Origin of the sequence: Variovorax sp. LjRoot175 (genome assembly GCF_964253805.1) — a bacterium.
In the GTDB taxonomy this organism is placed as follows: domain Bacteria; phylum Pseudomonadota; class Gammaproteobacteria; order Burkholderiales; family Burkholderiaceae_C; genus Variovorax.
On sequence record NZ_CAXURY020000003.1, the window covers coordinates 393958 to 620831 of the forward strand.

General features: G+C 64.6%; 212 protein-coding genes and 8 pseudogenes (2 of these 220 only partly in view). 122 read left to right on the forward strand and 98 right to left on the reverse strand.

Going from position 1 to position 226874, the window contains the following annotated elements; all coding sequences use genetic code 11:
- The 6 genes from ACSQ89_RS39710 to ACSQ89_RS39735 all read left to right on the forward strand — a co-directional run.
- Positions 1-558, forward strand: the final stretch of a protein-coding gene (locus ACSQ89_RS39710) for an NAD-dependent succinate-semialdehyde dehydrogenase (RefSeq protein ID WP_436297622.1). 912 nt of this gene lie to the left of the window's left edge; 558 of the gene's 1470 nt are visible here — the last part of the coding sequence; its start codon lies off the left edge, out of view; its stop codon occupies positions 556-558.
- A 44-nt stretch (positions 559-602) separates the two neighbouring features.
- Entirely contained in the window at positions 603-1535 is a 933-nt protein-coding gene (locus tag ACSQ89_RS39715) for a Bug family tripartite tricarboxylate transporter substrate binding protein (protein WP_436297623.1), read from the forward strand.
- Between the two features lie 14 nt (positions 1536-1549).
- A complete protein-coding gene (locus tag ACSQ89_RS39720; RefSeq protein WP_436297624.1) occupies positions 1550-2599 on the forward strand; it encodes an AraC family transcriptional regulator ligand-binding domain-containing protein in 1050 nt (349 codons plus the stop codon).
- Between the two features lie 67 nt (positions 2600-2666).
- Positions 2667-3800, forward strand: coding sequence for a Rieske 2Fe-2S domain-containing protein (locus tag ACSQ89_RS39725; RefSeq protein ID WP_436297625.1), 1134 nt, complete (start codon positions 2667-2669; stop codon positions 3798-3800).
- Positions 3801-3844: 44 nt separating this feature from the next.
- Positions 3845-4990: a Rieske 2Fe-2S domain-containing protein gene (locus ACSQ89_RS39730; protein WP_436297626.1), complete on the forward strand. Its 1146-nt coding sequence runs from the start codon at positions 3845-3847 to the stop codon at positions 4988-4990.
- 300 nt (positions 4991-5290) lie between these two features.
- Positions 5291-5494, forward strand: coding sequence for an alpha/beta fold hydrolase (locus ACSQ89_RS39735; RefSeq protein ID WP_436297627.1), 204 nt, complete (start codon positions 5291-5293; stop codon positions 5492-5494).
- Positions 5495-5558: 64 nt separating this feature from the next.
- On the opposite strand, the gene ACSQ89_RS39740 is transcribed toward ACSQ89_RS39735, so the two are convergent.
- The 12 genes from ACSQ89_RS39740 to ACSQ89_RS39795 form a co-directional block, all read right to left on the reverse strand.
- On the reverse strand, positions 5559-7256 hold the full coding sequence (locus ACSQ89_RS39740) for a CocE/NonD family hydrolase (protein WP_436297628.1): 1698 nt from the start codon (positions 7254-7256) through the stop codon (positions 5559-5561).
- A 28-nt stretch (positions 7257-7284) separates the two neighbouring features.
- Positions 7285-7425 (reverse strand): BBE domain-containing protein, encoded by a 141-nt coding sequence (locus ACSQ89_RS39745; RefSeq protein WP_436297629.1) that lies wholly within the window; start codon positions 7423-7425, stop codon positions 7285-7287.
- A gap of 26 nt (positions 7426-7451) precedes the next feature.
- Entirely contained in the window at positions 7452-7841 is a 390-nt protein-coding gene (locus tag ACSQ89_RS39750) for a hypothetical protein (RefSeq protein ID WP_436297630.1), read from the reverse strand.
- Positions 7838-8233 (reverse strand): c-type cytochrome, encoded by a 396-nt coding sequence (locus ACSQ89_RS39755; protein WP_436297631.1) that lies wholly within the window; start codon positions 8231-8233, stop codon positions 7838-7840. Before ACSQ89_RS39755 ends, ACSQ89_RS39750 begins: the two co-directional genes overlap by 4 nt.
- 54 nt (positions 8234-8287) lie before the next feature.
- Positions 8288-9148: an NAD(P)H-binding protein gene (locus ACSQ89_RS39760; RefSeq protein ID WP_436297632.1), complete on the reverse strand. Its 861-nt coding sequence runs from the start codon at positions 9146-9148 to the stop codon at positions 8288-8290.
- An 80-nt stretch (positions 9149-9228) separates the two neighbouring features.
- On the reverse strand, positions 9229-10068 hold the full coding sequence (locus ACSQ89_RS39765; RefSeq protein WP_436297633.1) for an SDR family NAD(P)-dependent oxidoreductase: 840 nt from the start codon (positions 10066-10068) through the stop codon (positions 9229-9231).
- A gap of 44 nt (positions 10069-10112) precedes the next feature.
- Positions 10113-10814, reverse strand: a complete 702-nt coding sequence (locus tag ACSQ89_RS39770; RefSeq protein ID WP_436297634.1) for an EthD domain-containing protein — start codon at positions 10812-10814, stop codon at positions 10113-10115.
- A gap of 44 nt (positions 10815-10858) precedes the next feature.
- Positions 10859-11893: a quinone oxidoreductase family protein gene (locus tag ACSQ89_RS39775; protein ID WP_436297635.1), complete on the reverse strand. Its 1035-nt coding sequence runs from the start codon at positions 11891-11893 to the stop codon at positions 10859-10861.
- The gene (locus tag ACSQ89_RS39780) at positions 11893-12306 is read right to left on the reverse strand and encodes a c-type cytochrome (protein ID WP_436297636.1); all 414 of its coding nucleotides are present in this window, start codon (positions 12304-12306) and stop codon (positions 11893-11895) included. The genes ACSQ89_RS39775 and ACSQ89_RS39780 overlap by 1 nt, the downstream gene beginning before the upstream one ends.
- The gene (locus ACSQ89_RS39785) at positions 12303-13925 is read right to left on the reverse strand and encodes an FAD-binding oxidoreductase (protein ID WP_436297637.1); all 1623 of its coding nucleotides are present in this window, start codon (positions 13923-13925) and stop codon (positions 12303-12305) included. The genes ACSQ89_RS39780 and ACSQ89_RS39785 overlap by 4 nt, the downstream gene beginning before the upstream one ends.
- A gap of 10 nt (positions 13926-13935) precedes the next feature.
- Positions 13936-14451 (reverse strand): hypothetical protein, encoded by a 516-nt coding sequence (locus ACSQ89_RS39790; RefSeq protein WP_436297638.1) that lies wholly within the window; start codon positions 14449-14451, stop codon positions 13936-13938.
- Positions 14452-14665: 214 nt separating this feature from the next.
- Positions 14666-15580, reverse strand: coding sequence for a LysR family transcriptional regulator (locus ACSQ89_RS39795; protein ID WP_436297639.1), 915 nt, complete (start codon positions 15578-15580; stop codon positions 14666-14668).
- Between the two features lie 232 nt (positions 15581-15812).
- Here ACSQ89_RS39795 and ACSQ89_RS39800 point away from each other — a divergent pair, with 232 nt between their 5' ends.
- From ACSQ89_RS39800 to ACSQ89_RS39895, 20 genes are all read left to right on the forward strand, one after another.
- Positions 15813-16982 (forward strand): FAD-dependent monooxygenase, encoded by a 1170-nt coding sequence (locus tag ACSQ89_RS39800; RefSeq protein ID WP_436297640.1) that lies wholly within the window; start codon positions 15813-15815, stop codon positions 16980-16982.
- Between the two features lie 45 nt (positions 16983-17027).
- A complete protein-coding gene (locus ACSQ89_RS39805) occupies positions 17028-18719 on the forward strand; it encodes a DUF1302 domain-containing protein (protein ID WP_436297641.1) in 1692 nt (563 codons plus the stop codon).
- 16 nt (positions 18720-18735) lie between these two features.
- Positions 18736-20091: a DUF1329 domain-containing protein gene (locus tag ACSQ89_RS39810; protein ID WP_436297642.1), complete on the forward strand. Its 1356-nt coding sequence runs from the start codon at positions 18736-18738 to the stop codon at positions 20089-20091.
- Between the two features lie 25 nt (positions 20092-20116).
- Positions 20117-20866: an EthD domain-containing protein gene (locus ACSQ89_RS39815; RefSeq protein WP_436297643.1), complete on the forward strand. Its 750-nt coding sequence runs from the start codon at positions 20117-20119 to the stop codon at positions 20864-20866.
- A gap of 15 nt (positions 20867-20881) precedes the next feature.
- Positions 20882-21919 (forward strand): aromatic ring-hydroxylating dioxygenase subunit alpha, encoded by a 1038-nt coding sequence (locus ACSQ89_RS39820; RefSeq protein ID WP_436297644.1) that lies wholly within the window; start codon positions 20882-20884, stop codon positions 21917-21919.
- On the forward strand, positions 21916-22950 hold the full coding sequence (locus tag ACSQ89_RS39825) for a WD40/YVTN/BNR-like repeat-containing protein (protein WP_436297645.1): 1035 nt from the start codon (positions 21916-21918) through the stop codon (positions 22948-22950). Before ACSQ89_RS39820 ends, ACSQ89_RS39825 begins: the two co-directional genes overlap by 4 nt.
- A complete protein-coding gene (locus tag ACSQ89_RS39830) occupies positions 22947-25325 on the forward strand; it encodes an efflux RND transporter permease subunit (protein ID WP_436297646.1) in 2379 nt (792 codons plus the stop codon). The genes ACSQ89_RS39825 and ACSQ89_RS39830 overlap by 4 nt, the downstream gene beginning before the upstream one ends.
- Before the next feature lie 13 nt (positions 25326-25338).
- Positions 25339-25755, forward strand: a complete 417-nt coding sequence (locus tag ACSQ89_RS39835) for a universal stress protein (protein ID WP_436297647.1) — start codon at positions 25339-25341, stop codon at positions 25753-25755.
- The gene (locus ACSQ89_RS39840) at positions 25752-26708 is read left to right on the forward strand and encodes a PDR/VanB family oxidoreductase (protein WP_436297648.1); all 957 of its coding nucleotides are present in this window, start codon (positions 25752-25754) and stop codon (positions 26706-26708) included. Before ACSQ89_RS39835 ends, ACSQ89_RS39840 begins: the two co-directional genes overlap by 4 nt.
- Before the next feature lie 23 nt (positions 26709-26731).
- A complete protein-coding gene (locus ACSQ89_RS39845) occupies positions 26732-26896 on the forward strand; it encodes a hypothetical protein (protein WP_436297649.1) in 165 nt (54 codons plus the stop codon).
- Between the two features lie 7 nt (positions 26897-26903).
- Complete coding sequence (locus ACSQ89_RS39850) at positions 26904-28073, forward strand: alpha/beta hydrolase family protein (protein WP_436297650.1); 1170 nt, start codon at positions 26904-26906, stop codon at positions 28071-28073.
- Positions 28074-28100: 27 nt separating this feature from the next.
- Positions 28101-29042 (forward strand): VOC family protein, encoded by a 942-nt coding sequence (locus tag ACSQ89_RS39855; protein ID WP_436297651.1) that lies wholly within the window; start codon positions 28101-28103, stop codon positions 29040-29042.
- Positions 29035-29436 carry a Rieske (2Fe-2S) protein gene (locus tag ACSQ89_RS39860; protein ID WP_436297652.1) on the forward strand — a complete coding sequence of 134 codons (402 nt, stop codon included), beginning with the start codon at positions 29035-29037 and terminating at the stop codon, positions 29434-29436. The genes ACSQ89_RS39855 and ACSQ89_RS39860 overlap by 8 nt, the downstream gene beginning before the upstream one ends.
- The gene (locus ACSQ89_RS39865; RefSeq protein WP_436297653.1) at positions 29433-30563 is read left to right on the forward strand and encodes an FAD-dependent oxidoreductase; all 1131 of its coding nucleotides are present in this window, start codon (positions 29433-29435) and stop codon (positions 30561-30563) included. The genes ACSQ89_RS39860 and ACSQ89_RS39865 overlap by 4 nt, the downstream gene beginning before the upstream one ends.
- On the forward strand, positions 30560-31780 hold the full coding sequence (locus tag ACSQ89_RS39870) for an MFS transporter (protein WP_436297654.1): 1221 nt from the start codon (positions 30560-30562) through the stop codon (positions 31778-31780). The genes ACSQ89_RS39865 and ACSQ89_RS39870 overlap by 4 nt, the downstream gene beginning before the upstream one ends.
- Positions 31781-31808: 28 nt before the next feature.
- Entirely contained in the window at positions 31809-32600 is a 792-nt protein-coding gene (locus tag ACSQ89_RS39875; RefSeq protein WP_436297655.1) for a cyclase family protein, read from the forward strand.
- Positions 32601-32659: 59 nt separating this feature from the next.
- Positions 32660-33238, forward strand: a complete 579-nt coding sequence (locus tag ACSQ89_RS39880; protein ID WP_436297656.1) for a cupin domain-containing protein — start codon at positions 32660-32662, stop codon at positions 33236-33238.
- A 23-nt stretch (positions 33239-33261) separates the two neighbouring features.
- On the forward strand, positions 33262-34251 hold the full coding sequence (locus ACSQ89_RS39885) for a fumarylacetoacetate hydrolase family protein (RefSeq protein WP_436297657.1): 990 nt from the start codon (positions 33262-33264) through the stop codon (positions 34249-34251).
- A gap of 2 nt (positions 34252-34253) precedes the next feature.
- Entirely contained in the window at positions 34254-35228 is a 975-nt protein-coding gene (locus tag ACSQ89_RS39890; protein WP_436297658.1) for an NAD-dependent epimerase/dehydratase family protein, read from the forward strand.
- A gap of 76 nt (positions 35229-35304) precedes the next feature.
- Complete coding sequence (locus ACSQ89_RS39895) at positions 35305-36162, forward strand: NADP-dependent oxidoreductase (protein ID WP_436297659.1); 858 nt, start codon at positions 35305-35307, stop codon at positions 36160-36162.
- A gap of 235 nt (positions 36163-36397) precedes the next feature.
- On the opposite strand, the pseudogene ACSQ89_RS39900 reads toward ACSQ89_RS39895, so the two are convergent.
- The 5 genes and pseudogenes from ACSQ89_RS39900 to ACSQ89_RS39920 form a co-directional block, all read right to left on the reverse strand.
- A pseudogene (locus tag ACSQ89_RS39900) lies at positions 36398-36560 on the reverse strand (adenylate kinase); the annotation flags it as partial.
- A gap of 300 nt (positions 36561-36860) precedes the next feature.
- A complete protein-coding gene (locus ACSQ89_RS39905) occupies positions 36861-37652 on the reverse strand; it encodes a DUF2182 domain-containing protein (RefSeq protein WP_436297660.1) in 792 nt (263 codons plus the stop codon).
- Between the two features lie 127 nt (positions 37653-37779).
- Positions 37780-38448: a DUF1326 domain-containing protein gene (locus ACSQ89_RS39910; protein ID WP_436297661.1), complete on the reverse strand. Its 669-nt coding sequence runs from the start codon at positions 38446-38448 to the stop codon at positions 37780-37782.
- An 80-nt stretch (positions 38449-38528) separates the two neighbouring features.
- On the reverse strand, positions 38529-41813 hold the full coding sequence (locus ACSQ89_RS39915) for an ATP-binding protein (protein ID WP_436297662.1): 3285 nt from the start codon (positions 41811-41813) through the stop codon (positions 38529-38531).
- 212 nt (positions 41814-42025) lie between these two features.
- The gene (locus ACSQ89_RS39920) at positions 42026-42406 is read right to left on the reverse strand and encodes a winged helix-turn-helix transcriptional regulator (RefSeq protein ID WP_436297663.1); all 381 of its coding nucleotides are present in this window, start codon (positions 42404-42406) and stop codon (positions 42026-42028) included.
- 324 nt (positions 42407-42730) lie between these two features.
- Between ACSQ89_RS39920 and ACSQ89_RS39925 the strand changes: the two genes are divergently transcribed.
- A complete protein-coding gene (locus ACSQ89_RS39925; RefSeq protein ID WP_436297848.1) occupies positions 42731-43555 on the forward strand; it encodes an SDR family oxidoreductase in 825 nt (274 codons plus the stop codon).
- 218 nt (positions 43556-43773) lie between these two features.
- A pseudogene (locus ACSQ89_RS39930) lies at positions 43774-44322 on the forward strand (IS5 family transposase); the annotation flags it as partial.
- 103 nt (positions 44323-44425) lie between these two features.
- Here the strand turns inward: ACSQ89_RS39930 and ACSQ89_RS39935 are convergent.
- From ACSQ89_RS39935 to ACSQ89_RS39945, 3 genes are read right to left on the reverse strand one after another with little or no spacing between them, the layout of a single operon-like run.
- A complete protein-coding gene (locus ACSQ89_RS39935) occupies positions 44426-45421 on the reverse strand; it encodes a tyrosine-type recombinase/integrase (RefSeq protein ID WP_436296947.1) in 996 nt (331 codons plus the stop codon).
- The gene (locus tag ACSQ89_RS39940; protein WP_436296948.1) at positions 45414-46349 is read right to left on the reverse strand and encodes a tyrosine-type recombinase/integrase; all 936 of its coding nucleotides are present in this window, start codon (positions 46347-46349) and stop codon (positions 45414-45416) included. The genes ACSQ89_RS39935 and ACSQ89_RS39940 overlap by 8 nt, the downstream gene beginning before the upstream one ends.
- Entirely contained in the window at positions 46346-47590 is a 1245-nt protein-coding gene (locus ACSQ89_RS39945) for a tyrosine-type recombinase/integrase (RefSeq protein ID WP_436296949.1), read from the reverse strand. Before ACSQ89_RS39945 ends, ACSQ89_RS39940 begins: the two co-directional genes overlap by 4 nt.
- A 125-nt stretch (positions 47591-47715) precedes the next feature.
- Between ACSQ89_RS39945 and ACSQ89_RS39950 the strand changes: the two are divergent.
- Positions 47716-48159: pseudogene (locus tag ACSQ89_RS39950) on the forward strand (IS5 family transposase); the annotation flags it as partial.
- Between the two features lie 544 nt (positions 48160-48703).
- Here the strand turns inward: ACSQ89_RS39950 and ACSQ89_RS39955 are convergent.
- The 6 genes from ACSQ89_RS39955 to ACSQ89_RS39980 form a co-directional block, all read right to left on the reverse strand.
- A complete protein-coding gene (locus ACSQ89_RS39955) occupies positions 48704-48934 on the reverse strand; it encodes a DUF2783 domain-containing protein (RefSeq protein ID WP_436297664.1) in 231 nt (76 codons plus the stop codon).
- Positions 48931-50652: an FAD-dependent oxidoreductase gene (locus ACSQ89_RS39960; protein WP_436297665.1), complete on the reverse strand. Its 1722-nt coding sequence runs from the start codon at positions 50650-50652 to the stop codon at positions 48931-48933. Before ACSQ89_RS39960 ends, ACSQ89_RS39955 begins: the two co-directional genes overlap by 4 nt.
- A gap of 24 nt (positions 50653-50676) precedes the next feature.
- Positions 50677-51624, reverse strand: coding sequence for an MBL fold metallo-hydrolase (locus tag ACSQ89_RS39965; RefSeq protein ID WP_436297666.1), 948 nt, complete (start codon positions 51622-51624; stop codon positions 50677-50679).
- A 47-nt stretch (positions 51625-51671) separates the two neighbouring features.
- Complete coding sequence (gene fahA, locus ACSQ89_RS39970; protein WP_436297667.1) at positions 51672-52994, reverse strand: fumarylacetoacetase; 1323 nt, start codon at positions 52992-52994, stop codon at positions 51672-51674.
- Positions 52991-53497 carry a VOC family protein gene (locus tag ACSQ89_RS39975; protein WP_436297668.1) on the reverse strand — a complete coding sequence of 169 codons (507 nt, stop codon included), beginning with the start codon at positions 53495-53497 and terminating at the stop codon, positions 52991-52993. Before ACSQ89_RS39975 ends, fahA begins: the two co-directional genes overlap by 4 nt.
- A gap of 169 nt (positions 53498-53666) precedes the next feature.
- Entirely contained in the window at positions 53667-54470 is an 804-nt protein-coding gene (locus ACSQ89_RS39980; protein ID WP_436297669.1) for a helix-turn-helix transcriptional regulator, read from the reverse strand.
- Between the two features lie 109 nt (positions 54471-54579).
- Here ACSQ89_RS39980 and ACSQ89_RS39985 point away from each other — a divergent pair, with 109 nt between their 5' ends.
- Genes ACSQ89_RS39985 through ACSQ89_RS40015 form a run of 7 tightly spaced genes read left to right on the forward strand, consistent with a single transcriptional unit; the run spans position 54580 to position 58310 of the window.
- Positions 54580-55560: a Bug family tripartite tricarboxylate transporter substrate binding protein gene (locus tag ACSQ89_RS39985; RefSeq protein WP_436297670.1), complete on the forward strand. Its 981-nt coding sequence runs from the start codon at positions 54580-54582 to the stop codon at positions 55558-55560.
- A gap of 3 nt (positions 55561-55563) precedes the next feature.
- Positions 55564-56292: an alpha/beta fold hydrolase gene (locus ACSQ89_RS39990; RefSeq protein ID WP_436297671.1), complete on the forward strand. Its 729-nt coding sequence runs from the start codon at positions 55564-55566 to the stop codon at positions 56290-56292.
- Positions 56293-56302: 10 nt separating this feature from the next.
- Positions 56303-56701: a 5-carboxymethyl-2-hydroxymuconate Delta-isomerase gene (locus ACSQ89_RS39995; RefSeq protein WP_436297672.1), complete on the forward strand. Its 399-nt coding sequence runs from the start codon at positions 56303-56305 to the stop codon at positions 56699-56701.
- Between the two features lie 3 nt (positions 56702-56704).
- A complete protein-coding gene (locus ACSQ89_RS40000) occupies positions 56705-57601 on the forward strand; it encodes an extradiol ring-cleavage dioxygenase (RefSeq protein WP_436297673.1) in 897 nt (298 codons plus the stop codon).
- The gene (locus tag ACSQ89_RS40005) at positions 57567-57866 is read left to right on the forward strand and encodes an aromatic ring-opening dioxygenase subunit LigA (RefSeq protein ID WP_436297674.1); all 300 of its coding nucleotides are present in this window, start codon (positions 57567-57569) and stop codon (positions 57864-57866) included. Before ACSQ89_RS40000 ends, ACSQ89_RS40005 begins: the two co-directional genes overlap by 35 nt.
- Before the next feature lie 6 nt (positions 57867-57872).
- Positions 57873-58001, forward strand: coding sequence for a hypothetical protein (locus ACSQ89_RS40010; RefSeq protein WP_436297675.1), 129 nt, complete (start codon positions 57873-57875; stop codon positions 57999-58001).
- A 21-nt stretch (positions 58002-58022) separates the two neighbouring features.
- The gene (locus ACSQ89_RS40015) at positions 58023-58310 is read left to right on the forward strand and encodes a YciI family protein (protein WP_436297676.1); all 288 of its coding nucleotides are present in this window, start codon (positions 58023-58025) and stop codon (positions 58308-58310) included.
- Between the two features lie 139 nt (positions 58311-58449).
- Here ACSQ89_RS40015 and ACSQ89_RS40020 read toward each other — a convergent pair whose 3' ends face one another.
- Genes ACSQ89_RS40020 through mdlC form a run of 8 tightly spaced genes read right to left on the reverse strand, consistent with a single transcriptional unit; the run spans position 58450 to position 67638 of the window.
- Complete coding sequence (locus ACSQ89_RS40020) at positions 58450-59526, reverse strand: maleylacetate reductase (protein WP_436297677.1); 1077 nt, start codon at positions 59524-59526, stop codon at positions 58450-58452.
- A 32-nt stretch (positions 59527-59558) separates the two neighbouring features.
- A complete protein-coding gene (locus ACSQ89_RS40025) occupies positions 59559-59867 on the reverse strand; it encodes a Dabb family protein (RefSeq protein WP_436297678.1) in 309 nt (102 codons plus the stop codon).
- Positions 59868-59903: 36 nt separating this feature from the next.
- Entirely contained in the window at positions 59904-60752 is an 849-nt protein-coding gene (locus ACSQ89_RS40030) for an intradiol ring-cleavage dioxygenase (protein WP_436297679.1), read from the reverse strand.
- 8 nt (positions 60753-60760) lie between these two features.
- Positions 60761-61723 carry a Bug family tripartite tricarboxylate transporter substrate binding protein gene (locus ACSQ89_RS40035; RefSeq protein WP_436297680.1) on the reverse strand — a complete coding sequence of 321 codons (963 nt, stop codon included), beginning with the start codon at positions 61721-61723 and terminating at the stop codon, positions 60761-60763.
- Entirely contained in the window at positions 61720-63507 is a 1788-nt protein-coding gene (locus tag ACSQ89_RS40040) for an FAD-dependent oxidoreductase (RefSeq protein WP_436297681.1), read from the reverse strand. The genes ACSQ89_RS40035 and ACSQ89_RS40040 overlap by 4 nt, the downstream gene beginning before the upstream one ends.
- A gap of 23 nt (positions 63508-63530) precedes the next feature.
- Positions 63531-64496, reverse strand: coding sequence for a Bug family tripartite tricarboxylate transporter substrate binding protein (locus ACSQ89_RS40045; RefSeq protein WP_436297682.1), 966 nt, complete (start codon positions 64494-64496; stop codon positions 63531-63533).
- Between the two features lie 20 nt (positions 64497-64516).
- Positions 64517-65968: an aldehyde dehydrogenase gene (locus tag ACSQ89_RS40050; RefSeq protein WP_436297683.1), complete on the reverse strand. Its 1452-nt coding sequence runs from the start codon at positions 65966-65968 to the stop codon at positions 64517-64519.
- 41 nt (positions 65969-66009) lie between these two features.
- Positions 66010-67638 carry a benzoylformate decarboxylase gene (gene mdlC / locus ACSQ89_RS40055; protein WP_436297684.1) on the reverse strand — a complete coding sequence of 543 codons (1629 nt, stop codon included), beginning with the start codon at positions 67636-67638 and terminating at the stop codon, positions 66010-66012.
- Positions 67639-67723: 85 nt separating this feature from the next.
- Here mdlC and ACSQ89_RS40060 point away from each other — a divergent pair, with 85 nt between their 5' ends.
- Positions 67724-68638: a LysR family transcriptional regulator gene (locus tag ACSQ89_RS40060; protein WP_436297685.1), complete on the forward strand. Its 915-nt coding sequence runs from the start codon at positions 67724-67726 to the stop codon at positions 68636-68638.
- Here the strand turns inward: ACSQ89_RS40060 and ACSQ89_RS40065 are convergent.
- Together ACSQ89_RS40065 and ACSQ89_RS40070 are read right to left on the reverse strand one after the other, a co-directional pair.
- On the reverse strand, positions 68619-69359 hold the full coding sequence (locus ACSQ89_RS40065; RefSeq protein WP_436297849.1) for an FAD-dependent monooxygenase: 741 nt from the start codon (positions 69357-69359) through the stop codon (positions 68619-68621). The genes ACSQ89_RS40060 and ACSQ89_RS40065 overlap by 20 nt on opposite strands.
- Positions 69360-69413: 54 nt before the next feature.
- On the reverse strand, positions 69414-69668 hold the full coding sequence (locus tag ACSQ89_RS40070; RefSeq protein WP_436297686.1) for a hypothetical protein: 255 nt from the start codon (positions 69666-69668) through the stop codon (positions 69414-69416).
- Positions 69669-69740: 72 nt separating this feature from the next.
- Between ACSQ89_RS40070 and ACSQ89_RS40075 the strand changes: the two genes are divergently transcribed.
- The 3 genes from ACSQ89_RS40075 to ACSQ89_RS40085 are packed head-to-tail and all read left to right on the forward strand — an operon-like array spanning position 69741 to position 71892.
- Positions 69741-70265, forward strand: coding sequence for an MOSC domain-containing protein (locus ACSQ89_RS40075; protein ID WP_436297687.1), 525 nt, complete (start codon positions 69741-69743; stop codon positions 70263-70265).
- Position 70266: 1 nt separating this feature from the next.
- On the forward strand, positions 70267-71217 hold the full coding sequence (locus ACSQ89_RS40080; protein WP_436297688.1) for a PDR/VanB family oxidoreductase: 951 nt from the start codon (positions 70267-70269) through the stop codon (positions 71215-71217).
- Positions 71218-71220: 3 nt separating this feature from the next.
- Positions 71221-71892, forward strand: a complete 672-nt coding sequence (locus tag ACSQ89_RS40085; protein ID WP_436297689.1) for a helix-turn-helix domain-containing protein — start codon at positions 71221-71223, stop codon at positions 71890-71892.
- A gap of 45 nt (positions 71893-71937) precedes the next feature.
- On the opposite strand, the gene ACSQ89_RS40090 is transcribed toward ACSQ89_RS40085, so the two are convergent.
- Genes ACSQ89_RS40090 through ACSQ89_RS40105 form a run of 4 tightly spaced genes read right to left on the reverse strand, consistent with a single transcriptional unit; the run spans position 71938 to position 75494 of the window.
- Positions 71938-72627: a 3-oxoacid CoA-transferase subunit B gene (locus ACSQ89_RS40090; RefSeq protein WP_436297690.1), complete on the reverse strand. Its 690-nt coding sequence runs from the start codon at positions 72625-72627 to the stop codon at positions 71938-71940.
- The gene (locus ACSQ89_RS40095) at positions 72624-73286 is read right to left on the reverse strand and encodes a CoA transferase subunit A (RefSeq protein ID WP_436297691.1); all 663 of its coding nucleotides are present in this window, start codon (positions 73284-73286) and stop codon (positions 72624-72626) included. The genes ACSQ89_RS40090 and ACSQ89_RS40095 overlap by 4 nt, the downstream gene beginning before the upstream one ends.
- On the reverse strand, positions 73283-74482 hold the full coding sequence (locus ACSQ89_RS40100) for an acyl-CoA dehydrogenase family protein (RefSeq protein WP_436297692.1): 1200 nt from the start codon (positions 74480-74482) through the stop codon (positions 73283-73285). Before ACSQ89_RS40100 ends, ACSQ89_RS40095 begins: the two co-directional genes overlap by 4 nt.
- A gap of 28 nt (positions 74483-74510) precedes the next feature.
- Complete coding sequence (locus ACSQ89_RS40105; protein WP_436297693.1) at positions 74511-75494, reverse strand: Bug family tripartite tricarboxylate transporter substrate binding protein; 984 nt, start codon at positions 75492-75494, stop codon at positions 74511-74513.
- Positions 75495-75770: 276 nt separating this feature from the next.
- On the opposite strand from ACSQ89_RS40105, the gene acuR reads away from it, so the two are divergent.
- The 13 genes from acuR (at position 75771) to ACSQ89_RS40170 (ending at position 89773) form a co-directional block, all read left to right on the forward strand.
- The gene (gene acuR, locus ACSQ89_RS40110; protein WP_436297694.1) at positions 75771-76436 is read left to right on the forward strand and encodes an acrylate utilization transcriptional regulator AcuR; all 666 of its coding nucleotides are present in this window, start codon (positions 75771-75773) and stop codon (positions 76434-76436) included.
- Between the two features lie 20 nt (positions 76437-76456).
- Positions 76457-77443, forward strand: coding sequence for an acrylyl-CoA reductase (NADPH) (gene acuI, locus ACSQ89_RS40115; protein ID WP_436297695.1), 987 nt, complete (start codon positions 76457-76459; stop codon positions 77441-77443).
- A 10-nt stretch (positions 77444-77453) separates the two neighbouring features.
- On the forward strand, positions 77454-79094 hold the full coding sequence (locus ACSQ89_RS40120) for a thiamine pyrophosphate-dependent enzyme (RefSeq protein ID WP_436297696.1): 1641 nt from the start codon (positions 77454-77456) through the stop codon (positions 79092-79094).
- Between the two features lie 96 nt (positions 79095-79190).
- On the forward strand, positions 79191-80156 hold the full coding sequence (locus tag ACSQ89_RS40125) for a Bug family tripartite tricarboxylate transporter substrate binding protein (protein ID WP_436297697.1): 966 nt from the start codon (positions 79191-79193) through the stop codon (positions 80154-80156).
- Positions 80157-80298: 142 nt separating this feature from the next.
- Positions 80299-80907, forward strand: a complete 609-nt coding sequence (locus ACSQ89_RS40130; protein ID WP_436297698.1) for a 2-hydroxychromene-2-carboxylate isomerase — start codon at positions 80299-80301, stop codon at positions 80905-80907.
- The gene (locus ACSQ89_RS40135) at positions 80904-82094 is read left to right on the forward strand and encodes an acyl-CoA dehydrogenase family protein (protein WP_436297699.1); all 1191 of its coding nucleotides are present in this window, start codon (positions 80904-80906) and stop codon (positions 82092-82094) included. Before ACSQ89_RS40130 ends, ACSQ89_RS40135 begins: the two co-directional genes overlap by 4 nt.
- Before the next feature lie 12 nt (positions 82095-82106).
- Positions 82107-83264: a CaiB/BaiF CoA transferase family protein gene (locus ACSQ89_RS40140; protein ID WP_436297700.1), complete on the forward strand. Its 1158-nt coding sequence runs from the start codon at positions 82107-82109 to the stop codon at positions 83262-83264.
- A 129-nt stretch (positions 83265-83393) separates the two neighbouring features.
- Positions 83394-84191: an aldolase gene (locus ACSQ89_RS40145; RefSeq protein ID WP_436297701.1), complete on the forward strand. Its 798-nt coding sequence runs from the start codon at positions 83394-83396 to the stop codon at positions 84189-84191.
- A 143-nt stretch (positions 84192-84334) separates the two neighbouring features.
- Positions 84335-85354, forward strand: coding sequence for an amino acid ABC transporter substrate-binding protein (locus tag ACSQ89_RS40150; protein ID WP_436297702.1), 1020 nt, complete (start codon positions 84335-84337; stop codon positions 85352-85354).
- An 81-nt stretch (positions 85355-85435) separates the two neighbouring features.
- Entirely contained in the window at positions 85436-86608 is a 1173-nt protein-coding gene (locus tag ACSQ89_RS40155) for an amino acid ABC transporter permease (protein WP_436297703.1), read from the forward strand.
- Positions 86609-86610: 2 nt separating this feature from the next.
- Positions 86611-87702 carry an amino acid ABC transporter permease gene (locus ACSQ89_RS40160; RefSeq protein WP_436297704.1) on the forward strand — a complete coding sequence of 364 codons (1092 nt, stop codon included), beginning with the start codon at positions 86611-86613 and terminating at the stop codon, positions 87700-87702.
- Between the two features lie 63 nt (positions 87703-87765).
- Positions 87766-88506 carry an amino acid ABC transporter ATP-binding protein gene (locus ACSQ89_RS40165; protein WP_436297705.1) on the forward strand — a complete coding sequence of 247 codons (741 nt, stop codon included), beginning with the start codon at positions 87766-87768 and terminating at the stop codon, positions 88504-88506.
- 61 nt (positions 88507-88567) lie between these two features.
- Positions 88568-89773 (forward strand): trans-sulfuration enzyme family protein, encoded by a 1206-nt coding sequence (locus tag ACSQ89_RS40170; protein WP_436297706.1) that lies wholly within the window; start codon positions 88568-88570, stop codon positions 89771-89773.
- A 164-nt stretch (positions 89774-89937) separates the two neighbouring features.
- On the opposite strand, the pseudogene ACSQ89_RS40175 reads toward ACSQ89_RS40170, so the two are convergent.
- Both ACSQ89_RS40175 and ACSQ89_RS40180 read right to left on the reverse strand, forming a co-directional pair.
- Positions 89938-90397: pseudogene (locus tag ACSQ89_RS40175) on the reverse strand (transposase); the annotation flags it as partial.
- Positions 90398-90814: 417 nt separating this feature from the next.
- Positions 90815-91351 (reverse strand): annotated as a pseudogene (locus ACSQ89_RS40180) (IS5 family transposase); the annotation flags it as partial.
- Between the two features lie 320 nt (positions 91352-91671).
- Between ACSQ89_RS40180 and ACSQ89_RS40185 the strand changes: the two are divergent.
- Positions 91672-92045, forward strand: a pseudogene (locus ACSQ89_RS40185) (Lrp/AsnC family transcriptional regulator); the annotation flags it as partial.
- 93 nt (positions 92046-92138) lie between these two features.
- Here ACSQ89_RS40185 and ACSQ89_RS40190 read toward each other — a convergent pair.
- From ACSQ89_RS40190 to ACSQ89_RS40215, 6 genes are all read right to left on the reverse strand, one after another.
- On the reverse strand, positions 92139-93467 hold the full coding sequence (locus tag ACSQ89_RS40190; protein WP_436297707.1) for an MFS transporter: 1329 nt from the start codon (positions 93465-93467) through the stop codon (positions 92139-92141).
- A 223-nt stretch (positions 93468-93690) separates the two neighbouring features.
- Positions 93691-94584 (reverse strand): LysR family transcriptional regulator, encoded by an 894-nt coding sequence (locus ACSQ89_RS40195; protein ID WP_436297850.1) that lies wholly within the window; start codon positions 94582-94584, stop codon positions 93691-93693.
- Between the two features lie 116 nt (positions 94585-94700).
- Positions 94701-95822 (reverse strand): trans-sulfuration enzyme family protein, encoded by a 1122-nt coding sequence (locus tag ACSQ89_RS40200; RefSeq protein WP_436297708.1) that lies wholly within the window; start codon positions 95820-95822, stop codon positions 94701-94703.
- Positions 95823-95996: 174 nt separating this feature from the next.
- On the reverse strand, positions 95997-96317 hold the full coding sequence (gene sugE, locus ACSQ89_RS40205) for a quaternary ammonium compound efflux SMR transporter SugE (protein WP_436297709.1): 321 nt from the start codon (positions 96315-96317) through the stop codon (positions 95997-95999).
- A gap of 77 nt (positions 96318-96394) precedes the next feature.
- Positions 96395-96739 (reverse strand): antibiotic biosynthesis monooxygenase family protein, encoded by a 345-nt coding sequence (locus tag ACSQ89_RS40210; RefSeq protein ID WP_436297710.1) that lies wholly within the window; start codon positions 96737-96739, stop codon positions 96395-96397.
- A 15-nt stretch (positions 96740-96754) separates the two neighbouring features.
- Entirely contained in the window at positions 96755-97387 is a 633-nt protein-coding gene (locus ACSQ89_RS40215; RefSeq protein ID WP_436297711.1) for an FMN-binding negative transcriptional regulator, read from the reverse strand.
- Positions 97388-97472: 85 nt separating this feature from the next.
- Here ACSQ89_RS40215 and ACSQ89_RS40220 point away from each other — a divergent pair, with 85 nt between their 5' ends.
- On the forward strand, positions 97473-98975 hold the full coding sequence (locus ACSQ89_RS40220; RefSeq protein WP_436297712.1) for a PLP-dependent aminotransferase family protein: 1503 nt from the start codon (positions 97473-97475) through the stop codon (positions 98973-98975).
- On the opposite strand, the gene ACSQ89_RS40225 is transcribed toward ACSQ89_RS40220, so the two are convergent.
- Positions 98972-100345 (reverse strand): sigma-54 interaction domain-containing protein, encoded by a 1374-nt coding sequence (locus ACSQ89_RS40225; RefSeq protein ID WP_436297713.1) that lies wholly within the window; start codon positions 100343-100345, stop codon positions 98972-98974. The genes ACSQ89_RS40220 and ACSQ89_RS40225 overlap by 4 nt on opposite strands.
- 217 nt (positions 100346-100562) lie before the next feature.
- Between ACSQ89_RS40225 and ACSQ89_RS40230 the strand changes: the two genes are divergently transcribed.
- The 9 genes from ACSQ89_RS40230 (at position 100563) to ACSQ89_RS40270 (ending at position 110534) form a co-directional block, all read left to right on the forward strand.
- Positions 100563-101354 carry an alpha/beta fold hydrolase gene (locus ACSQ89_RS40230; protein WP_436297714.1) on the forward strand — a complete coding sequence of 264 codons (792 nt, stop codon included), beginning with the start codon at positions 100563-100565 and terminating at the stop codon, positions 101352-101354.
- 32 nt (positions 101355-101386) lie between these two features.
- Positions 101387-103057 carry an MFS transporter gene (locus ACSQ89_RS40235; protein WP_436297715.1) on the forward strand — a complete coding sequence of 557 codons (1671 nt, stop codon included), beginning with the start codon at positions 101387-101389 and terminating at the stop codon, positions 103055-103057.
- Between the two features lie 11 nt (positions 103058-103068).
- Positions 103069-104091: a CobW family GTP-binding protein gene (locus ACSQ89_RS40240; RefSeq protein WP_436297716.1), complete on the forward strand. Its 1023-nt coding sequence runs from the start codon at positions 103069-103071 to the stop codon at positions 104089-104091.
- The gene (gene nthB, locus ACSQ89_RS40245) at positions 104088-104852 is read left to right on the forward strand and encodes a nitrile hydratase subunit beta (protein WP_436297717.1); all 765 of its coding nucleotides are present in this window, start codon (positions 104088-104090) and stop codon (positions 104850-104852) included. Before ACSQ89_RS40240 ends, nthB begins: the two co-directional genes overlap by 4 nt.
- Positions 104849-105478: a nitrile hydratase subunit alpha gene (nthA, locus tag ACSQ89_RS40250; protein ID WP_436297718.1), complete on the forward strand. Its 630-nt coding sequence runs from the start codon at positions 104849-104851 to the stop codon at positions 105476-105478. Before nthB ends, nthA begins: the two co-directional genes overlap by 4 nt.
- 10 nt (positions 105479-105488) lie before the next feature.
- Positions 105489-105836, forward strand: coding sequence for a nitrile hydratase accessory protein (locus tag ACSQ89_RS40255; RefSeq protein ID WP_436297719.1), 348 nt, complete (start codon positions 105489-105491; stop codon positions 105834-105836).
- Entirely contained in the window at positions 105833-106699 is an 867-nt protein-coding gene (locus tag ACSQ89_RS40260; protein WP_436297720.1) for a hypothetical protein, read from the forward strand. The genes ACSQ89_RS40255 and ACSQ89_RS40260 overlap by 4 nt, the downstream gene beginning before the upstream one ends.
- Before the next feature lie 120 nt (positions 106700-106819).
- The gene (locus ACSQ89_RS40265) at positions 106820-109012 is read left to right on the forward strand and encodes a TonB-dependent receptor (RefSeq protein WP_436297721.1); all 2193 of its coding nucleotides are present in this window, start codon (positions 106820-106822) and stop codon (positions 109010-109012) included.
- A gap of 19 nt (positions 109013-109031) precedes the next feature.
- The gene (locus tag ACSQ89_RS40270; RefSeq protein ID WP_436297722.1) at positions 109032-110534 is read left to right on the forward strand and encodes a PepSY domain-containing protein; all 1503 of its coding nucleotides are present in this window, start codon (positions 109032-109034) and stop codon (positions 110532-110534) included.
- A gap of 350 nt (positions 110535-110884) precedes the next feature.
- On the opposite strand, the gene ACSQ89_RS40275 is transcribed toward ACSQ89_RS40270, so the two are convergent.
- The gene (locus ACSQ89_RS40275; RefSeq protein WP_436297723.1) at positions 110885-111913 is read right to left on the reverse strand and encodes an AraC family transcriptional regulator; all 1029 of its coding nucleotides are present in this window, start codon (positions 111911-111913) and stop codon (positions 110885-110887) included.
- Positions 111914-112039: 126 nt separating this feature from the next.
- Here ACSQ89_RS40275 and ACSQ89_RS40280 point away from each other — a divergent pair, with 126 nt between their 5' ends.
- The 6 genes from ACSQ89_RS40280 to ACSQ89_RS40305 all read left to right on the forward strand — a co-directional run bounded on the left by ACSQ89_RS40280 (position 112040) and on the right by ACSQ89_RS40305 (position 118445).
- A complete protein-coding gene (locus tag ACSQ89_RS40280) occupies positions 112040-113023 on the forward strand; it encodes an alpha/beta fold hydrolase (RefSeq protein WP_436297724.1) in 984 nt (327 codons plus the stop codon).
- 247 nt (positions 113024-113270) lie between these two features.
- Positions 113271-113873, forward strand: coding sequence for a TetR/AcrR family transcriptional regulator (locus ACSQ89_RS40285; RefSeq protein WP_436297725.1), 603 nt, complete (start codon positions 113271-113273; stop codon positions 113871-113873).
- Positions 113874-115129: 1256 nt separating this feature from the next.
- Entirely contained in the window at positions 115130-115942 is an 813-nt protein-coding gene (locus ACSQ89_RS40290; protein ID WP_436297726.1) for a glutathione S-transferase family protein, read from the forward strand.
- 40 nt (positions 115943-115982) lie between these two features.
- Positions 115983-116567: a 2-hydroxychromene-2-carboxylate isomerase gene (locus tag ACSQ89_RS40295; protein WP_436297727.1), complete on the forward strand. Its 585-nt coding sequence runs from the start codon at positions 115983-115985 to the stop codon at positions 116565-116567.
- Positions 116564-117262, forward strand: a complete 699-nt coding sequence (locus ACSQ89_RS40300; protein ID WP_436297728.1) for an SDR family NAD(P)-dependent oxidoreductase — start codon at positions 116564-116566, stop codon at positions 117260-117262. The genes ACSQ89_RS40295 and ACSQ89_RS40300 overlap by 4 nt, the downstream gene beginning before the upstream one ends.
- A gap of 55 nt (positions 117263-117317) precedes the next feature.
- Complete coding sequence (locus ACSQ89_RS40305) at positions 117318-118445, forward strand: zinc-binding dehydrogenase (RefSeq protein WP_436297729.1); 1128 nt, start codon at positions 117318-117320, stop codon at positions 118443-118445.
- 147 nt (positions 118446-118592) lie between these two features.
- On the opposite strand, the gene ACSQ89_RS40310 is transcribed toward ACSQ89_RS40305, so the two are convergent.
- Positions 118593-120374, reverse strand: coding sequence for an IS1634 family transposase (locus tag ACSQ89_RS40310; RefSeq protein ID WP_436297730.1), 1782 nt, complete (start codon positions 120372-120374; stop codon positions 118593-118595).
- On the opposite strand from ACSQ89_RS40310, the gene ACSQ89_RS40315 reads away from it, so the two are divergent.
- The 4 genes from ACSQ89_RS40315 (at position 120373) to ACSQ89_RS40330 (ending at position 123752) form a co-directional block, all read left to right on the forward strand.
- Positions 120373-120780, forward strand: coding sequence for an FMN-binding negative transcriptional regulator (locus ACSQ89_RS40315; protein ID WP_436297731.1), 408 nt, complete (start codon positions 120373-120375; stop codon positions 120778-120780). The genes ACSQ89_RS40310 and ACSQ89_RS40315 overlap by 2 nt on opposite strands.
- Complete coding sequence (locus tag ACSQ89_RS40320) at positions 120726-120929, forward strand: hypothetical protein (RefSeq protein ID WP_436297858.1); 204 nt, start codon at positions 120726-120728, stop codon at positions 120927-120929. Before ACSQ89_RS40315 ends, ACSQ89_RS40320 begins: the two co-directional genes overlap by 55 nt.
- 345 nt (positions 120930-121274) lie before the next feature.
- The gene (locus ACSQ89_RS40325; RefSeq protein ID WP_436297732.1) at positions 121275-122375 is read left to right on the forward strand and encodes a phosphotransferase; all 1101 of its coding nucleotides are present in this window, start codon (positions 121275-121277) and stop codon (positions 122373-122375) included.
- Between the two features lie 48 nt (positions 122376-122423).
- Positions 122424-123752: an aspartate aminotransferase family protein gene (locus ACSQ89_RS40330; protein ID WP_436297733.1), complete on the forward strand. Its 1329-nt coding sequence runs from the start codon at positions 122424-122426 to the stop codon at positions 123750-123752.
- Between the two features lie 37 nt (positions 123753-123789).
- Here ACSQ89_RS40330 and ACSQ89_RS40335 read toward each other — a convergent pair whose 3' ends face one another.
- Positions 123790-125268: a PLP-dependent aminotransferase family protein gene (locus ACSQ89_RS40335; protein ID WP_436297734.1), complete on the reverse strand. Its 1479-nt coding sequence runs from the start codon at positions 125266-125268 to the stop codon at positions 123790-123792.
- 416 nt (positions 125269-125684) lie between these two features.
- On the opposite strand from ACSQ89_RS40335, the gene ACSQ89_RS40340 reads away from it, so the two are divergent.
- The 5 genes from ACSQ89_RS40340 to ACSQ89_RS40360 are packed head-to-tail and all read left to right on the forward strand — an operon-like array spanning position 125685 to position 131489.
- Positions 125685-126779 carry an ABC transporter ATP-binding protein gene (locus tag ACSQ89_RS40340; RefSeq protein WP_436297735.1) on the forward strand — a complete coding sequence of 365 codons (1095 nt, stop codon included), beginning with the start codon at positions 125685-125687 and terminating at the stop codon, positions 126777-126779.
- A gap of 49 nt (positions 126780-126828) precedes the next feature.
- Complete coding sequence (locus ACSQ89_RS40345; protein WP_436297736.1) at positions 126829-127857, forward strand: ABC transporter substrate-binding protein; 1029 nt, start codon at positions 126829-126831, stop codon at positions 127855-127857.
- Between the two features lie 27 nt (positions 127858-127884).
- Positions 127885-129141: an ABC transporter permease gene (locus tag ACSQ89_RS40350; RefSeq protein ID WP_436297737.1), complete on the forward strand. Its 1257-nt coding sequence runs from the start codon at positions 127885-127887 to the stop codon at positions 129139-129141.
- A 22-nt stretch (positions 129142-129163) separates the two neighbouring features.
- Positions 129164-129982, forward strand: a complete 819-nt coding sequence (locus ACSQ89_RS40355; RefSeq protein WP_436297738.1) for an ABC transporter permease — start codon at positions 129164-129166, stop codon at positions 129980-129982.
- 28 nt (positions 129983-130010) lie between these two features.
- On the forward strand, positions 130011-131489 hold the full coding sequence (locus tag ACSQ89_RS40360; RefSeq protein WP_436297739.1) for an NAD-dependent succinate-semialdehyde dehydrogenase: 1479 nt from the start codon (positions 130011-130013) through the stop codon (positions 131487-131489).
- Between the two features lie 112 nt (positions 131490-131601).
- Here the strand turns inward: ACSQ89_RS40360 and ACSQ89_RS40365 are convergent, their stop codons facing one another.
- From ACSQ89_RS40365 to ACSQ89_RS40435, 15 genes are all read right to left on the reverse strand, one after another.
- Positions 131602-132564: a PLP-dependent cysteine synthase family protein gene (locus ACSQ89_RS40365; protein ID WP_436297740.1), complete on the reverse strand. Its 963-nt coding sequence runs from the start codon at positions 132562-132564 to the stop codon at positions 131602-131604.
- 145 nt (positions 132565-132709) lie between these two features.
- The gene (locus ACSQ89_RS40370) at positions 132710-133789 is read right to left on the reverse strand and encodes a phosphotransferase (RefSeq protein WP_436297741.1); all 1080 of its coding nucleotides are present in this window, start codon (positions 133787-133789) and stop codon (positions 132710-132712) included.
- 69 nt (positions 133790-133858) lie between these two features.
- Positions 133859-134560, reverse strand: coding sequence for an SDR family oxidoreductase (locus ACSQ89_RS40375; protein ID WP_436297742.1), 702 nt, complete (start codon positions 134558-134560; stop codon positions 133859-133861).
- A gap of 70 nt (positions 134561-134630) precedes the next feature.
- Positions 134631-134951, reverse strand: a complete 321-nt coding sequence (locus tag ACSQ89_RS40380) for a hypothetical protein (RefSeq protein ID WP_436297743.1) — start codon at positions 134949-134951, stop codon at positions 134631-134633.
- A gap of 4 nt (positions 134952-134955) precedes the next feature.
- Positions 134956-135705: an SDR family NAD(P)-dependent oxidoreductase gene (locus tag ACSQ89_RS40385; RefSeq protein WP_436297744.1), complete on the reverse strand. Its 750-nt coding sequence runs from the start codon at positions 135703-135705 to the stop codon at positions 134956-134958.
- Positions 135706-136005: 300 nt separating this feature from the next.
- Positions 136006-137433 (reverse strand): NAD(P)(+) transhydrogenase (Re/Si-specific) subunit beta, encoded by a 1428-nt coding sequence (locus ACSQ89_RS40390; RefSeq protein WP_436297745.1) that lies wholly within the window; start codon positions 137431-137433, stop codon positions 136006-136008.
- Positions 137430-137762 carry an NAD(P) transhydrogenase subunit alpha gene (locus ACSQ89_RS40395; RefSeq protein WP_354373910.1) on the reverse strand — a complete coding sequence of 111 codons (333 nt, stop codon included), beginning with the start codon at positions 137760-137762 and terminating at the stop codon, positions 137430-137432. The genes ACSQ89_RS40390 and ACSQ89_RS40395 overlap by 4 nt, the downstream gene beginning before the upstream one ends.
- Before the next feature lie 34 nt (positions 137763-137796).
- Positions 137797-138927, reverse strand: coding sequence for a Re/Si-specific NAD(P)(+) transhydrogenase subunit alpha (locus ACSQ89_RS40400; protein ID WP_436297851.1), 1131 nt, complete (start codon positions 138925-138927; stop codon positions 137797-137799).
- 2 nt (positions 138928-138929) lie between these two features.
- Positions 138930-140564, reverse strand: a complete 1635-nt coding sequence (locus tag ACSQ89_RS40405) for an AMP-binding protein (protein WP_436297746.1) — start codon at positions 140562-140564, stop codon at positions 138930-138932.
- A 12-nt stretch (positions 140565-140576) separates the two neighbouring features.
- Positions 140577-141623 carry an NADP-dependent oxidoreductase gene (locus ACSQ89_RS40410; RefSeq protein WP_436297747.1) on the reverse strand — a complete coding sequence of 349 codons (1047 nt, stop codon included), beginning with the start codon at positions 141621-141623 and terminating at the stop codon, positions 140577-140579.
- A gap of 24 nt (positions 141624-141647) precedes the next feature.
- Positions 141648-142226 carry an NADPH-dependent FMN reductase gene (locus ACSQ89_RS40415; RefSeq protein WP_436297748.1) on the reverse strand — a complete coding sequence of 193 codons (579 nt, stop codon included), beginning with the start codon at positions 142224-142226 and terminating at the stop codon, positions 141648-141650.
- Positions 142223-143155 carry an NAD(P)H-dependent flavin oxidoreductase gene (locus tag ACSQ89_RS40420; protein ID WP_436297749.1) on the reverse strand — a complete coding sequence of 311 codons (933 nt, stop codon included), beginning with the start codon at positions 143153-143155 and terminating at the stop codon, positions 142223-142225. The genes ACSQ89_RS40415 and ACSQ89_RS40420 overlap by 4 nt, the downstream gene beginning before the upstream one ends.
- Before the next feature lie 14 nt (positions 143156-143169).
- The gene (locus tag ACSQ89_RS40425) at positions 143170-144369 is read right to left on the reverse strand and encodes an acyl-CoA dehydrogenase family protein (RefSeq protein WP_436297750.1); all 1200 of its coding nucleotides are present in this window, start codon (positions 144367-144369) and stop codon (positions 143170-143172) included.
- Between the two features lie 40 nt (positions 144370-144409).
- On the reverse strand, positions 144410-145201 hold the full coding sequence (locus ACSQ89_RS40430) for an SDR family oxidoreductase (protein WP_436297751.1): 792 nt from the start codon (positions 145199-145201) through the stop codon (positions 144410-144412).
- Between the two features lie 72 nt (positions 145202-145273).
- Positions 145274-146545 (reverse strand): branched-chain amino acid ABC transporter substrate-binding protein, encoded by a 1272-nt coding sequence (locus ACSQ89_RS40435; RefSeq protein ID WP_436297752.1) that lies wholly within the window; start codon positions 146543-146545, stop codon positions 145274-145276.
- 1231 nt (positions 146546-147776) lie between these two features.
- On the opposite strand from ACSQ89_RS40435, the gene ACSQ89_RS40440 reads away from it, so the two are divergent.
- Positions 147777-148400, forward strand: a complete 624-nt coding sequence (locus tag ACSQ89_RS40440) for a TetR/AcrR family transcriptional regulator (RefSeq protein WP_436297753.1) — start codon at positions 147777-147779, stop codon at positions 148398-148400.
- 161 nt (positions 148401-148561) lie between these two features.
- A complete protein-coding gene (locus ACSQ89_RS40445; protein WP_436297754.1) occupies positions 148562-149932 on the forward strand; it encodes an IS1380 family transposase in 1371 nt (456 codons plus the stop codon).
- Between the two features lie 251 nt (positions 149933-150183).
- Here ACSQ89_RS40445 and ACSQ89_RS40450 read toward each other — a convergent pair whose 3' ends face one another.
- The 3 genes from ACSQ89_RS40450 to ACSQ89_RS40460 form a co-directional block, all read right to left on the reverse strand.
- Entirely contained in the window at positions 150184-151107 is a 924-nt protein-coding gene (locus ACSQ89_RS40450) for a Bug family tripartite tricarboxylate transporter substrate binding protein (RefSeq protein ID WP_436297755.1), read from the reverse strand.
- A 286-nt stretch (positions 151108-151393) separates the two neighbouring features.
- On the reverse strand, positions 151394-151843 hold the full coding sequence (locus tag ACSQ89_RS40455; RefSeq protein ID WP_436297756.1) for a hypothetical protein: 450 nt from the start codon (positions 151841-151843) through the stop codon (positions 151394-151396).
- Between the two features lie 338 nt (positions 151844-152181).
- Positions 152182-153405, reverse strand: coding sequence for a diaminopropionate ammonia-lyase (locus ACSQ89_RS40460; protein WP_436297757.1), 1224 nt, complete (start codon positions 153403-153405; stop codon positions 152182-152184).
- A gap of 195 nt (positions 153406-153600) precedes the next feature.
- On the opposite strand from ACSQ89_RS40460, the gene ACSQ89_RS40465 reads away from it, so the two are divergent.
- The 6 genes from ACSQ89_RS40465 to ACSQ89_RS40490 all read left to right on the forward strand — a co-directional run bounded on the left by ACSQ89_RS40465 (position 153601) and on the right by ACSQ89_RS40490 (position 160958).
- On the forward strand, positions 153601-154068 hold the full coding sequence (locus ACSQ89_RS40465; protein ID WP_436297852.1) for an Lrp/AsnC family transcriptional regulator: 468 nt from the start codon (positions 153601-153603) through the stop codon (positions 154066-154068).
- 246 nt (positions 154069-154314) lie between these two features.
- The gene (locus ACSQ89_RS40470) at positions 154315-155427 is read left to right on the forward strand and encodes a polyamine ABC transporter substrate-binding protein (protein WP_436297758.1); all 1113 of its coding nucleotides are present in this window, start codon (positions 154315-154317) and stop codon (positions 155425-155427) included.
- Between the two features lie 63 nt (positions 155428-155490).
- Positions 155491-157245 carry an ABC transporter permease subunit gene (locus ACSQ89_RS40475; RefSeq protein ID WP_436297759.1) on the forward strand — a complete coding sequence of 585 codons (1755 nt, stop codon included), beginning with the start codon at positions 155491-155493 and terminating at the stop codon, positions 157243-157245.
- 2 nt (positions 157246-157247) lie between these two features.
- The gene (locus ACSQ89_RS40480; RefSeq protein WP_436297760.1) at positions 157248-158396 is read left to right on the forward strand and encodes a M24 family metallopeptidase; all 1149 of its coding nucleotides are present in this window, start codon (positions 157248-157250) and stop codon (positions 158394-158396) included.
- Positions 158393-159511 carry an ABC transporter ATP-binding protein gene (locus tag ACSQ89_RS40485; protein ID WP_436297761.1) on the forward strand — a complete coding sequence of 373 codons (1119 nt, stop codon included), beginning with the start codon at positions 158393-158395 and terminating at the stop codon, positions 159509-159511. The genes ACSQ89_RS40480 and ACSQ89_RS40485 overlap by 4 nt, the downstream gene beginning before the upstream one ends.
- A gap of 13 nt (positions 159512-159524) precedes the next feature.
- Positions 159525-160958 (forward strand): M20 family metallopeptidase, encoded by a 1434-nt coding sequence (locus ACSQ89_RS40490; protein ID WP_436297762.1) that lies wholly within the window; start codon positions 159525-159527, stop codon positions 160956-160958.
- On the opposite strand, the gene ACSQ89_RS40495 is transcribed toward ACSQ89_RS40490, so the two are convergent.
- Both ACSQ89_RS40495 and ACSQ89_RS40500 read right to left on the reverse strand, forming a co-directional pair.
- Entirely contained in the window at positions 160955-162028 is a 1074-nt protein-coding gene (locus tag ACSQ89_RS40495; RefSeq protein WP_436297763.1) for a molybdopterin-dependent oxidoreductase, read from the reverse strand. The two genes, ACSQ89_RS40490 and ACSQ89_RS40495, sit on opposite strands and share 4 nt — an antisense overlap.
- On the reverse strand, positions 162021-163061 hold the full coding sequence (locus ACSQ89_RS40500) for a carbon-nitrogen hydrolase family protein (RefSeq protein ID WP_436297764.1): 1041 nt from the start codon (positions 163059-163061) through the stop codon (positions 162021-162023). The genes ACSQ89_RS40495 and ACSQ89_RS40500 overlap by 8 nt, the downstream gene beginning before the upstream one ends.
- 110 nt (positions 163062-163171) lie before the next feature.
- On the opposite strand from ACSQ89_RS40500, the gene ACSQ89_RS40505 reads away from it, so the two are divergent.
- The 12 genes from ACSQ89_RS40505 to ACSQ89_RS40560 all read left to right on the forward strand — a co-directional run bounded on the left by ACSQ89_RS40505 (position 163172) and on the right by ACSQ89_RS40560 (position 176070).
- Complete coding sequence (locus ACSQ89_RS40505) at positions 163172-164635, forward strand: CmpA/NrtA family ABC transporter substrate-binding protein (RefSeq protein WP_436297765.1); 1464 nt, start codon at positions 163172-163174, stop codon at positions 164633-164635.
- Between the two features lie 2 nt (positions 164636-164637).
- Complete coding sequence (gene ntrB / locus ACSQ89_RS40510; RefSeq protein WP_436297766.1) at positions 164638-165489, forward strand: nitrate ABC transporter permease; 852 nt, start codon at positions 164638-164640, stop codon at positions 165487-165489.
- A 41-nt stretch (positions 165490-165530) separates the two neighbouring features.
- The gene (locus ACSQ89_RS40515; RefSeq protein WP_436297853.1) at positions 165531-166343 is read left to right on the forward strand and encodes an ABC transporter ATP-binding protein; all 813 of its coding nucleotides are present in this window, start codon (positions 165531-165533) and stop codon (positions 166341-166343) included.
- A 171-nt stretch (positions 166344-166514) separates the two neighbouring features.
- Positions 166515-167456, forward strand: coding sequence for a LysR family transcriptional regulator (locus ACSQ89_RS40520; protein ID WP_436297767.1), 942 nt, complete (start codon positions 166515-166517; stop codon positions 167454-167456).
- Positions 167457-167765: 309 nt separating this feature from the next.
- Positions 167766-169244, forward strand: a complete 1479-nt coding sequence (locus ACSQ89_RS40525) for an aldehyde dehydrogenase (RefSeq protein ID WP_436297768.1) — start codon at positions 167766-167768, stop codon at positions 169242-169244.
- Between the two features lie 38 nt (positions 169245-169282).
- On the forward strand, positions 169283-170746 hold the full coding sequence (locus ACSQ89_RS40530; protein WP_436297769.1) for an FAD-dependent oxidoreductase: 1464 nt from the start codon (positions 169283-169285) through the stop codon (positions 170744-170746).
- A 50-nt stretch (positions 170747-170796) separates the two neighbouring features.
- Positions 170797-171996 (forward strand): ABC transporter substrate-binding protein, encoded by a 1200-nt coding sequence (locus ACSQ89_RS40535; protein WP_436297770.1) that lies wholly within the window; start codon positions 170797-170799, stop codon positions 171994-171996.
- Positions 171997-172003: 7 nt separating this feature from the next.
- A complete protein-coding gene (locus tag ACSQ89_RS40540; protein WP_436297771.1) occupies positions 172004-172861 on the forward strand; it encodes a branched-chain amino acid ABC transporter permease in 858 nt (285 codons plus the stop codon).
- Positions 172854-173816, forward strand: coding sequence for a branched-chain amino acid ABC transporter permease (locus tag ACSQ89_RS40545; protein ID WP_436297772.1), 963 nt, complete (start codon positions 172854-172856; stop codon positions 173814-173816). The genes ACSQ89_RS40540 and ACSQ89_RS40545 overlap by 8 nt, the downstream gene beginning before the upstream one ends.
- Positions 173813-174571: an ABC transporter ATP-binding protein gene (locus ACSQ89_RS40550; RefSeq protein ID WP_436297773.1), complete on the forward strand. Its 759-nt coding sequence runs from the start codon at positions 173813-173815 to the stop codon at positions 174569-174571. Before ACSQ89_RS40545 ends, ACSQ89_RS40550 begins: the two co-directional genes overlap by 4 nt.
- Positions 174568-175284, forward strand: coding sequence for an ABC transporter ATP-binding protein (locus ACSQ89_RS40555; RefSeq protein WP_436297774.1), 717 nt, complete (start codon positions 174568-174570; stop codon positions 175282-175284). The genes ACSQ89_RS40550 and ACSQ89_RS40555 overlap by 4 nt, the downstream gene beginning before the upstream one ends.
- A 72-nt stretch (positions 175285-175356) precedes the next feature.
- Positions 175357-176070, forward strand: coding sequence for an IclR family transcriptional regulator (locus ACSQ89_RS40560; RefSeq protein WP_436297775.1), 714 nt, complete (start codon positions 175357-175359; stop codon positions 176068-176070).
- A 93-nt stretch (positions 176071-176163) separates the two neighbouring features.
- Here ACSQ89_RS40560 and ACSQ89_RS40565 read toward each other — a convergent pair whose 3' ends face one another.
- A complete protein-coding gene (locus ACSQ89_RS40565; RefSeq protein WP_436297776.1) occupies positions 176164-176256 on the reverse strand; it encodes a hypothetical protein in 93 nt (30 codons plus the stop codon).
- Positions 176257-176263: 7 nt separating this feature from the next.
- A complete protein-coding gene (locus ACSQ89_RS40570; protein WP_436297777.1) occupies positions 176264-176893 on the reverse strand; it encodes a phenylacetaldoxime dehydratase family protein in 630 nt (209 codons plus the stop codon).
- A 294-nt stretch (positions 176894-177187) separates the two neighbouring features.
- Here ACSQ89_RS40570 and ACSQ89_RS40575 point away from each other — a divergent pair, with 294 nt between their 5' ends.
- Positions 177188-178366: a PLP-dependent transferase gene (locus tag ACSQ89_RS40575; RefSeq protein WP_436297778.1), complete on the forward strand. Its 1179-nt coding sequence runs from the start codon at positions 177188-177190 to the stop codon at positions 178364-178366.
- 3 nt (positions 178367-178369) lie between these two features.
- Here the strand turns inward: ACSQ89_RS40575 and ACSQ89_RS40580 are convergent.
- The 3 genes and pseudogenes from ACSQ89_RS40580 to ACSQ89_RS40590 all read right to left on the reverse strand — a co-directional run.
- Positions 178370-178558 (reverse strand): annotated as a pseudogene (locus tag ACSQ89_RS40580) (hypothetical protein); the annotation flags it as partial.
- Between the two features lie 104 nt (positions 178559-178662).
- A complete protein-coding gene (locus ACSQ89_RS40585; protein ID WP_436297779.1) occupies positions 178663-179202 on the reverse strand; it encodes a TIGR02444 family protein in 540 nt (179 codons plus the stop codon).
- 60 nt (positions 179203-179262) lie between these two features.
- The gene (locus tag ACSQ89_RS40590; protein WP_436297780.1) at positions 179263-180180 is read right to left on the reverse strand and encodes a LysR family transcriptional regulator; all 918 of its coding nucleotides are present in this window, start codon (positions 180178-180180) and stop codon (positions 179263-179265) included.
- A 217-nt stretch (positions 180181-180397) separates the two neighbouring features.
- Here ACSQ89_RS40590 and ACSQ89_RS40595 point away from each other — a divergent pair, with 217 nt between their 5' ends.
- From ACSQ89_RS40595 to ACSQ89_RS40675, 17 genes are all read left to right on the forward strand, one after another.
- The gene (locus ACSQ89_RS40595; protein ID WP_436297781.1) at positions 180398-181399 is read left to right on the forward strand and encodes an ABC transporter substrate-binding protein; all 1002 of its coding nucleotides are present in this window, start codon (positions 180398-180400) and stop codon (positions 181397-181399) included.
- Positions 181396-182259 carry an ABC transporter permease gene (locus ACSQ89_RS40600; protein ID WP_436297782.1) on the forward strand — a complete coding sequence of 288 codons (864 nt, stop codon included), beginning with the start codon at positions 181396-181398 and terminating at the stop codon, positions 182257-182259. Before ACSQ89_RS40595 ends, ACSQ89_RS40600 begins: the two co-directional genes overlap by 4 nt.
- A 1-nt stretch (position 182260) precedes the next feature.
- Positions 182261-183070, forward strand: coding sequence for an ABC transporter ATP-binding protein (locus ACSQ89_RS40605; protein ID WP_436297783.1), 810 nt, complete (start codon positions 182261-182263; stop codon positions 183068-183070).
- 18 nt (positions 183071-183088) lie between these two features.
- Positions 183089-183883, forward strand: coding sequence for an enoyl-CoA hydratase/isomerase family protein (locus tag ACSQ89_RS40610; protein ID WP_436297784.1), 795 nt, complete (start codon positions 183089-183091; stop codon positions 183881-183883).
- Between the two features lie 3 nt (positions 183884-183886).
- Complete coding sequence (locus tag ACSQ89_RS40615) at positions 183887-185053, forward strand: thiolase family protein (RefSeq protein WP_436297785.1); 1167 nt, start codon at positions 183887-183889, stop codon at positions 185051-185053.
- 5 nt (positions 185054-185058) lie between these two features.
- Complete coding sequence (locus ACSQ89_RS40620) at positions 185059-185496, forward strand: Zn-ribbon domain-containing OB-fold protein (RefSeq protein ID WP_436297786.1); 438 nt, start codon at positions 185059-185061, stop codon at positions 185494-185496.
- A gap of 7 nt (positions 185497-185503) precedes the next feature.
- Complete coding sequence (locus ACSQ89_RS40625; RefSeq protein ID WP_436297787.1) at positions 185504-187048, forward strand: class I adenylate-forming enzyme family protein; 1545 nt, start codon at positions 185504-185506, stop codon at positions 187046-187048.
- Positions 187045-188508 carry an aldehyde dehydrogenase family protein gene (locus tag ACSQ89_RS40630; RefSeq protein WP_436297788.1) on the forward strand — a complete coding sequence of 488 codons (1464 nt, stop codon included), beginning with the start codon at positions 187045-187047 and terminating at the stop codon, positions 188506-188508. Before ACSQ89_RS40625 ends, ACSQ89_RS40630 begins: the two co-directional genes overlap by 4 nt.
- A gap of 19 nt (positions 188509-188527) precedes the next feature.
- A complete protein-coding gene (locus tag ACSQ89_RS40635; RefSeq protein WP_436297789.1) occupies positions 188528-189685 on the forward strand; it encodes an acyl-CoA dehydrogenase family protein in 1158 nt (385 codons plus the stop codon).
- Positions 189682-190716, forward strand: a complete 1035-nt coding sequence (locus ACSQ89_RS40640) for an acyl-CoA dehydrogenase family protein (RefSeq protein WP_436297790.1) — start codon at positions 189682-189684, stop codon at positions 190714-190716. The genes ACSQ89_RS40635 and ACSQ89_RS40640 overlap by 4 nt, the downstream gene beginning before the upstream one ends.
- 34 nt (positions 190717-190750) lie before the next feature.
- Entirely contained in the window at positions 190751-192271 is a 1521-nt protein-coding gene (locus tag ACSQ89_RS40645; protein ID WP_436297791.1) for an AMP-binding protein, read from the forward strand.
- A 71-nt stretch (positions 192272-192342) separates the two neighbouring features.
- Positions 192343-193320, forward strand: a complete 978-nt coding sequence (locus ACSQ89_RS40650) for an NAD(P)H-dependent flavin oxidoreductase (RefSeq protein ID WP_436297792.1) — start codon at positions 192343-192345, stop codon at positions 193318-193320.
- A gap of 41 nt (positions 193321-193361) precedes the next feature.
- Positions 193362-194363, forward strand: a complete 1002-nt coding sequence (locus ACSQ89_RS40655; RefSeq protein WP_436297793.1) for a Bug family tripartite tricarboxylate transporter substrate binding protein — start codon at positions 193362-193364, stop codon at positions 194361-194363.
- A 14-nt stretch (positions 194364-194377) separates the two neighbouring features.
- Positions 194378-195562, forward strand: a complete 1185-nt coding sequence (locus tag ACSQ89_RS40660; RefSeq protein ID WP_436297794.1) for an acetyl-CoA C-acyltransferase — start codon at positions 194378-194380, stop codon at positions 195560-195562.
- Position 195563: 1 nt separating this feature from the next.
- Positions 195564-196751, forward strand: coding sequence for an acyl-CoA dehydrogenase family protein (locus ACSQ89_RS40665; RefSeq protein ID WP_436297795.1), 1188 nt, complete (start codon positions 195564-195566; stop codon positions 196749-196751).
- A gap of 10 nt (positions 196752-196761) precedes the next feature.
- Positions 196762-197895 carry an acyl-CoA dehydrogenase family protein gene (locus ACSQ89_RS40670; protein ID WP_436297796.1) on the forward strand — a complete coding sequence of 378 codons (1134 nt, stop codon included), beginning with the start codon at positions 196762-196764 and terminating at the stop codon, positions 197893-197895.
- A 62-nt stretch (positions 197896-197957) separates the two neighbouring features.
- A complete protein-coding gene (locus ACSQ89_RS40675) occupies positions 197958-198872 on the forward strand; it encodes a LysR substrate-binding domain-containing protein (RefSeq protein WP_436297797.1) in 915 nt (304 codons plus the stop codon).
- Positions 198873-198875: 3 nt separating this feature from the next.
- Here ACSQ89_RS40675 and ACSQ89_RS40680 read toward each other — a convergent pair whose 3' ends face one another.
- The 6 genes from ACSQ89_RS40680 to ACSQ89_RS40705 are packed head-to-tail and all read right to left on the reverse strand — an operon-like array spanning position 198876 to position 204073.
- On the reverse strand, positions 198876-199427 hold the full coding sequence (locus ACSQ89_RS40680; RefSeq protein WP_436297798.1) for a VOC family protein: 552 nt from the start codon (positions 199425-199427) through the stop codon (positions 198876-198878).
- An 8-nt stretch (positions 199428-199435) separates the two neighbouring features.
- Positions 199436-200419, reverse strand: a complete 984-nt coding sequence (locus ACSQ89_RS40685) for a zinc-dependent alcohol dehydrogenase (protein ID WP_436297799.1) — start codon at positions 200417-200419, stop codon at positions 199436-199438.
- A gap of 26 nt (positions 200420-200445) precedes the next feature.
- Positions 200446-201228, reverse strand: coding sequence for a 3-ketoacyl-ACP reductase (locus ACSQ89_RS40690; RefSeq protein ID WP_436297800.1), 783 nt, complete (start codon positions 201226-201228; stop codon positions 200446-200448).
- A 5-nt stretch (positions 201229-201233) separates the two neighbouring features.
- A complete protein-coding gene (locus tag ACSQ89_RS40695) occupies positions 201234-202949 on the reverse strand; it encodes an acetolactate synthase catalytic subunit (protein WP_436297801.1) in 1716 nt (571 codons plus the stop codon).
- 9 nt (positions 202950-202958) lie between these two features.
- On the reverse strand, positions 202959-203936 hold the full coding sequence (locus ACSQ89_RS40700; RefSeq protein ID WP_436297802.1) for a tripartite tricarboxylate transporter substrate binding protein: 978 nt from the start codon (positions 203934-203936) through the stop codon (positions 202959-202961).
- Positions 203933-204073 (reverse strand): hypothetical protein, encoded by a 141-nt coding sequence (locus ACSQ89_RS40705; protein ID WP_436297803.1) that lies wholly within the window; start codon positions 204071-204073, stop codon positions 203933-203935. The genes ACSQ89_RS40700 and ACSQ89_RS40705 overlap by 4 nt, the downstream gene beginning before the upstream one ends.
- Positions 204074-204222: 149 nt before the next feature.
- Here ACSQ89_RS40705 and ACSQ89_RS40710 point away from each other — a divergent pair.
- Positions 204223-204612 (forward strand): annotated as a pseudogene (locus ACSQ89_RS40710) (transposase); the annotation flags it as partial.
- 6 nt (positions 204613-204618) lie between these two features.
- Here ACSQ89_RS40710 and ACSQ89_RS40715 read toward each other — a convergent pair.
- The 13 genes from ACSQ89_RS40715 to ACSQ89_RS40775 are packed head-to-tail and all read right to left on the reverse strand — an operon-like array spanning position 204619 to position 221140.
- On the reverse strand, positions 204619-206289 hold the full coding sequence (locus ACSQ89_RS40715) for a thiamine pyrophosphate-binding protein (RefSeq protein ID WP_436297804.1): 1671 nt from the start codon (positions 206287-206289) through the stop codon (positions 204619-204621).
- Entirely contained in the window at positions 206286-207503 is a 1218-nt protein-coding gene (locus ACSQ89_RS40720) for an alpha-hydroxy acid oxidase (protein WP_436297805.1), read from the reverse strand. The genes ACSQ89_RS40715 and ACSQ89_RS40720 overlap by 4 nt, the downstream gene beginning before the upstream one ends.
- A gap of 6 nt (positions 207504-207509) precedes the next feature.
- On the reverse strand, positions 207510-208316 hold the full coding sequence (locus ACSQ89_RS40725; protein WP_436297806.1) for an enoyl-CoA hydratase/isomerase family protein: 807 nt from the start codon (positions 208314-208316) through the stop codon (positions 207510-207512).
- Between the two features lie 43 nt (positions 208317-208359).
- Positions 208360-208956 carry a UbiX family flavin prenyltransferase gene (locus ACSQ89_RS40730; protein WP_436297807.1) on the reverse strand — a complete coding sequence of 199 codons (597 nt, stop codon included), beginning with the start codon at positions 208954-208956 and terminating at the stop codon, positions 208360-208362.
- A complete protein-coding gene (locus ACSQ89_RS40735) occupies positions 208953-210413 on the reverse strand; it encodes a UbiD family decarboxylase (RefSeq protein WP_436297808.1) in 1461 nt (486 codons plus the stop codon). The genes ACSQ89_RS40730 and ACSQ89_RS40735 overlap by 4 nt, the downstream gene beginning before the upstream one ends.
- A 43-nt stretch (positions 210414-210456) precedes the next feature.
- Positions 210457-212037, reverse strand: coding sequence for an AMP-binding protein (locus tag ACSQ89_RS40740; protein ID WP_436297809.1), 1581 nt, complete (start codon positions 212035-212037; stop codon positions 210457-210459).
- A 1-nt stretch (position 212038) separates the two neighbouring features.
- Positions 212039-212566 (reverse strand): (2Fe-2S)-binding protein, encoded by a 528-nt coding sequence (locus tag ACSQ89_RS40745; protein WP_436297810.1) that lies wholly within the window; start codon positions 212564-212566, stop codon positions 212039-212041.
- Positions 212563-213393, reverse strand: coding sequence for an FAD binding domain-containing protein (locus tag ACSQ89_RS40750; protein WP_436297811.1), 831 nt, complete (start codon positions 213391-213393; stop codon positions 212563-212565). The genes ACSQ89_RS40745 and ACSQ89_RS40750 overlap by 4 nt, the downstream gene beginning before the upstream one ends.
- Positions 213390-216398 carry a xanthine dehydrogenase family protein molybdopterin-binding subunit gene (locus ACSQ89_RS40755; protein WP_436297812.1) on the reverse strand — a complete coding sequence of 1003 codons (3009 nt, stop codon included), beginning with the start codon at positions 216396-216398 and terminating at the stop codon, positions 213390-213392. Before ACSQ89_RS40755 ends, ACSQ89_RS40750 begins: the two co-directional genes overlap by 4 nt.
- An 11-nt stretch (positions 216399-216409) precedes the next feature.
- Positions 216410-217387 carry a Bug family tripartite tricarboxylate transporter substrate binding protein gene (locus ACSQ89_RS40760; RefSeq protein ID WP_436297813.1) on the reverse strand — a complete coding sequence of 326 codons (978 nt, stop codon included), beginning with the start codon at positions 217385-217387 and terminating at the stop codon, positions 216410-216412.
- A 41-nt stretch (positions 217388-217428) separates the two neighbouring features.
- The gene (locus ACSQ89_RS40765; RefSeq protein WP_436297814.1) at positions 217429-218883 is read right to left on the reverse strand and encodes an aldehyde dehydrogenase family protein; all 1455 of its coding nucleotides are present in this window, start codon (positions 218881-218883) and stop codon (positions 217429-217431) included.
- 22 nt (positions 218884-218905) lie between these two features.
- Positions 218906-219898 carry a Bug family tripartite tricarboxylate transporter substrate binding protein gene (locus tag ACSQ89_RS40770; protein WP_436297815.1) on the reverse strand — a complete coding sequence of 331 codons (993 nt, stop codon included), beginning with the start codon at positions 219896-219898 and terminating at the stop codon, positions 218906-218908.
- A gap of 48 nt (positions 219899-219946) precedes the next feature.
- Positions 219947-221140, reverse strand: coding sequence for a mandelate racemase/muconate lactonizing enzyme family protein (locus tag ACSQ89_RS40775; protein ID WP_436297816.1), 1194 nt, complete (start codon positions 221138-221140; stop codon positions 219947-219949).
- Between the two features lie 132 nt (positions 221141-221272).
- Here ACSQ89_RS40775 and ACSQ89_RS40780 point away from each other — a divergent pair, with 132 nt between their 5' ends.
- On the forward strand, positions 221273-222175 hold the full coding sequence (locus ACSQ89_RS40780) for a LysR family transcriptional regulator (RefSeq protein WP_436297817.1): 903 nt from the start codon (positions 221273-221275) through the stop codon (positions 222173-222175).
- Between the two features lie 428 nt (positions 222176-222603).
- On the opposite strand, the gene ACSQ89_RS40785 is transcribed toward ACSQ89_RS40780, so the two are convergent.
- Positions 222604-223095 (reverse strand): MarR family winged helix-turn-helix transcriptional regulator, encoded by a 492-nt coding sequence (locus ACSQ89_RS40785; protein WP_436297818.1) that lies wholly within the window; start codon positions 223093-223095, stop codon positions 222604-222606.
- An 83-nt stretch (positions 223096-223178) separates the two neighbouring features.
- On the opposite strand from ACSQ89_RS40785, the gene ACSQ89_RS40790 reads away from it, so the two are divergent.
- The 3 genes from ACSQ89_RS40790 to ACSQ89_RS40800 are packed head-to-tail and all read left to right on the forward strand — an operon-like array spanning position 223179 to position 226794.
- The gene (locus ACSQ89_RS40790) at positions 223179-224096 is read left to right on the forward strand and encodes an NAD(P)/FAD-dependent oxidoreductase (protein ID WP_436297819.1); all 918 of its coding nucleotides are present in this window, start codon (positions 223179-223181) and stop codon (positions 224094-224096) included.
- A gap of 45 nt (positions 224097-224141) precedes the next feature.
- Positions 224142-225116, forward strand: a complete 975-nt coding sequence (locus ACSQ89_RS40795) for a Bug family tripartite tricarboxylate transporter substrate binding protein (RefSeq protein ID WP_436297820.1) — start codon at positions 224142-224144, stop codon at positions 225114-225116.
- Positions 225117-225141: 25 nt separating this feature from the next.
- Positions 225142-226794 (forward strand): UGSC family (seleno)protein, encoded by a 1653-nt coding sequence (locus tag ACSQ89_RS40800; RefSeq protein ID WP_436297821.1) that lies wholly within the window; start codon positions 225142-225144, stop codon positions 226792-226794.
- Positions 226795-226829: 35 nt separating this feature from the next.
- Here the strand turns inward: ACSQ89_RS40800 and ACSQ89_RS40805 are convergent, their stop codons facing one another.
- Positions 226830-226874, reverse strand: the end of a protein-coding gene (locus tag ACSQ89_RS40805; protein WP_436297822.1) for a helix-turn-helix transcriptional regulator. It continues 621 nt past the right edge of the window; 45 of the gene's 666 nt are visible here — the last part of the coding sequence; the start codon falls outside the window, past its right edge; the stop codon is at positions 226830-226832.

Below are 226874 nucleotides of genomic sequence, written 5' to 3' on the forward strand. Positions count from 1 at the left end.
TACGACGCGCTGGCCGAACGCATCGTCGAGCGCGTGGCGAAGCTGCGGGTCGGCAACGGCCTGGAACCAGACGTGAACCTCGGCCCGCTGATCGACGCCGCCGGCGTCGAGAAGGTCGAGGAGCACGTGGCTGATGCGCTTGCCAAGGGCGCGCGGTTGCTGCATGGCGGGCGCCGCCACGCACTGGGGGGCAATTTCTTCGAGCCGACCGTGCTGGCCGACGTGACGAGCGCGATGCGCATCGCGCACGAGGAGACCTTCGGCCCGGTGATGCCGCTTTTCCGCTTCGAGACCGAAGAGGAGGCCATCGCGATGGCCAACGACACCGAGTTCGGCCTGGCCGCCTACCTGTACAGCCGCGATGCGGCACGCATCTGGCGCAATGCCGCGCGCATCGAGGCGGGCATGGTCGGCATCAACTGCGGGCTGATCTCTAATGAGGTGGCGCCCTTCGGCGGCATCAAGCAAAGCGGCCTGGGCCGCGAGGGCTCGCACCTGGGGATCGACGAGTACGTGGAGGTGAAGTACCTCTGCTGGGACGGGCTGGACGCAGTATGAGGTCGCGCGTGAGAACCTGGGGCATGAGACAACATCGATTCCTCATGGGACTGGCCACAGCGGTGGTCTCGCTGTCGTGCGCCGCGCAGACGGTTCCGGCCACGCTTCGGCTGGTCGTTCCGTTCCCGGCTGGTGGCGTGACAGACCTGGCGGCGCGCGGGCTGGCCGAACGGCTGGGCCCGGCGCTCGGGCAGACCGTGATCGTTGAGAACAGGCCTGGCGGTGGTTCGCGCATCGGCACTGACGTGGTGATGAAGGCTGCGCCGGACGGGCAGACTCTGCTGTTTACCAACACCAGCTACACCATCCTGCCGATCGTCGATCCGGCCGTGAAGTACGAGGCCGACAAGAGCCTCTTGCCGGTGGGCATGCTGGCCAGCTATGGCCTGTCGCTGGTGGTGGCCAATGCGCTGCCCGTGAAGTCGCTGCCCGAGCTGGTGGCCTATGCGCGCAGCCATCCCGGCAAGCTGAGCTATGGCAGCTCGGGCCCGGGCAGCGGCACGCACTTCCTTGGCGAGTACTTCAAGTCGCTGACGGGCACTTTCATCGTTCACGTTCCTTATCGGTCCACCGCTGGCGCACTCAACGACGTGGCCGGCGGTACGCTGGACATGGCTTTCGATGCCACCGCGAAGGCATATGCCGAGGCAGGCAAGGTGCGCATGCTGGCCGTCACAGGCGTGCACCGCGATCCTCGCATGCCGGGCGTGCCCACGGCGGTGGAGGCGGGGCTCGAGGACTTCGCGGTCGTGAGCTGGGTCGGTCTGCTGGCGCCGGCGGGTACGCCGGCTGCCACCGTGACGCGCCTGAACACCGCGCTGAACGAAGCACTGGCAGCACCGGCACTGCGCCAGCGGCTGCAGGACATGGGGTTGACGCCTGAGGGCGGTGATGCCCAGCGCATGCTGCGCCAGATCCGTGAGGATGTGCGGCTGCACCGGCAGATAGCGGAACGGGCCCGGCTGCGATTTGAGTAGCGGGGTTCCTCCGTATGTTGCCGAATTCGTACAGGCACGACCCTCCGAGCGACGGGGAGGCGCCCGAGCGGGAGATCCTGCGTACCTACTTCGAAAACCTGCTGTACCTGCTGCGACGCCAAGGTGTGGGGCTGGCCGAGGAAGCGCTGTGCCGTGTTCGCCTCACGCGCGACGACGTCGCTACCGCGTCGGAACGCCTGAGCTTCGACGCCTTCTATGCCTTGCTCAGCTGGCTGCATGCATCGCATGCCCTGCCGGTGCCCGGCCTGCAGCTGGGCTTGCGACTGAGCCTGCGCGACTTCGGCATCTTCGGCCAAGCCCTGCTGGGCGCCGGGAGGTCTGGGGAGGCGCTGAATCTCGCGCAGCGCTTCTACGGCTCCGCGTGGCGACATGTGCGTCTGGAGGTGTTCCGCGAACGCGACATGGTGGTCTGCCGCTATCTCCCACAACCCTCTGCGGTATGTCATCCGGTGCCGCTGGCCCAGGCGATGACGGCGATGAGCGCCGCGGTCACGCGCGAACTGGTGCCAGGCGTCGAGCCGGATCGCTTTGAAGTGCGCTACGGTTTCCGGACCCCGCCCGACGCTTCCGAATACCGTCGGCGGCTCGGGTGTCGCGTGCAATTCGGCCATGCTTGGCATGAGGTGCGGCAGCCGGCCGCATGGTTGGAACAGCCGCGTGACCCGTGCTCGGTCGTGTCGGCCGCGCCCCTGCGCGCCCTCGGCGCCTGGCAGCGACAGCAGCATCCGGTCGAGATCGAGGGGCGGGTTCGGCAACTGTTGATGGCGCAATGCGACGACGGCTTCCCGTCGCAGGAAGAGGTGGCGCGGCGCATCGGCATCGCGTCGCGCACGCTGCGGCAACGGCTGGCGGCCCGCGGCGTGTCGTTCCGCGCGCTGCTGCTGGAAATCAGGCTCGACATGGCGCGGCGCCACCTGGCTCGCACGGGGGTCAGCGCGGCCGAGGCGGGGGCCCTTGCCGGCTATCGCCATCCGGCCAGTTTCCATCGTGCCTATCGCCAGTGCTTCGGCGTTGCCCCGGGGCACGACGGCGAGAGCGGGTAAACGCTGAGCTGCTTGGCGCGCACCGTGCCGAAAGTGCGATGACGCCGCCGGTCCGGATTTTCATAATGTGCTGCATCGCTTCTGTCAGGAAATCCCGATGTATCCGCTCGAAGATGGCCAACTCTTTCCGCGCAACCAGTGGTGGGTGGCGGCGCAAAGCGGCGAGGTGGGCCGCACCTTGCTGGCGCGCACCCTGCTCGAGGAAGAGCTGGTGTTCTACCGCAAGGCCAATGGCGAGCCGGTGGCACTGGCCGGCCGCTGCCCACATCGGCTATTTCCCCTCGTCAATGGCAAGCTGATGGGCGACGACGTCGCCTGCGGCTACCACGGCTTCGTCTTCGGCGGTGACGGCCGCTGCGTGCACATCCCCACACAGGACAAAGTGCCCACGTCGATGCGGGTGCGCCAGTACCCGGTGGCCGAGCACATGGGCTGGGTATGGGTCTGGATGGGCGATCCCACGCTGGCCGATCCGGCGCTGCTTCCTCGTCCGGCTTGCGCCGGGCCCAGCTGGCTGTTCTGGCATGGCATCACCACGCACATCAAGGCGCGCTACACGCTGCTTCTGGACAACCTGTTCGACTTGACTCACGTAGCCTACGTGCATGCCTCGGTGTTCAACTTCCCCGAAGGCGAGGACCCCCCGGGCTTCGACGCGCCGTTGTCACTGCGCGTGGAGGGCGACCACCTTTTCGCCGCCCGGCCGCTGCGCGGCGTGCCGTATGACGACTACGCCACGCTGCAGTTTGGCCCTGGGCAGGGCACGATGGATCTCGACTCGCCGTCCGACTACCATGGGCCGGCACTGATTGTGACCGGCACGGTTCACCGGTTGCACGACGAGAAGGCCGGGTCGCTGGCCATCATGCATCCTGACGGCCAGCGCGGCGGAGCGCTGCGAGTCTTTCATGGCGTCACCCCGGAGACCCGCTCCTCGACGCACTACTTCTCCGCGTTCTCGCGTGACTACCGGCTCGATGATGAGGCGTTCTCGCAGCAGTTTGCGCAGATCGACCGCGGTATTCGGCAGGAGGACATCGACGCACTGGAGGCCATCGAGCCGGCCGCGGCACGCGCAACCACGGCGCAAGAGCAATCCGGGCTGCAGGATGCTGCGGGCATTCGCGTGCGCCGCATGCTGTCGCAGCAGATCGCGCGCGAGACGGCCGTGCTGCGGCCCGGCGGGCAGCCGCGCCCGTGAATGTCCGCTGCATCAAGGTTCGATGTGCGGAACGGCCAACCCACTTGTGCGCCCGCGGCGTACCGATCGACGCCTACCCTGGTGTGGATCGAGCAGGGGCACGTCTTCATCGCGCCCCGTTGAATCGAATACCGGAACAGGAGAGAAGCATGGGATTTCTGCGCAATGCCTGGTATGTGGCCTGCTGGAGCGAAGACGTCCAAGCGGGGGAGCTGTTCCGTCGCAAGCTGCTCGACGAGGACGTGGTCTTCTATCGCAAGGCCGATGGCGATCCGGTGGCTCTGTTCAACCGCTGCCCGCACCGATTCATCCCTTTGCACCTTGGGCATCTGAAGGGTGACACGATCGAATGCTGCTATCACGGCCTGCAGTTCGACTGCACGGGCCGCTGCATCAAGAATCCGCACGGCGACGGCAGGATACCGGCCGCCGCCAATGTGCGAAGCTACCCGGTGGTGGAGCGGCACGGCATCGTGTGGATCTGGATGGGCGATCGCGAGGCCGATGCCGCACTCATTCCCGACTACAGCATGCTGGACGCCGGCTCGGGCTTCCACACCACCAAGGGCGCGATCAACATCGCCGCCAACTACATATTGATGGGCGAGAATCTGCTCGACCTCAGCCATGTGGCATACCTGCACAAGGGCCTGCTCGGCAGCGCCCAGATGTTGCAGACCCTCCCCGTCGTCCGCGAGGAAAACGGTGCGCTGCACGTGGACCGCGACATGCCCAACGTGGACGTGCCAGCGGTCTTCAACATGCTGTTTCGCCAGGACGGCAAGCCTGTGGACGCTTGGCAGAACATGCGCTGGACGGCGCCGGGCTGCTATCTGCTCGACGCCGGCGTGAAGGCGCCGGGCGGCGAGCGTGAGGTTCGTGGTTGGTACTACGGCATCCACCTGGTGACGCCCGAAACCTCATCGACTACGCACTATCACTTTGCCTCCGCGAGGCCGCCCGGCACGGCGTTCGATGCAGCCACCGACGAGGAGCTGGCGCGCCTGCGCCGCATCGCATTCGCCGAGCAGGACAAACCCATCGTCGACGCCCAGCAGCAGGTCGTCGGCGACCAGGATCTATGGGCCATGAAGCCCGCGTTGCTGGCCATCGATGCCGGACCCGTGCGCATGCGCCGAACGATCGAGGGATTGATCAGAGCTGAACGGGAGGCTGCCGCCGGCCATTGAGAGCGCCCCAGGGCCGGGCTCGCCCGTACACGGCACTGTGGGCGGCGATCGCGCACCCGGAGAAGGTGCGAGCGCTGGCCTTGACCGAGCCGCCGGTCTTGCCTTCAGCTGATCGGGTGCCCGGGGGCCGGGAAGCCCGACTGCAGTTCGAACGCGAGGTGTTTGCACCGTCCGGCGAGGACTTCCGGGCCGGCCGTCCCGGGCGTGCCGTGGAACTCCTGACGACGGGCATCAACGGCAGGGGCCGAGCGAGGCGACGACGCCGTCGGGTCTCGCCCGCCGGTTGTGCAAGCCGAGGCGATGCACGCGCTGGCGCTCTCCTCGAACCCCTATCCGATCGTCGATGCGGATGCGCTCGCCGCGCTGCGCGTGCCGACGCTGCTGCTTCGGGGAGAGCGAACCATGCCCGTGCACCGGGCCACGTTCGCGGCTCTGACAGAACTGATGCCTCGCACGCACACCGTCCCGGGGTGCGGCCACGGCGTTCATCGAGACAATCTGTAGGCCTTCAACACGCTGGTGCTGGAGTTCCTGCGGGAACTGCAGTGACGCCGGTGGCCGGTTGATGTCAGGCGGGCGAGACGAACGGCAGCAGCAGGTGGGCGTCGTATCGCCCGCCGACGTGCACCACGTGCGCGCCCTTGTTCAAGGTCGGCAGCGCCGGCAGCTGCGGCAACTCGGGTCGCACCAGCGTGTCCACGCCGTTGACCGTCAGCTCGAGCGTCTCGCCCGCATGCCAGCGCATCGACATGGGCCATACATCGATTTCGACCGGCACGGTCTCCCCCGGCGAGAGCTTCTGCACCGTGTCGAAGGCGTGTACCGGCAGTTCCGGCCGCGATCGTTCGGGATCGAGCCGGCGCATCGACACCCGCAATCGGCCGTTCGGTCCTTCGTGGCTGGCGCCGGTGACTACGTGCGCCGATTGCACCTGTCCATGGGCGTCCAGCTTTCGCACCGTCACGAACAGGTCCATGTCGTCATGGTCCGGCGCCTCTACCCACAGTTTGGCCTTCACGTGGCCGGTGATCTCGGTTAGGCGATCGAAGGTGACGCGGAATTTGATGCCTGTGGCGTCGGCGCTGTCGTACGACAGCGCTGCCTCCTGTTTCGGCGTTGCGCGCTCCAGGCTGCCCTCGGCAGTGAGATAGAACGGAAGCAGTTCCTGGCGAGCCAGCGGGAACGTGTCCTCCGCGCGGTACACCACATCGGCATGCCCGGGGTCGAGCACCGTCAGCCGCACCGGCGGGGTGGCCTGCCAGCCGTTGTCCAGCCCTTTGAGGACGTGGTCGAAGAAGCGGCGCAGGTCTTCGACGTTGGCGGGGTTGTAAAGATCGTTCCACTCGTGCGTGTTATGCACCCGCAGCCACTTCCGGGTGCTGCCGAGCTGTGACCAACCGCGCAGCGTGCCCGCGGTATGGACCAGATTGGTCCACGACGCGGTGACGTACGCTGGCACCTCGATGCGCGACAGCGCCGCGGCCTTGTCCCGCCAGTACGAGTCGTACAGCGGGTGCTCCGCCTGCATAACCTGCGCGTCCTCGATCCTGCGCTCGCCGGGCAGCGTGCCCAGAATCGCCGGTGAGAAGACTGTTTCCGGAATGCCGCCCCGGCAGGACGAGTCGCGGTACAGGTCGGAGGCGCCCTCCCACGGCGCAATGGCGGCCAGGTGTGGTGGGCGCTGCGCTGCGACGAACCATTGGGTCATCGCCAGATAGGAGTTGCCCGCCAGGCCCACCTTGCCGTTCGACCAGGCACGGGTGCCCGCCCACTCGATGAGGTCGTACTCGTCGCGCGCCTCGCGCTCCCCCCACAGGTGGATGTCGCCTTCGGACGAGAAGATGCCGCGAGGGTCGGGCGAAATGACGGCATAGCCGTGCGAAACCCAGTACGACGGGTTCGGTGCCTCGAACATGTTGAGGCCGTCCTCGAGTTGCCGCGGCACGTCCATCCTTGCAGGGTGCTGGAACGTGTCCAGGTTCAGCGGGCCGAACTGCTTGCCGTAGGGGCTCCAGCCGATCAGCACCGGGCAGTCGTGTGCTTCGACGGGGCGGAACACGTCCACGTAGATGCGCGTTCCGTCGCGCAGCTGCACTTCCGCGTCTTGCTCGAACAGCACGTCGCACTGCAGCGGCAAGACGCCTTCGCGGTGCACGTGCCCGCGTTTGAGTACCTTGGATGCGGGTCGCAGGCCAGGGTAGCCGGTGCGCGCCGTCCCGGCCGCCGGCCGATAGCGCAGGGGCGGGAGGTCATTGGTGTCCAGCATGGTCGTCTGATTGGTAGTAGATCGCCGTTCAAGCCTGCGGCCGAATGTTGACGGTCGAGTTGGACCCGTTGTCCGGGTCGTAGCGGTGCTTGATCTTGGCCAGCCTGGCGAGGTTGTCCCCGTAGCTGATGCCGGCCCACTCGGGATCAGTTTCGCTCGCGAAGTTCATGAAGATCTGCCCGGTGGCGAAGGGCTTCAGGTGCCCCCCACAGCCTGCGCACCCATTCGATGTTCTTGCGGCCGTCCTTGGGGTCGGACCAGCGCGTCAGGATGAATCCGTTGTACCGACTCTCGCGGTGGAAGAACGCTGTGTCGGTGGGGCTGCGGTCGCGCAGGGGCGTCATGCTGAGGCTCCCACAGCACCATGGCCTTGGGCGACGGCGTGTTGGCGATGTCTCGGGCGATGCGGTACTTGTTGGCGCCTTCGGGCGTGATCACCGGGCAGCCGAGCAGCGCCTCGAGCGCCTTGGCATCCGCGGCCTTGACCGCCGCGAAGGCGTTCGAGATCCGCCCGCCCAGCGCCGCGAAGGCGGCGAGCGCGCCCAGCACCAAGCCCGCGGCGCAGTGAGAGATGCCTGGCTTCATGAGGTCCCTATTTCGTTGAGGTTCGCGACAAGCGGCGCGACTAGCAGTCGGGCCGGGGATTGCAACTGAAGAAACTCGATGATGTGCTTGCGCGTCTTCTCGTCGTCCAACTCGACCCACATCTTGCTGCCTGGCGCGAACCGCTGCGCGTCGCTCAGGAAGGGCTCCAGCGTGGCATTCGACCACGCCAGGTTGAGCTGCCGCAAGGTTGCGGAGTAGCTGTAGCCTTCGGCCATGGCCGACTTCCGCCCGTGGATGGAAGTCAGGGACGGGCCGATCCGGTTCTGCCCTTTCTCGAGCGAGTGGCATGCAGCGCAGTTGCGATGAAACGCGAGCTCTTCATTTGCCACGCTGTTGGCGTCCGCATGAGCCAGGGTCATGGTGCCGGCCAAGCCGGCGGGAGCAGCTTTGCGATGGACATTGCTACCTTAGAAGCGCGGTGAGGGTCAGTGCGCCGCGGCAAGCGCTGCCGCGAGCGTGGTGGCCATGGGCGTTGTCGGCCGCCCGATCAGGCGGCTGAGTTGCCGACCGTCGTCGAACATCGCACCCTCTACCGCCGCCGTGTCGGACTGAGCGACCATGGTGGCCACCGGTTCGGGCAAGCCCGCGCCCATCAGGGCCCCGCGATAGTCGTCTTCGGGCAGGTTGTGATACGGGATCGGCCGGCCGACCTGGCGCCCGATCTCGGCGGCCAGTTCAGCGAGTGTGAAACTGCTGTCGCCCGCAAGTTCGTAGACCTCGTCGGCCTGACCGTTGGCCACCAGTACGGCGGCGGCTGCGGCAGCGAAGTCGTCGCGTGACGCCGCCGCAATGCGGCCGTCTTCGGCGGCGCCGATCAGCGCGCCGTGTTGCAGCACGGCAGGCAGGCTCATCAGGCAGTTCTCGGTGTACCAGCCGTGGCGCAACAGGACGTGCGGGAGACCACAGGCTTTCAGCAGGACTTCGGTCTCGCGGTGCTCGCCGGCCACCGGCAGAGCAGAGACGTCGGCGCGCAGCACGCTCGTGTAGGCCAGCAGCCCGACGCCGGCGGCGCGCGCGGCATCGACCACCGCGCGGTGCTGCGGCACGCGGCGCCCGATCTCGCTGGAGGAGATCAGCAGCACCTTGTCCGCCCCGCGAAAAGCCGTCGCCAGCGTCTGCGGCCGGTCGTAGTCTGCCTGGCGGACCTGCACGCCGCGGGCGGCCAGGTCCTGGGCCTTCGCGGGTGACCGTACGGCCGCCACCACGCCCGAGGCGGGCACGCTCTTCAACAGTTCTTCGATGACAAGGCGGCCGAGTTGGCCGTTGGCCCCGGTGACGACGATCATGGACGGGTCTTTCAAGGGTTGACAGATCAATGGCCAGATGCACCAGGTGCATGGGCGGGAATGGGTAGCGAAGCCGCGAACTACGGAGCAGCCTCGAACGCCGCGCGGACCTGGTCGTGGAACTGGGCCACGACAGGCCACATCAGCGGGTGCGTGACGATCAACGGAGCCCGGCGCTCCATGCCGCGCAGCACGATCTCGGCCGCCGTTTCGGGCGGCATGTCGGCCGCGGCGAGCAAGGCCGGGGTCTCGGGCGGCATGTCGTAGGCCACGGGTCGCAGCGCACCGACGTTGGCTGCGATGTCGGTGCGAACCAGCCCGGGATAGAGGATCGACACCTCGATGCCTGTGCCGGCCAACGCGCGCCGCAGGTCCAGCGACAAAGCGGTGACGGCCATCTTGGTGGCCGCGTAGACACCCTGGTGCCAGCCGGGGTCGGGCACCAACGCAGCCATCGACGAGACGTTGACGACGTGGCCGCCTTCGCCGTGCCGCCGCAGCTTGGGCACGAATGCCTTGATGCCGTTGAACACCCCGCGAAGGTTCACGTCGATGACCCAGTCGAACACGCGATCCGGCACCTGGTCGAGCGGGGTGCCGACTTCGCCCACGCCGGCGTTGTTGAAGACGTAGTGCACCTTGCCGAAGCGCTGTTCGACGGCGTCGGCAGTGGCGTAGAAGGCCGCCCGGTCGGCGACGTCGAGCACGAAGGGCGCCACGTCGGCGCCTTCGGCCGCCAGCCGGGCGCAGGCGCTATCGAGCGCTTCACGGCGCACGTCGCTCATCGCGACGCGCACGCCGCGCGACGCCAGTACGCGGGCGAGGCCGAACCCGATCCCGCTGGCGGCACCGCTGACGAACGCCACGCGGCCCTTCCACGGATGCGCCGCGGGCGAGTTCGTTGATCTCTCTGTAGACATTTGGGTCTCCTGAGCAGGGGGTTCGGGCCGCGTGCGCGGCCGCTTCAATACAAGGTGCCGCGCACTGGCACGGTCTCGGCCAGCAGGTAGAAGCCTGCATCTCGCTGGATCAGCGGGCCGAGGCGACGTTCGATGCGGGCGACGTACTCGGCCATGGCCGGCTCGTCCTTCGGCTGCAGAAACCCCAGCTCGCACATTCCCGCATAAGGCGGCGGCTCGGCGTCGGGGGGTGACAGGGAAATGTTCAGCGTGGCGCGGCGCACGCCTTCGAAGAGCACCGGTTCTTCGTCCAGCAGTGCCTGGTGCGCTGCGGCCCAGGCGGCGCGCAGGCCCGCGGCGGCCTCGGCGCTGCGCGCACGAAGGTAATGCAGCAGGCGCAGGGTCGACGCGCCGCTGCAGGGCAGCGGCAGCGGCGACTCGTCGAACATCAGGAACAGCGGCGAGCGCTGGTCGGCAAAGTGCCCCTCGTCCGGGGCGATGATTTCCTTGTACTCGCGCGTCGAGCTGGCGGCCTGCTGGTCGGCGAGCGTGGCCGCATGGATGTGGCTGACCGAGTCATACCGCCACGCGGGCGCCTCGGGCCCGTAGCAGCCGTCGTAGACATGCTGCTGCACGTAGGCCTGCAGATAGCGCGCCACAGCCTCGGTGCCAAGCACCAGGCGCGCATGGTCGTCACGCAAATAGCGGCTGTACTGTGCATGGGTCATGCCCGGCCGGCGGGCCGCGCAGATGTTGAGTTTGGGCATCGATGAACCTCAGAGGGCCGGTGTGATCGCGTTGGGCCGACCGCTCACGGCGCGACACTGTCCATGTCGTGGCTGTCCGGCCAGGGGTCGAGCAGGAGCTTGCCGACGGCGTCACGCCCCTGCATCAGGATGTGCGCTTCGGCGGCCTGCTCGAGCGGCAGCACGCCGTGCACGGCGGGGGCGACGGCACCGCTGCGGACCAGCGCTCCCAATTCGGACAGCGCTTCGGCGACACGAGCCGGTCGGTGCTGAAAGTAGCCGCCCAGGAAGAAGCCGGTCAGGCGCTGGTTGCGGCTGGTGATGCGCAAGAAATCCAGCGCCCCGGGCGTGGGCGCCGCTGTGCCGTAGACGACCATGCGTCCCCAAGCGGCGAGGCATTCGCTGCCCTGGCGCAGCAACTCGCCGGCAGTGGCATCGAGCAACAGGTCCACACCCTGACCCTGGGTCAGTTCGAGCACACGTTCGGGCCAGTCCGAGTGGCTGTAGTCGACGCTGGCGTGCGCGCCGAGCGCTGTCGCCTGATCGCATCGGGACGCCCCGCGCGCGCCGCCGATCACGAGTGAGGCGCCCTTCGCACGCGCCAGTTGCAGCAGCCACGAGCCGACGCCGCCGGCAGCCCCGAGCACCAGCACGCGCTCGCCTGCACGCAGTTCACCGGAGTCGTGCAGCGCCAGCGCGGCCGTTGTCCCCTGGATCAGCAAGGTGCCGGCCAGCCGCGCATCCAGCCCTGCGGGCCAGGGCAGCAACTCGGCACACGGCAGCGCGATGTACTGCGCATAGCCACCGCCCATGATGCTGGCGCCGAGCACCTGCCGGCCCATCCAGCCGGTATCGACACCGTCGCCGAGCGCACACACGACGCCGGCCACCTCGGACCCTGCATTGAAAGGCAGCGGCGTCGGCACCGGATAGGGTTCACCGGCGCGACGCAACACGTCGGCGTAGTTCACCCCGGCCGACAGTACGCGCACCAGCACCTGGCCGGGGCCCGCACTAGGTGTCGGCACCTCCTCGCAGCGCAGCACCTCGGGGCCGCCGGTCGCGTGAAAGCGTACTGCGCGCATCGTGGGCGGGTTCATCAGGGGCGGCTTGCCTCGGCGGGGGGAAGCGCCGGATTGCGGCGCGACAGGTAGGCGCCGAGCGCTGCCAGGTCCGCATCGCTGATCTCGGTGCGCCGGTAGAACGGCATCACCGAGACGCCGTGTCGCACGAAGACCGTGACGAACTCGGGCGTGAGGTCGGTGCGCTGGTCGAGCACCGGCGGTACTTTGCCTTCGTACTTGGCCTCCAGTGCTTCTGTGCCGGTGAGCCCTCGACCGTAGTAGCCGGGACCCGGTCCGTGGCAGGCCACGCACCAGGTCTCGTAGACCCGCTTGCCGATGGCCTGGCGCGGCGACAGCGTGTCTTCGTCGGCCCGGGCGGTGCCGGCGCACAGCAGCGCCAATGCCAGGCCAGGGATCGACAGCATGCGCAGCATGAACGACGTCTTCACTTCTGCCGCCCCTTTCTCAGGTGCTTGGGCCAGATGCCTCCCCTTCCCGGCGCGATGATGCCGTTCGGGTCTGCCGCGTCCTTGAGCGCCTCGGTGAACCGGCGAAGGGCATGGTCGTTGAACGAATACACGCTCGAGATGAGATCGCTGAAGATCGGCGACGTGCGGTACTCGGCCCAACCGCGTTCGGCACTGAGCTTCACCGCATGACGGAAGATCTTCATCGAGGCTTCGTTGATCTTGGGGTCGGTCCGGGAGATTGGCAGGCCGACCACCAGCAGCAGCGACCGGAAGATTGACGCCTGGGGCGGCCGGAACAGGGGGTTCAAGCCGGGTATTTGCATTGCCGCCATCACATCGGCAAGAACACGGGTGGCTTCCAGGGCCGCCTCGCCCGTCTTGGGAATGATCGGCGAGAAGAAGACGTGTCCGTCCATCGGATAGGGGTTGAAGCGCGAACGTACCGGCCCCTGGGAAAAGCCCTCCAGGCTCGGTGCGCCGATCGACACCCGGAATGGCACTTGTTTCTGGTCCTGTGCGGACATCGGAAACCTGAATGTCGGGCCGTCTTCGAAGCGGGCATCGGGGATCGCTTCGCGCACCAGGCGCTTCGCATACGACCAGTTCGCCGCCACCGTCTCTGCCGGGCCGTAGAACTGCAGCGTCAAGTCCCATATGGGCAGGCCGCGCCGCGCCGCGAACTGATCGAGCTCTTTGTCCGGTACATCCACGCGGCTGGTCAGTGCCGTGAGCTCGGGGTCGATGAGGCTGGCGAGCGGGCTGTCGTAGATCGGCAGGCCGATCAGCCCGCCATGCTCGAGCCGGTTGGTGACGTCGATCAAGGGGATCAGGTCGCGCCGGCGGAGCACCCGGACCTTGCCGGTGGCGTAGGCCTCGGGCTCGGGCATGAGCCAGATGCCCATGCGCGTCACGATGCCGAAGTTGCCCTGCCCGAACAGGCCATCGACGGTCGGGCCGAAGCCGTAGGGAAACTGCGCGAAGGTGTCGGCGTTGGGCATCGCACCCATGCCGGTGCGCATCAACTCGCCGCTGGGCAGCACCACTTCCAAACCGCAATGCGAGCCGAAGTGGTCGCGGAAGTGCCCCGTGGTCCAGCCGACACCACGGTCCAGCGCATTGCCCAGCACGCTGCCCCAGCCGGGCTCCGGGCAGTCGATCCAGACGCGCAGCTTGCGCTCCTGGATGTAGTTATAGAGGTCGAAATACGAAACACCTGGCTCGACGATCGCAAAGTGGCGCCGGTCGTCGACTTCGACGATGCGGTTCATGCGCTTGAGGTCTACGACGATCGAACCGCTGTAGCCCGGCGCGGAGCCACCGTAGCCGAGGTTCTTCCCTGTCGAGATGGGATAGAGGGGAATCTTGTAGCGGTTGGCGATACGTACGACTTGCTGAACTTGTTCGACCGACCTGGGCGCGACAGCAGCGCTCGCCAGGCGCTCTTCGCGTGTGCCCCAGAGCGGGGAGTAGGCGTCGCGATAGAGATCGAGGTCAGCCTCGCTGGTAAACACCCAGTCGCTGCCGACCGCGGCAGCGAACTGAGTCAGTGCGGCCGCAAAGTCGCGATCACTGACACCTGGGGGCAAACGTCGGGCCATGCGTCTTCTTTCAAGAATCCAAGTTCAGCGCCAAGCGTGGCGCCATCAGCCACGCGACCCATCGATATGGCGCGGCGTCGAAGGTGGGTTCCAGTGGTCGCCACGACGACGGAGCGCCGAGTCGCGCGCGCAGCCGCTCGACGGCAATGGCAACCGCGCCGGCTTCCGGCGCTGCGACACGCGCGACGGTGCGTACACCGTCTGCCGCTGCGACTTGCTCCAGGCAAAACAGCGTCGCTGGCGTCGTGAGGCCGATCACGGGGCCGCGCAGGCGGCGCCAGTTCACGGCATGGGGACCGAACAGCGCCTCGTCGACGCTGGGGCCGAGATTGATTTGCTGGATGCCTCCCCGCCAAGCGGCAGCAAACAGACGGCTCTCCACCAGTGCCTGCTCATTCAAGAGCAGCTCCGTGGGCACTGAAGGCCCGGACTGCGACGCCCGATGGGCCCCGATTGCCTGGGCGATCGGCAGTGCGGTGGCGATTGCCACCACTGTTTGCAACCAATCTCGGCGGTTCGCGCGCATGTGCCACCTCTTGAAATCGATATCGGAGCGGCCACGCGCAGAAGGGGGCGGACCGTAGGGTGGCGAACGTTACGTAAAAAGACGCGGCTCGGGCACTGCCGTCGATGAATAGCAGTCTTGCAGAATGCGGATGGGTCGCGCTGCCGGGATCGCGTCGCTCAGCGCGCCATGCGGCTGGCGTGCGGCCGGCCGGAGAAGCCGAGATGAGCCGCCATCAGTACTCGTCGATGCGACTTGCTGCTTCTGCAACCAGGCTGCGCAGCCAACTCAGCCCCGGATCATTGGTACGGAACTTGTGCCACTGCATGGCCTGCTCCATGGCATCGATCTTTATCGGCGTAGGGCGGATCTCGAGTGGCCAGACGCCGACGAGGCGACGGGCAACGCGCTCGTGCACCGTGGCAACGCGGTTGGTGCCGACCAGCAAGGCGAGCAGCGTGATGAAGCTGTAGGTCAGGACCTCGACGCGCCGCGTGACGCCGTAGCGCTTCAGGAACCAGCCTTCGAAGGCGTCCACACGTCCGTTGTTGGGCTGCATCACGACATGTTCGGCGGAGACATAGCGCTCGAATGTCAACTCGCCGCGGGCCAGTTCGGCATCGCGCCAGACCATGCAGACGAAGTCCTCCTTGTAGAGCACCTCGCGCGGGTGGTCGGGGGACATGAATCCAGTGGGAATGATCAGCAGGTCTGCCTCGCCGCGCTCGAGGTCGCGGTGCGGCTGTGCGACCTGCTGCGCAAACTCGAAGCGAACCCTGGCCTTCTGCTGTGCTGCCAGCGTCATCAGCGCAGGCCCCAGCACCAGTTGCGCGTAGTCCGACGAGAAGATGCGGAACACCCGATCACTGGCATGCGGCTCGAACGCCGGAGGCGCAGCGATCGTGCTGTCGAAGCGCAGCAGCAGGTCGCGCACAGCCTCTCGCAGGCCCTCGGCGCGCGGGGTCAGTTCCATCTTGCGGCCGATTTGAACGAGCAAATCGTCGTCGAAATACTCGCGTAACCGCGACAGCGAATTGCTTATGGCTGACGGGCTGAGACTGAGGGCCTCGGCGGCACGCGTCACGCTGCACTCCTTCAGCAGCACGTCAAGAGCCACGAGCAAGTTCAGATCGAAATTGTGGAATCGCACGTGTGCCTCGTCTTTCGATCCGGGTGTTGGGCGGCGTAGAAATCCTCACGCGCGGTCGCGCAACTGCGCCCAGTCATCCGAACGAGACGGGGTGATGCGGGTTTGCCCTCGATCATTCCATGCCATCGAACTGACGCTTCGATCGAAAGGATTTCTCTTGAATCCGCCCGGAGTTTAGTCTGCCGTGCACCGAGTCCGGTACAGGGCTCACACAAATAAGCGGAGACAACGAATGGTCGTCGACCATGCTTCGGGCGAGCTTTCGCTCGGAATTTCAGGGGGGCGGTCCGCGGCGGGTGCTCTGGTCCGTCGTATCGTCGTTGTCGGCGGCGGTATCACCGGATTGACCTGCGCGCTGGCCTGCGTGCGCGCCGGCGCGCATGTGGAAGTGATCGAGGCGCATGCATCGGCAACTCGGCTGCCTGCGCACATTGATGTGGTTCCAAATCTGCTTCGCGATCTGGCGCGACTCGGCGTCGCGCAAGCCTGTGTGCAGCGCGGCTTTGCGTACAGCGGTCTGTCGGTCGTCGATGAGCGCGGTGACGAGGGCTTTCGACTGCCGACGCCGTCGCTCGCGGGGCCGCAGCTCCCGCCCGCCGTCGGCATTGCGCTCGCAGACCTGTTGGATCTGCTCGAAGGTGCCGCGGTGCGATCCAGCGTGGACGTGCACCGCGGCTGCACGGTGAACAGGGTCGATTCAGAGAGCGGGCGCGTCATCGCCGAGGACGGGCGCGTATGGGAAGCAGATCTTGTCCTGATTGCTGCAGGCGCCGGATCGCCGCTGGCCAGTGCGCTGCTCGGCCCGGCGCGACCGGGCGTGCTGCGCCACGCCTGGTGGCACGCACTGCTTCCACGTCCACCTTGGCTGGACCGTTCGACATGGATGGCCGGATCGGTGGGTCGCAGGTTGTTGCTCGTGCCAATCAGCATGTCGAGAGCGGGCGTGGCCGTCGTTAGCACTGAGGAGGCGAGTGGGCCCACTGACGGATACGCCCTGACACGACAGCTGAAGTCGTGGGGTTCCTTTCCGCGGCGCATCGCCGCGGCGATTGACCCGTCGGTGCCGGTCGTGCTGCACCGCGTAACCAGTTGGTTGCGCGACCCACCTTGGCATCGTGGTGCGGTGTTGTGTGTCGGCGCGTCCGCGCATGTCATCGCGCCGCCGTTCGGGCAGTCTGCAGCGCAGGACCTGGAAGACGCCGTCGTGTTGGGCGAGCTGGCGGCCGCGGGGCTCGACCGCCCGCGCCTGCTGCGGCAATTCACCGAGCGGCGCAGCGAGCGCGTGCGGTGTCTGCATGAGCTGACCGAACGCGCAGCCCTCTGGACGACGCAGCCCGAGCCTGCAACCGACTTGCTGCAGCTCGCCGGCGAGATTGACAGGCTTGTGGCGACGCCAGCCTAGCTGCCTCTTCGACCCCACTAACCACAGAGAGAGAGGAATCTCCAAATGAGACAAGCTTCACCGCGGCCCGGCCGCACTGCCACAGCGCTGGCCGCCGCGTTCGCGGCCGGCGCAGCGCAAGCAGTTGGCATCGATCTCGGCGAGTCGGACTGGTCGCTGCGCTTCGACAACACGGTCAAGGCGGGCCTGATGGCGCGCACCCAGAACGCCGATCCAGCGCTGGTCAACTCGTTCCGCCTGCTCGTGCCTGGAGTGTCGGCTTCGGCCTTCCCGCAGGCGCTGAACTTCAACGCCGGCGATGACAACTTCCGCAAGCGCGGCCTCGTGTCCCAGCGAGTCGACTTGCTCAGCGAGTTCGATGCGGTGTACCGAAAGGACTACGGTCTGCGACTCAGCGCAGCTACTTGGTATGACGCAGCCTACCGAGGCACCACCGATGCGGCCGATCCGGTTAACGGCCAGACGCCGATCAACCAGTTCCCGGAGCACACGCGCAGGCTCGCCGGTCGCAAGGCCGAGGTCCTCGATGCCTTCGTCTTCGGCAGCTTTGACCTCGGGGACAGCCGCCGACTGACCACCCGCCTGGGCCGTCATGCGCTGCAGTACGGCGAAAGCCTGTTCTTCGGCGACAACGGCATCGCGCGCGCCCAAGGACCGATCGACATCCTCAAGCTGCTCGGTTCGCCGAACGCGCAGTTCAAAGAGATCATCCGCCCAGTACCGCAGCTGTCGGCGCAGTTTCAGGTCACGCCCGAGGTCTCGGTTGGCGGCTACGCGCAGTTCCGCTGGGAGGCCGATCGCCTGCCTCCTTCGGGAAGCTACTTCTCGACCACCAACATCCCCTGGGGATCCGAGCAGCCCGAATTCGTCGGCATCCCCAACGTCGGCAATTTCGGTCTGCTGCCCGGCGGCGATCGCAAGCCCAAGAACTCCGGCCAGTTTGGCCTGCAGCTGAAGTGGCGCCTAGACGACACCGATCTCGGCTTCTACGCTGCGCGCTACCACGACAAGGGCGGTCAGCTTTACGGCCGACTCAACCCGGCGGGCACTCCGGGGCCGGGCGGCACGCTGCCTGGCGACTGGTACTTCGTGTTTCCCGAGGCGGTGAAGGTCTATGGCGTGAGCGCCTCGCGCTCGGTCGGCGACTTCAACTTCGCCGGCGAAGCCTCGGTTCGCGACAACATGCCGCTGCGCAGCACCAACATGTTGTACGGCTTTTTCCCCGGCCAGCCGCAGCCGCGATACGCCACCGGTCGCACGGCGCACCTGAACCTGTCGACCCTGGCCAGCTTCGGCCCGAGCTTCATCTCGCGCGAGTCGAGCCTGGTCGCTGAGATCGCGTGGAACCGGGTGCTGCACAAGACCGATCCAGATGGCGAACTCGACGCCGGTCGCACGCGTGACGCCACCGCGCTGCAGCTGATTTTCACGCCCACGTACCGCCAGGCGCTGCCCGGACTCGATCTGAGCATACCCATCGGCCTGCGGTACACGTTGGACGGACGCTCGTCGGTCACCGCCTGGGATGCCCGCGGCAACGGCAGCGTCAACGTGGGCCTGGAGGGCAACTACCTCGGCGTGTGGCAGTTCGCACTGAACTACACGCATTTCATCGGCAAGGCCGTGCCGTTCGTCGATTTCTCGCCGTCCTTGAATGGCGGCAGCCCGATCTTCGGCCATGGCAACGCACTGGCCGACCGCGACTTCGTCTCGCTCACGTTGCGCCGTACGTTCTGAACAAGGAGACACTCGAATGAAACGATACTTCGTCGCCACAGCTGCCTGTGTGGCCGCACTGGGTTGGCCTGTTGCAGCCTCAGCCGGCGTCAACGCCGAAGAGGCTGCGCGCCTGAAGATCGACCTGACGCCCCTGGGTGGTGAGAAGGCCGGCAACAAGGACGGCAGCATTCCCGGCTGGACGGGCGGCTACACGATCCCGATCCCAGGTGACAACCCGGGTGGAAGGCGAGGCGATCCGTTCAGGGACGAGAAGCCGCTCCTTTCCATCACCGCAAAGAACGTCGACGAGTACGCCGAGAAGCTGACCGACGGCACAAAGGCGCTGTTGAAGAAGTACCCGGACACCTATCGCGTCGACGTCTACAAGACGCATCGCACTGCGGCGGCGCCGCAATGGGTCTACGACAACACGTTCAAGAACGCGACCCGCGCCAAGCTCAGTGGCGACCTGGTTGACGGCGCGTATGGCGGCATTCCGTTTCCCATCCCGAAGACCGGCGCCGAGGTGATGTGGAATCATCTGCTGCGTTGGCGTGGCACCGCGTGGCAGTTCCACGTCAACATGTACCAGCTCACCACGGACGGGAAGGCCGTGCTGACGACCGATGGCGTGGGTGACCAGCAGATGGCCTACTACCTGCCCAAGGGAACCCCGGAGCAGTTTGCGGCCAAGGGCAACTTCTGGGAGGTGCGCCTGTTCAACGACGGTCCGCCGATCCGCGCCGGCGAGGCCATCGTCGGCGGCCAGAACGTCGATCCCGATAAGAGCACGGCCTGGGTCTACCTCACCGGCCAGCGCCGCGTGCGCAAGTTGCCCAACCCTTGCTGCGACACGCCGACGCCGGCTGCAGCGGGCGTCATGTCCTTCGACGAGATCGAAGTCTTCACTGGGCGGCTTGATCGCTTCGACTGGAAGCTCCTGGGCAAGAAGGAGATGATCGTCCCGTACAACTCCAACCGGCTGCTGCAGCCCAAGACCGACGCCGAGGTCATGAGCGCACACCACCTGAGCCCTGACAGCGTGCGTTGGGAACTGCACCGCGTCTGGGTCGTTGAAGCCACCTTGCGCGAGGGCAAGCGGCACCAGGCTCCGAAGAGCCGCTACTACTGCGACGAGGACAGTTGGATCTGTGTGCTGGGCGACCGCTGGGATGCCAACGGCCAGCTCTGGAAGACGCTCTGGAACCAGACCTTCGTCGCGCCAGACGTCCCCGGCCTGATGGGAGGTTCGATGGGCTTCTACGACCTGCTCTCGGGCACGGCCTTCATTGGCAATCTCTTTAACGCCAAGAGCAAGCAATACCTGGTCATGCCCCCATACCCGGAGAGCGCGTTCACGCCAGACGCGGTCGCTGCCGGCGCCCGTTGAACGAGAACCCGAAAGAGGACTACAGATGATCAAGATGATGGCCGCAATCTGCCGGCGTCCCGGCATGACACACGCGGAGTACCTGGCTTACGTGCAGCATGTGCATGGCGCAATCTCCAATGAGAACCCTGTGACCCTGCGGCGCTACGTGCAGAACCACGTCTTCGACGCGGCGTTCGGCAGCAGCGCCGAGGCCATCCATGCGATGACGGTAGCGCGCGATTCGGTGACCGAACTGTGGTGGGACAGCCCCGGGGACATGCAGGCGACCTTTGCGCACGAGCATGTGCGCACCAAGACCGGTCCTGACGGTGCGAACTTCGCCGATACGAACCGCACGCTCAGCGTGGTGACCGTGGAGGCCGAGCAGCCGGTGCCGAACCCAGGGCGGGCCGCCGGCGCCAAGGTGCTGCACTACCTGCGCATGGCCGACGGACTGACGCTGACTGAATTCTTTGGGCGCTGGGCGCGGGCCCACGAGCGCGCGCTGGTGGCCGCTCCCATGGCTGCGGCGGCCATGCGCCGCTGCGTGCATAACCACCAAGTCAGCGAGTTCAACCCAATGCTCGCGTACTTCGGTGCCAAGGACGTGCCGATCTACGAGGGCGTCGCAAGTCTCTGGTTCACCGACACTGCGTCGGTAGGCGCGTACCGAGACTACGAGCGCGCGCTGCTCGCAATCAATGCGGAGCTTGGCGCGGCGTTCTACGTGCCGGCGCAGTCGTTCTTCGTCTACGCCACCGAAGTGTCGATTTACGAGCGTCTCGACGACTGAGTTGGGACTGAATCCATGAAAACCTATCAGCGCAACGCCTGGTACGTCGCGGGCTTCGCCGACGAGTTTGCGCCCGGCAAGTTGGTGGCGCGCACGCTGCTGGACGAGAAACTGGTGCTATTCCGTACGTCCGACGGAGGGATCGCCGCGTTGGCCGACCGCTGCCCGCACCGATTCGCACCTCTCTCGGCCGGGAAGGTGTGCGACGGCGGCCGATCGGTGGAGTGCGCCTACCACGGTCTGCGCTTCGGGGCCGATGGTGCATGCGTACACAACCCCCAGGGAGACGGCCGCATCCCGAAGGCGGCCACTGTGCCGGCGCGCGTGGCGCGCGAGCGCGACCGGTTGGTGTGGCTGTGGGCCGGCGACCCGACGCGTGCCGACGAGTCGCTGATCCCCGACTACTCGCACGTGACCTCGGCGTCAGAGGATGCCACCGTGCGCGGCTACATGCCGACCGCGTGCGACTACCAGCTCCTCGTCGACAACATTCTTGACCTGACGCACGCCGACTACCTGCATGCCGGCACGCTGGGCAGCGGTGCGCTCACCCGATGCAAGCCGCAAGTCAGTGACCTCGGTGAGCGCAGCGTGGGCATCGCGTGGATCTCCAGCGGGGACCTCACGCCACCGGCATTCGACATGCACCTTCGCGAGCAGGGGCGTCCAACCGACCAGTGGACCGAAGTCATCTGGACGGCACCTGGTTGCATGCAGCTCAATGTCGGATCGACGCTGCTGGGCGAGCCACGCGAGCGTGGCGTGGACTCATTGAACCTGCACCTGGTGACACCGGAAACGTCCAGGAGCTGCCACTACTGGTTCTGGACCACGCGCGACTTCGCGGTCGACCCGGAAGCCAACGGGCACATCCGCAAGCTCGTCGAGCACGCGTTCTCGATGCAGGACAAACCGATGCTGGAGGCGCAGCAGCGCGTCATCGGCGATGCCGAGTTCGTGTCGCTGAACCCGGTGCTGCTCCCGGGCGATCCGGGTTCGATGCGCGTGCGGCGCAAGCTGGAGCAACTCATCGCGCAGGAGCAGGCGGGATGAAGCGGCTTCTCGCGGGCATCGCCTCGCTTGCAGTCTTCTCTGTGACGGGCGCGGCCGAGCCGGTCGGCGCCGCGCTCGACCGTCCTGCGCTCGCGGTGCGCGCGCCGGAGCGCGCCGTGCTGCTCGGCGCCACGCAAGTCGGCGCGCAGTGGGTCGCGGTCGGCGAGCGTGGTCTCGTGCTGCGTTCGGACGATGGCGGCAGCGGTTGGCAGCAGGTTCCCGTTCCGACCAGCGTGACGCTGACCGCCGTGCGCTTTGCCGACGAGCGCAACGGCATCGCGGTCGGGCACGGTGGCACTGTGCTGGTCACGACGGATGGCGGGCATCGTTGGGAGCGCCGCCTCGACGGGAGGCGCATCGCTGAGCTGATGCTGGCCGACGCGAAGGCGCGTCAGGACGCGGCCGGGCAGAAGGCGGCCGAGCAGCTGCTCGCCGACGGGCCCGACAAGCCGCTTCTCGACGTCCTGCCGCTCGGACGGGATCGTGCACTGGTCGTCGGAGCCTACGGCCTGGCGTTGGCCACCCAGGACGGTGGTAAGACATGGACCTCGTGGGCCGGGCGGCTGGACAACCCGAAGGGTTTGCATCTGTACGCGGTGCGTCAGCGCGGTAGTCGCATCGTGATCGCCGGCGAGCAGGGTCTGGTCCTGAAGTCCGACGATGCTGGCCAGAGCTTCCAGCGCATCGACACGCCGTACAAGGGCAGCTTCTTCACACTGGAGCTCACCGGAGAGCAGGAGGTCGTGCTGGCCGGCCTGCGCGGCAACGTCTGGCGCACGCTCGACGGCGGGCGCGAGTGGCAGGCGCTGCAGCTCCCGATGCCGGTGTCCGTGGTCGCGAGCCAGCTCGCGGCCGACGGCACGCTGCTGTTGGCCAACCAGGCCGGCTTCGTGTTCGCCCGACGGGGCGACACCTTCGCGCCGGTCAATCGTGATCCGCTGCCTTCGCTCACCGGTCTTGCCGCCGGCCGCAATGGCGCGTTGCTGGCCCTGTCTGTCCAGGGCGCGATGCCCATTTCCTCCAAGCCATGACGCCTCAGGATTTCGACCCACGCTCCGGCTCGCTCGTCGAGCGGGCGCTTTTCAACAATCGGCTGCTCGTGGTCGCGCTGTGCACGGTGATCACTTTGTTGCTCGGCTGGCAGGCCACCCACCTGAAGCTCAATGCAAGTTTCGAGAAGACCATTCCTGAGAAGCATTCGTACATCCGCAACTTTCTGCAATATCAGAACGAGCTGACTGGGCTGGGCAACGCGGTACGCATCGCGGTCGCGAACCCGAAGGGAACGATCTTCGACGCGGAGTACCTCGATACGCTGCGCCGCATGAGCGACGAGGTGTTCCTCGTGCCTGGTGTGGCGCGCAACCAGATGAAGTCGCTGTGGACGCCGACGACGCGCTGGGTCGGCGTGACCGAGGAGGGCCTGGAAGGCGGGCCGGTCGTCCCCGATGGATACGACGGCTCACCGAAGAGCTTGGAGCAGATGCGCGCCAATGTCGCGCGCTCGGGAGAAGTCGGGCAGATCGTCGCGCTGGACGCGAAGTCCAGCGTGATCTTTGTGCCGCTCCTGGCCAAGGACCCGCAGGGCCAGCCGCTGGATTACGGCGCCCTCGCTCATCGTCTCGACGAGCTACGCGCCAAGTACGAGCAACAGGGCGTCGAAGTGCACATCACCGGCTTCGCCAAGATCGTCGGCGAGCTGATCGACGGTGTGCGTGCCGTGCTGGTGTTCTTCGCCCTCGCAGTGGCGATTGCCGCGGCGATGGTCTTCTGGTTCACGCGCTGCGTGCGCTCCACGCTGCTGGTTGTCACCGTGTCCCTGGTGGCGGTGGTCTGGCAGGTCGGCCTGCTGCCGACGCTGGGCTTTGCGCTCGATCCGTACTCGATCCTCGTGCCGTTCCTCGTGTTCGCGATCGGCATGAGCCACGGCGCCCAGAAGATGAACGGCATCATGCAGGATATCGGGCGGGGCCAGCCCAAGCTGGTGGCCGCGCGCCACACCTTCCGGCGGCTGTTCCTGGCGGGCCTGACGGCGCTGCTGGCCGATGCTGTGGGTTTCGCGGTACTGCTGGTGATTGACATCCACGCGATCCGCGAATTGGCCATTGCCGCGTCGATCGGCGTGGGCGTGCTGATCTTCACCAACCTGATCCTGCTTCCGATCCTGCTGAGCTACACCGGCGTCAGCGCGGCCGCCGCGCAGCGCAGCCTGCGCGCCGAGGCGGCTGTCCAGAAGCAGCCGCTGTGGCGCTGGCTGGACCGGTTCACCCAGCGCCGCTGGGCGACGGTTGCGGTGGCCGCGAGCGCCGTTCTCGCGACAGGCGGATTGGCTGTTTCGAGTCAACTGGCCATCGGCGACCTCGATCCCGGAGCGCCCGAATTGCGGGCCGACAGCCGCTATAACCGCGATGTCGCATTCATCAACACCGCCTATGGCGCGTCGAGTGACGTGCTGGCGGTGATGGTGAAGACGCCCGATGGCCAATGCTCGCAGTACGCGACGCTGAACAAGATCGACGCCCTCGAGTGGCAGCTGCGTCAGCTCGAAGGTGTCGAAACCACGAACTCACTGGCGCTGTTGAACAGACGCGTGCTCACCGGGCTGAACGAAGGCAATCCCAAGTGGTACGAGTTCCTGCCCAACCAGGACATGCTCAACACGATCACCGCGGGCGCGCCGCGCGGTCTCTACAACGACGCCTGCTCGCTGTTGACGGTCTACGTCTACCTGCGTGACCACAAGGCCGAGACGCTGACGCGCGTCGTCAATCGCATCGAGTCGTTCGCGAATGCGAGCGACACCGCTGATGTGAAGTTCCTGCTGGCAGCAGGCAGCGCCGGCATCGAGGCGGCGACGAACATCGTCGTCAAGAATGCCTGGCGCACCATGCTGTTGCTGGTCTACGGCGCAGTGGTGCTGCTGAGCTTCATCACTTTCCGGTCGTGGCGGGCGGTGCTGGTGGCGGTGCTGCCGCTGATGCTGACCTCGGTGCTGGCCGAGGCGCTGATGGTCAGCCTTGGCATGGGCGTCAAGGTGGCCACGCTGCCGGTGATCGCGCTCGGCGTTGGCATCGGCGTGGACTATGCGCTCTACGTCCTGTCGATCACGCTTGCGCAGCTGCGCGAAGGCAAGAGCTTGTCGCAGAGCTACTACCGTGCGCTGCTGTTCACCGGAAGGGTGGTGCTGCTCACCGGCGTGACGCTGGCCGTGGGCGTGGTCACCTGGGTGGCCAGCCCCATCAAGTTCCAGGCCGACATGGGACTGCTGCTGGCCTTCATGTTCCTGTGGAACATGCTCGGCGCGATGGTGCTGCTGCCGGCACTTGCGCACTTCCTCCTCGAGCGGCCCAAAGCGGCAGGAGACCTGACGGCCGAAGTCTTCGCCGGGCAGGCCGCGGCCACGTGACCGGAGTGCATGCATGTACAAGCATCTTCTCGTTCTCATCGACGGCACACCGCTGGCCACCGTCACCCTCGATCACGCGGTGGCATACGCGAAGTCTACCGGGGCGCGGCAGACCTTTCTGCACGTGCGTGCCGAAGCGACTGCCAGCTGCAACGGTGCCCCGCTGCACGCGATGTCGCCCGAGATGTTCACGGAGGCCGCCGCGGGCAACGCGCGCGCGGCGGTGGCCAAGGCCAAGGCCGAGGCGTCGGCGCGCGCCGCGAACGTCGACGGTGCCTCGATGGTGGAGACAGGGGATCGGCCGTACGAGGTGATCCTCGACGCCGCGATCCATGCCAGCTGCGACCTAGCGCTCATGGGGCCGCGCGCACGACGCGCTCTGAAAGGCGCCATCCGCAGCTCGGTGATCGACAAGGAGCGTGCCGCATGACGACGCGCCGCGTGCGCGTTGCGCGCAAGACGCTCGAGGCGCGGGACATTTGCAGCTTCGAGCTGGTCGCAGCTGATGGTGGCGCGCTGCCGCCGTTCACCGCCGGCGCGCACATCGACGTGCGTCTTGAAGGCGGTCTGGTGCGCCAGTACTCGCTGTGCAACGATTCGCGCGAGACGCAGCGCTATCAGATCGCGGTGCTGCGCGAACCGGCTTCGCGCGGCGGATCGCGGGCGATGCATGCGTTGGAGCCGGGGAAAGAGCTGGACATCTCCGCGCCGCGGAACCACTTTGCGCTGGCACCCGGCGCAAACCGCCACCTGCTGCTTGCCGGTGGCATCGGGATCACACCGATCCTGTGCATGGCCGAGCATCTGGGGGGAGAGGGCGCCGCGTTCGATCTGCACTATTGCACCCGCTCGGCCGACCGGACGGCTTTCGTGCAGCGCATCCACGCATCGGCGTTCGCGCAACGCGTGCAGCTGCACCACGACGAGGGGCCGGCCGCGCAGAGGATCGACATCGCCCGCGTCGTAGCGAACCCGCAGGCGGGCACGCATTTGTACGTGTGCGGACCCGCGGGCTTCATGGAGGCGGTGCTTTTGGCCGCGCGAGCCGCGGGCTGGCCCGATGCGGCGCTGCATCGCGAGTACTTCGCCGGCGGCGCAACGAAGTGCGACGCCGATGACGCCTTCGAGGTGCAGATTGCGTCGTCTGGTGCGGTGATCCGCGTGGCGTCCGATCAAGCCGTGGTCGCCGCGCTGGCCGCGGCCGGCGTGCAGGTGCCGGTCTCCTGCGAGCAGGGCGTCTGCGGCACCTGCCTGACGCGCGTGATCGGCGGCACGCCCGATCACCGCGACATGTTCCTCACCGAAGAGGAGCGCGCCCGCGGCGACCAGTTCACGCCCTGCTGCTCGCGCTCGAAGTCGCCGCGGCTGGTGCTGGATCTGTAGATCCGGGCGAGAGAGAGATGACGATGGCTGCTCACTACCCGAACAACGGCCCGGCGACGCAGGGCGGCGATCGACCTCGATGGTGCGGTTGGGGTGATCGCTTTTGTTGCGCCGCGTTGGCGGCCGCCGCGCTGGCCGGTTTCGCGCTGCTCGTCTGGTACGTCCGGCAGATGCCGGCGCTGCACTGAAATGACCATGTTTCGCTACTTCCCCACAAACTACGTCTGGAACCTCTCGGTCGATCTCGCCATCGAGATGGGCGCGCGCATTGGCGAGATCGAGGAAATGTGCGCCCCGCTGCACGAAGCGGCCAAGGCGCCGGACGCAGCGGGCACGCAGGCCTTCCGCGAGACCTGGGTACGCATGGCCGACAAGCTGTGCATGCTGGCCGAGGAGGACCGGGTGCGCGGCCGGCTGCTCTCCGCGGGCGAGAAGTTTGCGCGCGCCTCCAGCTACCTCATCACGGCCGAGCGGCTTCAGGCGCACGACGCGCCGGGCCGGTTGGCACTGTATCGCCGCCAGCTCAACCTCTTCGACGCGGGCGTGCGGCTGGTCGGCGAGAACTGCGAGCGCGTCGAGATCCCCTACGAAGGCAAGCACCTCGCGGCGTTGTACGTGCGCGCCGAGGGCGTGCAGGGCAGGGCGCCGATCCTGGTGCAGCTCAACGGCCTGGACTCGACCAAGGAGATGAAATACCGCGTCGGCCTGCCGGGGTGGCTGGCCCGGCGCGGCGTGTCCTCGCTCGTGGTGGACCAGCCCGGCACTGGCGAGGCGTTGCGTCTGCACGGGATGACGGCGCGCTACGACAGCGAGCACTGGGCCAGTCGCATCGTCGACTGGCTGCGGACGCGCGACGACGTCGATCCGAAGCGCATCGGCTGCGAAGGCGTGTCCCTGGGCGGCTACTACTGCCCACGCGCAGTGGCGATGGAGCCGCGTTTCGCCGCCGGCGTCTGCTGGGGCGCCAACCACGATTGGCGCGACGTGCAGAAGAAGCGCCTGCAGAAGGAAGGCGACTTTCCGGTGCCGCACTACTGGGCACACGTGTGCTGGGTCTGGGGCGCGAAGGACGTCCATGACTTCATGCGCATTGCCGAGAACGTGCACCTGGACGGAGTCGTCGAGAAGATCCGCGTTCCCTTCCTGGTCACGCACGGCGAGAAGGACACGCAGATCCCGCTGAAGTGGGCGCAGCGCACCTACGACCAGCTCGTCAACAGCCCGAAGCGTGAACTCAAGGTCTTCACTGATCGAGAAGGCGGCGCGCAGCACGCGAGCTTCGACAACAGCATCAACGCCGGCCACTACATCGCCGACTGGGTGGCCGAGACCCTCGGCGGCCGCATCGCAGCCACGGCCGGCTGATCCCTCAACCAGCAAGCAAGGACTCTCATGAACATCATCGGACTGGAAACACTCGTCTTCGCCGTCGACGATCTGGCGAATGGCGCGCAGTACCTCCGCGACTATGGCCTGGCCGACGCCGGTGGCGGCCGCTTCGAGGCGATGGACGGCACCGCGATCGTCATCATCGACGAGAAGGACCCGACGCTGCCGGCGCCGCCGGCACCTGGCTGCCGCCTGCGCCGCACCGTGATGGGCGTTGCCAGTCGCGCCGACCTCGACGCGATCGCCGCCGAACTGAAGCGCGACCGCGAGGTGCGCGAGCGGCCCGACGGCTCGATCGAGTCGATTGATGACGAAGGATTCGCGATCGCCTTCCAGGTCAGCATGCGCCGTTCGTTCGACAGAGCCGGCGAGATCGCAAACGCGCCGGGTTCGCCCTTCAGGCGGCCGGCCAACCAGCTCGGCGTCGACGCCGATGCGCCGCAGATCAAGCCGCGCACGCTCTCTCACGTCGTCTATTTCGTCGTCGACGCGGCAAAGGCCGAAGCCTTCTACGTCGAACGCCTCGGCTTCCGCTGCACTGATCGCTTCACCGGCGTCGGCCCGTTCCTGCAGCCTGCCGGCACGCTCGATCACCACACCCACTTCTTCATCGAGGCGCCTGCGTTCATGAAGGGCTGCGAGCACTTCACCTTCCACTTCGCCGGCCCGGGCGAGATGCTGCAGAACGGCTGGCGATTCGTCGCCAAGGGCTACCAGCCGTTCTGGGGCCCGGGGCGGCACCAGCTGGGCTCGAACTGGTTCTGGTACTTCAACAGCCCATTCGGTTGTCACATGGAGATGGACGCCGACATGGACCTGCACGATGCGACCTGGACGCCGCGCGAGATGGCGATGGGTGCCGACAACTCGCAGGCCTTCCTGCTCGGCTACCGCAAGAAGTGGTCGCCGGGGCCGGGCACGACGGGGGACGGCGACTATGCCTGAGGCCGGTGACCGCACGCCGCCGCCACGGCGGCTGTGCCATCTCGCCGAGTTGCCCGACGGCGGCGCGCGCGGCTTCGATCCGCTGGATCGCGGGCGCCACACCGTGTTCGCCGTGCGACGCGGCGACACGGTGCGCGTATGGGCCGACCGCTGCCCGCACCACGGCACGCCGCTGCCGTGGCGCAAGGATGCCTACCTCAACGCGGCCGGCGACCGTATTGTCTGCGCCGCGCATGGCGCGCTGTTCGAGATCGACAGCGGCCTGTGCGTCCACGGCCCGTGCCTCGGCGATCGGCTGTGGCCGATACCGTTCGCGCTCACCGATCAGGGCGAGCTGCTGCTGGTCGCAGCCGCCATGCAAAACAACATCACCACTTCAGGAGACTCGGCATGACCCTTGCAGCCCAACACATCCTCATCATCGGCGGAGGCTTTTCCGGCATGTCGGCCGCGATCGAGCTGCGCAAGCTCGGCGCCGAGGTTGACCTCGTCGAGATCGACCCAGGCTGGCGCAACTACGGCGCCGGTATCAGCCTGGGCGGCGCGACGCTGCGCGCGTTCCGCCAGCTCGGCATCCTCGACGCCTTCCTCGAGCACGGCGCCGCGCACGACGGCGTCTCGCTGCGGCTGCCCAATGGGGCGCAGGTCGCCGAGCTGCCGACGCCGCGCATCGCAGGCCCCGACGTGCCAGGAGGCGGCGCTATCATGCGACCGGTGCTCGGCCGGCTGCTGGCCGACGCGACACGTGCCGCCGGCACCACGGTGCGCCTGGGCTGTACCTTCACTTCCATCGAGCAGGATGCCGAAGGCGTGGAGCTGAGCTTCACCGACGGACAGCGCCGCCGCTATGACCTCGTCATCGGAGCCGACGGCCTGTATTCGAAGTTGCGCGAGACCCTCTTCCCCGACGCGCCCAAGCCGCGCTACACCGGCCAGGCCTGTTGGCGCGCCGTGGTGCCGCGTCCGCCGGAAATCCGCAATGCGACCATGTGGATCGGTCCGCAGGTCAAGCCGGGCGTCAACCCGGTGTCGAAGACCGAGATGTACCTCTTCCTTCTCGAGCCGCGGCCGGTCAACGAGCATGTCGATCCGGCGACCTTTGTCGATCAGTTGCGCGGCCTGCTCGCCGACTTTCCCGCGCCGGAGCTGCAGGCGATTCGCGCAGGACTCGGGCCGACATCTCAGGTCGTGTTCCGCCCGCTCGAAGCGCTGCTGATGCCGCGACCATGGTCCAAGGGCCGCATCGTACTGATCGGTGACACCGTGCATGCGACCACGCCGCACCTGGCGTCGGGTGCCTGCATCGGCATCGAGGATGCACTCGTGCTGGCCGAGGAGGTCGGACGGCACGACCGTGTCGAAGCCGCGCTGTCGGCGTTCGAGGCACGGCGCTGGGAGCGTTGCCGAATGGTCGTCGAGAACTCGGCCCGCCTCGGCGAGATCGAGATCGACGGCGGCGACAAAGAGGAGCACACCGGGATCATGCGCAACTCGCTGATGGCGCTGGCGCAGCCGATATGAAAACCACGGCCCCTGTGCCGCAGGAGAAGACGATGATCAAGACCGATTCGACCCGCGGCCGCATTGGGCTGATGGTGGCGCACTGCGCCGGCATGCTGGACACCGTGGCATTGCCCGTCTGGGTGGGCACGCTGGTGGCGGCGTATCACTTCGACCCGCAGCAGGCGGGCCTGCTGGTCACGCTCTTTCTCGGCGGCGTCGTGGTGGCCAGCGTGCTGCTCGCGCCGCGCTTCAACCGCCTGTCGGGCCGTGCGGTTTCGACGTTGGGCTTCCTCGCGTGCGCGCTCGGTTTCGGCGCGGCGTCGTTGACGACCGACTTCGTGATGCTCGCGCTCGTTCACGCGCTGTGCGGCGCGGCGACCGGCGCGGCGCTGAGCGTCACGCACGGCACGATTGCGCTGAGCGCGCGACCGCACCGGCTGTTCGCGATCGTCAACACCGCGCTCGGTATCGCCGCCGTCTTCTATCTCGGCATCACGCCCCAGATTGTCGCGAAGGCGGGCGGCCCGGCGCTGTTCCTCGTGTTCGGCGCCGTGATGGCGCTGGCCGCACTGGTCAGCCTCTTTGCATTCCCGTCCGCCGAGACCGCACCGGCGGCTGCCGCTGTCGCCGGCGCGCCGACGATGCAGGCGCCGGCGCGCTTCGGGCGCGCGGTGTGGTTCGGCATCGCGGGCATCGCGCTGGTGACGGTCACGCAGGCGATGGTCTTCAGCTTCGTCGAGCGCATCGGCAACGCGCGCGGCTTCGGTGCCGAGGCGGTCGCCGGTGTGCTGATCGCGCTGGGCTTCGTCAACCTGCTGCCAGCCCCGCTCGCCGCGCTGCTGGAGCGGCGGCTGCCGGCGCGCCTCGTGCTGGTGAGCGCGCCGGTCGTGCAGGCGGCGCTGGCCGTGACGGTGATGAACACCACCGCCTTCTTCGCCTATGGCGCCGCGGCGTCGGTCATCGTCGCGGTCGCGATCTTTTCGCACACCTTCGCATTCGGCCTGCTCGCGCGGCTGGAGCCCACGGGCCGCGCGCTGTCGGCCACGCCAGCCATGCTGATGACAGGCGCGGCGATCGGGCCGGTGCTCGGAGGCACGCTGATCAAGTTCTTCGGCTACGGCAGTCTCGGCATCGCCGCGATCGTGCTGTGCAGCGGCGCGGTGCTGTGCTACTCGCGCCTGCCACGCCAGAGCGCTGCCGCGCCGAGGCCCACGCCTGCGCCGGCGCAGGCCTGAACTCTTCCTTCATTCAAGTCCCCTCGCCATGAAGATTCGGCGCCGTTTCGTCGACCTGTCGATCTACCTCGAGAACGACGTGCTGTCGGATCCGCCGCCGCTGGCGCCGAAGATCACCTACCAGAAGCATGACACACTGCCCGAGTTCATCGCGATGCTGCCCGGCACGAAGCCTGAGGACTATCCGGACGGCGAGGCCGCGGCCGCTGAGTGGGTGGCGCTGGCCACGCACAACGGCACCCACCTCGATGCGCCGTACCACTTTCATTCGACGCAGGATGCGAAGCTCGGCGGCAGTCGGCCATCGATCACGATCGATCAGGTGCCACTCGAGTGGTGTTTCCAGCGCGGCGTGAAGCTCGACTTCCGCGACTTCCCCAACGGCTACGTCGCGACCGCGGCCGACGTCGAGGCCGAGCTGAAGCGCGTCGGCCACGTGCTGGAGCCGCTGGACATCGTCGTCGTCAACACCCGCGCCGGCTCGCGCTACGGCCACAAGGACTACGTGTCCTCGGGCTGCGGCATGGGCTACGAGGCGACGATGTTCCTGCTCGAGCGCGGCGTGCGGCTCACCGGCACCGACGCGTGGAGTTGGGATGCGCCGTTCCCCTACACCGCGAAGAAGGTCGCCGAGACCGGCAACAAGGCGCTGATCTGGGAAGGGCACAAGGCGGGCCGCGACATCGGCTACTGCCACCTCGAAAAGCTGCACAACCTCGAGGCGCTGCCGCCACACGGCTTCACGATCAGCTGCTTCCCGCACAAGATCCGCGGCGCGAGCGCCGGATGGACTCGCGCGGTCGCCATCTTCGAAGAGTGACCAGGGCTGACCTGCGTTCACGAAGCGTCTCCCATCTCACATCTCTCCAGGAGTCCACCATGAGCTTTCCCCCGATCCACCGCGTCGTCACCGGCCACGATGCCGAAGGCAAGGCGATCGTCACCAGCAATGGCCCGCTGCCCACCGTGATCGAGCTTCAGGCCATCCCCGGCACCGTCTTCCATGAGGTGTGGGAGACGCACGCCACGCCGGCGCCTTTGACCAACGCGGCGGACCCCACCACCGGTCCGTTGAAGCTGCCGCCGCCCAAGCTCGGCACGCGCATTCGCTTCGTCGACATCCCGCCGGACACCAAAGAGTTCCTGGCGCAAGGCGCCGCGCAGATGAAGGATGCCTTCACGCAGGCGGGTGACGTGGCCGCCTCCACCGTCAAGCGCGACTCGCCGCACCCCCTGATGCATCGCACCGAGTCGATCGACTACGGCGTGGTGATCGAAGGCGAGATGACGCTGGTGCTCGACGATTCCGAGGTGTCGCTCAAGGCGGGAAGCGTCGTGATTCAGCGCGGCACCAACCACGCGTGGGCCAACCGCTCGGGCCGGCCCTGCCGGATGCTTTTCGTGCTGATCGACGGCGCCTACGAGCCGTCGATTGCGACTGCGCTGGCCGGGCGCTGAGCCGCTGCGAAAGAGCAATCACGATGAAGTTCGCCACACTGAAAGACGGCTCGCTCGATGGGCGCCTGGTCGTCGTCTCGCAGGACCTGAAGCATGCCGTCGCCGCGCCGAGGGTCGCGCCCAGCCTGCTCGACGCACTGCAGCGCTGGGACGCCGTGCGCCGGGCATTGCAGGATCTTTCCGATGCGCTGAACGCGGGCGTCGTCGACGGCGTGTTTCCTTTCGACCCCGCCGCGTGCGCTGCGCCGCTGCCGCGCAGCCCGCAATGGCTGGACGGCTCGGCCTTCCTCAACCATGGCCGGCTGATGGAGCGCGCCTTCAACACGCCGCCCATCCCCGACTTCGAGAACGTGCCGGTGATGTATCAGGGCGCGAGCGACGACTTCCTCGGCCCCATGGACGACGTGCCGCTGCCTGACGAAGCGCACGGCATCGACTTCGAAGGCGAGTTCGGCGTGGTCTGCGGCCCGGTGCCGATGGGCGTCACGCCCGAGGCGGCCCTGCAATGCATCCGCCTCATCGTGCAGGCCAACGACTGGAGCCTGCGTGTGCTGGGCCCGCGCGAGATGAAGACGGGTTTCGGCTTCCTGCAGGCCAAGCCATCGACCGCTTTCGCCCCCATCGCGATCACGCCCGACGAACTGGGCGACGCCTGGAACGGCGGGCGCGTGTGCATGCCGCTGCACGTGCAGTGGAACGGTGAACGCTTCGGCGAACCTTCGGGCGGCGAGATGAACTTCGACTTCGGCCAGCTCGTCGCGCATGCCGCGCGCACGCGCAAGCTCACCGCCGGCACGATCCTGGGCTCGGGCACGGTTTCCAACGTCGCGCGCACGGCCGGATCGGCGTGCATCGCGGAACGTCGCGTGATCGAGAAGCTGGACGTGGGCGAGATCCGCACCGGCTTCATGAAGTTCGGCGACCGCCTGCGCATGCAGGCGCGCTTCGCCGATGGGCGCGAGGGGCCGTTCGGCGTCATTGACCAGCGTGTCGTGCGCGCGCAGGAGCAATGACTATGCACGTGCTGATCACCGGTGCGAACGGCTTTGTCGGCCGAGCCCTCGGCGCGCGCCTGCTCGCCGACGGCACGCTGCAGGGGCGCCGCATCGAGCGCCTGAGCGCGCTCGATCTCGATTTCGGTGACGCGCCGTCTGCGCAAGGCGTCCTGCGCCGCCATGCCGGCGACCTGGCCGATCCGGCGTGGCTGACGTCCGTGCTGGCAGCCTGGCCAGTGGACGTGGTGTTCCACCTCGCCAGCATCCCGGGCGGCAGCGCCGAGGCCAACTACGCGCTGGCCCGCCGCGTGAATCTGAATGCGACGATCGACCTGCTGGAACGCGGGCAGGCGCAAGCGGCGGCCGGTGGCCCGGCGCCGGTGTTCGTGTTCGCGAGCACGATCGCGGTGTTCGGCGCCATGCCGCCCCTGGTGACTGACGACGCCCTGCCGCGGCCGGCAATGACCTACGGCGCACAGAAGCTGGTGGGCGAGATCCTGATCGACGACTTCAGCCGCCGCGGCTGGATCGATGGGCGCTCGTTGCGCATCCCCGGCGTGCTCGCGCGGCCGCCGGCACGGACCGGCCAGCTCTCGGCCTTTCTCAGCGACATCATCCGCGAGCTTGCTGCCGGCCGGCCCTTCACATGCCCGATGTCGGCCGAAGCCACGACCTGGGCTTCGTCGCTGCCCAACGTGGTGTCGAACCTGCTTCACGCTGCGGCGCCGTCGCTGCCGGGGCTGGAGAGCCGGCGCACGTTCACGCTGCCGACGTCGCGGTTCTCGATGCGCCAGCTCGTCACGGCGATCGGCGAGGTCCGCGGAGCGGCTGTGCACCCGTTGGTCACCTACCAGCCTGAGCCGCACATCGAGGCCTTGTTCGGGTCGTTCGGCGAGCTGCGCACCGACGCCGCGCTGGCCGCCGGCTTCGAGCGCGATGCGAGTCTGGCCGACCTGGTCAGGCTGGCGTTGCAGGGCGACGCCAGCGGCGTCTGACAACACTCCCAACTTCTCGAGGTACCAATCCATGAAAGCTGCTCGTCTCCACTCGTACGGCGATGTCGATCAATTCGTGATCGATGAAGTGCCCATTCCCAAGCCGGGTGCCGGCGAGGTTCTGATCAAGATCGAAGCCTCTGCGGTCAACCCCTTCGACCTGATGGTCCGCCCGGGCTTCATGGCCCAGTTCATTCCCCTGGACCTTCCGGCCGTGCTGGGTGGCGACGCTGCCGGTGTCGTGATGGACAAGGGAAGTGACGTGAGCGGCTTCTCGGTCGGTGATCGGGTGATCGCCGACTTCGCCACCAACGGCAAGGGGGCCTATGCCGAACTCGGGGTCGTACCCATCACGGCCGTTGCCAAGCTTCCGGCCAATCTCAGCTTCGAGCAGGGCGCCACCCTGCCTAAAGCCGGACTGACCGGACGTCAGACGGTCGATGCGTTGGGCGTGCGCGCGGGTGCCCGTGTGCTGATTTCCGGGGGCCTCGGTGCGGTCGGTCGCGCCGCGATCCAGTATCTTCAGGAGATCGGCGCCAAGCCGGTGGCCGGCGTCCGGCCCGAACGGATCGAAGAAGCGCGCCAGCTGGCGGGTGACGCGCTCGACATCACCGCGCCGCCAGCCGGCGCCACGTTCGACTACGCCATCAGCGCGGCGGCCCCGATGGCGACGCACCTCATCCAGCACGTGCGGGACGGAGGTCAAGTGGCCAGCATCGTTCCGGTGCCAGAGGGCGCGAACGCGGGCAATCGCGTGCGCATTCAGGAGCTCTACCACCGCGCCGATGCGGCCACGCTCGAAGCCGTGGCCAACGCCGCTGCGCGTGGCGCATTGATGATCCCCATCGCCAAGACGTTCCGGCTGGAGCAAGTCGGCGCTGCCCACGCGGCGGTGGCCGCCGGTAGCCGTGGCAAGGTCGTGCTGAAGCACTGAAATGAACAGCGCCTGCACGCCTATCCCCTATAAGCGTGCACGGCATGCCTGCGAGCCAGACGCCGCTCACCGTCTAGCGCTGGCCGAGCTCGCCCAGCGCGCGCGTGCCGGCGGGGGGTGTTCAACGTCGTGACTGGCAATAGCCCCCGCCCTCGACGGCACGCTGACTTCGCACCCCGCTCGTGCGCAAGATCACGCTCACGGGCTCGACCGAAGTGCGACGCTTGCTCCTCGGTCAGGTCTTCGCCGGTGAGGTCGTCCTTGCCTTCGGTCTTCGGCGGATTGAACTTGACGTGGTAGATGCGTCCCGATGCCGGGTGCGAGCGACGGCCGCTCATGCGTTCGATGATGTCGGCGAAAGGCACGTCGATCTCGAGCACGTAGTCGATCTTGACGCCATGATTACTTTGAATTTTCGGGCGGGTTTTTCACCATTGATTGAATTTTCCGGTTGCCAGGCCGCATGACCTGGTCGCGGGTTGGCTGGCGCTGCCGACGACCGCTTTCCGGCAATCATGATGTCCGCTGGCGGGCTGGAATGGGCCCAGAGGAGCCCGTGGCGATTTTCTGATCGACCGACAGCTCCACCTTGGAACCGGTCGACACGTCCCGACCGAAGTTTCCAGCAGAGCAGTCATTCAAGTATCGACCTGCTCTCCTGTGATCTAACAAACAGCGTGATGCCTGTATGCCCCTTCTTAAAACGCGGGCGCCGGCATCCCGGCACCCCAGACGAGGAGAGCGACGCCGGTCGCGTAGCCGAGCCAATGCCCCGCAGGGACAGTCTTTTCGCACAGTACGAAAAGCGCGAGGCCCGCAATCCAGTAGAGGTTCATCACACCGCCGATAAACATCAGCCCCATAAGGAACCAGCAGCAGCCAACGCAGATAGCGCCGTGCAAAAGGCCCATGCGCAGCGCGCCACGGGCGCCCGGCCGCCAATGTGCGCTAAGGAATGCAAGCGGCGACCGGCAGTGACGAAGACAGGCATGCTTGATCAGGGTGAGTTGGTAAACGCCGGCGGCGAGCAGCAGGAGGCCGTCCAAAGTCGCGTTGGTCGCGACCAGCATCGGTGAAAGGATACCGGCGAACTCGAACCCCCACTGCAGGACTACCTCGACCAGGCTGAAGCCGGCCCAAGCGGCGAGATAGCCAAACGCGAAAATGCTCGTCGCGACGTAAGGATGGCCGGCGTCGCGCTGCTTGCGATTGACTGTCGCAAACAAAAGGATCACTGGCGCCGCGCTGGGCAGCATCATCGCGACCATCATGACCCACCACATGAAGAACATCAGGACTGCATAGCCGGGCGTCCAGACTGCAGGCGTCATCATGGCCATTCCAGCCATGCCCTCTTCGGATACGACCCCTGCCATCCCGAACTGCGACATGCGGGTCATCTCTAACGCTGACATGCCCATCCCGGCACCGGTCAGTAGATACGCCCACGACAGGGCGATGACCGCAAATAGCGCCGTAATTACTACCACACGATCGCGCCTGATCACTGCCTCAAGTGTGGCGTCGACGGGTACCGTCCTCACACTTCACCCGATCATGTTCGCCGATTAAGGGTAACTCTTTCCTGCGCTACTTCGACACCGTCCCTGCCGGAGGTCACGTGTCAAGCCATGCTGTAAGCCTTGATCTCTCGCGGACCAACCCATTCTGATTGAAGTGGTGTACGCAAAAATGGGCCCATGAGTCCTCGAACGCCATCTCCATGTCGCCCGTCACAGAGGTCGTCCCCACTCCGATCTCTGCGTAGGTAAACTCGAAACTACCACTCGGACGTGCCAGCGCAATGTGGAATGGTTCCCCATTGAATTCGTTGATTATCGACCTGCCACTGCTCTTCATGATGCCCGGTATGTCAACTTTTGCAGTCCTGAGCTCCAAATTTGCCTCGAGATGGATCGGCAGGAACAATGTCCCGCACAGTTCCGAGCATGTGGACGCAAACACGGAAAACAGATTGCTCAATGGTTCGCATGCTTCACCGGAGATGATGATTTCAAGTGCGATCCGTTGAGCTTCATCCGCACGCTCGTCGATAACGATCTGGCGTTTCCCGTTCCCGTCCTTGATCTCGCCAGGCCACTTGTACAGTGCAGCCCAATGCAGCCCCGCGAGCGGCGTATCGTTGAAATGACCTTCAACGATCTTGCCGACGAATGCCGACTGACAATACCCATGAGTGCTCGGCAAGTTGAATTGGCAACCGCAATTCACGGCGCAACTGCAGTTATCGTAGGTTTCGCTCTTGAACAGCCATTGGTGAGCCATCTCGATCCTCCTGGTCTGTCACTCGTTTCATCAACGATGCGCGAAGGATGCGCCGCCAGGCGTTCCGAAAGCGTTCCCTCTCAACCGGACTCGCCCAGAAGGTCGGTGGCGGCCCGGAACGCCGGGAGATCATGGCCCGACGGAATGGTCTCGACGAGGTCCCCGAGTTGCTCACGCAGTGTCTGATCGGGAAATCGACTGGCCAAGGAGTGCAGCGCCCGAAGCTCCAGCCAGCCCGCCCCTTGAGCGCTGGCGATCTCGATGGCACGGCGCAGAGAAGCGGCGGCGGTTTCGGTTTCTCCGCTGCGATAAGCCAGCTCACCGTCGACTCGCCACAGCTCGGCCTCGAGATAGCGCTGGTTGCAGCGGTGTGACCACATGAGCGCCTCGCGTGTGGCGGCTCGTCCCTGGTGGAACTCGCCGAGCATGCCGCGAGCGCGGGCGAGGAGAAGGAGTGTGTAGGTCAGGTGGAGGGTCTCCCCTTCGGCACGCGAGCGCGCCGCCGACCGCACGATCTTCTCGATGCCCTCAGCCGATCCCTCGCACACGTCCAGCCAGCCCCGAAGCGCCTCCAGGACGACCATGAGGTAGCGCTCCGAAAGACGCTTCCACAGAAGGTCGGCCTCCGCGAGCAGCTCGGCGAGGCGGGAGAGATCTTCGGATTCGGCCGCGAGGATCGCCGCGTAAGTGATGACGTACGCCAACGTCATCAGATGATCGAGATCCACCGCGATCTCAAGTGCAGATCGAGCTGTGTGGCCGGCCCTGTCGGCATCTCCGGCCCACAGCTCGACGAGGGCCAGCCGTACCAGGCAAACCGCCTTCGGGTCCTGGGCGTACAACGCCAGATGCTCGTCGCGACGGGACACGTCATAGGCTTCGATAGCGCCATCGAGATGGTGGCGGGCTCCGGCCAGATCGCCCCGCCAGAACGCGCTCACGCCGAGGAGATATCGGCCCTCTGTCCTGGCGATCGGATCATGACTCTCATGCTCGAGAAGGGCCCGGGCGAGTTCATCGCAATCGTCGAAGCGGCAGCCCTGCAGCCGGGCGAGGCCGAGACCACGCAGGATCGGCGGCGCCACGGGTCTGTGAAGCTTGCGGCATAGCGAAAGGGCTCGCTCGTAGAGTTGGTGCGCACCCTTGGAGCCGTAGCCGTCGAGGGCAACAAGCGGGGATCCGAGGGCGATCCGGATATCGAGCTCGAGCGCGTCGCGGTCGGGTGACGGTGGCAGGTCGGCGAGCAGTGCGAGCGCTCGCTGAAACATGGTGACCGCTTCTTCGAGGGCCGACACGGCCACCGCTCGGCGCCCCGCCACGCGGTAGGCATCGATGGCCGCATCCACCATGCCGGCCTGGTCGTAGTGTGCGGCGAGCTGCGGGCTGGCCGCGTCGATGTCGCCGTGGGGCTCGACCGCAATCGCCTCGGCGACAGCCCGGTGGAGTTGGCGTCGACGAGCCGGGCTGAGCATCTCCAGCGCGACCGCACGAAGCTTGTCGTGACTGAAATCGTACGTGAGCCCCTGATCGCGGATGATCCGTCGACGCCAGAGTTCGTCGACGTGATCAATGAGCTCGCCCTCATCGATCCCAGTGGCCGAGACCATCACACCGACTGAGAAGGGGCGACCGATGACGGCCGCCACTTCTGCCAGTCGCCGGGCGCCGTCAGTCAGTTGGCCCAGTCGGGCGCGCAGCACCGACCGCATGGTCTGTGTGAGCACTCCTCGAGTTTCATCAGGGGAGATCCCAGCTCGAAGAGCCTCAATGACAAAGAGCGGATTGCCTTCGGTCTCGCTCCAGAGTCGTGCCGCCAGTGCCGGATCAATCGTGTCCTCAGCGCGTAGCCGGGCAGCGAGCGTCGCAGTCGTGGCTTCGTCGAGTCGGTCGAGTGGCACGGTGGTCACTGCCTGGTCGTGGCCCAAGGCGTCGACGAGTCCAACGAGGGGATGATGCTCCGGGATCTCCTCCGAGCGGACAGTACCGACGATGAGAACCGGTGCCGTCCGTCCTGAACGGATGACGAAACCGATCAACTCGATGGTCTCGGCGTCACACCACTGCAGATCGTCGATGATCAGCAAGCGCGGGCGGTCGCCGACGACGATGGCTCGGGTCACGGCATCGAACAATCGATGGCGCTGGGCCAGGTCGCCCGACTGGCTCCGTTCAGATGGCTGGGAAACGTCGCGGAGTTCGGGCAGGAGACGAGCGAGCTCGGCCCTCCAAACCCTGTCGAGCGTGTCGATGTGGCTTCGCAGTGCATCCGATCGGAGCAGGTCGACGACGGGACCCCACGGCAGTCTGCCCGCAGCCTCGTACGCACGAGCCGATGCCACCACGTGTCCCTCTGCTCGAACGCGGCGGCCGAGTTCCAGTGCGAGACGGGACTTTCCGATCCCCGGTTCCCCGGTCACCAACACTAGATGGGCCACACCCTCCTGCGAGGTCTTCCATGCTTCATAGAGCTGGTTCCATTCGAGGTCCCGGCCGACGAAGGGCGATTCGGCGACGGGCAGGTCTTTGCCCTGCACTTCGTCCCGCTTGAGTGTGCCAGCCCGGAGCTGTCGGTACATGGCCCCGATCGCCTCGCTCGGTGCCGCTGCGAGATCGCGCTCGAGCACGTCCGCGTACCGATGGTAGGAGCGCACCGCCGCGGCTCTATCGCCAAGCGCGAGATGTGCCTTCATCTGAACTCGAACGGCAGCTTCGTCGGTCGGCTCCAGGTCGATGATGCGTTGGGCATGCCTGATCGTGGCTCTGTGGTCCTTGCGCCTCGCAGCCGCTTCTGTCAGCCGCACCAGGGCCCCATACGCCTGCGCTCGAAGTCTCTCTCGCTCGCTCAGGACCCAGTCGTCATAACAAGCTGGAAGGAGATCGCCCGAATAGAGGCGCCCAGCGAGCTCGAAATCACCGGCCGCCAAGGCATCCTGGAATCTCAGCACGTCGACCTCGCCCGGTCCACTCGGAATCCACCGCACAGTCTCGTTGTCGATCTCGACGAACTCATGGGTGTCGGGAAGGGAATGACGGAAGTCGTGGAGCAGCTTTCTGAGGTTGGTGCGCGCCTGATGTTCGTCGGAGTCGGGCCAGAGCTCGAAGGCGAGTCGTGAGCGGTGCTGCGGGTCTCTCCGTAACGCGATCAACCCCAGAAACCGTTGCAAGCGAAGAGAGTTGAAGGCGCGAAGACGCCGGCCGTCCAGGATGATCTCGACGGCACCAAGAAGTCGGACCTGTAACCGCGTCGGCCGTTCGCCACCGACCCCGCTCCTATCACTCGGCATATGGCTCCTCGGGTGGCGGTCCAGCTCTGAAAGCAGCGCCAGTTCGATCCTTGAACAGCAGATACAGGGTTGGCCCTCCATGCCTGCCGGCATCGCAAGGCGCGAACGACCGCTTCGGAGATTTTGTCACTGCGCTCGGTCACAGAGCGACGTCTGCTGCACCTTGGGACCGGTCGTTGGCGACACGATTGTTTTGCTGGGTGAGCGGCCGGAAATGGCCGGATGCCGAAATTGGAGTCACAAACCGCTCTCACTGTACTGAGCCGCGGCAGCTCCGGCGCGAGTTCGCCAGCTTACTCAAGGCTGTACTGTTCCCGTAGCTCAGCCCATTTCAGCAAGCTGTCCAACGCTGGGCACAGCTGCTGCCCCCAAGCCGTCATCCGGTAGTCGACCTTTGGTGGCACTTGCGAGTGCACGGTACGTTCGACGATGCCATCAGCCTCAAGGCGTCGCAATTGCTGGGCGAGCATCTTCTGGGAGATGCCGGTGATGCGCTTCTCCAGGTCCGAGAACCGCAGCACCTGTCCACCGAAGAGGTGGAACAAGATGACGAGCTTCCAGCGCCCCTCCAGAAGGTTGAAGCACGCCTCGACGTCGATGGCGGCAGTGAGCGGCGTGTAAGCCTTACGCTCCACGGCGGGCCGAGCACTAACTTTTTGGTGCGTACTTGTCATCAGGGGAGCGTAAGCCGAGCATCCGGGCATTGCAACTTGCTCGCCGATGCCATGTCCGTTCCTCTCCCTGACGCCATTGCGCGATACCTTGAATCGCGCGGAGCCGACAACGCGGTCTCGTTGAGCGGGTGCTTCCACGCGGCGGCTGTTGTTCGAGACGAGGGCCAGACGTTCCGTGGCTTGAATGCCATCATGGCCTGGAAGGCAGCAGCCGAAGCCAAATACCAGTACCGGCTGACGCCACTCGGCCTCTCGCGGGAAGGCGGCACGTTCAAGCTGTTGGCGCACCTTGAAGGTAATTTCCCGGGCAACCAGGTCGATTTGATGCACGTCTTTAGCCTCAAGGACGGCCTCATCGACTCTCTCGAAATCCGTAGAGCTGTCGAACTCGAGGGCCGCACGGCCCTTGTCACGGGCGGCACCAAGGGGATTGGAGCCGCCGTGGTCGCGCAACTGATTCAGGCTGGAGCCACGGTGTTGACCGCAGCCCGCTCCGCGCCTGCGGACCTTGGGAAGGCCGCCTTTGTGGCCGCAGACCTGTCCACTGCAGCCGGCTGTGCCGAGGTTGCGCGCGCCGTCGAAGAACAGCTCGATGGCGTGGACATCGTGGTCCACGTGGCGGGCGGCTCATCGGCACCGGCCGGCGGCTTCGCCGTGCTTGATGACGACGAATGGCAGAAGGCTTTCGCCATGAACCTCTACGCTGCCGTTCGCATTGACCGAGCCCTGCTGCCGGGCATGCTTGCCCGCGGCGCGGGCGTCATCGTGCACATCACCTCCATCCAACGGCAGATGCCGTTGCCGGAGGCGACCACCGCCTACGCTGCCGCCAAGGCCGCCCTGTCGACGTACAGCAAGAGCCTGTCCAAGGAGGTCAGTCCAAAGGGCGTGCGTGTGGTGCGCGTGGCACCCGGTTGGGTGGAGACCGAAGCTGCGGTGAGCCTTGTCGAGAGAATCGCCGAAGAGAATGGAACGGACTACGACGGTGCACGCCGCTCCCTAATGAACTCCCTCGGCGGCATACCGCTTGGGCGTCCTGCAAGGCCACAGGAAGTCGCAGAGCTGGTCGGATTTCTGGTGTCACAGCGCGCAGCCTCCATCACGGGGGTCGAGTACGTTATCGACGGTGGAACAGTTCCCGTTGCGTGAGGCAAGCTGCGCGCAGCGGCGGTCTGCGCGGGGTGCCACCGGTAAGGCCAGTGAAGCCAAATGAAGAGTTCGACCATCGAATCGGAAGGTCGGGCCGAACGTCGGCTGTTGGCCGCAAGCCGCTGATGCTAGCCGCCTTCCCCAACGCCGACCGCGCGGCGCAGGTTTGTCTAGGGAAGGTCTGCAAAACGGGCCCAAGCCTTGCATGATCTGAAGCCATGATTTCCAAACGTGTGACGCCTCCAAATCAGCTCGGCCTCGGCCTGAACCTGTCCACCAAGAAGACGCGCAAGCGCGAGTTTCTCGAGGAGATGGATCGGGTGGTGCCCTGGGGCGCGTTGGTACAGGTCGTCGAGCCGCATGCGCCGCGAGCAAAGACCGGACGCCCGCCGTTTGCGATCGAGACGATGCTGCGCATTCACTATCTTCAACAGTGGTTCGGTCTGAGCGACCCAGCCATGGAAGAGGCGCTGCACGACGTGCCGCTGTACCGGGAGTTTGCGGGCCTGGGCGATGGCGTGAGCCGCCTGCCCGACGAGACCACCATCCTTCGGTTTCGCCATCTGCTGGAGGCTCACGACCTGGCTACCGACATGCTGCGCGTGGTCAACGACATCCTGCAAGCCAAGGGCCTGCTGCTGCGCACGGGGACCGTGGTGGACGCCACGTTGATCTCGGCGCCGAGCTCGACCAAGAACGCCGAAGGTGAGCGCGATCCGGAAATGCATCAGGTTAAGAAAGGCAACCAGTGGTTCTTCGGCATGAGATGTGGTCGACCACATCTCATGCCTAATGTGGCGTTGGTCCATATGTGGCGCCCGGCGGCATCCCCCTCGGGAGGCCGGTCGCTGAGCTCCACATAAATTCCGGTCACAGCGATCTTAGGAACTCCATGATGTGCGGCTGGGAATGCCACGGCTTGCTTGGCTTCTGCGCCGCAGAGATCTCGCACTTCGCAAGCGCTCGCGCCTTGCCCTCGAGGTCGATTTCGGCGTAGACGTTGGTCGTGTCGAGTGATGCATGTCCGAGCCAGGCTCGCACGGTATTGATGTCGACGCCCGCATTGAGCAGATGCGAGGCCGTGGAGTGGCGAATGGAGTGCGGGCTGATTCTCTTCGTCGCGAGAGAGGGCATGAGGTCCTTGGCTCTCGCAGCGGTGCGCTCGACCAATGCGTGAACGCCGAACCGCGTCGTCGGCTGGCCACACCGGTTGAGGAAGACGTGCTCCTGCCGGGAGCGTTCGCCCACGAGCGCGCGTAACTCCCGCACCGTCGCTGGCCACAGTGGGCATTGGCGGCGTTTACGCCCCTTGCCGAGAATGTCCACGCTCGCCTGATCAAGATGCAGGTCCCCGACGATCAGCTCCGATGCCTCGCTGGCGCGCGCCCCCGTGTTGTAGAGGAATAGGAGCAGCGCGTAGTCTCGACGGCCTTGTTCCGTGCGCCGGTTCGGACAGGCCAGCAGCGCGTCGATTTCCGCCTTGCCGAGGTATGACACTGCGGCATGGGTCCCCTTCTTGTAGGGCACGCAGCGAACCTGTGCACACCAGGCGATGTGTTCGGGGCTGTGTTCACCGACGAATCGGGCCAAGGCGTGAATGGCCGCCAGGCGCTGATTGCGCGTGGCGATACCACAGCCTCGGTGAGTCTCGACGTCACTGAGGAACTCCCGCACCAACTGCGGCGACACATCGACCACCGCCAGTCGATCCACGGCCTTATGCAGGCGCCCCGACACGAAGGGCAGCAGCTGGCACATCGTGTCTCGGTAGCTGAGCTGCGTGTTCGCAGCCAGATTGCGCTCGCTGACCAGGTGCTCCAGCAGGAATCGGCGAATCCACGGACCCAGCGTGCTGGTCTCACGCATGGCTGGTCTCCCCGAGGAAGAATTGCTCGAAGCGCGCGCTGGCCTGCTGCAGCAACTCGGGGGTCATGCTCAGATAGCACTGCGTGCCGCTGATGTGCACGTGGCCCAGGTACGTCGCCAACTGAGGCAGCATGCGCTGCACGTCGACTCCTTCGCGATACCACCGCACAAGACGCGTCACGGCCGCCGTATGGCGTAGGTCATGCAAGCGGGGTTGGTATCGAGCGCCATCATGTCGACACACCTTGGCCTGCGATCGCATCTGACTGAAGGCTTGCTCGGCGCCCGACCGCGAGACTCGATCACCTCGAGATGTCAGCAGGAATGGCGCGTCGGGATCCAGCGGCGAACGCTTGTAACGCCGCTTCACGTGCTCGCGCAAGACCTGCGTCAGGTCGGTGCCTATGGGCACGAGTCGTGTCTTGTAGAACTTGGACCCGCGCACGTGAAGGACACAATCGTCCAAGTCGACGTCGGCCAGGTTCAGGTTCAGCGCTTCGCTGATGCGCAGTCCTGTTGCGTACAGCAACAGGAGCAGAGTTCGGCTGGTGGGCGCATCGATTCTGCGGTGAGCACGGCCAGCGGCTGCCTGCAGGAGTCGCCTGATCTCATCCTCCGAATAAATGTAGGGAGTAAACGTCTGGGGACACCTCGGCTCTGAGGTGGGCAGCGGCACGCTGGAGACGTACCCGCGGGCGAGACAGAAGCGGTAGAAGCCGGTAAGGGTTCCGAACTTGCAGTGCCAGGACCGCGTCATCGGCCCGTTGCCATCAAGGAAGGCGCGCACCGACGTCGGCCCGATCCGGTCGACTTCGATGCCTCCCATACTCTTGCTGAATGCCTTCAGCATGCGCGCCTGGGTCACGAAGCGCATCCCCAGAGATTGCTTGTAGCCCACGTAGGTCGCGACGGCTTGCTCGGTCTTCATAGCAGTCCCTCCAGACTGAACTCGGCAACCTGACGCAGGCCAGCAAGATCCACCTTGGCGTAGGTGCGCGTGGCGGAGGAACTGCGGTGGCCGAGATGATCGCCAATCTGCTTGAGGGACAGGCCTTCGGCCACAAGGTGAGCTGCACAGGCATGGCGCAAAGCGTGAGGTCCCAGTCGGGGACAGCGGATCTCCAGCGCCTGAATGCGTGGCGCCACCGCGTAGCGCAGGCTATGTGGCGCTAGCGGCCCTAACGGTGCTCTGAGCGTCAAGAACAGCTTGCGCGATGCGCACCGCGGTCGCACCTCGCGCACATAGCGAAGGATCGCATTGCCGACCTCAGTGGCCAGCGGGTAATCGTGCTTGCAGCGCTGCTTGGGACGTGTGACGTGAAGGATGTCGCGCTCCCAGTCGATGTCATCCAAAGTTAGCGCGACGACCTCACTGCTCCGCAGGCCATAGACTCCAAGGAGCATCAGGACGGCTCGGTCGCGGATATCCCTGGGTCGATCCGTGTCGGTGCTCGCGATCAGCCGCTGAACGTCGTCCCAACACGGACCGGCAGGCAGCGCCTCTTGCCTGAACAGGCGTGGGCCCTCGATCCCGGCGACAAAGCTCTTTGCGCAACGACCCGTTGCGGCCATGTGCGCGTAGAAGGACCGCAATGCAGTGGCTGCTGTCGCGATGGACGCCCGGCACCACCCCCGTGCACCCCGCATCGACAGGAACGCATCCACATGCTCCAAGGTAGCCATGTTGGCGCCACTGTGTTGGTCATCGAGCCACGTCAGAAATGCCCGAACATGCCAGCAGCGGTTGTTGACAGTCTTCGGCGACAGGCCACGCTCTCGCTGCATGTGCAGCGCAAACTCGTCCACGAAATCAGTGCCCGCCCCCGGCTTCGAAGACGGTAACTGCAGACGCCCCATGAATCGTAGCCAGTCGGTGGCCACTTGCACGAATCTCTGGCGCCTATCGGGTGAGATGCTGCGGCCGCGTCGTCGGTGATGCCGGACCCAACGATCGGCAACCGAGGCGACCTCCTCGGGCGCCACGCTCCTCGTACCGCTGACGTCTAGGCGCTGCGCGACGACCAGGAGCTCGCTGGCCAGGTTGGCAACCGAGTCCCTCGTCGCACCGGACGCGGCGAAGTGTGCAACAAAGCAGTCTCGCTCCTCGGCTGCCGGTCCATCGAGGTGCCGGGCCAGAACGCGCGAATACCGAAACAGAGTCTCGAGCATGATCGGATCCCCTTGTGAACTGAGGGGACCCGACGCTACGCCGCCGTTGAATTTATGTGGTGCTCAGCGACCGGCCTCCCGAGGGGGATGCCGCCGGGCGCCACATATGAACCGACACCACATTAGGGATGAAAGCTCATATTGGCGTGGATGCCACCTCGGGCATGGTCCACACGGTGGTGGGCACCGCAGCCAATGTGAGTGACATCAACGTCGCCGGCGCGTTGCTGCATGGCGAGGAGCATGCTGCCTTCGGAGATGCGGGCTACCAGGGCGTGCACAACCGCACAGAGGCTTCTGGGCCGACCTGGCATGTAGCGATGCGTCCGGGCAAGCGCAGGATGCTCAACCCGTTCATCGAGCCAGAGTTCGTGGCCGAGCGTGTGGAGAAGATGAAGGCCAGCATTCGAGCCAAGGTCGAGCACCCGTTCCGGGTCATCAAGCAGCAGTTCGGCTTCACAAAGGTGCGCTACCGAGGGCTGGCCAAGAACACGGCGCAGATCGTCACGCTGTTCGCGCTGTCGAACCTGTGGATGGCCCGACGGCGTTTGATCGGAATCGAGGGGTGAGTGCGTCTGCGAGGCCCGAATCGGGCTCGCTGCCTCCGCGAGGGCTACGCCGCATAGCAAACCGATGCCAAGTCTGCTCCATCGAGATGTTCGGATGCATTGGCATCGACCTATTCATTCAATCGTGAGCACAGCGCGTGTTCTGCAGACCGTCCCTAGACTCGGCACCGCCGATTCCACGAAGAAGAGGTCCTCCGCGATGCCCATGACGTTGTCGGCAATGCCGATGACGAAGTCGCGGCCGAAAGCAGCGTGCAGCGTGCCTAGGAAAACAGTAATGCGCTCGACGTCGGCAAACCATCTACCGGGCTCTTGCCCGACGTCAGGAAGCGCGAGGTTAGGCCGAGGTCCCGCGACGGCAGGTCCCCGGCACGAAGGCCATCGTCTGTGCCTCGCCGGTTGACTACGAGTGGAGCAGCGACCCGCCAGTCGCCTTCCCTAGCATAGGCGTCCTAGCGGTTTTCCAAAGAATCGGCGATTTCGTGGAGGTCGGCGCCATCAACGTAGGCGAACAGCGTGTGTTTGGACATAGAGGTGAATGTCATCATTTGTCTGTCTCCTTCAGTTGATATGCCCCTTGACGGCGAGGGCTGCCGTCGGGCCGCGCGGCCTCGATGCATGTCCTCAGCACCTTGCTGTCGCCGAGTTGGTTGGCCAGCAAGAGTACGAGCTTGGCATTGACGAGCTGTGACTCATGGTCCGACAACCCGGCATGGGCGTCGAGCAAGAGTTCGTAGAAGCCATCCGGGTCCAGGATGCTCGGTTGGGTATTCATGCGACAAGCCCTTCATGCAAGCCCAGGGCGCGCTCCACCGCCGGCACCGGATCGTCCTCCATGCACTGTGCCACGGCGGCCAGGTATGCGTCCGGGCGCAGCAAGGCCCAGGGGCAGGCTGCCGGAACGCCGCACGCGAGGCGCAGCTGATCTTCGACTTGGTGCACACGATCCTGCGCCGGGACCGGTCCGGTCGTGCCCGGCACGTCCACACATCGTACCGGCCGCCCTGCCAGCCGATCGCGCAGCCGGGCACGGTCCCGCGGTCCACCAAACATCAGCAGAACAAGCCTCGCGTCGGCTCGCAGCAGATCGTTGAGCAGGCCGTGGCTGCCGTCGCCCAGCGTCACCGCCACGTTCTGGACAGAACGGCCACCACCGACGCCGCACGCACTGGAGCGCGTGTACGCGTTGGCCACCGCCATGCGCCCGGTGTTGACGAACGGGCGCGCGAACGGATGCTGGCGTGCCAGTTCCAGTACAGCGGTGCGCAACAGCCGCTCGATGCCGTCGCGCGGACGCATGAAGCGCGCCGTGCGGTCGGTAACGCGGATGTTCTCGCGTGCCGCCTCGTGGCGTTCTGCGTGGTAGCTGTCGAGCAGCGCCGGCCGCGCATCCCCCTTGAGCACCGCGGCCAGCTTCCAGGCCAGGTTGTCGGCGTCAGCGATGCCGCTGTTGCCGCCGCGCGCGCCGAAGGGGCTGACCACCTTGGCCGCGTCGCCGATGAAGAACAGCCTGCCGTGGCGCATCGCGTCCACACACTCGCTGCGGTAGGCATAGGGGCCAACCCAGATCACCTCCACCGCGCGCTCGGGGCCGAAGTGCTGCGCCAGCCGCTCACGCACAGCGTCTTCCCGGCCGACGGCCCGGGGATCCGAATCGGGCGCCATCTGGTAGTCGATGCGCCAGACGCCATCGGCCATCAGGTGCTGCCAGACCGCGCGCCCATCGTTGAAGGGGGCCTCCACCCAGGTATGGCGCTCCAGGGGCGGCGGATCAGTGAAGCGCACGTCGGCGATGCACCAGCGATCGTCCCCTTTCTTGCTCGTGACGGAGGCCCCGGCCCAGTCGCGAAACAGGCTGCGCGAGCCGGTAGCGTCGATGACGTAGCTGGCCTCCAGCTGGTAGTTGCCCGCCGGCGTCTCGACCGTCAGGCGCGCGCCCTCCGGCCCCTGCTCGAAAGCCGTAACCCGGTTGCGCCAGCGCAGATCGACCCTGCCCAGTTCGTGCAGGCGCTCGACCAGGTAGCCTTCGATGTAGAACTGCTGGATGTTGATGAAAGGCGGCTGGTTGGAGATCTCGAAGCCGCTCTGGCGCTGCAGGTCGAAGGCGTATACCTCGTCGTCGCCGCAGTAGGTGCGGCCTACGCTCCACTCCACGCCCTTGCGCGCGATGCGCTCGTAGATGCCCAGGCGCTGGTAGATCTCCAGGGATTTCTGCGTGTAGCAGATGCCGCGCGAGGACGCGCCTTTGACGCCGACGGTGTTGTCCTCGTCAAGCAGTACCGCCGCAATGCCTAGCCGTGCGAGGCAGCAGGCCAGCGTCAGGCCGGCCAGTCCACCGCCGACGATGGCGATGTCATGCCGCGGGCTGCCTGCGCCGGTCAGCTCGGGTGGCGGAGCGAACGGATATTCCGGCAGCGTGTAGCCGCTGCCCTCCGTGAATTCATAGCCGTTGGGGTACGCGCACGGCGCGTAGGGTGTGCCTGTCGGATTCATGATGTGATGTGATCGCTCGTCAGGTCAGGCCAGGGCATTCCAGAGCTCCCTGTCCTTTTCGTTAGTCCAGATCTGCGGATGCTCGATGCCGCGCAGTTCGTCCCAGGCGCGCGCGACGTCGAAGGGCATTACGTGGCGATACACCGGCCAGTGGCCGAAACGCGGCGTGAGCTGCTGGTCGGCCAGGAGGTAGCAGCCCTTGAGGTCCAGCCCTTGAGCGAGTCCCTGGCGCACGATGGTCAGTAGCGTGACGAGGAAGTCCTTGTGAGTGTCGATCGCGTCGCTGATCTCCTTGAGCGTGCGCATCGGGCTGCCGCGCCCCGGAACGAGCACCTTGGGACGGAAGGCCCGCAGACGCTCCAGGGTCTGCAGCCATTCGGTCAAATAGGCGTCGCCGCAATAGATGCCGCAGCGGTTCTCGATGAGGTCGCCGCCGAACATGACGCCAGCGCCCGGCACCCAGCAGACTGCGTCGCCGGCGGAGTGCCCCTTGCCCAGATGCATGAGCCGCACCTCGTGGTTGCCCAGGTCCAGTACTAGCTCTTCCTTGAAGCCGATGTGCGGCCTGGTCAGGCCAGGGATGTCCGACACGTCGGGAAACAGCCTCGGCATGCGCGCGCGCTCGGATTCGTAGTCGGCGAGCCCGCGCTCGGCTATCAGGTCGCGCGTTCCTTGGCTGGTGATGATGGTCGCGCCTTCGAAGGCGGACGCGCCCATCACGCGCACCGCGTGGTAGTGCGTGAGGAACACATAGCGCACCGGCTTGTCGGTGATCTTGCGCAGCTCGGCGAGCCAGCGCCGGGCCAGGGTCGGCGTGGCGGTCGTGTCGACAGCCAGCACGCAGTCGCGGCCGACAACGAATCCGCAGTTCGGGTCCGAGTTGCTGATGTAGCCGTAGACATCGGAGCCGAGTTCCACGACTTGCGGGCGTTGCTCGGCGGTATCGGCGGTAGAAGCGAAGGGTGTGCTCATGGCAATGGTTCTTGCGAATGGGGTTGGGTGGATGGATTTCAGGTGGTTCAGTAGGGGAGTGCCGGTGTGACCATGCCCCGGCACTCGCCGAAGCCAATGGGCACGAAGCCGGGCGCGCAAGCGCGCGCCGTGAACACGATCTCGTCGCCATCCTCCAGCCAGCCGCGCTGCTGGCCGTCCGGCAGGGTCAAGGGCAGGGCGCCAGCGCTCGTCAGCTCCGTCATGCAGGCCCGGCTGTTGTCGTCCGGGCCCGAGATGGTCCCGGTGCCGACGAGATCGCCGGTCTCGAGCTGGCAGCCGTTGCTGCTGTGATGGGCGATCAGTTGGCCGGGCGTCCAGTACAGGTGGTGCAGGTGCGTTCGGGTGACGACTGCGGGGCCCATGCCGGATTCGCGCATGCGGCGCGTGGACAGGCTGGCTTGCAGCGCGATGCTCCAGCTGCCCAGTTCGTGATCGAGCGCCGAGTCGAGGTAGGGCAGGAGCGGCGGATGCGCCGGCGCGCGCAAGGGCGCTGCCACCCGGAACGGCTCGAGCGCTTCGCGTGTCACGATCCACGGCGAAATCGAGGTGATGAAATTCTTGCCGAGGAAGGGCCCGAGCATCTGCTCCCACCACTGCACGCTCTTGGAGGACCAGTCGTTGAGCAGGCAGGTACCGAAGATGTGCTCGCGGGCCTCGTCCAGGCGGATCGGGACGCCGCGGTCGTTGCCCCTGCCTACGAACAGACCCATCTCGAGCTCGAAATCCAGCGCCTGCACCGGCCCGAACACGACGCGGCCGTCGCCGCCTTTCCATTGGCCATGGGGCCGCTGCACCGGTGTGCCGCTCGTCACGATGGTCGACGCGCGGCCATGATAGGCCACCGGCACCCAGCGGTACGCTTCCGGCACTGGAACGGCCAGGCCCTTGAGTCGCCCGTTACGTTCCGTGTGATGTTCCGAGGCCAGGAAGTCGGTGTAGCCGCGAATGGGGCAGGGCAAGTGCATGGTGACCTGCGCCGCCGGCCGCAGGATGGCGTCGGCATGGCGTCTTGCCTGCGTGCCCGGCACCCCCTCGTCGCACAGCAGGTCCGACAATGCGGCACGCAGCGCGGACATCGCAGACGCAGGCCCGGCCATTAGCGCCGGCAATCCCCTGCTGGTTGCCGCCTGCGCGGCGTCGGCGGCCAGACCCGTCAGCAACCCGCGTGCCTGCACCTCGCACAGGTCGAGAACGCTGTCACCAATGGCGACCCCCACGCGGGGCACGCCGCCGGAAGTGGCGAAGCTGCCGAAAGGCAGGTTCTGCAGTGGAAAGTCGTTGTCCGGCGCGTTGGCCGATTCGACCCAACTGCGGCGCAGCGGATCGTGCGTGCGGTCGATCTGCTTCATGCCTGCTTCTCCCGCGTCCAATCCTCCAGCTGGGCGTGGGCCTCCCGTTCGTATCGCGCAAGCTGGGCCGGTGTTGCCGTCACGGCCGTCAGTTCCAGCCGCAGCCCGTTCGGATCGAAGAAGTAGATCGACTGCACGAAGCCGTGGTCCGTAGGGCCCAGCACCTCGATGCCGTGGGCCTGCAGGCGCGCCTTCATCGCCTGCAGGGCTTGCAGCGAATCGAGGCGCAATGCGATGTGCTGGACCCAGGCAGGCGTATTGGGCGAGGGCTGCGCCGCCGTGCCATCGCCCAGATCGAAGAAGGCGAAGCAAGAGCCGTCCGTGAACCGGAAGAACAAGTGCACGTAGGGGCACAGTTCGCCCGTGCTCGGCACGGTGTCCGATCGGATGACGTGGGCCAGCGGCAGCCCGAGCAGGTCTTCGTAGAAGTGTCGGGTCTCTTCGGCGTCGCGGCAGCGCGCGGCGTAATGGTGCAGTCCATGGATGGCTGGGCAGTGGCTCATGTGCGGAGGGTCCTGTGCGAACTGGTGTGTCGCTGGCGCAGAAGTGTCGGCGTCCTCTGCGCGTGCGTCTGCCCCCTTGCAATGGGGACAGCGCCGCCGATCAAGTCGTCAGGCAGTCTCACCTGCCTGTGCGCGGCATGGCTGATGCCGTGCTTGGGGCGAAATCGCTCTATGCCTCGTGCCACTGCGCGACCAGCGCGCGCTGGTTGGGCAGCCCGAGCTTGGCCAGCGCGCGCTTCTTGTAGGTGATCACGCTGCTCGGCTCAATGTCGCAGGCTCTGGCGATGTCCTTGGCGGCAAGGCCCCCGACGATGCCAGCGCAGACTTGCCGTTCGCGCAGGCTGAGTGTCGGGAAACGCTCGGCCAGTCGTTCTTCCAGCGCTGCCGGCGCGCAGCCGTGAGCCTGCGGCTGCGCGGCCGCAAGATCGACGTGTCGGCCGACGAGCGCCATGAGCACGTCGGCACTCGAAGTGAAACGCCGGAGTTCGCCGGGTCCGAAGCATCCGTGCACCGCGCGGCGGTACGCACTGAAGAGGAACAGCCGCCCGCCGACGGCACCGAGGACCGAGATCCGGTCGACCAGTTGCGGCTGCTCGTAGCACACGGCACGGTACCAGGCGTGCGGGATCTGGTTCCAGGCTTGCTGGCACGCCACCGTGCCCGAGCCTGCGCGATGGGCCTGCACCAGCTGGTTCAAGCCCGGATCGCTCTGCCAGTAATCCGTGGCATAGCGGACACCGGCGCGCTGCGCGAAGCTGCCGCCGAGTTCGGCGACCGCCGACGAGAGCCGGTAATGCGGCCTGCAATCCCCGTCGATGGAGAAGGCCGACACCAAGTCGGCACCGACGACGGCACCGACGACTTCGAGCAGGGCATCCGCGAACGCCGGCCGGCCCAGCGCGAGGATCGGCCTGACAAGCAGGCCGGCAAGCTGGGCGCCGTCATCGGCATGTGCATTGCTGCTGAGGATCATGGGCTCGTCCCTTCGTCCTCCCATGATAGAGCGCTACATGTCCCCAGCGGAAGGGGACAGACACGGCAGCTGCCGCCGAGGACACTGGGCGCCCCGAAGGAGACAGCCCATGAACCGTACCCGTTTGAGCCGCCGCGACCTCCTGGCTTGGACAGCCTGCGCCGTCGCCGCCGAAACCGCGCCCGTCCTGGCACAGGACAACAAGCTGATCGAATGGGTGGTCGGCGCCGCGCCGGGCGGTGGCTCGGACGTGGTGGCCCGCACTTTTGCCGAGCCGATGGCCAAGAGCCTCGGCCGGCAGATCGTGGTGGTCAACAAACCGGGCGCGGGCACCAATTTGGCGGCCGACTACGTCGCCAAGGCGCGCGACGTGGAACACGTGCTGCTGACGGCCGATTTCGCCGCCCTCGCGGTGAACCCGTGGCTGTACAGCAAGCTGCCATACAACGCCCAGAAGGACCTGGCGAACGTCGGCATGCTGGTGCGCTTTCCGCTGGTCGTCGTCGTGTCCACGCAGCACCCGGCCCGCACCTTCCCGGACCTGCTGTCGTGGATCCGGTCGCAGGGCGGGCCCGTGGCCTTCGCCTCCCCCGGTGCCGGCACGCCCCACCATCTCGTCACCGAGCAGCTGCTGCGCAGCCTGGGCGTGCAGGCGACGCATGTGCCGTACCGCGGCGCGGCGCCGGCGGTGCAAGATGTCGTCGGCGGCCTAGTGCCTTTCATGCTGGTGGATTCGGCCAGCGGCATGCCGATGATCAGCGGCGGCAAGCTGCGCGCGCTGGCCGTCTCAACCGCCGCGCGGATGAAGACCTTGCCGGACGTGCCCACGCTGCAGGAACAAGGCCTCAAGGGCTTCGAAGGGTTCGCGTGGCAGGGGCTGGCCGTGCCCATGGCCGCCCCCAAATCCCACGTGGCCCGCGTGAGCAGCGCGCTGCTGGAGGCTTTCAACAACACCCTGGTCGAGGGGCGCCTGCAGGCCTTGGGCGTGGAGCCCTTGCCCGGCACGCCGGCCGAGATGGACCGTTTCGTCAAGGCCGAGCGCGAGCGCTGGGGCGCCGTGGTCCGCGCCCTGCAACTCAAGCTGGACTGAGGCATGAAGACACCTTTGATCCTGGTTTCCGGAATGCTGTGCGACGCGACCGTCTGGGAGCCGACCGCGGCGCTGCTGCACGACGCGGCAGACATTCGTGTCATGACTTTGGGCAGCATCGATTCCGTTGGAGCGATGGCCGACAAGGTGCTGGCCACGGCGCCTGCGCAGTTCGCCCTCGCGGGGCATTCGCTCGGGGGACGTGTGGCATTGGAAGTGGTTCGCCGCGCGCCGCAGCGCGTGCGCCTGCTCGGCCTGTTCGGCACTGCCTACAAGGCACGCGCGCCGGGCGAAGCAGGGCAGTCTGAGATTGCAACGCGGGAAGCGATGGTCGCGCGCGCCGAAGCCGAGGGGCTGGTCGCCTTCGCCCCACAGTGGGTGGCCCGCATGGTGCACCCGCGCTGGGCGACCGAGGCCGGCAAGCTGCAGCCGCTGACCGCCATGGTTGCCCGCCAATCACTCGAAGCCGTGCGCGCGCAGGTGCGCATGGGCCTGTCCCGGCCCGACTTTTCGTCGCTGTTGCCGGGCATCGCCTGTCCCACGCTGGTGCTGGCGGCCAGGGGCGATGCGGCGATGCCTCTGCCGCCGCACGAGGAAATGGCTGCGGCCATTCCCGCCGCGCATCTGGCCGTTGTCGAAGATTCGGGGCACCTGATGACCTTCGAGCAGCCGCAAGCATGCGCCGCGGCGATCCATCCCTGGTTGGCCGGATTTTCCCGGATTGCAACCTGACCGCACTTCCATGCCGCACATCATCATTGAGGCCACGGCGTCGGCCACTTCCCTCGTCGATCCGCAGACGCTGACCCGTACCTTGCACGAAGCCGCCTGTGGGATCGACGGCTATCCGAAACCCGGCGTGCGCACCCGCTTGCACGTGCTGGAGCACTTCCGCCTCGCGGACGGCAGCCCCGACGCGGGCTTCGTGCACGTCAATATCCGTATTGGCACGGGCTTCTCCACCGAGGCGCGTCGCGCCTCGGCCGCGGCGCTCGCGAACGAACTCTCCGCGCTTTTCGCTCCTCATCTCGCCAACACGCCGATCGCGCTGTCCGTCGAAGTGACCGAACTCGACGTCACCACCCGCGTGAACCGCAGCAACGTCGCTCAGGTCTTGGCCGCGCGGACGGCTGGTGCTTGATCGATGGGCGTCGTCTTCCTCGGCATCATGAGCCATGCACCCGGGCTGACCGGGCGCATCGGGCAAGCGCCCGCAGCGGACCGCGAGGCGGTCTTCGAAGGATTCGCGCAAATGCGTGCCCGGTTGGAAGCCGCCCGCCCCGATCTGCTGGTGGTGGTCGCCGCCGAGCACTTCGCCAATTTCTTCATGGACAACATGCCCGCCTATGCATTGGGCATGGCCGATCGCTATGAAGGACCGATCGAGGACGAGCAGTGGCTGCGCATACCGCGTACCGTGGTACCCGGCAACGCGGCCGCATCCCGCGCAATCATCCAGCACCTGATCCACGAGGTGGACCTGGCGTATTGCGAGGAGTGGAAGTTCGACCACGGAATCATGGTGCCCCTGCACTACCTCACGCCTGACTACGACGTCCCGATCGTGCCGGTCAACATCAACTGCCAGCAGCCGCCGTTCACGCCGCTGGCGCGCGCCTGGGCTTTCGGGCAGGCCCTGCGGCGCGCCGGCCACGCGCTGCCGCAGCGCGTGGCCTTGCTGGGGACGGGCGGCATCTCGCACTGGCCTGGTTCCACGCAAATGGGGCGCATCAACGAGGACTTCGACCGGGAGTTTCTGCGGCGCTGGACCTGCAACGACCGCGATGCGCTCCTCGCCTATGCGGACGAGGAAGTGCTGCGCGAAGCTGGCCATGGCGGCATCGAGATCAGGACACTCGTGGCCATCGCGGCTGCTGCGGGTGGCGGCAGTCCTGGTGAACTTCTCTTCTATCACGGCACCCCGGCGTTCTCGATCGGCTCCTGCGCGGCGGTGATGCCGGTGCTGCCCACCGGGCCCGCGCGTGCATTTTCTCGGGAGGGGGGCCATGTCGCTGTACCAGATCCAGAAGCTCCTGTATGACCTGAACAGGACTGCTTCCCTGCAGGAGCGGTTCAGAGCCGACAGGCAGGCGGTGCTGCAGGATCGCGCGCTGACCGAGGAGGAACGCGATGCCTTCGCGCGCGCCGACCTGGGCCTGCTCTACGTGCTGGGCGCCCATCCTTCGCTGCTGATTCACTTCGCCGGGATCGTGGGGGTCCCGCTGGTCGAGCACCGCCGACACCTGATCGACGGGCTGGAGCGCTACGGTCCAGTGCGGGAGGGCATCCTGGCGCCGCCCGGATGACGCACCATGCGCGAGACGCTGGCCGACATCGCAAGCGGCGAGCTGCGGCTGTCCGGTTCCGGCGTGAGCTTCGAGGAGTACAAGAACCTGGTCGGCCTGCCCACGTGGTCCCGGATCGAGGATCACTATGTTTGACGAAGAAGAGAAGGAGCGCATATGCTGTTCGTGATTCATGCGCTCGACCGGCCAGGTGCGCTGCCGGTGCGGCTGGCGAACTACGACGCCCACAAGGCCTATCTCACCGCCATTGAGGGCGAGGGCGTGAAGACCTTGATGTCCGGGCCGTTGGTGGAGGACGACGGGCAGACCATGAAGGGATCGCTGTTCGTTGTCGACGTGGCCGACCGCGCGGCCGCGGAGTCCTACCACAACGACGACCCGTTCTTCACGGCCGGTGTCTGGCAGCAGGCGACCATCACTGCCTATGTCAAACGTGTCGGCTAGAACAACAGTACGGCGAACGGAAGCAGGTCTATCTCCCAGTCAATGTGGTTAATCGGAACGCAGATCTCTCACTGCATACTCCCTGGGAGTACGGCAACACATCTCTATCGTCGGATCAACGGGCGCCCAGGCAAGTGGCCTACTCAGGTCGGATGCCCTCAAAGGCCTTTTGCAAGAGTTCCCTGATCTCGCCTCGCTGTGTTGCACCGACCTCTCGCGGGTTCCAATACGGGTTGCCCACAACGATCTCCGCCGCGCGGTCCAGATCATCCTCTTTCATGCCGATGTCGCGCAGCGCCACCGGCGCACCGTTGCATAGCCCTAGGTCGAACAGAGCTGCGGCGGCACTGCCGTGTCCTTGCGCTCCAAGTGCACGCCGGATGCGCGCCATGGCTTCCGGCACCGCCGGCGCGTTAAAGGCGATGGCATGAGATAGCACTACCGTGTGCACCTCGGCATGAGGCAGGTTAAAGCTGCCGCCCAGGGTGTGGCACAGCTTGTGGTGCAGCGCCATGCCCACGTTGCCCAGCACCGTCCCGCACAGCCAGGCACCATACAGCGCATCCCCGCGCGCATCGATATCGTCACTGCGCCGAAGGATGGCCGGCAGTGCCCTGGCCAGTGCACGGATGCCTTCCTCGGCCATCAGGTCCATCACCGGATTGCCGTCGCGCGCGTACAGGCCTTCGGCCGCATGCGCGATCGCGTTCATCCCGCTCGTCACGCTCATCGCCACAGGCAGCGTCAGCGTCAACTCCGGGTCGTAGATCACGGTGCGAGGCAGCACGCGCGCGTCCTTGCCGGTCTTCTTCAAGCCGCCCTCAGTGATGCCATAGATCGGCGTCATCTCGCTTCCCGCATAGGTCGTCGGGATGGCCACGATTGGCAAGCCGGAATCCAGCGCGATGGCCTTGCCCAGTCCGGTGGTCGAGCCGCCGCCGATGGCAACGGCGCAGTCCGCGCCCAGGCGGCGAGCCTCCTCACGGGCCTCGCGTGCGGTCTCGATGGGCACATGCATGACAGCGCGCGCGAAAACGCCCGCCGCGCGGCTGCCAAGACGCTCGGCCACGCGCTGCGCATGACCCTGCTGCTCGGGCGTGGACAGCACGAGCGCGCGGCGCGCCCCGAGCAGTTCGATCTCGCGCTCCAGATGCGCCAGGGTCCCGGCGCCGAACACCACCCGCGACGGCTGGCCGTTGTAGACGAATTCCTTCATGCGATCCCCAATGCATCGTGCTCAGCCCAGGCTCAATCGGCCTGGACTTCGTAATCCACCTGGTGCCTGGCGATGCGGACGCCAGCCAGCTCGTCGCGCACCCGCAGATGTTCCGGATGCATCGCATACGCGGCCAGTGCTTCCCAGGATTCGAACTCGCTGTACAAGACGACGTCGCAGGCATAGTCAACTCTGCTTGCATCCTTGCCGACTTCCAGGTGGAGCAGCCCTGGAACACGGCCACGCAGGCCATGGAAGCAACTTCGCAGACGCTCGATGTTTTCCTGCTTCTCCTCGGCCGTGGCGCCTTTCACGTTCCACATCACGATGTGCCGGATCATGATGCACCCTCTTTGGGTCGCAGCGAGGGCGGGTGATCAGGCATCCGCAGCGCCCTGCTTGGCGGGGTTCAGCACGAAGTCGTACTCAACGATGTAGGAGCCATCGGATTGCTGTTTCCAGTCGGCGATCAGCGAATGACGCACACCGAACACGGCATCCGAATCCAGGTACTGATCGTCGCTGCGGAACACGTGCGTGATCAGCTTCTCGTAGCCTTGCGCCTTGATCAGGAAGTGCAGGTGCGCGGGACGCCAGGGATGCCGTCCGGTGGCCTGGAGCAGGTCGCCCACCGGGCCATCATGCGGGATGGCGTAGGGGACTGCCAGGATTGAGCGGAAGTGGTAGCGACCCTCACTGTCGGAGTGCACGATGCCGCGCGCCTGTGCATGGCCGATCTCGGGGTGCTGCACGTCGTACAGGCCGTCCTCATCCGATTGCCAAACGTCCATGTGCGCGTTGGCGACCGGCTTGCCGTCAATGCCGCGAACCGTGCCGCGCACAAGGCACGGGATGCCTCGGGCGCCATTGGAAATGTCCGCACCGAGCTCGTAGTGCGGCGCCCCTTCCACGTGGAAGGGCCCGAAGACGGTCGCCTCGGTGCAGCCTGCAGGCTTGCCGTTGTTCTGTGCCACCGTCAGCATCGACAAGCCCAACACGTCCGACAGCAGGATGAACTCCTGGCGTTTGTCGTCGGTGATGTGCCCGCAACGGGTCAGGAACTCGATGCCCTTGAACCACTCCTCCTCGGTCAGCTCCACCTCGCGCGCAAAGGCGTGCAGGTGCTTCACAAGACTGTCGAGCACGCGCCTGAGTCGCGGGTCCGCCGTCTGTGCCTGCCGCTCAAGCACGGCTTCGGTGATGGTGTGATGGTCGAGATTGCGCATGATCGCTCTCAGTCCAGCTGCAGCTGGGCCCGCTGCGCGACCGTACCCCACTTGGCGAAGTCCTCCTTGCTGCGCAGTTGAGCCTCCTGCGAACTGAACCCCTCCACTCGCAGGTCCATCTCTGCCAACCTGGCCTTCACGCCCGGAGCTTGGAGCGCGGTACGCACGTCGCGCTGGATTTTCTCGACGATAGCGATCGGAAGGCTTGCTGGCGCCATCAGCGTCTCGAAGAAAGTCGCGTCGAAGCCGGCATGTCCGCTCTCAGCGACCGTCGGAACGTCAGGCAACAGCCCCGATCGATCCTTTCCGGAGACGGCAATTGCCCGCAGCCGCCCGCTCTGGACATGGGGCAGGACGATGGAGGAGACGATGAACCCACAGTCGACGTGGCGCCCCATCACGTCTTGCGCGGCGGGGCCGGGACCTTTGTAGGGAACATGGGTGAGTTTGGTTCCGGTCGTCGCCAGCAGCATCTCCATTGCCATGTGGCTCGGTGTCCCTGCACCACCGGAGGCATACAGCCGCGTCGACGGGAGCTGGACGAACTTCCCGAACGACGTGATCTCGGCGGCTGGATTGCACACCAGCGTCTGGTTGAAGCTTGCGAAGTAGGTCACGGGTTTGAGCGAAGCCCGCAAGTTGAAGCTCAGCTTCTTGTACAGGTGGGGATTGATGGTGAGGATCGTGTCCGGTCCCACGAGCAGGGTGTGTTCGTCCTTGGCCTGCGCGACTTCTCCGGCGGCCAGATTGCCTCCCGCCCCTGTCTTGTTCTCGATGACCACCGGCTGGTTCCAGGCGGCCTGCAGCGCCGGCTGTATCAACCTGGCGATCACGTCGCCCGGCGTGCCCGGCGGAAATGCCGCTACCAGCCGGACCGGCTTGGCAGGCCAAGCCTGCGCGAAGGCCGAGGGCGCGATCGCCAAAGCCATTGCAAGGGCCGAAAGCCGAAGAAGCTGGGTGGTGGCTTTCATGCCGGATCTCCTCTCGTCGCATCGACGGAAATTGTTGACGGTGTTGACGGTGTTGACGGTGTTGAAGGTGTTGAAGCGGCATGCGGCGCCGCGCCGCTCGGCCTGCCGGTGACGCGAGACAACACGCCTGCCGCATCGTCCGGGGCTGCACCGCGCCACGCGACGATCTGGTCCGGCCGAATCAGTGCAAGCGGCGCTTCATAGAGTTCGCGCAGGGAAGCCTGCGGCAGCCGCACCACGCGCAGGTCGATCGCCAGCGTCCGGGCCGCGGCTTCGAAGGTCTCGGTAGCGGGGAAATCGGGCCCCAGCGCCAGCAGGGTCCATTCGGCGTGGAACAGATCGAACAGCGAGCGTCCGTCGTCCAGCCAGGCGTGCGGTGGCCGGCCGCCGGGACTGGCGGTCGGCGTGTAGGCATTCGGCTCGTCGGGCGGTAGCGCAGCGCCGTCGCCGACGACGATCGGCGAGCCGTCGTATCGGCCGCCGAAGGTCACTCCTGGGATATTGAACTCGAGGCGGGCGTGCTCATTGAAGTGCAGGCCCGCGAGTCGACGCTCGGCATCCCCATGGACGGAGGCTTCTTCCAGCTCGGGCTTTGCCGCGAAGAGTCCCACCGAGTCGGCGAACTTGCGCGCATAGCCCGTGTTGCGTTCGGCCAGCGGCCTGCGCTCGGCTTCGTAGCTGTCCAGCAGCGCCAGCGGCGCCTGGCCGCGAATCACACTCGCCAGCTTCCAGCCCAGATTGACGGCATCTTCGACGGCGGTGTTGTAGCCCAGGCCGCCGGTGGGCGTGAACAGGTGGGCGGCGTCGCCGGCGATGAAGACCCGGCCCTTCTGGAAACGCTGGGCGACCAGCGCGTGCCCGGCGAGCCAAGTGCCCATCGAGAGGATCTCGATCGGCATCTCGAGGCCCACCGCCTCGGCAAAGACGCGGCGCGCATCGGCCTCGGTCCAGCCTTCGGCGTCTTCGCCGGGACGCAGCGCCGCATGGAAGGCGTACTCGGACACGCCGTCCACCGAGGCCATGAAGGCGCGCCTTTCATGGTTTACCGCTACGTACATCCAGGCCTTGGGATGGTGCAGTACGGAGAGGAAATGGGGCGCGCGCAGGTAGATGGCAAACATCTTGCCCCCCATGAACTCGCGCTGGATGCCGGTGACGCCGCCCCACTCGATGCCCAGCTGTTGCCTGACGAAGCTGCGCGCGCCGTCGGCACCGATCAGGAACTTCGCGACCACGTCCTGCGCCGGACCTCCGTCGCTGGGCTGCACCGTGGCGCTCACCGAACCACCGTCATCGCTGAACCGTTCCAGCCGCCAGCCATAGCGCACATCGGTGGATGGCCAGGCCTGCGCATGGCGGCGCAGGGCTTCCTCGACGAACTTCTGCGACACGCGATGCGGCAGCTCGGCCGCACTCCAGGACCCCGTCATAGACTTGATCCTGACCGTGGCCTCGGCGGCCGTAGGCAGGCTGATGCGCGCCAGTTCATGCCCGGCGAAGCGTGTGAAGTAGGCGATGTCCGTCGGGTGGTCGGCGGGCAGTCCCAGCGCTCGGATCTCGTGCGCGAAGCCCAGCCGGCGGAAATGCTCCATGGTGCGGGCCTGCGTTGCGTTCGCCTGCGGGTTGAAAGCCGTGCTTGGCTTTGCGTCGACCAACAGGCAACGGATGCCACGGCGACCGAGCTCGTTGGCGAGCATCAGGCCGCACGGGCCGCCGCCGGCGATCAGGACGTCCGTGGCGATGAGGGGAGGGTGGCCGGTGGCAGGCCGGGGAGTGGCGATCATCGGCTGTCTTTCTTCTTCATGCATCAGTCGGCGCGAATGCCGCGCTCCCGGATCACAGCGCCCAAGCGCTTGAAGTCGGCCGCGCCCTTGTCGCCGAAGGCTACAGGCGTCAGAGGCTCCGGCACGTTGCCGAGGGCTTCGATGCGTGTCCTGACCGCCGGTCTAGCCAGTGCGCGGTTGACTTCGGCATTGACCCGCTCGATGACGGCGGGCGGGGTGCCGGCAGGGGCGTAGAGGCCGAACACGGCATCGGCGTCGAGGCCCTTCAGCCCGAGTTCGTCGAGCGTCGGAACCTCCGGCATCTGGGGGGCCCGCTTGAGGCTTGCCACCGCCAGCATGCGCAGCTTGCCGGTCTTGACGTGCTGGATGCTGATTCCCGGATCGAAGAGGAAGTCGATCTGCCCGCCCAGCAGGTCCGTCAGCGCGGGTGCCGCGCCACGGTACGGCACGTGCACCGCCGTGGTCCCTGTCCGTGCCTTCATCATTTCGGCCGCGAGATGGGGCGAACTCCCGTTGCCGGGCGAACCGAACGATCGCCTGTCGGGGTTCGCCTTCAGGTCGGCGATCAAGCCCTTGAAGTCCTTGATCGCGCTGTCGGCACGAACCACCAGGTAGAACGGCACGCGTGCAACGGACGCGACCGGGACGAGATCCTTCGCCGGATCGAAGGGCATCTTCGCGTAAAGGTGCGGATTGATCGACACCATGCCGCCGGAACTCATCAGAAGCGTGTAGCCATCGTGGGGTGACTTGGCGACGAACTCGCCACCGAGGTTGCCCCCGGCGCCGCCCTTGTTCTCGACGAGCACCGGTTGCCCGAGCGCTTCCTGCAGCGGCGCGCCGATCGCGCGGGCCAGCTGGTCGGCCGCGCCGCCGGGAGCAAAGTTGGCGATGATCTTGATCGGCTGCTTCGGCCAGTCCTGGGCCTGGGCTGTGGCGCACGGTCCGAGGCTGAGGGCGAGCGCCGCGGTTGCGAGCAGGGATTTCATGAGCTGTCTCCTGCGCTTCATCAGAACGGATAGTGGCGGTCGGTGGTCTGCACCGTGAGCCACCGCAGTTCGGTGAAGGCGTCGATGCCGGCCTTGCCGCCGAAGCGGCCGTAGCCCGAGTCCTTGACCCCCCCGAAGGGCATCTGCGCCTCGTCGTGCACGGTCGGGCCGTTCACGTGGCAGATGCCCGAGTCGATGCGATTGGCCACCTCCCAGGCACGGGCGATGTCTCGCCCGAACACCGCTGCGGACAGCCCGTAGGGGTTGTCGTTGGCCACGCGCACCGCCTCGTCGACGCCGTCGACACGCACCACCGGCTTCACGGGACCGAAGCTCTCTTCATGGTAGATGCGCATCTGCGGAGTCACATGGTCGAGCAGCGTCGCGGGCATCAGCGTGTTCTCGGCCTTGCCGCCGCACACGAGCTTCGCGCCCTTGGCAAGGGCATCGTCGATCAGCGCATTGCAGCGCTCGACGGTGCTCGCATCGACGACCGAACCCAGCACCACCGGCCCCTTGCGCGGATCGCCCAGCGGCAGCTGCGTGGCCTTGGCGGCGAGCCTGTCGACGAAGGCGTCCGCGATGCGGCGGTCCACGATGATGCGCTCGGTGCTCATGCAGATCTGGCCGCTGTTGGCGAAGGCGCCGAAGGCGGCGGCGTTGACCGCGGCATCGAGGTCGGCATCGTCCAGCACGACGAGCGGGGCCTTGCCGCCCAACTCCAGCACGGCCGGCTTCAGGTATTTGGCGCAAGTCAGCGCGATCAGCTTGCCGACGCGGGTGGAGCCCGTGAAGTTCACCCGGCGCAGTGCCGGGTGCGCCACGATCGCTTCGACCACATCGGCTGCATCCGCCGGGGCATTGGTCACGAAGTTGACGACCCCGGGCGGGAAGCCCGCATCCTTGAACGCCTCGACGATCAGGCCGTGCGTGGCCGGGCTGAGCTCCGAGCCCTTGAAGACCACCGTGTTGCCGCAAGCCAGTGGTGTGGCGATCGCACGCACCCCGAGGATCACCGGTGCATTCCATGGGGCGATGCCAAGTACCACGCCGGCCGGGCGGCGCAGGCCCAGCGCCAGGCTGCCAGGCATGTCGGAAGGGATGACCTCGCCGCCGATCTGGGTCGTCATGCCGGCAGCTTCCTGCAGCATGCCGGCCGCCAGATGCACGTTGAAGCTCGCCCACGGAGCGGCTGCGCCGGTCTCCGCTGCCATTGCATCCGTCAGGGCCTGCGCCTTGGCTTCGATGGCGTGTGCCGCCTTCAACAGCAGCGCCCTGCGTTCGCCCGGGCCGGTGCGGGACCAGGCCGGAAACGCGGTAGCGGCTGCCTCGACCGCGGCCACAGCGTCAGCTGTCGTGGCGGCGGGTGCGATGGTGGCCACCGTACCATCGAGCGGGTTGCGGCGTTCGAATGTGGCATTGTTCTCGGCCTGCCGGGACTCGCCGTTGATCAACATCGAAATCGTGCCCATGGTCTGGTCTCCTTGATAGTTGGGGGAAAAGTGAAAAAACGTCAGGCCACTTCGACCTCGACCAGCATCGGTGCGATCGATTCCAAGGCCTGGCGCAATGCCGGACGCAGCTGCTCGGCCGCCTCGACGCGCAGCCCTTTCAAGCCTTGCGCGCCAGCCAGCGCGACAAAATCGAGATCGGGCAGGTCGGTGCCCGGAACATGCTCGTCGGGCCGGTAGCCGAAGATCCGGGCGAACTCATACAGCGCCGCGTAGCGGCGGTTCTTCAGGATCACGACCGTCACCGGCAAGGCCAATTGCGCTGCACTCCACAGCGCCTGGATGGCGTACATCGCCGAGCCATCGCCCACCAACGCAATGACCCGTGCGCCGGGCTTGCCCAGTGCCACCCCGACCGCGGCCGGAAGGCCATAGCCCAGGCCACCGCTGCACATGGTGTAGAAGGTTTCCGACTCGAAGATCGGCAGGTGGCCGTGCATGATCGGCCGTGCGCTGGGCGCTTCCTCGACCACGATGCTGTCGCGCGCGCGCAGATCGGCCAGCGTTTGCAGGACCCACGCAACCGGCAGGCGTTCGTCGGGCGCAGGCTCTGCAACGCGCGATGGCCGCACATGGGGAGATGGCGCCGCACGATGCCGTGGCGTGCTCTGTTCGAGCAGATCCAGCAATCCGAGGCGGATGCTGCCGACCACGGAGGTTCCTGTCGGCGCCCAGGCCGCGACCTGAGGATCGTCCGTCAGCTGCACCAGCTCCGCTTCTTCAGGAAGGTGCGGCCCGTGGCCCGGGACATGGTAGGTGAACGCCGGAGCACCGAGCGCGAAAACAAGGTCGTGGCCGGCGAGCCGATCGACGATGCGCTCGCGCATTGGCGGCAGAAAGCCTCCCCACAGGGGATGATCTTCCGGGAAGCTGCACCGGCCCGACATGGGGGCGACATACACACGCGCGTTGTGCCGCTCGGCCAACTGGACCGTCTCTTTCCAGGCCTCATCGCGATCGACCGCCGCACCAACCACGAAGGCCGGGGAGCGGGCGACATCGATGGCCGCGGCAATGCGCGCGAGAAGGTCCGGATCCGGGCGCAGGTGGCGACTGACCTCTCGTGCATCGACCGGCAGGGTCTGGACGTCCCAGTCGTCCGACGGGATCGAGACCAGCACGGGACCGCGCGGCGGCGTCATCGCGATGTAGTAGGCGCGCGCAATCGCCAGCGGGACGTCTTCGGCTCGCGCCGGCTCGACGCTCCACTTCACGTAGGGCCTCGGCAACTCGGGCGCCTGCGTGGAGCCGAGGAAGGGCTCGAAGGGCAGGATCGACCGCGCCTGCTGGCCGGCCGTGATCACCAGCGGCGTGCGGTTGCGAAAGGCCGTGAAGATGTTGCCCATCGCATGGCCGACGCCGGCGGCGGAGTGCAGATTGACGAACGCCGCGTTGTGCGTGGCCTGCGCGTACCCATCCGCCATGCCCACGACCACGGACTCCTGCAGCCCGAGCACGTAGCGGAAATCTTCCGGAAAATCGATGAACAGCGGCAGTTCCGTCGAACCGGGGTTGCCGAATACGCTGGTCATGCCGAAGGCGCGCAGCAGCCTGAAAACGGCATCCCGCACGGTCAGGGTACTGCCCGCCACGAGGGCTTCTTGCGCGGGTGGCTTGACGCGTTGATCCATGAATGCTCCTTGATGGAATCAGGGAGTTTTGCGGGTTTGGCTGTATCCATCAATACAATGGAATGACTAGAAGAAAATAAGCATCATGCATAGTGAAAAACTGGACATGAACTTGCTTCGCCTGTTCGAAGCGGTGTACCGCCTGGGTAGCGTCAGCCGCGCTGCCGATGCGCTGGGACTGTCCCAACCGGCCGCCAGCCAAGGGTTGACGCGACTGCGGCTCGCCCTGGGCGATGCGCTGTTCGTGCGCGCCAACGGGCGCATGCGGCCGACGCTGCGGGCGGAGCGGCTGGCAAGCGTCGTACAGCCGGCCGTGGCCGCCATCGAGGATGTGCTGCGAGACGAAGACACGTTCGATCCGTCGCGCTCGCGCATGACCGTTCGGCTGCACATGAACGACATCGGCGAGGCCCGGTTGCTGCCGGAACTGATGGCGGCCTTGCACCGCCAGGCACCCGGCATGCGGGTGCATACGACCCCGCTGCCGCACGGGGAGATCGCCGATGCCCTCGAGACCGGGGCCATTCATTTCGCGCTCGGCTTTCTGCCTTCGGTCAGCGGAACGGAGCGCGTCGAGTTGCTGCGCGACCGCTATGCGGTGGTGGTGCGGGCCGGACATCCGATGGCGAAGGCCTCGAACGCGTCGGATGTGCGCATGACGATCCAGGACTTGCGGCGCCTGGAATACGTGGCCGTCCGCTCGCACTCGGAGACCTTCCGCATCCTGCAGCAGCTCGGCCTTGATGGCAGGCTGGTCTTGAACTCGGCGCACTTCCTTGCGCTGCCGGCCATCATTGCGCGCACGGATTTCGCCGTCGTGATGCCGCAGGCGATCGCGCGCAGGTTCATCGAGCCGAAGCGCTACGTGGTGCTTCCGGCGGAGCTTCCCCGCAGCACCTTCACGGTGTCGATCCACTGGAGCCGCCGCTTCGAGTTGGATCCGGCACACCATTGGATCCGAAATCTCTTTGTCGGCCTCTTCAAGGACAAAGGACGCTGATGGCGGGGTGCTGCGCCCTCGTGGAGGTGTACTGCAGTTGCTGCAGGAGGCTTTCGGCCAGATGCGAGAGACCTGCGCGATCGGCGTGCCCGTACACCACGAAGTCAGGCCGCATCAGAACAACATCGGCGTCCAGCGACTTCAGAAAGGGAGCATATACGCCGTCGACATCGAGCACATGATCGCCCTGGCTCACGCCCGACGGCGGCGCCAGCTCGACGAACCGGACACCGACTGCCTGAAGCGCGGCCCTGAGGTCGGCCGGCAATTCGTCTGCGACCTCGGCGTTTGTGACAAGAGCGAAATTGAACCCCACATGCTCGTCGAAGCGCATCGTCCGACCGTCCACCGTGATGCGGCCCTGTGGTGCCAAGCTTCCCGCTTGCCGCATCGGTTTTCCGTCGACGGCTCGGGCCAGAACGCCGTCGGCAAGCACCGGGAACTTGGGTTTCGGTGTGAGATGGAATTTGAACAGAAGATCCCGCACCGCTGCCTTCACGGGGTTCGAGGTGTTGGCCACCACTCCCAGCGAACGCGAGTCCAGCATGTTCTGCTGGGCGTGCGGCCGACGTTCCGATTCGTAAGTGTCGAGCAGGCTCGTGTCGGTCAGGCCGCGAAGCACGAGATCGAATTTCCACGTGAGGTTGGCGGCATCGCGCACGCCGGAGCACGCGCCTTGGCCCAGGTACGGTGGATTGGTGTGTGCAGCATCTCCGGCCAGAAAGACCGACGGCCCACGTCACCTGGGTCGCGCGGCTGAAAGCCTTCAAATGAGCTAGTCCGGATTCAGTACCGCACTCAGTCGCCTTCGCAAGCCGCCGGGCGATGCGTTGTTTGTCCGCTCGGGACCTGGAATGCGCCCGACACCACGGGCGGTGACGATGGCCAAGACAGACGCGTCATGCTCGATCAGGTCGACAAGGACGTCCTTGGCAGCGGCGCGTTTGACCCCGGAAACAGCGAGACCAGTTTTCGTGTATCGATGCCGGATTCGGCCGTATCGACCCTGAAACGCTTTGGTGAGTTTCATAGGACACAAAGTGTCCTATAATGACGTTCGTTCATCAGACCGGCTGGATCGCCGTTATCAAGGAGCGTCTACATGCTTGCTGCCGCAGACCACCCACCGCAGCTCGAAGAACGGCAAGTCGTTCCTGCCTGGACGGGGGTCGTTCGACATCTGCACGTCACGCCCCGCGCCTTCCTTCCCATGGAGGCGTTCGACGAGCTGATGCTCGTGGCCGGCAAGGGCATCGAGGGGGACCGATACATGATCGGCCGGGAGTCCGGCTTCTACTCCCACAAGCCGGAGGAGGGACGACAGATCACGCTGTTCGAGATCGAGACGCTCGAAGCCCTGGCACGCGATGCAAAAATCCAGATGCTGCCTGAGGAGCATCGAAGAAACGTGACCGTACAAGGTGTGCCGCTCAATCATCTCGTCGGCCGCCAGTTCTGGGTGGGGGAAACGCTTCTCGAGGCAACCCGGCTGTCCACGCCGTGCCGCCACATCGAGGAGGTCCTCGGCAAGGCCGTGTTCGATCCATTGATCAATAGGTCGGGGCTCAACTGCCGGATTCTGAAAGGCGGCGTCATCCGCGTGGGCGACGCCGTCCGAGAGGTGTGACATGCCGAAGGCGATCAAGCATCTCCAAGCTGTCGTTCGGGAAATCGATGAGCCCCTACCGGGCGTCAAGCGGCTGGTATTGACAGATCAGGACGGTTGGCGCTTGCCTGCGTTCAGGCCCGGAGCGCACATCGACCTCCATTTGGCCAATGGGCTCGTACGCACCTATTCGTTGTGCAACGATCCCGCCGACTGCAGGAGATACGTTGTTGCAGTGAAGCGCGAAGAGGAGGGGCGCGGCGGGTCCCGTCACATACACGACGAGGTCCGTGCCGGCGAAGTGATCGGTGTTTCGGTGCCTCGAAGCGGGCTGGAGCTCTCGCCCACCGGGATGAACATCTTTGTTGCTGGCGGAATAGGCGTGACGCCGTTCGTCTCTGCGATTCTGGCGCTGGAGCGCGAGGGGAAGACGAACTACGAGCTGCACTGGGCCAGCATGGGGCATCCGAGCCTGATCGACATGCTGGGGCCAGCGGTCAAGGGCGGACGTGTCCATCTCTACAACACGCTCGAGGTCAGTCCGCCAAACATCCAATCTCTCCTGGAGGCCTTTGGCCAGGATGCGAAGGCATTTTGCTGCGGACCCGCGGGGATGCTCGATGCATTCGAGTCTGTCGTCGCTAAATGGCCCGAAAGCCGCAAGCATGTGGAGCGATTCACCGCACCGAAGTTGGTTCCTGCCCTGAAGGCACGACCCTACAGCGTGGTGCTGGCCAGGAGCGGACGCGAATTGGTGGTCCGGCCCGAGGTGGGCCTTCTGGCCACCTTGGAAGCGGCGGATACCGATCTCTCGGTGTCGTGCGCTGGTGGCATCTGCGGCGCTTGCCGCACGCGCTGGATCGAAGGGCCGCCGATCCATCACGATCGTGTGCTGAGTCCTCAGGAGCGCGCACATGAAGTGATCGTATGCGTTGCGGGGTGCGCAGGGCCGCGCCTGGTGCTCGATCTGTAGGCCGTGGCTCTGGAACGCAGCAGGCATGCCGCGCCGCGCCCGGTCGAGACGACGGTCGAGATACTCGTGCCAGAATCGGGCCCCGCAGCAATTTCCAGTGGGTTCCGGGCAGCAGAGCAGCCTGACCTGAACCCGTTCAAAGCCTTGGCACTACACCTGAAGTACCTGCGCGTCCAAAGCGGGCTGACGCTAGAGAATCTCGCTCGAGATTCGGGGCTGACGCGCAGCTATTTGTCAAAGATCGAGCGCGGCGTATCCACGCCCTCGATCGAGTCGGCGCTCAATATTGCCAAGGCCCTGGGTGTGACGGTGGACCGGCTCTTCGGGCAACAGTCGGAGGAAGACGTCGTTTCCATCGTCCGGGGCAATGGATCTATCGCGGGAGATCCTACGACGCATCTCTCGCTGGTCGCAGGGCTGCGCAACGATCGCGTGATGCGGGCATTTATCGTGCGGCCGGGAAAAACGCAGAAGCGCGGCCGGATCATGAGCCACCATGAGGGCGAAGAAATCCTCTTTGTTCTGACCGGCCACATCGAGATGCAAATCGGGGCACGCAAGGAGCGCCTGGAGCCCGGCGACTGTGTGCAGTTCGACTCCACGATTCCGCACAAGCTGACCGCGCTCACCGACGAACCAGCTTCGGCCCTTGTCGTGATTGCCGCCACCGCATAGGTCCGACAGAGGCGCGGTTCGCGCCCGGCACCTTGGCTCCCGGCCTCAGCGAAGCGACGTCAGCACCCCGTCCGAAGAGAATCGCCTCAGCGTTGGCGCCGGTTTCAGCGGCGCCCCGGTGAGTTGCTGCACGGATTCGAGCGAGGCACCCTCGAAAAGCGCCTGCACGACGAATCCATTGCCGGTGACGTCGATGATCGCCAGGTTCGTGAACACCTTGGCCACGACCCCCACCGCCGTGAGCGGCAAGGTGCAGCGCTCGACCAGGCGCGGCTGGGCGTCGCGCGTGGTGTGCTCCATCATCACCCAAATCTGCTTTGCTCCCACCGCGAGATCGATGGCCCCGCCGATGGCCGGCGGCGCACCGTTCAGATCGCCGGTGGTCCAGTTGGCCAAATCGCCGTGCTGTGAAACCTGGAACGCACCCAGGATGGCGATGTCGAGGTGCCCTCCGCGCATCATCGAAAACGACAGGCTCGAGTCGAAGAAGGATCCGCCACGGGCGAGGGTGACAGGCATCTTCCCGGCATTGATCAGGTCCAGGTCCTCCTCTCCCACGGCTGGCTTGGGCCCGACGTTGAGAATGCCGTTTTCGCTGTGAAGCATGACCGAGGTATCGGAGGGAAGATAGTCCGCCACGCTCGTCGGCGCTCCGATGCCGAGGTTGACGAACCCTTGTTTCGGAAGCTGGTTGGCGACCAGGCGGGCGAGCTCCAGTCTGGATAGCGAGTTCATGCGTGCCTCGAGAGAAATACGCGGTCGACAAAGATGCAGGGCGTGATGATGCCCTCCGGGTCGAGCTCGCCGGGTTCCAGGAGTTCGTCGACTTCCACTGCAACCACCTCGCCGGCGGTAGCCATCACGACCGAGTGATTCCGTGCCGTCTTGCTGTAGTTGAGGTTGCCGAGCACATCGGCCTGCCGGCCCTTGAGCAGCGAGAACTGAGCGCGCAAGGGCTTCTCCAGAAGGAACTCGCGGCCATCGACCACGACCTTCTGCTTGCCCTTTTCGAACACGGTGCCCACACCCGTGGGAGTGAGGAATCCGCCGAGGCCCGCGCCCCCGGCGCGGATGCGCTCGACCAGCGTGCCCTGCGGAACCAGCTCGAGTTCGACCTCGCCGGCTCGGTATTGATCGGCGAACACGTCCGCACTTCGCGGGTAGGAGCAGACGATTTTCCGGACGATGCGTGCACCGAACCACAGCGAAAGATCCTGGCCGCCGGAGCCTGCATTGTTGGAGATGACAGTCAGTTCGCGCACGCCCAGGTCCAGCACCGCCTCGACCATCCCGCGCGGAACGCCTGCGCCGCCGAAGCCCCCGACCATCACCGTATCTCCGTCGCGCAAGCCCTCGACGGCGGCGTTCGCATCCTTGACGACCACACTCCTCATTGATCAGATTCCTTCTGCATGGGCGAAGGCCCATAGTCTTTGGCCAAGCCCTTGGCTATGCGGTCGAGCAGCATCTGGTTGGTGCCGTCGCCGAATGCCGCCAGCCGTGTTTCGCTCGACAGCATGGCAAGGCGGTGATCGGCGCTCGCGCCCACAGCGCCCATTGCGCGCTGGCACTGGTCGTGCCCCCAGGTGGCGACGTCGACTGCGAACTTCTTCGCCTGCGCGGCCAGCGTCAGTGCCGCCTTTCCTGTTTGCACGGCAATCGCCGCGCGCAGGACGAGTGCATTGGCCGCCTCCAGGCGCAGGGAGACCTCTGCGAGCTCCCACCCGAGTCCCTGGTGCCTGAGCAGCGGCTTGCCAAAGGCTTGCCTTGTTTCCGCGTAGCCAACCGCTTCCGCCAAGGCAGCCCTGGCTGAGGCCACGCACATCGCCGCGACGTGAACGCGTGCGGCATTGACCGACGCCATGGAAGACTTGAACGCCTGCCCCGGCGGGTCGAAGAGACACCAGTCGGGAACGAAATGGTCCTGGAAGATCAGGCGGGACAGCCGGAAGGACTGGGCGCCAGGCATGACGAGCTCTTCCCTGCGCAGCGTCGGCCCGTCTGCTAGCGGCACCAGAAAAGAGGCAGTCTCGCCGGCTTCTTTTCCGATGGGATCAACTCTCGCGAGCAGGTTGGCGCATTGGATGATCGAACCGTTGGTGACCCATGACTTCGTGCCGCTGATGAGCCATCCGCCGTCCACGCGCCGTGCCTTCGTCTTCAGTGCGCCCAGGTCGCTGCCGCCGTCGGGCTCCGACATGGCGGGGGCGCACAGCGTTCGCCCGCTCAGCATGCCGTCGAGGAACTCGGCACGTTGCTTCTCGGAGCCGGAGCGCGCCACGCGTGTCACGGACCCTTGCAGGTTGTTGATGGCGAAGGCGGCCGCAAACCCATGCTCCGCCATCGCCTGCGCCACGCGGATCTTGCAGATGAACGAAGCATCGTGGCCCCCAAGCTCGCTTGGCGTTTGAAGTCCCAGGAAACCTTCCTTTGCCCACCTGTCGATCCACGAGACATCGTAGGCGCGACCCTGCGTGTGCGATTCCAGAAGGTGGACGCTGAATTCGCCGCGGCAGAAGTCGCTTGCGGCCTGCACGAGCGCTCGTTCCGCCGCGGACAGTCTCTCGTCGTAGAGGTCGTAGAAGTTCATCGCGTTCGAACGCTCTCTGTCGGGCCGCTCAGCGGGCCAGGGGGGTCTTCAATGTCTTCGCCCAATCGTTCCAGAACACGATCTCCTTGGCCACCTGCTTGGTATAGAGCTCGGGTGTCGACTCCTTCACCGGAACCGCGCCGAGCGTCTCCAGCTGCGCCAGGAACTCGTGATTCGCCACAATCTTGTCGAGCGCCGCCGCTAGCTTTTGAATGACTGCGCTCGGAGTGCCGGCAGGAGCTGCAATGCCGAACCAAGGCGAAAGGTCGATCGGCTTGCTGCCGGCTTCCTGGAGCGTCGGGAGATCCGGAAACGCGGGCGAACGCTCCGGCGCGGCGACTGCCAGGGCCTTGATCTTTCCGGCGCGGATGTGCTGGGCGACGGTCGCCTCGGTGAAGAAGCCGACCTGTACCACGCCGGCCATGAGGTCGGTGATGGGCTGCGCACCGCCCTTGTAGTTCACGAACGTAAGCTGCGTGCCGTTGCCTGCGTCGAAGAGCGTTCCGCCGATGTGCGATGTAGCGCCGAAGGTGCCCCCGAAATTCAGCTTGCCGGGGTTCGCCTTGGCGAAGGCGATGAGTTCCTTGACGCTGTTGACCGGCACGTCGGGATTCACCACGACCAGGTTTCGCTGCTTGGCGACATTCCTGATATAGGCGAAGTCCTTGAACTGGTCATAGGAAAGCGTTGCGTTCAGGGCTTGACCGCGCGTCTGCGAGGACTCCACCGCAACGAGCAGGGTGTAGCCGTCCGGCTTCGACCTGGCGACGGCTTCGGCACCGACGACGCCGCCGGCGCCGGCGCGGTTGTCAATGATGATCGTGCCATTGAGTTCCTTGCCCAGTGCTTGTGCGATGACGCGGGCAATGATGTCCGTGGGCCCACCGGGCGGGAAAGCCGCAACGAGCTTGATCGGCTTCGACGGATACGGCTCGTCCGCCAGCGCCGGCGCGATAGCCAGGCAGGCGACGCCGGCGGCGACAAGCCATTTTCTGATTGAGTTGAGCTTCATTGGGCTTCCTTCTGCAAAAGGTGAGGAGGTGATGAAAGTATTGCGGTCAAGGACACATTGTGTCAATTAGGACTCGTCCTAGGGTTTGCGAGCAAGAGTCGGGCCCACGATGAAACCGGCGAGATCGTGGATCTCACGCCCATTTCTCTGCGATGAAACCGCCACTTGCACAGTGTCAGGGCGTGTATGGGCGCATGTTGGTGCAGTTCTTGAGGATGCGCGTCTGCCCGGAAAAAACTGTAGGTACTTCCTAGTCGATCGGTCTAGAATTGACGAATGAATGAAAAACCCAGGATGGCCGTGGCGCGCGGACGGCGACCGTCACCGGCGTATGCGGCGACGCGCGATGTGCTGATTCGGTGCGGGATGGAACTGCTCACCGAGCAGGGTTTCAGTTCGACCGGCTTGGATGCCGTGCTGAAGCGGGCGACTGTGCCCAAGGGCTCGTTCTATCACTACTTCGAGAACAAGGATGCGTTCGGAGCGGCAGTGATGGACGCCTACGACGACTACTTCAAGCGAAAGCTCGATCGATGGTTGTTGAACCAGGAACGCGCACCGCTTGATCGGCTTGCCGACTTCATCGCCGATGCATCCAGAGGCATGCGCAAGCACCGCTTCACACGGGGATGTCTGGTCGGCAATCTGAGCCAGGAGTTGGGTGCGCTTCCTTCAGGGTTTCGCGAACGGCTTGACGCAATTCTTGTCGGTTGGCAGGAGCGGGTGGCGCGCTGCCTCAAGGAGGCTCAAGCCGCAGGAACTATCCCCGCAACATTGAACGTCGAGCAGCTCGCCGAATTCTTCTGGATCGCTTGGGAAGGGGCCGTGCTTCGAGCCAGGCTTGTTCAGACGGACCGTCCCCTGGTGACCTTCATCGAGGCATTTCTGTCCAGCCTGGGTGTGCGCGCCCAGGCCTCGCCCCGCAGCGCAGCGGATCACTAATCTCTTGTTGGAACGAAAACATGTTCAAAGGCATCGTTGTGGAAAAGGACGCGGAAGGCTACCGCGCCTCGCTGGGTGAGATTGATGAGAGCCGCCTGCCTGCGGGAGACGTCACAGTCCGGATCGAATACAGCACGCTGAACTACAAAGACGGGCTGGCTATCACCGGAAAGGGCCCAGTTGTCCGGAGCTTTCCCATGGTGCCGGGCATCGACTTCGCCGGGGTGGTAGAGCAGAGCGACCATCCCGAATTCAAGCCTGGCGACCCGGTGGTACTCAACGGCTGGGGAGTTGGCGAAACGCACTGGGGCGGACTTGCACAGCGGGCGCGCGTGAAGGGCGATTGGTTGATTCCTCTCCCGAAGCGTTTCAGCGCCAGAGACGCCATGGCGATCGGTACTGCGGGGTATACCGCGATGCTGTGCGTGATGGCCCTGGAGTGGCATGGGCTGAAGGCGGCGGATGGGCCGGTGCTCGTGACAGGTGCGAATGGTGGCGTAGGAAGCGTTGCGGTCGCCCTCCTGGCGAACCTTGGATACAAAGTCACCGCGTCCACGGGGCGGCTCAATGAGTCTGACTATCTGCGGCGCCTTGGTGCAAGTGACCTGATCGATCGCAGCGAGTTGAGCGAACCGGGCAAGCCGCTGCAGAAGGAGCGCTGGATCGCCGCCGTGGACTCTGTTGGCAGCCATACGCTGGCCAACGTTTGCGCGCAACTTCGATACAACGGCGTGGTCGCTGCGTGTGGCATGGCGCAAGGCCTTGATCTGCCTGCGTCCGTCGCGCCCTTCATCCTTCGTGGCGTAAGCCTCATCGGTGTCGATAGCGTGATGCGTCCAAAGGCAGATCGCGTCGCAGCCTGGGAACGGCTGGCCCGGGACCTGCATGGCCCGATCCTGGAAGACATTGCGGGCGAGATCCCACTGGCACAGGCGATTGACGCCGCCGCAAGACTCATGCAGGGCGAGATCCGAGGCCGTCTGGTTGTCAACGTGAACGCGCCGTAAAAGGACAGTCATGACGTATCGAGTTGCCGAGGCAATCGTTGACAGCATGGTCGCGCATGGTGTGGACCGTGCGTTCAGCGTTCCCGGTGAAAGTTTTCTGGCGCTCCTTGACGCGCTTCACGCGCGGCACGACTTCGATTTGGTGACATGCCGCCACGAAGGGTCTGCTGCCTTGGCGGCGATCGCAGACGCCAAGCTGAGCGGCCGCGCCGGCATCGTCATGGCAAGCAGGGGGCCCGGGGCGTTCAATGCCGCGATCGGAGTACACGTCGCGGCCGAAGAAGCGGCTCCACTGATCCTTTTGATCGGCCAGGTCGAAACGCCAAACCTGGGCAGGGGTGCCGTTCAAGAAATCGACTCCTCAAAAGCGTTCTCTGGTTTGCTGAAATGGTCGGGACGTATCGACAGGGCGGCCGGCGCCGGCGAAGTAATGGCTCGAGCCTTTTCTGCAGCTGCGTCGGGAACCCCTGGTCCGGTCGCGGTGGAGTTGCCCGAGGACATCTTGAACGAGCTGGTCGACCGGCAGCCCGCGCGGGTCCATGGCTTGGCGCTGTCGGAGGCGAGGCTGGAGGACGCGGCGCGCGTGCACGAGCTGCTTTCCAAGGCCAGCCGCCCGATCCTGATCGTGGGCGGGGAATGCCGGACCCAGGAATTCCGCAGCGACCTCCAGGAGCTCGTCAGCCGGTGGGGTATTCCCATCGCCCTCACCAACAAGAACCAGGACCAGTTCTCGAACACAGATCCTCACTGGATTGGTCAGCTGAGCTTCTTCACCTCGCCCGCCCATACGGCCCTCTTCAGCGAAGCTGACCTGCTTGTCGCGATCGGCAGCCGCATGGGTGATGTGTCGTCTCTGGGATTCGCCTTCCCGCGACAAGGTGCCAATCCGCAGAAGCTCGTTCATGTGTATCCCGATCCGTCCATGATCGGGCGTCACTTTCCGACAGAATTGCCAATGGTCTCAACGGCGCATGGATTCGTGCGTGCTGCACTGCGCCATGGTGGCTCGGCATCGGTGTCCGGCCAATGGCTAAAGCGGGTGCGCGAGACTGCTGAGCGTGCACACGGGTGGCAGCCGGAGAACGTGGTGGCGAATGACGTCATGGGCCACACGATCATGGCGCTTGCACGGCTGGCCCAGAGCGACGCGGTCTTGACGACCGATTCTGGAAACTTTGCATCCTGGGTTCACCGCATCTTCAAGATGACGCCGGCAAATCGGCTGCTCGGCTCGGCTTGCGGAGCCATGGGGACGGGCGTCCCCGCTGGGGTAGCGGCTGGCTTGCGCTATCCGGGTCGAGAAGTTCTCGCCTTTGTCGGCGATGGAGGATTCCTCATGAATGGCAACGAACTCATTACCGCAGTCGATAGGAAGCTGAACCTGCGCGTGGTGGTGTCCAACAATGGGTCGTACGGAACGATCCGTACCCACCAACAGCGGCACTTCCCCAATCGCATCAGCGGCACTGATCTGGCAAATCCCGGCTTCGCGAAGCTTGCCGAGGCATTTGGAGCTCGTGGATTCAGGATTGAGCACGCCAGGGATGCCGCAGCCATCGTCGAGCAAGCCATGGGCATCAAGGGACCGGTACTGATCGAGGTATGCAGTGATCCAGACATGTCGGTTGAACGCTCCCTCAAGTGGGATTGAGCGACCCGCCCAGAATGCCCCGTTTCGGCCGGAGTCAGCAGCGACGGTTTCGACGCCCGCATGTCGTCTTGTAACGCAAGCCTCTAGGAGAAGTGGATGTCAATAAAATCGAGTGCTGCCGCCGGTCTTTTCATGCTCTTCGCTTTGGGGGCCGCGCAGGCAAGTGACTTTCCGAGCGCACCCATCCGGCTCGTCGTACCCTATCCACCGGGTGGCCCGGTCGATTTCGTGGGGCGCGTCATCAGCGTTCCATTGGGCCAGGAGCTTGGCCAGCCGATCGTCGTCGAGAACAAGGCGGGAGCCGGTGGCAACGTAGCCGCCAACGAGGTGTCTCGTGCCAAGGCTGACGGATACACGTTGTCGCTAGTCTACGAAACGCATGCGACGACGAATCTCTTCTATAAGAACTTCAAGTGGGATGCCTTCAAATCGTTCGACTACATCTCGTTGCTGGGCTACTCCCCCCTCGTTCTGACGACGTCCACGCAATCTGGCCTGGATACGCTGCCCAAGCTGATCACGGCGTTGAAAGAAAGGCCTGGTGCACTCAACCAGGCCATTACTGGGCCCGGCGCAGCCAGCGTCCTGAAGCCTGAGCTGCTTCACCAGGCAATGGGCACCAAGGTGACTTACGTTCCGTTCCCGGGAGTGGCCCCCGCCCTGCAGGCGCTGGTGGGTGGGCAAATTGACATGGCTCTGGTGTCGGTCACGGCGGCCCTGCCGCTGATTCAATCGAAGAAGATCAATGCGGTGGCGGTCGGTGCGACTAAGCCCCTGGCCGCGCTGCCCGGTGTTCCAACCATGAACAGCGCTGTGCCCGGTTTCGAGTCGACCGCTTGGGTCGGCATCGTGGCACCGAAGGGTTCGTCCAGCGAGGTATTCGGCCGTCTTCAGACCGCAGTGCACAAGGTGATGATGAGTGACGCAGTCAGGAAGCAACTCGAAGCATCGACGTTCGTTGTGTTGGCGACCGACCAGAAGGGCTTCACGGATCGCGCGCGGGCAGACTACCGCGACGCCGAACATCTGGTTCAGAAAGGCATCTTGAAGCCCGATGAGTAAAGGAATGCGATCGGCTGGTCGTCTCGAGCGGCCGCTGGCGGCAGCAATGGCACGGTGTCGTGGTAAGCCGGTCTGGTGATCCGCAGAAGCCTTTGTCGGCCCGCGATTGAAAGCAACAAACAATCGACTAGGAGAATGGTAGATGACCGATTCGATCGACGCCTTCTATTGGATTCATTCTGACTGGGCCTACTTCGGAGGCCCACGCCTGAAGGCCATGGGTGAGCGTCATGGCCTGAAGGTCAACCACCGTCCGGTGGATCTCACGACTGTCTATGCACGCACCGGCGGCATAAAGCTTCCGTACCGCTCGGCGGAACGGAAGAACTATCGCCTTCTGGAGATGAAGCGATTTCGCGAGATTCTCGGCATGCCGATCAACCTCGAACCAAAGTATTTTTGCGTCACGGGGCATCTACCGTCATGGTTCGTGATAGCGGCGGAAGAGTTGGGGCATGACGTCGCGGACCTGAGCCAAGCCATCATGCGGGCGATCTGGGTCGAAGAGCGCAATGCCGAGGACCCGGCCACGCTGGTGTCGATTGGCGACGAGATGGGGTTCGACGGGACGAAGATTCTGAAAGCGGCTCAGGATCCTCGTACCGAACTGACCTACATGAAGTACACGAATGAAGCGATAGAGCGCGGCGTCTTCGGAGCTCCTTTCTACTTTTTTCGCGGCGAAGCCTTCTGGGGTCAGGATCGACTCGACATGCTAGAGAGGACCATATCCAAGGCCCTTGGATCATGAGACCCATATCGGAGGCAAACCTCGCGTCGAGCATCTATGACGAATGGGATGCCCTCCTGACACCAGAGGAAGTAGATCTCGTCCGAAAGGCGCAGGCCTTCTGTGATTCCGAGTTGATTCCATTCGCCGAGCACGCCCATCGGACTGGGAGCGCACTTCCTAAAGAGCTCGTTCAATGCTGGGCAGCGCTCGGCCTTCAGGGACTGCAGACCCCACGCGAACTTGGTGGCCAAGGGGCCTCCTACTTGGCGAAGATTCGGGTCGTGCAGGTCTTGTCACGCTCAGCCTTTGCGGCGGCGTTCAGCCTGAACAATTCGCACAGCATGGTCCAAATGATGGCGACTCAGGCTTCGGTGCAGTTGAGAGAACGCTATCTGGGCGATCTTCTGTCCGGGAAGCTGGTCGCCTGTATTGCCCTGACTGAGCGCGGCGGCGGCAGCGACCTGGCCGCGATGAAAACTACTGCGAAGAAGGTCTCGGGTGGCTGGATCCTCAACGGCGAGAAGGCTTGGATCACCAACGCGACGATCTCTGATCTCGCCGTGGTTGGTGCGCAGACCGGCACCGGGACAAAGTGCATTGGACGGTTCCTGGTGCCCTTGTGGGAGCGAGGCGCAGAGAGGTTGGGCGCTCATCCGCTGGACGCGGGCACGGCGAGTGGTGTCGGTGGGCTGAGGTTCAATGACGCCTTCGTTCCGGAAGATCATCTTCTGGAGCAGCCAGGGGAGGGATTCAAGCGTTCGATGGCAGCCATCAACGGGGCAAGGGTGCATGTCGCCGCCATGGCGACGGCTTGTCTTGAGCGTGCACTTGAAGTGGCAGTCAGCTATGGGCAGCGCAGGACCGTGTTCGGCAAACCTCTCCTAGAGCATCAAGGATTGCGCTGGCAGCTGGCCGATGTGGCGAACGAACTGGAGGCAGCCAATGCGCTCGTGCTGCGCGCGGCGCGGCTGATATGCGCCGGCGAGAGCGCTGAGCTCCCGGCCGCGCACGCAAAGAAATTCGCAACGTCGAGCGCGGTCTCAGGCATCGAGCGCTGCATGCAAAGCATGGGGGCAAATGCGCTATCGCGCGAGCATGGACTGCACCGGCAGCTGGCAGAGGTCAAGATGGCGAGCTATGCGGATGGAACTACCGAAATCTTGAATGAACGGATCGGCAGCCACCTGGTTCGGCGATATCCATGAAAGGGACCTGCGATGGACCTGGGTCAGTCGTTCGAGGGGATCCGCGTCTGTGATCTCAGCCAGGGAATCGCGGGACCGCACGCGACAATGTTGCTGGCACAGTATGGCGCGGAGGTCGTCAAGGTGGAACCTCCCGAAGGGGACTGGGGGCGACTGCTGGGCCCCCGAAGCGAGGACCACTGCGCGCATTCGTGGCACTACAACCTTGGAAAGAAGTCGATTGCGCTGGATCTGAAAACAGCGGCAGGCCGAGAGATCCTGACGAAGATTGCGAGCCAATGCGACATCTTCATCGAGAGCTTCAGGCCCGGGGTGATATCGCGCCTCGGCTTCTCCCATGAAGCTGTGAAGGCGATCCGGCCCGACGTGATCTATGTTTCGGTTTCTGGGTTCGGACAGACGGGCCCATACAGTCAGCGCGGGACAGTGGATTCCTTGATCCAGGGTTTCTCGGGGATGATGGTGATGAACCGCACTGCCGAAGGCGTGCCCCAGCGCCAAGGCATGGTCGCTGCCGATGTTGTTACGGGTCTGTATGTGTTCTCCTCTTTGACAGCTGCGCTTGCTTCGCGGCAACAGACCGGCAAAGGGGGATACCTGGACCTCAGCCTCATGCAGTCTGCCGCTGCGTTTCAGGGTGCGAAGATCGCGGAGTTTCATGCCAGCGGAGGCGAACCCAAGTCCTTCTATGGGCCCGTCGGATACCTTCCAACCTGCGACGGAGGTGTTTCTGTCTCCTGCCGGAAGGAAGAACACTATGTCCTGCTCTGCCAGGTGCTCGGGCGTCCGGCGCTGACGGACGACACGCGCTTCAAGTCCGGCGAGGACCGAGTCCTAAACGAGGCCGTGCTCATGCAAGTACTGGCGCGGTTGACGCAACCCTGGACAACCGCGGCTCTTCTCAAGGCACTTCAGGACGTGGGAGTGCTCGTCGAGCGTGTGCAGTCTTACGGTGAGTGGCTGAACAACGAACAGGTCCTCGCGACTGGGGCATATCGCTGGACGAATGCCGGCGCCCTTGGTCAGCTGCCGCTCGTAAGCTTGCCGGGCATCAATGCGCCACGACCGAATCGATGCCATTCGCCGAAGATCGGACAAGACTCCGTTGCCGTGTGCCGGCAATTTGGTGTTGACGAGTCATTGATAGACCAGGCCCTCAAACGGGCCTAGTCAGCTCATAGCTGCTATGCACTGCAGTGCATGGCTTCTTGTGCGGTCGCCCAGGATACTTTGTGTCATCGCCAGGTAATATTTTCCTGGCGATCCTGCGACAGAAAGACTGATCAGGAGGCACACCACATGGCTGAGGACTTGCGATCCAAGGACTACTTTGACGAACGTGCCACGAAGGATATGGCCAAGCACCTGGCGTCGCCTCGCCGGACCATGAAGGAGACGCTGGCCTGCGCTTGCCGGATTCTCGCCATGACTGGGCAGGAGGCGGGGCTTGCAGGCCAGATCAGTGCTCGATCCGGCCGCGAAGGCGCGTACTGGACGCTCAGGTTTGGGCTCGGCTTCGACGAGGCCACTCCGGACGACTTTATCGAAGTCGATGGCGACCTGAACACGCTGACAGGTATCGGCATGCCGAATCCGGCGACGCGTTTTCATCTGTGGGTCTATAAGGCGCGTCCCGACGTTCAGTCCATCATCCACACGCATTCGCCATGGGCGTCCGCACTCGCTGCAGCCAGGCAGCCATTGGTCATCGCCCAGATGGACATGACCCCCCTCCATGACGATTGCGCGTTCCTGCCGGACTGGCCAGGGGTTCCCATTGCCGATGACGAAGGGGTCATCATCTCCAGGGCACTGGGATCGAAGCGAGCGATCGTCCTGGCGCACCACGGCTACCTCACAGCGGGAAAGACCACACAGGAAGCCACCTACTTGTCGGTATACCTCGAGCGCGCTGCGAGGATGCAGATGCGGGCGCAAGCCGCATTTGGTCCCTTGACGCCCGTAGACGACGCTTTGGCGCGCGAGGCTCACGACTATCTCCTGAAGCCGTCGATCGTGAACAGCACCTTCGACTACTGGTGCAGGCAGACCGAAGCAGGCTCGGCGACGCCGCTCGCCGACCAACTGCGCCAATAGAGCACTTGCCCAACCGCGCCGCCTTCCGGCGTTGGTTCCGATGAGCATGCGCCAGGCATGTTCGTCCTCCATTCGCTCGCCCGCCCACTTCTCCACGCCCAGCGCCTGCGCTGAAAAAACCTCAGTCCACAAGGAAGATAGCCATGAAACTTGTCCACCTCGCGACCGCCGCCCTGATGGGCCTTTGTCTCTCAGGCCTGGGCCATGCCGGCCAAACATTCGACACGGTGAAGAAGCGTGGTTTTGTGCAATGTGGCGTCTCTACGAATCTTCCGGGATTCGCGTTCACCGACAGCAAGGGGGAGTGGCAGGGCATCGACGTCGACACGTGCCGCGCCATTGCAGCCGCGATGTTCGGAAACGCGACCAAGTTCAAGGTGATCCCACTGACGACCCAGGCACGCTTCACTGCACTTCAGTCCGGTGAAGTCGACGTGCTGACGCGCAATACGACCCAAACCATGTCGCGCGATACCACCCTGGGCCTCATTGGCGTTGGCGTGAACTTCTATGACAGCCAGGGCATCATGGTGACCAAGGATGCCAACGTCAGCAGTGCCAAGAACCTTGCGGGCGCCACCATCTGCGTCCTGCCGGGAACCACTACCGAACTGAACCTCACCGACTGGTTCCGCGGTCTCAAGCAAACGTTCAAGCCGGTGCTGCTGGACACCGTCGACGAGATCAAGCGCGCGTTCGCGTCTGGCCGCTGTGATGGCATCACGATGGACAAGTCGCAACTGGCGCTGGCGCGTATCGCTTTTGGAAACACGGACAAATACGTGATCTTGCCGGAACCGCTTTCCAAGGAGCCACTCGGACCGATGGTCCGTCAAGGCGACGAAGCGTGGTTCAACGTCGTTCGTTGGTCTCTCAATGCGCTTCTGGAGGCGGAGGAATACAACCTGACGTCCAAGAATGTCGACGAGGTTGCGAAGGGCAGCGCCCCGCCCAACATCCAGCGGATCCTCGGCACCACCCCGGGGATGGGAAAAGGACTCGGACTTGATGACAAGTGGGCATACAACATCATCAAGCAAGTCGGAAACTATGGCGAAATGTTCGATCGGAGCCTGGGGGCTGGGAGTCCGATGAAGCTCGAGCGCGGCTTGAATGCCTTGTACACGAAGGGCGGTTTGATGTACGGGTGGCCCATTCGATAGCTCCACGCCCATGCGACAGATGCGACGCGCGAGTGGCGCGCGCATCGTCGCGATCGCGCCAGATCCGCACTCAACCTCCCCATGAGCTCACCCCAACGCGCTCCGCTTAGATTCAACTGGAACAATCCAGAGTTTAGGGCAATTGCCTATCAGTTCGTCGTTGTGGGCCTGGCCGCCCTCTTGGCGTACTACCTCATCTCCAACACGTTGCACAACCTCGCAACGCGCAACATCGCGACTGGTTTTGCATTCTTGGAAAGAGAAGCGGGATTTGCGATCGGCGAGTCGCTGATCGAGTATTCACCCTCGGACACCTACGCTCGGGCGATCCTTGTCGGCCTCGTCAACACGTTGCGGGTCTCCGCCGTCGCATTGGTATTGGCCACGATTCTCGGCGTCATTGTCGGGATTGCCAGGCTGTCGAACAACTGGCTCATCGTGCGGCTGGCAAGTGCGTACGTCGAACTGATCCGCAACGTGCCGCTTCTGCTGCAACTGTTGATCTGGTACGCCGTTGTTGGTGAACTTCTACCTGGTCCGAGATCAGCCTTCCATCCGCTTCCGGGCATCTACATGTCGAACCGCGGCATGCTGATGCCGTCGGTTGACGGGCCGGCCGTTGCGGGGATCCTTTCAGGATTGGTGCTCGCTGCAATTGCCACGGTGGCCGTTGGCCGCTACCAGCGCTCCAACCGGTGCCGGACCGGGGTCCAGTCAAGACTATGGCCGTTCGGCCTGATCCTCTTCCTGGTCATGCCGGCAGTTGGCTGGCTCGTTGGTGGGCGCGAATTTCACTTCAGCATCCCTCACCGGAGCGGCTTCAACTTCGAAGGAGGCTGGGCGCTATCTCCCGAGCTGTTCGCATTGCTGGTTGGCCTGATCACCTACACAGCCGGATTCATTGCAGAGATCGTTCGCGCTGGCATTCAATCGGTGAGCCATGGTCAATGGGAGGCGGCACAGACGCTCGGACTGACGCGAGCACGGGTGCTTCGGCTTGTCATTCTGCCTCAGGCGCTCCGCGTGATCGTTCCTCCTACAACAAGCCAGTACTTGAACTTGGTCAAGAACAGTTCGCTCGCCGTCGCGATCGGCTATCCCGATCTGGTTTCCGTCGTCAATACCGTCCTGAACCAGACCGGCCAGGCTATCGAGGGCATCTTGATCATCATGGCTGCGTTCATGACTGTGAGCCTGACGGTCTCGCTGCTGATGAACTGGTACAACAAGCGCATCGCCTTGGTGGAAAGATAAGCATGAGTACGACGACTCACACGAATCGGCCCACCGTGCAGGCTCCACCCCAAGTCCATGTCAAGCCCTTGACCAGGCTTCGCCAAAGCCTCTTCCAGTCCCCGACGAGCGCGGTCTTGACAGTCCTGACGATCTGGCTTGTGCTGATGCTGGCGCCTCCATTGGTGCAGTGGTTGCTGGTCAAGGCGAGCTTCCGGGCCCCTGACGCACAGGCCTGTAGAGAAGCGGGCGGAGCCTGCTGGGCCTTCATCCGCGAGAAGTACCGGCTGATCCTCTTCGGTACCTACCCACACGCGGAGCAATGGAGACCATTGCTCGCGACGGGGATGCTGATGGCGTCGATCGTCTGGACCGCCACGCGCCGACTGAGCGGACTTCAGATTGCCGGGCTATGGGTGCTCACCATCCTGGCAGTGGCGACCTTGATGTGGGGCGGATTCCTGGGTCTGGAGTTCGTCGAAAACACGCGCTGGGGCGGCCTGCCCTTGACGTTGATCCTGTCGACGTTCGGAATCGCGTTCGCCTTTCCCATAGGTATCTTGCTCGCCCTGGGACGTCGTTCCCAAATGCCGGCGATCAAAGCTATGTGCATTGCGTATATTGAGCTGATACGCGGCGTGCCTTTGATCAGCCTGCTGTTCATGTCGTCGGTGATGCTGCCTCTGTTCCTGCCAGAGGGCTTCAACATCGACAAGCTATTGAGGGCACAGCTCGCGATCATCTTCTTTGCGGCGGCCTACGTTGCGGAAATTGTCCGTGGCGGACTCCAGTCGATTCCCAAGGGCCAGTATGAGGGCGCCGAATCCATCGGACTGAGCTATTGGCAGCAGACGCGCAAGATCGTCCTGCCGCAGGCCCTCAAGGTTGTAGTTCCGCCTTTGGTGAGCACCTTCATCGCGCTGTTCAAGGACACGTCGTTGGTCGTCATCATTGGAATCTTCGACCTGACGCAAGCAGCAAAGGCGGCTCTTTCTGATCCAGCGTGGGCAGGCTTCGGCGTAGAGGCGTACCTGTTCATCGGCATGATCTATTTTGTCTTCTGCTATTCGATATCCAAGTACAGCCGATCTCTTGAGCGGGATCAGAAGCGTTAGCGTTTCGTCGCAACGCACGCGCGACAGGCACCGAGGCATCTCGAACCCACAAAGGGAACATCAATGAACGAAGTGATCGTCAGTCTGCAGAAGGTCAACAAGTGGTATGGAGACTTCCATGTCCTGCAGGACATAGACCTGAGCGTTCGCAAAGGAGAGCGGATCGTGATCTGCGGCCCATCTGGCTCGGGCAAGTCCACGATGATTCGGTGCATCAACCGGCTCGAGGAGCACCAGTCGGGGGTCATCACGGTCGACGGCGTCGAATTGATCCATGACCTGAAGCGCATCGAGGCCATCAGGAAAGAAGTCGGAATGGTCTTCCAGCACTTCAACCTGTTTCCTCACCTGACCGTCTTGGAGAACCTCACGCTGGGCCCGACCTGGGTTCTGAAGAAGCCGTTGGCCGAAGCGCAGGCGATCGCAATGAAGTACCTGGAGCGAGTTCGCATCCCCGATCAGGCACACAAATACCCGGGCCAGTTGTCTGGGGGGCAGCAGCAGCGCGTTGCGATCGCCAGATCGCTGTGCATGTCGCCAAAGGTGATGTTGTTCGACGAGCCTACTTCGGCACTGGATCCCGAAATGGTCAAGGAAGTGCTCGACGTGATGGTCAGCCTGGCCGAGGAGACGAAGATGACCATGCTCTGCGTGACGCACGAGATGGGCTTCGCCCGCAAGGTTGCGGACCGGGTGATCTTCATGGACCGAGGGGAGATCGTCGAACAGAACGTCCCCGAGCTTTTCTTTGGAAACCCGCAAACAGATCGCGCTCGCCAGTTCTTGAATCAGATAGTCCACTAGGCGCAGCGGTTGCTGAGCCAGATAGGCCTCACCGGCACATTTCACAATGAAAGAGTCAAGCATGAAAGAGGAATCGCAGGGCCTGGGTTTCCAGACACGCGCGCTGCATCATGGTCACGATAGATCGGATCCCTACGGGGCCGTTTCGCCACCGATCTACATGACCTCAACCTTCGCCTTCGAGAACACGGCAGAAGCAGCAGCGGTCTTCTCCGGAGAAAGCGAGCGGTACGTCTACGGCCGGCAGCACAATCCGACACAGCATCTCCTGGAGACCAGGCTTGCAGAGCTTGAGGGGGCCGAGGCCGCTCTGGCCACCGGGTCAGGGATGGGCGCAATCTGCTCCACCTTGCTCACGCTCCTCTCCGCCGGAGATGAGTTGATCGTGCATCACACCATGTATTCGACGGCGGCTTCGTTGGTCGACGAGGGGCTGCCGCGCTTCGGTGTGAAAGTCACGAAGGTTGACCTCACCAAGCCCGAGAGCCTGAAAGAGGCGTTGTCCGATCGCACGCGGCTTGTGTACTTTGAAACGCCCGTGAACCCGACGGCCCAGCTGTTGAACATCAGTGCGCTGGCAACGGTGGCGCATAGCCGTCCTGGGGTTCGGGTGCTTGTCGATTCGACGTTCGGATCGCCCGCCCTGCAGCGGCCTATCGAACACGGTGCCGACCTCGTCGTGCACTCCATGACGAAGTACATCAACGGACACGGCGATCTGCTCGCGGGAGTCGTGCTTGGAGATCTGGCGACGATCAAGCGGATCAGGTCGGCGGGCTTGAAGTACATGACGGGCGCGACGCTCTCGCCAATGCTGTGCTTCCTGGTCATGCGTGGGCTGAAGACGTTGACGTTGCGGATGCGCCAGCACAGCGAAAGTGCGTTGAAGGTCGCTCGCATGCTGAAATCCCATCCGGCAGTGAAGCTTGTGAGGTATGCCTACCTGGAGGGCAGTCCTGATCATCAACTCGGCATCTCGCAGATGAGTGCGGGTGGAGGGATGATGTCCTTTGAGTTGCACTCCGGTGTCGGCGGTGCGATCGCGATGATCGACCGGTTGAAGCTCGTATCCAGGGCAATCAGCTTGGGCGACACGGAAACTTTGATCACGCATCCAGGCACCTTGATTCTTGCGCGTCAAAAGGTCGAGCCTGCCGCACGTCTCAGCGCAGGTGTGACGATGGACCTCATCCGGTTGTCCGTCGGACTGGAAGATGCGGAGGACATCATCGCTGACCTTCGACAGGCACTTGACTCATTGAAGTAACCATAGGGACGCGGGAGTGAACACCTAGGGAGACGCTGAACTATGAGCGTCGCAGCCAGAGTTGAAGACATGACGAAGGAATGCAGCCGAGGAATCCGTCGACTTCGCGGTGCGCGGCCTTCGCCGCTTAGGTTTTGCGCCTCGTTCGAGGCTACTTTCGTTGTTCAAGACGCACCTCGGGCTGCGACTTGCAGGAGCGACCTCCTGGCGATGACCAGGTTGGCCAGCCCGAACAGGCTGAACAGCTGCGCTTCGTTCTTGGCCAGGCCCTTGTAGCGCGTCTTCTTGTGACGAAACAGATTCTTGATCACGTGGAACGGGTGCTCGACCTTGGCCCGCACGCTCGCCTTCAGCTGCTCGGCCTTCTCAAGCAGGCGCGCCCACTTGCGCGTCGGGTCCAGTTGCCGACGCTTGCCCGGCTGCATCGCGACATGCCACTTCGGGCCCCGCGCCTCTGCGCGTTTGTCGACACCCCGGTAACCCGCATCTCCGAAGGCCACGGACTCCTCGCCCGCCGTGCAGCAGCGCGCCGGCTTGCGTCACGTCGTTGACGTTGGCCGCCGTGGCGACCACCGAATGCACGAGACCCGATCCGGCATCCACACCCACATGGGCCTTCATCCCTAATGTGGCGTTGGTCCATACGTGGCGCCCAGCGAGTCCGCCGTCTGGAGATTGGTCGATGAGCGCCACATAAGTTTCACGGCGACGTAGTCTCGGATTCCCTCAGTTCACAAGGGAGATCCGATCATGTTCGAGACTCTGTATCGGTATCCGCCCGTCGTGGCCCGGCATCTCGTTGGACCGGCGGCCAAGGAGCGAGGCCGCTTTGTCGCGCACTTCGCTGCGTCGGGTGCCACCAGCGATTCGGTTCCACCCGTCAAGCAAGCCGTGGCATACCCGGCCGCACATCATGTAGTTCCGGCGACCGTTGTGATTGGAAATTTATGTGGCGCTCAGCAAACGGCCTCCCGAGGGCGACGCCGCTTGGCGCCACATATGGACCAACGCCACATTAGGGCTGAAATGTGGTCGACCACATCTCATGCCGAAGTGCCATTGGTTTCCCTTCTTGGTCTGGTGCATTTCGGGGTCGCGTGTGTTGCCCGCGTTCTTGGTCGAACTCGGCGCCGCGATGATGGTCGCGTCCACGATGGTGCCTGCGCGCATCAGAAGGCCTTGCTCGGCAAGATGGGCGTTGATCTCGTCGAACAGGGCTTTGGTGAGGTCGTTGTCCAGCAGCAGTCGCCTGAACTTCAGCAGCGTGGTGGCATCGGGCACCGACTCGCGCGACAGATCGATGCCCACGAAGTCGCGCAGCGCCTGGCTGTCGTACAGCGCGTCTTCCAACGCCTCGTCGGCCAGGCCGTACCACTGCTGCAAGCAGTACATGCGCAGCATCCTGGGGACGCCGATCGACTGGCGGCCGACACGACCGCTCGTGGGATACAGCGGCTCGATCACGCCGACCAAGCGCGCCCAAGGCACGACGCGCTCCATGTCGGCCAAGAACTTCTCGCGACGAGTGCGCTTCTTCTTCAATGCGTATTCGGCGCTGGCAAAACTGCGTTGGCTCATGTCCGTCATGCCCTCAAACGTGGTCCTCTCACGCATGCATACGCCGTGCCGGGATCGATCAATTAATCAGCGTCTCCCTAGACGCTCACTCACTGGTCGGCGTCTGGAATGAGCAGCGGAATTGAGCGGAGCCGGCATATCCTTGCCGTCTCCCGCCTTCGCAAGGGCAGGGGCGTTCGGGCTGTTCCATTCGCATGATCGACGCAACGATGCGCTTCTGGTTCACCCCGCTGAATCATGATCAGCTTCATGGGCATCACCCGATCATCAAGCCGGGTTCCTGTAGAGCTCTCCAGGAGGCGCACTCCAGCGCGTCGTCATCTCCATCGCCCGGCCTGGTACGCGTGAAAGCACTGGAGTCTGATGCCGTGATCGATCTGTATGCTGCCTTGTGCAACGCTCCGTCGCTTGGTCTCGGGGTTGAACGACTTCGTCTCCATCAGCCTGACGACACTGAGCAAGGAGTCACTCGCCGAGTTTGAGCGCCGAATCGCCGAGCATGACGAGGTCATGGAGTGCTATCTGATGACCCGGAGATGGTGACTATCTGATCCGCGTTGCGGTGGCGGATATAGCAGCGTTGGAGAGATTTATTCTGAACCAACTCACACCCATCTCGTGGATCGAGAAGATCCGATCGAACTCTGCCCTGAAGCAGGTTCGATACAGGACTGTTTTGCCACAGCCACGATGAGATGTGAAGCAATGGGTGCGGTTGCAGCCGATAGTGGCCAGACGAACAATCGAAAGTATCGACGACCACCTCGCGCGCCGACCTGTGAATCGCTCACGACCGGGCCGGTTGAGATGCTCTTGTCAAGACCGAGAACTTAGAGGGGCCGTGCATGAAGAGCGAGCTGACGATCGCAACGACGCCAAGCGCGCTGAGGTACCACACGATGTATCGGGGGCTACCGCCTCCATAGGCGAGCAATGAAGTCGCGACTATGGGGGCCAGTCCGCCGCCGATGGCACCCGACACCTGGACTGCAATGGAAATGCCGCTGTAGCGAACCTCAGGGGGGAACTGGGCGGAGAACAGGCCGCCTTCGGGACCGTACAAAGATGCGTAGACCACTCCGATAGCGATGACGACGGCCATGGTGATTGACCGCGCATCGAGGGTCTGCAGGAGCGAGAAGAACACGGGTGCAAAGACGAGGATACCCACGGATCCGGCCAGGAAGATCCATTTGAAGCCCACCCGATCGCCGAGGACCCCGAAGATCGGCATGGTGAACAATGCAAGCAGGGCGCCCCATACGGTTGCGTCAAGCATCAATGCTCGTGGAATGCCTAGCGTTCCAGATGCGTAGGCCAAAGAAAATGTGACGACAGTGTAGAACCAGGTGACCTCCGCCAAGCGGCCGCCCACCACCACGAGAACCTCCTTTGGGTATTGGCGCAGAACCACAAGAGCGGGCACCTCCACCTTGTCTCCTTTGGTTTCCATATGCTCGAAGTCCGGCGATTCGGCCACCTTGACCCGAATAAACCAGCCCACAAGCAAGAGGAAGACGCTGGCAAGGAATGGGATGCGCCAGCCCCAGCTCAACATGTCTGACTCCGGGAGCTGAGCGACCGCACCCATTGCAAGCGACGACAGAATCAGACCCGGTGCGACACCTGTTTGCGGCAAACTTCCGAAGAACCCCTTCTTCCCTTCTGGAGCATGTTCGACGGCCATAAGCACCGCGCCTCCCCACTCGCCACCGACCGCGAGGCCTTGAAGGAAGCGCATCAGAACAAGCAGCACTGCTGCCCAGTAGCCGATGCTGTGATACGAAGGGATCAGGCCAATGAGGATGGTTGGTATGCCCATCAGGAACAGTGTGATGAGCAGCATCGATTTGCGACCAACTCGGTCGCCGAAATGGCCAAAGATGATGCCGCCGAGGGGTCTCGCGAAGAATCCGACCGAGTAGGTCGCAAACGCAGCCAAGGTTCCAGTCAATGGGTCGATCGACGGGAAAAAGATCTTGTTGAAGATCAGCGCCGCTGCGGTGCCATAGAGAAAGAAGTCGTACCACTCAATGGTTGTGCCCATCATGCTCGCCAGGCCAGCGGTCACGTACTGCCGCCTTGAGCGGGTTGCCTGATTGGCTGCGGAGGTCATCACAAGTTCCTTTCAACTTCGAGTCCAGCAAGTCGCTCGGGCCCTGCATCGAGCGGACAGATGCAAACGCGATGGCATCGCTGCATTCGCGGCTCAGGAGCACGACGTCTGCGGTGAAATCCTCCTAGAGGAGCAGGAACTTTCGCAGCAGGACAGCTTCAGAAGCTGGTGCGATTCTGTTTGTGCAAAGTCGTGAGCGCCAATGAAGGCGGTCTCATATCAGCTATTCCGGCTGCTCACGCTGCAGTTGTTCAGCGACCTGCAAGACGCAAACGAGGAGATCAGAGGTCAGGGGCGTCATCGCCTTGGCCGTCTTGGAGATCGCTACCACCCGGCGACGTAACGCAGGTCGCTCGATGTGAACCTTGCGAAGCCCGTAGTCGGCGAGTAGCTTTTCGGGGATCCGTGACGGCAGTATGCAATTGCCAACGCCGGAGGAAACAAGCTTGAGCATGGCGTCTATGGTTTCTGCTTCGGCAACATAGGTAGCTTGCAACCCAGCGCTATGAATCATCCGTCTGAGCGCGTAGTGAGCCGGAAAGCCGACCAGGCGCAGATTGAGGATAGACAGGTCCTGGGGTGTGTTCAGAGGACTGTCATCGAGGACGATCAATGCCATTTCGTCCTCGAACAGCGACTTCGATGTCAAGGTACCGCAGTCCACTGCAGAGTCATAGACGAACCCCAGATCCGCCTTGCCTTGGTCGACCAAAGCTACGACTTCGGGCGAACTGCGGCTCAGAAGCGAGAGATTCACATCCGGGTGCGTGCTGACGAACAGCGAAACCACTTCGGCGACGAAGTAGTAGCTGAGCGTATGGACCGTCGCCAGCCGGACGGTGCCGTGAGTGACTCCTTGCCGGCGTACGCTGTCGACAGCCCGATCGATTTCTCTGAAGGCTGGCGCCAGGGCGTCATAGAGTCTCGTGCCGGCCTCGGTGAGTTCAACCCCGCGTCCCGTTCGAACGAACAGTGATTGACCAAGGTTCGATTCGAGCGCAGCCAATTGCTTGCTCAATCCGGACTGTGTTTGGTCAAGCTTGTCGGCAGCTTTTGATAGCGAGCCGAGCTCCGCTATGCACAGAAAATACCGCAGCGGCCGGTCAAGTGTTTCGATCGCCATGGTGTTCTGTGGTTAGTAGTTGTGTGCGTGATCGAGTTGGCAGCCGACCTCCCATGGGGCCGATCAGCCGTCCGGGCTACGATCGCCGCGCTGCACCATTATCGACAGAGTCATGGTGAAGCAGAACGTATAGCCGAGTCGAGGTCGTCCCAGAGATCGTCCGCATCCTCGATGCCGACACTGAGCCGCAGGAGCGAAGGTGGAAGGTGGCCCTGTCCCGGGATCGCAGCTCTTCTTTCCATCGTTGATTCCACGGCACCGAGACTGGTGGCATGACGGATGAGCCTGACGTTTTTGCAGATGCTGTCAGCAAGACCAGCTCCTCCACGCATATCGAACGAAATGATGGTTCCGAAGCCCTTGAGCACACGCTTGGCAGTACTATGCGTCGGATGTGAGGGCAAGCCTGGATACCGGACACGGGTGATCAGCGGATGCCCCTCAAGCCGCTCTGAAAGCACCATGGCTGTTTGTTGGGCCTGCTGTAAGCGAAGCGCGAGAGTTCTCGCGCCGCGGACGGCAAGGAAAGCTTCGAGCGTTCCTGGTGTCGCGCCAGTCAGCTCGCGGGATTTCCTGAGGGCGTGCCACAGCGCGTCGTCTGTTGTCGTGGCGACCCCTGCCAGTAGATCGGAGTGGCCGCCAATGAACTTGGTTGCCGATTGCAGAGACACCGTGGCACCGAAGTCAAGCGGGCGCTGATTCAAAGGAGTGGCGAAGGTGTTGTCCACTGCCACGATCGCTCCGGCCTTGCGCGGAGCTGCGCAGATCGCCTCCAGGTCCGCTACGGTCAGCAGGGGGTTCGAGGGCGACTCAAGCCAAATCAGGTCAGCGACGCCGCAGGCGTGAATCCAACCGGCTGTATCGTCCACTGCAACGCGCTGCACCGACCAACGCCTTCTTTCAGCGCCCGCTGCCGCCAGGCCCGCAACACCTTGATAGCAATCATCTGGCAGCACGACAACGGCACCAGCCGCAAGCTGATCAAACACTGAGGCAATGGCGGCCATGCCGGAGGCGAACGCGACGGCCTTGCCGGACTCAAGCCCGCCGACAACTTCCTCGAGTGCTTCCCAGGTCGGGGTGCCATCATCACGCGAATACTCGCGCCCGCTGCCGATGATGAAGTTCGAAGCTGGGATTGGCGGTACGCTCAACGGAGCGCCGGGCTCGGGGGAGCGGCCTGCCGTGACGAGCCACGATTCCGGCTTGATTGCAGACGGGTGCTTTTCCATTCTCAGTATCTCCAGAAGGTTTGTGGGGCGGAACTATTGATGCGAGTTCCGTTGGATCCCATGGCCATTGCTCATGTTGGTATCGATCTGGCCACGAACGTGCTTGCGATGCACGGCGTTGATGATGCAGGCAAGCCACGCGTACTCGGAGGCTTGCACCTGCACCCAAGCAGACTACGCCGAGCTTGCCAGCTTGAGGCCGACGATACCGGCGACGATGAGCCCCAGGCTGAGCAGCCGACCGGGCGCTGCGGGTTCGCCGAACAGGATGATGCCGAGGATTGCTGTGCCGACGGCCCCGACTCCTACCCAGACGGCGTAGGAGGTGCCAACGGGTAGGGACTTCATGGCGATTCCCAGCAGCACGACGCTGATGACCATGGCAGCGACCGTGAAGATGCTTGGCCACAACCTGGTGAATCCATCCGTGTACTTCAGGCCAATGGCCCAACCCACTTCAAGAAGACCGGCGACAACCAGAAGCATCCATGCCATATGAGATTCTCCACTGCAGCGGCGATCCAGACGCCGCATCAGACCGACTCCGTCACCGTTCAAGCGCCCGCCGAAATTCAGCGGACATAAGGTGCTGACTGCGTTGCGTCAGCGAGCGGGTGCGCAATGCCGCCATCGCCATAGGAACGGACGACCTGCGCAATGACGACCTGATAGCCTTTGAGCCAGTGCGCTTGCCGCTGCTTCGCAGCGATGTGTGCCGGGTGCTTCATGAGTTCCTGAAGTGCGTCCATGGTTTTCCAGTAGTACACGTTCGAGATGAGTCCTGTTGCATGGTTCTCCCAGCTCTCTTCGCCCAGGTAGCCGGGGATGGATCTGGCAATCTGGGCAATGACATTGTCCAAAGCGTGGAACTCGTCGTCGAACTGGCCCTTTGCGAAAGTGAAGGTGGATGTGTACATGGGTTTGTGTCGGCCTTAACTCGTTCCGCTGGCATGGCGCATCAATCCCGCCAGTTCCTCGCGTCCGCGCGCCTTCAACATTTCTGCGGCATTGAGGCGGTCACGCGCTTCCTTGTTCTGGCTGAGCTTGGACTTGCCCACCAGCGAGGTGACGGCAATCTCGATGCCCACGATGTTGCGCACCATGCTGTCGATGTACTCGGGTGCGGAGTCGCCCATCTTCCAGGGCTTCGGCTCGGCCGCCTCGTGGCGCCGCGTCAGGCGCGCGATGATGCGGCGCGCAAAGCGCTCGTCGTCATGCACGGTGAGCACGCCGTGCGCGTGCACCACCTCGTAGTTCCAGGTCGGCACCTGGCGGTGCGCCTCGTGCTTGGACGGGTACCAGCTGGGCGAGATGTAGGCCTGCGCGCCGCCAAAGATGACCATCACCGGAGTCCCGGTGGGGCAGCGCTGCCACAGCGGGTTGGCGCGAGCGAGATGCGCCGACAGCAAGCCATACGTTCCGATTTCAGGATCGAACTCGAAAGGGAGGTGATCGGCGTCCAGGCCCGCGGTCCCTTGGGTGACCAGAGCGCCCAGCGGATGCTCGCGGATGATGCGGTTCAGTTCCTCGGGTCTTGTTTCGGCGAAGTGCGTGGGGATGTACATCGGGGGAGGGTGGGGACTGGTGTGGGCAGCTGGTACTGTCGCGCGGAACCGGCACAATGGGAAGGTCCAGTTTTACTCCTTTGGCATGGACCAGTTTCGTACGCCGCCGAGCCAGAGTTCCGGTGCCAGCAGGGCCGGGCGCTCCATCTACGACCTGCTGCGTTCCCAGATCGCCGACGGGATGCTCGCCGCGGGTGCGCGGGTGCCGTCCACGCGTGCCTTGGCGGCCGACCTGGGGGTGTCCCGCACCACCGTCACCGCGGCCTACGAGCAACTCGCGGCCGAGGGCTTCATTGTCACGTCGGTCGGGCGGGTTGCCCACGTCGCGAGCCCGCTGGCTGCGTCTGCACAGTTCAACGCAAAGCCGAAACGGCGAACCAGGACTGCACCATCCCTCTCGGCGATCGGCCATCGCGTGGCGGGCATCGACATGCCTGGACTTGCTCCTGCAGAACCCTGCCGCATCGACTTCCTCTACGGCGCGGTGGCCGCTCGCGACTTTCCGGCGCTGGCCTGGCGGCGTGCCTACCAGGCCGAACTGCTGCGCCATCAACGCAGGCTCTACTACGTCGCGCCCGAAGGCGATGCGTCGCTGCGCCGATCCCTGCAGGGATACCTGAGGCGCGCGCGGGGCCTGGCCTGCGATGCCGAGCAGATCCTCGTGGTGCACGGCTCACAGCAGGCCATCGATCTGTGCGCGCGGCTGCTGCTGGATCCCGGCGATGCCTTCGTCTTCGAGGAGCCTGGGTACGTGATGGCGCGCCGGTGCTTCGAGGCCACGGGCGCCGAGCCCTTGGCGATACCGGTGGACGCCCAAGGCCTGGACACGGCCAGGCTGCCAAAGGATGACCGCACCCGCCTGGCCTATGTGACGCCGTCGCACCAATTTCCGCTGGGGGGTGTGCTGCCCATCGGCCGGCGCCTGGAACTGCTGCGTTGGGCACGAACAAACGGCGCCTGGGTCGTCGAGGACGACTACGACGGGGAGTTCCGCTACGGCCAGCGCCCGATCGACGCGCTGCAGTCGATCGATACCGACGGCCGCGTGATCTACATCGGCACCTTCTCCAAGGCGCTGTCGCCGCAGCTTCGACTCGGCTACCTGGTGCTGCCGCCTGACCTGGTGCCGGTGTTCCGGCAGGCCAAGCGGCTGGCCGACCGCCACGCGCCCGTGCTGGAGCAGCGTGTGCTGGCATCGCTGATCGACAGCGGCGCCTACGAGCGCCACGTGCGGCGCACGCGTCGCGCGCACGAACGCCGGCGCGCGGCGCTGCTCGATGCAGTTGTGCGCCACCTGCCCGGCGGCGCCGCAGTCACCGGTACGGCGGCCGGACTGCATGGGGTGCTCTGGCTGCCGTTCCTGCGGCCGCAGGACGAGCCCGCGCTGGCGGCTGCTGCCCGCAGCAAGGGCGTGGGTGTCTACCCGGTGTCGCCGCTGTTTGCGAAGCCGGAGTCGCGCATGCAACCCCGGCCAGCCGGGCTGATTCTGGGATATGCCAGTCTGACGGTCGAGGAGATCGATCAGGGAATGCGTGTGTTGGCTGCGGTGATCGCCGAGCGGAGTGCGAAGCCGAGCGTGGGTCGCTAAGACCAAGCGGGCGAGCGCCGAAGCTCCCGGTACAGCGTCGCGCGGCTGATGCCCAGCCGGCGCGCGGCCTCGTCCTTGTCCCCGGCGGTCTCCGCAAGCGTCTTTCGTATGCAGGCATCGCGCTCGCGGTCGAGGTGTGCCTGCAGCGTGGTCGTTGGCGTCGTCCCGTGCCTGCCGGCAACCGCCTGTGGGCGCGTCGCGGCAGGCGCTTCCGGCAGCCCAGCTTCGCCAGAGAGCAGGAAGCGCAGCAGCGCGGCTTCCAGCTGCCGCACGTTGCCGGGCCAGTCGAAGGACAGCCATCGAGCGCGCACCGATGGGGACACGCGGCGGCCCGGCAGGCCTTCTCGCATCGCAATGCGCTCGAGCAACTGGTCGGTCAACCACGCCAGGTCGTCGCGTTCGCGCAGCGCGGGCATGTGCACGCCGAGCACATTGAGCCGGTAGTACAGGTCGGCCCTGAACTGGCCGGCATCAACCCGCTCCTGAAGGTCGCGGTGGGTGGCGCAGACGACACGCGTGTCGATCGGGATCGGCGAGACGCCGCCCACCCGCACGATCTCCTGGTTCTGCACCGCGCGCAGCAGACTGGCCTGCAAGTTGAGCGGCATGTCCCCGATCTCGTCGAGGAACAGCGTGCCACCGCTCGCCAACTCGAACTTGCCCGGCTTGCCGCGCGTCCGCGCCCCGGTGAAGGCGCCGCCTTCGTAGCCGAAGAGCTCCGCGTCGATCAGCGATTCCGGAATGGAAGCGCAGTTGACCCACACGAACGGCCGCCTGGCGCGCGGCGACAGCGCGTGGATCGCATTGGCCGCCAGTTCCTTTCCGCTGCCGGTCTCGCCCTGGACCAGCACCGGCAGCGACAGCGGCGCGGCCTGCTCGATGGCCGCACGCACCGAATCCATCCCGGCGCCCTGGCCCAGGATGTCGTCGAGCCCGTAGCGCGCGGTCCATGGCGTGAGCGGGCTCTGGATGGCGCGCCCCTGGTCGCCGACGACGGCGACCGCCTTCTTCAGTGCCGCCATGTTGGAGAACAGCGCCAGGCCGACCGCGCCGATGATTCGCTCGTCCTGATAGACGGGCACCTGCCGCGCGAGCAACTGGTGGCCCCGCACTTCGAGCGGCATCATGGTCACGGTGATGTCGCCGCGCGCCACATGGTGCAGGCGCGTCTGCGGAGAGACGACGTCGGTAATGTGCCGGCCGATGAAGTCTTCCGGCGGGCCGCCCAGCAGGCGGCAGTAGGGCGCATTGATGAGCACGACGCGGCCGTTGGTGTCGACCGCCACCAGGCAATCGGACACGTGGTCGAGCACGCGGCGCAGGAACTCGGCCTCGTTCTGGCCGGAGCCGAACCATTCGGGAAAGGGCATTTCTCGTCTCGTTATTGAGATGTTAGGAATCAATACTGAGACTAAGGCATGTGCCCCAAACCGTCAATCGAAGCGGCGGCGAGCATTTATCCAAGCAAATCAACCACTTGGCGCAATAGCGAAGACGTCCGCCGAGGTGGCCCCGGATTTGCTCTGTGCCTTCCGCCTCGCATTCGACGCGGCGTGGCGGCTTCCACCCTTTCACCTGGAAATGCACATGAACGACATTATTTCAATCGGAGACATGCACGTGCGCGTGGCGGGCCACGGCCCGGCGCTCGTCTTTTGCCACGGCTTCACCACGACCGGCGAGTTCTGGCGCCAGCAGATGGACGCGTTCTCGCACGACCACCGATTGGTGGTGCCCGATCTGCCCGGGCACGGCCGCGCGGCATGCCCGCGCACACGCCGCTACACGATCGACGCGTTCGTGAACGACCTCGTGCTGCTGTTCGACAAGCTGCGTCTCGACGATGCCATCCTCGTAGGGCTGTCGATGGGCGGCACGATCGCCCAGCGTTTCGCGCTCGCGCACAGGAGCCGCTTGCGCGCGCTGGTGCTGGTGGGCGCCACGCCGCACGGGCTCGGCCCCGACGTGAACGTGAAGAATGTGCTGCGAGCCATCGACAGCCTCGGCATCACTGCGGCGAGCCAGGCGGTGATCGACCGCTCGTTCGCCTCCGCCGCCTCGGCCGAACTGCTGGCGTTCGCGCGCGAACAGGTGGCGCAGACGCCAGAATTTGTCGCCCGCGAGGCCATCGCTTCGCTCAACGAGGCCGACAGTCGCGCACAGCTCGCTCACCTGACGCTGCCGACGCTCGTTGTCTGCGGCGAGGAGGATGCCATCACGCCGCCGGCTGAGTCGCATGCGCTCGCCGCCGGCATTCCCGGCGCGATACTGCAGCTGGTGCCCAGCGCCGCGCACTTCCCGATGCTCGAGCAGCCCGAGCGCTTCAATGCGATCCTGCGCGACTTCATCGCTCGCATCGACAACCGGAGCGGCGCTTGACGCGCGTCCGCCATACATCAAGGAGTATGGACATGACAACAGCAGTTGAGACTTCCCCCGCCACGCCCGAGCGTTCGCGTGAAACGCGCCGTGTGGTCTTCGCCGCCGCGCTCGGCACCGTATTCGAGTGGTACGACTTCTTCATCTACGGCAGCCTCGCCGTGTTCTTCGGCGGGTTGTTCTTTCCGAAGGGCAATGAGTCGGCGGCCATTCTCGCGTCGCTTGCGACCTTCGGCGCAGGCTTCGTGCTGAGGCCCTTCGGTGCGATCGTCTTCGGGCGGCTCGGCGATCTGGTCGGGCGCAAGAAGACCTTCCTCGTGACGATGATGATCATGGGCATCGCCACCGCCACGATCGGATTCCTGCCCACGTTCGAGACCATTGGCTGGGCCGCGCCCGCAATTCTGGTGTTGCTGCGTCTTCTGCAGGGCCTGGCGATCGGCGGCGAGTTCGGCGGTGCGGTCACCTATATCGCCGAGCATTCCGATCCCCGGCGCCGCGGTTTCATGACGAGCTGGCTGCAGATCACCGGCACCATTGGGCTGCTTGTTTCCTTGGGCGTGATACTGGTGCTGCGCTCGTCAATGTCCGTCGAGTCTTTCGCCTTGTGGGGATGGCGCGTGCCGTTCTTGCTGTCCATCGGGCTGCTCGTGTATTCGCTGTATGTACGCATGCGGCTGGAGGAGTCGCCCGTGTTCCTCGAGATGAAGGCGCACGGCAAGGGCTCGCGAAATCCGGTCAAGGACACCTTCGGCGATCCACGCACCCTGCGCATCGTGCTGGTGACGATCTTCGGCGCAGTGGCCGGGCAGGCGGTGATCTGGTACACCGCGCACTTCTACAGCCTGCAGTTCCTCACCGCCACGCTCAAGCTGCCGCCGCAGTCCGCCTACGCCTACCTCACGATCGCCCTGGTGCTGGCCACGCCGTTCTTCGTGCTCTTCGGCTGGCTGTCCGACCTGATCGGGCGCAAGTGGATCATGCTGACGGGCTGCCTGCTTTCCGCGATCCTGTTCATGCCGCTTTTCCAGGGCATGGCCAAGTACGGCAATCCCGCCCTGGAGGAGTTCCGCGCCAGTACTCAGGTCGTCATCGAAGGCGGCGACTGCCGTGAGGACCAGTCCTTCGTAGGTCAGCTGTTCCAGCCGAAGGCGACCAAGCCGTGCACGCGCGCCCGCTCGTTCCTGGCTGCGCAAGGCGTGCCGTACACGTTGCGGCCGCAGGCGGGCGAGCTGCGGTTCGTGGTCGGCGAGACCACGCTGACTGGTTTCGATGAAGCGGCGCTGCGCCGCGTGCTGGTCGAGCGCGGCATGCCGCTCACGGCCGATCCGGCACGTGTCGATGCGCCGATGGTCGTGCTGATGCTCTTCGTGCTGGTGCTGCTCGCGACCATGGTGTACGGGCCGATGGGCGCGTTCCTCGTAGAGCAGTTTCCGACACAGGTGCGCTACAGCGGCGTCTCCGTGGCTCTGCAGTTCGGCAACGGCTGGATCGGCGGCTTCGCGCCGTTCATTGCCACTGCGATGGTTGTGAGCAGCGGCGACATCTTCCGCGGCCTCGTCTACACGATTGCGGTAGCGTTGCTCACGCTGGTGGTCGGTGCGTTCTGCATTCGTGATCGCCGAGGGCTTGACATGCGCGAGCCAATGGCGGCAACGGAAGCGCCGCGTGCCACCTCGACGCTCGCTGCGTCCGAACAGTAGACCGGACCGGCATGGCTCCCGCCAAGATCCCCGTCACGATCGTCACCGGCTTCCTCGGGGCCGGCAAGACCACGCTCGTGAACCATCTGCTGGCGCAGTGCAGCGGCACCTACATCGGCATCATCGTCAACGAGTTCGGCGAGGTCGGCATCGACGGGCAGCTGATCGTCGCAGATGACCAGCCTCTGATCGAGATCACCAACGGCTGCGTCTGCTGCACGGTGCGCAAGGACTTGACGGCGGCGGTGAACGAGCTGCTGCAACGCGCCGAACGTCCGGTCGAGCGGCTGATCATCGAGACCTCCGGCCTGGCCGATCCCGCACCGGTACTGCAGAGCTTTCTCGCCGATGCGGCCCTCTTGCAGCGGGTGGAGCTCGAGGCGGTGGTTACCGTAGCCGATGCGCACCACATCCTGCTCCACGTCGACGACGACATCGTGCGCGAGCAGATCGCCTTCGCCGACGTCGTCGTGCTCAACAAGGTCGAGACCGCCAGCCCGCAAGAGCTGGAACGGCTCGAGCGCGAGCTGCGCCGGCTGAATCCGGTCGCGTATCTCATCCGCACGGAACGCGCACAGGTTCCGGCGGCGGAGCTGCTGGGCGCGAAGCGTTTCTCGCTGCCACACGTGCTGTCGATCGAGCCCGATCTGCTGGTCGGCGAGGCGCATGACCACGAGCACGACACCTCGATCAGCTCGTGCTGCATGGAAACCGACGGCCCGATCGACCCGGAGCGGTTCAGCCGCTGGATGAACCGGCTGGTCCAGAGCGAAGGCGCACGGCTGATGCGCACGAAGGGCGTGCTTCACTTCAACGGCGAGGCGCGCCAATTCCACTGTCACAGCGTGCACATGCTGCTCGATGCGCGCCCTGGGCGGCGGTGGGGCCCCGACGAGCCGCGCCGCAGCAAGCTGGTCTTCATCGGGCGGGAACTGGCAGTCGACGCCTTGCGCGAGGGCTTCCTCGGATGCTTGGCGATTCAACCTAAATGGATGCCGGCTCCTGCCTTCGAATCTGAAACGGAGCACCCATGAAACTCCAGCATGCGCTGGGCGGCCTCGAGAACCTCGGGCCTGTCAACCTCGAACCCCGAGTCTTCGTGCAGGACTGGGAGAAGCGCATCTTCGGCATCCACACCGTGATGATGGCCGAGAGCGCCCACCTCGCCGATGCATTGCCGAAGTACGCCATGGCCACCTTGCCGTCCACGTTCAAGGACACCTGGACCTGGGCCTCGCTGCGCACCGGTGCCGAGGGCATGCAGCCCTTCGAGTACTTCAAGTTCCGCTACTACGAGAAATGGCTGATGGGCATCAGCCAGTTCTTCGTCGACAAGGGTTACATCACCGCCGATGAGCTGGCCCGGCTGACTGCGCACTACCGCACCCAGCCTGACGCGCCGCTGCCCGAGCGTCCGAGCGAACCGATCAAGCGGCAGGTGGTCGACTACCTGCTGCATGGCGACTCCAGCCTGCGGCCGCTGCCGCATGCACCGCGGTTCACGGCCGGCCAGATGGTGCGCGTGGCTGACCCCGCGGCGGCCGACCACACGCGGCTACCCGGCTATCTGCGCAACAAGAAGGGCACTGTCCGGGAGGTGTACCCGGGTGCGTTCGAGTATTTCTGTTCGACCGGGCCGGACGGGCTGGAAGGACCGATGCCGGTGTACCGCATCGCGTTCGACGCCCGCGACATCTGGGGCCCCGACCTGTGCGAGCCGAACACGACGATCTACGCCGACCTCTTCGAGGTCTACCTGCAATCCCCAACGCCCGAGGAAGAGAAAACGCCATGAGCAGCGATCTGTTCAAGTACAACGACGAGCGCGAAGCGGCGAGTGCAGCGAAGGTGCGCGCGCTGGAGGCCCTGCTGATCGAGAAAGGCGTGATCGGCAGCGACTCGGTCGATGCAGTGCTCGATCATTTCGAGAAGATCGCGGGACCGTTCAACGGCGCGCGCATCGTTGCGCGGGCATGGGTCGATCCCGCCTACAAGCAGCGCCTGCTCGCCGACACGCCCCAGGCCATCGCCGAACTTCAGCTGCCATTGGGCATGGAAGGCGCCGAGGGTGAGCACATGGCCGCGGTGGCCAACAGTCCGGGTGTGCACAACCTGATCATCTGCACGCTGTGTTCTTGCTATCCGTGGCCGGTGCTTGGGCTGCCGCCGTACTGGTACAAGGATCCGGTGTTCCGCGCCCGTGGCGTGCGCGAGCCGCGCGCGGTCTTGCGCGAGTTCGGCGTACCGGTGAGCGAGCACACCCAAGTCAAGGTATGGGACAGCAGCGCGCAGATCCGCTGGTTCGTCGTGCCCGAGCGGCCGGCCAACACCGACGGCTTCAGCGAAGAGCAACTGGCTGCGCTGGTCACGCCGGAGGCGATGATGGGCGTCGCGCTGGTAGCGCCGCCTGCAGCGACCTGAGGCGGGGGCCATGTTCACTCGCTTCGAGGAATATGCGGCTTCTCAGATGTTGGGTCATGCCGACTCGCCGCCGCGCAGCCAGGGCAAGTTGTTCTTTGCAGAGGCCTGGCAGCGCCAGCTCTTCGGGTTGACGCTGGCCGTGGCCAAGCAGGGCCACTTCGACTGGGAGGACTTCCGCCAGCATCTAATTGAATCGATCGGCGATTGGGAACGGCTCGACTGCGCAGCGCAGCCGCCCTGGGACTACTACGAGCGGTTCTTCGGCGCGCTGCTGCAGGTTCTGGAGCGGCAGCAGGTGGTCACCGAAAGCGAACTGGCCCGGGTCTTGGCCGATCGGCCGGTGCGGAGCAGTGAATGAGCGCCGAGTGGCTGTCCTTTTCGGGGCTGGTCCTGATGTTCGTGCTGGGCCTGCGGCACGGGTTGGACCCCGACCACATCGCCTGCATCGATGGCCTGACCTGGCGCGCACTCAATCATTCGCATGCCCATGCAGGTTGCATCGGGACCTTGTTCGCGCTCGGTCACGGCCTGCTGGTCACGCTGATCGCGGTGGTCGTCAGCAAGCTGGCGCTGCACTTCGATCCCCCGGGCCTTGTGGTGACCGTTTTCGGATGGATTCCAACCTTGCTGCTGATCGTGGTCGGTTGCCTCAATCTGCGCCTGCTGCTGCGCAGTGACAAGGCCTACGTGCCGACCGGCTGGAAAATGAGCCTGATCCCTGCGCGCTTGCGGCAACAGACGAGTGCCTGGTCGGTGGTGGTCATTGGCGTGCTGTTCGCCACCGTCTTCGACACCGCCACACAGGCGGCAGCCTGGGGCTACGTCGCCAGCAACAAGAACGGCGGTGCATGGGCTGCCTTGCTCGCAGGGATGACCTTTACGGCAGGGATGATGGTGACCGATACGCTGGACGGCCGGATCATCTGCCGAATCGGCCGAGGCATCGAAAATCCGGAGGCAGGGCGCCGCGTGCGCCGGACACTGGGCTGGCTCATCGTTGCCATCTCATTCGGCGTAGCCGTCTACAACGTGGCCAAGGTGTTGTTGCCGGAAGTCGAACTCGACGACATGGCGTTTTCATTCGCCGGCGCTGCGCTGGTTGTTGTCATGCTGGGCATCTGGGCGTGGAGTGCCAGGCGCGCACGCAGTGCGCAAGCGGCCGTCATGCCCGGCCTTCGGGAAGACGCGCCCCCAACACCCCTTCCTTCGCGGACCTCCTGATGTCGCCCCGCAGCGTACGTCGGTGAACCGACAGCTGCCGGCACGCGGCGCGGCTGCGGTCGGGTGGCCACGAGTGCCTCTCTGCCCAGCGCTTCCATTTTCTTCTTCTCCGGTTCTCCCATGGTCAAACACATTGCATTCCCGGGCGTCGTCGTTCTGGTGGTCAGCACCTCGACGCTGGCGCAGGTGAGCCTGCAAGCCGTTGAGGTGACAGCCACGCAGCAGGATCAGTCTCCATCGTTGCAGGCAACGCCTGCGGTGGGCAGCAGGCTCGGGCTGACCGTGCGCGAGACGCCGGCCTCGGCCGAGGTGATCACGCAGGAAATGATGGAAAGGCGCGGTGCGCGGACTTTCGAGGAGGCGCTGCGCGGCAGCGTGGGCATGACCGCAGGCGGTGCGCCCGGCTCGCCATCGGCAGCCTCCACCCGCGGGTTCACCGGTAGTTTCATCACCTACCTGTTCGACGGCGATCGGGTCGCAGTGGCTTCGATGGTGAGCCGGCCACAGGACACCTGGAATTACGAGCGCATCGAACTGCTGAAAGGCCCGGCCTCGGTGCTGTATGGCGAAGGCGCGATCGGCGCCGCCGTCAACTTCGTGACCAAACGGCCCGACCGCAACAATCCGGGTGCCGAGGCCATGCAGTCCTATGGCAGCTTCGGCACTGCCCGTACCGGTGTCGGGCTGGGCGTGAACGTCGGCGAGTCGAGCGCTTTTCGCCTGGACTACAGCCACCAGCAGACCGACGGCCACGTCGATCGCAACAAGCAGCGCTACGACAACCTCACGATGGGTTTCACCACGGCATTGACCCGCGACCTGACGTTCGACCTGACGATGGACTATGCCAACGACAGCGCACGGTCGTACCAGGGAACCCCACTGGTGCCGCGCACCTATGCGTTGCAGCCGACCGACATCGTCAGCGACTCGACCGGCCGGGTGGTCGATCGCAGCATCGCATTTCGCAACTACAACGTCGACGATGCGCAGATGAGCGCGCACAGCCTCTGGACGCGCACCAAGCTGACCTGGCAGATCGCGCCGGAATGGAAGCTGCGCAACGAACTGTCCTACTACACAGCGGATCGGGCCTGGCGCAACTCGGAGTCCTACGCCTTTGCCGCGCCCCAGCGCATCGTGCGCGACCTGGTCGGCATCACGCACGACCACCAGATCCTGACCGACCGGCTCGATCTCACCAATACGTCGTCCGTTGCCGGAATGAAGAACAAGTTTGTCGCGGGCCTCGAGTACACAAAGACCGACTTCTCTTCCAATCGTGATTTCTCGAACGGCTCCACCGCGGCCAACAATGCATTGTCGGTCGGCGAATTTGCCACCTTTCCGGGCAGCTACGCTGCCTTCGCCGCCAACCCTGCACTCTACGCCGGTGCCGGCAACCGCAGCATCTTCAACGCACAGATCCCGACCAGCTCGCTCTTCCTGGAAGACGCCCTGTCCGTCAGCGACCGATGGACCATCGTGGGCGGCTTGCGGCAGGACTACGTCAAGCTTGATCGCCAGAGCCTGGATCTGAACACCCGCGCCCTCACGTCGTTCACCCAGAAGTACCAGCCGACATCAGGACGCCTGGGCGTCGTTTTCGCCATCGACCCCGACACTTCGGTCTATGCGCAGTACACCAACGCGAGCGCGCCCGTCGGCACGGGCAACTTGCTGCTGCTCTCGGCCGCCAACGGTGCCTTCAGCCTTTCGAAGGGCAGGCAGCTCGAGGTCGGCCTCAAGCAGTCGGCTTTCGATCGGCGGCTCGACTACACGGTGGCGGCTTACAAGATCGAACTCGACAACGTGCTGTCGCGCGATTTCAGCAACTCGACGCTCACCGTCAACAGCGGCAAGCAGTCCGCGCACGGGATCGAGTTCGCTGCGGCCTGGAAGGCCACGCGTGACCTGACGCTGAGTGGCAATCTGGCATGGGTCGATGCGCAGTTCGACCAGCTCATCGAGGCCGGCAACGTTTCGCGGGCCGGCAATACGCCACCGAACGTGCCGAAGACGGTGGCCAACCTCTGGGCCGACTACAAGGTGCCCGGATGGCCGGTGCGAGTTGGTGCGGGCGTCAACCGAACCGGCTACTCCTACGCCAACAACGCCAACACGCTGCGCATGAACGGGTTCACCACCGCGACGGCTTATGCGACCTGGACGTTGCCGAAGGGCGAGCTCACGTTTCGTGTGCGCAACCTGACGGACAAGCTCTACGCCTACTGGAGTGGCGCGAACGCGAACAACCAGGTCATGGTCGGTGCACCGCGCAGCTTCGAAGTCAGCTATCGGGCCGCCTTCTGATGATGGCATGAAGCGGGTCTTGATCTTCATCCACAAATGGCTCGGCATCTCGCTGGCGCTACTGTTTCTGATGTGGTTCCTCAGCGGCCTCGTGTTGTACTACGTGCCGTTCCCGAATCTGACGCAGGCAGAGCGCCGCGCGGGACTGCAGCCCCTGAAACAGGCTGTCGGCTGTTGCCTGACCGCCGAGGAAGCCGCAAGGCGAGCCGGCGTCGCGTTCACCGAAGCGCGCCTCGGCATGGCCGACCAGGAGGTGCCGGTTTGGCGCCTGCTGGTCGATGCCGGCGAGCAGCACACCCCGCAGTGGCAAGCCCTCGACGCCCGTACCGGTGCCATGAAGGCGCCGCTGACATCCGTAGAGGCCATGAAGGTTGCCGAGTCCTTCAGCGGGCGGCGAGCGGTGCTGGCCGAGGGGCTGGAGCGTGACCAATGGACCGTTCCGCAAGGCTTGAACCCCTACCGTCCACTTTTCAAAGTCAGTCTCGATGGCGACGACGGTCTCGAACTGTATGCGTCGAGCGCCGCCGCCGAAGTGGTGCTTGACACGCGTCGTGCCGAACGGTTCTGGAACTGGGTCGGCGCCGTGCCGCACTGGATCTATCCGACCGTACTGCGGCAGTTCCCGAAGGCGTGGAACCAGGTGGTTGTCTGGCTGTCGATCCCGGGCGTGCTGCTGGCCGGAACCGGACTGGTGTTGGGAGTCTGGCAGCTGTTCCTCAACAGAACCCGCTGGATTCCCTATCGCAAGTTGTGGATGCGTTGGCACCACATTGCCGGCCTCGTCGCCGCGGTGTTCACGCTCACCTGGATTTTCTCGGGTTTGATGTCGATGAATCCATACGGGGTGTTCTCGTCACGGGGAGCCTCGGCCTCTGAGCGGGAACACTGGCTCGGCGCCGACGGGAAGGCCCTTGTCAGTCCGCAGGCTGCTTTGGCGGCAGTACGGTCGCGGGAAGCCGGTGCGCAGCCGCTGGAATTTGAACGGATTCGTGTCGACGGGCAAGTCTGGTACCGCCTCGAAGGCATGCAACGGCGGTGGTGGGTGCGGGCGGACGTTGCCGGCGTCGCGCCGGCGGTGGAATTGGCGCTGCCAGACGGGTTGATGGCGGGCGCTCTGCGGCGCCTGCGCGGTGTCGATCACCCCCCTTCGAATGTGACGCGGATGGATCGCTACGACGATGTCTACTATGCGAAGAATCCGGCCTCGGCGGAAGCGCTGGACACCCGGCCATTGCCTGTCTGGCGCGCTCATTGGCCAGACGGCGTTGACCTTTATGCCGATGCCACTTCGGGCAAGCTGCTTTTGCGGGCCGACCCATCGGGGCGGTGGCAGCGGGTGCTGTACCAGGGATTGCACAGTCTTGATTTCGAGCCGCTGCGCGAACGGCCATGGTTGCGCGAAGCGCTGGTGCTGCTCTTCTCCTTTCTCGGCATCGCGCTGTGTGTCACGTCGTGCGTGATTGGATGGCGCGCTCTGTCGCCCGAGGCGGAAAGCGGACGACGCAATGGAATCGCTCGTTAAAGAGGAGACACGGCTTCGAGCTGATGCAGTTCGAGGGTGCACATTCGGAAATCGATCTGCATATGCGAGGCGCGATGCCTCCGGGTAAAGCGGATCAGTTCTGCTTTGCCCAGTGGTCCAGCCGCGGGGCCACTCCAACCAACAACGCTGCCCTATGTCATCCCGATGCAGTTTGAGCAGGACGGGCCTGCCAATCAACCAAAGCAAGCCAACTCATGAGCTCGGCTAGGGGTACGGATTCCAAGGGCAATGTCAAGTCGACGATCGCGATGCTGGGAGAAAAATCGATGCCCCGTACTTCTATCCCGATCTAGCGAGCTCTCTTCAGGATCTCCAGCGTGGCGGACGTCTCAGGCGTACGCCCAGCCACGCCTCAATGTCTGTGATGGCGCCTCGCCAAATCGCCGTCGATACGCCCCGGCAAAGTCGCCGACATGGGCGAAGCCGTACTCGAGGGCGATGTCGGCAACGCGAATTCCGCCACGGCTTGGCTTTTGCAGCGCGCCCCGCGCCGCTTCCATCCGCCTTTCCCGCAGCCAAGTCATCGGCCCCACGCCGTGGCAAGACTGAAAGGCGGCGAACAGCGCGCGGCGCGACACGCCGCATTCGACGCAAAGGTCGTCCACCGAAACGTGGGCTCGCAGCCGACGCAGCATCAGCTCCTCCGCCTGCCTGACAATCCGCGGCGAAGCCGTGCAGGTCGCGCGTGCGTCGAGCGTGGACTGCTGATTGTGGGCATGCTGGGTGAGCAGAAGCGATGCCAGAGCGTCCGCCAGTGATGCTTGCGCGAATTGCCGCGCCTTGCCGGCTGGCGGGAGCGCCGACGCCATACCGGCGAGGGCGACAATGCCGTGCCACGCCTGGGTCAGCTGCGATCGCGCGGGCAGGGACATATCGAAAATTAAGGGTGCCACCAGGGGCCGGCCGGTCAGCCCCTGCCAGGCGTTGGCAATTAACGAGCTGTCAACGCGGATCAGCAGTTGGTCATATCCCTCGTGAATTTCCATCGCGAAGGTGCGAACTGGACTGAACACGCCTGGACTCTGCGCAACCAGCTGGTGCAATTCGCCGTCCTGGCGCACTTGCGCCGCTCCTCGAGTTGGCAGGCTGACCAGGTAGTAGCCCTGCAAGGCCTGTGATAGAGGCTGGAGCGAGACATGCGCTCCCCAGCGTGTGCGATTGAATGACACCGGCCCCATTGGAACGCAGTCGAGCGTGCCATGGAACACATCGTCACGTCGCAGCCGCTGAAGCCGGCATTCGCCAAAAAAAGGCGCGGTTTGCAGGGGTGATTCGTCAACATCATGGCTATCCGCCACACGATGGCCCCGCAGCCATGTGCCTCCATGGTCGAACTCAACGGAAGGGAAGGGCGTCATGGGGATCACTGGAACGGACGATGGCCCAGCAGTGCGTGATTCATAAGAGGGAAATCCCGGGTCGGCGATTTGCACGCAATCCGCTGAATTGCACTGAGGCGATAGCGCCGATGCCGCACACCACCGATGCTGCGGAACCTCATAAACGGATACATCGCGATGCTTCTTTCTCGACGCGCCATCGTCTCATCTGCCCTCGCAGCCTCGGGCGCGGCCCTGGCCGGCTGCACTGGAACGCAGGCAGAATCGGCGCCCGCGCCCGCGCTCAAAAGCCCTTTCCTGCTGGTTCACGGCGCCTGGCATGGCGCCTGGTGCTGGGGCAAGATCAATCCACTGCTGGCTGCCGCCGGCCATCCGGTGCTGGCCATCGACTTGCCGGGGCACGGCCTCAATGCGGCATTTCCGGCGGCGTTCGATATTCAGCCTCGCACGCCGGAACTGGCGACGGAATTCTCACCGATCGCGGGTATCACGCTGGCCGATTACGCTCGGGCCGTGGCCGGTGCCGTCGACACTCTGCTGGCCGCCGGCTTCCCGGCGCCGATCGTCGTGGGTCACAGCATGGGCGGCGGCGCGATCCATGCTGCCGCCGAACTGCTGGGCCCCGGCAAGATAGCGCGCCTGGTCTACGTCGCGGCCTTCATGCCCAAGGACGGCCAACCGATGGTGGCATTCCCCCCTGATGCGCAGGCACCGCCGTCGCTTTTGACACCGCTGCTGCGCAGCGATCCTGGTGTTACCGGCGCCCTGCGGCTCGACCCGGCATCCACGGACGATAGCTATCGCGCGGGTCTTATCAACCTGTTTTACGGGCAAGTGGACGCTGTAACAGCGCGCGCCGCTCTCAATCTGTTGTCGCCGGATATTCCTATAGGTGCGATGGTCTCGCCAATCGCGACGTCGGTGCAGCGCTGGGGAGCTATCCCCCGTACATACATCCGGACCAGCGCGGACAACACCATCCCGCCGGCGCTCCAGGATCTGATGGTGGCGCAGGCAGACACCGCGACGCCTGCTAACAAGACGCAGGTGCTGCGACTGGACTCGGATCACAGTCCGTTCCTGTCCATGCCGCAGCAGTTGGCTCGAGCTCTTCTCTCGCTGACTTGAAGAGGAAGCGCCAAGTCGAATCTTTTCGCCGGCTCGTCGAGAATGAGTCCGCGCAGCGAGATGGCATTGATCGGCAACCAGCGCAAGGCAACGCGCGCGTTAGGGCGTTTCCGTCGAATGGATGGATGCTTACGCGAAACTTTGTCCTTAACGCGATGCTGCAGGGCCAAATGCACCATCGCATCTATGTCCTACAATGGGATGTTGACCGTCATCCAGATCGTCACATTGCATAGGGGCGTTTTCCTTGGGACATTCTCAGGCCGAAAAAGCGCAAAGTCGAGAGCGGATCCTGAGGGAGGCCGCTGACCAGATTCGAGACGGCGGGCTTGAGTCGGTGAGTGTGGGCAAGCTCATGAAGAGCGTGAGCCTTACGCACGGTGGCTTCTACGGCCATTTCGCATCGCGTGCGGACTTGCTCGCCCAGGCCCTCCAGCGCGCACTGGTTGATGGTGTACGTCGGTCGGCGGCGAGGGAGAAATCAGCGCGTCCGCGCGGCTTCGCCGGCTTCGTTCGCAACTATCTGAGCCCCAAACATCGAGACGCGCGCAGCACCGGGTGCGCAATCTCAGCGCTGATCTCCGATGTCGGGCGGGCCGACGCCCAGTCCAGGGCGGTCATGGCAGGCTCTATTGAAGATTACATCGCTGCCGCTCGGCGACACCTTGGCGACGACGACGATTCCAGAGCGATGTTGGCCGTCAGCGCCATGGTTGGGGCTCTGGCCCTGTCGCGGGTGATGACAGACCCGGCCCGTTCGAACGCCCTGCTCCGCAGCGTGAGCGAGCAACTGGTGGCGTTCAACGAGCCCAATGAGGCGGCGCTCTCAGGCAACCAGGACGAAGCCTGAGTCGCGGCACGTGCGGGAAAGCTGTCAGAGCCACGTTTCCCTTGGCGCGCGCCCAGCACTTGCGAAACATGTCAGGCCCTCGCGTGTGACGGTGAGCGCTCGTGAATTTTCGTCGCGAGTGATGGAATTCGAATTGCATGGGCGCTGATGGCGGGATGCTGGCCGACGCGCCTGTCGGCTATATGGGCGCCTCCGGGACTACAAGTAACTGGTGTGAGTGAAGAATCAGGGGCAGTCTTGCAAACTTCTTATATCCGGCCTGTCGTGAAGGCACGTAGCCCTGCTGGCCCTGATGGCAATTCGCTGACGAGGCTTCCATCTATTGGCCGAGCCTTGCGGCTCAGGTTGTTCATCGGAGTGATCTCGTCCCGGTCCGGACCTGTCTGGCCCATCAAGCGCGTGGACGCTTGCTCTCTTTCAACGTATATATCCGTCTCGCTATCAATGCGCGGCTTGCCACGATTCTCGCCGCCATGCCTATCCACGGGCAAGTGCCGCCCAAATCGTTCGAGTTAGTTTGTTCGCGACGGCTGCAACAGCGACGAGTACGGTCGAGGCTCCAGCAACGAAACCAGCCAGGGCCACGCCTTCCCATCCTTCGTCCTGGCCGCGATGCTGCGCGCCCCATGGATCAACAAGGTCTGTACATAGACAGCCCTCGTTTGCTGATGTCCAACCTGTTGCGCGAGACTTCGCTCCAGGAGTCCGATGTCTGCCTGCAGTTGTCCTATTCGTCGCACCTGCTCGTCCAAGCTGTCGGTGAGCATCGAAAGCAAAGCGCGACTCGGTCCCAAGAAAAGCGCCAGGCAATGCCTTGAGGAGAGCCGCATGCCCTTCGGGTAGCGCGATGCCGAACTCGCAAAGTAGGACCTGCAGTTCATTGGTCTGCATGATGCGGTTCTTCATGAGCTGGGCACGCAGGCGATGCAAAGACAGCACGAACTGGTGCGCCTCGAACTTGCGGACAGCGCGCGACCACCTCCACGAGCTTCCATTACGACCAGCTCGGCGGCGCGATTGCAGAACCATTTCGGCAGACGAGCACCTTTGAGCCGCAACTGCTCGATGCATCCCGTCTCCGGGTAAACCTAGTGCAGTTGGGCACCCCTCTTGGTGAGGCATCGCGCTAGACAGGATTATGGTCATCATGCAGAATGAGGGCATGAACAGTGGATGGCGTCGGCAGTCGTCGGCCCCACAGCCGCTGGACGAACAACTGCGCCACCGGCTTGGCGGCGCACCATGGAGACAGTGCGATGGCCGAGGTGCGGATCTTTTCCTACTTGCCCAATCCTCGTGTGTGGAAGGCAGTCATCGCCGCGCGCATCGGCGGCGTCGAGTTGGAGGTGCGGGGTGCCGCGGGCGCCGAACTCGTGGACTGGCTCTGGGATTTCGACGCCCGCCCGTTAAGCGAAGTGTCCGCCGAAGCACGCGCCGCCGCTGAGCGTATAGGCCGCATCGGGTTCAAGGGCCGCAAGCTCTACAAGACCGACGCCTTTCTTGTAGCTCAGCCGTTTGGGACAGTCCCCGCTGCTTTCAGCGGGGACGGGCAGGTCGGCATCTTCGAGTCCAACAGCATCATGCGCGCAGTCGCCCGCCAGGCGGAGCGGAGCGGGCTATATGGCCACGATCCATTCGAGGCGTCGCGGATAGACAGCTTTCTGGATGTCAGTCTGGTGTTCGGTCGCGATGCGCAAATCTACCTCCTCGCCATGCAAGGCTCCGAACTCTCAGCGGACGTCCATGCTCGCGCCGACGAGGCGTTCACGACCTACATGGCCGGGATCGACAGGGCCTTGGAGCCGGCCCGCCAGACCCTTGTCGGCGAGGGGGTGAGCTTGGCCGACATCTGCTTCGCCTGTGAACTAGCCGTTTTCCACAATGAACTGAGTCGTAGCGAAGCCCTGAAAGCGCTCGGCAAGGCGCCGTTCCTGGGCAACGCCCGAGAGCGGTTTCCCCGCGCCATGGCGCACTTCGACCGCCTCGCGACTGCTCCGGCCTTCGCGCCGGAGTTCGGCCCCTATCTCGCCAAGTTCGCAACCGAGCGCGGAGCCGGCCGCGGACTATGAACATCATTCACAACTACGGATTGCACCAAAGGAACCCCAAATGAAAACGCTTGACTTCTACTTCGACTATCGCAGCCCCTACAGCTTCCTGGCACTGTCACAGGTCCGGAAGATGGATGTCGAGATCGCCTTCCATCCATTCGAGATTGGGGCCCTGATGAAACAGGTGGGGAACGTGCCGACGAGCATCACCTGCGCACCCAAAGGCCGCTACGTGATGACCGACATGGGGCGATGGGCGGCCCACTATGGGGTTCCGCTCAACCGGCACCCCCAGGGGTCGGAGATCGACGCCAGCCGCCTGTTGCGCGCCACGCTGGTGGCCGGGCAAATGGGCGCGATGCCCGCGGCGGTGGGCGCGATCTTCAACGCGTTTTGGTCAACTCCCGCGCCGCTGGCGACGGCGGCCGAGGTCGCAGCCCTGCTGGGCGCCGCGGGGCTCGACGCTGAGGCGCTTGAAACGCGGATGGACTCGCCGGCCGCGCAGGCCCTGCTGGAGGAGGCAACCGCCAGGGCGGCGTCGCGCGGCGTGTTCGGCGCGCCGACCCTATTCGTCGGGGATGATATGTTCTTCGGCAATGACCGCCTGCACTTCGTGCAAGCTCGACTGGAGCAGGCCGCATGAGGCCGCTTGTCATCATCACCGGCGTAGGGCCGGGCACCGGCTCGGCAATGGTCCGGCGGTTCCACGATGGCGGCTACCAGGTGGCCATGCTCGCGCGCACGGTCGAGCGCTTGACCGATCTCGAGGGCGAACTTCCAAACGCTTTTGCGGTCCCCTGTGATGTGGCCGACCCTGCTGCGCTAGCGGCCGCGCTCGATGCCATCGAACAACGTGCCGGCGTTCCCAAGGTGGTGATCCACAACGCCGTGGGTGGGGCCTTCGGTAACTTCCTCGACATCGACCCGCAAGTCCTCCAGCAGAATTTCCAGATCAATGTCATGGCCCTGCTGCACCTTGCCCGGTGGGCGGCGCCGCGGATGGAGACAGCAGGGGGTGGCGCCTTGCTGGTAACAGGTAACACCTCGGCCGTCCGTGGCAAGGCAGGTTTTGCCGGCTTTGCGCCAAGCAAGGCGGCGCAGCGCATTCTGGCCGAGTCCATCGCCCGCGAGATGGGGCCCCGGGGCGTGCACGTGTCCTTCATGATGATTGACGCGGTCATCGACGTGTCTTGGGCCCGCGCGCGAATGGCGGACAAGCCGGATGATTTTTTCATCAAGCCATCCGACATCGCCGAAGAGGTCTGGCACGTCACCCACCAGCCGCGTTCGGCCTGGTCGTTCCTGACGGAAGTGCGGCCCTTCCGCGAGTCCTGGTGATCGGAGGCGTTCAGCTTCCATGAACCCGCCTTCGTCCAACTCACGAGACACCCCCATGCCACTGCAACTCCGTTCCATCGTCCGCGCCGGCGGCGAGCTTGAACTCTCGCTCGCCGAGGTGCCGATGCCCGAACCGAAAGCTGACGAGGTGCTCGTGCGCATCGAGGCGGCTCCGATGAACCCGTCGGACCTGATGGTGCTATTTGGCATGGCCGACATGTCGACCGCGAAGGCCTCCGGCACGGCGGACCGCCCGGTCGTCACCGCCACCGTGCCGCCGCGCATGCTTCCGGCCGTGGCGGGCCGTCTGGGCGAGTCCGTGCCGGTCGGCTACGAAGGCGCCGGCGTCGTGGTCGGCGCCGGGAGTTCACCAGCCGCGCAGGCCTTGCTCGGCAATACTGTGGGCGTGATCGGCGGTGCGATGTATTCGCAGTACTGTGCGGTCAACGTCGCTCAGTGCCTGCCACTGCCCGAGGGCACGACGGCCGCCGAGGGCGCCTCGTGGTTCGTCAATCCGCTCACCTCCCTAGGCATGATCGAGACGATGAAGCGAGAAGGCCACGCCGCGCTGGTCCACACCGCGGCCGCGTCGAACCTGGGGCAGATGCTCAACAAGGTCTGCCTGAAAGACGGGATCGGCCTCGCCAACATCGTACGCAAGCCCGAGCACGAGACGCTGCTGCGCGAACTCGGCGCGAAATTCGTCTGCAACAGCACGTCGCCGACTTTCATGGACGACCTGACGAACGCGCTGGCCGAGACCGGGGCGACGCTGGCCTTCGACGCAATCGGCGGGGGCAAGCTGGCCGGCCAGATCCTCATGGCGATGGAAGCCGCCGTGAACCGTACCGCGAAGCAATACAACCGCTACGGCTCGACCGTGCACAAGCAGGTCTACATCTACGGCAGCCTCGATCGGGGGGCGACGGAATTCACCCGCGGCTTCGGCATGACATGGGGCATGGGCGGCTGGTTGCTATTCCCGTTTCTGCAGAAGGTCGGCGCGGCCGAGGTCGAGCGGCTGAAGCAACGCGTGGCATCCGAACTCAAGACAACCTTTGCAAGTCACTACACGCGGGAGGTGTCGATGGTTGAGGCGTTGCAGCTCGACGCCATCGCGGCCTACAGAAAGGCGTCGACCGGAGAGAAGTACCTGGTTAATCCGAACAAGGATCTGGGCTGACCACGCCGCTTCTTGCAGCATCTGGGGTCGAGCTGAACCACAGCCGGTGAAGGCGGCGCGCCTACTCGCTAGCCCATCTTTCTCAACTGACAGGTGTGAAGCCGGCTAAGTGCTTGATTTGATTCAGCACGCGCTCGAAGGTCTCCACTACAGCGGGATGGGTTGGGCAGTGATGCGGGCGTGTTTGGCGGTGATCTTCGGCGGTGGTTGATCGGGCAGCTTCAGCCGCAGCAGGTCCAGCAGCATGCGGTGATCGGCCTCGGGCTGGGTGTATCGAGACAGCACGAGCTCCCTGCCGTCAGTGGTGGGCACGTGCACGTCCACCATCTGCATGGTCTTGAACTTGGCGATCACCTCGGCCGGCGTGATGCCGTGCGCCAGGCGCTTGAGTTGGGCCTTCAAGGTGACCTGCAGGCAGTAGGCGAGGAAGGCCACGAAGATGTGGGCCTCGATGCGCTTCTCGCTGGAGTGGTAGATCGGGCGCACGGCCAGGTCGTGCTTGAGTTCCTTGAAGGCCTGCTCGACTTCGGTGAGCTGGATGTAGAACGTCCACAGCTGCGCGGGATCATGCGCTGCGAGGTTGGTGCGCAGCAGATAGCGCCCTTCGCGGCGGCGCACCTGGCGCAGCCGGGCGCGATCGAGTTCGAACTCGAAGGACGCTGTCTTGGAGCTGCTGCTGGCCTCGGGCAGCTGAACCTTGATCAGATGGGCGGCTCGCCCGGCCTCGTGCTTGGCCGCGCCGAGCTTCATGAGCAGTTGATCGCGCGTGAGCGTCTGGCCCTGCAAGGCCTGCAGGCGCTGCACGTAGCGGCCGAGCCGGCGGCGGCGCATCGCACGCTCCTTGTCGATGCGTGGCGCACTTTGCGCGAGCACGTAGGTGTCTTCGTCAGCGCCCAGGCGCTTGACAGCGACGCCTTCGCGCACGCGCTGCCACGGCTGTGCGAGGAAGCCTTGCTCAAGCTTGGTCAGCCGCCCCTTGGGTGTGCCCACGAGATAGGACGCTCCCATGCGGCGCATCTTCGCCAGGCTGTCTTCGGTGGGCACGCCGCGGTCCATCACCCAGATCCGGTTGGCTCGGCCGTAGCGCTGCTCGATGCGATCGAGGAAGTCGCCAAGCGTCGTGGCGTCGGCCGTGTTGCCCGAGAGCACCTCGTAGCTCAGCGGGAAGCCCTCGGGCGTGACGATCAGCGCGATGACCACTTGGCGGCAGTCGCCTCGCTTGTCGCGGCTGTAGCCGTACTGGCGCTTGTCGTGCTCGCTGCGCTCCACGTCGCTCTCGAAGTAGGTGCTGGTCAGGTCGTACAGCAGCACGTCGAACTTGGCGCCGAACAGCTCGCCCCAGCGCTGGCACAGAAACTTGAACAGTTCGTCCTTGTGGGCCGTGAGCTTGTCCAGGCAGCGGTACAGCGTGTTCTTCTCAGCCAGGGCGAAGTCGGCGTGCAGCAGGTCGGCCATCGCGCTGGCGTCGAACCAGTGGCGGTGCAAGCGCCATTCGCTGCCGGGGTCGATCAGCCGATAGGCCACCAGCGTTTGCAGCACCTGCAGCCACGGGGTGCCTTCACGCGAGGGCGCCAGTCGAGCGCTCCAGAAGGCATCGAGTTCGAGTTGCTGCCACAGCACGCATGACAGCCAGCACGCGCCCCACTGGCGCGGGCGTTCGAGGCGCAGTTCGTCCAGACGGATGCCAATCGCATTCGCGTCGTCCGCGGGCATCGAGCCGGCCGGGAACAGCGCCACCTGGCGTCTGGTTCCCTCGTCGTGCACTTCGATGGTCTTGCGCCAGGCTTCGCGCTGGCTGGCGTTGATCTCGCCCAGGTAGAGCACCTGCCTTTGCACCACGCGCCCATCGGCCAGTCGGCGGTTCTCCACCACGCTCCAGTATTCGTGCGTCTTGCCGTCCTTCAGGCGTCGGTTGCAGCGCAGAAACATGCGCCGCAGTTTAGGAACCACTCGCCCGCACGCCAAGGACCAAGGTCTCCACCACAAGCGTTTTGCCGAGTCACCCCTATACGCATCAAGCACTTGCGTCGCTCAACACCCGAAAAATCGTCGAAATCGGGGTTGGGTTGAGAAAGATGGGCTAGGTTTCTTCCAAGGACCGAATGCCTACATCTCTCCACGCTGGTATGTAAACGGGCAGCGCAGCGGCCGGCTGAGACCTCGCTGGAACTGCATTGCGGTTCAGGTCCGCGGCCCCCTGCGCTTCATCGACGACGGGGCTTGGCTACTTGCGCACCTGGCCTCTCTCGCGGCGAGGCAGGAGTTGCATCGCGAGAGGCCGTGGTCGCTGGCCGACACTTCTGCGCATTTCTGGAGGACGCCGCGCAGGCATTGATCGGCTTCGAGATAGAAATCCAGGACCTGACCGGCAAGCTCTTCCTGTCACAAAAGCGCACTGAGGCCGATCGGAGAAGCGTCATCTACCACCTCGAGCGCGAAACATCCGGCACGGCGCGAGACCTGGCGGCGCTGATCGTTCCCTAAGCCGCGCGCTGTGGCGAGAGGGCCTCGCCGTCCAATGTTGCCAAGGCGTGCTGACCTGTCGCGTAGGCCAGAGAGGGGATTGCCAATTGAGCGGAATCAGTTCGTCGATTCGGCTCTTCAGATGTGCGGGCAATCCGATCAGCAGGTCGTCGAGGCATGCGCGAACTCGCTCTCACAGTCCCGCTGGCGCTGAAGCATCTGCTGCGCGAGTGTGCGATACCCGGCCCGTGCCAATACCGGCGATCTCGATCGCACATATTGGCCATAGAAAAAACTCAAAAATGGCTATTCGTGATATCGCCACCGGACGGTAGAGTCGACCTGAAGTCCAACGCAAGGTGATACATGGGCACTCAGCCAATCGTTCAGAAAACTCAACCTTCCACTCCTCATTTCGGCGCAGGCACTCGGGAAAATGAATTGTTTGCCAAGGCCAGTCCGCACCTCAGTACTGACGAAGCCAGCCATTTGACCCGCACAGCGTTTGGCGTAGACGGAGCGGCAACACTTCTAACCGGAGAACGCGATCAGAACTTCTTAGTGCAAGCCTCGAATGGCAATAAGTATGTTCTAAAGGTCACACATCCCTCGGAAGAACCTGGCGTGACCGACTTTCAGACGAAAGCGCAACTGCATGTGTTGCGACAAATTCCTGAAGTGCCGGTTCCAAAGATTTATCCCGCGATTTCGGGAGAGTACATTCATCGGAGGCCCGTGCCGCAAACAGGCGAAACGCAAGCGGTCAGGCTCATCAGCTTTGTCGACGGTGTACCGCTCTTTAAGACGACTACGTCAAGGAAGCAAAGAGCGGCCGTGGGAGCAGCGCTAGCAAAATTTGACGTCGCTATCGCAGACTTCACTCATCCTCAAATGCACCACAAGCTGCTGTGGGATTTGCAACACGTGGGTGAGCTCAGAGACCTGCTGGCATTCGTCGATGACGAGCAACGGCAAGATTTGGCGCGGACGACGCTGGATCGCATTCTGATGACCAACACTTTGACTCCCATACGCACTGGGCGGCGTCAGGTCATTCACAACGACCTAAACGGCTACAACGTGATGGTTTCCAGCGTAGACCCTGCGGACGTAACGGGACTGCTTGACTTTGGGGACATGGTCCAGGCCCCGTTGGCACAGGACCTGGCGGTTGCTTGTGCATACCAGTTGTCGGAAAGTGCGAATCCGCTTGACACAGCGCTGGACTGCATCGTTGGCTATCACGCGCTCAATCCTCTGTCCCGCGATGAGCTGTCCGCAATTCCGGACCTGGTCGCCGCGAGGTTACTTACGACTGTTCTTATTACGGAGTGGCGAGCCAAAGAGCATCCCGCAAATAGCGAATACATCCTTCGCAACAACCCTCGCTCATGGGACGGACTTCGGAGGCTCGCTGAACAGCCACTCTCCAGGCAGCGAAATTTCCTCATCGAAAGCGTGCTCTAACAGGCGTGCGATTCAAATCAGTTTTCAACAGCTTGTTAAGGAATAGTTATGGCCAAAGACGCTCACATGCTCAACTCGTTCGATTCCAGCGCACTCAGCTCGCTTTCGCAGGATGAAGTTGCTCTCATCAGGAAGCGAGAGGAAGTGCTCGGTCCAGCATATAGGCTCTTCTATGAAGAACCGCTGCATATTGTCCGAGGAGAAGGCGTTTTCCTGTACGACAGGGAAGGCCGCGCTTACCTTGATGCATACAACAATGTTGCTTCCGTTGGTCATTGCCGGCCGGAAGTCGTTGAGGCGATCTACAGGCAGGCCACGGTGCTAAACACGCACACTCGATACCTTCATGAATCTGTCTTGCAATTCGCAGATGAGCTGCTCGGTACTTTTCCTGATGAGATCGGGCATGCGATGTTTACTTGTACCGGCAGTGAGGCGAATGACTTGGCCCTGCGCGTCGCCAGCAAGTTCACTGGCGGCACTGGGGTGATCGTGACGAAACTGGCCTACCACGGTGTAACGGCGTCCATCGCTGAGATCTCCCCATCGCTGGGGCAAAACGTGCCACTGGGACATCACGTTCGAGCGATCGACCCTCCGGACACCTATCTTTATGCTGGTCAGGATATCGGTCTGCGTTTCGCTGATGGAGTAAGAGCGGCGATCGCTGACCTTCGGCGCTATGGGATCAAGCCGAGTGCGCTGATCGTCGATTCGATCTTCACGAGCGATGGCGTCTTCACGCATCCGCCAGGCTTCTTGCAGGAGGCGGCGAAAGCGATCCGCGAGGCGGGTGGCATCTACATCGCCGATGAAGTGCAGTCTGGATTCGCACGCACGGGCTCGAATCTTTGGGGTTTTCAGCGCCATGGCGTGGTTCCAGACATCGTCACAATGGGCAAGCCCATGGGTAACGGACATCCTGTTGCCGGTCTTGTAGCTCGCCCCGAAGTGCTGAAGCCCTTCGGCAACGATGGCCGCTACTTCAATACTTTCGGTGGCAATCCCGTTTCAATCGCCGCCGCTGCGGCGACGCTGGCGGTCATCAAGCGGGACGGCTTGCAAGCCAATTCGCACTCGGTGGGAAAAATGATTCGGTCTGGATTCGAGAAGCTTGCCCTGAAGCATGGGCACATCGGCGATGTCCGGGGCGATGGTTTGTTTATCGGCGTCGAGTTGGTGACCGATCGAAATGCAAAAACGCCGGCAAGGGAGCTGACTCATCGCGTGGTGAATGGCATGCGTCGCCGCGGTGTACTCATCAGCTCGACTGGTACCCGTGGCAACGTGTTGAAGATTCGTCCTCTACTGCCGTTCAAAGAAGAACATGCCAATCAGCTACTACACGTAGCCGACCAAGCGTTGGCTGACCTCTGAGCAAACGGCCAGGGGGTAGTCACTGCCTGACGAAACACTAACTGTGTGTCGTCAAACTGCGCTCCACCGCTCGAGCAAGTCGCTCGACGGCTGGCTCTATCTTGTCGAGGGGCACGCCCCCAAAGCCCAACACAAAAGTCCGATTCTCAAATTTCGGAATACTGCGGATAAAGCAGGGCGATCCCAGAAGAAGGCCTTCCTTGCGTGTCTCGTCGATCAATTTCTGGTCGCGGATTTGACTTGTGAACCGGGCGAACAAGTGAAGGCCTGCGCGCGCTTCTGACAGGTCAACCATACCTGGCAAATTACGACCCAAAGTGCTGCGTAGCAGATCCTGACGAGATGCGTACTCCGCGCGCATCTTTCGGATGTGCTGCGAAAAGTGGCCTTCGTGGATGTAGTCTGCCAAGGCAGCCTGGATGTGGAGGCCGCCTGTTCTGAACAGTTTCGCAGCCCCCTTAGCAAAGGCTTCGCTTAGATGCTTTGGGACGACAAGGTATCCAAGTCGGATTCCAGCAAACATCGACTTGCTGAAAGTGCCAATGTAGATCACGCGACCCTCGGTATCCAGACCCTGAAGCGATGGCAGCGGACTGCTGTCATAGCGAAACTCACTGTCATAGTCATCCTCAAGCACCCACAAGTTGTTTGTCCGCGCGCCTTGCAGCAGATCCAATCTCCTTGACAGCGGCATCACAACACCGGTCGGGTAGTGATGGGATGGACTTACCACCACCATTTTCGTGTTCGCTGGAAGCTGGCTCTCATCGAGCGCCAAGCCCTGCTCATCCACCGTTCCCGCGACCAACTGTAGGCCCGACGCGGTGAGCACGGTGGGGAACGCCCAATGGCATGGGTTCTCGACCAGTGCCGCGTCCCCCGCGTCGGCTAAAAGTCGTGCGCACAGATCGACCGATTGATGAGTTCCCGCCGTGATGATGATCTGGGACGCATCGCAGTTAACGGAACGCGAGATCTTCAGGTAGCTCGCCACCGCCTCGCGCAACGAGCTCAGTCCGCCCTCAGACGCGTAACCAGCCAGCTTCAGATCGCCCTTGCTGATATGGCGTGCTACGAGGCGACGCCACACGTGATATGGAAAGCTCTCGGCATCCGCTACGCCAGGCACAAAAGCGCCAGATGACTGGATGAGACCGCCGGGTAGGAAATCGAGTTGTGTGCCCCTGCGAGACAGTCGCATCGAGAATTTGGCGTGCGCCGTTTCGGGTGCTGCTCCGAGCGGCTGGCTACTGGTCTCCGCGACGAAGGTTCCGCTGCCGGTGGACGCCACCAAATAGTTCTCTGCGATCAATCGGTCGTATGCCAATGAGACCGTAAGTCGGGAAATCCCTAAGTCCACTGCAAGTGCCCTGGAGGAGGGCAGCTTTTGACCCGTGCACAACGTGTGATCCAGCACCGCTCGACGTACAACTTCATAGATTTGCCTCTGTAGGGATCGAGCTGAGGAACGATCCAAATGCTGGCTAAGCAGGTCAGTGAGCAAGACTGGTTGCATGAAATGGACTTACAAGTTTTTTATCTATGGCTATACAGCCTAAGTCCAGCTATGGCTAAAGTCAACGCACCTACCAACATGTACTTGATCGGCTTGCCGAGCACTACCGTTAGCTACAAAAGGTCTTCAATGAGGAGCTTCAAGAACACGTCACCGCCGCCACGAGTGATGCGCGCTTCTTTGGCATGTATGCCGGTATTCCTGCCGTCGCGTATGGCCCCGAATCGCTCATGCGCACGGCCACGACGAAGCCGTCAATCTCCAATTCTTGGGACAGATTGCCAAAACGATCGCACGGTTCATTGGGAACTTGTGCGAACTGGTCCGGACTGGAGCAGAAGCTCTGATGGCCCTTCGTCTTTACCTCGACCGCTCACACCCCTGGTGAATTTCCCAAACAAATGTCGGACGCTTCCATGACAGCAGAACCCTTGGTGCGCTTCCAGCGCGTCCAGAAAACCTACGACGGTGAGCACCTGGTGGTGCGCCAGCTCGACCTGGACATCCACCGGGGCGAGTTCCTGAGCCTGCTCGGGCCTTCGGGTTCGGGCAAGACCACCACGCTGATGATGCTGGCCGGCTTCGAGTCGCCGACCTCCGGCGACATCCTGCTCGACGGCCAGCAGATCACCGGCACGCCGCCGCACAAGCGGCACTTCGGCATGGTGTTCCAGAACTACGCCTTGTTCCCGCATCTCAGCGTGGGCCAGAACGTGGCCTACCCGCTCACGGTGCGCAAGGTGCCGAAGGACGAGCAGCAGCGCCGCGTGCAGCGCGCGCTCGAGATGGTGCAGCTGCGCGGCATGAACGACCGGCTGCCGGGCCAGCTCTCCGGCGGCCAGCAGCAGCGCGTGGCGCTGGCGCGCGCCCTGGTGTTCGAGCCGCAGCTGGTGCTGATGGACGAGCCGCTCGGCGCGCTCGACAAGCAACTGCGCGAGCACATGCAGATCGAGCTCAAGGACCTGCATCGCCAGCTCGGCGTGACTTTCGTCTACGTGACGCATGACCAGGGCGAGGCGCTCACCATGAGCGACCGCGTGGCGGTGTTCAACGAAGGCGTGATCCAGCAGCTGGACACCGTCGGCCGGCTCTACGAGACGCCGTCCAACCGTTTCGTGGCCGGTTTCGTCGGCGACAACACCGTGCTCAAGGGGCAGCTGAGCCGGGGCGGCGAGCAGGCCGAAATGACGCTGCCCGACGGCCGCGTGCTGCACGGGCTCAACGTCAGCGGCGCGGCCGCGGGCTCTGCCGTCGAGGCCTGCATCCGCCCAGAGCGCGTGGTGCTGCACCGCCAGCCCGATGCGCAGGGCGCCAACATGCTCGCCGCTGTGGTGGCGCGCGTCATCTACTTCGGCGACCACCTGCGGCTGCTGTGCAGCGTGGGCGGCGGCCAGGCCGAGGCCACCGTGAAGCTGCCGCTGACCGGCGTGGGCGGCATTGCCACGCCGCAGGCCGGCGAATCGGTGGCGCTCGAATTTCCCGTTGCGCATGCGCGCATGTATGCCCTCTGAACCCAGTCCCGTTTCTCGTTTCCGTTCATCACCCAGGAAGATATCCGCCATGAAAAAGACTCTCCTTGCCTGCACCGTCGCGGCCAGCTTCGCACTGCCTGCCTTCGCGCAGCAGCAGCTCACCGTGGTCAACTTCGGTGGCGCCAACGCCAACGCGCAGAAGAAGGCCTACTACGAGCCCTACGAGAAGACCGGCACCAAGATCATTCCGGTCGAGTACAACGGTGAGCAGGCCAAGATCAAGGCCATGGTCGAGACCAAGAAGGTCACCTGGGACGTGGTCGAGGTCGAATCGCCGGACGCCGCGCGCGGCTGCGACGAAGGCCTGTTCGAGAAGCTCGACTATTCGAAGATCGGCAACAAGGCCGACTTCCTGCCGGCCGCGGTCACCGACTGCGGCGTGGGCCTGTTCGTGTGGTCGACCGTGATGGCCTACAACGGCGAAAAGCTCAAGACCGCGCCCACCAGCTGGGCCGACTTCTGGGACGTGAAGAAGATCCCGGGCAAGCGCGGCATGCGCAAGGGCGCGCGCTACAACCTCGAGTTCGCGCTCATGGCCGACGGCGTGAAGCCGGCCGACGTGTACAAGGTGCTGGCCACCAAGGACGGCGCGGACCGCGCGTTCAAGAAGCTCAGCGAGCTGAAGCCGAACATCCAGTGGTGGGAAGCCGGCGCGCAGCCGCCGCAGTTCCTGGTGGCCGGCGACGTGGTGCTCACCACCGTGTTCAACGGCCGCATCGATGCTGCCAACCGCGAGGGCCGCGACCTCAAGATCTACTGGCCGGGCGGTATCTATGACGTGGAGTATCTGGTGATTCCGAAGGGCGCGCCGAACAAGGAGGCTTCGCTGAAGTACATCCAGTTTGCGATGCAGCCGGCCAACCAGACGATCTACGCCCAGAACATCGCCTACGGCCCCACCAACACCAAGGCCCTGGCTGCGCTCAGCCCCAAGGTGCTGGCCGACCTGCCGACCTCCGCGGCCAACGCCAAGGATGCGCTGCAGTTCAACGTCGGCTTCTGGGCGGACCAGGGTGAGGCGCTCGAGAAGCGCTTCGCATCCTGGGCCACGCAGTAACCGGCGCGCGAACGAACGAAAGAGGCCATGCACGCGGCAACAACTGTTCCCCTGGTTCCGGCGGAGGCGCCCCCCGTTTCGCTGCGGCGTGCGCTGGCACGCGCCGAGTCGCGCCGCAAATGGCGCGCCTTTGCGCTCACGCTGCCGCTGCTGCTCTTCCTGCTGCTGACGCTGCTGGTGCCCATCGTGGCGCTGCTGCAGCGCGCGGTCGAGAATCCCGAGGTGGCCAACGCGCTGCCGCGCACCGTGCGCGCGCTCGATGGCTGGAACCGCAAGGAGGCGCCCGCGCCCGCGGCCTATGCCGCCATCGCGGCCGACCTTGGCCAACTGCCCGACAGCTCCGATGCGGGCGCCCTGGCGCGCCGCCTCAACACCGAGATCGCGGGCGCCCGCTCGCTCGTGATGGGCGCCTTCAGGGCACTGCCGATTGCCGGCACGCCGGAAGAAATCAAGACGCGCCTGCTGGAGCTCGATCCGCGCTGGGGCGAGGCGCCGTTCTGGCAGGCCATCGCCAAGAACGGTTCGCGCTGGACGCCCGACTACCTGCTCGCCTCGGTCGACCTGCGGCGCGACGTGGCGGGCGAGGTGGAGCGCATGCCCGCCGACCAGCGCGCCTTTGCCGGCATCCTGCTGCGCACCTTCAACATCAGCGCCGTGGTCACCTTCTTCTGCCTGTTGCTGGCCTATCCGCTGGCCTGGTGGCTGTCGACGCTGCCGGTGCGCAAGGCCAACGTGCTGATGATCCTGGTGCTGGTGCCGTTCTGGACTTCCATCCTGGTGCGCGTGGCGGCGTGGATCGTGTTGCTGCAGTCCGAAGGCCTGGTCAACCGCGGCCTCATGGGCATCGGGCTGATCGATCACCCGCTGGCGCTGCTGTTCAACCGCACCGGCGTGATCATCTCGATGGTCCACATCCTGCTGCCATTCATGATCCTGCCGCTGTACAGCGTCATGAAGAGCGTGCCGCCCACCTACCTGCGCGCCGCAGTCTCGCTGGGCAGCTCGCCGCTGGCGGCCTTCTTCCGGGTGTACGTGCCGCAGACCTATCCCGGCATCGGTGCCGGTGCGCTGCTGGTGTTCATCCTGGCCATCGGCTATTACGTGACGCCCGCGCTGCTCGGCGGCGCGGACGACCAGATGCTGAGCTACTACATCGCGCGCTACACCAATGTGGAAATCAACTGGGGCATGGCCTGTGCGCTGGGCGCGGTGCTGCTCGTCGCCACGCTGGTGTTGTATGCCGTGTACCGCCGCATCGGCAAGGCCGAGCTGAGCCTCGGCTGAGCGGCAAGGAAGAAAGAAAAGCATGCTGAAGCTTCCCCAATTCCCTGCCTATGCCACCTTGGCCGACAAGCTCGGCTGGTGGCTGGTGCGCGCCGGCTGTGTCGCGGTGCTGGCCTTCTTGCTGGCACCCATCCTCGTGGTGATTCCACTGTCGTTTTCCGACAGTTCGTTTCTGGCCTACCCGATCCCGGGCTGGTCGCTCAAGTGGTATCGCCACCTGTTCGAGTCGCCCGAGTGGGCGCGCGCGGCGCGCAACAGCTTCATCGTCGCGCCGGCCGCCACGGTGCTGGCCACCGTGCTGGGCACGCTGGCCGCGGTGGGCCTGTCGCGCACGAACTTCGCGTTCAAGGGCTTGCTCATGAGCGTGTTGATTTCGCCGATGGTGGTGCCCATCGTGGTGGTAGGTGTTGCCACGTACCTCTACTTCGCGCCCGTCGGGCTGGCCGACACCTACTTCGGCCTGATCGTGGTGCATGCGGCGCTGGGGGCACCTTTTGTGCTGACCACCGTGCTCGCCACCCTGGCCGGCTTCAACCACAACCTGGTGCGCGCATCGCTGAGCCTGGGCGAGACACCGTTCAGAACCTTCATGCGCATCACGCTGCCGGTCATTGCGCCGGGCGTGATCTCGGGTGCGCTGTTTGCATTTGCCACGTCGTTCGACGAAGTGGTGGTCACGCTGTTCCTCGCGGGGCCCGACCAGATGACCTTGCCGCGCCAGATGTTCACCGGCATTCGCGAGAACATCTCCCCCACCATTGCCGCGGTGGCGACGCTGCTGATCATTTTCACCACCACGCTGCTGCTGGCGCTCGAATGGCTGCGCGGCCGGCGGCGCTAACCTTTCGCACGCGATGCGCATCACCACCATGGACACAAAAGTCTCCCCACTCGCTCTGCTGAGCGACCCGACCCTGCTCAAGACCGAAGCGCTGATCGCCGGCGAATGGATCAAGGGCGCGAGCCGATTCGATGTGAACGACCCGGCCACCGGCCAGAAGCTGGCCGACGTCGCCAACCTCACGCGCGCGGACGCGGCCTTGGCGATTGCCGCCGCCAACAAGGCGCTCGCGGCCTGGCGCGGCAAGACCGGCAAGGAGCGCAGCATCGTCTTGCGCAAGTGGTTCGACCTGCTGATCGCCAACACCGAAGATCTGGGCCGCCTGATGACCGCGGAGCAGGGCAAGCCCTTTGCCGAAGCCAAGGGCGAGGTGGCCTACGGCGCGAGCTTCATCGAATGGTTTGCCGAAGAAGCCAAGCGCGTGAACGGCGAGACCCTGCCCCAGTTCGACAACAACCGCCGGCTGCTGGTCATGAAGCAGGCCATCGGCGTGTGCGCGGCCATCACGCCGTGGAACTTTCCGCTGGCGATGATCACACGCAAGGTGGCGCCCGCGCTGGCCGCCGGCTGCACCGTCGTCATCAAGCCGGCCGAACTCACGCCGCTCACCGCGCTGGCCGTGGCCGAACTCGCGGTGCGCGCCGGCATCCCTTCCGGCGTGCTCAACATCCTCACGGCCGACAGCGACAACAGCATCGAGATCGGAAAGGAAATCTGTGAAAGCGACTTGGTGCGGCACCTCAGCTTCACCGGCTCCACCGAGGTGGGCCGCATCCTGATGCGCCAGTGCGCTCCCACCATCAAGAAGCTCTCGCTCGAACTCGGCGGCAATGCGCCCTTCATCGTGTTCGACGATGCCGACATCGATTCCGCCGTGGAAGGCGCAATGGCCAGCAAGTACCGCAATGCCGGCCAGACCTGCGTGTGCGCCAACCGCCTCTACGTGCAGGACGGCGTCTACGACGCCTTCGTCGCGAAGTTCGCCGCCAAGGTCAAGGCGCTCAAAGTCGGCAACGGCTTCGACGACGGCGTGATGCAGGGCCCGCTGATCGAGGACGCCGCCATCGACAAGGTGCAGCGCCACGTCGACGATGCGGTGGCCAAAGGCGGCAAGGTGGTGGCCGGCGGGCACAAGATCAAGGGCCAGTTTTTCGAGCCGACGGTAATCGCCGAAGCGACTGCCGACATGCTGTGCGCGCGCGAAGAAACCTTCGGCCCGTTTGCCCCGGTGTTCCGCTTCAAGACCGAGCAGGAAGCCATCGATGCGGCCAACAACACCGAGTTCGGCCTGGCCAGCTACTTCTACAGCCGCGATGTCGGCCGCATTTTCCGCGTGGCCGAGGCGCTGGAGTACGGCATGGTCGGCATCAACGCCGGCGTGATCGCCACCGAGCATGTGCCCTTCGGCGGCGTCAAGCAGTCGGGCCTCGGGCGCGAAGGCTCGCACCACGGCATGGACGACTATGTCGAGATCAAGTACCTCTGCCTGGGCGACATCCTGAAGTAGGGCGAGTAGGGCGGTCATGCTGGTTGTTCGCAGCGACGTATATGCAATGTCTTGGCTTCTAACCGACACCGGGACGCCCGTACGATCAGCATGACGCTCGTCAAGCCCTCACCTATGCAGAAGGCGCGGAGAAGAGGTTGCCGTTCATGTATTTCAGGCCAGTATCCGATGCGACCGTGACGACTGTTGCACCGGGTCCAAGTTCACGAGCGAGTTGTATTGCCGCGATCACGTTCAGGCCGGTCGATGTTCCGGCAAGCAATCCTTCTTCGCTCGCCAGGCGCTGGCACATCAGACGCGCCTCGTCTTCGGAGATTGCCCGTACTTCGTTGTAGAGCTCTCGATCCAGCAGCGGTGGAACGAAGCCGATGCCAATCCCCTCGACATGGTGTTCGCCGGCGTGGCCGCGAGATATAAGGGGCGAAGTAGCGGGCTCGAGGACGACAATTCGCGTACCTTGGGCAGCCGCTTTGAGGGCTCTCGACACCCCCATCACCATGCCCGCCACTCCTACTGCTCCGCAGAAGGCCGAAATGCCGTTGGGAAACTGCTCGGCGAGTTCGACCCCGATTTGCTCGTACCCGAGGAGAGCATCACGGTTGTTGAACTGGTCCGTCAGATAGCAATTTCCCTCGTCGGCGATCGCTTTAGCTCGCTGAATCATTGAAGGAATCAAGATTGCCGAAATCTTCCCGGACGGACTGTGAATCAGCTCAACCTCTGCGCCGAACGCAGCCATCGTTTTCAGTTTCTCTTGGGCAAATGCGTTGGATGAAACGATGCGAAATCGATAGCCCTTGACGGCACAGACAAACGCAAGAGACGAACCGGTGCTTCCCCCGCTTGCTTCGACGACAGTCATGCCAGGCTTGAGAGTCCCTCGGGCCTCTGCTTGCTCGATCATTGTCTTCGCCATGCGATCCTTGTATGAACCTGTTGGATTGAAGTACTCCAACTTCACGTATACAGATGCGCTGCCCTCCGGTACCACCCGGCGAAGTTTTACGACGGGTGTATTTCCAATTGCACCCAAAGCTGATTCCGATGGAAGGGGAGGAGGCTGGCTCATAGGCATTCATTGTTGCATCGAGAAGGGTAAGCGTTACCGCTGCCTGAACGTGGTCGCGGCAAGAGGACCCAACACCTTTTGCAAGCTCTCGTTGATGATGAGAAACCGTCTGCACTGGCTGAGGGAATCGCTGGAGCAGGCGCGCACTCGTTCAAGCGCATTGCGCAAGTGCCCAACCCATCTGCGCAAGCGGCCGCGCACCGGCGCTCGCTTGCTTTGCCTGCGCGCTCGACGCTGTCCCCGTCTCCACACGTTTGGCAATTCCTTGCAGGATGCCGGCGAGCCGGAACATGTTGTAGGCGAGGTAGAAGTTCCAATCGGCCATCACCGCGTCGGGGTCGGCGCGGCCTGTCCGCTCGCAGTAGCGGCGCACATAGGTCTTCTCGTCGGGGATGCCGAGGGCGGCGAGGTCGAGCCCGCGAATGCCGAGGAACTGGCCCGGCTGGATGTGCCACGACATGCAGTGGTAGCTCAAGTCGGCCAGCGGATGTCCGATGGTCGAGAGCTCCCAGTCGAGCACGGCGATCGCACGTGGCTCGGTGGCGTGGAACATCAGATTGTCGAGCCGGTAGTCGCCGTGCACGATCGACACCTGGCTCTCGTCGCGCGCGCTGGCCGGTATGTGCGCAGGGAGCCAGTCCATCAACCGATCCATCTCGGGGATCGGCTGCGTGATCGAAGCCTCGTACTGCTTCGTCCAGCGGCCGATCTGGCGCTCGAAATAGTTGCCCGGCTTGCCGTAGTTCTCGAGACCCGCTGCCTTGACGTCTACGTTGTGCAGCGCGGCGATCACGCGGTTCATCTCGTCGTAGATTCGACTCCGCCGCGTGCCGTCGGCATCGGGGATCGATGGGTCCCACATCACGCGGCCGGCCATGTACTCCATCACGTAGAAGGCGCAGCCGATCACGGATTCATCTTCGCACAGCAGGTACATGTCCGGGACCGGCACGTCGGTCGCGCGCAGCGCCCGCATCACAGTGAATTCACGATCGATCGCATGCGCCGAGACCAGCAGCTTCGCCGCCGGGCCGGGCTTGCAGCGCATCACGTAAGAGCGCTCCGGCGTGTTGAGCTTGTATGTTGGGTTCGATTGCCCGCCCTTGAACTGCTCGACCGTGAGTGGTCCCTCGAAGCCGTCGACCCGCGGCTCGAGATAGGCGCGCAGCGCGGCCACATCGAACGCATGAGACTCGGGGATGGGCTTAGTGCCGGTTTGAGCTTCTGTCATGTCTAGGGTCTCGGGATTACCGTTCAATCAGGTAGGTGCGGGCATAGCTTGCCGGAACGCAGCTCAGCCTTAGGTCGTCCGAAGGTAGACGCCCGGCTCGGCCGACAAGCCTTGCTTGACTTGCCGGGTGATCTCGTCGGCCAGCACCTCTTCGGCCCCGGCTTCGAGGGCGTCGAGGCTGCGGCGCACCACCTCGTCCGGGCTGGACTTGGGCTGATCGTTGCCGCGCGCCATGTCGGTGTCAACGAACCCCATGTGCATGCCCAGTACCTGGGTGCCCTGGGCGCGCAGTTCGTGGCGCAGGCTGTTGGTCAATGACCAGGCGGCCGATTTGGTGGCGGCATAGGTCGCGAGACGCGGTGCGGTGATCCAGCTTGCGAGCGACAGGACGTTCAGGATCGCGCCGCCGCCGTGGCCTGCGAGCACCGGCGCGAAGGCGAGCGCCATGCGCAGCGGCCCGAAAAAATTGGTCTCAAACTGGGCGCGGGCGGCCTCGACGCTGCCCTCGGCAAGGAAGCCGCCGAGCGTCGCGATACCGGCGTTGTTGATCAGCAGCGTGACGTCGCCGCAATGGCGTGCCGCTGCGGCAATCTCATCGGGCCTGGTGACGTCGAGGCGAATCGGTTCGACGCCGGCCAACGTGACGTTGGCGGGATCGCGCGCTGCCGCGTAGACCTTGCGGGCGCCGCGGGCCAGAGCGGCGCGGGCGAAAGCGAGACCAATGCCGCGGTTGGCGCCGGTGACGAGGACGGTGGCGTTGTCGAGTTTCATGGTCAGGTCCTTGGAGGAAGTTGAAGAGGCTGCGGTGCAGCGGTAGAGCGCGGCATGGATACGCTATTCGTTATATTTCGCGGTCGAAGGAAGGTGGGAAGCTGCGCGCAAGGCTCCCCAGGCCACGAGGGTCAGGCCGATCCGATGGGCGGCAACGGTTGCTCCGAAACCGATCAACAGCTTGGCCCCGGGGAGAGTCGGTCGCCTGGCCCACATGGTCGAAGTGGTAGTGACCGATCTCGATCGTTCCGCCGCGCTCGGGACTGAGGCCAGTGAACTTCAAATGGTCGACGAGGCTGACACGCTCGGCCGCTGCGACCGGAAATGCAATCTGGCCAAGCATGGGAGCTGCAGCCAAAGCCTGAGCGCTCAGCAGGTTGAACAGATTCATCGCTCTAGATCTGCGCAATGCCGCCGTCGACGAACAGCTCGATACCGGTGACGAAGCTCGATGCGTCCGAGGCCAGGAAGACTGCGACCTTGCCGATTTCATCGGGTTCCCCGATCCGACCCATCGGGATCTGACCCGCAAAACCATCAAGCAGCCCCTGCTGCTGCTCTACTGGCACCAGGCCTACCAGCCCAGGCGTTTTCGTCGGTCCGGGACTGAGGACATTGATGCGAATGTTGCGACCTTTGAGGTCCAGAATCCAGCTGCGAGCGAAGTTCCGAATTGCCGCCTTAGAAGCGCTGTAGACGCTGAATGCAGGCACGCCATGTATCGAACTGGTCGAACCAACCAGGATGACTGCCGCGCCATCCGCCAACAGGGGAAGTGCCTTTTGAACTGTGAAGAGCACCCCCTTCACGTTGGTGCTGAACGTCTGGTCGAACAGCTCTTCCGTGATCGCGCCAAGCGGAGCCATGCTGCCGCCTCCCGCATTGGCGACCAAGACGTCGATGCGTCCATGGTGTTGCTTGACGGTCGCGAAGAGGGTGTCGAGATCCTGCAAGCTGGAGGCGTCGGCGCGGACGCCGGAGGCTTGATCTCCGATTTCGGCGACCGCAACGTCAAGCTCTTTCTGGCGCCGACCGGTGATAACGACGCGTGCGCCTTCGGCTGCAAACCGTTTGGCAATGGCCAGACCGATGCCGGTGCTTGCGCCAGTCACGACAGCGATCTTGCCTTGGAGGGAGGGAGTCATTTCGGGCCGTTGGGGTGGTCCGGCACGGGTTGCGCCGAATGGGGTGGATGAAGAGCGAGGTCAGGCACTGAAGCCGCTATAGGACGAGGCTTCAATCAAGGCGACCTGACCGATGCAGAAGCCCGATGCACTCATCTCGCGCACCGCGGGTCCAGCAACGCAGCGTTTTTTCACTAGCAAGACGCTGGCAAGAACGATCCGGCCCACAGCTGGCCAATCCTTGACCATGACCACAGTTGGCGGGAACACCGCCTCCGTGTTGCCAATCGCTCTGTGTTGTTGCGTTCATCAGCAAAGCCTTTACTCAACAGCCTTGCCCATGTCCTCGACCACCTTCTTGGCATCGCCGAAGACCATCATGGTCTTGTCCATGTAGAAGAGCTCGTTGTCCAGACCGGCATAACCCGCGGCCATCGAGCGCTTGTTCACGATCACCGTCTTGGCCTTGTAGGCCTCCAGGATCGGCATGCCGTAGATCGGCGTGCCCTTGGTGAGCGCAGCAGGGTTCACCACGTCGTTGGCCCCCAGGATGATCGCCACGTCGGCCTGCGCGAACTCGCCGTTGATGTCCTCCATCTCGAACACCTGGTCGTAGGGCACCTCGGCCTCGGCCAGCAGCACGTTCATGTGGCCCGGCATGCGGCCGGCCACCGGATGGATCGCGTACTTCACGGTCACCCCCTTGTGGGTGAGCTTCTCGGCCAGCTCGTTGACCGCATGCTGGGCCCGCGCCACCGCCAGGCCGTAGCCCGGCACGATGATCACGGTCTCGGCATTGGAGAGCATGTAGGCCGCGTCGTCGGCGCTGCCGCTCTTGACGGGGCGCTGCTCCTTGGCGCCGCCCGCAGCAGCAGTCGCCTCGCCGCCGAAGCCGCCCAGGATCACGTTGAAGAACGACCGGTTCATCGCCTTGCACATGATGTAGCTCAGGATCGCGCCCGAAGAGCCCACCAACGAACCGGCCACGATCAGCATCGCGTTGTTCAGGCTGAAGCCGATGCCCGCGGCCGCCCAACCCGAGTAGCTGTTGAGCATCGAGACCACCACCGGCATGTCGGCGCCGCCGATGGGGATGATGATGAGCACGCCCATCACGAAGGCCAGCGCCAGCATCGCGAAGAACGCTGGCCAGCTTTCGGTGAACATGAACACCAGCCCGAGCCCGATCATGGCCAGGCCGAGCACGAGGTTCAGCATGTGCTGGCCCGCGAACTGCACCGGCGCTCCCTGGAACAGCCGGAACTTGTAGGTGCCCGAGAGTTTTCCGAAGGCGATGACCGAGCCGCTGAAGGTGATGGCGCCGATGGCCGCGCCCAGGAACAGCTCGAGCCGGTTGCCGGTGGGAATGGGTGCGCCCTTGGCAAGGCCTTCGAGCATGGCCGCGGGTTCGACCACGGCCGCGATCGCGATGAACACCGCCGCCAGGCCGATCATGCTGTGAAAGAAGGCCACCAGCTCGGGCATCTTGGTCATCTCGACCGTCTTGGCACGGTAGGCACCGTAGCCGCCGCCCGCCACCAGCCCCAGCAGGACCCAGCCCAGGCCCACGAGGTTGCCGCCGGCCAGGTTGTAGATCAGCGCACCGGTGGTCACCACCGCGATGGCCATGCCGGTCATGCCGAAGATGTTGCCGCGGATGGACGTGGTGGGATGGCTCAGGCCCTTGAGGGCCTGGATGAAGCAGACGCTGGCAACCAGGTAGAGCAGCGTGACGACGTTCATGCTCATTGGGCGGCTCCCGATTCAGCCTTGGGTGCTGCGGTCTTCTTCTCCTTTTTCTTGAACATCTCGAGCATGCGCCGCGTGACGAGGAAGCCGCCGAAAATGTTCACCGCCGCGAGTGCGACCGCGAGCACGCCCATGGTCTTGCCCAGCGTGGTTTCGGTGAGCGCGGCTGCCAGCATGGCGCCCACGACCACGATGGCAGAGATCGCGTTGGTCACGGCCATGAGAGGCGTGTGCAGCGCGGGCGTGACGGTCCACACCACGTGGTAGCCCACGTAGATGGCCAGCACGAAGATGATGAGGTTGATGACGGTATGGGAAACGGGATCCATGGATTCTTCTCCTCGCGTGGGTGCCGGGGGTGGCTTACTTCTTCGTGACCTTGCCGTCGTGCGCGACGCGGCAGGCGGCGACGATGTCGTCTTCGAGGTCGATCTTCAGGGCGCCCTCCTTGGTGACGATGAGCTTGAGGAAGTCGAGCACGTTGCGCGCATAGAGCGCCGACGCGTCGGCCGCCACCAGCGCCGCAAGATTGGTCTCGCCCACGATGGTCACGCCGTGCTTGATCACCGTCTTGTCGGCTTCCGACAGCGGGCAGTTGCCGCCCACGCCGCCCGTGCCCTTGCCGGCCGCGATGTCGACGATCACCGAGCCCGGCTTCATGGCCTTGACCATGTCCTCGGTGATGAGCGTGGGCGCGGCGCGTCCCGGAATGAGCGCGGTGCTGATGACGATGTCGGCTAGCGCCACGCGCTTGGCCACTTCGACCTGCTGGCGCGCGAGCCAGCTGGGGGGCATGGGCTTGGCGTAGCCGCCGACGCCGACCGCGGCTTCTTTCTCCTCGTCGGTGTCGTAGGACACCTCGATGAACTTGCCGCCCAGCGATTCGATCTGCTCCTTGACGCTCGGACGCACGTCGGAGGCCTCGATCACGGCGCCCAGGCGCTTGGCGGTGGCAATGGCCTGCAGGCCCGCCACGCCGACGCCCAGGATGACCACGCGCGCCGCCTTCACGGTGCCGGCGGCGGTCATCAGCATGGGGAAGAAGCGCTGGTATTTGTCGGCCGCGATCATCACGGCCTTGTAGCCGGCGATGTTGGCCTGCGATGAGAGCACGTCCATGCTCTGGGCGCGGGTGGTGCGCGGCGCAGCTTCGAGCGCAAACGCCGTGAGGCCGGCACCGGCCAGACGCTGCAGGCCGGCGGCATCGAACGGGTTGAGCATGCCGATCACCACGGTGCCCGGCTTCATGAGCGCGGTTTCCGCATCGCTGGGCGTGCGCACCTTGAGCACCATGTCGGCCCCGAAGGCGGCCGCCACGTCGGTGATTTCGGCGCCGGCCGCCTGGTAGGCGGCTTCGGTGACGCTGGCTGCAACGCCGGCCCCCGACTGCACGCGAACCGCGTGCCCCGTGGCGACAAGTTTTTTCACCGTCTCGGGCGTAACGGCCACGCGGGTTTCGCCGGCCATTGTCTCGGCAGGCACGCCAATCTTCAATGTCACAGCGCGGCACCAAGCGAGGAGCGTAGCAATTTCCCAACTGCTGACCGAGGGAGCTTTGTCCGAAATTCAATGATCTTTGGACGCTTATACGCAGTTAGGTTTGCCTTCATGTGTTGTCTAATTGATTCTTCAGTTAGCGCGTCACTTCGAGGCACCACAACCAATTTCACGGCTTCTCCAGTGAGCTCATCAGGAACGCCGACCGCCGCGCACTCAAGCACCTGATCCATTTCGATAGCGACAGCTTCAATCTCGCTGGGATAGACGTTGAACCCGCTCACCAGCATCATTTCCTTCTCCCGGCCAGAAATACACAGATAGCCGTGTTCATCAATACAACCGAGATCGCCGGTAAGAAAAAAACCGTCTTTCGTCATGAAACGAGCAGTTTCGGCGTCGCGCTGCCAATAACCCTTGAACAACTGTGGGCCGCGAACTGCAATTTGTCCAATCTCTCCCAATGGCAGGGCTTCGAATTTTTCGTTAAGGATCAATACTTCCGTTGACGGTGCTGGCGGGCCGACGGTCCCTTGGCGAATATTGCCGTGAGGTGGGTTGCAGCTTACCGTTCCGGACGTCTCGGAAAGTCCGTATCCCTCGCTAATGGCACAACCTGTTCTTTCGAGCCATCTCGCGGCAATTGGACGCTGCGTGGCCATTCCGCCAGCAGTGGTAACCTTGAGATGTCGCCAATCGACTGTGTCGAACTCAGGATCATTCATCAAGTTGCTAAACAGCGTATTGATGCCGGGCAGCATATGAAAAGGGGCTTCACGCAATTTCGCTAGCATCTTCGCCGAGTCGCGAGGATCGGTAATCAAGAGCACAATCCCCCCCAATTTAATACTCGCCAGAAGTGTTATGAAAGAAACTATGTGGTATAGAGGCAATGCACACGCGAACACCGGGACGGGTATGTCTGCCAATGCGGGCTGGAACCAAGCGGAGTTTTGAGCAGTGTTGGCCAGTAAGCTTTCATGAGAGAGCATTGCCCCCTTGGAAACCCCCGTGGTCCCGCCGGTGTATTGCAGAACCACGGTGTCACTTTTGGCCAGCTTGGGCGTCGAATACGTCGCGGACAACCCAAGCGAGAGCGCTTCAGGCATATCGATGACTGATTTGACGGCATGATCTGTGCCAAGATTTTCTCGCCTGGGTTTCAAATCACTGCGCAGGTTGCACAGAATTGAATGGTCAACCCGCGTCTGGGATAGGCCATCCTTCACTGCATCGAATTGACTTTCGAGCAATATGGCCACCTCAGCTTCAGCGTCCGATACTTGCAGCAGAAACTCCCGAGAAGTGTAGGCGGGGTTAACGTTGACCAATACCATCCCCGCTCGAATTACACCGATTGCCGCTATAACGTATTGTGGTGAATTGGGAAGAGCGACGGCTACTTTTGCTCCCGCCTCGAGCCCCAATGTTTGTAGATGCGCTGCAATTCCTAGACTCAACGAATCTAGATCTGAATAGCTGAGTTCACTATCTTCATGACGAATAGCAATGCGATCGCTCAAACGATAAAACGAAGCACTGAAAAAATCGGCAAGGGTCCGGTACTCCTTCAAGGGATCGATAGTGTGCGGAACTTGAGGCGGATACCACTCCAGCCACGGGCGATTGTTCATTAGTTGCCCCCGCTACTTCGCAGTTGCAGCAAGGCCAGCGGTTGCTGGGAGCTTGATAAGCATTTTTCCGGTGTTTCCCCCCTCAAACATGCGCTGCAGGGCAGTGGGGAAAGTCTCAATGCCTTCGAGCACATCTTCGTAGGATTTGATCCAGCCGGCAGCTAACCAACCTCGCAATGCATGCAGTGCCTCAGGATAACGCTTTTCATAATCGAAAATTACAAACCCTTCCATCGTGGCTCTGTTCATGAGCAGAGACATGTAATTTCTTGGCCCGTTGCCGCGTGCTACATTGTTGTATTGTGAGACGGCCCCACAGACCACAATACGCGCACCGCGGCGAATGCGACCGAGAGCTAGATCAAGTACTTCGCCGCCGACATTGTCAAAGTAAACGTCAACACCTTCCGGGCATGCTTTTGACAACTGAGCACGTGCGTCAGACTGTTTGTAGTCAACGGCAGCATCAAACCCCAGATTGTTTACAAGGTGAGCGCATTTTTCTGCGCCCCCCGCAATACCAACGACGCGACATCCCTTGATCTTGGCGATTTGGCCGACAACTGAACCCACGGCTCCTGCAGCGCCGGACACCAGGACCGTTTCGCCGAACTTGGCCTTCCCTATTTCCAGAAGACCGAAGTACGCCGTAAAACCAGGAGTACCAAGGGCGCCCATATAAGCCGTTGCTGGCACATTTGAGATATCAATCTTCGTAAGTTCATTGGCATTCATGGTTGCGAACTCTTGGACACCAAAAGCTCCTAGCACGGCGTCACCGACGCTGAATCTCGCGTCGTCGGACTGCAAGACCAAACCGGCCCCGGCGGCCCGCATGACATCACCGATAGCAATTGCCTCCATGTAGGACTTCCCTTCATTCATCCACGACCGCATGGCGGGATCCACAGAAATGAAGGTGACTGCCACGAGCACCTTTCCGTTCTCTGGTGCCATTACTGTCGTTTTTACCTGCTGCCAGTCACTTTCTTTTGGCAGCCCACTGGGACGCTGCCTGAGAACGAACTGCTTGTTGGATAGTTGCGAAAGGTCAGTCATGGGATATCTCCGAGTTCAAATTGTTTAAAATTGTCGATTGGTCGAAAGATTTGCGAATTCAACAACCTGGCTGGCCATAAGCTGAATTTGCTGTATCACGGAAATCGATTGGCAGGTGCCTTCAGAATCGAGCGGCGCTTCAGCTATGTTGATGGCGACGCCCATCGGGGTAGGCCACCCTCTCAGCGCATGCACTATCTCCCTCAAGGACGCCATCGTTCCGACGGCCGCCTGCCATCCGCCAGCTATGGCCATGCACCCGACCGCTCGTTCGCTGAAATAGGGGCGCTTATCACTTCTGGTTTCTTCGGCATAGTCAAGCGCGTTCTTCATGAACCCGGATACGGTTCCGTGATAGCCAGGCGAAGCGATAATGATTCCGTCGGCTCTGCGCAACTCTTTAACAAGCAGTTGTGCTGCAACGTCTGCCGCTGCGCTGGGTTCATAGAGAGGCAAACGAAGCGAATTGGCACCGAGGAAGCTTGTGGTTGCCCCTGCCTTTTCAGCGGCGCTGAGTGCAAGCTGCAGATAGCGCTCGGCACTTGAACCGGGTCTTGTCCCACCCCCAATGCCGAGGATCCGTGGCGAGGAATTAGTCATCATGCGGCCTCGAAATGCTGCAGTTGAGGTCCGCTTTCAACGGCGGACCAGTACTCGCGGGTTAGCCTGTCCATCAAAGCGGCCGTTGGCTCAATCGCATTGAGCGATCCGACACCATGGCCGGCTGACCACACCTTCGTCCAACGCTCAATGTCTCCGTTGCGCACCGGCTCTGCAGACTCGAGTTCGTCTGCATTAATGCCGACCGCGGCCAGGCTTTTTCGCAGCCAATACGCCGGCACTCCAGAAACAGCTTTAGTCAAGATCAGATCGTCAATATCCGAATCCAGCAACATCTGACGATATGAGTCGCTGGCCATTGATTCCGGGCAGGCGATAAATGCTGTACCCATGGACGCAAGGTCCGCGCCCAGCGTCTCCGCAGCTCGAATACCGGACCCATTGATGATTCCCCCGCCCAAGACTATCGTCCCGCCGAAAAACTCTCGAATGGCCGGGACCATTGCAAAGGCGCTCATCATCCCGGTATGCCCTCCCGCGCCAGCAGCTACTAGGACAAGCCCGTCGACTCCGAGCGATACGGCTTTTCGGGCGTGTTGTACAGAGTTCACATCAGCAAACACTCGTCCGCCATACGAGTGCACGCATTCGATTACCTCCTTAGGACTGCCAAGAGCTGTAATGATTAGCGGTGGCCGATAGCGCGCCACTACATCAAGGTCTTGGCTGAGCCTCTGATAGCTTTTATGAACCAGCAGGTTCACGCCCCACGGCGCATCAGTCGGCCCTAGCTGAGTTGAAATCCGATGGAACCACTCATCCAGGATTTCAACAGTCCTGGCATTCGCGGCCGGAACGGTTCCAATGGCACCTTTACGGCACGCAGCCACTACCAGCTCGACGGTAGACACCAGAAACATCGGTGCGATAAGGAGCGGCAGTTTCAACCGTCTGAGCCAGTCTTCAGGCATTGTCATTTGCGTCCTTAAAGCATTGCGGAATTCGTCGGAAGGCCGAGATACAGCCGGCCCGTGAGTTCATACGTGGACTCACTGACCATCATGTGCTGAGAGGCAGTTAAGACATCGCGCAGGCAACGCTGAAGTTGAGAGTCGTCAAAGATCGCGCTGCCACCCGCACAGGAATACACCCGAGTGACGACTTCGACCGCTTGCTCGCTTGCATGGGTCGTCGCCAGTCGAAGGTCTCGGCGTAGCGCCACAGAAATCTCCCCCGAGTTGGTGGACGCCGACCATGCCCGGTCAACCGCGTCAATCAGGAAGGCCCGAGCGGAGCGAAGCTGGGCTTCCGCCCTTGCTACATGCTGCTGAGTTGAGGCGCGCTCGGCCAAAAGACGGGCACTGCCTTGAGGCGTCTTTTTTGTTGCGAGCTCTATCAGGCTATCGATGGCAAGACGTGCGATGCCGAGCGCTACTGCCGCGATGCCCACGCCCAGGATGCAAAACACCGGAAACTTAAACAATGCACCTGGGATCGGTACGTCGGTAAGTATCGATGCCGACAGGCCGGCAGGGACGAATGCATCTTTTACGCTGTATTCATTGCTACCTGTTCCGCGCAAACCGAGCGTGTGCCACGTGTCGGCTATCGACACTTGCTCTGCTCTAAAGACCATGGAACGATTTTCCAGTGTCCCGTCCGCCAGTTTTTCTGGTTTTCCATCATCACCCAAAATCACACATCCGCCGGTGATGAAATCAGCGTTGTACGATGCTGAGCCCCACATCCAACTCCCATTCACCAGGAAACCCGGTACCCCGTCGACTGCCGTGCGGACCGCAGTCCCGCGCGGCGCGAATACTCCGGCCATTTTGATGTTTGGATTCTTAAATATTACTTTTGCTTCGGGACCAGGAAGATAACCCCCAATGATGGTCGATGTGTTCGAGATAAACGTGCACCATGCCGCTGCAGCATTGGCTTGTGCCAGTTTTTCTACGACGGCCACGAATGTATGCACATCCGCCTCCAGGCCACCGAGTGCACGCGGAACGAACATGCGATAAAAGCCGGCCTGAGCCAGTGTTTCGGCAAGTTCGTTTGGCAGATGTCTTTCTTTTTCTACTGTGTCGTTTGCCGCTTGCAAGATTGGGCTCAACTCTTGGCATGCGTAAAGCAGTTCATCACGCTGCGTCAACTCTGATGGTTCGTACTCAAACGTCATGGGGTAAGCTTTCGTTCAGTGGCGAATTAGTTTTGTGCACTTACGCGCCGATCACCGCACTCGTGCCGCCGTCGACAACAATCGCATGACCGGTCATGTGTTTTCCGGCTGCAGAAGCCAGCAACAGAGCAGCGCCTTTCAGGTCGTCCGGATCGCCCAGTCTCCCAAGAGGGGTAGTGCTCATGATTCTTTCCTCGCCGAACGCTGCAATCACCCCGTCTGCCATCTTGCTTGGGAACAGCCCAGGAGAGATCGCATTTACGTTAATTCCATACTTACCCCATTCGGCAGCAAGTGCACGGGTAAATGTGATAACTGCTCCTTTACTGGTGTTGTAAGCGACGCATTCCATTGGCGCTGGATTCCCGCCAAGCCCAGCAATTGAGGCGATGTTGATGATGCGACCGCGCTTGCGCGGGATCATGCTTCCCACGGCAGCTTGTTGGCTAAAAAGAAAAAGACTTCTGATATTCAGGTTCATGACGCGGTCCCATGCTTGAAGCGTGTGAGTCTCAGCCGAGGCACCCCAAGAAGTTCCCGCGTTGTTGATTAATATGTCCAAATGGCCGAGAGTGTCGAAAGTTTTGCTGCAAACGCGTTGAACTTCGGACGGGTCGCTAGAGTCCGCCGCGATCCAAGAAGCGTCGATCCCGAGGTTTCTCAGATGGGCGGCGGCGGCCTCGAGTTCGGCCTCCTTCCTTGCCGTCAGCATCAGGCGCGCACCTGCACTACCGAGCGCTTCCGCAATTTGGAGCCCGATGCCTCGTGACCCGCCGGTAATGAGAGCGGTGGAACCTTCAAGGTCGAAAAGCGTATTGGAATAGTAGTTCATGGATTAACAAGTGCTCCAAGTGGAGAAGTTACGGAGGAAAATTTTTTGCCGCCGGTGAAGTTGAAATCCGTTTCAGGGGCGTGCCATTCGACAAGTTGAGGGTCTTGCAATCTCTTCAGCGGCGAATTCGCGCACAGGAGCGAATGTTTTACCAGTTCCTTCGGCACTGTATGGGAATTGAGCGCTCACGCTCGTCCATACAGTTACAAAAAACGGCTGCTGAAGTTGGTGATCCGACTTTCTCATTTCGACCAAACCATTGAAGCCTTTAAATTTCGCTCCTTCCATCTGCGCTGCCACCCGAACCACATCTGCAGACTTTGCCTGCTGAATTGACATACTTAACAGCTCGAAAACTAAGGCGATACTGTGCGTATAAAAATCGTCGTTGAACCGCTTATGGAATTCATTCATCCAGGCGTTCATTTGACCGCCCATGTTGTAATGGCTGAAAGCGACTTGAAACACCCGATTGTCGGCAACCCCTCTGAGTGCCGTTGGCGTACCGGCAACTGCCGCGTAGTAGGTGTAAATAGAGCCTTTCCAACCGCTTTCTTCTGCCGCCTTTACAAGCAGCGAAAGATCTGTGCCCCAGTTCCCTGTAACGATCGAATCCGCTCCGGAAGCGAGGACTTTTGCCATGTAAGGGGCAAAATCACGTATTTGTGCGAGTGGGTGGCGATCGTCACCAACGATTGCGATATCAGGCCGCTTCTCCCGCAGGCCGAGTTTCGCGGCTTCAGCGATCTGGACGCCCGAGGAATAATTCTGATTGACTAGATAAACTTTCTTGACCTTGGGCTGGTCTTTGATGAAGCTTGTCAATGCCTCCATTTTCATCGTGGTGTCAGCCTCAAAGCGGAAGTGCCAGTAGCTGCAGCGGCTGCCAGTCAGTTCCGGATCGGTGGCAGAGTGGTTCAGGTAAAGCACTTCTTGCCCTGGGTTGCGCTGGTTGTGCTTTTCGATCGCATCGATAAGCGCCAGCGCCGTCGCTGAACCGGTGCCTTGCGCAACAAACCGGATACCCTGATCTAGTGCACTCTTAAGTGCTGAGACAGTCTCAGACAGACTCAGTTTGTTATCGAAGGCAACGATTTCGAATTTCAGGCCCGCAGCGTTAGATTTGCTGAATTGTTCTGCTAGGAACTGATAGGACCTCAGGAGGTTTGTGCCTACGGAACCCATCAGCCCGGACAACGGTTCGATCACCGCGATTTTCACCACTTGGCCTTTCAGCACAGGCTTCTGGTTTTGCGCGAGTGCTTGTCTTGAAAGACCTAACCCAGCCACTGCCCAGGTCGCGATGCGGGCAAAGTGCCTCCGCGTGAAGGTTGTTGGTGCCATCGGGAAAGTACTCCAAGTGGATAAGTTTCGGTCTGGGTAGACTAACTATCACGGGGTCGGGCGGAACTAGTACTTACCCGAGAACAGTCGCGCAGGTGATCAAGGAGGGCTCCATGTGACTCGCAACGCGGCGCCCTGATGCAACCCTCTAGGCCAACAGTTCTGGCCAAGGGTGCGAATCCCGAAGCTTCAGTAGCCTGCATCGCGGTGGCTCAAGACCCAACGCGACGGCCTAGTGCACTGGGGCGCCGGAGAGCCGTGGCGCCGTCAGCGCGCAAGGCTGGTGAGAGCCCGGTGCCCGAACTCTCCATCTCATCGTGCAGCGCTGATCTTTTGGTGCTGTGTGGCTCGCGAGGCCGAACCTAAACGCTGTCACCGAGAGGCGAGGGCTTCATCGCGCCTGGCTCTTCGCCAACCGGCAGGCCACCCGCAAGGTCCTTGTGCAAGGCGGTCTGGCTAGGCAGGGCGGCAGCGGAGTCAAGGCTGCTTCCGCTGGTCGAATGTGGCCCTGCGACGCAGATGGCCCGTCGCGTGCTACATGCATTTGTGCTCGGGCACTACGGCGGCCCTTGGACGATGGTGGCAGGGTCACATCAACATGGCGTGAGCGGCAAGTGGCCAAGCAGCAATTGGGACGTTTGCCAATCGGCCGCGTGCCGCGGAGTTCGGCAAACTGACGCCCCATGCTCACCAGCGAGCGACTCCAGGGATTCGGCGAGGCCGAACTGCGCGGGCTGACGCAGGGATTGCTGACCCAGACCACCGAGCGCGGCACGAAGTCGTGCTCAGGCGAGCCCAGCCTACGCAAGCCGAGAGCGAGATGCGGATGCAAGTACGGCTCCGAACTCAAGCACATCCGGAGACGTGGGCGAGAAGCTCGAATACATGCCAGATTTGTTCACAGTAGAGCGTCACGCTCGGCGGATGAGCCTGCACGCCACTGTGCTGCAATCGATTCCATGTGATCCCACAACAATGGGGCACCCTCCGCAGGACCATCCTGATCGCGCGTTCAGGACCTCAGGACCTCAGGACCTCAGGACCTCAGGACCCACTTGTTCGATCTCCTCATGGCCCCTACCCTTTGAGAATGTTGAGCCTCGCCAGAACCAGACGTATTTTCAATCTCTTAGAGACGGTCTGCTCGAACCTAAATCCCTCACTTGAGGCCCGATGATCGAACGTCCTCTTCTGCTAAGCTGATGGCACAAACGACTTTTAAGAGCCTTCCGTGAGCGCCTTTGCTGAACCAGATTTGCCACTAAGCGCGCGTGGAAGTCAGCGTCACAAAGACTTGATCGCAGCGGCGCTTCGCGTGTTAGTTCGCGACGGGCATCATGCTGTAACCTTGCGAGCGGTTTCAGTCGAAGCCAATGCAAGTCATGGGGCGATCAACTATTACTTCGGCTCCCGAAGCGCCCTGATGTGCGCACTCGCTGAAGATGTTTGCCGTCGAATTGCAAACAACATTACCCTCGTCACACCTAAGCTCGTGAAGTGCGCGGACGATGCCGATCGGTTCGCGACCGTGCTTGCGGAGCACAACATTAAATATATGGTCAATGACCATGCAATGGGCATGGCGATCACCGAACTTACGCTCGCGGGGTCGCGCGACCTTGAGTTGGGTAGCGTACTTGTGAAATGGGGAAAGATACATGCCCGTCTGATGCGGGATAGCTTTCTGAAACTTGGATCCAGTGATCCAGATTTAGATTACGCCTTTGTGTTGAATTGTGTTAACGGACTTATCATGGCGCAACTCGCGATACCGCGCCGCGACTTCGAGGCACGGATTCTGCAGCCTTCGTTGCTTCGGCTTGTTCGCGCCATCGCGAGCGAAAGGGCAGACTAATGCTCGGTGAAATTTCTTAATTAATACCTGGATCCGTGAGCTCACGAGTGAAAGTGGTTCACCCTGCGGGTGAGGTCGATGCGAGGTAGTTTGGTAAACGCGAGGCAGGCGCGGGGCGTTCATGCTGCTGTTGCAACGCAGTACCCGAGTGAGTCCTTCCCATGCGCCCCTTCATCGTCAAGCAACTCGACTACGACCTGACGCCGGTGGCCGGCCTGGCGCTGGTGGGCCATCATCTGAATCGACTCGCACCTGTGTTCAAGAAACTCGATGGGGCATTGCCTGTGAGAAGTGGCGTTGCCAACAGCGACGTCCTGCGCAGCTACCTGGGCCTGCTGGTGCAAGGCAAGTCGGACTTCGATGCGATCGAGAACTTCCGCGGCGATGCCTTCTTCAAGCAGGCGCTGGGCATCAAGCTGCTGCCCTCCAGCCCGACTCTGCGCCAGCGCATGGACGCCCGCGCGGGCGACCTGTTTGACTTCCTGCCCACGCTGATCGAGACGCTGCTGTGCGGCGTGCGGCGTGCGGCTCGACTATGGTGTCTTGCCCTGCGCTGGCTGGCGCTGGACGTGGACACGTTCACGATGGACAACGGCGACACCGCCAAGGACGGCGTGGGGCGCACCTATACCGGGGTCGATGGCTACTGCCCGCTGGCCGCGTGCCTGGGCTCGCACGGGTTCTGCCTGGAGTTGGCACTGCGCCCGGGCGTGCAGCACTCGGCGTCGGAGACGCAATTCAACTTCGAGCGTGTGATCCCGATGGCGCAACGCCTGAGCGCGGCGGGCCCGAAGGCGCCGATCCTGGCGCGGCTGGACTCTGGCTTCGACTCCGCGGCGCTGATGCGCGAGATCGAGTCGTACAACCGCGCTGGCGTGCCGCAGTTGGACTGCCTGATCAAGTGGAACCCGCGCTCGAGCGACGTGGCGGCGCTGGCCGAGCGGCTTGATGCCGATACCACCACGATCTGGGAGCATCCCCGCGCGGGCAAGCGCGTGACGCTGTGGGAACAGGCGCTGCACATCGAAGGCATCGAGCGGCCGCTGCGCCGCGTGCTGCGCCTGACCGAGCGCACCATCGATGCGCAGGGCCAGTTGTTGATCGAGCCCAAGCTCACGCTGGACGGCTGGAGCACGAGCCTGAGCGCCCAACAGTTCGATGCGAAGGCCATCATCGCGCTGTACGCCGACCACGGCACACACGAGCAGTTCCATTCCGAATTCAAGACCGACCTCGATCTGGAGCGGCTGCCCTCGGGCAAGTTCGATACGAATTACCTGGTGTGCGAGCTCGCGGCGCTGGCCATGAACATCCTGCGCCTGATGGGCCAGGCCGGGCTGCTGGGGCCCGATGCGCCGATGCGCCATGCGGCCAAACGCAGGCGCATCAAAACGGTGATGCAGGAACTCATCTACCGCGCCGGGCGCCTCATCGAGCATGGCCGGCGCGTCATCCTCGGGCTGGGTGCCAATGATCGCGCGGCCAAGGCCTTTGCCCGACTACACGGTGAGTTGTTCGCCGAGTACACATAGGCGCCTGCCATCCCAGCTCACTGCTGACAGAGCCGAAGAATTGCGCACAGGCGCCAGGTTGCGGCGTGGGCCGCGCGCTGCGCCATGGCGGCATATGTGGCGCCACGCGGGCACCGGCCGCGATCAACGGTACACCTGCGCCGCAGTTCGTCGCCGACATGCTCAAGTGGTCCATGTGCGCGTCCAATTCATACGTCAACACTCGTCAGACGGGGCGGGAGGTCACGGATTCAGGAGAACGAAACACTGCACTAGTCGATCCGGATGTCGAGGCGCTTGACCAGTGCGCCGTACACTTGGCGCTCTTCGCTCTGCAGCTTGCGCAATCCGTCGGCGGAGGTGGGATCAGGCTTGGCGCCTTGCACACGCAGCACGTCGACGAACGCCTTGTCCTGCATGGCCTTGTGCACGGCACTCGTCAGTTCGTCCACCTTCGCGGCAGATGTGCCGGCCGGCGCATACAGCGCCTGCCAGAGCCCCATCGACAGGTCGACGCCCAGCTCCTTAAGCGTGGGAATCTGCGGCAACAGGTCCAGGCGCGTGGCCGTTGCACTCGCCAGGATCCTGGCCCGGCCATCCTTGGATGCGGCGTCGGCGGCGCCCGCAGGGACGAACATCATGTCCACCTGTTTGCTGAGCACGGCTTGCACGGCGGGTGCCTGGCCCGAAAAAGGCACGTGGAGCAGTTCAAGACCCAAGGCCGTTGCCAGCCGTTCCATGGCGAGATGGACGATGCTGCCCACGCCCCAGCTGGCATAGCTGATTGCGCCGGGCCGGCTCTTGGCCAGCCGGGTTAAATCCGCGACATTACGGATCTGGTCCAGTGATTGGCCCACTGTCAGCACGATGGGAATATGGGAGACCAAACTCACCGGGCGCAAATCGGTTTCGGGGTTGTAAGGCAGTTTGCGGTAAATGAACTGAATAATCGACTGTGTATCGACGATGCCCAGAAGCAAGGTGTTGCCGTCAGGTGCCGACCGAGCGACATAACCGGCACCGATGCTGCCGCCCGCACCAGGCCGGTTTTCCACAATTACATTTTGGTGCACCAGGTCGCCCAGTGGCTTAGCCAAGGCTCGTGCTAATACATCATTAACCCCGCCCGCGTTAAAAGGCGAAACGATCTTGAGCGCTTGGTTGGCCCCCGCCAAGGTCCAGGGTGTGGCGCTCATGCAGCCGACGGCCGATGCGCATGCCGTTTTGAGAGCGGTTCTCCGGGAGATGGACATAAAATTCCTAAAAGAGAATAGAGGTTGATAATCGCATCACTGCATGCGAGAAGCATGCAAGCCGGCACCCGTAAACTTGCACGGTAGCTTGCATAAAAGCCCAGTCCCCGGCGCGCGTCTGAACCAACAAAAAGCGCCCCGGCGGGCACTCGAGTCGACATTGGTGAGGTTGAGAAACACGAGTCAATCCAGCAGACCGAGCGAGATCAGCTCTCGAGCAGGGGGCGATCTATCGCAAGCTCCCGGTGGATCCGCTGAAGGACTTCAAGCGAATCTCAAGGATGGCTAAGGCGAGCAGGCGCTGTAGTTCTTCGGCGAGCTGTACGACGTCGAGCGTGAGGTGGTTGTACAGGCCTTTCAGCCGGAGGCCAACACGGTTGTTTTTCTTGGGCGCACGACAGACCGCTCTGACCGTTTCGTCGAGGTCCTGTGACGTGAACTGCCTCGACCGCTTGGTTCCTGGCAAAGCCTTGGTGGAGTAGGGCGCCTGCCCCTGATTCGTGCGCGAGGGCGTATTGGACTTCCTTCTGTCGTCACGCTGCGCCTGGATCGCCAGCGCAGCCTGCAAAGCGTGGCTCAGGCGCTTGTTCTTGACGATGGCAGCGGTGTCGACCTGTGGCAATCGGTCATAGCGCTCGTAGACCAGTGACTCCCCCGGCCCGCAGCTCGATGCGCCCATCCGGGTACTCGTAGAGATCGATGTACCGATGGATCAACTTGCGGTTGGCCGGCGAGTCCTTAAGCAGATAGATCACCCGGTCGTGTTGCAGCGTGAGCGACAGCGACACCCACCTTGCGCTGAAGCCGCCAATCGACTTGATATATCTGACCTTATTGAGAGCTTTTCTACGAGCGCAGGAAACCCATTGACGCGTCCGAAGCAACGCTTCCTTCAGTTGAACTAATGTTCATTTTTGTCTCCTTATGCTCTTTAGACCCTTTAGGCAGGGCGAGCTTCGCCCGAGCCAGAAGATCAGCCTCTGGCTCAAGCTATGCGTGAATGAGTAGGTTGAAGGGTTAGCGACCGGCCCAGGCTGCCTGCCGCTTCTGCACCGATTCGGCCGATTCGCCGACAAGATCCGCATAGACCCGAGGTGCGGTCGCGCCTTCGGTATTGATGATCAGCACGCAGGACTTCGCATCGAGCCCGACTTGCGCAGACAGGTCGGGATTGCTGCGCAGCACTTGCAGCGCGGCAAGGCCCGCGGTTCCAGATTCTCCAGCCACGATGGGAACATCCTTGTCGTCTCCGTTGGCCAGAATTCGCATGGCCTCGACGGCTTGGCCGTCCTCGATGGTCATGAAGTGATCAACACTGCGTTCCAGGAACTTCCATGCCAGCGGCGACGTTTCTCCACAGGCCAGTCCCGCCATTACCGAATCGACAGAGCCGGTCGCTTTGGCTGCGCGTCCCTGGATCGCACTTTGCAGCAGGCAGTCCGCCTGCGCCGGCTCGACCACGATGAAGCTCGGGCGGTGTTCGCCCTGGTATTCCCACAGATAGCTCACCAACCCGGCAGCCATGCCGCCAACCCCGCCTTGCAGGAAAACATGGGTGAAAGCGCCAGACTGGCTCGGCTGCGCGCCAGTCTGCTCGACGATTTCTGCAGCGATGGCGCTATAGCCCTGCATCACATCGCGTGGAATATCCTCGTAGCCCTCGTAGGATGTATCGGAGACGACCTGCCAGCCATTGGTTGTGGCCAAGTGCGCAGCCTCTTCCACGGATTGGTCGTAGTTGCCCTTGGTGCGCACGATCTGCGCTCCATAGACTGCGATCGCCTGCTCTCGTTCCTCGCTCACATTCGCATGGAGGACGATCACACAACGGCAGCCCATGGTCTGCGCTGCCGCGGCAAGGCCTTTGCCGTGATTGCCATCTGTCGCGCTGATCACCGTAAAGGCTTCCAGCAACGATCTGTAGCCACCCTTGAAAAGCAGCTTGGGATCCAGGTTGTGATTCGGCCACAGGCGAAGGATCAGCCGGGCCAAAGCAATCGGCGCCCCAAGCGCCTTGAAACTCCCGAGATCGGATCGGACGGACTCATCCTTCAGATAAAGCTTTCCGATCCCGAGGCTGCGAGCCAGGCCATTGAGCTCGTACAACGGAGTAGGGCCCGGATTCAAACTGTCCCAGGCCGATATCCAGTCGCGGCTCTCCTCGGCCTTGGCGATGGACATCACCGACTGGAGTTCACTAGGATACGCGCTGCGCGTGGCGCGCTCATTGGTAATCAGCATGCTTGGATTCCGTTGGTTGTTTTCCGCCCCCTTGGCTCGGACGCCGGGAGTCCACGAATCCTAGAAGCGCTTCTGGTGTTGCTTGGCGCGATCTGGAGCGTAAAAACAGGAGAACGAATCAAATCCGTGGGGAACAATGGAGGGCTGTTGCGTTCGCGAGCGCTCCTCGCCCTGATCATGCGGATAATGGACGACATGCACCTCGATAACTACGACGTGAAGATCTTGGGTTTGCTCCAGAGGGACAGCAAGATCTCACAGCGCGAACTGTCGGAGGCCGTCAATCTGTCTCCATCCGCGGTCAATCGTCGGATAGCAGCTCTCGAATCTGCGGGGGTGATCGCCGGCACCGTATGTATCGTTGATCCGTCGTCCGTCGGACATCCAATCACGATCGTCGTTGAAGTCAAGCTCGAGAGCGAGAGGCTTGATTTACTCGACGAGGTGAAGACACGTTTTGCCGCCTGTCCGCAGGTGCAGCAGGTTTACTACGTCACGGGGGAGTTCGACTTCGTGCTCGTGATGGTCGTCAAGGACATGACGGAATACGAACAACTCACTCGCGACCTTTTCTTCAGCTCGGGGAACGTCAAGGGGTTTAGGACCTATGTCGCCATGCAGCGTGTCAAGGTCACACTGAACGTTCCCCTCGCCGAAAAGTGACAGGAATAGGGCACTGAGCCGCTTCTAAAGCGGGCATGCCACTTCAGGACGGTGCCAAGCACCATCCGTGCAAAAAACCGTCTCACAACGCGTCGATCCTCCGCAACCACAAGGGGGAACGGTGATTTTCTTCGCCCTGTGCGCACCAGAATTCTCCTCACCGATGGCGGCGATGGGCGTGAAACCTACTTCATCACACCGGGGGCCACAAAGTTCAGCAGACTGACCATATAGAGGAGCAAGCTCATGAGCATCAATCGCCGCCAAATTTTGAAGGGTGTGGCAGGAACCGGGGGTGTGGCCATTGCACCGTCGTTCTTCGCATTGCCGGCGCTGGCCCAGAGTCTCAAGGGCACCGGCGAGGTCGTCGTGTACGACGGCGGTGGATCTTGGGGAGAGGCCAAGCGAGTGGCGCTTTTCGACCCCTTCGAGAAGGAGACCGGGATCAAGGTCATTGCGCAACCGCGTACTGATCTAGGCGCTGTTCGCGCAAGCGCGTTGGCTGGCTCCCCGCGATACGACGTAACCATCTTGACGGGCGGCAATACCACGGCCTTCGAGCGGGAGAACCTGCTGGTTCCGATTGACTACGGATACTTCAACAAGTCCGATCTGGACGCTTTCAACCCTGTTCCGACAGGGAAGTTTACCGTCCCGCACATCATCTATTCACTGCTGATTGCCTACGATCCCGCGAAGTTCGGAAGCCACTCAATCTCTTCTTGGGCCGATGTCTGGGACACGAAGAAGTTTCCGGGCGGCCGCACCCTGTGTACGGGGACACGCGGGCCGGACGGTGCTGTCTTCGAGGCGGCTCTGCTGGCAGACGGCGTGGACCCCGCCAAGATCTATCCGATCGATTGGGATCGCGCATTCAAGAGCCTTTCCCGCATCAAGCCTGAGATCGTGAAATGGTGGAACAGCGGTGCCGAGGGCCCTCAGCTGCTGATCGACAAGCAGGTGACCGCCGGCAGCGGATGGAATGGGCGAATCTACGCTGCAAACGAGAAGAGTCAAAAGATAGGCTTCACCTGGAACCAAGGCATCCTGCAATACGACAGCTGGGTGGTGCTCAAGGGTTCCAAGAACGTCGACAACGCGAACAAGCTGCTCGCTTTCATGTCGCGGGCGGAGGTGCAGGCAAACTTCTCCAAGCACATTCTGTACGCACCCCCGAACTCACGCGCCTACGACTTCATCCCTGCGGAACGCGCAAAGATGCTGCCGACGTACGCCGAATTCAAAAAGCAGCAGATCGTTCAGGACTACGCCTTCTGGAACGCGCTGGGCAAGAACGGTCGCCCTAACAACCTCACCGCGGTTGCGGAATGGGAACGGTGGCTGGTCGGCGCGCGCTGAACGGCCCATCTGGCGCATCGAATCGTCGGTTGCACACGGCTCTAGAGCCATTCGGAAGTTCTCATGAAGCTTGGTTGGAAGAGCGCACGCAATAGCCGTGCGCCAATGATCCTGCTCTTGGTCGTGCCGGCATTGGCGATATTCGCGGCGGGATATCTCTTCCCAGTAGCCCAACTGGTACTCAAGAGCTTTCGCAACGAGAGCACTTGGTCGCTGCTGCACTACCAGGAGATCGCCAGTTCAGGGGTTTTTGCCTGGGTCCTGTTTCAGACGCTGCTGCTAGCGGTCGTGGTGACGCTGGCCTGCCTGATCCTGGCCTATCCGCTCGCATATTCAATCTCTCGGTGCCCTCCATGGCTGGCAAGCCTCCTGTTGGTGCTGGTCACTCTCCCGTACCTGACCAGCATCTTGATCCGGACATACGCGTGGACCGTCCTGTTGAGTCCGGCAGGCCTGATCAACCAGTTGCTGCTGTACCTAGGGATCGTTTCGGAACCGCTGCGCCTGGTCTTCAACAAGATCGGCGTGTATATCGGGATGATCCAGGTGCAACTGCCACTGATGGTGTTTCCGCTGTATGCCGCACTCGCTCGTATCGACCGAAAGCTGAGCGTCGCCGCACAAAGCTTGGGAAGTTCGCCGGCAGATGCGTTCCTGCGCATCACGCTCCCCAGTTCCATGCCCGGTATTGTCAGCGGCTGCACCCTCGTGTTTCTCTCCTGCCTCGGCTTCTACATCACGCCCGCACTTCTTGGCGGTCCGAACGATTACATGATTGCGCAAGGCATCACCATCCGGGTCCTGACCCTTGGTGATTTCGAGGCCGCTGCCGCCCAGGCGACAGTCTTGCTCGCCATGGTTGCAACGGTCTTCGTGATATTCCGCACGAAGGTTGCGGCAGAGCTGGAGGACGAATCCCAGTCCAGCCAATCGGCGAAGAAGGTTCGAGATCTTTCCGCAACTACGCGTATGCCTGCACCTCTTGAAAAGGGGCTTCAACGCGCGCTTGAGGTGATCTCTTCGGTTCGCTCACCGCTGCTCGTGCTGCTGTCCGCATTCACGCTGGCCCTCCTAGTCCTTCCGTTTGTGGTGGTGATCCCGCTTGCGTTCAGCGACGCCGCCTACTTGAGCTTTCCTCCGCCCGGCTACTCGCTGCGCTGGTTCACCAAGTTCTTTAGCAACTCGCAATGGCTGAGCGCGCTTTCGTTCAGCGGCCGCACGGCGCTTCTGGCCTCGCTTCTGGCCATCACGATCGGCATACCCATCGCCTTTGCGCTCGTACGCTTTCGGTTCGTTGGTCGGGTGCCCCTCTATCTTCTGCTGATTTCTCCGATGATCGTTCCCCATGTGGTCATGGCGGTGGCCTTCTTCTTCAGTTTTGCAAAGACCCCGCTCATCGGCACGGCGACTGCATTCGTGCTCGCCTACACCATCATCGCAACTCCATACGTGGTCGTCATCCTGATCGCAGGCCTCAAGAAGTTCGATCGGAGTCTGGAACAGGCCGCGATAAGCCTCGGCGGGCATCCTCTCACTGCGCTGCGTACCGTGACGCTCCCGCTGCTGCTTCCCTCGCTGGCTAGCGCGCTCGTATTCGCGTTCATCACGGGATTCGACGACGTGGTCTACGGCCTGTTTGTGAGCGGCCCGTCCGCAACGCCCCTGCCGATCCGCATGTGGGACGACATCCGCCTGGAAATCAGTCCGCAGATCGCCGTCGTAGCGGTGCTCTTTCTAGCGAGCCTGGCGGCGCTCGTCGCGGTCAAGACGTTTGCGTCAGCGGCGCTCCACCATCGCTCGCACTTGAAGGACATCTGAACATGAGCAGCATTGGACCCCTTGCTTTCTCCGTCGAGGAGTACCGCCGTCGCCTCTGCATGGTGCAAGACGTGATGCGCGCTCGTCATCTTGACTGGGCGATCCTTGACGAGCCCGAGACCATGGGCTGGGTCTCCGGCTACGCCGTCGGAGAGAACCTGTGGCGCGCGTGCCTCGTCCCGGTGGTCGGTGCCCCCTTTCTCTTGATCCGAAAACTCGACGTGGCGCCTGCACGTGCGAAGAGCTGGCTGCAAGACATCGTTGCCTTCTCTGACTGGGAGGAGCCTGTCTCGGTTTTGGCCGCTGCGCTGAGGTCCCGTGGAGCACATGCGCGAATCGGTGTCGACTTCCAGTCCCACTCCTTCACCCGTCAGCGGCAGGACCTCCTCGCGTACGCCCTTCCTCAATCGAGTTTCTGCGACCTGGAACGGGCGGTCTGGGACGCGCGTCGATGCAAATCGGACGAGGAGGTTGAACACCTTCGCGCGGCTGCGAGCCTGCTGGATCGCGCAGTCTTGAAAGTGGTCGATGCCATTCGGCCAGATGCCTCTCAGCGACATGTCGCAGGCGTGGCCGCTGCCGAGTATTACCGGCTAGGGTTCGACGATGGTTTCGTCGGCTACGTGACGGCTGGTTCCGACTGGGATTGTCTGCATAGCTCGCTGCGTGACGAGCCGATCGGAGACGGTGCGCTGGTTCACGTCGAGCTGCTGCCGAAGCTCAAGGGCTACTCTGTCCGGATCATGCGCACCGTGGCTGTGGGGCAAGCTACCGAAGACCAAAAGTCAGCGTATGCGACGCTCTGCGCGCTCCAGGATGAGCAGTTCAGAGCCATGCGCCCCGGCGCAATAGCAGCCGATGTCGACGCCATCGTGCGGCAGGGCGTGTTATCGGCGGGCCTGAGACCCGACTATGAAAACATCACGGGTTACACCTTGGGCTTTTCGGCACCCTCGTCCCAGCGCGTCAGCGATCTCTATAGGTCTTTTGTACCGACGGCCACTTGGCGACTTGAGAAAGGCATGGTGTTCCACATGTACACCTCCGCTCGAGGCCTGGCCGTCAGCGAGACTGTCCTGGTGACTGAATCCGGCGCCGAGCGATTGACTCGTACGCCCCGCAAGATTTTCGAAACTGGGGTGAAAGCATGATGACTGGCCGCATGGAATCGGTTCGCGACATTCCCGAGGCCCCAGTGGGAAGGCGAAGCGCTGGGGTCAGCGTTGCGAATGTCTCGAAGTCGTATGGAGCGTTCAAAGCGCTCGACGACGTCTCACTCACTGTCGAACCGGGGGAGTTCGTCGCGCTTCTGGGGCCCAGTGGTTCCGGCAAGTCGACCCTGCTCATGATGATCGCCGGTTTCGAAACACCGAGCTCAGGCGACCTTCTGGTGAAAGGTATACGCGTCAACGACCAGCCTGCATACAAACGCGGCTTCGGAGTGGTCTTCCAGCGCTATGCCCTGTTTCCACACATGACGGTCGCTGAAAATGTGGCGTACCCTCTCTTCCGTCGCGGATTGAGGGGCAAGGAGGTTGAGGCAGAGGTCGCCAAGGCGTTGGACCTGGTGGCACTTGGGACCTTGAGGAACAGGCTTCCAGCCCAACTGTCTGGTGGACAGCAGCAGCGGGTGGCTCTCGCGCGCGCCCTGGTATTCAAGCCGCCCCTCTTGCTCATGGATGAGCCCTTGGGAGCGCTGGACCGCAAGTTGCGCCAGCAATTGCAGCTGGAGATCAAGCAGATCCACAGGCAGATCGGGAGCACGATCATTTTCGTGACCCATGACCAGGAAGAAGCGCTGTCGATGGCAGACCGGGTCGCGGTTCTCGAAGGAGGCCGCTTGCAGCAGTTTGGATCGCCTCGAGATCTTTATGAGAGCCCCGCGAGCGCGTTCGTGGCGGATTTCATCGGGGAAACCAGCTTCCTGCCCGTGGTGTTGTCGCCGGCTGGAACGGAAATCAACGCAGAAATCGCCTCTCTGCGAATTCGCAGGTCGATACCCGTTGAACGGGTCCTCACCCGTTCAACCTCTGGCCGCCTTGCAATTCGCCCGGAGAACGTGCAGCTGCGACTGTCGGAGGATGGTTCTGCTCGCGTTGTTGAATCCGCGTACGCCGGGACGACCCAGGTGGTGCTCGTTGAGGTCGGTGACGTTCGGCTTCTCTCTCGCTCGCAGATGACACCTGACAGGCAGTTGTTTCATGCCGGCCAGCGCGTTGAAGTCGATCTCGACACGGCGCACGCGATGGTCTATCCGATCGAATAGGGGCTGACCTGATATGCATCATCCCAACCACTCCACTCGAGAATCGGCGATCTCAGCGGCGCTAGAAACGTTCGACTCGGGCCGATTCCTCGCCGACTTGAATCGCCGTGTCTCGTACCGCACCGAAAGCCAGGTCGAAAGCAGCGCCTCGCAACTTCATGCGTACCTACGGGACGAGATCGCGCCGACTCTCGGTCGCCTTGGCTTCACATTCCGGATCGTCACCAACCCGGCGGGTGTCGACGCTCCAATTCTTCTGGCAGAACGGATCGAAGAGGAGGGCCTGCCGACGGTCGTCACTTATGCGCACGGAGACGTTGTCCGTGGCTATGACGATCAATGGCGAAAGGGTCTCGAGCCATGGAAGGTGGTCGTTGAAGGAGATCGCTGGTATGGACGCGGCACCGCTGACAACAAGGGGCAGCATTCGATCAACATCGCCGCGCTTGAATCGGTGATCGCGGCCCGAAGCGGACGGATCGGTTGCAACATCAAGCTGATATTCGAAACCGGCGAGGAGATCGACTCGCCCGGGCTCGGTGCCCTTTGCGCAGCCGAGAAGGACTTTCTGGCGGGGGATCTCTTCCTGGCGTCCGACGGACCCCGCGTTGCCGCGGACAGGCCGACCGTTTTTCTCGGCTCGCGCGGCGAGCTCAACTTCCAGCTCGAGGTCGATCTTCGGGACGGCGCACATCACTCCGGCAACTGGGGAGGCGCGCTACGCAACCCCGCCGTCGTTCTGTCGCATGCGATTGCGACGCTCATCGACAAGGATGGCCGCATTCTTGTGAAAGGGCTCCTTCCTCCGCCCCTCTCTCCCGCTGTACGCGCCGCAATTTCGGATCTCGCGCTCGGAAGCGACGAGCATGCCCCCGCGGTAGATCCATCTTGGGGCGAGCCTGGGTTGACCCCCGCCGAAAGGGTCTGGGCATGGAACGCGTTGGAGGTGATCGCGTTCAAGGCGGGCAACCCTGACGCACCCGTCGGTGCGATCCCACCAACGGCACGGGCGCACTGCCAATTGAGGTACGTCGTCGGCACGGACTGGGAAAACGCGCACCGGTACCTCGAAGAGCACTTCGCCGCCAATGGGATCTCCTCCGTGAAGGTAACAGTGCAGCCCGCCGGAACCGCAACTCGCCTTGATCTGAATGATCCCTGGGTCGAATGGACACTTCGCTCCATCGAAGCGACCACGGGGAAGAAGCCTGCCCTGCTGCCGAATATTGGCGGCACCGTTCCCAATGCGATCTTCGCTGAAACCCTTGGCCTGCCTACAGTTTGGGTTCCCCATTCCTATGCCGCGTGCTCGCAGCACGCGCCGAATGAACACCTATTGGGCTCGGTGGCGCGTGAGGCCTTGGCCGTGATGGCCGGAATTTGGTGGGATCTTGGAGACGATGGGGCCGACGTCGCCGCATCGCGCAAATGCCGATCCGCAGCCTAGGTTCCAGTGTCCGCTGTTCTAGGGCCCGGTAGCAGCCGGTTAATCTGGACCGAATGGGCCGTGTTTCGTGTCCCGCTCAATGGCTGAATAGATCCATCGGCGTCACGGGCTCTTGCGACGATGCTCATCGGGCCGGGCGTTCGCGGCAGCGGAAGCGTCGCCGCGAACTGCTGCCATTCGAATTCTCGGCGGGGCCGGACTTCGGCCTCTTGCCACGTTGCCCCGCCATCAGCGCTGAGCGCCACGCCACCGATGCCGTTGTTGCTCCAGGCCCAGCCCTTGACTTCCACATCATCTGTGGAGATGGTGTCGTCGGGTGCCGGATGGGTGATCATCGAATTGGGTTCGACGGCCCACACCGGCTCTCGAATGACTTTGCCTTCATGCTCGCTGTCGCGGTTGTACCAATCGGTCGTGAAGGGGGAGTTCGCACGCCTGCCTTGGACCGACAGCCGGCAGAGCCACTTCGTCATGTTGGTGCCGAACCAGCCTGGCACGATCAGGCGAACCGGGCCGCCCCGCTCGCGGGTCAGGGGTGCGCCATTCATCTCGTAAGCAACGAGCACCTCATGCGATAGCGCTTTCGAAATCGGCAGATCCTTGCGATACCGATTCATGCTGCGGCCGCCGAACTCGCCGCTGTCGAGGCCGTCCGACCAGACATGAGTGGCACCCGGCTCGAGCTGCGCTTGCTCGAGCAGCGCAGCCAGCGGCACACCCGTCCACCGGACGTTGCCTACTCGCCAGAGATTGCCGTCGGCCGGCACCAGGGGGCTGCCAAAGCACTCGTGGAAGGCCGTGACGGTGACAGAAGGCAGCTGCCTGAGACCGTCCAGCCCGATCGAGAAAGGCCTTCGGACGAGCCCGTCCACCTGCAGTCGCCAGCGCTTGGCGTCGACTTCGACGGAACCCATGTGGATGGTTTCGAAGAGCTGCGCATCGGATGTGATGAAGTCACGCAGTCCCGCCGGGACGGGGGGCGGCTTCAGATGGAATCCTGGAGACCGGCCAATGACGACCGAGCGCTCCGCTCCTTCAGGCAGCGGTGGCAGGAACGCGGAGCTATTCATCCAGAACCCTAGCGGTCATCTCATCGTCGAGCAGCCGCGGAAACTTCGGATCGGACGGCCCCGACCACGCGACCGGCTCGTGGCGGCGGCGTTCAACACCGAGCGAGAAGACGTCGAATCGATTGTAGTAGCCCACCACGTCATGGAACTGCTTTGGCTCGATGCACTTGTTCAGGTCGAACTCGGCATAGGCGATCCCTTCTTCGTTCTGGAGCGTGTCGCCGATCTGCGTGCCGGTAGGGTCCACGAACATCGACGCGGCGCGCGAGGTGCCGTCGACCACTTCCGCCACCGCCGGATCGCGGTCTACCAGGAAGTCACGCATCTTCGTGTCCATGAAGCTCGCGCAGATGATTCCGAACGCCTTGGCTTCGAACGAATGGGCGGACGCCCGAATGCGGTTTGCCGCAACGTTGTCGAAGTTTCCACCGCCCGACGGCTTGCGCGTGGGCCACATCGGCGGCCAGCTGGAGATATGAATCTGCTCTGCCTGCGCCATGAGCGAAAAGCGCGCGAGCGGGTTGGTGTTCTCGCCGCAGATCAAGCCACCGATGCGCCCGAAGCGGGTCTCGGCGACGCGAAGCCCCTGTCCGTCTCCGGCCGCCCAGACCAGCTTCTCGTAGAAGGTCGGCACCAGCTTGCGATGGTGGTTGAGCAACTCGCCCGTCTCGCCGATCAGGATGTTCGAGTTCCAGATGCAGCCGGCGCTGGCGGTGCTGCGTTCGCTGATGCCCATCGACACGCACACCCCAAAGCGCTTGGCGGCCGCGGCAATCAAGGCCACCTCGGGACCCGGCAGGTAGACGCTGTTCTCGACCATTGCCTCGAACAGATCGTGGTTGTAGATCGGCGCCCACAGCGCCGCCCACACGGGGAATGCCGGAATATAGGTTTCTGGGAACGCAATCACCTGTGCGCCATTGAGGGCTGCCTCCTTGATGATCGAAACCGCCTTCTCGGTCGTGGCGGTCTTGTCGAGCAGCACCGGCGCTGCGTGGGCGGCGGCAACCTTCACCCGGGGCAATGAACTCATGTCAGGTACTCGCTATGCGTTGCAGAGGCGTACAGGATAGCTGCCAGTATGGCTGAGCAGATACTCACAAAAGCGCAACGAGAGGTGCAGTTTTACAGGCTCCACTTTCCATGCAGGATCTGCGCACAGAGGCTTGCGAATTTCCCGGCAGCCATTTGCACAGAACATGCTCACCATCGCCATGTCACGGACCTGCTCCGTTCAACCAGCCTGGAGGGCCCATGGACCCATCACACGAGTACGTTCGCCTTTCCCGCACCGGCCCCTGCGCATGCGGCAGCGCCCATGGTGACGATGAAGAGTGCCTTGCGGAGAAGCCTGCGAATGCCGACGATGCGCTGGCCGGCGCCATGGCCCAGGGCATGCTGCACGGCCTCTTTCCCGAGCGCAGCCTGCGCCGAGCCTTCGTCAAGACACTGGGTCGGGCGGGGGCGCTGACCGCACTCACGGCCCTTACGCCTCTGACCCAGCTCGCCGCCGTTGCGCAGGAACGCAAGGGCACGCCGGAGAAAAAGCGGCTCGCTGTCGGCTTCCTGCCCATCACATGCGCGACGCCGCTGATCTATGCGGAGCAACTCGGACTTTTCCCGCGCGAGGGCCTGGAACTCAGCCTGCAGAAAATCGCCGGAATCGCGCTGATTCGCGACAAGATGGTCAACGGCGAACTGGACATCTCCCAGCAGGTGATGCCCGTTGCGCTGGCCATGTCCGCCGGCATCGGCGGCGCTCCCATTCCCACCCGTGTGATGACGGTGCTCAACCAGAATGGCAATTCGCTGGTCCTTGCGATGAAGCACAAGGACAACCGTGACCCGAAGAACTGGAAGGGTTTCCGGTTCGCCGTGCCGTTCGAGCAATCCCATCAGATGCTCCAGCTGCGCCACTACCTGGCATCGGCAGGGCTGGACCCGGAGCGGGACGTGTCCTACCGCGTCGTTCCTCCTTCCGAATACGTCTCCAACCTTCGCGTGGGCAACATCGACGGTTTCTTCGGCGGCGAGCCGGGCGGCCAACGGGCCGTGTACGAAGGCGCGGGTTTCATTCACCTGGTCTCGAGCGAGATCTGGCCGGAGCATCCTTGCTGTTCGGTCACAGCGACCGAGGCCTGGATCAAGGCCCATCCGAACAGCTTCATGGCCGCCTACCGCGCGATCATCGCAGCGAGCCTGCATGTGTCCGAGCCTGCCAATCGCACGGGGATGGCCAAGATCCTTTCCCAGCCCCAGTATCTCAACCAACCCGAAACCGTCGTGGACCAGGTCCTGACCGGCAGGTATGCCGATGGACTCGGCAACGTGAAGACCCTGCCGCGCCGCATCGACTTCCAGCCCTTTCCTCACTACTCGAGCGCGGTATGGCTGCTGACCCAGATGCGCAGATGGAACATGATCAAGGAAGACCTGGACTACAAGGGTCTCGCACGCCAGGTGATGCTGGCCACCGATGCAAAGCGCCTCATCGAGGAGCGCGGCGGCAGGGCACCCGAGATCGGATTCCGCAAGGAAACCATTCTGGGCAAGAGCTTCGACTCCGACCGCCCCGTCGAATATCTGAAGTCGCTGGGTAGGGCGTGATCATGCAGAGCTCGATCTCGACCTCACGCTCCTGGCTGGCTACCGTGGCGATCGGCTTGCTGCTTCTGGCGGTCTGGCAGGCTCTCGCCTCCACTGGGGGCGGCAGTGCGCCGGCAGAGATTTCGGACTACGACAGGCTGATGGGCAAGAGCCCTGGTGCATCCGTGGAGCGCTCGGCCATTCCGACGCCGATTGACGTGTTCAAGCGTGCTGTTGAACTGTTCGCGGATCCATTCCGCCGCAATGGCGAGAACGACCTGGGCATTGCCTGGCACTTGCTCGATTCGCTCAGGCGCGTGTTCAGCGGCTACGCCCTGGCCGTGCTGGTCGGAGTTCCCTTGGGCTTCTTGCTGGGGTTGGTTCCATGGCTGGGCCAGGCGCTGAATCCTTTTATCCAGTTGCTGCGGCCTGTCTCGCCCATGGCCTGGATGCCGCTCGCGCTCTACACGCTGAAGGACAGCGGCGCCTCGGCGATCTTCATCATCTTTATCTGTTCGATCTGGCCCATCCTGCTCAACACCCTCTACAGCACCGCGAGCGTGCGCCAGGACTGGACCAATGTCGGTCGCGTCATCGGACTCACACCACTGGAACGCGCTCGCAAGATCGTCTTTCCGGCAGCAGTTCCCATGATCCTCACGGGCATGCGCATCTCGATCGGTATCGCCTGGCTGGTGATCGTGGCGGCGGAGATGGTGGTGGGCCAGAGCGGGATCGGCTTCTTCGTGTGGAACGAATGGAACAACTTGCAGATCTCCAGCATCATCGTCGCCATCGTGATGATCGGCATCGTCGGCCTGGTGCTCGACCAGTTGCTGGGCGCATTGATGAAGCAGCTGAGCTTTCGCGAATGAAAGGTCAGACGATGTTGCGGCCAACTTTCTCCACTGCCCTGATGGCCTCGAGCGCGACGCCTGGGTTCCTGCGGGTTTGCGGTGTGCGGCAGACCTTCAGCACGCCCAATGGCGAATTTCCCGCGCTCAGCGAGATCAACCTCGAGATCCGCAGAGGCGAGTTCGTTGCACTGATCGGCCATTCCGGTTGCGGCAAATCCACGCTGCTCAATCTTCTCGCCGGCCTGGCATCCCCGACCGCTGGCACCGTCTCGTGCGATGGGGAGGTCATCCGTGGGCCGGGACCTCGGCGGGCGATGGTATTCCAGAACCATTCTCTCTTGCCGTGGCTTAGCTGCTTCGACAACGTGCGCATGGCCGTGTGCAGCGTGTTTCGTGCCGAGTCTGCTTCCGCGGTCGATCACCGCACCGAAGCGGCGCTTGCGATGGTCGGCCTGGCTCATGCCGCGCACAAGAAGCCTAGCGAGATCTCCGGCGGCATGAAGCAGCGCGTCGGCATCGCCAGAGCGCTGTCCATGGAACCTCAGGTCCTGCTGATGGACGAGCCATTCGGCGCGCTCGACGCACTCACGCGCGCCAAGTTGCAAGACGAACTGCTCGGCATCGTCGAGAAAACCGAAAGCACCGTCGTCATGGTCACGCATGACGTGGACGAAGCAGTGCTCCTTGCGGACCGCATCGTCATGATGACCAATGGTCCGGCGGCACGCATCGGGGAGATCCTGGACGTCCCGATCGAACGCCCACGCGACCGCGTCAGCCTGGCCACCGACCCCACCTATGCGGAGTGCAGGCGCGCACTGATGGACTTCTTGTACCGACGCCAGGCGCATGTCGAGCAGCCTACAGGCTGAGTTCACCCCGGGATTCCCCATCCCGAGTCACTGCGCTCGGACCAAGAAGCTGCCACGCTCGGCCGCGCGTTCCCTTGTATTGCGCATCTCCATGTGGAATGCTATCTAGTAACCACTGGCCGATCGGCCAAAGGAGGAAAGATTGCACGCCACGATGCACAAGAAGGCCGCATGACGACCAAGAAGTTACCTCTCACCAATCTCAATTGGGACGATGTGCGCCTGTTCCTGCATATCAACCGCACCGGCAGCCTGTCCCAGGCGGCTAGACAGCTCCACATCGATCACTCCACGGTCAGCCGCCGGCTGTCACAGTTGGAGCTGTGTTTGGGCGGTCCCCTGTTCGAACGTCGCCGCGCCGGACTCAAGCCCACCGAGCTGGCGCATCGTCTCGCCCTCCAGGCCGAGAACATGGAGCGCGCGATCCTGTCGCTGCAGGAGGAACTCGGCGGAACCGACAGAGAGCCGTCGGGCAGCGTGCGCATCGCGATGATGGAGGGGATCGGTACCACATTCGTGGCTCGCCACCTCGCCTCACTGCTGCGCAAGTACGCCAAGCTGCGGGTGGAACTGGTGACTTCCTCTTCGATCGTCAATGTGAGCCGCAGAGAAGCCGACGTCTTCGTCAGCTTTTTCAAACCGATCGGACAAGGATTGGCATGCGAGACAGCGGGCTCGTTCGCGCTGTACCTGTATGCCTCGCCGAGCTATCTCGAGAACCACGGAAAGCCCGCGGATCTGTCCGACCTTCCGAAACATCAGTTCGTGGGATATCTGGACGACCTGATCCAGCTCGACGCCGTACGCTGGCTCGACGAGGTGATCACAAGACCGAACATGAGCTTCCAATCCAACAGCATGCTGGCGCAGATGGCCGCCGCAGCCTCTGGGCTGGGCCTGGTGTTGCTTCCCAAGTTCTCCGTAGTGAAAGAGGACACGCTGGTGCCGGTGCTCGCCGATACGGCAAGGGTGATGCGAACGCTCTGGGTGAGCGTGCACCATGACCTCCAATACTCGGCCCGGATCCGAGCCGTCACCGAGCATCTTCGGCGGCTGTTCGAGTCAAAGCAAGAATGGCTCAACGGCCCCCCGGACGCTGATCCGCGCGGCTAGTGTGGTGAGTTCGAGGCTCGCTAGCAAGAGCGTTCTTCGTTGCGAGGATGTCATCGGCAAACGCTGCGGTGGCGCCAATGCAGATCCCCGATGACGGCGCCCGCGGCAGCGTCAGGCTGATCCTCGTGCCTGGCAGGTGGCGCCAGCGCGAACCAAGCGCTTTCCTTCGAGAACACGACGATCAATGACTACGCCTGGGTTGGGCGCAGCCACGGCCGTCGCGATTTCAGCGTTCTACTACGCAGAATGCTTGACGTTATTCTAGAATTGTTCTAGACTTTCGGCCATCGACACAGGAGAGACATGGGCATGAAGCGATACCAGCTGTTCATCAACAACGAATGGATCGACCCGGCCTCCGGTGTCTGGTTCGAATCGACCGAGCCCTACTCTGGGAAAGCTTGGGCCGAGGTTCCAAGGGGAGGGGCGGCAGATGTCGACCTCGCGGTGCGCGCCGCGCATGACGCGCTTGAAGCACCTGCTTGGCGCGATCTGACAGCAACGCAGCGTGGCGCCTTGCTGCGCAAGCTTGCTGACCTGGTGAGCCAGAACATCAACGTTCTGGCAGAGACCGAGCAGCGCGACAACGGCAAGCTCATCGCCGAGGTCAGTGGGCAAGTCCACAACGTTGCCCAGTGGTTTCACTACTACGCAGGCCTGGCAGACAAGGTCCAGGGCGCGGTGGTGCCGATCAACAAGACCGGCGTCTTCAATTACGTCAAGCACGAACCCCTTGGTGTGGTCGCGGCGATCACACCCTGGAACTCTCCGCTCGCCCTGACGGTATGGAAGATCGCGCCGGCGCTTGCAGCAGGGAACACAATGGTGGTCAAGCCTTCGGAGTACACGTCGAGCTCGTTGTTGGAGTTGGCCGCCTTGGTGAAGTTGGCTGGCTTCCCGCCGGGCGTCTTCAACGTCATTACCGGCTTTGGCGGTGAAGTCGGGGAGCCGCTCGTGAGCCACCCTCTGGTGGCCAAGGTAGCCTTCACTGGCGGCGACGTCGCCGGCCAGAAGATCAACGAGATTGCCGCCAGGGATTTCAAGAAAGTCACGCTCGAACTCGGGGGCAAGTCCGCCAACATCGTGTTTGACGACGCGGACCTGGATCAGGCCGTGATGGGCGCAGTGGCTGGCATCTTCGGTGCGGCCGGGCAGACATGCATGGCCGGCTCGCGGCTGCTGGTACAGCGCGGCATTCACGACCGCTTCGTCGCGATGCTCATCGACGTCGCAAGCAATGCCATCGTGGGCGACCCGGCGAAGATGGAAACACAGGTCGGGCCCATCGCTACAGAAGCCCAGTTCCAGAAGATCCTGGGCTACATCGAGATCGCAAAGGCCGGGGGTGCCAAGTGCATGCTCGGCGGCCATGCGCTCACCGGCGAAGGCTACGGACAAGGCCAATTCGTGGCGCCCACCATCTTTACCGACGTCACCAACGACATGCGCATTGCGCAGGAAGAAGTCTTCGGCCCCGTTCTCTCGGTGATTCCTTTCGACGACGAGGTCGATGCGCTGCGCATCGCGAACGACACGCAGTTTGGTCTCGCAGCCGGCGTATGGACGCAGAGCCTGCATCGCGCGTTTCACATGTCGGATCGGTTGAAGGCAGGCACGGTGTGGGTCAACAACTACCGCGCCACCAGTTTCACCACGCCCTTCGGAGGCTACAAGCGCAGCGGCATCGGGCGTGAGGGCGGCGTCGACGCGATCAAGGAATACCTGCAAAGCAAGAGCGTCTGGATCACCACGCAACCGTCGCGCACCAATGCATTCGTGCTCGGCTGACCCCAACCCGGCGCCTGCGCGCCACCTCTGGAGACAACATGAATTCAAAGATGGAAACCGACCTGCTGATCGTCGGCTGCGGCGTCGCGGGCCTCTCGGCCGCGGTCACTGCGCTGGAGGCGGGCCTCAAAGTCGTCAACCTCGAGCGCTCGGAGGAAGAGCACTTCGGCGGCAACTCGCGCTGGACCGAAGCCTACATGCGCATGAAAAACGACTCGGAAGTCTCGGATGACTTCGAAGAGCATTTCGCTCACAACGCTGGCTGGAACATCGATCCCAATGTGCTCAACGCACTGACGGACGATGCGGCGCTTCAACCGGCTTTCGCAAAGGCGCATTCGCTGCCCGATCCGGAAGTGATTTCAGCCTTTGCGCAGTCGGTGCCATCGACCCTTGTGTGGCTGAAGGAACTGGGAATGAAGTTCGGCCCCCAGCCGATCTACCTGTTGACCCAGAACACCACGCGCATCGCGGCAATGGGCGGCGGATTGGCGCTGATAGAAACCCTGCGCGCGAAAGCACTCGCGCTTGGTGGCGAGATTCACTATCGGACCACTGCGATCGACCTGGTGCGCGGGGAGGAGGGCGAAGTGAATGGCGTCGTCACGACGCGTCCCGAGGGCATGCGCGAGGTGCTGCGTGCGAAGAGGGTGTTGCTCGCCAGCGGCGGCTTCCAGGGCAATCCCGAGATGATGACCCGCTACGTGGGCCTTCGCAGCAAGCATATCCGCCCGGTGGCCGTCGGAGGCTATTACAACAAGGGCGAAGGCATTCGCATGGCGCTGGATGCCGGCGCGGCACCCGCCGGCGAGTACGGTTCGTACCACGCGGAGCCGGTGGACCCACGCTCGAAGATGGCCGAAGCGGTGGTCTTCATCTATCCCTACGGCATCCTGGTCGACAAGCACGGGCACCGCTTCACCGACGAGGCCCCTGGCACGGTGGACGCGCACTACGACAACATCTCACGCTGCATTGCCGATCAACCCGACGGCATCAGCTACGTGATATTCGACGCGAAGGTCGAGGACATCCCGCGCTGGCGAACCAGCATCCGCTCCGACCAGCCCTCCATCACCGCGCCCACGCTGGAGGCACTGGCCGCCCAGATCGGCGTGCCCGCAGACAGCCTCGCGCGCACCGTCAACGAATTCAACTCGGCCTGCCCGAAAGACGAGGGCGACTTCGATCCGCTGCACCTCGACCGCCGCGCTACCACCGGCCTTGCGGTGTGCAAGAGCCACTGGTCGCGGCCGATCGACAAAGGCCCGTTCCAGGCTTACCCAATCATTTCCACCAACTGCTTCACCTTCGGTGGCCTCAAGGTCAACAGTGACGCGCAGGTGCTCGATCAAGACGGCCGGATCATCGCCGGGCTGTATGCCGCCGGGGAAACCATGGGCATCTATCACCAGGTCTACACAGGCTCGACCTCGGTGCTGCGCGGCCTGGTCTTCGGCCGCCGCGCGGGTCAGCACGCCGCGGCGACGCAGCCGGCCTGAGCTGCGCAACGGCGCGCGCATCCACTTCAAGAAACCAACGGAGACACACCATGGATCGTCGTTCCTTTCTCACCGTCGCGGGCAGCGCCGCGACCGGCTCGTTGATGCTGCCGAGCTTCGCTATCGCGCAGGCCAAGCCTTTCAGCTACTACAGCGTCAACGCCTTCTCGGGCAACTTTGCCACCAGCGGCAAGTACAGCGACCTTGGCGTGCGCGCGGCAGTCACGGCCTTCGGCAACGGGCTGGGCCGGCCCATCGACTACCGCAAGATCGACAGCGAAGGCAACCCCGCCATCGCCGTGCGCAAGGTGCAGCAGGCCATCGATCAGGACAAGGCGCGCCACTTCGGTAGCGCCGCGCTGTCGAACGAGGCCCTGGCGATCATGAAGGAGATCGACAAGAACAAGGGCGTCTACATCACCTATGTCGGTGCAGACGAAGTCACCGGCAAGGACTGCAACCGCTCCACGTTCCGCTGGGGCCTGCCGACCTACGGAGCGGTCAACACCGTGATGCGGCCACTGATCCAGCAGAACCCCAAGTGGAAGAAGATCTACACCATCACCGGTCAGTACGTGTTCGGCGAAGCGCTGCTGCGCAACGCGAAGGCGGTGATGCAGGAAACGAAGCTGGAACACGTGGGCAACAGCTACCACTCGCTGGCCGAGAAGGAGTTCTCGGGCTACCTTGGCAACGCCATGGGGTCCGGGGCCGATGTGCTGGTGGTACTGAACTTCGGCGCCAACACGCTCGACCTGCTGCGCCAGGCCGCCACCTTCGGCCTGAAGCAACGCATGGCTGTGGTGGTCGTGTGGTTCTCGGGACTCGACACCTTCCAGGCGCTCGGCGCCGACGTGACCGACGGCATGTACTTCGGATTGCAGTACTGGCACACGCTGGATACCCCCGCGAACAAGGATTTCGTGCGCGTCTACAAGAGCGAGTTCAAGGAGAACCCGCGCTTCTACTCGGCCGCCGACTACCAGGTCGCCACGCTGATGTTCGACGCCGCCAAGCGCGCCGGCAGCGACGAGCCGGCCGCGATCGTGAAGGCGCTGGAGGGCCACAGCTACCAGGGCCTCACCGGCGACGAGCAGATCCGCCCCTTCGATCACCAGGTTTCCAAGAATTACCTGCTGGTGCGCGGCAAGAAGAAAGCGGCGATGAAAGACGCGGACGATTACGCCGACATCCTCTCCTCGTCGCGTGCACTGGTTCCCCAGGCCGAGTCGGATTGCAAGCTGGTGTGAGCACGCCATGAACATCTACTTGTTCCAGGCGCTCAATGGGCTGGGGGTCGGCATGGTTTATTTCCTGCTGTCCGTGGGCCTGAGCATCATTTTCGGGCTGCTCGGATTCGTGAACTTCGCGCATGGTGCACTGTTCCTCATCGGGGCCTACACCGCGATGTTCGTCACTGCGCAAACCGGCAGCTTCCTGCTCGGCCTTGCCGCGTCGTTCGCGGCTGTGGCCGTCATCGGGGTGGTGGCGGAGCGCTGGCTGCTGCGGCGCACCTATCGCATGCCGCACGAGTCGCAGATCCTCATCACCGTCGGCCTGACGTTCATCCTCACCGAAGGCGTGGTGATGATCTTCGGGCCCGAGTCGCAGCAGGTGCCCATGCCCGACATGCTTGCCGGCGTGTTGATGCTCGGCGCCTATCCGGTGCCGGTCTACCGCATCTTCATCTTCGGGGTCTGTGCGGTGGTGGGGCTGGGCCTGTGGTTTCTCTTCGAACGCACGCTGTTCGGCGCGCGGGTGCGTGCAGGCAACGAATCGTCCGAGATGCTCAACCTGCTCGGCATCAGGGTCAGCAGGGTCTATGCCCTGACCTTCGCACTGGGAACCGGCCTGGCGGGGCTGGCGGGCGGCCTCGCCGCACCGCTGCGCGGCGCCGATCCCTCGATGGGCGCAGAGGCGATCGTAATCGCGTTCGTCGTCGTTGTCCTCGGGGGCATCGGCAGCTTCAGCGGGCCGTTGGTGGGCGGACTGATCATCGGCGTCACGCAAAGCATGATGAGCGCGATCTGGCCCGAGGGCGCACGCCTCGCCATCTTCATCGTCATGGCGGCGATCCTTCTCGTCATGCCCAAAGGGTTGTTCGGCCGTGCTTGAAAAGATCAAACATTCTTCCGGCCTGTTCTGCCTGGCGCTGGCTGCCTTTGCGCTGGCCATGCCGCTGGTGATGGGCTCGACGGCCACGGCCGGCGTGGTGCTGGTGTTCGCGATTGCGGCGGCCGCCTGCAACCTGTTGCTGGGCTACGCCGGTCTGTTGAGCTTCGCGCAGGGCAGCTTCTTCGGCGTGGGCTCCTATGCCGTCGGCATGGTGCTGAAGGCGGCACCGGGCGCGGGGATGGCGGCACTGCTCGTGTGCATCATGGCCGGCATGATCGTGGCCCTGGCGATTGGCATGCTGAGCATTCGCCAGCGTGGCATCTATTTCGTGATGATCACGCTCGCGATGGCGCAGCTCGCCTACTTCGCCGCGCTGTCGTTCCCCCAACTGACGGGCGGCGAAAACGGATTGCTCGACATTCCACGCCCCGTCACGGGCCTCGAGGGCATCGTCGGCGACGGCGCTGGACAGTACGCGTTGATCGCCACGGTTTTCGTGCTTGCAATCGCTTTTTTGCGCCTCGTGGTGCGTTCGCCCTTCGGCCGCGCGCTCGATGCGGTGCGCGAAAACGAGGTGCGCGCGCAGACCGCTGGCTACGACGTTCGGAAGCTCAAGCTGCTGGCTTTCTGCCTTTCCGGTGGCATCACCGCGCTGGCCGGCGCGCTCTATGCGCTGCAGCTGCGTTCGGCGCCGCTGTCCAACATTGACCTCATGACGTCCGAGACCATCCTCATCATGGCGATCCTCGGCGGACGCAGGTCGCTTCTTGGCGCGGCCTTCGGCGCGCTCGCCATGACCTTGATGGCCGAGCAGCTGTCTCAGTTGTGGCCGCGCTGGCAGATGATCGTCGGCTTTGTGCTGATCGCCGTGGTGCTGTTCGCGCCCAGCGGGCTCGGCGGCGCCCTGGCGAATTGGCGAGCTCGACGCAGCGTGCGCGCGGGAGATCACGCATGACCACGGGCAACCCCTTTCTCTGCGCGCGCGGGCTCGGGCTCGACTACGGTCGCTTCACCGCGGTCGGCAAGATCGACCTCGAACTGGGCACGACCGGCCTGCACTCGCTGATCGGCCCGAACGGCGCGGGCAAGACGTCTTTCTTCAACATCGTGAGCGGCCGCCTGCCGGCCAGCCGCGGCAGCTTAATCTTCGAGGGGCAGGACATCACGCGCTGCGGGGCGCATCGGCGAGCCCGGCTCGGCATGGCGCGCAGCTTTCAGGTGACGAGCCTGTTCGGTGAAAGCAGCGTGCTGCACAACCTGCAGATGGCGGCGATGGGCGTTGAGCCGTCGAGGTCCTTCAGGTTCTGGAGCAACTGGACGCGCGAGACGCAAAGGCTCGACGTTGCCATGGACGTGCTGCGCGAGCTGGAACTGACGCGCCATGCTGCGACACCGGTCGCCGCACTCGCGCATGGCGTGCAGCGCGTGGTGGAGATCGGCATGTGCCTCGCTGCCCGACCGCGCCTGCTGCTGCTGGACGAGCCGCTGGCCGGACTCGGCCTTGCGGAGGTGCCTCGCATCACCGAACTGTTGCAGCGACTCAAGGCCCGCTACTCGGTGCTGCTGGTCGAGCACAACATGCGCGTGGTCATGGGCATCAGTGATCGCATCACAGTCATGTTCCAGGGCAATGTGATCGCCGAAGGCCCACCGGCGGCAATCCGCGAGAACGCCCAGGTGCGGCGGGTCTATCTGGGGAGTCAGTCATGAGCGACGCCATCCTGGTGCTGGAAGACGTGAATGCGTCCTACGGCAAGAGCCACGTCCTGCATGGCGTTTCAATGCACGTGAATGCGGGCGAAATCGTGAGCGTGCTCGGTCGCAACGGCATGGGCAAGACCACGACGATGCGCACGATCGTCGGACTGCTGCGTGCGCATGCCGGCTCGGTGCGCTTCGAAGGCGTCGACATCGCCGGCATGGCGGTCGACGACATTGCGCGCCGCGGCATCTCGCTGGTGCCCGCACACCGCGGCATCTTCACATTGCTGTCGGTGCAGGAGAACCTGCAGATCGCGCAGCGCAAACACGCGGTGTGGACACTCGATCGCGTCTACGATGAATTTCCGCGTCTGCGCGAGCGCCGTCGCAACCTCGGCGGTGCGCTCTCCGGCGGCGAGCAGCAGATGCTCGCCATCGCGCGCGCGCTGGTGCAGGGCCCCAGGCTGCTGTTGCTCGACGAACCGACGGAAGGCCTCGCGCCGGTAATCGTGGACGAGCTCACGGAACTCATTCGCGGCGTGGGAGCATCGGGCATTCCGATCGTGCTGGTGGAGCAGAGCTTTGCGGTCTGCCGCACGCTCGCCCGGCGGCACTACATCCTCGAGGAAGGTGTTGTTGTCTACGAAGGCCGAACGGAAGATCTCGATGCCGACGCCTCGGTGCTCGAGCGTTTCCTGGGCCTGGACGTGGACGCGCATTGAGAGTAGCCAACGGGGGCGTGGTGTCCGGGAGGGCGCGCTAAACTCGATCGATCTTCTTCAGGGTGGCATTCGATGGCCGATGATTCCGGGGTAAGCGCGGTGGAACGAGCGTTGAGCCTGCTCGACGCTTTCAACGAACTGGACTATGCATTGACGCTCGCCGATCTTGCGCGGCGCACGGGACTCTACAAGAGCACGATCCTGCGGCTGGCCGAGTCACTGCAACGCATGGGTTACCTCAAGCGCCTGGCCGACGGCTCTTTTCAGTTGGGTGCCGCGCCACTGCGGCTCGGTGCGATCTACCAGCGGCAATGCCGCACCTCGGAACACGTTCCCGAGGTGCTGCGCGAAGTGGTCGAGGCAACCTACGAGTGCGCATCGTTCTATATCCGCGACGGTGAACATGCGGTGTGCCTTCATCGGGTCGACTCGGCCCGCATGATCCGGGATGCCATCCGCGAAGGCGACCGCTTGCCAATCGACAAGGGCGCCGCCCCACAGGTGCTTTTGGCCTTCGGAGAGAAGAAGACCGGAAAGAAATATGACCGCATCCGCGCCGAGATGTCTTGCGCCTCGTTCGGCGAGTACGACGCGGAGATCGCGGCCTTGTCGGTTCCGGTGCTGAGCGTGAATCGACAGTTGGTAGGCGCGCTGACGATTTCCGGACCGCGCTATCGCTTCGAGAACGTCGATCAGGCGCCGATGCTTCAGGCGCTTTTCGCCGGGGCACGCAAGCTGACCGATCTTTTCGGTGGCGACGCCACGTGGTTCGATGCCGCCTCTTGATGCGCAGCGCTGCGCGCCCCTTATGGTTCTCGGCGAATACCAAGAAGGCGGGCCCGCCGTATTTCAAGCGGGTTGCATAACGCTTGAGGCCCCTCAGCCCACACGCTCGCCGTCGAACCATCGCAGCAGACCGGTCTCAGGACCGCAATGGATGTACTCGAAGAGCTGATCGCCGGCCGGAAGCACATAAACTTCATGCCAGGTACGCAGCTGGTTGTCCTCGCCATAGCGCTTTGTAGCGAGAGGTCGCAGCCTTGAAGATTGCCGCGTGCGTCGCGTGGTTCTCCGCCCACGCCTCCATGTGCCGCAGCGATAAAAAATGCCCGAGCGCATGCTCCTCGGGCAGTGGGCGCCCCTGTGCGTCGAACTTGCGCTGCATCCTCAGCGAAGCACAGCCTGTGGGCAACGGTGATTCGCGCAGATACGCCATGCCGTCTTGCAGCGGCTGCTGGAGATTCCTCTCGTAGTCGGCCAGTTGCTCTTCGTCCATGCGCCCCCACGTATTGGCGGACCGGATCACGGCGAGATTGTGAGGCGGCGTGATCCGCCAGCGCTCGCCGTACCCGGCACGCCCGGACTGCGCGACCAGCATGGCGCCTTCCGGTGCATCCAGAGGATCGCGCGCAGCCAGGGGAATCCGGTCGCGCATCGCACCGTAGTAGCCACAGTAGGGAGTAGGGTAGATCGCAACCTGTGCCCTGCACTGCCCAAAAGCCCACGCGCATCTGCATGCAGTCGGGCGGCAATTGGAAAGACCAGCGCTGCACTTGAGGAACGAAGTCCTCGCGCTTGCGCAACGGAAACCCTCGCTCTGACGGGCCATAGGCTTCCGCGGGCGCGTTCTCGATCAGCTTTGCAGTCATAGCTTCTTTTGCCGGATGCCGCCAAGGTGAGGCCCATCCCCTGCGCAGCGAAATTCCGGCGGGAATCGCAGTATGTTGATCATGCCGAAGCCTACGCAAGGCGAATCTGCGCAATGGAGCGTGCAGAAGTTGCCCAAGGCCGCCTTGCCACATAGGCGCAACCCGATGTGCGATTTTGCCTGGGGACGCCCGCATCGGTGGCAGCCGCGTGTTCCGATACATTGAGGCTCCTCACCAGTAGAAGAGCTCTCGCCATGTCTCAAGACATCAGCACCAAATTGATTCACCACGGCTATGTCCCGCCTGCCGGATATGCGGCGGTTCCGCCCGGCGTGTTCAAGGGGTCTACGGTCTTGTTCCCGAACGCGGCGACGGTGCGCGAACGTGCCAAGGCATTCGGTCACCGCGACGGGTACAGCTACGGCCTCTACGGCACGCCTACAACGTACACCCTTGAACAGCGTCTGTGTACGCTGGAAAGCGGCCGGCACTGCCTGCTCTGCCCGAGCGGGCAGGCTGCCATTGCCACGGTCAACCTCGGCTTGCTGTCGGCCGGTGATGAGGTGCTTTTGCCGACCAACGTCTATGGGCCTTCGCTGCGCCATGCACGCACGACCCTCTCGCAGTTGGGCATCACCCATCAGTGTTACGACCCGATGGACCTCGCTGATCTGGAGGCCAAGCTCAGCGTGCGTACCAAGCTCGTCTGGGTCGAGGCGCCCGGCTCGATCACCATGGAATTTCCGGACCTTCGCTCGTTGGTGGCGACCATCAAGAACGCTGGCGCGATAGTCGGGCTCGACAACACCTGGGGTGCGGGCATCGCTTTCGCTCCCTTCGAGATGGGAGTGGACATCAGCGTCCACGCGCTGACAAAGTACCCTTCTGGCGGTGCCGATATCTTGATGGGCTCAATCATCACGAACGACGACAAGTTGCATGACAAACTCCGCGTCGCTTACCTGGATCTCGGCATGGGCGTGGGTGCCAATGATGCGGAACTGGTCCTGCGGGGACTGGCATCCATCAAGGCTCGCTATGACTTGCACGACGCTACGGCTCGAGCGCTCGCCTCTTGGTTGGCCAAGCAAAAGGGCGTTCTCCGGGTCCTGCATCCAGCGCTGGAATCTTGTCCAGGGCACGAATACTGGGCGACGCACTGCAGTGCAGCCGCCGGCCTCTTCTCGGTGCTCATCGACGAGTCCCATACCTCCGCACAAGTTGATTCCTTCTGCGATCGTCTTCGATTGTTCGGGGTTGGTCTGTCCTGGGGCGGTCCCATGAGCTTGGTCATGCCCTATGACATGGGAAGCCTGCGTAGCGGCAAGCACAGTTATGCCGGACATCTGCTGCGGTTCTCGATCGGCCTGGAGAGCGCTGACGATCTGCGAGAAGATTTGGCACAAGCGTTGTCCGAGGCGTTGGCTGCATAGACAGATTCTCAAAGCCCAGCGGTGCACCCGTGGAGTGATCTACAAAGACGCCGCGCCCCTTCATCATTTCCTCCGAATGGGAAAAACTTAAAGGGCAGGTGCATACCAGCGGGCGCAGACCAACATCACTTCCAAAGGATAGTGCAGCCGTTTGAGCACTTTGCGCAGTTCAAGACGCGTGCCCCAACGAATCTCGCAACCAGGCGCCTGGGCGTGGTGAACAACGTCGCAAGGAGGATCGGCCCCGACGCCTCCGCGCAATTGTGACACCCTGGTCGCAGGCTGCTTTGCGGAGCCTAGCTTTCCTTATCGAGTAGGCTTTCCAGGCGTCGAACCGCCGCCTCCACCGCCACATCGTGCTGCGATGCTGGAGGGGCGTTGGCTGCATACAGACGCAGCACGCGAGCCAGCAGTGGGCCTGCACTATCGGTCGCCGGAATCGATCCCTGCCGATGCGTTTCGGCATTCCCGCACAACGCGGCAACCGCGGCGAACTCTGCATCGCGTTCCGCTGCCATGATCTTCTGACGGGTCTGCTCCACGGAGGTAGGCGGCAACCCGGCGAAACCGGGCTTGAGGGCTGCGCGCAGCGCCCGCAGTGGTGCGATGACCTCGCGCCGCCACGATCCGACACGCGCCTCGGCGCTGGCAAGCGCCTGTTCATCGAGGGCGATGCCCTTGGCGGCAAAGAGGTACATGGCGTGCAGCAGCACCACCACGTCGACGCCCGCGCGATCCTGCAGAAGGAGGCAGGCCTCGGCCACTCCCGGCTGCGCGTAGACGCGCAGGACATGGTTCAACTCGATGGAGAAGGCATCGGATGCGGTATCGGTCATGGGTCGGGGGAAGGGGCAGGGATACGTGGCGTTTGCGGAGGCGCACAGGTCCGGCCGCATTTACGTGCCACGCGACTCCTGCTGGTCCAGGCTGAGCCTGTCGGCGAGAAAGTCCAGGAAAGCGCGAATCTTGCTGGGCATGCCCTTTCGGCTGAGCACCAGCGCGGTGGCATGCATCGACGGGCTTTCCCAATCCTTTAGCACGCGCTGCAGGCGCCCGCTGCGCAGGTCGTTGGCGCACATGACGTTGGGCAGCATGCTCATGCCGACGTGGCCGATGGCCATCTCGCGCGCAATGGAGATGTTGTTCACCACCACCTTCCCCTCGATGTTGGCGAAGCGGTGCGTTGCCTGGTTGCGCAGGGTCCAGATGCCATCCATGCGCTGCTGCGCGGTGATGATGCAGTCGTGGCGGTGCAGATCGTCCACCGAGAGCGGCACGCCGCGGCGCGCAAGGTATTCGGGGCTGGCGTAGACGCCACGCGTGATGGTTGCGATGCGTCGGTAGGTGAGATCCGTGTCCTTCAGCGGCCCGAGCTGGATTGTCAAGTCGTAGGGGTCTTCCCTTGGATTGACCTGGCGGCTGTTCACGTCGACCTCCAGTTCGAGCTCCGGATAGGCCAGCACGAACTCGGCGATCGCCTTGCCGATCCACGACACACCGAAGTCAATGGGAATGCTCACGCGCAGCGCGCCGCGCATGGCGTTTTGCAGTTGCAGGGTGTCCAGCCCGGCCTGCTCGACCTGGTCCACCACGCGCCGGCAGTGCTCGTAGAAGCGTGTGCCGATCTCGGTCGTCGTGAGCCGTCGCTGGCCCTTCTTCAGCAGGACGGTGCCGACCTGCTGCTCGAGCTGCGTGAGCTTGCGGCTGATGGTCGACTTGGGCATGTTCAGCTCGGTCGCGGCCCGCGTGATGCTCTGCGCGTTGACGACGTCGTAGAACAGGCGCAGCGAATTCAGATCGAGTTTGTCGGTCATGCAGATCGGTGTGTTCGGGGAGCTGGGCGGTCCCGAGCGTAGTCGACATCAGGGGCAAAGCGGTATTCGTGCGTTCCATAAATGGAACTCCCGGTCCATCCCTGCAGCTATTCGGAACGCAGCCCTGTTCCTACGATGATCCCCGCGACACAGATCGCGAGCGCGGGCCACCGACGGGACCGCACTCCGCGATTCACCAAAACAAGGAGACAAGCCAATGAAGAGACACGCACTCTCGCGCCGGACGCTGCTCAAGGCAGCCTCGGCCTTTGCACCTGCCACGCTCCTCGGGCTCGGCACGCTCGCCGGCGGCACGGCGAGGGCACAGCCCGCGCTGAAGTGGGCCAACCTGACGCCTGGCTTCACGACGCTGCTGACCGACTACATGGTCGCCAAGGAGCTCGACAAGGCCAACGGGCTCCAGCTTGGCAAGCCGACCGCGTACACCGCGGTGACCACCTACTACAACGACTTCGTCGCCGGCAACTACGACGTGTGCATCGGCAGCTGGGACACCTTCGCCTCGCGCCACCTCTCCGGCGTGCCGCTGCAGTACGTGTGCTCGGTCACCACCGGCAACATGATCAACATCATCACCCAGGCCAAGGGGCCGGAGACGATCCAGGCACTCAAGGGCAAGACGCTGGCGGCCCCGCAGTCCACGGGCACCTACCGGATGATGCGCGCCGTGGTCAAGGACCTCGCCGGGATCGACCTCGAGACCCACGCCGTGGTTCAGAACGTCGACAACCCGGCCGCTTCGGTCACGCTGGTGATGGCCAATCGCGCGGACGCCGGCCTGACCTGGGAACCCAACGTGTCGGTCGGGCTGGCTCGCGTACCCGACATGCGGGTGCTCTACAACGCCGGCGAGGAATACCGGCGCCGCGTCAACCTCGACCTGCCGTACTTCGGCGTGGCGGTGCGCAAGGAGGCCGTTGCCCGCGACCCTGGCTTGGTGGCCCGCTTGAACAAGGCCTTCGGCGAGTGCATCGAGGGCATCAACAGCAAGACTGAAGAGGCGGTGAAGATCGCCGGCGCCAACTCCGGCATTCCGCCGGACGTGCTGAAGACGGCGATCGCCTCGAAGCGGTTGGAGTTCAAGCATGTCTCCATGCAGACCGCGGAGGGCCGCCGCAGCATCGTGACCGCCAGCGAATTCCTGGTGCGCAATGCCGCTCTGACCAAGGTGGTCGACAACGGGTTCTTCGCAGCATGAAGCAGGCTGAACTCCGGGCCGTCGACATGGCCAAGCCTGCCTCTTCCTCCTCCGCTGCGGCGGGCCGGAAGTCGCCGACCACCGCGGCCATCACTGTGCCCAAGGTGCGCGATCGCAGCGAGCTGAAGGCGCTGTTGGTCGTTGTCGTGCTGATCTTCGGCGCGATGGAGGTCGGCAGCTGGTATGTGCCCGAGTACGTGATGCCGTCGCCGACGGTGATCGCGAAGGCGTTGGCCCAGCTGCTCACCACCGACCTGCTGCACGTGGCCATCACGCTCGGCCGGCTGTGCGTGGCCATCGTCTTCTCGGCAGTGGCCGGCGTGGCCATCGGACTGCTGATGGGCACCTCCAAGAAGGTGGGACCCTATCTGAAGGCGCTGGTGGTGGTGGATACCGGCATCCCTGCGCTGTCGTGGATGCTACTGGCCGTGTTCTGGTTCAAGGATCCGGAGGCGCGCATCTTCTTCATCCTCACGGTGATCCTGCTGCCCTTCTATGCGCTCAACGTGTACGAAGGCGTGCGGGCACTGTCGACCGACTGGGTGGACATGCTGGAGAGCTTTCGCCCGAGCCGCTGGAAGATGCTGCGCTACCTGGTCGCGCCGCACATCGTGCCGTACATCTTTCTCACCACGAAGTCGGTGATCGGCTACGCGATCCGCATGGTGATCTTCGCGGAGCTGGTGGCCTCGGCCTTCGGCCTCGGCTCGCGCATGAGCTTCGCGCAGTCGACCTTCCGCATCGACCAGGTGCTGGCATGGACGGTCCTGCTGGTCGTGCTCAACCTGCTGATCCAATGGCTCGCGACCCTGGCCGAGGCGCGCTTCCTTGGCTGGCGCAAGGAAGCAAAGGTGCGCTGACATGACGACGACCTCCACATCCCTGATCGAGCTGCGCGACGTCAGCAAGCGCTTCGGCGACCACACGGCGATCGACCACCTGTCGATGGAAGTCCGCGAGGGCGAAACCGTGGCGCTGCTGGGTCAAACGGGTGCCGGCAAAAGCACCGTGATGTCGCTGCTCATGGGCACCTCGTCCGCCGACGAGGGCACGGTGCGCGTCGCCGGTGCTGATCCTGCGCGCGATTTCGTTGCGCTGCGCGGCAAGCTGGCCGTGAGCTTTCAGACCGACCGACTGCTGCCCTGGCGCACTGCGCAGGAGAACGTCGAGCTCGGCCTGCTGCTGCTCGACCGGCCGAAGGCCGAGGCGCGCGCACGGGCGGCCGAATGGCTGCGCCGCGTGAAGCTGGGCGATGCCGGCCACAAGTACCCCTCGGAGCTCTCGGGCGGCATGCGACAGCGCGTGTCGCTGGCGCGCGCCCTGGCAGTCGATCCGGCGCTGGTCCTGCTCGACGAATCCTTCAGCCAGCTCGACCATGTGACCTCGCAGACCCTGCGCCGCGACTTCGCCGAGATCGTGCGCGAGCAGCGAAAGACCTGCGTCTTCGTCACCCATCGCATCGAGGACGCGCTCGAGATCGCCGACCGGATCCTGGTGCTGGCCGCGCCGGCCCGCGTCTGCCTGGAGCTGTCGGTGGGCGTCGCGCAGCGCCAGGACGCGGCCTGCATGGCCCGCATGCACCAGCAGATCGAGCACGCCATCGGCGGCGAAACCGATGCATCGGCCGAGGCCGGGCACCCCACTTCTTCCTTCACGACAACAGAGCACTAAGAGAAAGCGAAACAACCCATGAGCTACCAGGACATCATCGTCGAGCAGGTGGAGGGCTGGCTGGAGGTCACCATCCACCGGCCCGAGAAAATGAACTCGCTGCGCGAGACCACCGCCGAGGAGATCCTCGACGTGCTGGGCGAGGCGGAGTCGAACCGCGAGATCGCCGCCGTGATCCTGCGCGGCAGCGACAAGGCTTTTTGCACCGGCATCGACACCAGCGAATTCAGCATCGGCGACAACGAGTACTTCGACTTCTATCGCAAGCGCCGGCGCTCGCGCAAGGTCAACGAGCTGTTCCGTTCGCTGCCCGGCTACAGCAAGCCCATCATCAGCGCCATCGAGGGCTTCGCGCTCGGCGGCGGGCTCGAGTTGGCCCTGGTGGGCGACATGATCGTCGCGGGCGCCAACGCCAAGTTCGGTCTGCCCGAGATCCGCCTGGGCCTGATGCCCGGCGGCGGCGGCACGCAGACGCTGCCGCGCCTGATCGGCCCCGCGCTGGCCAAGGAACTCATGTGGACCGGCCGGCGCATCACCGCGGCCGAGGCGCGCGAGTACCGGCTGGTCAACCACGTGACCGAGGCCGGCCGGGCGATCGAGAGGGCGCGCGAGCTGGCCCGCACCATCGCCGGCAACGCACCGCTGTCGGTGATGTTCACCAAGTCCGTGATCGACCGCGGCATGGACCTGCCGCTGGCCGAGGGCATGGCCGCCGAAGGCGACGTGTCCTTCATGTTGTATTTCACCAAGGACCGCCAGGAAGGCCTCAGCGCCTTCCGCGAAAAGCGCAGCCCTGGTTTCCGAGGAGAGTAAGAGATGAAGAAGAGAGACATCGTGATCGGCGGCTACGCTGAGACCGCCATCGATTTCAAGACCGGCCGCAGTGCCTACGACCTGGCGGGCGAAGCGCTCGACCAGCTGCTGGAGCGCACCGGCATCGACAAGAGCGAGATCGACGGCCTGTCGGTGACCACCGCGCTGTCGGAGGCGCAGAACCCCTTCTTCGCGGTCTACATGACCGAGGCGCTGGGCATCACGCCGACCTGGCTCAACTACGGCGGCATCGGCGGCTGCTCGGCCACCGGCGGCGTGGCGCGCGCCATGTCGGCCATCCGCGACGGCATGTGCAAGCTGGCGGTCGTGATGTCGTCCGACGCGCCCAGCTCCGACTGGCGCTCCAACTACGGCGCCTACCGCAGCGAGTTCCAGGACCCGCCCGGCGTGCAGGGTCCGCCCGCGACTTTCGGCCTGCTGATGAGCCGCTACATCCACCAGTACGGGCTCGACCCCGAGGCGCTGGGCAAGATCGCCATCACCCAGCGCGCCCACGCGCTGCACAACCCGAACGGCTACAAGAAGTTCCAGAAGGAACTCACGATGGAGGAGTACCTGAAGTCGCGCGTCATCTCCGACCCGCTGCGTGTGCTCGACAGCGTGATGTTCTGCGACGGCGCCAACGCCTTCATCGTCACCACCGAGGAGAACGCCAAGCGCCTCGGCCTGAAGAAGATGGTCTACCCCGTGGCCTACGGCGAGGTCACCAACTTCAACGGCGCCGATCCGCTGGCCGACATCACGCTGTCGGGCTTCACAAAAATCGGCCCCGAGGTGCTGCGCCGGGCCGAGCTCGCGCCCAAGGACGTGCGCATGTTCCAGCCCTACGACGACTTCACCATCGCCGTGATGATGCAGTTCGAGGCCTTCGGCTTCTGCGAGCGTGGCGAAGGATCGGCCTACACGCTGCGCACCAACCTGTCCTTCAACGGCGACCTGCCGCTCAACACCGGCGGCGGCCAGATCTCGGCCGGGCAGCCCGGCCTGGCCAGCGGCGGACTCAACCTGGCCGAAGCCGTGCGGCAGATGTTCGGCGAAGGCGGCAGCCGCCAGGTGCCCGACCCGCGCAACGCGCTGGTCACCGGCATCGGCGTGATCCCTTACGGTCGCAACTGGGGCACCAGTTCGGCCTTGGTCCTGGAGGCATGAAAAACATGAGCGATACCACCCCCACCACCGCCCCGGCCGCGCCGGTCCGACCCGTGCCGAAGCAGGGCGTCTACGTCGACAGCAAGCCTTTTTGGGACGGCATCGCGCAAGGCAAGCTGGTGCTGCAGTACTGCACCGTCGCCAAGCGCTTCCAGCACTACCCGAAGCCGGTCAGCGGCTTCACCGGGCGCCGCACGCTCGAGTGGCGCGAGGTCGCCGGCACCGGCACCATCTACGCCTGCACCGTGGTGCGCATCCCCGGTCCGGGCGTCGAAGGCCGCATCCCGCTGTGCGTGGCCACCGTCGAACTCGACGAGGGCGTGCGCATCATCGCCAACGTGCTGCGCTGCGCGCCGAGCGATCTCGCGATCGGCAAGCGGGTCAAGCTGGCGATCGACCACCTGACGCCCGAGCAGTCCTACCCGGCCTTCGAACTCGCCTAGGAGCGTCATGCGTCTCGAACACTTCATGGCGGCGCATGCGCTGCGCACGCCCGCCAAGTCGGCCGTCGTTGTCGGCACGCAGCGGCTGAGCTACGGCGACCTGCTGTCGAGCTCGCGCTCGCTGGCCGCCGGGCTGCGGCGTGCCGGCGTGGTGCAGGGCGATCGCATCGTCGTGTACCTGCCCAACTGCATCGAGTTCGTGCAGATCATGTACGCGGCCTTCTCGGTGGGTGCGATCGTGATTCCGGTCAACACCCGCAACACGCCGCGCGAGCTGGTGTATTTCGCGCAGGACAGCCAGGCGCGCGTGCTGGTGTTCCATGCCGAAAGCGCCGAGGCGATCGGCGCGTTGTCGACCGAGCTCCAGGGCATCCGCCGCGTGGCCGTCGGCGGCGAGGTGGCCGGCGCCGAGTCCTTCGAGACGCTGCGCACGCGCTCCGACGAGCGCCTGCCCGAACTGGCGCTGTCGCCCGACGACGCGATGATCCTCTACACGTCAGGCACCACCGGCAAGCCCAAGGGTGCGATCCTCACGCACGCCAACTTCGTGATCGGCAACGCCTTCATCAACGCGGTGGAGTGGGGCGTGACGGCCGACGACGTCTTCCTCGTCACCACGCCGCTCGCGCACCGCACGGGGCTGGCGCGGCTCATGAATTCGATGTGCCTGGGCTCCAAGCTGGTGGTGATGGAGCGCTTCGATGCGCAGGCCGCGGTCGAGACCATCGAGCGCGAGCAGGTCAGCGCCGCCGGCATGGTGCCCACGGTGGCGCGCATGCTGATGCCGGTGCTCGAGCAGCAGGCTGCGCGCTGCGCCAGCCTGCGTCACATCATCGTCACCGGCGAGGCCTTCCCGGTCGAGCTCAAGCGGCGCATGATCGGCTACCTGCCGCAGGCGCGGCTGCATTCCTTCTTCGCGATGACCGAGGTCGGATCGGTCACGGTGCTCGGCCACGAGGAGCAGTTCACCCATCCTGCGTCGGTCGGCCGCGTCACGCCGGGCGTGCAGGTCAAGCTGGTCGACGACAAGGGCCAGCGGGTGTCGGTGGACGATGTCGGCGAGATCCTGGTGCGCTCCGGAGAGGCCGGCCGCTTTACCACGATGAAGGGCTACTTCGGGCGGCCCGACGCCACTGCCGCGACCATCGTCGACGGCTGGATCCACACCGGCGACATGGGCCGCTTCGACGCCGACGGCTACCTCTACATCGTCGACCGCAAGAAGGACATGGTGCTCAGCGGCGGCTTCAACATCTACACCAAGGAAGTCGAGCAGGTGCTGGTCGAGCACGACGACGTGACCGATGCCGCCGTGGTGGGCGTGCCAGACGAGATCTTCGGCGAGGCCGTGGCTGCCTTCATCGAGCTCCATCCAGGCCGCACGCTGAGCGTGGAGGCGATCCAGGAGCACGCGCGCTCGCGCATCGCGAGCTACAAGAAGCCCAAGCACGTGTTCTTCGTCGATGCGCTGCCGCGCAACGGCGTGGGCAAGGTGCTAAAGGCCGAACTGCGCGAGAGGGCGCTGGCGCGCCTGGCGCAGCCCGTGGCATGAGTTCCGAGGCCACGCGCTGGGACACGCAAGCCGCGCACTGGATCGGCGGCGCGTGGCTGCCTTCGGGCCCCGCTTTCGCATCGACCAACCCGGCCGACGCTTCGCTGATCGGCCATGCGCCGGCCGGCGGCACCGCCGAGGCGCAGGCCGCGATCAACGCCGCGCGCCATGCCTTCGACACCACCCCCTGGCGCCACAGCCCGCGCCTGCGGGCGCAGGTGCTGCTCGACATGGCGAACCGGCTGGCGGCCGATGCCGCATCACTCGCGCTGTTGCTCACGTTGGAGAACGGCAAGGTGCTGCGCGAGTCGGCCGGCGAGGTCGAGGGCGCGGCCTCGGAGCTGCGCTACTACGCAGGCATGGCGCGCAGCGCGGCCGGCCGCGTGGTCGAGCCCGCGCCGGGCGTGCGCTCGCTGATCACGCACGAGGCTGCAGGCGTGGTGGCGATCATCGTGCCCTGGAACGCGCCGCTGATCCTGTTCGTGCGCTCGCTCGCCCCGGCACTGGCGGCCGGCTGCACGGTGGTGGTCAAGGCGGCGCCTCAGGCCGCGCTCTTCATGCACCGCGTGGCGCAGCGCCTGGCCGAGACCGAGGGCCTGCCGCCTGGCACGATCAACATCGTGCACGAGGCCGGTAGCGACGTGGCGCAGGCCTTCGTCGCGGCGCCCGGCGTCGACGCGTTGAGCTACACCGGCAGCACCGCTGTCGGCAAGGCCATCATGGCGGCGGCGGCGCCGCAACTGAAACGGCTGTCGCTCGAACTCGGCGGCAAAGCGCCCTGCGTGGTCTGCGACGATGCCGATCTGGGGCTCGCGGTGCGCGAGATCCTCGCGGCCGGCACCATCCTGTCGGGCCAGCAGTGCACCGCCGCCAGCCGGATCCTGGTGCACCGCAAGCTGCTGGGCGACTTCCGCGAGGCGATGGCGGCGGCGATGCACGACTTTCGCGTCGGCCCGGGCCACCTGCCCGACAGCCGCATGGGCGCGGTGATCGACGTCGCCAACCGCGACCGCATCCTGCGCCTGGTCGAAGACCTGAGCGAAGGCCACCGCATGGTGGTGCGCGGTGGTCCGGTGGCGGGCCTGCCCGCGCACGGCGCCTTCGTGTCGCCCACGCTGGTGGAGGTGGACGACCCACAGTCTGCGGCGGTGCAGGACGAGCACTTCGCGCCGCTGATGACGCTGGAGGTCTTCGACTGCGACCGCGGCGCGGTCGCTCTGGCCAACGCCACCCGTTTCGGTCTGGGCGCGAGTGTGTGGACGCGTGACAGCGGGCGCGCCCAGCGCATTGCGCGCGAGATCCGCTGCGGCACCGTGTGGATCAACGCGCACAACAAGCTATTCGCGGAAGCCGAGGTCGGCGGCTACAAGGAGAGCGGCTTCGGCCGGCTCCATGGGGCCGAGGGCATGCACGACTTCCTCGAGATCAAACACGTCTACCAGGAGATAGGCAGCCTTTGAGGCGGCCGCCATTGCCATCATGCTCAGACCCGAATCCGCTGCCGACGCAGCCTTTCGCAGCGAGGTGCGCGACTGGCTCGCGGCCCACGTGCCCGACGCGCTGCGCCACAAAACCTTCCGCCCGCTGCCGGCCGATGGCATGCCCTGGTATCGCGCGCTGTCGCAGCGCGGCTGGATCGCGCCGCACTGGCCGCGCACGCACGGCGGCATGGGGGCGAGCCCGGTGCAGCAGGTGATCCTGATGGAGGAGATGGCGCGCGCCGGCACGCCCGACTTCCCGACGCAGGGCCTCAACCACATCGGCCCGATGCTGATCGCGCGCGGCACGCCGGCGCAGCAGCAGCGCCACCTGCCGTCGATCCTCTCGGGCGACGCGGTCTGGTGCCAGGGCTACTCCGAGCCGGGTTCGGGTTCCGACCTGGCCAGCCTGCGCACCCGCGCCGAGGTGCGCGGCGGCACGCTGATCGTCAACGGCCACAAGATCTGGACCACCTGGGGCCACCATGCCGACTGGATGTTCGCGCTGGTGCGCACCTCAAGCACCGGCAAGCCGCAGCACGGCATCACCTTTGTGCTGATCGACATGAAGACGGCGGGCATCCGGTGCCGGCCGATCCGCACCATCGCGGGTGACGAGGAGTTCGCCGAGGTCTTCTTCGACGAGGTGGTGGTGCCGCTCGAGAACGTGGTCGGCGAGATCGACAAGGGCTGGCAGGTGGCCACCGCAGTGCTCAGCGAGGAGCGACTGCGCATCGGTGCACCCGCGCAGGCGCTGCGTGCGCTGGAGCGGCTGCGCATGATGCTGCGGGCCACACCGGCCGAGCGCGTGCCGCCCGGCGTGCATGAGGCCGTGGCGCTGGCCGAAGTGGAGGTCGAGACGCTCGTGGCGGCCTACCTCGAAGCCGCCGAGGCGGCGGAGCAGGGCATCGCGGCCGACAGCTCCTACCTCAAGCTTCTCGCCACCGAGACCGTGCACCAACTGCTCGACTTGGTGCAGCGCGTCGCGGGTCCAGCCGCCGCCCTGCGCGACGCCGTCCGCCACGGCGAGGATCTGCTCGACGCCACCGAGATGTTCCTGCAGGCGCGCCGCCTCGGGATCTACGGCGGCAGCAGCGAAGTGCAGCGCAACATCATCGCGACGCGGGTGCTAGGTCTGCCGGTCGGAGCCAAACCATGAACGCCGAACAAAGCGCACCCCTGCGCATGATTGCCGAGAGCGCTGCCGCCTTCGCGGCCTCGCACGGCGGACCGGCCCTCGCGCGCCGCGTGCACGAGGGCGGCCTTGCGTGGGAGGCCGCAACGTGGCAGGCCATCGCCGAACTCGGCTGGCTCGGGATCGTGGTGCCCGAGGCGGCGGGTGGCCTCGAACTCGGCGCATCTGCGCTCTGCGTGGTGGCGGAGGAAGCCGGGCGCACCCTGCTCACGCCACCGCTCACGCTGGGGATGGCGGCCGCCGCGGTGCTGGCCGAAGGCGGCGCGGCCGCTGCGCCCACGCTGCGGGCGTTGATCGAGGGCATGGCTCATGTCGCGCTCGCACACGCCACGGTCGCGGCCGATGGCACGCTCTCGGCGTCGCTGGTGCCCGAGGGCGATGCAGCGACGCGGTGGCTGGTCGCAAGCGGGCAGGGTGCGGGCTTCGTCGTGCGCCTGCTGGAGCCGGCCGCCGTCGGCCTTGCGCTGCACGTGCGCCATGCGGTGGACGGCAGCCGCCTGGCCAGCCTGACTATCGAGCCCGCGGCCTGGGAAAAGGCGTCGCCGCTGCTGTCAGGCGTCGCCGGCGAGGCGGTCTGGGCGCGCGGCCGGCAGCTCACCTGGCTGGGCGATGCGGCCTACCTTTGCGGCCTGATGGATGCGGCCCTGCGCCTCGCGCTCGACTATCTGCGGCTGCGCCGCCAGTTCGGCGTGCCGATCGGCAGCTTCCAGGCGTTGCAGCATCGTGCCACCGACTGTCATGTTGACGTCACCGCCACGCGGGCGCTGGTGCACGAGGCGGCACGCGCCGTCGGCACTGCGCGCGAGGCTTGGGCCGCGGCGGCCGCGGCGCAGCGGGCCGCGGCCGCCTCGCTGCGCGTCACCAAGGAGGTGGTGCAGTTCCACGGTGCGATCGGTTTTGCCGACGAGCACGATGCGGGCCTCTACCTGCGCCGCGCCATGACCGTGGGCGCGCGCCACGCGGGCGAGGCGCTGGCGGCGCTGCAACGCCGCTGAGAACGAACGAGACGAACAACAGGAGACAACCGAAGTGAGCTACCCGACGATCGTTTTTTCAGGCCGGACGTTCACGCCCGAATGGATGCAGGCCGAGGTCGAGCGCCTGTGCGCCGGCTTCGAGGCCGCCGGTGTGGCGCACGGCCAGACCGTGGCCGTGATGATGCGCAACTGTCCGGCCTATGCGGCGCTGATCCTGGCCTGCCGCCGGGCCGGCATCTACTTCGTCTCGCTCAATTGGCACTGCAAGCCGCCCGAGGCCGCCTTCATGCTCGAAGACAGCGGCGCCGCGATGCTGTTCGTGCACGAGGACCTGCTCGCGCAGGTGCTCGCCGGCGTGCCGGCGGGCGTCGCCCTCGTGGCCGTGCCGGCCGATCCGGCGCACCCGCTGCCGGACGCGGTGGGCCGTGCCACGCGCTGGGGCGACTTCGGTGTTGGCGCCCCGCCGATGGCCCCGCGCCCGCGCCTGCATTTCGGCTCAGTGCAATACACCTCGGGCACCACCGGCAAGCCCAAGGGCGTGCGCCGGGTGGCCCTGGCGCCTGAGTTGCGCGACGCGCTGGAACTGGAGTCGCGCCGCATCGGACGCATCGCGTCGGGCATTGCGCCGGGGGTGACCGCCATGCTGTGCGCGCCGATCTATCACAGCGCCTCTACCATGTACCTCGTGCAGGCCTGCGACGCCGGTGCCACCCTGATCCTCGAGCCCGCCTTCGATGCATTGCGCACGCTGCAGCTGATCGAGCGCCATGCGGTTACGCACGCCTACCTGGTGCCCACGATGTACCGCCGGCTGCTCGCGCTCGACGCGGCCGAGCGCGCCCGTTTCAGCGTCGCCACGCTGCGCCACGTAGCCTCTACCGGCTCGCCCTGCGCGCCCGAGGTCAAGCGCCGCATGATCGACTGGTTCGGCCCGGTCATCACCGAGGCTTACGGCGCCAGCGAGACCGGCTACGTCACCTTCATCGATTCGCCGACCTGGCTGGAGAACCCGGGCTCGGTCGGTCAGCCGCTTGGGCCGGCCCTGCTGCGCATTGTCGACGACGCGGGCCGCACGCTGCCCGCGGGGGAGATCGGCGCGATCTACGTGCGCCAGCCGGCCATGCCCGACTTCACCTACGTCAACAACCAGGCGGCACGCGACGCGATGGAACAGGACGGCCTTGTGGCGCTCGGCGACGTAGGCTACCTCGACGAGCGCGGCTTCCTCTACATCTGCGACCGGCGCACCGACATGATCATCTCGGGCGGCGTGAACATCTACCCGGCCGAGGTCGAGTCGGTGCTGCAGGGCATGCCGGGCGTGGCCGACTGCGCGGTGTTCGGCATTCCCGACGAGGAGTTCGGCGAGGGCGTCGCCGCGGCGGTGCAGCTGCGGCCCGGCGCCGAACTTGACGCAGCCCGCATCCAGGCCTTCCTGCGCGAACACATCGCCAACTTCAAGGTGCCGCGCACCATCGACTTCCACGCCGAGCTGCCGCGCGAGGATACCGGGAAGATCTTCAAGCGCCTGCTGCGCGAGCCCTACTGGCGCGACCAGACGCGCCGCATCTGAATCCTACAGAGCGGCGAGTCTTGGGAGACGCGCCCTCGATATCCCCGTCCGTCCAATCAAGGAGTCTGCACATGACGCTTCCCCAGGTTCTTTCAGAGCGGCTGCGGCTGCCGGTGATCGCCTCGCCGCTGTTCATCATCTCCAACCCCGAACTGGTTATCGCCCAGTGCAAGGCGGGCATCGTCGGCTCCTTCCCGGCGCTCAATGCGCGGCCGCAGGAAGAGCTCGCGCGCTGGCTGCAGCACATCACCGACGCGCTCGCCGCGCACGACCGCGCGCATCCTGAGCGGCCCGCCGCGCCCTTCGCCGTCAACCAGATCGTGCACCGCTCGAACGACCGGCTGCAGCACGACCTCGAGGTGTGTGCGCGCTTCAAGGTGCCGATCGTCATCACCTCGCTGGGCGCGCGGCCGGAAGTGAACGACGCGATCCACGCCTACGGCGGCATTGTGCTGCACGACGTGATCGACAATGCCTTCGCACGCAAGGCGATCGAAAAGGGCGCCGACGGCCTGATCGCGGTGGCGGCCGGTGCGGGCGGCCACGCGGGCACGCAGTCGCCCTTTGCGCTGGTGCAGGAGATCCGCCAGTGGTTCGACGGCCCGCTGGTGCTGTCGGGCGCCATTGCCAGTGGCCGTTCGATCTTGGCGGCGCGCGCCATGGGCGCCGACCTGGCCTACATGGGCTCTGCCTTCATCGCCACTGAAGAGGCCAATGCCGCCGCGGCCTACAAGCAGATGATCGTCGACGCCTCGGCCCGCGACGTGGTGCACACCAACCTATTCACCGGCGTGCACGGCAACTACCTGCGCCCCTCGATCGTCGCGGCCGGGCTCGACCCCGACCACCTGCCCGAGAGCGATGCGAGCGCCATGAACTTCGGCACCGACCGCGTCAAGCCCAAGGCCTGGAAGGAGATTTGGGGCTGCGGCCAGGGGATTGGTGCGATCGATCGCGTGCTGCCCGCCGGTGCGCTGATCGATCGCCTGGCCGCCGAGTACGACGCCGCGCTCGGTCATGGGCTGGGCCGAGCGCGCACCGCGGCCTGAGCAAGATCAGCCTTTCAGACAAACATCAGAAGGAGACAAGCATGACGAAGCATCTTTGGATTCGGGCTGCCATTTGCGCGGCCGGTGCGATGTCGCTGCAGGCGGCGGCCTGGGCGCAGGCCACGCCCGCTTCGGCCACGCTGAACAAGCCCGGCCGCATCGTGGTCACTGTGCCGCCGGGCGGCGGCATCGACACCATCGCACGCCGGCTGGCGACCAAGGTGGCAGCCGCCATGGGCCAGCCGGTGATCGTGGAGAACCGGCCCGGCGCATCGGGCGTGCTGGGCGTCGACAACATCGTGCGCTCCGCGCCCGACGGCAGTTCGCTGATCCTCGCGGCCGGCTCCACCATCACCGTGCTGCCGCACCTGATGAAGAAGCTGCCCTACGACGCGACGAAGGACCTCACGCCGATCGCGCAGATCGGCGTCACGCCGCTGGTGATGCTGGTCAACGCCGACAACCCCTCGAAGACTGTCGGCGAGTTCGTCGCCGCGGCCAAGGCCAGGCCCGGCACCATGAGCTACGGGTCCTACGGCAACGGCACGCTGGGCCACCTGATCGGCGAAGCCTTCAAGCACGCGGCCGGTGTCGACCTGGTGCACGTGCCGTACAAGGGCTGCGCGGCCGCCATCAACGACTTGATCGGCGGGCAGGTGAGCGCGGTGGTGTGCGACATCGGCTCGTCGGCCGCGTTCCTGCAGCCGGGCAGCCGGTTGCGAGGGCTGGCGATCACCGGTACCGGCCGCGTCGCCGCCTTCCCGGCGATACCGAACTTTCCCGAGGCCGGCTACCCCACTCTCGGCCCGCTGGTCGGCTGGCTCGGCATCTTCGGGCCGGCCCACATGCCCAAGCCGCTGGTCGATGCGCTGACGGCCGACTTCGCCAACGCGATGAAGACCGATGACATGCGCACTGCACTGGCGCAGATCGGCTACGACATCGGTGACCCTGACCGGGCGCGTTTCACCCGCACGGTGCGCGACGACACGGTACTCTGGGGCAAGCTGATCCAGAGCATCGGCGGCATCGCGGTGGAATGAGGAGCGCCCACACCATGCGCGAAGCCGTCATCGTCTCCACAGCCCGCACGCCGCTCACCAAGTCGTTTCGTGGCGAGTTCAACCTCACGCCGGGCCCCGAGCTGGCCGCCTTCGCGCTGCGCGCCGCGGTCGACCGCTCGGGCGTCGATCCCGAGCGGATCGAGGATCTGGTGCTGGGCTGCGGCTTTCCCGAAGGCACCACCGGCCGCAATGTGGCGCGGCAGGCGGCGCTGCGCGCGGGGTTGCCGCTGTCGGTCGGGGGCACCACTGTCAACCGCTATTGCGCCTCGGGGCTGCAGGCCATCGCGATGGCGGCTGGCCAGATCGTCAGCGACGGCATGTCGGTGGTGGTGGCCGGCGGCGTCGAGAGCATCTCGCGCATTCCCGTGCGCGACCCGGCCGCGCCCGACGATGCCGACCCCTGGCTGCGCGAACACCAGCCCGGCCTGTTCCTGTCGATGATCGAGACAGCCGACATCGTGGCCGCGCGCTACGGCATCACGCGCGAGGCGCAGGACCGCTTCGCGCTCGAGAGCCAGCGCAAGACCGAGGCCGCGCAACTTGCCGGCCGCTACCGCGAGGAGATCGTGCCGGTGACCACCAGCATGGCAGTGAAGGACAAGGTCACGGGCGCAGTCTCGCAGCGCCGGGCCATGGTCGACGGCGACACCTGCAACCGCCACGGCAGCAGCTACGAGGCACTGGCGCAACTGCTGGCCGTTAACGGACCCGACCGCTTCGTTACCGCCGGCAACGCCTCCCAGATGTCCGACGGTGCCGCCGCCTGTGTGCTGATGGACGCGCGGGACGCCGAGCGTGCCGGCCTCGCGCCGCTGGGCGCCTTCCGCGGCCTGGCCATCGCCGGCTGCGCGCCCGACGAAATGGGCATCGGGCCGGTGTTCGCGGTGCCGAAGCTGCTGGCGCGCCACGGCCTGCGCGTCGACGACATCGGCTTGTGGGAACTCAACGAGGCCTTTGCCTCGCAGGCGATCCATTGCCAGCAGCGGCTCGGCATCCCCGACGAGCGGCTCAACGTCGACGGCGGCGCGATCTCGATCGGCCATCCCTACGGCGTGACCGGCGCGCGCCTGGCCGGGCATGTGCTGATCGAGGGGCGGCGGCGCGGCATCCGGTACGCGGTCGTCACCATGTGCATTTCCGGCGGCATGGGCGCGGCCGGGCTGTTCGAGGTCTTCTGACATGGACCTCAATTTCACAGCGGCCGAAGAGGCCTTCCGCGCCGAGGTGCGCAGCTTCCTCGCGACGCAGCTGCCGGCCGCGCTGCGCACGCGCGTGGCCGAGGGACGCACGCTGAACAAGGCCGAGATGGTGCAGTGGCACGCGATCCTGCAGTCGCGCGGCTGGCTCGCGAGCCACTGGCCGCGTGAACACGGCGGGCCGGGCTGGACCGCGGTCGAGCGCTTCATCTTCGAGTACGAATGCGCGCTGGCCGATGCGCCGAGAAACTTGCCGTTCGGCCTGATCATGCTGGGGCCGGTGCTGATTCGCTACGGCACCGAGGCGCAACAGCGCCATTGGCTGCCGCGCATCCTCGACGGCTCCGACTGGTGGTGCCAGGGCTACTCGGAGCCCGGCGCGGGCTCGGACCTGGCGGCGCTGAAGACCTCGGCGGTGCGCGGGCACGATGCCGCGGGCGCGCACTACATCGTCAACGGCCAGAAAACCTGGACCACGCTCGCGCAGCACGCCGACATGATCTTCTGCCTCGTGCGGACCTCCAAGGACGCGCGCCGTCAGCAGGGCATCAGCTTCCTGCTGATCGACATGCGCTCGCCGGGCGTCGAGGTGCGGCCCATCGTCACGCTGGACGGCGAGCACGAGGTGAACGAGGTCTTCTTCACCGACGTGCGGGTGCCGGCGCACAACCTCGTCGGCGAAGAGAACGATGGCTGGACCTGCGCCAAATACCTGCTTACGCACGAACGCAACGCGGGCGTGGGCTTCGCGGTGGCGGCGCTGCAGCGCCTCAAGACCGTGGCGGCCAAGGTCATGAGCGGCGGCCAGCCGTTGGACCGCGACCCGGCCTTCGCGGCGCGCGTGGCGCGCGTGGAGATCGACCTGGAAAACCTCAAGACGACCAACCTGCGCGTGACGGCCGCTGTGGCCAACGGCGGCAGCCCGGGCGTGGAAAGCTCGGCGCTGAAGCTGCTTGGCAGCGAAATCCGCCAGGAACTCGCCTCGCTCGTGCGCCGCGCGGTCGGCCTGCATGCACTGCCGCACCTCGGCGACGCTGAGGCCCTGGCCGGCGCGCCCGCCGAATCGGTGAGCGCGGCCGCGCAGTACCTGAACAACCGCAAGCTCTCGATCTTCGGGGGCTCCAACGAGATCCAGCGCAACATCATCGCCAAGACGGTGCTTGGGCTGTGAGGGACGCCGCATGAACTTCGAACCGACCGACGAACGGCGCATGCTGGACGATGCGCTGCGGCGTCTGCTGGCGCAGCACTACGGCTTCGCCCAGCGCCAGCACATTGCCCAATCGGGCGAGGGGCACAGCGAGGCGATGTGGCGGCACCTCGTTGATCTGGGGGCGCTCGGCGCGCTCTTCGCGGAAGCCGACGGCGGCCTGGGCGGCAGCGGCTTCGACATCGCACTGGTGTTCGAGGCGCTGGGCGGCGCGATGGTGCTGGAGCCCTTGCTCGCAGCGCTGATGGCCGCTGCGGTGCTGGCCGAAGCGAAAACGGATGTGCAGCGCGCGCTGCGGCGCGACATCGTGGCCGGCAGCACGCTGGCCGTTCTTGCGCACGCTGAGCCAGAGGCCCGCTACGAGGCTTCGCACGTGACGACGTGTGTGCGGCCGAGCGATGGTGGCTGGCTGCTCGACGGCCTGAAATGCGTGGTGCGCCATGCGGAGCAGGCCGACTTTTTCATCGTCTCGGCCCGCACGTCAGGTCGCGACAGTGACTCCGCGGGCATCAGCCTGTTCGTGCTGCCCGCCGCAACCCCAGGCATCGTGCTGCGCGGCTACCCGCTGGCCGATGGTGGCCGGGGCGCGGACATCGCGTTCGAAGGCGTGCACCTGCCGGCCGATGCGCTGGTCGGCACCGAAGGCCAGGCCTTTCCGACCATCGAAGGCGCCGTGGGCGCCGGCGTGCTGGCGCTGAGCGCACAGGCATTGGGCGCGATGGAGTCCGCCAAGCAACTCACGCTCGACTACCTGCGCACCCGAGAGCAGTTCGGCCAGTCCATCGGCAGCAACCAGGCGCTGCAACACCGCATGGTGGACCTGTGGCTGGGTATCGAGCAGGCGCGCTCCGCCGTCATCAACGCGGCCAACGCGCTGCAATCGGCTGACCGTGTCACGCGCGAGCGCGCGCTGTCGGCAGCCAAGGCAACCACCGGCCGCGTCGGAACGCGCGTGGCCGAGGAGTGCATCCAGATGCATGGCGGCATCGGCATGACCTGGGAGCTGCCGCTGTCTCACTTGGCCAAGGGCCTGGTGCTGACCAATCACATGCTCGGCGACGAGGACCATCACCTGGCGCGCTATGTGTCGCTCGGCCGTGATTGAAGGCAGCGACTTGGCGCCCGTGCATCCTGCGGCGCGGGAGCGCGTGCGCTAGGCTCCAGCCAATGTCCTACGACCGCTTTTCCGAGCTCAACGTCTTCATCCGCGCGGTTGAGAGCGGCAGCTTCTCGGCCGCCGGGCGGCAGCTGGACCTCAGCGCCTCGGCGGTCAGCAAGTCGATCTCGCGCATGGAAGAGCGCCTGGGCGTGCGCCTGCTGAACCGCACCTCGCGCGCGCTGCAGCTGACCTACGAGGGCGAAGTGTTTATCGTCGGCGCGCGGCGCGTGATGGAGGCGATGGACGATGCGCAGCGCAGCCTGGCCGCGCTCTCGGCCGACCTGAGCGGCAAGCTGCGCATCTACACGCTGCCGAGCTTCGGCTACACGCTGGTGCCCTTCATCGCGGAGTTCGTGCAGCGCTTTCCGCGCGTGAAGATCGACATCCAGCTCGGCGCTGAGCGGGTCGACCTGGTCGAACGCAACATTGACGTGGCCATCCGCCTGGGCGTCCTGCAGGACAGCGCGTACTTCGCGCGCAAGATCGGCATGACCACGCACGTGATCTGCGCCGCACCCTCGTACATCGAGCGGCGCGGGCTGCCGGTATCGCCCGCGGCGCTCAAGGACCACAACTGCCTGAACTTCTCGATCCGCACGCACCACATCCACTGGGGCCTGCGCGCGGAGTCGCCACTCAGGCCGGCCTCCGTGGAGGGCGACATCTCTTCCAACCAGGCCGAGATGCTGCACCGGCTGTGCGTGGCCGGCGTGGGAATCGTGGAGCTGCCTTTCTATGTGGTGCAGAAGGAGCTCGCTGCCGGCGCGCTGGTGACGCTGCTCGACAGCGCGGCCAAGACCGAGTACGACCCGATCTGGGCCATTTACCCGCACAACCAGAACCCGAGTCCGCGCACCACAGCGTTCATCGAATTCCTGCGCGAGCGCATCGCCGGCTCGACGTGCTTCCTGCCGGCGGCCTGAGGCTCAGACCCCGTCTGGGCCCGCCCATTCCAGCGTCTTGCCGTCCCAGTCGCGCGCGGCGGCTGCGATGCCCGCGTAGAAGCGCTCGCTGGTCTCGGTGATCTCAATGAGCTCCACCATCGCGTGCAGCGGCGTCGGCCCCTCGAAATAGGCGATGCGCGCACCACGGCCGGTGCGCGCGGTGTAGAGCACCTCCTTGCCCTGCGCGAGTTCGGCCGCCAGCCGCGCGTCGAAGCGGCGCGTGCCGATGCCCCAGTGGTGGAGCCCGTGGCCGCGCTGCGCCACGCCGTCGCGGAACACCGAGGGCTGTTCGTCGTGCTGCTGGATCAGCTCCAGCATCATCGTGCCGTGAAAGGCCAGGGCAATCGACAGGTCGTGGTTGACCTCGCAGCCGCGGTAGAGCGAGCCCGCCCGCGGCTGCGAGACGCGAAAGCGATACCAGGGGCCTGCGCCCAGCACGCGCGTGAAGGTCGCCATGGCCGCGTCGAGGTCTTCGACCACGTGGCCGGCCTGGATCACAGTCTCGGCGCGGCCGCCAAACAAGAATTCGTTCATGCCAAGTCTCAGTTCTTCTGCTGCGGATGGAGGATGGCCTTGGACGCGATGCGCGCATAGGCCGTTTCGAACGCCTGCACGGCCTGGTGCAGCGGATAGCGGTGCGTGATGAGCGGGCGGAACGTCTCGGGGTTCGCGGTCACCTGCGCGATCACCTTGTGCCAGCCCTCGCGCGTGTTGCCGTAGCTGCCACGCAGTTGCAGCTGCTGGCGCACCATGCGCGTGATGTCGACCGTGGCCTTTTCGGGGTGGATGCCGGTCGCCACGAAGATGCCCTTGCGGCGCAGCGCGTGCAGGCCTTCATCGATGGTCGACATGACACCAGTCATCTCGATCACGGCGTCGAAGCCGTCGCCGGCCAGCGCGGCCAGGCGCTCGGCGGAGCCGGGCTCCGCGCGGTCGATCAGCAGGTCGAAGCCCATCTGGCGCAGCACCTCGAAGCGGTGCGCGTCGGCAAAACCGGTGACCACGATCTGGCTGGCACCCGCGAGCCGCGCGAACAGCGCCGCGCCCTGCGCCAGCGTGCCGGCGCCCATGATCAGCAGGCGCTTGCCCGGCCCGGTTTCCGACAGCGCGAGGGCGTTTTCCGACACGGTGAGCGGCTCGATCAGCGCACCCAGTTCGCTGTCCAGCGTATCGGGCACCGGCAGGCAGTTGACGGCCGCGACCGCGACCATCGGCGCGAAACAGCCGTTGCGCTGGATGCCGATGCCCACGGGCAGCGCCACCACGCGCCGACCCAGCAGGTCCGCTGCAGCGCCGTCGCCCAGCTGCACCACACGGCCGCAGAACTCGTGGCCCAGCGTGAGCGGCAGGCGGGGCCACACGTTCGCATAGGCCGAGCCCTTGGCGTCGTAGATGTGCAGGTCGCTGCCGCAGATGCCGGCGGCCTCGACCTCGACCAGCACCTCGCCGGGCGCGGGTTTTTCGGGCGGCGCGACGTCCATCAGCGAGACGCCGAAGTCGGGGGAGATTTTTCTCAGTGCAAGCATTTCAAGCTCCTTGATTCCATGCGCTCTCAGGCGCTGTTGGCGCGCAGGCCGCCGTCGATCACGAAGGGCTCACCGGTCACGTAGGGAACGAGGCCGGCAGCGAGCGTGGCGACCAATTGGCCCACGTCGGCGGCCTCGCCCCAGCGGCGAAGCGGCACCTCGCCGCTGGCAATGCGGGCGTCCTGCGCGCTGGTGTCCAGCGAGCCGGTCATCTCGGTGCGGATGAAGCCCGGCCGGATGTCGTGCACGTGAATGCCGTGCGGCGCCAGGCGCAGCGCCAGGATCTTGGCCATCATGGCCACCGCCGCCTTCGACATGCAGTACTGCGAGCGGTTGAGCCGCGCGTAGTGCGCCGCCATCGACGAGATCACGATTACGCTGCGGTAGGGCTGCGGCGCGCGGTCCTCGAGCATCCGGCGCGCAACGGCCTGCGTGAGGAAGAAGGTGCCGCGGATGTTGACGTCGAAGTTGCCGTCGAAGTCCTCGGGCGTGATGTCCAGCACGTCGCGCAGCGGCCGCGCCGCAACGCCGGCGTTGTCGACCAGGCAGTCGACGTGGCCGTGCAGCGACCACACCTCCTCGACCAGCCGGGCGTGCGTGGCGAGGTCGGCAATGTCGGTGCGCACGAAGTCGGCGCACACGCCCAGCGCGCGGATGTCCGCGAGCGTGGCTTGCGTGCGTTCGTCGTCGTGCAGGTCGGCAATCACGAGGTGAAAGCCCTGGCGGGCAAGGGCCAGCGCGGCGGCGCGGCCGATGCCTTGCCGCCCGCCCGTCACCAGCGCCACGGGGGCCTTGGAGGGAGTGTTCATCGCCATCAACCCAGCTGGCTCGGCCGCGAACTGTAGGCCGTGAGCGGCGGGCAGGCGGCGGGGTCGACGATCACGTCGAGCAAGGTGGCGCGGTCGGCCGACATGGCCTCCTGCAACGCGGCGCGCAGGGCGCCGGGCTCCGAGACGCGAACGCCGTGCAGGCCGCAGGCGCGTGCAATGGCCGCATGGTCGACCGGCTCGAAGCGGGTGTCCGTGCGCCCGCCGTAGCGGAACACCTCCATGTCTTCCTGCATGCTGAGCACGCCGTTGTTCAGCACGATCAGCACCAGCTTGATGCCGTGGCGGCGAATGGCTTCGAGCTCGCCCCACACATGGCCGAAGCCGCCGTCGCCCACCACCGACACCACCGTGGCCTCGGGGCGCGCAAGGTGCGCGCCCATGGCCAGCGGCAGCCCCCAGCCGAGCCCTGCGAGCCCGCGCGGCAGCAGGAAGCGTTCGCCGGCACGGCGTGCCGTGAGGTAGAGCGAGATCCACACCGAGGCATAGCTCGCGTCGGCCGTGACAATGGCGTCGGCGGGCAGCAGCTGCCCCAGTTCGTGCATGAGCCGCTCGGGCCGGATGGGCAGGCGGTCTTCGGTGCGCACGCCGTGCTGCAGGCGCTGCGCGGCCGCATGCGAGGTGGCGATGGCGTCCTCCACCGCGCCCCGGGCGGATTGGCGCGGCTGCGCATCGAGCTGCGACATCGCATCGGCCAGCGCCTCGAGCGTGAGCCTGGCATCGCCGACGAGGCGCAGCGATTCGTAGTTGCGGTCGATCTCGACCGGATCGATGTCGATGTGGATGAAGCGCGCATTGCGCGGGTACTGGCTCCAGGTGTCGGTGCCGTTGGCCGCGGTGCGCGTGCCCAGCAGCAGCACCACGTCGGCCTTCGTGACTAGCGCACGCGCCTCATAGGCGGGCGCGCCCACGTCCAGCACGTTGCCGATGACGCCCAGCGACAGCGGATGCAACTCCGAGACGGCCCCTTTGCCCATCATCGTGGTCGCCACCGGTAGCGCAAAGCGCTGCTGCAGATCGGCCAGCGCAGGCGCCGCGCCCGAGAGGTGCACGCCGCCGCCGGCAATCACCAGCGGCCGCTCGGCCTGCATCAACAGGCGCGCGGCCTCGCGCACGCGCTCCGGCGCCGCCACCACGGGGTCGAGCGGAAAGCGGCCGTTCACGGCACGGCGCGTCGTGGCGCCGGTGGCCTGGCTGTCGGCGATATTCACCGGCAGCAACAGCACCGCGGGTCCGCAGCGGCCGCTGGTGGCGATGCGGAACGCCATGTCGACCCATTCGTCGACGCGCTCGGCACTGTCGATGCGGCCGACCCATTTGCTGCAGCCCGCGAAGAGCTTGAGGTGGTCGTACTCCTGGAAGGCATTGCGCTCGCGCGAGCCCACGGGCACGTCCTGCACCAGCGCGACGATCGGCACCGAGGACTTGAGTGCCTCGGCCAGCGGCGCGACCAGCAGCGTGGCCGCCGGCCCGTTCTGCGCGGTGACCACCGCGGTCTGACGGCTGATGCGGGCGTAGCCGTCGGCCATGGCGCCGCCGGCGTTCTCAGTGCGATAGCCGATGTTGCGCATGCCGTGCTGCGGCACCGCGAGATGAAAACGAACCGGGTTGCACTGGCCGAACACGACCTGCACGCCGTGACGACGGCAAGCCGCCGCCACGCGGTCGGCCACGGTGCCACCGCTTGTTGCTGGAGTTGACATGGGGAGGGATTACTTTTTTGGGGAGGAGGAAGGGAAACGGCTCTTGAGCTTGGCCACGGTGATCTCGGCCTGCTCGATCTCGGCGCGGTACGCCTTGCCAGTCATCGGCGCGGGCTCGATGCCGTAGGTGTCGAGCAGCTTCTTCTGGAACACCGGATCGCGCGCCACCTTGAGTGTGGCGTCCTCGAGCTTGCGGCGGATCGGCTCGGGCAGGCCGAGTGGCGCACCCACACCGAAGTAGGCGTCGGTGACCACGTCGTAGCCGAGCTCACGCAGTGTGGGCACATCGGGCAGCTCGCGCATGCGCGTGGAGCTGGCCGCGGCCAGCACGCGCAGCTTGCCTGACTTGACGTAGGGCATGAAGTCCGTCGGGTTCTGTACCACCACGTCGATCTGATTGCCCAGCAGGGCCACCACCGAGTCGGAGCCCGAGCGATAGTTGACCGTCTCGAACTGCATGCCGGTCTTCTCGGCCAGCAGGAGCATACCCAGCGTGTTGACCGAGCTCGGCCCGCCGAAATTGATGCCGCCCTTGGCCTTCTTCGAGGCCGCGATCAGGTCCTCGATGGTCTTGTACGGGGAATTGGCATTCACCACCACGGCGAACACGTAGCGGCCCACGCTCGCGATGCTGGTGAAGTCCTTCGACGTGTGCGGCTTGTCAGAGACCAGCTGCCATAGCGCCAAGCCGCTGGAGAGCATGCCCAGCGTGTAGCCGTCGGGCTGGGCGCGCGCGAGCAGCATGCCCATCACCGTGCCCTGCGCGCCAGGGCGGTTGAGCACGACCATCGGCTGGCCCAGGCTTTGGGAAAGCTCGGTGGTCAGCGCGCGAGCCACCAGGTCGGTGGTTCCGCCGGGGCCGAACTGCACCATGAAGCTGATGTCGTGCTCGGGCCATTCCGCGTAGGCGCTGGTGGCTGCGATGGCCAGCACGAAGGCCGAGAAGGCGAGGCGCCACGATCGGACGCGGGCGAGAAAGAGGGTCATGCGAACTTGTCTCCGTTTTCTTGTGGATTGCCGCCATGCAGGCCGGTGGATGGCAATGCGGTGGCGACACTACAAATCGTACGGAGACGAAGCGCTTTGTTCGAGCCATCTTGTGGAATCACGAGGATGACAATCATTCACAGGTGCGGGCGTGCGAACGCGTCGCGGTCCCTGGATCCGATGCCTCATCGACGGTCGCTGGCAGCCAGCGGCTTGCGGCGCATGGGGCGAGCGCAACGACCCGTCCGATGGTACCCCGCTCGGGCGCCACGCCGCCTCGGACCGCAGCGACGCCGAAGCCGCCGTGGCCGCCGCGCGCTGCGCTTTCGAGCAGCCGCAGTGGGCGCACGACGCGCCCGCAGGGCGTGCGTTGCTCAGTCGCCTTGGGGCACCCGATCGACCGGTGCACCTGCTCATGGACCGCGCCTACGAAGGCAATGAGACCTGGCAGCTCGCACTTGATCTGGGCTTTATCCCGGTCGTGCCACCTCTGAAGACGCGCGTCGAGCCTTGGGAGTACGACCGTGAGATGTACAAACGCCGCAACGAGGTGGAGCGCCTGTTCCGGCGCCTGAAGGGCTATCGCCGCATCTTCTCCCGCTTCGAGAAACTCGACGTGATGTTCGTCGGCTTCATCAGCTTCGCGTTGATCGCCGATGGACTGCGTTTGCGTTAACAGACCCTAGCCCCGCAGCATCGACACCGTCAGCTTCGGCGACAACGCCTGCGGGCTCACCTGCAGCTCGATCAGGGCCGGCTTTCCTGCCGCTCGGGCGCGCTCGAGCGCAGCGGGGAAGTCGCCGGTGCGCGTCACGGTCTCGCCGTGCGCGCCATACGAGCGCGCCAGCGCGGCGAAGTCGGGGTTTCTCAGCGCGGTGCCCCACACGTTGCCCGGATGGTGCCGCTCCTGGTGCATGCGGATGCTGCCGTACATGCTGTTGTTGATGACGATGACGATCACGTTCAGCGCGTACTGCACGGCCGTCGCGAGCTCCTGGCCGTTCATCAGGAAGCAGCCGTCGCCCGCGAAACACAGCGCGGTGCGCTCGGGATGCACCAGTTTCGCCGCGATGGCCGCGGGCAGGCCGTAGCCCATGGTGCCGCTGGTCGGCGCGAGCTGGGTGCGCATGCCGCGGTAGCGCCAGAAGCGCTGCACCCACAACGTGTAGTTGCCCGCGCCGTTGCTGACGATGGTGTCGGCCGGCAGCGTGTCGCGAAGGTGGACCATGACGCGCCCCAGGTCGACGTCGCCGGGCATGCTCCCGGGAGGCTCGATGTGGTCGAGCTGGTCGGCGCGCGCGGCGCGCGTCCAGTCGCTCCAGCGCGCGGGGCCCGCCGGCTTCAGCGCCCGCGCGGCGCGTGCGAAGGCCGGCATCGAGGCGTTCACCGGCACGTCGGCGTGGTAGACGCGGCCGAGTTCGCCGGGATCGGCGTGCACGTGCACGAGCCGCTGCTTCGGGTGCGGCACGTCGAGCAGCGCATAGCCCTGAGTCGTGGTCTCGCCCAGTCGCGCGCCGACGGCGATGATCAGGTCGGCGTCGCGCACGCGCTGCGCGATGCGCGGATCCATACCCAGGCCGGCCTCACCGATGTAGCGGTCGTCGAGGTTGTCGATCAGGTCCTGCCGGCGAAACGCACAGGCCACCGGCAGCTCGAAGCGGGCTGCGAAGGCGGTGATGTCGGCGCTGGCCTCACGCGTCCAGCCCCCCCCGCCGAGCACCACCAGCGGCCGCTCGGCGCGCTGCAGCTCGGCCACCAGCCCGTCCATCGCTTCCTGCGTCGGCGCGGCGCCGCTGCGGCGGTAGCGCGGCGCGTCCGGCACCGTGACGAGGTCGGTCAGCATGTCCTCGGGGAGCGCCAACACCACCGGGCCGGGCCGCCCGGAGGTCGCGACGTGGAAAGCGCGGCTGACGTACTCGGGCAGCCGCCGCGCGTCGTCGACCTGGTCGACCCACTTGGCGATGTGGCCGAACATGTGGCGGTAGTCGATCTCCTGCCAGGCTTCGCGTCCTAAGGCATCGCGACCCACCTGGCCAATGAAGACAATCAGCGGCGTCGAGTCCTGCCGTGCGGTGTGGACGGCGATGCTCGCGTTGGTGGAGCCCGGCCCGCGCGTCACCAAGCAGATGCCCGGCTCGCCGGTGAGCTTGCCGTGCGCCTCGGCCATGTGCGCGGCGCCGCCTTCCTGGCGGCAGACGATGAGTCGGATGGCATCGCGCGCGTGATAGAGCGCGTCGATCACGGCCAGGAAGCTCTCGCCGGGCACGCAGTAGGCGGTGTCGGTGCCGTGAATGCGCAACGCATCGACCAGGATCTGGCCGCCGGTGCGTTCAGGGAGTGTGGGGGTTGTCATGATGCCTTCAGTAATGGGGCCGGGTGAATGAAGGCCGCGCGCTCGCCATCCTGCAGCGGCAGCCGGTCGTCGCGCACCAGCCAGTCGGGGCCGAGCTGCCGCACGTCCGCGCAGCCGAGCAGGGCCTGGTCGGTGTCGATCTCGCGCCGCAGCAGCGCGAGCGCATGCGCCGCGCCGGCCTCGCCACCAGCCGCGAGACCGTACATCGCCGGGCGTCCGACGAAGACGGCGTGCGCGCCCAGCGCGAGCGCCTTGAGCACGTCGGTGCCGCGGCGCACGCCGCCATCGAGCAAGACCGTCAGCTGCGGCGCGGCGGCGACGATGGCCGGCAGCACGTCGAGCGGCGCGACCGCTCCGTCGAGCTGGCGGCCGCCGTGGTTCGATACGAAGATGCCATCGGTGCCGATGCGCTGCGCGGCTATCGCGTCCTCGGGCCGCAGCACGCCCTTGACCAGCAGCCGGCCCGGCCAGCGCTCGCGGATGCGCGCGAGCTCGTCCCAGGTCATGGCGGCCCGGCCCGCACGATGGTCGCCCTTGGCGGCGGTGATGATGCGGCCGCCCCGCGTCGCGGTGAAGTTCTCGAAGCGCGGAATGCCCTGCTTGCACAGCGTGCGCGCGAAGGTCTCGACCATCCAGCGCGGACGCATCAGCCCGCCGGCCATCAGCCTTGGCGTGAAGCGCAACGGGATGCTGAAGCCGTTGCGCAGTTCGTTCTCGCGCACCGACGCGATCTGCACGTCAACGGTGATGACGAGCGTGGCAACCCCGGCAGCCTTCAGTCGCGCGAGCAGCGGGTCGATCACCGCATGCTGCGCCGGCAGGTAGGCCTGGTACCAGGTGCCCGGCGCCTCCCGCATCACGCGCTCCAGCGGCACGGTGGACGCGGCGCTGAGCACCGAGGGCACGCCGGCCTTCGCCGCGGCGCGCGCCAGCGCCATGTCGCCGTCGAAGCAGCACAGCCCCGACACGCCCATCGGCGCGATGCCGACCGGCGATGCATGTGTGGTGCCGAAGAGATCGACCGATTGCGAGCGCTTCGACACGTCGACCAGCGGCCGCGTGAGGAAGCGCCAGCGACCGAAGGCGGCGCGGTTCGCGTCGAGCGACGCATGGTCTTCCGATCCGCCGCTGACATAGCCGTGGATGCTGGGCGGCAGACGGCGACGCGCAGCGTCGGCGAGCTCGGCGATGGAAAGGGCGCGTTCAGCCCGCATCGCCGCTCAGCTGCCCTTGAAGCTCGGCTTGCGCTTGCCGTGAAAGGCCTCCACGCCCTCGCGGAAGTCATCGGAGCTGCGCAGGCGGCTGTAGCTGTGGCCTTCGAGTTCGATCGACACGCTGAGCGTCGCGTCCTCCGTGTCGTTCAACAGCTTCTTGGCCGTGCGCTGCGCGAGCGGCGAGAAGGTGCGCAGCTCGTCAACCAGGCGGTCGGTCGCAGCTTCCAGCTCCGCGTCGGCCACGCACTCGGTGGCCACGCCCCATTCGTAGGCCTGCTTGCCGGGGATGCGGCGCGAGCGCATCACGATGTCCTTGGTGCGGGTGATGCCGACCATCTTCTGCAGGCGCGCGGAGCCGCCGGAGCCGGGGATCTGGCCGAGCTTCTGCTCGGGCAGGGCGTAGAGGGTGGTCTCGGTCACGATGCGGAAGTCGCAGGCCAGCGAGATCTCGAAGCCGACGCCGAAGCAGTAGCCGCGGTTGGCCGCGATCACCGGCTTGCTGCAGCGCGCCGGTGCGGCGATGTTCCAGGCCAGCTTCGATACGTGCTCGGGCGAAGCCTCCAGGAAGCCCTTGATGTCGCCACCGCTCGAGAAGTGTTCGCCTTCGGCGCGCAGCACGATCACGCGCACCGCCGGGTTCTCGTCGAGCGACTCGATGACCAGGCGCAGCTGGTCGCGCTGCGGCATCGAGATGATGTTGTAGGGCGGGCGCCCAAGCACGATGTCGGCGCGTTCGCGCGCGGCGTCGATCTCGACGCGGAAGCCGTCGAGTTTCTCGAGCAGGGTATGGGCAGGGTGGGCGAGCTGGGTCATGTCGTTTCCTCGGGGACGAAGTTGGATGAAAAAAGGCGTGGGCTCAGGTGCCGAAGGTCGGGCGCTTCAGCCCTGCCCAGCGGCGCACGAGGTCGTGGTGCTCGATGTCGAACAGGTCAAGCACGCGGCCGACCGTGTGGTCGACCATGGCTTCGATGGAGTCCGGCCGCGCGTAGAACGCGGGCACGGGGGGAAACACGATGCCACCCATCTCGGTGACGGCCGTCATGTTGCGCAGGTGCGCGAGGTTGAAAGGCGTCTCGCGCGCCATCAGCACGAGGCGGCGGCGCTCCTTCAGGATCACGTCGGCGGCGCGGCTGATCAGGTTGTCGGCCAGGCCGTGCGCCACGCTGGCCAGCGTCTTCATGGAGCAGGGCGCGATCACCATGCCGGCGGTGCGGAACGAGCCGCTGGAGACGGCCGCGCCGATGTCCTTCACGTTGTGCACGACGTCGGCCAAGGCCTCGATCTCGGCCCGCTTCATGTCGATTTCCTGCGAGGCGGTCAGCGCGCCCGATGAGGACATCACCAGGTGCGTCTCCCAATCGGGCATGGCGCGCAGCAGCTGCAGCAGGCGCACGCCATAGATGGTGCCGCTCGCGCCGGTGATGGCGACGATGAGGCGCTTCTGCTGGCTCATCGCACCGCTCCGGCGGCGAAGTCCACGCGCGCGGCCGTGTCGATCACCGCCGCGAGGTCGACCTCGTCTTCGCCCGGCACGCGCACCTTGGTGAAGACATGCTCGTGGTAGACCACCGGCCTGGTGGCGTCCAGGCCCATCTTGGCACTCAGGCCCTGCAGGTGCGGCGGCGGTGCGATGCCGTCGCCGAAGTCCTGGCCGACGGTGGTAGACGGATCGAGCACCGAGCCCTGGGCGCCCTGGATCACGACCAGGTCGCGGTCGGCCTGGAAGCGCGTGGCCACGGCCCACTCGACCTGCTGCGGCTCGTGCACCTGCACATCGTCGTCGACCACGATCACTTGCTTGATGTCGTAATGCGCGCCGAAGGCAGCGCAGATCACGTTCTTCGGCTGGCCCTCGTGCGTCTTCTTGATCTTCACGTACAGGTGGTAGCGGCCGACGCCGCCGATGGCCAGGTGCACGTCGAGCACGTTCGGGAAGCTGCGCTGCAGGTGCGCCAGCAGCGTGGCTTCGCGCGGGATCGATCCGAGCAGCAGGTGTTCCATCTCGGCCGGCACGATGGTGTGGTAGATCGGGTCGCGGCGGTGTGTGATGGCATCGACCTGGATCACCTCGCGGTGCTCGCGTGCGCTGTAGTACTTGGGGAATTCGCCGAAGGGGCCTTCGGGCTCCTTCACGCCTGGCAGGATGCGGCCCTCGATCACGATCTCGCTGTCGGCCGGCACGCGCACCTCGTTGGTCAGGCACTTCGTCACGCGCAGTGGCGCACCGTGCAGCGCGCCCGCGATCTCCAGTTCGTCGCAGTCGATCGGCGCGATGGCCTGTGAAGCCAGCAGCGTGAGCGGGTCGATGCCGATCACGACCGCGACTTCCAGCGCCTCGTTGCGCGCCTCGGCCGCCTTGTAGAAGGCCCACAGGTGGCGCGGCAGCATCAGGATCGCCATGCGCTCCCTGGAATGCACCTGGATTCGGTTGATCGACACGTTCTGCACGCCAGTGGCCGGGTTGCGGGCGATCACCAGGCCGGCGGTGATGTAGGGGCCGTTGTCGTGCTCGCTGTGCGTAGGCACCGGCAGCACTTCGCGCACGTCGCGATCGCGGTGTACCACCTGCTGGCAGGGGGCCTCGCCCTTGGCCACCTCCTGCCAGCGCAGCGGACGCTCTGCCGCGTCGCGGAAGCGCTGCAGCAGCTCGGACTCCGGCACGCCCATGGCCTCGGCGATCCAGGCGCGACGCGACATGAAGCCGGACACCACCGGCACCGCGTGGCCGCCCGGCTTGGGGAAGTAGGCGGCCTGCCGGCCGTCGAGGCGCTTGGCGATGGCGGCCAACGTGTGCTGCAACGGCGTGTCTTTGCGCATGACCGCGACGCGGCCGCTGTCGCTCAGGTGGGCGAGCCAGCGGCGCAGATCGGTGAAGGGCGCGCCCTGTGATGTCGACGTCGAGGTAGTCATGGATATTCTCCGGCCTGGGGAAGGTGTGGCAAGGCGGCGGCGCTCAGGCCGCTGGGGTATCGGGATGGCTGCCGAGCGCTTCGTATTCGCCGGCGACGAGCTTGCGCCGCAGGATCTTTCCGACCGGCGACTTGGGGATCTCCGCGACGAAGACGTACTCGCGCGGACGCTTGAAGTTGGGCAGATCGGAGCTGCGGCAGTGGGCGTCGAGCGTCTGCGCGTCGAGCCCGGCCTCTTCGCCGCTGCGGGTCACGAAGGCCACCACGCGCTGGCCCCAGCGCTCGTCCGAGAGGCCGGCCACGGCGACTTCGCCGACGCCGGGGCACAGCGAGATGACCGACTCGATGTCTACCGGCGAGATGTTCTCGCCGCCGCTGATGATCATGTCGTCGACGCGGCCGGTGACATAGAGATCGCCGTCGTCGTCGAAGTAGCCGATGTCGCCGGTGTGGTACCAGCCGTTGCGCAGCGCGCGGGCGTTGGCGTCGGGCCGGTTCCAATAGCCCTCGAAGGCCTCGTCGCCGCGCAGGTCCGCGATGATCTCGCCTTCCTCGTTGGGGCCGACGCGGTCGTCCGCGCCGGTCGCGTCGAGCCGCACGATACGCAGCCGCGTGTTGAGGCCGGCGCGGCCCGCGCTGCCGGGCTTCTTCACCGCGTCCTGGTCGATCGAGACGGTGTAGATCTCCGACGAGCCGTAGTGGTTGACGAAGAGCTCGGGCCGGAAGGCGCGCGTCAGGCGCTGCAGCAGTGCGTCGTGCATCGGCGCACCGGCAAAGCCCAGCTTGGTGACTGACGCGATGTCCTCGCCCGGCCCATCGCCGCCGCCGTCGCGCTGCCGTTGCGTCAGCATGTCGTGATAGAGCGTCGGCACCAGGTAGAGGCAGGTGATGCGCTCGCGCGCGATCAGCGCCAGCGCGGCCTGCGTGTCGAAGCGCGGCAGGCAGACGAAGGTGCCATCGACCAGCGCCATCGCCAGCAGGGAGCGCACGCCCATCGTGTGGTAGAGCGGCATCACCCCGAGCGTGCGTTCGCCGCGGCGGTAGAGGTTCTGCGCCACGTGCGCCAGCGCGGCGGCGCGCTCCTGGCGGTGGCGCCTCGGCACGCCCTTGGGCTTGCCGGTGGTGCCGGAGGTGTAGAGCATCAAGGACACGTCGTCGGCCCCGGCGGCGGATTCCAGCGCGGGGGCCTCGACTTGGAGCAGTCCGGCCCAGGTGTGCGTCGCGTCGTCGCCTTCCAACGCGCCCACGCCGATGCGCGGCACGGCGCGCGCGCCGGTGCTGTACTGCGTGGCCGCTTCGCTCGCGGCCTCGAAGACGAGGGCCTTGGCGCCGGCGTCGGCCAGGCAGTAGTCGATCTCCTCCGGCTTGGCGCGCCAGTTGAGCGGAACGATCACCACGCCGATGAACTGGCAGGCCCAGTGAAGGGTCGCCGCCTCGTGGCGGTTCTGCAGCACCGAGAGCAGCCGGTTGCCGCGCGCGAGGCCGAGCTTGCGCAGGCCGGCGGCGGCGCGCGCCACCTGGACTCGCCACTGTGCATAGGTCAGGCGAACGCCGTCGTCCACCAGCGCGAGCGCGTGGGGACTGCGCTCCACGCTTTGAAGGAATGTGGTTGCGAGGTCGAGCATCTCAGTTTTCCAGGGGGAGGGGTTGGGCGCCGGCGGCGGTGCGGCGCAGGGCGGCGGTCTCGAGCACCGCCTGGACGATGGGCGTGTAGCCGGTGCAGCGACAGAGGTGGCCGGAGAGCATGTCGCGCACCTCGGCCTCGCTCGGGTCGGGGCGGCGGCGCAGGTAGTCGTCGCAGGACATCAGGATGCCGGCGGTGCAGAAGCCGCACTGCAGCGCATGGTGGCGCTTGAAGGCCTCCTGCAGGTCGGAGAGCGGGCCGTCGGCATCGCACAGGCCTTCGACCGTGGCGACGTGGCGGCCTTCGGCCTGCACCGCGAGCGTCATGCACGAGCGGGCGGCGACGCCGTCGATCTGCACCGTGCAGGCGCCGCACACGCCGTGCTCGCAGCCCACATGCGTGCCGGTGGCGCCCAGGCCCTCGCGCAGAAAGTCCGACAGCAGCATGCGCGGCGTGCAGGGCGCGCTGCGCGCGGTGCCGTTGAGTTGCAGCCGCACCGTGTGCAGGCTGTCGCGGCCGATCTGTTTCATGAGCGGTTCTCCGTGACGCGAGCGAGCACCTGCGCGCCGAGCCTGCGCACCAGATGACGCCGGAAGGTGGCGCTGGCGTGCGCGTCGTCCTGCGCCTCCAGCTCCCAGGCGAAGTCGTTGAGGGCGTTGTCGAGGTCAGCGCCGCGCAGGCCGGCGGGCCATTGCGCGAGCCGCGGCCGGTCGGCCACGCCGCCCACGGCCAGGCGCAGCCCGCGCCCATCGGCGGTGGCCGCGGCCGACACGATGGCGAAATCGCCGTGCCGCGCCGAGAACTCGGTGAAGGCGCTGCGCTGGCCGGCAGCGGCCAGCGGGAAGCGCACCTCGGCCAGCAGCTCGTCCGGTGCGCGCGCCGTCATCAGCATGCCCTGGAAGAAATCCGCGGCCGGCAGCGTGCGGCGCTTCGAGGCGCTGCGCAGCACGACCTCGCCGCCGAGCGCCAGCAGCACCAGCGGAATCTCCGCGCTCGGGTCGGCATGCGCGACCGAGCCGCAGACCGTGCCGCGGTTGCGGATCTGGAAATGCGAGATGAAGGGGAAGGCCTGCGCCAGCAGCGGGACCTCCTGCGCGAGCGACTGGCGCCACTCGACGCTGCCCTGCGTGGCCGCCGCGCCGATCGCGAGCATGCCGCCGTCCGCGCGTACGTAGTCGAGGTCGGCGGTGCGCGAGATGTCGATCAGCGCGCTGGGCTGAGCCAGGCGCATGTTGAGCACGGCCATCAGCGACTGGCCGCCGGCGAGGATGCGCGCATCGGCACCCAGCGCACGCAGCTGCTGCACGGCCTCGTCGGCCGATTCGGCGCGCACGTAGTCGAAGGCCGCGGGCTTCACTTCGTGCCTCCGAGCATGCGCAGCAGGCGACGCCACCACGGATCGGCCACCGCCGCCGCGCCCTGGCCGCTGGCCTGCCGGCCGAGCTGCTCGAACAGCTGCTTGAGCACGATCTTGGCCGCGCCCTCGAGCATGCGCCCGCCGACCGCAGCGACCTTGCCCGAGACCTCGGCCTCGTAGTCGTAGCGCAGCAGCGTGCCGCCCTCCTTGGGCGCGAGCGAAACCAGGCCGCTGCCCTTGGCAGCGCCCATGCTCGACAGGCCCGAGCCGGCGAGCCGCAGGCGCTGAGGCGCCTCGATCTCGCTGAGCGCGATCTCTGCCGCGTAGCGTGCCTTGATCATGCCGACACCTACCGTCACGTCGGCGCGATAGCGGTTCGGCCCGACCGGCTCCAGCGCGTTGCAGCCAGGGATGACGCGGGCCAGCGCGGCCGGGTCGAGCAGCACGGCGAACACCGCTTCGGGCGTGGCGGGCAGCAGGATCTCGCCCCGCGCCGACAGTGCCTTGCCCTTGCTCCCTTTCAGATTCGCCACTGGCTCCGAAGTCGGCATGGCTGCGGCGACGCTGCCTGCGGATGGCGGCGGGTCGTCCATGCCCAGCAGTTGCATCACGCGCGAGGGCGTGAGCGGCAGCACGATGTCGGCGCGGCCGAGCGCATCGGCCACCGCGTTGGCGATGCAGGGCGGCGTGCTCATGTTGTTGCCTTCGCCCAGGCCCTTGGCGCCCAGCGGCGTGAAGGGGCTGGGCGTTTCCAGGTGCAGGATCACGGGGTCGGGCACCTCGCAGGTGGTCGGCACCAGGTAGTCGGCGAAGGTGCCCGACTGGAAGCTGCCGTCGGCGCCGTAGCGGAACTCCTCCATCAGCGCCGCGCCCAGCCCCTGCGCAAAGGCGCCGCGGATCTGGCCATCGGCCAGCGCCGGGTTGAGCAGGGTACCGGCGTCGTGCGTGGTGACGTAGCGGTCGATGCGCACGCGGCCGGTGTCGCGGTCGACTTCCACTGCGCAGATGTCGAAGGCGAAGCCGTAGGCCGCCGAGGTGTTGACGCGGTCCTCGTCGTCGGGCGCCGTGAGTTGCGGCGGCGTCCAGAACGCCGTCTCGCGCAGGCCGGGGTCGGTACCCGCTGGCAGCAGGCCTGGCGCCCAGTGCGGACTGGCGGCGAAGCGCGCGAAGGCCAGGCCACGCTCCGGTGCGCCCCTCGGAAAGACCTTGCCGCCAGCGAACACCACATCGCCCGGCTCGCAGTCAAGCAGTGCGGCAGCAATGCGCGCCAGCTTGTCGCGCAGCCGCGTGCACGCGAGGTGCAAGGTTCCGGCGACGGCGCCGGCGAACCGGCTCGAGTAGTTGCCCGCTGCCACCGACCAGGCATCCTTCTGCGTGTCGAACTCGACGTTGACCGACACATCGGCCGGCTCGACGCCGAACACATCGGCCACCACCTGCGCGCACACCGTGCGATGACCTTGGCCGGCCGGCGACGAGGCGATCACGGCGGTGAGTCCGCCCAGCGGATCGATGCCCACGGTCGCCGCAGCGATGGCGCCGTTCTTCGGGCCGGCCTTGGCGCGCTGCTCGCGCGGCATCACGGTCGTGATGTAGCCCATGTTCGACACCGAAGGCTCGACGATGGCCGCGAAGCCGATGCCGTAGAGCCTGCCTTCCGCGCGCGCCGTTTCCTGCCGCTGGCGCAGCTCGGCCAGGCCGCCATCGCGCACGGCCATATCGAGGGCAGTCTGGTAGTCGCCGGAATCGATCAGCGCGCCGGCCGCTGCGCGGTAGGGGAAGGCATCGCGCGTGATGAAGTTGCGGCGATACACGTCGAGCGGGTCGATCCCCAGCTCGACCGCGATGCGCTGCACCAGGCGTTCGAGCGCGAAATACACCTGCGGTCCGCCAAAGCCGCGCACCAGGCCGGTGGGTGTCTTGTTGGTGAGCACCACCCTGTTGCGTACGCGCAGGTTCTCGATGGCATAGGCGCCGGTGAGGCAGCCGTGCATGCGATAGAAGGTCGCCGGCTCCGGCGCGCGCAGGTAGCCGCCGCAGTCGTCGAACTGGTCGAGCGACAGCGCCGTGATGCGCCCGTCGGCTTCCACCGCGGCCTCGGCATGGCACAGCCGGCCCGTGGCGGAGGTGGCCGCGCTCAGGTGCTCGAGCCGGTCCTCGACCCATTTCACCGGGGCGCCGGCCTTGCGAGCGGCCAGGCACATCAGCACGGCCGGTGCCATCACCGCCTGCTTGACGCCAAAGCTGCCGCCCGAGTCGGCGAAGGTGCGATGCCGCAACCGGTTGCCGGGCACCTTGAGCGCCATCGCCATCACGGTGTGCAGCGAGAAGGGGCCCATGAAGTTCGACTGGATGTCGTAGCCGTCCTGCTGCGACACGAACTCGGCGATGACCACCGCCGTCTCGATCGGCGTGCAGGAGTTGCGCGGGTAGTGCACGCTGAGCGCCACGCGGTGCGGCGCGGCGGCAAAGGCCGCGTCCGGGTCGCCGTAGCAGAAAGAACGGTCGCTCACCACGTTGCTGCCCACGCGCTCGTGCAGCACCGGTGCGCCAGCGGCGGCGGCCGACTCGATGTCGACGACGGCGGGCAGCTGTTCGTAGTCGGCCTCCAGCAACTCCAGCGCGTCCTCGGCGAGGTAGCGGCTCTCGGCCACCACCACCGCGACCGGCTCGCCGGCATAGCGCACCTTGTCCACGGCCAGCGCCCACAGTTCCATCGGCTGCTTGACGCCGACGATGAAGGGCTTGGACCAGCGCTGCACGTCGGCGCCCGTGAGCACCGCGCGCACGCCGGGCATGGCTTCGGCCCGCGCGGTGCGCACGGCCAGCAGCCGCGCGTGCCCATGCGGCGAACGCAGCACGGCCGCGTGAAGCGTGTCGCTGCGCACCGGCGCGTCGTCGCCATAGCGGCCGCGGCCGGTGAGCAGCGCGCGATCTTCCACGCGCTCGGCCGGGCGGCCGAGATGGGGACGCGCGGGCGCGTCGGCGAGGGCAGGTACGCTCATCAGCACAGGGTTCACTCCGCCTTGATGCCGGCCTTCTGGATCACCGGCGCCCACTTCGCGTCCTGCGCCTGGAAGAACTTCTCGAAGTCGCCCACCGAGCCGCCCAGCACTTCGACGCCCTGCGCCGCGAAGATGGCCTTCACGTCGTCCGACTTCAGCGCCTTCTGCAGTTCCGCGTTGAGCTTTTCGAGGACCGGCTTGGGCGTGCCCCTGGGCGCAGCCAGGCCGTACCACACCGCGACCTCGAAACCGGGATAGCCCTGTTCGGCCACCGTGGGGACATCGGGCACCGCCGCCAGGCGCTTCGGCGTCGTCACGGCCAGCGCGCGCATCTTGCCGGCCTTCACGTGCGGCAGGGCATTGGGCAGGTTGTCGAACATCACGTCGACCTGGCCGCCGAGCAGGTCGGTCACCATCGGTGCGCTGCCCTTGTAGGGGATCTGGTTCATGTCCGTGCCCGTCACGCTCTTGAAGTACTCCATCGCGAGGTGCAGCGAGGTGCCGTTGCCGGCCGAGGCGTAGTTCAGCTTGCCGGGATTCGCCTTGGCATTGGCAATCAGGTCGGCCATCGACTTGATGGGCGAATCGGCGCGCACCAGCAGCAGGTTGGGCGTCTGCCCGCCGAGGATGACCGGCGCGAAGTCCTTCTTGGTGTCGTAGGGCAGCTTGGGGTAGACGTACTGGTTGACCACCAGGGGGAAGCCGACCACCACCAGGGTGTAGCCATCGGGCGCGGCCTTGGCGCCGGCGTCGGTGCCGAGTACGGTGCCCGCGCCCGGCCTGTTGTCGACCACTGCCGGCTGGCCCAGGCCGTCCTGGAGCTTGCGTGCGAAGACGCGCGCCATCGTGTCGTTGAAGCCGCCCGGCGTGTACGGCACGATGATGCGGATCGGCTTGTCCGGGTAGTTGCCTGGCTGGGCATGGACGGCGGGCAGCGCGAGCGCCATGGCGATGGCGGCGAGGCCATGGAGGAAGGTCTTCTTGTGCATGGTGTCTGCGTTCCTGTGAATCGGGTGCGTGGCGTTCCGGCTCAGACCGTGCCAACCTGCTGGTAGATGTGCTTGATTTCCTGGAAGTCGATCAGCGCGTCGTAGCCGTGCAGGCGACCCAGGCCGCTGCGGCGGTAGCCGCCGGTCTCCGCCTCGGCGAAGAGCTTGTTGTGGTCGTTGATCCACACGGTGCCGTTGCGAAGGGCACGCGCCACGCGCATGGCCCGCGCGCCGTCGCGCGTCCACACGCTGGCGGACAGGCCGAATTCCGAATGATTGGCGCGCGCCACGGCCTCGGCCTCGTCCTCGAAGCGCTCGAGCACCAGCAGCGGGCCGAAGATCTCTTCCTGCACGAAGAAGGCGCCGGTGTCGCGATGCGCAACCAGCGTGGGCGTGAGGAAGGCGCCGCCCGCCAGCGCGCCGGTGCCGCGGCCGCCGCGCAGCAGCACCTCGTCGGCCGCCGCCATGGCCTCGTCGATGCGCGCACCGACGCTGCGGGCGGAGGCGTCGTCGATCATGGGGCCGATGTGCGCGCCCTCGGTCAGGCCGGGAGCGACCTTGAGCGACTGCAGCGCGGCCGTCAGTGCGAGCTTCATCGCGTCGTAGTGCCTCGCATGCACCAGCACCCGGCGTGCGGCGGTGCACTGCTGGCCGCTGATGATGGTGGCGGCGGACGCGAGGGCCGGCGCCACCGCCTGCACGTCGGCATCCTCAAACACCAGGCAGGCCGACTTGCCTCCGAGCTCGAGCGACAGCTTCTTCATCGTCGGCGCGGCCGCGGCCATGATGCGCTGGCCGGTCGCGTTGGAGCCGGTGAAGCTGATGACGTCGACCTCGGCCGACTCGACCAGGCGCGCGGCGACCTCGTGGCCGTCCTCGCTCACGAGGTTGACGACGCCGGGGGGCAGTGCTTCGACGGCATGCAGCTCGGCAACGAGCGCGGCCGTGACGAGCGCAGTCTGCGGCGCCGGCTTGATGACCGTGGTGCAGCCGGCCGCGAGCGCGGGCGTGAGCGATCGGATCAGCAGCACCGCCGGCGCGTTCCAAGGCACGATGATGCCGACCACCCCGGCGGGCTCTTTCAGCAGCGTGGAGAAGGCGCCGGGCTCCACCTCGAAAACGTGACCCGGCATATAGCGCGCGAGGCCGGCGTAGTAGCGGATCTCGGAAACGGCTGCACCGATTTCGCCGCGCGACTGCGCAATGACCTTGCCGTTCTCCAGCGTGAGCAGGCGTGCCAGTTCTTCCGCGCGGGCTTCGAGCCGGTCGGCCCAGCGCAGCATGACCATCTGGCGCAGGCGCGGGTTCTGTGCCCAGCCCGGCTGGTCGAAGGCGCGGCGCGCCGCAGCGATGGCGGCGTCTGCATCCGCTCGTCCGGAGGCGGCGTAGCGGCCGAGCTCGGCGCCGTCTGCCGGGTTGCGACGCGTGCCCCAGGCGCCGGATTGCGCGGGCTGCCACTCGCCGTGGATGAGGTTGAGGGTTTGGAGGTCGTTCATGGATGAGGGATGGGTCGTTGCGTCATTCGACGGTGATGCGGCCGTCCTGCACGACCTTCTTCCACAGCGCCATCTGCGAGTCGATGAAGCTCTTGAACGCCGCGGGCGTGCCACCGTCGGGCACCACGCCTTGCTGTGCGAAGACCTTCTTGACGTCGTCCATGGCGAAGATCGTGTTCAGCTCGCGGTTGAGCTTGTCGACCACCGGCTGTGGCGTGCCGGCCGGCACCACGAAGCCATGCCACGAGGTCACTTCATAGCCCGGCACGCCTGCTTCGGCTGCCGTGGGCAGCTCCGGCATCAACAGCGATCGCTTGGTGCTCGCGATGGCCAGCGGACGCACCTTGCCGGACTGGATGAAGGGGAGCGCGTGCGGCAGGAGGTCGACGGCCAGGTCGACCTGCCCGCCGGCCAGATCGGTCAGCAGCGGCGTGCTGCCCTTGTAGGGAACCTGCGTCATGCGCGTGCCGGAGACGCTTTCGAACAACGCCATCGCCAGATGGTTGGAAGAGCCGGCGCCGGACGAGCCGTAGTTGAGCGCGCCCGGCTTCGCCTTGGCCGCGGCGAGTACGTCGCCCAGCGTTCGCAACGGGCCGGCGGCATGCGACACGATGAGCATCGGAGAGCGGCCTGCCAGCACCACCGGCGCGAAGGCCTTGGTGCTGTCGTAGGGCAGCGACTTGTAGAGCCACGGGTTGGCCGCGAAGGGGAACTGCACCACCAGCAGCGTGTAGCCGTCGGCCGGTGCGGTGGCCGCGGCCTGCGTCCCGATCACCGTTCCGCCGCCGGGCTTGTTGTCGACGATCACGGGCTGCTTCCATGCGACTGACAGCTTGGCCGCGACGAGCCGGCCGAGCGTGTCGTTGAAGCCGCCCGTGGGGTAGGGCACGACGATGCGGATCGGCTTGGAGGGGTAGCTCTCCTGCGCCCGTGCCGCACCGGCAACGAAGGCGAGCGCGAGAGCGGCGCCGACGGTGGCCGCCAGGAGCGCTCGGCGGCGCTGGAATGTCTGCATGGGTCTTGTCTCCGGAAGTTGTCGAGTGGCGAAGCGAAAGCGAGGGCGTCAGGCGTACGCCGGGCCTTCGATGGCGGGGTGCGCGTCGAGAAAGGCTTCGTCGACTTCGACGCCGATGCCGGGCGCATCGGATGGACGCACGCAGCCGTCGGCGCCGATCGCGAAGGGCGTGGTCACCAGCGCGTCGCGAAACAGGTTGCCGCGTGATACGTCGGCCTCGAAGTAGCCGTTGCCCTCGATGGCCGCGAGCACGTGCAGCGTCGCGGCCATGTTGATGCCTGTCATCGAGGAGTGCGGATGAATCGGCAGCCTGTATGCCGAGGCGAGCGCCGCGATGCGCATCGTCTCGCTGATGCCGCCGGTCTTCGACAGGTCGGGCTGCAGGATCGACACCACGCGGTCATCGACCAGGCGGTTGAACTCGAAGCGCGTGTAGTGGTTCTCGCCGGCGGCGAAGGGCACGCGGCCATAGGCGCGCGCCAGCTCGTAGCTGCGGTAGTCGTGTGCGGGAAAGGGTTCTTCGAGCCAGCCCACGTTCAGCGCGTCCAGCTGCGGCATGGCGCGCCGCGCATCGGCCAGGGTGTAGGCGGCGTTCACGTCCGTCAGGATCTCGATGCCTTCGCCGAAGGCCTTGCGCACCGCGGCCACGCGCGCCACGTCGCGCTCGACCGTATCGCCCAGCCGCAGCTTCACCGCCTTGTAGCCGGCCTGCACGTGAGCCGAAGCCTCGTCGACCAGTGCCGACGGGTCCTGCCAGCCCAGCGCCACGCCGCCCGCATAGGCGGGGATCGGCTTCGAAGCGCCGCCGAGCAGCCTGTAGAGTGGCCAGCCGGTGGCCTTGCCGCGGATGTCCCACAACGCCATGTCGATGCCGCTCATGGCGATGGCGCAGCCGGCGCCGATGCCATGGCTCGCCAGCTGGCGCGCGTAGATGCGCTGCCAGACGCCGTGGACGTCGGTCGCATCCATGCCGAGGACCATGGTCCGCAGCGCATGGGTGATGAAGTGCGCGATGCTCGAATGCGCGCGGCCGTGGTGCGACTCGCCCCAGCCCACCAGCCCATCCTCGGTCGTCACCTTCACGACCACCGCGTCGCGCTTGAGCGTGCGGCCTACGCCCAGGCGCACGCTGTGCTCGGCCGGAACTGGAAAGGACGTGGCCCAGGCCTGGATCTCGGCGATGGCGCAGCCGCTCGCGGCGGGCGTTGCGGCCGCCGCGTTCGACACGGACGATGAAGGCATATGACTTGTCTCCGGGAAGCGGCGCAGTGGTGGCCGTCTGGGAGAAAGTCTAGAAATCGCCTTGCATCAGGTCAATTAATATTAAATGATGTGGTCAATCACTTAGACTGATGCATCCTCACGGGATGTCCAATGGAATTTCGTCAGATCCAGTATTTCGTCTGCCTCTACGAAGAAGGCTCGGTGACGCGCGCGGCGCGGCGGCTCAACATCGTCCAACCAGCGCTCAGCATGCAGATCGCCAAGCTCGAGGAAGAGATCGGGCAGCAGCTGTTCGTGCGAACGCCGCAGGGCATGCAGCCGACCGGTGATGGGCGGCGCATGTACCGCCTGTTCCTGCCCGTGCTGGGGGATTTTTCACGGGCGCGCGAGCAGGTCATGCAGACCAACGCTGAGTTGAGCGGCCAAGTGCGCGTGGGCATGATCGCGACCATCGCGCAGGGTGTGCTGGTCGATGCCCTGCTCGAGTTCTCGGCACTGCATCCCAAAGTGGAGCTTTCACTGACCGACGGCTTCAGCGGCACATTGACCGATGCGGTGTCGGTCGGTCAACTCGACGCGGCGATCATCAACAAGCCGCGGCGATCGCTGGCGCTCAACTCCGAGCTGATCGCCGAAGAAGATCTGCTGCTCGTCACCGGGCCGCTGCACGCGGCCTTGCCCGACACGGTCGTCTTCAGTGAACTGGCGCATCTCAAACTCGTATTGCCCACTCGTCAGCATGGCCTGCGCGGAATCATCGAAAGCATTGGTCAAGCCGAAGATGTGGTGTTGGCCCCGAGCGTCGAGATCGACTCGATCAGCGCCATCCTTAACCTGGTGTACCAGAGCGATTTCTGCACGGTACTCCCGCGCGTGGCCGTTCGGAAGCCACTTGAGCATGCGTCATTGCGTGGCCATGCGTTGACTGCTCCGCGGCTCGCGCGCCAGATCGTCTGTGTGACGCATCCAAGGCGCCCGTTGGGTCCAGCGGCATCGGCCTTCGTTGCAGTCCTCGTCAAGCACGTCCGAGGGTTGGGACACCAGTGCGACTAACTGCGCTCTGCCGCGTTGCAGGCTCGTCGCGATTGATGCTGATTCAAACTTGACGCCCCTGATGAGCGACCCTCGATCAGAAGGCAGTCAAGGGGGTGTCGAGCCGACGCTTACTTTACAGCTTCGACCATGCGCGCAAGATCGGTCGAGCCCAGCGCCACCTGAGCCACCGACGCTCCAGGTTCCGCGCACGCGGCCAGCACTTGCCGCCAAATCGGCCGCGTGGCGCCGCCGGCTCACGCGCTTGGAGTCTTCCATGGTGTTCACCTGAATCGTTTTGGACACCATCGTCATGGACACAAGCCCGCAACTCAAGACGGGATCACCGCGCGTACCGACGATCCTGTCCCTCCCGCTGCCTGCTCCGGCGTGGAGGGTGGCCTTACGAGCTGTCGCCAGACCGAGGCGTCCTTGCTTTCATCTGAGAGCTACTCGTCGCCGGTTTCGACACCGTTTACAAGGGACATCCAACTGGAGTTCCCGAGCTGCTGATGGACGGCGACTTCGATGGTGTCCAGGATTCGGTAGAAGGTCTTCAACTCTGATTCGGTCAGAGCTGCAGTGATTCTCTTCTCGACAAGGTTGGACAGTTTCTCGATATCAGCATTGACTTTCGCCCCCTTCGCAGTGACACGCACCAGGGCACGGCGCCCGTCCATCTGGTCGGGAATGCGCTCGATCAGTCCTTGCTCTGTCAGATAGCCGATGTTGCGTGCAACCTTTGGTGAGTCCGAGGACGTGCGTTCGATTAACTCCCCCGGGGAAAGAGGCTGGTAACAAGCGATGACAGATAGCACTTTCATCGCCGCCGGGTTCAGCCGATATTTCGAGCGCGCCATGGAAATGACCAGCGCGCTCCAACGATCAGAGATCCGGTTCAGCCTGTAGTTGATTCGCCTGTCAAGGGGGGTTGTCGCCATGCCCGTCATTGTAGGCCTCAAAACTTGACTTATCGGCATAATAGCTGCAAAGTGCAGATATCAAGCAGATAAGGAGACGATTCTTGGAACACGATGTGGTGATCATCGGAGGCGGTGCCTCCGGGCTGACTGCAGCCCAGATGCTGGCCGGCGAGAGCCTGCGGGTAGCCTTGATGTCTGAGGGGTCGCTTGCCGGCGATCTTCCAAACTTGGAGTGGCTGAATGACTTCCCACGCGATGGACACAGGGTGCAGGGTTCTGAGTTCGCTGCGCGCTTGATCGATGATGCCCAGGCTGCAGGGGTTCAATTCATCGAGGGGAGGGTTCAGGAACTCGAAAGCTATTCGAGCTCCCATGCTGCGGTTCTCACCAATGGTCGCGCGCTCACCGCCACCTTCATGGTGCTCGCTCCGGGGCGAAAGAGGCGACAGATCGAAGCCATGTCGCTGGAGCAATTCAAGGGAAGAGGCCTGATCGACTGCGCAGCCTGCGAGGCGGTCTTCTACAGGGGTCAGTCGGTGGTCGTTTGTGGCGGAGGGCAAGGTGCAGTTGTGGACGCATTGCATCTGGCGCGTTTCGCCGCCGACGTCACTTTGGTTGAGCAGGGAGCGCAACTGAACTGTGGCGCGGATCTGGAAGCGCTATTGAAGTCCTCGCCCAACATTCGCGTGCTCAGGGACACCCTGCTTACCGGCGCATCGGGGGCGAGCGGCCTCGAACTCATACAGCTGCGGGATTCATCCGGCTCGGCGAGGTCATTGGCAGCCCAGGGACTGGTGGTTCAGGTCGGCCGCACTCCAGCGACGGATTTCCTGATCAATACGGTTGGCCTTGATGCGCGCGGCTACATCGAGGTAGACGAACGCATGCAGACAGATGTGCCGAACGTATTCGCGATAGGCGACGCGCGGTGCGGGGCCCGATTCACGGTATCAAACGCGGTTGCCGATGCCAGAACAGTCGCCAATGCGATTCGAGCGTCCCATTTGACCGACGCATAGATTGCTCAAGAGCCGAGAACGTCGATGACGCCTTAGGAGACAAGCTTGAAACTTACCCGTCGAACACTGCTGGGTGCCGGTGCGGCGCTTGTCGCTACACGCGGTTGGGCTTCTGATTTTCCAATTCCCGGCCGTCCACTTCGAATCATCGTGCCTGCGGCCCCCGGTGGGCCGGCAGACCTTATGGCGCGGGCCCTAAGTCCAACGCTGACTTCACATATGGGCGGAGCCACCGTTGTTGTCGAGAGCAAGCCCGGGGGGGCGACCGTCCTTGGAGCCGGCATCGTGGCCAAGGCCCCACCAGACGGCCACACGCTGCTCTTGACGATCAGTAGCACGCACACTCAGGTTCCGCACTTGCTGGCCAAGTTGCCCTACGACCCGCTCAAGGACTTCACGCCGATCACGCAGCTCTTTCGTAGTGGTGTAGTCGTATGCGCTCAGCCGTCGCTCAAAGCGAAGGATCTGAGGGAACTTGTCGAACTTTCCAAGTCGGAAGGGCCGATTTCTGCGGCATCCGCTGGCATCGGAACGAGTGGGCATCTCTACATCGAGATGCTGAACCGGTTGTACGGCGCTCGGCTGAATCACATTCCGTACAAGGGCGCCTCGGAAGGTCAGCGCGATCTTCAAGGCGGCATCGTTCAGGTCTATTTCGATTCGGTGTCTTCGGCGATTCCACACGTCAAGGCAGGGCGCGTGAAAGCGCTGGCCATTACAGGATCGACGCGAATTGAAGCGCTGCCGGAGGTTCCTCATTGCGTCGAGCTCGGCCTCGGCGCGCTCAACATCTCAGGTTGGTTCGGCGTCTTCGGGCCTGCCGGCATGGACCGGTCGACCGTCGCTGCGCTCAATAAGGCGCTGGTGGCTGCTGTCAGGTCGCCGGAAGTTCAAAGGCAGTTCGTGCCGCTTGGGGTCGAAATCACGGGCACCAGTCCCCAGGAATTCGCGGCGGTCATTCAACAGGACTACGCCGTCTGGGGCAAGGTCATCAAGGATGCGGGAATCCGCATCGAATGAGACCCAGCATCACCAAAGGATCCGTATGGAGCAAGTCGTTGTCGATCGTTCAATGAACTATGAAGTTCTCAGTCCTGCAGGAGAGCCCAATCACCGTACCGTCGCCGCGCCGCAAACAAGGTTGAGCGACTTGAACGACAAAGTCGTCTTCTGCATCAGTCAGGTCATCGGCGGAGCCGATTCGTTCATGAAATGGGTGGCCGAGTATCTCCCCGCGGTGGCTCCTGGCGTGACCGCCGTGTTCGTCCGCCGCCAAAGTACATATATGTCCGACGAGCCCGAGCTTTGGGCGCGTGTTGAGTCCGAAGCCGATGCGGTGATCTACGGTTGCGGCGCCTGCGGATCTTGTTCGATGTGGGGAACGCACTGGTCCGTGGAACTGGAGAGACGCGGCATCCCCTGCGTGTATGTAGTTGACGAGCCGTTCCGGTCGGACGTTGAACTTACGTGTGCGAAGGAGGGCATGCCGGCGTTGAGGCGGGTGCATGTGCCGCATCCTTGCGACATGCTCGCTGAGCCTGTCATGAGGCAGATCGCTTCGGAATTGGTGGCAGGCCTCACCAGACCGCTTTCGCCCTCGGAACTCGCAGCGAGCTCGCGGATCGAGCAACGGGCAGAACGCATCGCGTTTCGCGGCACCTTGGACGATGTGAACCGATTCTTCACGCGTCGTGACTGGACAGACGGCCTGCCGATCATTCCGCCTACCGAAGCTGCGGTCAGTCGCATGCTCAAGGGCACGTCGAAGTCGCCGGAAGAGATTGTGGTCGAACGGTTCCACCCCGAGGGCTATCGGGTCACCGTGGAGAAAGTGGCCGTTGTGGGCGCGATGGCGAACTGCAGCCCACAGCAAATGCCGGTTCTTCTTTCGATCGTTGAAGCGGTCAGTGCTCCGGCATTTGCGTCGTGCGTGCGATCGACGACCTCGTTCTCGTTGGCAACCCTCGTCGGCGGGCCGATTGCGGCAAAGCTTGGAATGAACGTCGGAGCCAATGCCTTGGGTGCCGGAACAGGCAACGCCGTCAATGCATGCATGGGTCGCTTCTTGCGCCTGGCCTTGATCTGTTTAGGGGGCTCCAAAACGGGCGTGAGCGATCTGAGCAGCATCGGAAATCCCACGAAGTACAGCTTGGCTTTCAGCGAAAACGTAAAGGAAAGTCCTTGGCCGTCGTGGCATGAGTCCGATGGCTATTCGGCCGATGAAGATGTGGTGACCGTCATGTACGGCGGTTGGAACTTCCTGTCGCCATTCGCACGCTTCATGTCGGACGTGAAGCTGGGACTGGACTCGATGGCGCGGGGACTGGCCCAGTTTGAGATGCCGCGCGGAGCGTTGCTACTGCTCGATCCCATCGTGGCCGACAAGCTCGCGAACGCCGGCTATACAAAGGATGACGTATCCGAGTATTTGTGGACGCGCGCAACCCGAACTGCGCGAGACTTTAGAAGCGACTACTTCTACACCGCGTTCATGGAGCAAGGTATCAAAGGACAGGGCGCTTCGTACCAAACGAAGCGTTGGCCAGAGTCCTACCTGACTGCGCCGGACGACCTGGAGATTCAGGTCTACCCGAAGGATTCGATCAAAATCGTTGTAGTCGGCGGCCGGACCAACCCAATGTCACAGGCGTGGCAGTTCTACAACCCCTCGTCGGTGTGCATAGATAAGTGGAAGTAGCGAGATGTGGGGTGCTGTGCTCTGAAGGGTGGGGTCTATTTCGCATCTCGCTCTCGAATCTCATCCAGATAGTTGTAGAT

Coding starts and splice junctions, on each gene's coding strand:
- ACSQ89_RS39715 (WP_436297623.1), top strand. CDS start 603: ATGGGACTGGCCACAGCGGTGGTCTCGCTGTCGTGCGCCGCGCAGACG.
- ACSQ89_RS39720 (WP_436297624.1), top strand. CDS start 1,550: ATGTTGCCGAATTCGTACAGGCACGACCCTCCGAGCGACGGGGAGGCG.
- ACSQ89_RS39735 (WP_436297627.1), top strand. CDS start 5,291: ATGCACGCGCTGGCGCTCTCCTCGAACCCCTATCCGATCGTCGATGCG.
- ACSQ89_RS39740 (WP_436297628.1), bottom strand. CDS start 7,256: ATGCTGGACACCAATGACCTCCCGCCCCTGCGCTATCGGCCGGCGGCC.
- ACSQ89_RS39745 (WP_436297629.1), bottom strand. CDS start 7,425: ATGAACTTCGCGAGCGAAACTGATCCCGAGTGGGCCGGCATCAGCTAC.
- ACSQ89_RS39750 (WP_436297630.1), bottom strand. CDS start 7,841: ATGAAGCCAGGCATCTCTCACTGCGCCGCGGGCTTGGTGCTGGGCGCG.
- ACSQ89_RS39760 (WP_436297632.1), bottom strand. CDS start 9,148: ATGATCGTCGTCACCGGGGCCAACGGCCAACTCGGCCGCCTTGTCATC.
- ACSQ89_RS39765 (WP_436297633.1), bottom strand. CDS start 10,068: ATGTCTACAGAGAGATCAACGAACTCGCCCGCGGCGCATCCGTGGAAG.
- ACSQ89_RS39770 (WP_436297634.1), bottom strand. CDS start 10,814: ATGCCCAAACTCAACATCTGCGCGGCCCGCCGGCCGGGCATGACCCAT.
- ACSQ89_RS39775 (WP_436297635.1), bottom strand. CDS start 11,893: ATGAACCCGCCCACGATGCGCGCAGTACGCTTTCACGCGACCGGCGGC.
- ACSQ89_RS39785 (WP_436297637.1), bottom strand. CDS start 13,925: ATGGCCCGACGTTTGCCCCCAGGTGTCAGTGATCGCGACTTTGCGGCC.
- ACSQ89_RS39790 (WP_436297638.1), bottom strand. CDS start 14,451: ATGCGCGCGAACCGCCGAGATTGGTTGCAAACAGTGGTGGCAATCGCC.
- ACSQ89_RS39800 (WP_436297640.1), top strand. CDS start 15,813: ATGGTCGTCGACCATGCTTCGGGCGAGCTTTCGCTCGGAATTTCAGGG.
- ACSQ89_RS39805 (WP_436297641.1), top strand. CDS start 17,028: ATGAGACAAGCTTCACCGCGGCCCGGCCGCACTGCCACAGCGCTGGCC.
- ACSQ89_RS39810 (WP_436297642.1), top strand. CDS start 18,736: ATGAAACGATACTTCGTCGCCACAGCTGCCTGTGTGGCCGCACTGGGT.
- ACSQ89_RS39815 (WP_436297643.1), top strand. CDS start 20,117: ATGATCAAGATGATGGCCGCAATCTGCCGGCGTCCCGGCATGACACAC.
- ACSQ89_RS39820 (WP_436297644.1), top strand. CDS start 20,882: ATGAAAACCTATCAGCGCAACGCCTGGTACGTCGCGGGCTTCGCCGAC.
- ACSQ89_RS39825 (WP_436297645.1), top strand. CDS start 21,916: ATGAAGCGGCTTCTCGCGGGCATCGCCTCGCTTGCAGTCTTCTCTGTG.
- ACSQ89_RS39830 (WP_436297646.1), top strand. CDS start 22,947: ATGACGCCTCAGGATTTCGACCCACGCTCCGGCTCGCTCGTCGAGCGG.
- ACSQ89_RS39835 (WP_436297647.1), top strand. CDS start 25,339: ATGTACAAGCATCTTCTCGTTCTCATCGACGGCACACCGCTGGCCACC.
- ACSQ89_RS39840 (WP_436297648.1), top strand. CDS start 25,752: ATGACGACGCGCCGCGTGCGCGTTGCGCGCAAGACGCTCGAGGCGCGG.
- ACSQ89_RS39845 (WP_436297649.1), top strand. CDS start 26,732: ATGGCTGCTCACTACCCGAACAACGGCCCGGCGACGCAGGGCGGCGAT.
- ACSQ89_RS39850 (WP_436297650.1), top strand. CDS start 26,904: ATGTTTCGCTACTTCCCCACAAACTACGTCTGGAACCTCTCGGTCGAT.
- ACSQ89_RS39855 (WP_436297651.1), top strand. CDS start 28,101: ATGAACATCATCGGACTGGAAACACTCGTCTTCGCCGTCGACGATCTG.
- ACSQ89_RS39860 (WP_436297652.1), top strand. CDS start 29,035: ATGCCTGAGGCCGGTGACCGCACGCCGCCGCCACGGCGGCTGTGCCAT.
- ACSQ89_RS39865 (WP_436297653.1), top strand. CDS start 29,433: ATGACCCTTGCAGCCCAACACATCCTCATCATCGGCGGAGGCTTTTCC.
- ACSQ89_RS39870 (WP_436297654.1), top strand. CDS start 30,560: ATGAAAACCACGGCCCCTGTGCCGCAGGAGAAGACGATGATCAAGACC.
- ACSQ89_RS39875 (WP_436297655.1), top strand. CDS start 31,809: ATGAAGATTCGGCGCCGTTTCGTCGACCTGTCGATCTACCTCGAGAAC.
- ACSQ89_RS39880 (WP_436297656.1), top strand. CDS start 32,660: ATGAGCTTTCCCCCGATCCACCGCGTCGTCACCGGCCACGATGCCGAA.
- ACSQ89_RS39885 (WP_436297657.1), top strand. CDS start 33,262: ATGAAGTTCGCCACACTGAAAGACGGCTCGCTCGATGGGCGCCTGGTC.
- ACSQ89_RS39890 (WP_436297658.1), top strand. CDS start 34,254: ATGCACGTGCTGATCACCGGTGCGAACGGCTTTGTCGGCCGAGCCCTC.
- ACSQ89_RS39910 (WP_436297661.1), bottom strand. CDS start 38,448: ATGGCTCACCAATGGCTGTTCAAGAGCGAAACCTACGATAACTGCAGT.
- ACSQ89_RS39915 (WP_436297662.1), bottom strand. CDS start 41,813: ATGGAGGGCCAACCCTGTATCTGCTGTTCAAGGATCGAACTGGCGCTG.
- ACSQ89_RS39920 (WP_436297663.1), bottom strand. CDS start 42,406: ATGACAAGTACGCACCAAAAAGTTAGTGCTCGGCCCGCCGTGGAGCGT.
- ACSQ89_RS39925 (WP_436297848.1), top strand. CDS start 42,731: ATGCACGTCTTTAGCCTCAAGGACGGCCTCATCGACTCTCTCGAAATC.
- ACSQ89_RS39935 (WP_436296947.1), bottom strand. CDS start 45,421: ATGCGTGAGACCAGCACGCTGGGTCCGTGGATTCGCCGATTCCTGCTG.
- ACSQ89_RS39940 (WP_436296948.1), bottom strand. CDS start 46,349: ATGAAGACCGAGCAAGCCGTCGCGACCTACGTGGGCTACAAGCAATCT.
- ACSQ89_RS39945 (WP_436296949.1), bottom strand. CDS start 47,590: ATGCTCGAGACTCTGTTTCGGTATTCGCGCGTTCTGGCCCGGCACCTC.
- ACSQ89_RS39955 (WP_436297664.1), bottom strand. CDS start 48,934: ATGAATACCCAACCGAGCATCCTGGACCCGGATGGCTTCTACGAACTC.
- ACSQ89_RS39960 (WP_436297665.1), bottom strand. CDS start 50,652: ATGAATCCGACAGGCACACCCTACGCGCCGTGCGCGTACCCCAACGGC.
- ACSQ89_RS39965 (WP_436297666.1), bottom strand. CDS start 51,624: ATGAGCACACCCTTCGCTTCTACCGCCGATACCGCCGAGCAACGCCCG.
- fahA (WP_436297667.1), bottom strand. CDS start 52,994: ATGAAGCAGATCGACCGCACGCACGATCCGCTGCGCCGCAGTTGGGTC.
- ACSQ89_RS39975 (WP_436297668.1), bottom strand. CDS start 53,497: ATGAGCCACTGCCCAGCCATCCATGGACTGCACCATTACGCCGCGCGC.
- ACSQ89_RS39980 (WP_436297669.1), bottom strand. CDS start 54,470: ATGATCCTCAGCAGCAATGCACATGCCGATGACGGCGCCCAGCTTGCC.
- ACSQ89_RS39985 (WP_436297670.1), top strand. CDS start 54,580: ATGAACCGTACCCGTTTGAGCCGCCGCGACCTCCTGGCTTGGACAGCC.
- ACSQ89_RS39990 (WP_436297671.1), top strand. CDS start 55,564: ATGAAGACACCTTTGATCCTGGTTTCCGGAATGCTGTGCGACGCGACC.
- ACSQ89_RS39995 (WP_436297672.1), top strand. CDS start 56,303: ATGCCGCACATCATCATTGAGGCCACGGCGTCGGCCACTTCCCTCGTC.
- ACSQ89_RS40000 (WP_436297673.1), top strand. CDS start 56,705: ATGGGCGTCGTCTTCCTCGGCATCATGAGCCATGCACCCGGGCTGACC.
- ACSQ89_RS40005 (WP_436297674.1), top strand. CDS start 57,567: ATGTCGCTGTACCAGATCCAGAAGCTCCTGTATGACCTGAACAGGACT.
- ACSQ89_RS40010 (WP_436297675.1), top strand. CDS start 57,873: ATGCGCGAGACGCTGGCCGACATCGCAAGCGGCGAGCTGCGGCTGTCC.
- ACSQ89_RS40015 (WP_436297676.1), top strand. CDS start 58,023: ATGCTGTTCGTGATTCATGCGCTCGACCGGCCAGGTGCGCTGCCGGTG.
- ACSQ89_RS40020 (WP_436297677.1), bottom strand. CDS start 59,526: ATGAAGGAATTCGTCTACAACGGCCAGCCGTCGCGGGTGGTGTTCGGC.
- ACSQ89_RS40025 (WP_436297678.1), bottom strand. CDS start 59,867: ATGATCCGGCACATCGTGATGTGGAACGTGAAAGGCGCCACGGCCGAG.
- ACSQ89_RS40030 (WP_436297679.1), bottom strand. CDS start 60,752: ATGCGCAATCTCGACCATCACACCATCACCGAAGCCGTGCTTGAGCGG.
- ACSQ89_RS40035 (WP_436297680.1), bottom strand. CDS start 61,723: ATGAAAGCCACCACCCAGCTTCTTCGGCTTTCGGCCCTTGCAATGGCT.
- ACSQ89_RS40040 (WP_436297681.1), bottom strand. CDS start 63,507: ATGATCGCCACTCCCCGGCCTGCCACCGGCCACCCTCCCCTCATCGCC.
- ACSQ89_RS40045 (WP_436297682.1), bottom strand. CDS start 64,496: ATGAAATCCCTGCTCGCAACCGCGGCGCTCGCCCTCAGCCTCGGACCG.
- ACSQ89_RS40050 (WP_436297683.1), bottom strand. CDS start 65,968: ATGGGCACGATTTCGATGTTGATCAACGGCGAGTCCCGGCAGGCCGAG.
- mdlC (WP_436297684.1), bottom strand. CDS start 67,638: ATGGATCAACGCGTCAAGCCACCCGCGCAAGAAGCCCTCGTGGCGGGC.
- ACSQ89_RS40060 (WP_436297685.1), top strand. CDS start 67,724: ATGCATAGTGAAAAACTGGACATGAACTTGCTTCGCCTGTTCGAAGCG.
- ACSQ89_RS40070 (WP_436297686.1), bottom strand. CDS start 69,668: ATGAAACTCACCAAAGCGTTTCAGGGTCGATACGGCCGAATCCGGCAT.
- ACSQ89_RS40075 (WP_436297687.1), top strand. CDS start 69,741: ATGCTTGCTGCCGCAGACCACCCACCGCAGCTCGAAGAACGGCAAGTC.
- ACSQ89_RS40080 (WP_436297688.1), top strand. CDS start 70,267: ATGCCGAAGGCGATCAAGCATCTCCAAGCTGTCGTTCGGGAAATCGAT.
- ACSQ89_RS40090 (WP_436297690.1), bottom strand. CDS start 72,627: ATGAACTCGCTATCCAGACTGGAGCTCGCCCGCCTGGTCGCCAACCAG.
- ACSQ89_RS40095 (WP_436297691.1), bottom strand. CDS start 73,286: ATGAGGAGTGTGGTCGTCAAGGATGCGAACGCCGCCGTCGAGGGCTTG.
- ACSQ89_RS40100 (WP_436297692.1), bottom strand. CDS start 74,482: ATGAACTTCTACGACCTCTACGACGAGAGACTGTCCGCGGCGGAACGA.
- ACSQ89_RS40105 (WP_436297693.1), bottom strand. CDS start 75,494: ATGAAGCTCAACTCAATCAGAAAATGGCTTGTCGCCGCCGGCGTCGCC.
- acuR (WP_436297694.1), top strand. CDS start 75,771: ATGAATGAAAAACCCAGGATGGCCGTGGCGCGCGGACGGCGACCGTCA.
- acuI (WP_436297695.1), top strand. CDS start 76,457: ATGTTCAAAGGCATCGTTGTGGAAAAGGACGCGGAAGGCTACCGCGCC.
- ACSQ89_RS40120 (WP_436297696.1), top strand. CDS start 77,454: ATGACGTATCGAGTTGCCGAGGCAATCGTTGACAGCATGGTCGCGCAT.
- ACSQ89_RS40125 (WP_436297697.1), top strand. CDS start 79,191: ATGTCAATAAAATCGAGTGCTGCCGCCGGTCTTTTCATGCTCTTCGCT.
- ACSQ89_RS40130 (WP_436297698.1), top strand. CDS start 80,299: ATGACCGATTCGATCGACGCCTTCTATTGGATTCATTCTGACTGGGCC.
- ACSQ89_RS40135 (WP_436297699.1), top strand. CDS start 80,904: ATGAGACCCATATCGGAGGCAAACCTCGCGTCGAGCATCTATGACGAA.
- ACSQ89_RS40140 (WP_436297700.1), top strand. CDS start 82,107: ATGGACCTGGGTCAGTCGTTCGAGGGGATCCGCGTCTGTGATCTCAGC.
- ACSQ89_RS40145 (WP_436297701.1), top strand. CDS start 83,394: ATGGCTGAGGACTTGCGATCCAAGGACTACTTTGACGAACGTGCCACG.
- ACSQ89_RS40150 (WP_436297702.1), top strand. CDS start 84,335: ATGAAACTTGTCCACCTCGCGACCGCCGCCCTGATGGGCCTTTGTCTC.
- ACSQ89_RS40155 (WP_436297703.1), top strand. CDS start 85,436: ATGAGCTCACCCCAACGCGCTCCGCTTAGATTCAACTGGAACAATCCA.
- ACSQ89_RS40160 (WP_436297704.1), top strand. CDS start 86,611: ATGAGTACGACGACTCACACGAATCGGCCCACCGTGCAGGCTCCACCC.
- ACSQ89_RS40165 (WP_436297705.1), top strand. CDS start 87,766: ATGAACGAAGTGATCGTCAGTCTGCAGAAGGTCAACAAGTGGTATGGA.
- ACSQ89_RS40170 (WP_436297706.1), top strand. CDS start 88,568: ATGAAAGAGGAATCGCAGGGCCTGGGTTTCCAGACACGCGCGCTGCAT.
- ACSQ89_RS40190 (WP_436297707.1), bottom strand. CDS start 93,467: ATGACCTCCGCAGCCAATCAGGCAACCCGCTCAAGGCGGCAGTACGTG.
- ACSQ89_RS40200 (WP_436297708.1), bottom strand. CDS start 95,822: ATGGAAAAGCACCCGTCTGCAATCAAGCCGGAATCGTGGCTCGTCACG.
- sugE (WP_436297709.1), bottom strand. CDS start 96,317: ATGGCATGGATGCTTCTGGTTGTCGCCGGTCTTCTTGAAGTGGGTTGG.
- ACSQ89_RS40210 (WP_436297710.1), bottom strand. CDS start 96,739: ATGTACACATCCACCTTCACTTTCGCAAAGGGCCAGTTCGACGACGAG.
- ACSQ89_RS40215 (WP_436297711.1), bottom strand. CDS start 97,387: ATGTACATCCCCACGCACTTCGCCGAAACAAGACCCGAGGAACTGAAC.
- ACSQ89_RS40220 (WP_436297712.1), top strand. CDS start 97,473: ATGGACCAGTTTCGTACGCCGCCGAGCCAGAGTTCCGGTGCCAGCAGG.
- ACSQ89_RS40225 (WP_436297713.1), bottom strand. CDS start 100,345: ATGCCCTTTCCCGAATGGTTCGGCTCCGGCCAGAACGAGGCCGAGTTC.
- ACSQ89_RS40230 (WP_436297714.1), top strand. CDS start 100,563: ATGAACGACATTATTTCAATCGGAGACATGCACGTGCGCGTGGCGGGC.
- ACSQ89_RS40235 (WP_436297715.1), top strand. CDS start 101,387: ATGACAACAGCAGTTGAGACTTCCCCCGCCACGCCCGAGCGTTCGCGT.
- ACSQ89_RS40240 (WP_436297716.1), top strand. CDS start 103,069: ATGGCTCCCGCCAAGATCCCCGTCACGATCGTCACCGGCTTCCTCGGG.
- nthB (WP_436297717.1), top strand. CDS start 104,088: ATGAAACTCCAGCATGCGCTGGGCGGCCTCGAGAACCTCGGGCCTGTC.
- nthA (WP_436297718.1), top strand. CDS start 104,849: ATGAGCAGCGATCTGTTCAAGTACAACGACGAGCGCGAAGCGGCGAGT.
- ACSQ89_RS40255 (WP_436297719.1), top strand. CDS start 105,489: ATGTTCACTCGCTTCGAGGAATATGCGGCTTCTCAGATGTTGGGTCAT.
- ACSQ89_RS40260 (WP_436297720.1), top strand. CDS start 105,833: ATGAGCGCCGAGTGGCTGTCCTTTTCGGGGCTGGTCCTGATGTTCGTG.
- ACSQ89_RS40265 (WP_436297721.1), top strand. CDS start 106,820: ATGGTCAAACACATTGCATTCCCGGGCGTCGTCGTTCTGGTGGTCAGC.
- ACSQ89_RS40275 (WP_436297723.1), bottom strand. CDS start 111,913: ATGACGCCCTTCCCTTCCGTTGAGTTCGACCATGGAGGCACATGGCTG.
- ACSQ89_RS40280 (WP_436297724.1), top strand. CDS start 112,040: ATGCTGCGGAACCTCATAAACGGATACATCGCGATGCTTCTTTCTCGA.
- ACSQ89_RS40290 (WP_436297726.1), top strand. CDS start 115,130: ATGGCCGAGGTGCGGATCTTTTCCTACTTGCCCAATCCTCGTGTGTGG.
- ACSQ89_RS40295 (WP_436297727.1), top strand. CDS start 115,983: ATGAAAACGCTTGACTTCTACTTCGACTATCGCAGCCCCTACAGCTTC.
- ACSQ89_RS40300 (WP_436297728.1), top strand. CDS start 116,564: ATGAGGCCGCTTGTCATCATCACCGGCGTAGGGCCGGGCACCGGCTCG.
- ACSQ89_RS40305 (WP_436297729.1), top strand. CDS start 117,318: ATGCCACTGCAACTCCGTTCCATCGTCCGCGCCGGCGGCGAGCTTGAA.
- ACSQ89_RS40315 (WP_436297731.1), top strand. CDS start 120,373: ATGCGCCGCAGTTTAGGAACCACTCGCCCGCACGCCAAGGACCAAGGT.
- ACSQ89_RS40310 (WP_436297730.1), bottom strand. CDS start 120,374: ATGTTTCTGCGCTGCAACCGACGCCTGAAGGACGGCAAGACGCACGAA.
- ACSQ89_RS40325 (WP_436297732.1), top strand. CDS start 121,275: ATGGGCACTCAGCCAATCGTTCAGAAAACTCAACCTTCCACTCCTCAT.
- ACSQ89_RS40330 (WP_436297733.1), top strand. CDS start 122,424: ATGGCCAAAGACGCTCACATGCTCAACTCGTTCGATTCCAGCGCACTC.
- ACSQ89_RS40335 (WP_436297734.1), bottom strand. CDS start 125,268: ATGCAACCAGTCTTGCTCACTGACCTGCTTAGCCAGCATTTGGATCGT.
- ACSQ89_RS40340 (WP_436297735.1), top strand. CDS start 125,685: ATGACAGCAGAACCCTTGGTGCGCTTCCAGCGCGTCCAGAAAACCTAC.
- ACSQ89_RS40345 (WP_436297736.1), top strand. CDS start 126,829: ATGAAAAAGACTCTCCTTGCCTGCACCGTCGCGGCCAGCTTCGCACTG.
- ACSQ89_RS40350 (WP_436297737.1), top strand. CDS start 127,885: ATGCACGCGGCAACAACTGTTCCCCTGGTTCCGGCGGAGGCGCCCCCC.
- ACSQ89_RS40355 (WP_436297738.1), top strand. CDS start 129,164: ATGCTGAAGCTTCCCCAATTCCCTGCCTATGCCACCTTGGCCGACAAG.
- ACSQ89_RS40360 (WP_436297739.1), top strand. CDS start 130,011: ATGGACACAAAAGTCTCCCCACTCGCTCTGCTGAGCGACCCGACCCTG.
- ACSQ89_RS40365 (WP_436297740.1), bottom strand. CDS start 132,564: ATGCCTATGAGCCAGCCTCCTCCCCTTCCATCGGAATCAGCTTTGGGT.
- ACSQ89_RS40370 (WP_436297741.1), bottom strand. CDS start 133,789: ATGACAGAAGCTCAAACCGGCACTAAGCCCATCCCCGAGTCTCATGCG.
- ACSQ89_RS40375 (WP_436297742.1), bottom strand. CDS start 134,560: ATGAAACTCGACAACGCCACCGTCCTCGTCACCGGCGCCAACCGCGGC.
- ACSQ89_RS40380 (WP_436297743.1), bottom strand. CDS start 134,951: ATGAATCTGTTCAACCTGCTGAGCGCTCAGGCTTTGGCTGCAGCTCCC.
- ACSQ89_RS40385 (WP_436297744.1), bottom strand. CDS start 135,705: ATGACTCCCTCCCTCCAAGGCAAGATCGCTGTCGTGACTGGCGCAAGC.
- ACSQ89_RS40390 (WP_436297745.1), bottom strand. CDS start 137,433: ATGAGCATGAACGTCGTCACGCTGCTCTACCTGGTTGCCAGCGTCTGC.
- ACSQ89_RS40395 (WP_354373910.1), bottom strand. CDS start 137,762: ATGGATCCCGTTTCCCATACCGTCATCAACCTCATCATCTTCGTGCTG.
- ACSQ89_RS40405 (WP_436297746.1), bottom strand. CDS start 140,564: ATGAACAATCGCCCGTGGCTGGAGTGGTATCCGCCTCAAGTTCCGCAC.
- ACSQ89_RS40410 (WP_436297747.1), bottom strand. CDS start 141,623: ATGACTGACCTTTCGCAACTATCCAACAAGCAGTTCGTTCTCAGGCAG.
- ACSQ89_RS40415 (WP_436297748.1), bottom strand. CDS start 142,226: ATGATGACTAATTCCTCGCCACGGATCCTCGGCATTGGGGGTGGGACA.
- ACSQ89_RS40420 (WP_436297749.1), bottom strand. CDS start 143,155: ATGCCTGAAGACTGGCTCAGACGGTTGAAACTGCCGCTCCTTATCGCA.
- ACSQ89_RS40425 (WP_436297750.1), bottom strand. CDS start 144,369: ATGACGTTTGAGTACGAACCATCAGAGTTGACGCAGCGTGATGAACTG.
- ACSQ89_RS40430 (WP_436297751.1), bottom strand. CDS start 145,201: ATGAACTACTATTCCAATACGCTTTTCGACCTTGAAGGTTCCACCGCT.
- ACSQ89_RS40435 (WP_436297752.1), bottom strand. CDS start 146,545: ATGGCACCAACAACCTTCACGCGGAGGCACTTTGCCCGCATCGCGACC.
- ACSQ89_RS40445 (WP_436297754.1), top strand. CDS start 148,562: ATGCGCCCCTTCATCGTCAAGCAACTCGACTACGACCTGACGCCGGTG.
- ACSQ89_RS40450 (WP_436297755.1), bottom strand. CDS start 151,107: ATGAGCGCCACACCCTGGACCTTGGCGGGGGCCAACCAAGCGCTCAAG.
- ACSQ89_RS40455 (WP_436297756.1), bottom strand. CDS start 151,843: ATGGGCGCATCGAGCTGCGGGCCGGGGGAGTCACTGGTCTACGAGCGC.
- ACSQ89_RS40460 (WP_436297757.1), bottom strand. CDS start 153,405: ATGCTGATTACCAATGAGCGCGCCACGCGCAGCGCGTATCCTAGTGAA.
- ACSQ89_RS40465 (WP_436297852.1), top strand. CDS start 153,601: ATGCACCTCGATAACTACGACGTGAAGATCTTGGGTTTGCTCCAGAGG.
- ACSQ89_RS40470 (WP_436297758.1), top strand. CDS start 154,315: ATGAGCATCAATCGCCGCCAAATTTTGAAGGGTGTGGCAGGAACCGGG.
- ACSQ89_RS40475 (WP_436297759.1), top strand. CDS start 155,491: ATGAAGCTTGGTTGGAAGAGCGCACGCAATAGCCGTGCGCCAATGATC.
- ACSQ89_RS40480 (WP_436297760.1), top strand. CDS start 157,248: ATGAGCAGCATTGGACCCCTTGCTTTCTCCGTCGAGGAGTACCGCCGT.
- ACSQ89_RS40485 (WP_436297761.1), top strand. CDS start 158,393: ATGATGACTGGCCGCATGGAATCGGTTCGCGACATTCCCGAGGCCCCA.
- ACSQ89_RS40490 (WP_436297762.1), top strand. CDS start 159,525: ATGCATCATCCCAACCACTCCACTCGAGAATCGGCGATCTCAGCGGCG.
- ACSQ89_RS40495 (WP_436297763.1), bottom strand. CDS start 162,028: ATGAATAGCTCCGCGTTCCTGCCACCGCTGCCTGAAGGAGCGGAGCGC.
- ACSQ89_RS40500 (WP_436297764.1), bottom strand. CDS start 163,061: ATGAGTTCATTGCCCCGGGTGAAGGTTGCCGCCGCCCACGCAGCGCCG.
- ACSQ89_RS40505 (WP_436297765.1), top strand. CDS start 163,172: ATGCAGGATCTGCGCACAGAGGCTTGCGAATTTCCCGGCAGCCATTTG.
- ntrB (WP_436297766.1), top strand. CDS start 164,638: ATGCAGAGCTCGATCTCGACCTCACGCTCCTGGCTGGCTACCGTGGCG.
- ACSQ89_RS40515 (WP_436297853.1), top strand. CDS start 165,531: ATGGCCTCGAGCGCGACGCCTGGGTTCCTGCGGGTTTGCGGTGTGCGG.
- ACSQ89_RS40520 (WP_436297767.1), top strand. CDS start 166,515: ATGACGACCAAGAAGTTACCTCTCACCAATCTCAATTGGGACGATGTG.
- ACSQ89_RS40525 (WP_436297768.1), top strand. CDS start 167,766: ATGAAGCGATACCAGCTGTTCATCAACAACGAATGGATCGACCCGGCC.
- ACSQ89_RS40530 (WP_436297769.1), top strand. CDS start 169,283: ATGAATTCAAAGATGGAAACCGACCTGCTGATCGTCGGCTGCGGCGTC.
- ACSQ89_RS40535 (WP_436297770.1), top strand. CDS start 170,797: ATGGATCGTCGTTCCTTTCTCACCGTCGCGGGCAGCGCCGCGACCGGC.
- ACSQ89_RS40540 (WP_436297771.1), top strand. CDS start 172,004: ATGAACATCTACTTGTTCCAGGCGCTCAATGGGCTGGGGGTCGGCATG.
- ACSQ89_RS40550 (WP_436297773.1), top strand. CDS start 173,813: ATGACCACGGGCAACCCCTTTCTCTGCGCGCGCGGGCTCGGGCTCGAC.
- ACSQ89_RS40555 (WP_436297774.1), top strand. CDS start 174,568: ATGAGCGACGCCATCCTGGTGCTGGAAGACGTGAATGCGTCCTACGGC.
- ACSQ89_RS40560 (WP_436297775.1), top strand. CDS start 175,357: ATGGCCGATGATTCCGGGGTAAGCGCGGTGGAACGAGCGTTGAGCCTG.
- ACSQ89_RS40570 (WP_436297777.1), bottom strand. CDS start 176,893: ATGGCCCGTCAGAGCGAGGGTTTCCGTTGCGCAAGCGCGAGGACTTCG.
- ACSQ89_RS40575 (WP_436297778.1), top strand. CDS start 177,188: ATGTCTCAAGACATCAGCACCAAATTGATTCACCACGGCTATGTCCCG.
- ACSQ89_RS40585 (WP_436297779.1), bottom strand. CDS start 179,202: ATGACCGATACCGCATCCGATGCCTTCTCCATCGAGTTGAACCATGTC.
- ACSQ89_RS40590 (WP_436297780.1), bottom strand. CDS start 180,180: ATGACCGACAAACTCGATCTGAATTCGCTGCGCCTGTTCTACGACGTC.
- ACSQ89_RS40595 (WP_436297781.1), top strand. CDS start 180,398: ATGAAGAGACACGCACTCTCGCGCCGGACGCTGCTCAAGGCAGCCTCG.
- ACSQ89_RS40600 (WP_436297782.1), top strand. CDS start 181,396: ATGAAGCAGGCTGAACTCCGGGCCGTCGACATGGCCAAGCCTGCCTCT.
- ACSQ89_RS40605 (WP_436297783.1), top strand. CDS start 182,261: ATGACGACGACCTCCACATCCCTGATCGAGCTGCGCGACGTCAGCAAG.
- ACSQ89_RS40610 (WP_436297784.1), top strand. CDS start 183,089: ATGAGCTACCAGGACATCATCGTCGAGCAGGTGGAGGGCTGGCTGGAG.
- ACSQ89_RS40615 (WP_436297785.1), top strand. CDS start 183,887: ATGAAGAAGAGAGACATCGTGATCGGCGGCTACGCTGAGACCGCCATC.
- ACSQ89_RS40620 (WP_436297786.1), top strand. CDS start 185,059: ATGAGCGATACCACCCCCACCACCGCCCCGGCCGCGCCGGTCCGACCC.
- ACSQ89_RS40625 (WP_436297787.1), top strand. CDS start 185,504: ATGCGTCTCGAACACTTCATGGCGGCGCATGCGCTGCGCACGCCCGCC.
- ACSQ89_RS40630 (WP_436297788.1), top strand. CDS start 187,045: ATGAGTTCCGAGGCCACGCGCTGGGACACGCAAGCCGCGCACTGGATC.
- ACSQ89_RS40635 (WP_436297789.1), top strand. CDS start 188,528: ATGCTCAGACCCGAATCCGCTGCCGACGCAGCCTTTCGCAGCGAGGTG.
- ACSQ89_RS40640 (WP_436297790.1), top strand. CDS start 189,682: ATGAACGCCGAACAAAGCGCACCCCTGCGCATGATTGCCGAGAGCGCT.
- ACSQ89_RS40650 (WP_436297792.1), top strand. CDS start 192,343: ATGACGCTTCCCCAGGTTCTTTCAGAGCGGCTGCGGCTGCCGGTGATC.
- ACSQ89_RS40655 (WP_436297793.1), top strand. CDS start 193,362: ATGACGAAGCATCTTTGGATTCGGGCTGCCATTTGCGCGGCCGGTGCG.
- ACSQ89_RS40660 (WP_436297794.1), top strand. CDS start 194,378: ATGCGCGAAGCCGTCATCGTCTCCACAGCCCGCACGCCGCTCACCAAG.
- ACSQ89_RS40665 (WP_436297795.1), top strand. CDS start 195,564: ATGGACCTCAATTTCACAGCGGCCGAAGAGGCCTTCCGCGCCGAGGTG.
- ACSQ89_RS40670 (WP_436297796.1), top strand. CDS start 196,762: ATGAACTTCGAACCGACCGACGAACGGCGCATGCTGGACGATGCGCTG.
- ACSQ89_RS40675 (WP_436297797.1), top strand. CDS start 197,958: ATGTCCTACGACCGCTTTTCCGAGCTCAACGTCTTCATCCGCGCGGTT.
- ACSQ89_RS40680 (WP_436297798.1), bottom strand. CDS start 199,427: ATGAACGAATTCTTGTTTGGCGGCCGCGCCGAGACTGTGATCCAGGCC.
- ACSQ89_RS40685 (WP_436297799.1), bottom strand. CDS start 200,419: ATGCTTGCACTGAGAAAAATCTCCCCCGACTTCGGCGTCTCGCTGATG.
- ACSQ89_RS40690 (WP_436297800.1), bottom strand. CDS start 201,228: ATGAACACTCCCTCCAAGGCCCCCGTGGCGCTGGTGACGGGCGGGCGG.
- ACSQ89_RS40695 (WP_436297801.1), bottom strand. CDS start 202,949: ATGTCAACTCCAGCAACAAGCGGTGGCACCGTGGCCGACCGCGTGGCG.
- ACSQ89_RS40700 (WP_436297802.1), bottom strand. CDS start 203,936: ATGACCCTCTTTCTCGCCCGCGTCCGATCGTGGCGCCTCGCCTTCTCG.
- ACSQ89_RS40705 (WP_436297803.1), bottom strand. CDS start 204,073: ATGATTGTCATCCTCGTGATTCCACAAGATGGCTCGAACAAAGCGCTT.
- ACSQ89_RS40715 (WP_436297804.1), bottom strand. CDS start 206,289: ATGACAACCCCCACACTCCCTGAACGCACCGGCGGCCAGATCCTGGTC.
- ACSQ89_RS40720 (WP_436297805.1), bottom strand. CDS start 207,503: ATGCGGGCTGAACGCGCCCTTTCCATCGCCGAGCTCGCCGACGCTGCG.
- ACSQ89_RS40725 (WP_436297806.1), bottom strand. CDS start 208,316: ATGACCCAGCTCGCCCACCCTGCCCATACCCTGCTCGAGAAACTCGAC.
- ACSQ89_RS40730 (WP_436297807.1), bottom strand. CDS start 208,956: ATGAGCCAGCAGAAGCGCCTCATCGTCGCCATCACCGGCGCGAGCGGC.
- ACSQ89_RS40735 (WP_436297808.1), bottom strand. CDS start 210,413: ATGACTACCTCGACGTCGACATCACAGGGCGCGCCCTTCACCGATCTG.
- ACSQ89_RS40740 (WP_436297809.1), bottom strand. CDS start 212,037: ATGCTCGACCTCGCAACCACATTCCTTCAAAGCGTGGAGCGCAGTCCC.
- ACSQ89_RS40745 (WP_436297810.1), bottom strand. CDS start 212,566: ATGAAACAGATCGGCCGCGACAGCCTGCACACGGTGCGGCTGCAACTC.
- ACSQ89_RS40755 (WP_436297812.1), bottom strand. CDS start 216,398: ATGAGCGTACCTGCCCTCGCCGACGCGCCCGCGCGTCCCCATCTCGGC.
- ACSQ89_RS40760 (WP_436297813.1), bottom strand. CDS start 217,387: ATGCACAAGAAGACCTTCCTCCATGGCCTCGCCGCCATCGCCATGGCG.
- ACSQ89_RS40765 (WP_436297814.1), bottom strand. CDS start 218,883: ATGAACGACCTCCAAACCCTCAACCTCATCCACGGCGAGTGGCAGCCC.
- ACSQ89_RS40770 (WP_436297815.1), bottom strand. CDS start 219,898: ATGCAGACATTCCAGCGCCGCCGAGCGCTCCTGGCGGCCACCGTCGGC.
- ACSQ89_RS40775 (WP_436297816.1), bottom strand. CDS start 221,140: ATGCCTTCATCGTCCGTGTCGAACGCGGCGGCCGCAACGCCCGCCGCG.
- ACSQ89_RS40780 (WP_436297817.1), top strand. CDS start 221,273: ATGGAATTTCGTCAGATCCAGTATTTCGTCTGCCTCTACGAAGAAGGC.
- ACSQ89_RS40785 (WP_436297818.1), bottom strand. CDS start 223,095: ATGGCGACAACCCCCCTTGACAGGCGAATCAACTACAGGCTGAACCGG.
- ACSQ89_RS40800 (WP_436297821.1), top strand. CDS start 225,142: ATGGAGCAAGTCGTTGTCGATCGTTCAATGAACTATGAAGTTCTCAGT.